The organism is Clostridium sp. HGF2, assembly GCF_964240115.1.
GTDB lineage: Bacteria > Bacillota_I > Bacilli_A > Erysipelotrichales > Erysipelotrichaceae > Clostridium_AQ > Clostridium_AQ innocuum.
On sequence record NZ_CAXSSO010000006.1, the window covers coordinates 1 to 230,686 of the forward strand.

The window sequence follows — 230,686 nt, forward strand, 5'->3', positions numbered from 1 at the left end:
TACCGAGAATATTGTTTTCTCAAATAATTGACGTTTCCTGTTCAGTTTTCAAAGACCGAAATTTCTATTTCGTGCGCCGCTGTACTCATCAGCGCTCGTATATAATACAACGAATCAAACACTATGTCAACAATAAATTTCATTTTTTTAATATTTTTATTTACCAATGTATTTACCTCTAAAAGCTCGCTGCCTCCATATATAAGGAAGGCATATAAATAAACAGTCAACGTTCATATGTTTTCCAACACATATCTTATTTAACCTGAATAAATAAAAGATACAGCAATCCATATATTTCTCAAACGATATTCTCAATTTTCACATTCTATTCATTATCAAACATAGAGGGGTATAAGAAAAAGGCTCACTGCTTTCGTTTATACACGATGGTAGTAATTCATAAAAGGAGAACTCAACACAATGAAATCATTTTTTATTTGAATTCTCCTTTTTGAATATACTTTAAAACAAGATAGAACATTTATTTTAAGAATTTTTTATTTCCTTAATATATAAGGATAGCAATGCCTCCTGATAACCACTGTATGCGTGCTTTTCAAGTTCTCTGCAAAGTGCCTGTAATTCTTCACTCCTGCAGTTTTGCAATGACAAGAGACGCTTTTCACTGATGGATGAGGTTGACATAATCCTATGATATTCCTCCACTGTACTTTTCCATAAATGCAAATCATCTTTATAACGCTGCTTTAGCTTATCCGCAATCAGAATTCCCTCAGGATCAAAGTCCCCTGCATAATACATGAGAATGTTACTTTTCTGTATGAGATCCAGCAATACATAGCCGCACAGATTTAGCTGACCATTTGTGCATACAAAGCCGATCTGTTCCTTGCCCAGCCTTTTCCCCTCCAAAAACAAAGAACGGAATACCGATGGATTCTCCACAATATAAACTGCTTTAATAGCGTCAGATATGTTATGGATTTGCTGCAGATTGTACAAAGACACTGTCCATGCCTCATAGCGGTCAAAGAATCCTTTCCATGCCTCATGTACTTTTCCATCTCTGCCTTCTGCATTCAGATGCGCAATCATACAGCTGTTTGATAAATCATCTTTTAATAAACCGGCTTCATAATACAGCTTGTTCTTCTCTGCCAGACTGATATCCTGTTCCTCGACATTAAGGAAGTAACAGATTCCCTGAAACAGCAGCGTATTCTCAATGCCTTTATCAAAGAAATGTGGATCCTGGGTCACTGAGGAGGCGAATACTGCCATAGTTTCTATTTCCTGCTTCCAAACAGGCAGCTGATTAATTGCGCCCAATATAAAACATACTGTCTGCCACTTATTATTGTTTAGCAGCTGACGGATATTTCCATAGCTTTTATGATTTGTTTCCTGCATCCAGTTTAGCCACTCTCCAGCTTTTGTGCATGCATAGCGTTTGGATAGAGATCGCATATCCTGCTGTTCCTTTTGAGCCTTTATTTCTTTCTGTTCTTTGTTCGTCAGTATGCTTTCTCCCTTATAAATTTCGAGTACACGAAGAAAATCACTTCCGGCAAACCGGCTGTCCTCGATTGCCTTTTCCCAGACAGAATAAGGTATGGAAATGTCACGGACTCCCCAGTAATCCTTACCGAGTAAGCCCCCAATTGCCTCACGCTCATCATCCTCAGGATCCTTGATACATATTGTTCCTCCAAAATGCTGTAGCTTCTGATATTGACGGATCCATAGATCAGTCACACGTCGAAAGCCGGTATCCTGTAAAAGATATTGTGCAAATGCATCCTCTATCATGATAAATCTCCCTTCATGCGTTTTATATGCCCATCCCATTCATATGGAATCACAGTTACAAAACGGGCGTTTTCCGGACGAAACAGTTCATAAATGGCAAGACCTTTTACGGAAGCGTAGTCTCCCCATAGAACCTGTGAATTCATAATATAGTCAAATTTAAATTTGCTGATCAAATCGAACATATTGTATATGTTCTTTTCATCCACTCCTGCAAATGCCTCATCCAGGGCAATCAGCAACGGCGCATCCTCTCTGGCACTTTCAAATTTTGCGGCTACGGCTGAGAACAGAGGCACGTACATCGCCATTGCTTTCTCACCTCCGCTAAAAGCATAGAAGGTATTGTTCGTAAGCTCTTTTTTAGCTTCTCCGGTTTTTTGTGCCATGATTTTGAATTCAAACCATTTTCGATAATCCATAACCTGACGCATCAGCTGATGAAAGCTTAAGGTGTTGTTTTCAATATTTTGCAGATTTCTTGCGGCAGCAATTTTTGACCGGAAGTGGGAAGACAGACGTTTTAAATCACTTTCCTTTACGACTTTGACATCCTTTTGCAGGATTTCCACCAGCTGTCTGGTATCCATTTCTTCTTCACTTTCCGCTTTTTTGCTCTTCCACTGCAGATTCAGATGCAGTCCGCTGCTGGTATTCATTGCGTTCATATAGCGGTTCATGGTATCCACCCACGCACGGCTGTTTTGTATACGGATACGTACCTTTTTACTGATAATATTCACCAGGATATCCTCAAACAGGTGACGGTCCGAGTCTACAAGCAGATTGTTCTGTAAATCAACATCACGTTGCAGACAGTCAAGCAGTTCTGGAAAGGAAAGAGAGGTTCCCTGATATCGCGCATTGATATCCAGTCTGGCACTGATATCTGTGAGTTCTTCCCATGTATCATCCGTTGTGAAGGTCAGATTGTATTCCTGCAGATTGCTTCGATGATTGTAATAAGCTGTCTGAAGATCCATTTTCAATGCTTCCGGTTTCTTTAGTGCTTCTGTCTGTTTTTCCAGATTCCGTATTTCCTTGATCAGCTGTCCATCTTCACATAAAGCAATATTCGTATATCCGAGTGCCGCTTCATTTTTCACAACATCAAAATACGTTGAAACCAGAGCATCCTGATGTTCGATATCCTGCTTTGTGCGTTCCAGATCCTGTGACGTTGCGGCTACAAGACTTTGCAGCTGTCCCAAACGTGTATCCAGTTCCTGCATAAGATCCGGCAGCTTATGCAATCGTTCTTCGATCTGCTGTAACCGTTTCTGTTTATCCTCATACCCCAAATCCTTCAGCTGTTTTTCCTTTTGCTGCAGAAGAAGGTTTTGTTTTTTTATCAGTTCTCTTAACGTATCGATTTCTGCTTTGAATTCCGAAACATCCCGAAAGGCATCTTCTATTTGCGTTTCACAGCTTTTCACAAAGTCGAGAGATTGTATGAATATCGGCTGTTTTGTTTGTACCAGCTGTAACAGTTTTCTGTAGCTGCTTTTCAATTACCTGCATCGCTTCCAAATGTCTACGCAGACGCTCCTCCATCTGATGATAGCAGGCAATATCGTGCTGCAATATTCTTCGCCCCTCATTTAACTGCTGTAGGGCAAGATGCAGATCATCTTCTTTTACAAAAGCGGATGCTTCCTGTTCCAGCTGCTCCAATCGTTTGTCCAGATCCGTGAGTTTCTGCATTTCCTGATCATATTCCTTTTTCAGCATGTCGCATGCTTCCTGTAACTGCAGAATCATTTGTTCTCTGTATTTCTGTCTTGCATTTTCTCCGATGTATCTTGCCGGTACAGATTGATAAAGCTTTCCCTCTACAATCCCGGTTTGAAACATGGCATCGTGCAGCTGCAGTTTTCCATCATACGTGATATGAAGGGATGTCAGAACGGTATTGATTTCATCCGCAAGCTGCTCAGGAGTTGTCCCCTTCAGATAATACGGTTGTAAATCCCTTACGTTTCGCTGTGTAAAGAAATACATATCCCCGCTTCCAGATGCAAGGGTTTCAATCCATGGTCGGGAGCTCTCATGTACCACCTGTGCATCCAGTACTCCCAGACGCAGCAATGCCTCTTCATACAATGCGCGCAGTTCCTCATCCATCTGCTCATCAAATTCCAGAAGGGTGTAAAAGCTGCGGCTTTCAATCTGATGCTGTTTCAGAAGCTGGCGTGCCTGCTCCTGTTCCCCAGCAATTGCAGGAAATGGATCCTTTTGTGTCTGCCACATGTGCAGCTCTGCGCTCTTCTGTTCCAAATTCATCCTACAGGTTTCCGCTATATCCTTTTGCTCAATTTGCAGGTGAATGATTTCCTTATATAGCGTCTGATAGCTTTGCTGAATGATATCCGTCAGCTTATAAAAGTCCGGCTGTTCCTCATACTGCATAAGAAGATGCATCATCTTATGGAATTCCTCATCCGTCAGCTTTAGATGCTGATTGTTTGCGGACCACTGACTGATTCTTTCTTTATATTCCTCAACGATACGATCATATTGTTCATCCAGCTGCGCCACCAGCTGTTCCTGCTGCTCATTCGTTTGCTTCTGCTGCTCTAATTCTTCCATCAGCTGCTTGTGGTGTGACTTTGCAACATCATAGGAGTTAAACAACTGCAGTCCTTCCTCAAGTAAGCGAAGCTTTGCATCCAGCCGCTTTCCGATATATGTAAAATCATATGGAGTGTCCGGGTGCTGAAACATCTCCTCTTTTAATAGGAGATGATCCTCCAGCAGCAGCTCCTCCTGCAGTTCATCCAGCTGGTCAAAGGCTTCCTTCATTTCAGACAAGGCTTGCTCACATCGGTCACTCTGTGTCTTATGCTGTACTCTAAGTTCCTGAAGACGATCACTTTTTTCCTCTTCCTGGTTTTCCTTATGCTGCAGCTTTTGTATATTACCTTCTTTCTCAGCAGCCAGTCTTGTGCAATCCTCCACCAGCCGCTGCAGATCGTCTGTTGCCAGAGAAAGTTTTTCTTCTGTTAACAGTGCCTGTTCCTGTGCAAGCTGCGTACGGTTTTCCTGCTTCTGCTTTGTTTCCTGTTGATGCCGCTGTAATTCCTCCTCATATTTTTGATAAGCTTCATGAAGATTTGCGGCTGTCTGCCTGACAGTCTGATAGATATGGTATTTTTCAAACAATACGGCATGACTGTACTGCTCGAATACCTGATAAACCGCCTTTGCAGAAGCATAGCTTTGCTTTAAGGCATCCAGCTGATCCTTGATATTATCCATATTGGATATCGCTTCACTCATTGGACGAAGATCATCTTCGCTCAACGGCTGTAAGGATTCACTCAGGATTTCATTGATCATGGTTGGTTTTAAAGAATTGCTCAGCTTAGGCGAGCGCAGCTGCAGCAGCAATGTGATAGCTTCCTTATTATTCCTCGCTGGTTTCAAAACCAAACAGTGCCTGATTCACTCTGTCCATGTATTCTTTTTGCGAATCCATGACCTGCGTGTCGCCGATACGGTTTTTCAACACCTGCTTTGTAATTGCCAGGTTATGATCCAGCAGCTGCACATCCCTGTTGATTCTCATATTATCCTCAATTACAAAATACCAGGATACAAGCGGACGCCCCTGTTTCGCGTGCAGACCCATCCCTATAGTTTTGTAAACCTCACTGTCCGAGCGTTTAAATTCCAGATACAGATAGCCGATGCGATCTGTTCGTTCGCCGCCTTCCTCCAATAGATAGTTTTCTAATTTACGGGAGCGTGTACCAAAAGGATCCAGACGCTCACTGCTTTTATTTCCATCCAGCAGCAGTGGTATAAAGCTTTGCATTGTGACAGATTTACCGGAACCGTTGCTTCCTCTGAGCAGCATGTGACCATCTTTAAAGGGAAATTCCTCGTTTACATAATACCAGAAATCAACCAGCCCCAGCCGGTGCATGTGCCATTTGCTAATTAGTTCACTCATTCTGTTACCTCCGCATATGTTCCTGTTATTTTTCCGGCAATCGGATAGATATAAATATTCTCCTGCTGCACCTGTGCAAAGCCCAAGGTCTGTGCAAGATTGCATACATCCACTGCACTGTCTTCCACTCTGCGATTTTCAATCTGATATTTCTTTGGCAGTAACGCATTGTTTTTCTTGATCAGACGCTGAACGATGGCAAGATATTCTTCCAGCCGCAGTGTGATACCCTCATGCTGATCCAGAGAAAGACGGAAAGTCTTTACCCGTTTGCGCAGATCGTCATGGACAATCAACAGCAAATCATAATAGGCATGCGTCTTTGGAAAGACTTTCCCCATAGAGCAGTCTTCTTCCAGAACCAGAAAGGCGCTGGAGGAATGCACATGCAGCTGACAGGGAAACAGACTCTGAAAATCATTTTCTATATTTCTGCGGTAATTACGAATATAGCCGAAATCATCATCCTTATCCTCTCCTGCTGTATGATAGACACCGCAGGAAAGCATGAGTCTACGATAAATACGCTGCCGGCGGACAATACCGCGATCCTCTTCCATATCAAACCACTCACTCTGTAAAAAGTCCTCCGGTTCATGAAAATCCATAATATCTTTGGGTATGTTGCGTATGAAATAGCGTGATACCCCGGTGTTTTCATATAATATATCACTGGTTTCATCCTTTAGAAAGTAATCCTCATCACTTTCCCGGGAAATGATCATCCCCATTTTAAGAGCATATTGCAGTACACGCACAAGCTGTCTTCTTGCTCGCAGACTTGTCCATTCCAGCTCACCTTTGGGAAACTGCACCTGAATAAATTCACAGATATTGCTCAGGATAAAGCGTTCCCCTGCTTCCTTGTCTTCCAGAAGCATAAGCAGATAACAGAACATCTGATATTCCATAAGCGTTTCAAATTCGGTAATCCCCATCCAGCCTTCTGCTTTGCCTGGAATCTTTTCCAGCTTTACAAGATATGGATTGATAATGAGTGCATAGCCGAATTTCTCCTGCAGCTTCTTTTTCAATTCCTTGGCATTATCCTTTATTTCATAATACAGCTGTGGATCCTGACTTTTCAGAATCCAGCGGCGATTCATCAATTCTTCTATTATTCTCATAACTGTTCCTCATCAAACAGGATTTTGAAGCAAGGCATTACCAGATTTCCATCCTCACAATGCAGTATACAATCGCCTTCCCGTTCCTTTTCTATATGATAATGCTGCCCCTGATCTGTTTTGGCACGCAGATCACTTGCGGCAAGTGCCTTGGATACCCAGCCAAGCAGGACTTTTCTGGTGGCCTTGTCAAGTAAGGGAAGCTGAGAAAAGATGATTTCTCCGTTTTTACTCAATTCCTTTATCTTCTTCTGTTCAGCCTCGCGCTGTGCCTCATACTCCAGACGCTGTATTCGCCGATCCAGTGCATAATCCGTCGCAGGCTTTCGCTCATGCTTTTTCCTTGCCACCTTTGTGCGCGGCTCCAGTGCAAGGAAGGCTGAGGCTTCCTGATACACCCCACTGTGAATGCTGTCCGTATCCCTTGGCGCGATGTTTTTCAAATGCATACAGGTATCTGCCCCAAACACCAGTGCACTTAAGCGATGTGCTTCATCCATAGTATTGCATTTTGCGAATATTTCCGCTATACGCCGGTATTCCTCCTTACGGTTAGCGCCCTGATTGTGCAGCTCACCGATCTGCAGTGCATACCGTGTGATTTTCCGTATGATTTCATTGGTGATTTCAAAGAGGCGGTTTACCTCATTGTTATCATTTTCTCCGACAAACCAGTTGAAAAGACTCTGCCACCGTCCCTGACAATTTTCCAGTACGGCAGTCTTTGTGATATGGGAATTGATGCGGGGAATCGATAGTTCATATTCTGCGACCTTATCGAAAATCAGCGCTATATCTTCATCCTTTACACCGCTTAAATAATCCTCGATGATCATACCATGCTCCTGCAGACTTTTTACAAATGTCTGAAGATAGGTGATCAGCTTATCTTTAAATACCAGAAATTCTCTGGACTTCATCATTTGTTCTGCTTTGGCACTGTTTAATGTCTTTATGTAATCCTGATAGTTCTGATTCAAACGAATGAAATCATCGTTCAGACTTCGCCACCAGTCAGCGACCTCCATATGGGATTTATCCCTTACAGCAAGCAGCTGCAGAATCTGTTTACGAATCCGCTCCAGCAGCGTCGGTTCCAAGGATGCCCCTTCCACAGCAAGATGCTCCAGCTCTATTGTCATTCGTTCAATTACAACCGTATATTCACTTAGCTGATAGCGAAATTTCTTATTTTTAAATTCCTGTAAGGTATTGGGAACGGAGGTATCCTGTGTAGCAACGAGGTTCCCCCAGTCGCACAGTGCCTGCAAATCATTCTGACAGTTCTCCATGGTATAGTCTTCATATCCTGGTAATGCGGATATCATGTCATAAATATCCTCTTTAAACATCCAGTAATGTATTTTTTCATGCTCCTGATAAAAATAGCGAATGATAATGCGGTAACGGTCCACATTCTCGGCTCTGAGATAATTCACCTCGGTTATCGGTTTTAAAAGCTTATCATATAGTTCCATATCCCTCACCGTCTTTCTCTATCATTCTACCATATATTTCCTATTCTTTTACAAATTATACAAGTCGCCGATACAGAGCATCCAGCATTCTGTTGATAAGTTGTACAAAGTATCCATACCAGGCTTCTGTATCATTACAAAGCAGATAGAGAATACCCAGTGTGATTGTGAGCACAATGACAGAAATCCACGGTATTGCATCCCCCATCAGTCCGCTGATCAGCATAATCCCCATGAGAACAAGATACAAGGCCACAAATTTCTGTATTATCACAGCTGCCAGATGCAGGATGGCAAAGAAACCAAAGCTGCATAATCTGATACAATTAGCTGCAGCAAATACGATTACAAACAGGAGCTTTCGTATGCCGTGTAGTGCTGAAATATCATATATTCCCGGCCCTGCTTTGTCCATTGCCTCCCCATGCATATGAACATGCGTTTCTTCCCGCTGTACATAGTCACCATAATAATGATATTCTGTATTCTCGTTGTGATTATGATTCCCTTGATTGAATTGCATATTGTTCTCTCCTTAAAATGACAGGTCTTCTGTATCTTTATTCATAATGGACATGACAGCAGGCAATTCCACACTTGCAATTACCACATCGCTTAGAATAAACATGATTCTAATTTCCGTTTGCTTTTCAAACCAATCATAAATGCGTCCTGCACTTTTACAGCCTCTTGCGACGGTTCTCACACTGTTCGCGACATAGCCAAATGTCACACCGGCATCTGATATTACGCGAATGGCTTCATCGTCCTCTTCGTTATCAATATCCTTTTCAATCAATAACCTCTGTCCCACGCGAAACACCTCATTGCCAAAGTAATAGCGTAATCCAACAATTGTTATGTAGGTCATAAAAATCTCCTTCTTTCTTTACAATTACATTATAAGATAAGGATTGTATAAAATTATAAACAGTGACGATAAACATTTCATGTTACAATATAGAAAAGATGATATACGGGAAACAGAGCATAACAATCAAAAGGTGCATATTTATACCTTTCTGTTATAGCTACATGGGAGGGATGGTTATATGGAAGATAGTAGAATGAGTGCCATAGCGATACTATATATATTGAAAGAGTATTCGGATGAGGCACATCCTTTATCCAGTAATGCTTGTATTCCATTACTGGAGCAGGTATATGATATTAAAATCAATCGCGGAACGCTTTCTGCATATATCAAACAGCTGCGTAATTTTGGAATCGACATCCAGACAACCAATCGGGGCTATTATCTGATTGACCGGGATTTGGAAAAGAGTGAGGTACACGTTTTGTGTAATCTGATTCATTCCTCACATTTCATATGCGACAGCTCCAGCTTTCAGCTCATCGACAAGCTGCTGAAGACGCAGAGCAGATATCATCGTAAAGATTTTAAAAACGCCGTATATATTCAGAACTCACGAAAAACGAAAAACCGGCAGCTGTTTCTGAATGTGGATATCCTCTTGGAAGCAATACAGGAGAATAAAATGATCCAGATGTACTATCTGACCTACAATCTGAAGAAGGAGCTGATACGGAAAAGAGAGAAACCGTATTTTCTGCATCCGTATTATATTGTTGAGGAAAACGGAAATCTGTATCTGATTTGTAAAACAGATAAGCATGATGATTTTACGCATTATCGCATTGACCGTATGCAGGATATCAGAAAATTGGATACATCCGCAGATGCACTTCGTAATTCCTTTGATCCTTACGCATATTCCAAAACCAAAATGTATATGTATTCAGGGGAGCCCGTAGCGGTTTTCCTTCGCTGTCATAAAATGATACTGAATGATGTCATTGATCAGTTTGGACAGGAAATCATATTGCAGGAAACAAAGGGTTCCGATTATTTCATCGCACGTATTTATTCTACGGAAACCGGTATTATGTACTATGCCATGCAATATGCTTTATATTGCGAAATACTGGAGCCCAGCGAGTTGCGAGAGCGTGTAAGAAATAATTTAAGGAAAGCACTCTCTGTTTATGAAAAAGATAAAGCATAGATAACGATATATCAAAACTATTATTCAGCACAGTGCAGATGACAAATAGCAATGTAATAAAGAACCATAAGTAAGGCTTCTTACTCAATTGCAGGTAAATTTAACAGAGAGAATTCAACCCTATTGAATTATCAATAGAAGTTGAATTTTCTCTATTATGAACACCCTAAAGCAAGAAAGACCTAAATAAGTAGCTCACGCATTGCATGATAGTGCCTGATAATGATTTTATATCAGCTGGCTGTTCAAATCATAAAAAAAATAGCGAACTAAAAAACTTGTCACAAACGTGTACATTCCAATTTGCGACAAGTCTTTTTTAATTTTCATATGATCGTTCTCTCCCATTGATCGTTTATTCTTTTAAGGCTTCCTTATCATTTATTTTATCGAGTGGAGGTTTCTTTTTATAAGATGCAATAATTCTGGTGCTATAGCGGCGTCTATTGAGGCGTTACCCGATTTACTAAATCTGAGTAGTTTTTTTGTCTTGGATTGATAAGACTTTGTTAGACTGAGTTTATAGCCTTTTCTGGCTGCATATGCAAAATACTGCTTCATAAAATAACTGAGCTTGGATAAATTCGTACCGCATACCTTTTCGAGATAAGGCACCTGTCCCTTCCTCAAATGTGTCAAATATTTCTCTTCCAGCCATCCCATTAGTATGAGGGAGTCCTCAACTGTTGCATAGCCTCTCTGATACAGCTGCCTTTCAATAACAGCGGCAGTTTTCTTTTCAATCTGCTATCTGTTCAATAGTCAAATCCTCCATATTTCCCACGACAAGCCGCAATTCAAAGCCTTCATTTCCATCATGTGCCTCAGCTGACTGAATTAAGGTTTTGTTTTCCTTGAAATATTTGTTTTTTCTCTGCCGGAAGAATTCAACGATATCCAGGGCATCCAGCTCCAGCTGTGCCAATTCTGTTTGCAGGGCATCTTTACCTATTTGGGCAATGTTCCATCCTAAGGATGCTAATTTGATTACTGCGACAAATTCTTGAAAGCTTAAATTATTCGCATTGCCAATTGGAGCGATAAAGTCATGCATAAGCTCCGAAAAATTGTCATGCTCTATACGTTCCGGTAAAGGATCATATGTTACATCCTGATCATTGATATAGGCACCTTTTACATTTCTATGCCGTACAATAGATTCATAGAAATCTTCCGCTTCTTCCAGCGTAGCATTCTGCTTAATGAGGATATCCGCAACAGAATCCAAAATAAACTCATTTCGATATTGAAAAAATGACCCTTTCCAGCGATGCTCAGGTAATACATTCCGTACATCAGCAAGAAGATACATACCAATCGCTTTCATCCGATACAGGTTGTCCTTATTTTCATCATACAGTTCTATATAGTCCGGTGTAACATCTATAATACGATATTCTCCATAGTGCTCTTCCTTCCAGCCTCTCAGTATACTGCTGTCACTTTCATTCCACTTTCTGCTGTCGAAAAACTCCTTTAGACATTGTGGATGGGAGCCGATATAGGCTAATGCTTGGTTCATCTTTTGATGCTTATTCGGTTCCTGCATGAGCAATACACTGTATACATGATTTTTATAAACAAACTTCAAATATTCCTCTCGAAGCTTTATCAGCTTTTTTGCGTCTTTCTTATGTAAATAATTCATAGTATGTCCCTGGTATAACCACAGCTTACACTTCACAGTAAGCTTGTCATACGCCTTTCCTCCTTTACATCATTATTTTAACAAAAAGCATAGCTGTGTAGGGACTCTTCATCTATAGTCTCGTTCAAAGTCTTGCCTCTATGCCTTTTTTCGATTCCGCAGTTTTTTAATAAACAGATACACACCCAGAATAAGAACAGCTGTCGCAGCCATTCCTATCAACAGACTGCCTTCCTTTTTATTTTCTTCATATGCCTCCTCATAAGCTTCTTTCGCGGCTGGATAAAAAGCAGTATCCTTCACAGCATCCAGAAAATCAAGATTCTGATCCTCACCTTCTTCTCCGTCCTTTTTTCCATTGTCTTTTGCAAGCTGAAGCAATTGCTTTTTTTCTTTTTCATAGCTCTTGACGGATGTATCATATGCTTCCTTATAGATTGCTTTAAATTTCTTCAAGTTATAATCCTCTACATCGGATATCTTTTTGTCATTGTATACATATTCATAGGCATTGTACTCTGCCGTACCCTGCAGAACTGTTTTCACTTCCTGTTCCGCATCATCAAAGGCTGTTTTATAATATTCTATATATTCATTTTTTATAATTTTGGATGGGAGTTCCTTCAACTGATACGCTTTCTTTTCCAAAGCATCTTTCTTTCCGTTTGTTTCTGCCAGTGAGGATGAATTGTTCATAAGCTCGGTTTCTGCTTTTTCATAGGATTTATTAAAGGCTGTTTTGTAGGCTTTTTGAGAGTAGGTATAGGTTACATCTTCCAGTGTTTTGTCCGGATTCTTCATTTTGAACGAATATCCATCCGCAGCCCCTTCTTTTGCATAATCAATTTTCGGCTGTGCCGGAACTTCAACCTTTGGTTTTGCCTCCTGAACAGGTTGCGGTGTACTTGGAGATGGTGTTGAGGATCCACTCGTTGATGGTGCTGATGTTCCACCTGAGGAACTCGTACCTCCACCATTGTGACAGTGATATTCGCCATAAGCCAATCCCCATTTCTCACAATTTGTCCGGCATGTATGACAGCCATTACTGTCGGTTCTTCCTGGATGTGCCTGAATGGAAGTAGACGTTGGTAATACAAGAAGTAATGCGAATGTTGCGAATGCAAATAATTTTCTCATTTTTTCACCCTCCTAGACTATGAGTAAATTACAAACCTCTTCCCTCCTTCCCTATGCTTTAATTATAACGCTTACATTTAAACTTTTGTAATTTATTTAAATCAATAGGAATACAATTACTCGACTGTATACTGGCTTTATTGTGAAATTGGGTTATCCTGATAATTTCTTATACTAAAGCAAGCTGGTTTCAGATATAAATGGGATGACATAGCTATTAGGATAAGCTTTCATATCAGAATTTCATGGATATGGTGATACTATGATACCGCGGTTTACTTAGGTATGACGGATGTTGGATATGCAGCCCTGACAAAGAATATCATTATGGCGTTTGCGAAAAGAGCAATGGCGGTCATGCTGGAGAATAGTATTGACCGCATGAAAATCAGTACCCAAGATGTAGATCTGGTGCTGTAGGCGGTGGCTCCGTGATTGTGTCAAAGCCGTTGTCTTGTTGCAGGCAGAAGGCGAAGCCAGAGCATTTTGGAGTAGCAAATGCAATTGGTGCTGCCATTTCAAAGGTAAGTGGTACATGAGAGCAGCAGGTTTCAGATGATGAGGTGCCTTGTGAGGAAGCAATTGAAAAGGCGAAGGCGGTTGATTTGGCTGTTACGGCTGGAGCGGTTCGTGATACTGTGCAGTATCGATATGATAATGAACCATTGGCGTATTATCCAAAAAACAAGCAGGCTGAAGATAAGGGCTGCTGGTGATTTGAAAAGTGAATAGTGAAAAGAGCTGTTACTAAGAAGTAAAATTCTAGTGACAGCTCTTTTCAAGCATCCTACTACATCCTCATAGAATCTATCATAAAGTAAACTGCATAGAAAGCTATTATCTCGATTGGATTTCACTATAAGTGAAAGGTTAGGCTATTTAATTACTTCTATAATGGAAGTAAGGAGATAACATGAATGTACTGTTAACATAATAAAATGAAAGAAAATTATTTTGAGGAATATAATCGGATTGCATCAAAAATAAAAGTATTGCGTACTGCTAAGCATTTAACACAAGAACAGTTGAGTGAACTGTCAGGTTTAAGTATAAGCTATATCAGCAAGATTGAAGCGCCTAATTGTAATAAAAGCTTCTCTCTTGATGCATTATTCATACTTGCCGAGGTGCTTACCTCCAGGAAACTCCCAGAGTCCAGAAAATTCACCTTTCAATCGCTGAGCAATCAGATAAAAGTCATCCTTCTTTATGATTGCGGCTACGACTTCTATTTTTTTCATACTACATCACCTGTATGTATCATATCAAATCAAGTATAGGATTACAATCTTCTTATATATCTGTAATATTTGTACTTAAGCTTAAATAATGCTAAAATGATAAAGAAATAAAGGAAGGGACGATATGACGATACAAACTATTAACGATTATAAAAATAAATTTATCATTTCAAATTACTCATTTTTTACTGATATCTTCACCAAGCCCATCTGGGGTGATATGGGCGAGGATACCGCCTCCATCACATTGACAGTGATGGAAAACACTTGGCACCTGCACTTCATCCGCACCCAAAGCGGTGAGCCATATCCATTAAGTAACACCGTATGCAATGTAATTGATGAATACGAAAAGGATTTAACCAATGAAGAAGTATTTGAATTCTTAGCGCATCACAATATCCTGAAGGAATTTGAGGACGCTGTATCAAAGCTTTAAGATGTCTTACATCTATACATATACAAAAAATACGAATCCAATATGATAAAGACTGCCTGTCAAAGAAATATTAACCTTCTTCAAACAGACAGTCCTTTTTCATTTCAAAACACTACCTAATCCAGCTCCAGTCCCCCGGTATATAACTGATAATATGTTCCCCTCTCCTTCATCAACTTCTCATGATTTCCACGCTCAATGATCTTCCCCTGATCCATCACCATAATCACATCGGAATTTCTGATTGTGGAAAGCCGATGCGCAATGACAAACACCGTTCTTCCCTCCATCAGCTTATCCATACCATCCTGCACAATTTTCTCGGTACGGGAATCAATCGAGCTTGTCGCCTCATCCAGAATAAGAACCGGTGAATTCGCAAGTGCCGCTCTGGCAATTGACAACAGCTGCCGCTGCCCCTGAGAAAGAGAAGCCCCATCTCCACTGATCACCGTATCATAGCCATGCTCCAGATGTCGTATAAAGCCATGTGCATTTGCAAGCTTTGCCGCCGCAATCACTTCTGCATCCGTAGCATCCGCCTTACCATATCGAATATTATCTCGTATTGTTCCGGTAAACAGATGCGTATCCTGCAAAACGATGCCCAAAGACCTTCTCAGATCATCCTTCTTAATCAGCTTGATATCAATGCCATCATACGTGATCGTCCCCTTTTGTATATCATAGAATCGGTTGATCAAATTGGTAATTGTGGTTTTTCCTGCACCTGTAGCACCGACAAATGCCACCTTCTGACCACGATCAGCATACAGCTTGATGTTATACAGAATCTGCTTATTCTCATGATAGCCAAAATCCACATCATCAAAAATGATATTTCCAACCAGAGGAACATACTGCACAGCACCATCTCCTCGCGGATGCCGCCATGCCCATTTTCCTGTCGGCACCTCACTCTCAATCAGCTCACCGTCAACCTCCTGCACATGTGCAAGCGTCACCAGGCCATCATCCGGCTCTAGGTCTTCATCCATCAATGCAAAGATGCGCGAAGCACCTGCGGATGCCATAATAACGGAATTTAACTGCTGGGATATCTGCGTAATCGGCATAGTAAAGGATCGATTCAACTGCAGGAAGGATGCCAGAGCACCTAATGTCAGACCACCGATGCCGTTGATAGCGATCAGTCCACCGAGCAATGCCGTCAATACATAGGATATATTCCCCAGATTTCCCATAACCGGCATCAGGATATTTGCAAACTTATTCGCCTGATAAGCACTGTCAAACAGCTGCTCATTCACCTGATCAAAGCCATCCTTTGTTTCCTGTTCATGCGTAAACACCTTAATGACCTTCTGCCCGCTCATCATCTCTTCAATATAGCCGTTCACAACACCGAGATCACTCTGCTGCCGCTTGAAATAAACAGCACTCTGTCCTGCGATTTTAGACATTGCCGTCTTCATGACGATTACCATAACCACGACAATGACCGTCAGATAAAGACTCAGCACACACATGGAAAGAAAGACACTCACGACAGTAATCGCGCTCGACAGCAGCTGTGGAATACTTTGTGAAATTACCTGCCGCAGTGTATCCGTATCATTCGTATATACCGACATGATATCGCCATGATGATGCGTATCGAAATAGCGGATGGGCAGCTTTTCCATATGTGCAAATAAATCATCACGAATCCGTTTCATCGTCCCCTGTGCCACATTGATCAAAATTCTGGCATACAGATACGTGGAAGCAATACCGCATACATAAATGGCAGCCATGGCACACAGCGCCTGAAACAGAGGTCCGAAATCCGCCGGTCCGTTGGATGCCAGAATCGGTGCGATATAATCATCAATCAGACTTTTCAGAAACAGGGAGCTTGCCACTGTTGCCAGAGAACTGATGATAATGAAAATCAACACAAAGAAACAGGAAACCCTGTAATTGCGAATAACATAAGCGCACAGCCGCGTCAGCACCTGTAGAGAATCCCTGTCCGCTTTTACCTTGTTTTTCTTAATCTGCATTCTCATCGCCTCCTTTCATCTGCGTACGATAAACCTCCTGATAGATTTCATTTGTTTTTAACAGCTCCGCATGAGTTCCAATACCGTTGATTTTTCCATCATCCAGCACCACAATTCTATCCGCGTCCTCAATAGAGGAGATACGCTGGGATATGATCAGCTTTGTGATATCCGGAATATCCTCGCGAAACGCCTTTCGTATCAGATAATCCGTCCGCGTATCCACCGCGCTTGTGGAATCATCCAGAATCAGAATCTTCGGGTTTTTCAGTAAGGCTCTGGCAATACAAAGACGCTGCTTCTGACCGCCGGATACATTGCTTCCACCCTGTTCTATATGCGTATCATAGCCATCCGGAAACCGCTGGATAAATTCATCCGCCTGGGCAAGCCTGCATGCCTGCAGCATTTCCTCATCACTCGCATTGGGATTTCCCCAGCGCAGATTATCCTTGATCGTACCGCTGAACAGCACGTTATTCTGTAATACCATGGATACCTGATTCCGCAGTACATCCAAATCATATTCCTTTACATCCACACCGCCAACATACAGACTTCCCTTTGTCACATCATACAGTCGGGGAATCAGCTGCACAAGAGAGGACTTCCCGCTTCCCGTACCTCCAAGTATTCCAATCGTTTCTCCTGAGCGGATATGCAAATCAATATCCTCCAGTGAATCAGCCTCCTGATCCACACTGTATGCAAAGCTGACATGGTGAAAATCAATGGAACCGTCCTTCAACTCGGTAACAGCCTTTTCCGGTGAAACGATATCACTCTTTTCATCCAGTACCTCATCAATTCGCTGAACGGAGGCAAAGCTCATGGACAGCATGACAAAGATCATAGACAGCATCATCAGTGACATCAGGATATTCGTCGTATAGGTCATCATACTCATCAGCTCACCGGTTGTCATAGAACCACCGACAATCATTCTTGCCCCCAGCCAGGAAATCGCCAGGATACAGGCATACATGGACAGCTGCATTGCCGGAGAATTAAAAATCAGAATATTCTCCGCCTTTTTGAACATACGGTAAATATTATAGGATGCCTTATTAAATTTTGAAATCTCATAATCTTCCTTTACATATGCCTTTACGACACGCATATTCGTAATATTTTCCTGTACACTTGCATTTAAATCATCATACCTGTTGAATACCTGCAGAAAAATCGGATGGGCAAATTTCATAATAAAAATCAGAACGATTCCCAAAAAGGCGATCGCATACAGAAATACCATGGACAGCTCGGCATTGATCACAAACGTCATTGCCATAGCACAAACCAGCGTCAATGGAGCACGCACACACATCCGCAGCACCATCTGATAGGCATTCTGTATATTCGTCACATCCGTCATCAGGCGAGTCACCAGACCGGCTGTAGAAAATTTATCGATATTATGAAACGAGAAATCCTGAATATTGTAGAACATTGCTCTGCGCAGATTCTTGGCAAAGCCTGCCGATGCATAAGCTGCATATTTCCCCGACATCGCCCCGCAGAACAAGGAGCCGAAGGCTGCCACAATCATAATGACACCATATTTTGTCACTTCCGTCATATCGCCCTGACTCACACCCTTATCAATGATAAAGGACATCAGAAACGGCAGTGAAATTTCCAGTACAACTTCTCCCACCATGAAGATCGGAGCGAGAAAGGAGGCTTTCCTGTATTCTTTTACTTCCTGTAAAATCCGTTTAATCATATTGTCATCTCCTTTTCGATAGCATGCTATGTATTTTGTGAAAAGAAAAGCATCAGCTCTTCTGCCCAAGCATTTTCAGCAGGCAGCTCTGCATACATGCGATTTCCTCATCATTCAGTGCCGTCACCAGCTCCTCTTCATTCTCCTTGAATTTCTCTCTGAGAATCTTGTCCAGCTCCAGCGCCTGTTCACTGACCACGATATTTTTCACCCTCGCATCCTTTGTGCTTGCGACACGATGGATCAGTCCCTTATGCTCCAGACGATTCAGAATACCGGTTACGGATGGATTGGATATATCCATTGCATCCTCAATGTCCTTTTGATGTACCTGCTCTCCGCGTTCATGAGCCTTAAACAGGTAAATCAGCGTGAAGGTCTGGGAAGCCGTCAAATCAAATTCCGCAAATATGGTATTCAATCTGGCCTGATTCATTAGAAACACCTGTTTTATGAGATATCCGATATGCATATCCGCCATGCTTTCACCTCGCACTTTATCAGCTAATATATAGCACGCTATGAATTATACACCAGCTTTTCTTCCCTGTCAAATATTTTCCACTCTTCCTTTTTTCCGTTATGCTTCCTTATATATATGATATATCCCGACTTTTTTCTATCCTTACGGGTAGATGACTGCCGCATGCAGCCAACACACCTGTTATCAAAAAAAGAATACATCCCGAATTTACTAGGATGCATTCCCGAAAAATTTTCGATTTTGTTGTACTGCGATGCTGTCCGGCTTGTATCTGCCTGCGATATCGTTGTAATGCATGGACGCCTGTCGGTCATGCAGCTGCCAGTAACAGACACAGAGCTGAATTGCCGGAAGATAACCATAGCAGTCAACACGAACAAAGGCACCGCTTTTATCATCACGTGTCCGATGCAATGCTGTTTCATACCAGAACACCGCTTCCTTCCAGCGTTTTTCATCAAAGAAGTATTTTCCGATATCACAGCAAAGCTCCGCCCTTGGTGCATCATATCGAAAGCTCTGCAGATAGGACTGCAGCTCCTCATCCTTTTGCTGCAGCGCACTGTGACAGTAGCCCATCATTTCACACGCATCAATGTTGTTTTCCACCCATCCCTGCTTTCCGTCCAAAAAGGCTTCAAACACCTGCAAAGCATCATAGTAACGTGCATGATAGTACAGCTCCCTTGCGTAATAGAACTGTTCTCTTGCGTCCAGCTGCTTCCCCTGTGCCAGTAGCTTTTCAAAAATGCGAAGGTTACGGTCCGGATCATTGACATGCAGCTTCTGATGTGTAATCGCAATGTCCTCATACTGTACCATTCCTGTTAATGGTATCACCTCATGAATGACACCGGTCCAGCGATGCTGCATACGCCGGTTCATCAAGCGCTCCCGATAATAGGAAAAGGTAGGATTTCCCTTATCGTCAAACGCTGTATGATATTTCATCATTACAATGGAAACCTCCGGCTGCAGTCGCTGCTTCAGCTCCACGAGCTGTTCCTGATCCTCCTGCAATATCACATCATCCGCATCCAGCCACATGATAAAGTCCTGTGTTGCCTTGGAAAAGGAATAGTTACGCGCCTTGGAAAAATCATCGCACCATGCAAAATCATAAAGTTTATCCGTGAAGCCGGCCGCAATTTCCTTTGTCTTATCTGTACTTCCGGTATCCACAACAATAATTTCATCCGCAAAGGAGGTTACACAGGCAAGACAGCGTGCCAGAACCTCCTCTTCGTTTTTGACAATCATGCAAACACTAATTCCCGCCATACATCGACCCCTTTCCCTATCCGAAGCTGCTTATCAGTTAATCTGATAAACAATCAGATAGGCATTGACTGTATTGTTAAAGCTGCATACGTTGACTCCCTGTGCGGTATCGCTGACCATGCGCAGACTATCTCCCTCACCCAATTCAACTATACAGCTGCCCTGCACAAAGCTTCCTTCACACAGCATCGGTATTCTGGATTCCTCAATAATCATTGCACTGTTCAGCTCCAGAGCAACAGCATCCCCCTCACAGGGCTGTGAAGCGAGCAGACAGCCGAACTGCACCACATAGGTTCCGGCATGTCCTGCAATGACACTTTGATAGTCCTCAGAAATTGTAAATCCGCTTTGAATGGTGCCTACATCAAATACAAAGGCATCCTGTGCACAGAACTGCTTATCTGTAAAGGACTGAAGACTGACGGAAGCAAATTGTACAAGGGGCGCAGATTCTCCGGCTGGTCCGGTTGCCCCCTGCGGTCCCTGTGGACCCTGGGCTCCGGTTGCCCCTCTGGCGCCGGTTGCGCCACGCTCACCCGGCATTCCCTGAGGACCCGTTGATCCGGTAGGACCCTGAACGCCTGCTACTCCCTGTGGGCCGGTATTTCCCTGAGGACCACGTAAGCCCTGCAGGCCTTCTCTTCCCTGAGGACCCTGCAGACCTCTTGGTCCCTGCGGACCCCTTGGACCTCTTGGACCCATGGGACCGGTAGGTCCGATACCAGGATACGGGCGTGGCGGACGCGGCGGTCGGTTGCAGTCACAGCCGCAGTCACAAGCTGAACCGCCATCACTATTGCAGTTGTAATATTCCTGTGCAAAGCCTTGCTCATCCTCTGCAGAGCGGTTATCGTCAAAATCCCGGTCGCATCTGCAGCCACAGTCCTGCCCAGCTTTTGGCTCATCAAATCCACGGTAGGAATCGTAGTCGTCATATTCGCAGTTATCGTCATATCTGTTTCGATACATAGCTATTCCCCTTTCAAGAGCTTTTCTTTCCTTACTCACTTCACTATATGCGCAACCGGGCATTTGTGTTAGTGAAAATGCACACACTTAGGCGATATTCCCAAAACATGACAGTGTTGCTTTGGCGATTTCGTAGCCGTGCTGTAAAATAGCATCATAATCAGATGCTGATACCTTCTCCAGTGTTGTCTTATAATCAGCAACCCGCTGTACCTCAGCCTCCTTCATACTGCTGCGGATCCATGCATCCCTTTGTTCCTCTGACAACGCACAATGCTGCATGATCTCCTTTACTGTTGTACCGATTTTCAGATAGACACCATTGTGATATCTGCGGAAGAAGTCAATAACCTCCTGAGAACGTAAGGATTCCACCTGATCCATATTGATATCCAGCAGGCGTTTGAGATTTTCAATGGAAAAGGAATACTTTCTTGTCTTATGCTCGATGTTGCCGGATGCATTGGAAACAATCAGATAGTTGATATTCCTGTGCAGACCGCCATCCTGCTCAGTGGTGAAAAGCGGGTCAAGCCCCATATTATCATAGACACCGCCATCCCACAGATGCAGTACACGATCCCTCGGCCGGACTGTGATCGTTCCGGTAGCATCCGTCCAGATATACTTGTCTGTTTTCAGCTTGTAGGGACCGATGAGTACCGGAAATCCGGCACTTGCCGCAACAGCATGTGACAATGCAAAGGACGGATGCATGACATAGCTGGAATCCCGTTCCCCCATTCTTGCACTGGAAAAGCGAAAGTCCTTACCCGATTCATAAGCTGTTGTATTGATGGTCCATGCCGGACAGCTTGCAATATCCTGCAGACAGCCCTTCACTGCCCAGCGCTGTTCCATCACCTTCGCCAGAAGATTGACCTTTTTATCCCAGTAATAGGGCTGCAAAAACAGACGAAGCAACGCATGCCACTGAATATCCTTCTGTGTGATACACTTCTTAACAGCAGGTAATACCCGTTCCAGAAACTGTGTATCGCTCGGCCATTGATTGGCATTGCAGGCGTAGATCAGCCCCATACAGATACTGGCACCGGATACTGTTGAAATATGGGAAACCCTGCCCATAAGCCCCTGTTGGGCAAGATATCTCAGCACGCCAAGATGATAAATCGCTGCGCGCATACCACCGCCGGACAATGCCAGTCCGATATGCATTTGTTCTTTTTTCAAAATTTCACCCTTACTAACGTATGCAAAAAAGACGGCTGCAGTACCGCCTGTTTTCGTATGAAGAGATGGATGCTTATGTAATCATCAATATTTCATGCATCCATTATGAAACGCAGTTTTACTTTATCCGTTAAAGCAGTATCTGACTCTGCAGCTTCGCACTGACATGACTGCAAGAACCAGCAAACTCTTTTGAAGCCCGTTAAAGGGCGGATGATCAGGAGCTGCGCAGCGCTTCCTGAATAACGTACAGCGCCCTATCCTCATCCTTTTTATGCACGTAGAGATAATACATGACATCCTGATGTCTTGAATTTTGGGCAATAGCCGGACCTCCATGATGAACTGCCGAAAAATTTTTTGTTTTCAATGTGTAGACGATTCCTGCACCTTGTAGAGCATAACGCGCTTTCGCAAGCCGTTCCATATCATTTGTCAGCATAACTTCTTTTCGATTCCATATAGCAAGCATAGCATATCGCCTCCAATCCTCTTTCCTTCATTATATCCTCTTTTCCCGCCTATGTATATATAAAGGTAATCATAGCTACCGCCGATATTCCTCACCAAAGCTATCTATATTAAAATAAACGCTTCTTTTCCTGTTCGGAATGCAATAAAGAGATTCCCTGCTCTGCTGCTTTTTCAACAGAACATGGAATCTCCGTTTGTCCTTTTGTTGATCATCATCAACGCCTGTATGCGATCATACCTTATGAGTTTATGATGTAACTGCTTAGATATCCATGTATTTCTGTGCAGCAGTTACTATGGCCATTTTAAAGACCTCTTCCGCATTACATCCGCGGGACAAATCGTTGATTGGTGCATTCAGACCCTGCAGAATCGGTCCGATTGCTTCATATCCGCCCAGACGGGATGCAATTTTATAGCCGATGTTTCCTGCATCAATATTCGGGAAAATGAATGTATTGATATTTCCTGCAACCTTGGAGTCCGGTGCTTTCAGCTTAGCAACCTCCGGAGCAACCGCACAGTCAAACTGTACTTCACCTTCGACTGCGAAATCCAGAGGCATACGCTTTAAGCGGGTAGCCGCTTCATTTACCTTCGCAACGCTGGCACCCTTTGCGGAGCCCAGTGTGGAGTAGGACAGCAATCCGACTCTTGGCTCAATGCCGAACTGACGTACGGTATGAGCAGTCTGCAGAGTGATTTCAACCAGATCATCTGCACTTGGGTCGATATTGATGGAGCAGTCTCCCATAACCAGATTTTCTTCGCCATCCTTCATCAGAATAAAGCAGCTGGAAACGATGGAGTTTCCCGGTCTTGTCTTAATCAGCTGTAATGCAGGACGTACAGTATCTGCTGTTGAGTATGTAGCACCACCTAGCAGACCATCCGCACAACCAAGCTTTACATACATGGTACCAAAGAAGTTTCTGTGCAGACATGCTTCTCTTGCCTGTGCTTCATCCAGCTTACCCTTACGCAGCTCGATCACCTTTGTAACCATCATATCCATGTTCTTGTATTCGATTGGATCCAGTGTTTCAATGCCTTCGATATCCCATCCGTTTGCTGCTGCAGAACCGGCTATTTCCGCACGGTTTCCCAGCAGAACAGGTACTACGATATTTTCCTTATGCAGACGGATTGCTGCTTCCAGAATACGCGGGTCGGAGCCTTCCGTAAATACGATACGTGTTCCCTTCCCCTTGATTTTTTCAATTAATGTATTGATCATAAAAAATCCTCACTTTCCTTGCCATATTTTATTATACACCGACACTTTGCATAAAAAAAGGAAATTTTCACAAATCAATGATTTCACAAGTGAAAATGCAGGATAACAGGTATTCCGGCATTATTTACATATATACAGTGCTTTTTTCCCGATATCTATGAAAGCCTCCTGAATTTATCTGCACTTGAAATTACGCCTCATCGTTTGTTTATAAAAAAGCTTTTTTCACAATGTCGTTCATTCTCCATAAACAAATTCAATGTTCCGTTTGCCGTTCAGATACCGTCAGTGCTTCATCCATACAGTTCTGAAAAAAACACTTGTATTTTCTTTCCTGCTGCTCTATAATCTACCCATAAGCAGAGTAGGTCAGGAAGCGTTAAGTACCATCTGAACGGGGAGTTGTCAGACGGGCGAAAAGTTTATCTTGCGGTTTCCTGGTCGCATCCCGCTGTTGCATGAGAAAACTTTTCATATCTCTTTTCTATATGCAATATCGGAAAGGAGGTATTTTTTTATGAACTTTGCGAAAGAAATCGCCGGGCTTCCCGGTTTGATGAAAACTAGCGCAGAACAGCTGCGCAAGGTTCCCGCACTTACCGGAACCGCCATGCTGACCGCATTGAATGTCGTTGTCGGCACACTGTTCATCCCCATAACACCAACGCTTCGTATTGGATTTTCCAGTATTCCGGCTGCTGTATGCGGCATGTATTACGGGCCGATCTGTACGGGCTTTGCCGGTGTCATTGCAGATACGCTGAAATATATCATTCGACCTGATGGTCCCTACTTCCCGGGGTTTGCTGTCAACGAATTTTTAACCGGAATGATATATGGCTGCTTCTTTTATAAGAAAAAAATCACCCTTCCCAGAGTGATCATTGCCAGAGCCTGCATCACTGTATTTATCAATCTGATTCTGACATCTCTATGGCTGAACATGATGTACCAGAGTCCGCTCTTTACCATGGTGCGGCTGATTAAAAATGTGGTGATGTTTCCTGTGGATGTAGCATTGCTGTATGCAGCGCTCAAGGGCGCAGAAAGAGTACGTAGAACATAGCCTTGCAATATTGAAAAACTACGTTTTGAATGGTAACGTAGTTTTTTTATACTATCCCTTTAAACATTCATATGAAATGTATTTCTCTAAATCAAGTCTGAAAAAACGAAATGCAGACACATGATAGAAATGGGTTTTATCCCAGTTTCCTATCTTTTACTGTCTGTATTTTTTCCCTGGATATATGGCAATATCCGCCTGGATTTTTTTTGAGATATTCCTGATGATACTCCTCCGCAGAACAGAAGCTCGTCAATGGCTTCATTTCTACAACAATCGGTTCCTCATAACATTTTGCCAGCTCCTGCAGGGAAGCCTCGATAACCGGCTGATCTGCTTCATCCACATAGTAAATACCTGTTCGATATTGTTCCCCGATATCATTTCCCTGACGATGATAGCTGGTCGGATCAATGACATCATAGTATAAGGATAACAGGAAGCGCAATGTAATCACGGATGCATCATATTGAATATGCAGGGCTTCTGCATACCCGGTAGTACCGCCGCAAACCATTTCGTAGGTTGGGTTTTCCACATGTCCGTTCGCATAGCCGACCTCTGTTGCCACGATACCTTGCAGCTGTTCAAAATATGCCTGCATTCCCCAGAAGCAGCCGCCTGCCAGATAGATTTCTTTCATTTTCACACCTCCGATACAGCTTTGTGAAAGCTCAATTCATATGCGCAGTCACACGCATTCCTGCAGATAGGTTAATAATTATAGTTTATCATATTCCAGCCGCATTCATTAAAAAAAGTTAAAACAGCAGGTCACTTGAAAACAATCCGTGCATAAAGTATATGGCTATTTTAAAATAAGATGACAACACTGCTCATTCAAAAACCTGTTCACAGCCGCCTTTGTGGGTATGGATGTCTGTCCTCCCAGAGTCTGCACAGAAATCGCACTGGTTGCGGAAGCAATTATCAATGCATCCTGCAGCGGATAGCTCTTATGAATACAGTATGTAAACGCGCCATGGAAGATATCGCCGGCTCCGGTCGTATCCACTGCCGATACGTTGAAGGCCTCTATATGGTGTATCCCCTGCGTATCCTCATACAATAATCCCTGATCTCCCAGAGTTACAACGATATATCCCGCATTCAGTGCATGCAGGGCATCAAAGGTCTGTCTCCAGCTGTTTTCATCCTGTATGGACACCTCGATATTGCTGAACTGTCTTGCATAATCCTGAGAACAGACGAGATAGGTCACCTTTTGGGCAAGTACGCTTGTTTCCTCGTGAAAGGTTCCGGCATCCATTATACTGTCAATATCCGGATAACGGCTGAGTGCCTCCAATGACGCCTGCAGCTCATGACCGTCCAGTAAGAGAATTTCTGCCTGCTCTGGGTAATGGAACTCCAGCTTTCGCTGTATACCGGGACAGTTGAATATGGTGCGATACCCGTTAAAGGAATTGGCGATAATAGCACTTACCGGTGTTGAAAAGCTTTCATCCTCCATAAGGTATGCTGTATCAACCCCTGCTTCCTTTAAAACTCTTCGGATTTCCGCACCGTAGAAATCTTTGCCACATCTGGAAATCAATACGGTTTCTGCATTCCATAGGGCACATAAATATGCCGCATTTGCCGCTGGTGCGCCAATACAGGAGAATGGCTCCATAATCCGATATTTCTGATTTTCTATCAATGGCTCCTGTATGGGAAATGTTAAATCATAGGCACACTGACCAATACATATGATACTCATGGCTGTATCCTCCTTCTAACAATACCTCATTGTAATGCTATAACCATGATATCATAATCATGCCGCTTTACAAGTACAGCGGGTTGAATTGCCATTCATCTTTATGAGGAAAAAGGTATTTCCCTGATAAGATTTATCATTTGAAAAAACACCTGCGTTTTTTTCATGAACGCAAGGTGTTTAAGTCTTTATGAGTCAAAGGATGCGATGACCTTTAAAAAGGCTTCTCCGTACTTATCATATTTCACTTCACCGACACCGCTGACTCCCAGCATTTCTTCTCTTGAATGCGGTGCTTTCGCACACATATCATGCAGTGTCTTATCGGAGAAAACCATGTACGGAGGAACATGGGCTTTTCGTGCCAGCTGGGAACGGCAGATTCTCAGCAATTCAAACAGCCGGTTATCGCCGCTATCTGTCTGTACCACAGGGGTCTGCACCTGCTTCTCCTTGACAATTTTCATCATCAGCGGACCATCTGTAGGAAGCAGCTCCTCCTGATGAATCGACAGTACCGAATAGCCGTCCTCACTCTGTTTCAGGATACCCTGAAATTGCAGATGCTGAAGGATTTCATAAAGATGATTGCGTGAGCTGTCCTTCAACGAACCATAAGCCGGATTTCTATCCAGATGATAGCTTTTGATTTTGGCGTTCGCACTGCCCTTAACAATATCTACAATCATCGTTTTCCCGAAGCGTTCTCCGCTGTGACGGATGCATTCCACAAGACGGGATGCTTCCATACGGATATCACATTCCTCATATTGTGTCAGACAGTTTGAGCAGCTGCCGCAGAAGCCATCACTTTCCTCACCGAAGTATTTTAACATGTAATGACGAAGACAGCTGGGAATCGTACAATAGAAGGTCATGGATTTCAACCGTTCCTTTTCCTTTTGCTGCAGCTCCATGCGAACAGCCTCTTCCATATCCTCATGACCGCTTCCCTGTTCAATCAAAAACTGATTCAAACGGACATCCTTGCCGCTGTACAGCAAGATACAATCAGCCTGTTCCCCGTCACGCCCGGCTCTTCCCGCCTCCTGATAATAGCTTTCCATATTTTTAGGCATATTGAAATGAACGACAAACCGCACATTGGATTTATCAATCCCCATTCCAAACGCATTGGTAGCGACCATGATGGTTTTTCTGTCATAGATGAAATCATCCTGATTATTCATACGCTCTGCATCGCTCAAACCGGCATGATAGCGTGTTGCCGCAAAGCCATCGGCGCATAGTCGATCACAGACCTCCTCCACTGTTTTTCTTGACAGACAGTAGACAATGCCCGCATCCTCCGTATGCTGTTTTACATAATGCAGAAGTGTCTGGTATTTATCCTTCGGCTTTTCCACAGCAAAGTACAAATTCTTACGATCAAAGCCTGTCGTTATAGTATAAGGATCCTTCATATCCAGCAGCTGAAGAATATCTTCCTTTACCTGTGTGGTTGCCGTTGCAGTAAATGCAGAAACAATCGGTCGCTGCGGCATTTCCTTTAAGAATTCCCGAATATGTAAATAATGCGGTCGAAAATCCTGTCCCCACTGACTGACGCAATGTGCTTCATCCACACATACCATGGAGATTTTCATCTCTTTTGCAAAGCTTAAAAATTCATCGCTCATCAGTCTTTCCGGAGCTACATATATGATCTTATAGGTATATCCGCGTGCAAGAGAAAGTGCCTTGTGATACTGGGCATAGGATAGGGAGCTGTTTAAATACGCTGCACGAATACCAGCTTCGTTTAAGGTTCCCACCTGATCCTTCATCAGAGAAATCAAAGGAGAGATAACCAGTGTGATTCCCTCCAGCATCACGGCCGGAACCTGATAGCAGATAGATTTACCTGCCCCGGTTGGCATGATTCCCAACACATCATGGCGCTCCAGAATATTTGTTATCAGCTCCTGCTGACCTTCCCGAAAGCTTTCATAACCGAAATATTTTTTTAAAACCTCATAATCCTTCATCATTTCACATCCCCACAGCTCGTCCTGTTTATTTAACCAACAGTCTGCTGCCTATTATAGTAACATTAAGTTACGTAATAATTCAATGAATACAGCTCTCCATTTATATAACTGATCGTATACTCCAAAGGAATCTCTCTATCGTCATAGGATATATTTTCCATAACGAGTGCTGTTGCCTCATCCTCCTGAAAAAGCTGCTGTGCATAAGCTCCATATAGTTTCTGTGTGAGAACCTTTTGACAAACGTGATGTATATGTAATTGATAATTCCTCTTCAATATCTCATAAAGCGATTGCTCCTCAAAGGTAATCTGCAGCAGATTTGGAAACATAAACGCATTGAGATGTGCCTTCTCAATCAAAATCGGCGTATCATTAGCATAACGTAGTCGAATGATGATATATACAAAGTCCCCTTCCTTCATATGCAGTTTTTTTGCGATTTTCTCATCTGCCTTTTCCATTGCAATTTTCAATAGATCTGACCGTGTACGATACCCTGCCATCTGCATGGTTTCTTTCCAGCCATGTATGGTCTGCATGTTTTTCTCAATGCTGAACGTACTTACAAAAGTTCCCTTTCCTTTTTTCTTATGCAAAATACCTTTTGTTTGCAATATGTCAAATGCCTTTCTTACCGTCATACGACTTGTATGAAATTTCTCACAGAAGTCCTCCTCACTCGGTATCATCATTCCCTCTGCATAAATTCCATCTTCAATGTTATTCATAATATACTGCTCAATTTGTCGATAGATTGGTATTTTATTCTCCATACGTTCATCTCCTGTTTATGTACAGACATTCTAACATAACATTTGCACAATTTCCATTCTTTGGAAGAACAGATACAAACAACCCTGCATTCGTTCCATTAAGGAGCTTTTGTGCAGGGTTGTTCATGTATGTTACAGAATATCTACTCAGGCAACAATCAGCAGCTCACTTAAACCACCAACAATTGCAATCAGAATGAAAATGATGAAAACCGTCGTAATCTTCATGTTCTTTTTATCCAGCAGAATCCAAGCCAATAGTGTCAGTCCCAATGGAAGCAGTCCCGGCATAATACTGTCGAGAATCCCCTGCAGACTGAATAGCATATCTCCACTGCGATAGGACCAGCCGGATACCGCACTGACATACTGGGCCGATATAGCACCAACCACAATCAGACCTACTATATTTGCCGCTCTTGTGATGATATCCTTACGTCCGCCGACAAACAGCACATCAGCAGCATTGATACCAAGCTTATAGCCTCTTGAAAATAATAGCCAGGTTCCGGGAATGATAATGCCGAGCCAGGCAACACAGTAGAACAGCGGTCCGGCAATACTGCCTGTGGATGCAGATAATCCCATGGCAATCGAACATAAAATAGGGCGCAGGGTTCCACCTATTAAGGAATCTCCCATACCGGCAAAGGGTCCCATCAATGCTGTTTTCGTACTTTGAATCAATTCATCCGGTATTTCCTCACCTTCAGCACGCTTTTCCTCCATTCCCAAAATCACGCCTGGAATAATAGAGCCGAAAGCTTCCTCCGTATTGAAAAACTGAGTATGTCTGTCCAACAGCTTCTGCTGTTCTTCCTTGGAATCATATAGCTTCTCGGATACAAGACCAAACATGCGGACAAATGCCGGAGCCATCATTCGTTCCATATTCTGACAGCCCAATGCAAATGTTATCCAGTTCACATAACATTTTCGTACATCTTTCTTTGATAAAATTGTCATACTTTTCACCTTCCCTAAGACTGTTTCACGCAGCGCAGATAGTCAAGATATGCAATAAATGCTGCCAGCACCGTAATTGCCACTATCGGCATTTTCAATACTGCCATCATAATGAACCCAACAAGAACATACAGTAATTCGATATTCTTTTTTAAAGTGAATTTAATCAACAACGCAAAGCCAACCGCCGGCAGAATACCACCAAGCACCTGGAATATAACACCCAGCTGATCCGGGATCAATGCAATCATTTTTGGAACATAGTCTGCCCCGAAATAGCAGGCAAGGAAAATTGGAATAAAGCGGACGACAAATTGTGAAATATTGGAATAAATCGGAATTCTTGTTGCCTGCTTCAGCTTACCTTCCTCGATCCAGCGATCCTGCAAATGGACAAAGACTGCATTAAAGGTCGCAACACTATATACAGCCGCTACCCCAAGAAGACTCAGCGGTACAGAGATTCCCACTGCATATTCCGGAGATGCATTTGATACCAGCGCCAGTGGTATACCTATATAGGATGCAAAATTCACATCTCCCGGCACCGACATTCCCGGCGTTACCAGTCCCACATAAAGCGCCTGTATTGCTGCTCCAATTAAAACACCATTCTTAACATCCCCCAAAATCAGACCGATCAGAGCCCCTGCAACAATCGGGCGGCCAATCATATTCCATCCGCCAACTGTCCCCAACAGAAAGGTTCCATAAATGGAGCCCAGATACCCAAGTAACGCGATTAGTAAAGCTTGTAGTAAAGTCATAGTCCTATTCTCCTTTCACTAAAATGCTTCTTTCCATTCCATTTCTTTTTCACCCGGAACCTGTTGGAAATAAACACGTATTCCCATGGCATGCAGTTCTTCACACGCCGCTGCTTCACTATCCAGCAGGTAAGAAAAGTAAGTAGCCTTTTTCGTTCCCTTTCGATTGCTCATCGGCCCGATATTCAAAGCCTTTGGCAGCACGGTACAGTTCTTCTGAAGCTCCAAAGCGATGATCGGATCCTTTACCAAAACCAATGTACGCTCACTACTCTTTTCCGCCTGTTCAATTAAAGCAATCGCCGATTGTGCAGATGCCACATCCAGATGTACATTCGGAGGTACAGACATCTTGTAAATATTGCTCATGACCGGATTGGATGCAGTGAATGCATCAACCAAAATAATATAATCAATTTTGTAATCATTCAGAACCTTTACGATACATTGTCCGTGAATCAAACGGTCATCACACCGTAATACAGTAATTCCCATACTTCATTTCTCCTTTCAAAAGATTAGATGATATCACTTTGTTCAATCCAGCGATAATCGGTTTTGCTCACTGCCTGCAAACTGTCTCTCATATCTTGCAGCGATATACTTTCCCGTTTTACTGCAAAATCCAGTAACAGTGCTAAATTGACACCACACACAACATGACAGCCGGTCTGAGCACTTAGCACACTTGCCGCATGGAAGGGCGTAGCCCCAAACAGATCCGTAAAGATAACAAGCTCCTCTCCCTCCATGGCAGCGGCAGCTTTTTGAAGACGCTCAATCAGTATCTCCAGACCATCTCCTTCCCGCAAGGAAACTGCTAACAGATTTTCCTGTTTACCGGCAATCATTTCAACAGCCTCCAGAAATCCATTCGCCAGTCCGGCGTGTGTGGCTATAATTCCTCCTATCATAAATCCTCCTTTCTGTTCGTTATTCGTTCTCTATTTCCTTTAGTAATGTATCCAACCGTCTCAGTCCTTCCTGTAACAGCGGTCTTGGACAGGCAAAGTTCAAACGCTCATATGCAGCGCAGGAAGAACTGAATTCTGCACCATGATTCAAAATCAAACCTGCTTCATTCAGCAGCCTTTCATGTATATCGGTATGGAATTTCATCCAGTAAAAATATGTTCCCTGCGGCTGAAATGCAACTATCTGATCAGCATGACGCTTCACGAAGGCAGTTATAAGGTTTCTGTTGTCCTTCAGGTATGTAAGCAGCGCCTGCTGCCAGTCATTGGATTTCAAATACGCTGCCTTCACCGCCTCCATGGCAAAGATATTGATACTGCTGATTCCAATGAGTGAACAATAATCTTTTAGCTTTTTTTTCATTGATTCGTTTTTCACAAGAATTGCAGATACTTTCAAGCCTGCAAGATTGAAGGATTTGGTCGGTGATACGCAGGCAATCGTATGCTGCCGTGCGTAGGTGCTTACCTTCATAATCGGTATAAATCTTGCTTCATAAACAAAATCACTATGAATTTCATCTGAGATGATGAGCAAATGATATTTCTCACAGACTTCGGAAAGCCGCTTCAATTCCTCATATCCGAAAACACGTCCGCTGGGATTATGCGGATTGCACAGGATCAAGGCCTTTACAGTATCATCTTTTTTCAATCGATTTTCCAACTGTTCGAAATCAATTTCATACTGTTGATCATGTACACACATATCCACTGGTATCACCCTTCTGTCGCTGTTTTCCACACACGTTACAAACGGGTGATAGCAAGGCATCAGCAATAGAATACCGTCCTTCGGATTTGTAAACAGATGTATGGCAGCGGCAATGGAATACATGACACCGGTGGATAACATAACATCATCTGCGGTTATATCATAAGCATATTGTTTTTGAAAGCGTTCTGCGAACACTTCATAGTACAGTCTGCCTCGATCACTATAGCCGTAAATAGGATGAGAAGCACGTTTCATCAATGCTTCTTTTATTTCATCCGAGGCAGGCAGATCCATGTCTGCCAGCCACATAGGCAGAAGATCATCGCGTTGCAGTTTATCCTGATAACGATCCCATTTTGTAGACTCTGTATGTCTTCTATCTATCAGCTCATCAAATGTATACATATCATCATCTCTCTCATTTTTTCATTTGATCAATCAAATAAGCTGTGGTTTTCATAGGATTCGTTATGGCACTGCCCATTGTTACCATATCAGCTCCTGCCGCCCATACATCACGAAGCTGTTTACTATCCCATATTTTACCCTCTCCATTCACCAGACAGCTCGTCCTGCTTTTCAATTCGCGAATCAGCTGAATATCCGGTCCGCCCAGGTTGTTATGCATCGTATCTCTTGTATAGCCGCTTAATGTAGAGGAAAGGATGTCAAATCCTGCTTTTTCACAGATGATGCCTTCCTCAACCGTAGCCAGATCCGCCATCAATACGATATCGGGATATGCGGCTTTCAATCTTTGTACAAGCTCAGTTAATTCTTTCTCATTTCTACCCCGCAAGGTACCATCCAGTGCAACGACATCACATCCTGCCTCAATAACAGCTACAGCTGATTCATAATTCGGTGTGATAAAGACACTGTCATAAAAATCCGTGTCCGCTGATGGCATGACTTTATTGATTCCTATCAGCGGTGCATCTGTAAGTGCACGTATGGCTCTTACATTTTCAGGCCAGCATGCCCGGATCCCTTTGGCTCCGCCTGCCAGCACACATTTTGCCATCGTGACCATATTTTCTGTGCCATACAATGGATTATCTTCGTATGCCTGACAGGAAACGATTAGTTGTCCCTTCAGGCGCTGTAGAATTTCCCGTTTTGTCATAGGCGCGCCTTTTTATACATTCTTGTATATTTCTCGAAATATTCATCATTGACATGCTCAGTGCCTTCGCTATTCAAGCTTACAAATACAGGTGGTGTTACTCCTTTTTCTTTTATATAATAGGCACACTGAACACTGATTGCCTGTGCGATAAAGGTATTGGCCATAGATGAAGTCGGGCACACCGCAGCAGCTACCCCCTCCATCTGTACTGCACAATCTCCGGGCACACCACAGTTATCAATCACGATATCTGCAATATCCATCAGCATTTTTCCACTTTCATGACGGGATGAAACAGCGTTTGAATGTGCAATATTGGTGATTGCAATGACAGAAGCTCCTCGTTTCTTTGCTTCGATTGCCATTTCTATAGGGTAGGCATTTCTTCCGGAATTGGATGCGATCAATACGACATCCCCTTCCTCTATATCATACAGATCAGCCAGTATAGCCGCATAACCGCTCAGTCTTTCCAAAAACGAGCTTTTTGTAGGATGCTCTGTCATCGTCAGCTCACTAGTCATAATGGGAACTACAAATGCCAGACCTCCTGCACGTCCATAGAATTCTTCACAAAGTGTATGGGAATGACCGCTTCCTGTAACGTAAAACGTTTTGTGTGCCAGAAAGCAATCTGCAATCAGCTTTGCCGCCTGGTCAAGCTGTTCCTGCTGGGTTTCCCTTACCTTGTTTAATACATCAAATCCAGTCTCAAATACTTTAGTTATCATTTTTTCCTCCTTAACATGTATATACATGTAATAACCGTAAAATTTTTTATCATTGCGGGCAATGGTTGAGAATGTGCATATAGAAAGCCTTATAATCATGGTTGCTGTTGAACGCATGTCTTGGTATCAATATGCTGGATCCGTCATGGAGTGTCAGCAGCAGAAGCTTTTTGAAATATAAGAAATGTGTAATTTCCTCATACGGATAAGAATGTTGCTTTTTTCCTGTGTGTATCAGCAATGACTCTTTGGCTGAAACTATCTCGATTCTCTCATAAGTTATTTCTTTATGTTCTTTTAATATCTGCTTTAATAGTATATGATTCATAAATGTATCGCAAAAAGCCAGCCATAAAAAACAAATCACCAGAACCAGAGATATCGCTGCCGGATGTTTCAACTGAAATGCCGGAATAATAGCAAGCAGCATAATTGTGACCATCCATCGCAGCACCGTTTTCCTCCGCTTTACATCTGCATTCTCCAAACTTCTATACAGCGTAAAGCGTGCAGCATCGCGATAATCTAATTCATAGGATATCTGCATACGCACACCCTCCTTTATGGAGTTTTCTCCATATTATTTTATTATTTTGAGTTTTAACTCCACATCCATATGATATCATGGATGTATATACATGTAAATAGTAAACTAACACTATTTTCTATTTTTTATACAAAACTCGTAACCGTTATAATAATAAAAGTATGATAAATGCATATCTGATGATACAAAGCATTGTTGTGTCCTGCCCCTATATGGTTTTTCTCAACCTCAACATAAAAAAAACAATACGACCATATAGACAATCGTACTGTTCTTTATAACTGATTTATCATGAAAACTATTTTGACAATAAAGCCCGAAATGAATTTATTACTAAGATTCATCTCTTGTTTTGCCATAGATAACTCTAGCAATATTTTCCCTGGCAATACGGACACTTCCGGCATTATGCAATCCATATCCACTGGTAAGTATATCAAGAATAAACAGCTGTGAGACCATGGATGAGAAGGTTCCTGCATTCATTAAATTCACTTTTCCATAGCTGATAATTACACAATCTGACAATTTGGCAAGCGTCGATGTTATGTGATTGGTTATCGTTATTATTTTGCAGCCTGTTTTTATTGCTACTTCAGCCGCTTCGATCAAATCCTTGGTTTCACCGGATACCGATACAATGATAATCAAATTCTTTTCATTACAAAGACTCGCCTGCATTAACTGTCGATGTGAATCCGTCACTGCCTTTGTCTGTTTACCGAATCGAAAAAGTCTTGATTCGCCCATGGAAGCCGCGAGACCGCTTGTACCGATACCGAAAAAATAGATATATTCAGCTTCCTCAATCAACTGTATTGCATGATTGATTTCTTCCTGCTGAATCATGGAATCCGTTATCTGAATTGTTTGTATCAGATTATTCTTTATACATTCGTGCTTATCTGTCTCCTGCTGCTTTCCGTCATCGTCGATTGCCAATAAAAATTTCAATTCCTGAAATCCTTTCAGCTTCATTTTCCGACAGAATCGTACGATTGTCGCTTCTCCCACGTTCAGCATAACGGCAAGCTCGGACAGCGTTAAATCAATAACCTTGGAATTACTCTCGATTATGAAATCCGCTATTCGCTTCTCTGATTTTGTGAAGGATGGATAATATGACTCAATAATGCCTAATGTTTGCATGAACCTCACCTCTATTATATTCTTTCATGTCTATCTGCTTTCATTATACATGAAAACAATTTAATTTCACGAAAAAACAGATGTGTTCCATACCTTTCTATCCTGCATACCCTTTCTTAATCAGATATTTACGCACATCACTGATAAAATACAGAGAACCCGTAATAACAAGAGGTTTCGCTTTTTGTAATGCATACGCGATACCCTGTTCATAGCTCTCCATCAGATGTATATGCTTTCTTCCCTCCAGCAGCTTCACATCCAATGCTCGTTCATTATAAAAGGGTACGACAAGAATTTCCCCACATACCGTTTCCAGCTCCTGCAGCATCGCTTCGAAATTCTTATCCTTCAACACAGAAAACAGTACCTGCACATCCTCCATCTGCTTCAACGTTTCACACAGGGCATGAATACCATCCGCATTATGTGCGCCGTCCAAAATGATGAGAGGCTCCTTCGAAATTGTTTCAAACCGTCCGATCCAGACAGCCTGATGCAGACCTGTTCGCAGCTGTGCTTCTGTAAGCCGGATATGCCCCTGTCTTTGCAGATATAAGCATACCTCTATCGCAAGGGCAGCATTTCGACACTGATACCTTGCTTTTCCATATAATGCAACATCCTTTAAATTCCCATAATCAAAGGACAACCCGTCAGCTGTTTCCTGTATATTTGAAATTTCCCCTGCCTTTATACATTGTGCATGAGCCGAAGCGGTATGCTTCTGAAACACCTGCAGACAGCACTCCTTATCCTCTGCAGTGATCAAATCAATACCTTCCTTCACAATTCCAGCCTTTTCTTTTGCAATTTTTTCCAGAGTATCACCGAGAAATTCCATGTGATCCATTCCGATATTCGTAATCACCGACACGAGCGGCTGCAGGATGTTGGTTGCATCCTTTCGACCGCCAAGTCCTGTTTCAAACACGCAGAAATCCACTTGTTCCTCCAGGTAATAGAAAACCGCAATACACATATCAATTTCAAACATACTGAGGTCCCATTCCATCCAGCTGTCATAAAACCGGTTAGTAATTGCAAGAAACGCATCCTCTCTTATATCCTGATCATTGATTCGTATACGATCCAGATGGGTAATCATAAATGGCGATGTAAAGCTTCCTACCTTGTAGCCGGCTGTCTGCAGGATACTGCGAATATCATTTGTCGTACTGCCCTTGCCATTCGTTCCGGCGATATGAATGCTCCGCAAACGATCCTGCGGATTTCCAAGTGATGCCATATAGGCCTTGAAATGGTCAAGGCCATAGCCCCGGTTTTTCCTCTGTTCGATGATGGCAATAACATCCTCTGCTTTCTGAAATCTCATTCACTCAGCCTCCAGTCGATCGGAGTTCTTCCCATTTCCTCCAGATATCTGTTCACAGTGGAAAACGGCCGGCTGCAAAAAAAGCCTCTGGATGCGGATAGCGGGGATGGATGTGCAGACATCAGGATGCGATGCTGTCTACCGGTAATCAGCTCTGCTTTTTTCTGTGCATGGCTCCCCCATAGGACGAAAACAATTCCCTTTTCCTGCTCATTCAAAGCTGAAATAACCGTATCCGTAAAGGTTTCCCAGCCCTTTTTCTTATGTGATGCCGCCTGTCCCTCACGTACGCTCATAACTGTATTCATCAAAAAGACTCCCTGCTTCGCCCAGTCTGTTAAGCATCCGTGAGATGGTGCATCAATATTCATATCACTCTTTAATTCCTTGTAAATATTTTTCAGGCTGCGTGGTATTTGTACACCCTTTCGGACAGAAAAACACAGACCGTGCGCCTGATCAGGCTGATGATATGGATCCTGTCCGAGTATCACCACCTTCACTGCTTCAAAGGGGCAGCTTGTGAAGCAGGTGAATAAATCCTCCCTTGGAGGATAGATTGTCCTATGTGCATATTCCTCATCCAGAAACTGCATCAGCTTCTGGTAATATTCCTGTTGTTCTTCCTGCTGGAAGAGTTCCTTCCATTGCTTCATGTTTTATCACTTCCTCAAACGGTATAATCATATCATAATTAAAGGAGAGGTAACAGTACCATTCCTTTGATAAAATTCTGAAACGGTATAAAAGCCGAAACTGTAAGAAAAGAAAACCATATCCTTTATAAAGCATGATTCTCTTAGAAAGATGTACACAGAATGATAAAAGGGATGCCTTCAGATTGCCTCGATTCACAGATGAAGTTCACAAATCTTGAGGCACAGCATAAGGATAACCCGGGCTATCCACTGGTTAGTCGAGCCATCTACTATAGCAGCAGACTTCTATCAAAGCAGATGAATGCACCAGATGGATTTCAGCATTCTGATTATGATAAGATTAAAAAAGTGTATTCTATTTGGATATGTATCCAGCATGCTGGGGAAAAGGATGATGCGACCAATGTATACTCCTTTGTTGAAATCTTCAAAAAAGACTCTTCCATCGAATGAATAAGACACCATTCCTATGAGACAGAAAAGATTACACATGGCCGATATACCAATGCGATGTATACATCCATAAACAGGAACCGGAGAAACTGTATGTCTTGTACAATGACTGTTTATTTTCATATAAAAGAAAGTCTATGAATAGTTGTGGATTCAGCTTATTCCCAAGCAATTCCCAACCGTCGTGACTTTCCTTTTTAACAATTCTATTATTTTAAATCACTTCTTTTATCAATATCCCGTACCTCATCCACATCGCATGGCACAGCGATGACCTTTTCCCTGTATTTTTTCAAAATCTGTTTTCCACCCTGTTCATCCGACAAGGCTAACAGCTCCTTGTAATATTTCCTGGGGAATATAGCAGGATTTCTTAAAATACCTTGACAGGTAACACAGATAATATGTTCTCCATCTGCCAGCTCCAGCAGCTTCTTAAATGTATGTAAGCGCAGATACGGCTGATCCGCAACACACAGCATTGCCTGATCAGCAGTACTTCTTTCAATTCCAAGTCGTATGGAAAACGATTGTCCTTTTCGGGCCTGCGTATTGAAAACCACAACTGCGTTATAGTCCCTTGCCAGCTTTTCAACTTCTTCATACTGTGTTACCACGATGAGAGAATGCGGATTTAAAGTCGAAAGCTTTTGCAGTGTATGTGCAATCAGCGGCATCCCGTCCAGCTCATACAACAGCTTATTTCCCTGAAACCTGCGCGAATATCCGGAGGCTAACAGAATGAGGTCAGTCTTCATCCTTCTTTAGTAAAACCTTTTCTGCCGTGATCGGCAATGTGCGAACCTGCACACCGCTTGCATGTGCTACAGCCGACGCAATTGCCGGTGCCGGTGTGTTGATAACAACCTCGCCGATGGATTTCGCCCCGAACGGACCATTATCCTCGTAGCTGCTTTCAAAATCAACCCGTATTGTACCGACATCCTGCCGTGTCGGCATTTTATATTGCAGAAAGGAATTGTTGCGCATCCTGCCCTTACAGGAGTACGTGATATCCTCATAGAGCGCCATACCGATTCCCTGAGCAATACCACCCTCTGTCTGAATTCTGGCAAGATTGGGATTGATAACCGTCCCGCAGTCCACAACAGCCGCATAATCCACCAGCGTAATCTCACCCGTGAGCTTATCTACATCCACCTCTGCGATTCCTGCCATAAACGGAGGAGGAGAAGTCGGTGAACAGTGGGATGCACTCGCTATCAGACACGCACCCTTGCCGCCCGCAAAACAGCGGTTCGCAAACTCTGCCAGTGTGATTTCTTTATCATCCTCCACTGCACGAAGCATACTTCCATCAAATGTGATATGCTCCTCTTCCACGTCCAGAAGGACTGCCGCCTCACGCAGAATCTGTTTCTTTAGCTCCTCACACGTTTTCACAACTGCCATGCCGGTTACATAGGTCGTTGCAGAAGCATAGGAGCCGGTATCGTATGGAGATGCGTCCGTATCCACAGACTGTGTTATGATATTATCCACATCACAGTCCAGACATTCCGCAGCCATCTGCGCCAAAATCGTATCACATCCGGTACCCATATCCGTTGCGCCGATCGACAAGGTGTAAAATCCGTCATCCTGCAGCTTGATCACGGTTGATGCGATATCCACGTTGGCAATACCGCTTCCCTGCATGGACAAAGCTACACCTAGACCGCGCACCTTATCTCCCATGTCACGGCACAGTGCCTTCTCCTTCCAACTAATCATATCCATAGCCTTCCTGAGACAGCGATCCAGTGCACAGCTGTTTAAATGCTCGCCATAATACTGCTTCATAACTTCATCTTCCTGCACCATATTCTTCAAACGCAGCTCACATGGATCAATATGCAGGGTATCCGCCAGTTCATTTACTGCAGATTCTACTGCAAACTGTCCCTGCGTAGCGCCATAGCCGCGGTATGCACCTGCTGTCATTGTATTTGTATAAACGACATCCGAAACAAAGCGGCTTGCCTTTACATGATTATAAATCGGAAGTGACTTATGTCCGCTTAAACCGACAGTCGTTGACCCATGCTCTCCATAGGCACCTGTATTGGACAGGGTGTACAAATCGATTGCACGGATTTCCCCATCCTTCATGGCACCGATTTTCACATGCATCTTCATTTCATGGCGGGAGTTGCTCGCCATAAAGGTTTCCTCTCTGGTATACACAAGCTTGCACGGCTTCTTCAGCTTCCATGTCACAAAGGCTGTAAAGATTTCGGTACAGCCTGTCTGCTTGGCGCCAAACCCTCCGCCGATTCGCGGCTTGATCACCTTGATCTGTGATTTTGGTAGCTCCAGCGCATTGGCAACCATGCGCCGGATATGGAAAGGCACCTGTGTGGAGCTGACCACATTCAGGCGGTCAAAGGTATCCATATAGGCATAGGAGCGAAAGGTTTCCATCATCGCCTGTGCATTGGCTTTTGTATGATACTCACGTTCCAAAACAACATCGCATTCCGCAAACGCCTGATCGACATCACCAACAATGCTTTCATCATGAGAGTGCAGATTGCGCAGCCGTTCATTCCCGATTTCACACAGCAGCTTATAGTCCTCTTCCGCATGAACGATAACCGGATGGTCGAGTGCCTTTGTGAAATCCAGCACAGCATCATATACTTCATACTCAACGCGAATCAGCTTCATCGCCTGCAGCGCACTCGCTTCATTCTTTGCGGCAATGATGGCAACCTCATCACCGACATACCGTACAACCTCATCCAGTATCAGACGATCGTATGGGGATGGCTCGGGATAGGTCTGCCCTGCCAGCGTGAATCTCGATGCAGGAACATCCTTATAAGTAAATATGGCTTCGACACCCGGAATGCGTTTCGCAGCACCGGTATCGATGGATTTGATTCTCGCATGCGCATGCGGTGAGCGAAGCAGCTTGATGACAAGACAGTCCGCAGGAGCCAGATCATCCGTATACACCGGCTTCCCGCTAAGCAGAGCATAGGCATCCTTCTTTATAACGGGCTGATTGATGTACTTCATGCGGCTTCCCCTCCTTTCAAAAGCCAGGCTCTGATGGCACGAAGCTGTCCCATATAGCCGGTACAGCGACAAAGATTCCCTGCCAGCCAGTGCTTGATTTCCTCATCTGTCCAAGTCCTGTTTTCCTTTTTCATGGCAAGCACCTGCATCATCATTCCCGGTGAACAGAATCCACATTGCTCCGCCCCCTCTTTTGCCATAAAATCCGCAAATTCCTTTGCCTCTTTTTCCACACCCTCCAGCGTGGTAATGCGATGACCATCCGCGCGTCCCACAGGCACACTGCAGGACAGCACTGTTTTTTCATCCATCCATACGCTGCATAAGCCGCAGTTTGTCGTTTCACAGCCGCATTTCACACTCCTGTAGCCCTGTTCGCGCAGAAACTGCAGCAGCGTCTGCCCTGCAGGAACATCTGCCTGTATTCGTTTTCCATTTACGGTAATTGTTACATTCATGCGGCATCCTCCTTCAGCTGTTTCAAAAGACGCAGCGTTAATGCATAGATCAAAGCAGAACGATATTCTGCACTCCCCCGCATATTATCTTCACATTCCACACACGCCTGCATATGCTTTGCAATCATTTCCTGATCCTCACTCCAGGGCATGGTAAAACGCTGCGCACGTTTTGGGCGGGAACCTGCGACAATACGCAGAGATTCCCCTGCTTTTGCGGCAGACATATTCAGAACCGGAAGATCCGTAGCACTTCTTCGCACACAGGCAAAGGCTGTGTTTACCGGCTCCTTTTTCAGCACGACATGCGTCAGAATATCCCGTTCATACGGCATGGCGGCATACTCCTGTAAGGAAATTCTTCCCTGTTTATACAGAATCACCTCTGCATCCAGACAAAGCAATGCGCATAGTACATCAGAAAAGCCGAAGCGGGAATACAAGGAGCCTCCCAGCGTAGCAGTATTTCGAAACTGTACTCCTACGATATCCTTCAGTGCATCCTTTAACAGCGATCCGAATGCTTCTTGCAGACCTTCATGGGTTTCCAGTGCACGCAAAGAGGTCATAGCACCAATCGTGAAGCTGTCCTCATCTTCTTCAATCATATCCAGATGCAAATCACATAAATCAATGGCGACCGGAATCGTACGTTCCTGCATACGCAGCCACAGCATTCCAGCGATAATCTGATTCATTCGGTTTTTCTGCAGAAGCTCATATGCTTCATCGAGGCTCTTTGCCTTGCAGTATTGCTGAATCGTCAGCATAGTTATTCTCCTTCCATATAAGAGTAGGTTCACTCTTAGTTCCAATCACTGTAAAGGTATCCCCGTACAGTTCATTATAATACGTACAGCAGGCTGCCGTCATTTCTGGACGCGGCCCGCGTATATGTGCATACAGCTTTCCCTGATGCAGCAGCACAAGCTCATCCGCATACTGCAGGGCCAGGTTGGGATCATGCATACTGATCAGCATACTTCTTCCCTGAAGCTTCAGCCGCAGCATCTCCTGCAGAAACTGATGCTGGCGCCGATAATCCAGATAGGTACACGGCTCATCCATCACCATAAGGGCGGCATCCTGTAAAAAGGCTCTGGCAACATAGGTCATCTGCAATTCTCCACCGCTGATTTCCTGTAATAATTTTCCTTCAATATGGGACAGGTTCCAGTCCTTTAACAGTGCATGCACCTGCTCGTACTGTTTTTTCGAAGGCAGGGCAAACGGGGAGAGTGTACGTGCAAAGCCGCTTACGATACATTCCTCCACCGCAAGATCCTCTACGGTTTCCTTAATCTGGGGAACATAGCTGAACAAAGCGGCAAGCTGTCGCTGCTTCAGCGAATGTATATCGCTCTTGTCATGCAAGATACAGCCTTTATAGGGAATATATTGCAGAAGGGAACGAATCAGTGTTGTTTTCCCGCTGCCGTTCTCTCCCAGCAGCATAACGATGCGGCCCTTTGGTATCGCAAAGCTGATATCCTTTAAAATGTCTCTGCCCTGCAGCTGTACCGATAGATGTTGTATGGAAATCATAAATGCAGCCTTCCCTTCACGAATAGTACTACAAGTGCAAGAGCACCGAACAGACTGGTAAGTATGCTGATGGGTATTTCAATCGTCATAAGGGTCCGTGCCAGTGTATCGCACAGAAGCAGAAAGATCGCTCCGCTGACTGCTGTAATTCCCATCGTCTGTGAAATCGGCTTGCGACAGGCGATACGGATAATATGGGGTATCAGCAGAGAAACCCAGCTGACGATTCCCGCAACACTGATCACACTGGAAATCAGAAGGGTAGCCAGAAGCAGGGATACCCATCGTATGAGCTTCACATTGACGCCAAGGGTGGAGGCCTCTTCTCCAAATGAAAGCAGCTGTATCTGCCAGCGCAGCAGATACAAGCCACTCATTCCAAGTGTGCACAGCACAAGGGTAAGAAAGACGGCAGACCACGAGGCATCGGAGAACCCGCCCATCAGCCAGTATTCCATATTTGCCAGCTGCGTTGCAGGATCTGCATACAGCTTCATCATCATCATGAGAGAGGTCGCAACCGCCTGCAGAATCAATCCGGCAACCACCAGATTCAGGATTCTGTTCCCTCTGACGCGGGAGGCAAGCAGAAAGGTCAGAATAACCAGCAGCATACCTGTAAGAAAGGCACACAGCTCGATAAACCAGGATTCCTGATAGAAAAGTATCGCAAACACCGCACCCAGAGAACAGCCGCTGCTTGCACCGATAACATCACCGCTAGCCAGGGGATTTCGGAAAATCGTCTGATAGACAACGCCGGATACCGCCAGTGCCGCACCGCTGATACTGACCAGAAGAATCCTTGGCATCCGCAGATTCCACACCAGTGACTGTGTCAGCTCATCACCGGAAAACAGCAGCGCCCTTGCGATATCCGAAAGGCTGCTGCCGTATCTGCCTGCGCACAGAGAACCCAGAGCCAGCACTGCCAGCAGCAGTCCAAGCCAGAATCTGCGTCTCATATCACAGGCCCAGATCGCTGTCCTTTACTTCTATGTGATAGAAGGTACGGTAAAAGTCCTTTGCTTCCTGCTTTACTGTATCCATGGAAAGATTATCCGGATACAGCGTTGCATATGCCCACAGTGCACCCAGACAGCTGGACAGATTCGGGGTATCCCAGGTTTCCAGCGGACTTGGGAATTCATACACCTGCTTCTTCTTTACCGCGTTTAAGGAAGACAGTGCGGAATCCTGCAAAACACGCTTCACATCTGCACCGCCGTTTTCAAGGAAAATCACATCCGGATTCATATCCAGCAGGGTTTCTTTCCCAATCGTACTCCAGCCCTTTCCAGCCTTTGCCATGACATTTTCAGCCTTCGCACTCTTCAGGAGGCTGTTCTGGAACATATCGGAGCCTGCTCCCTCCAGCAGACTGCTGCCGGACATATACACCTTCTTTGCTACTCCGGTATCCGTTATGTATTTTTCCATCAGTACATCACGATAGTTGAAATAATTCTGTGCTTCCTCTCTTGCACCGAGTGCAATTGCGATGAGATTGACCGCTTCATCATATTCCGTCTGTGTTTCCGGATTCAACAGGATAACCTTCATTCCAGCGTCCTCCAGCTTTCCGACATAGCTCTTCAAAGCAATCGGCAGAAATGCAACATCCGCCCGCGTTTTGATGGCAGCCTCTACATTAAAGGACTTTTTATTTCCCATTGCCGGAAGCTCCAGGATTTCAGGAGCAGCCTGCTTATAAATTTCACGCTGATCCGCTTTCATTTCCACACCGACCAGCTTGTCCTTCTGACCAAGACCAATCACCGTACTTGTTGCGATATAATATCCGCTGATCGCCTTCTCTGCAGGCTTATCGAAATTTACCTTTCTGCCGGCCTGATCGGTAATGATAAAGCCTTCACTTACTTTTTTTTCATCTTCCTTGCCTGTATCCGTACACGCCATCAGAGACAGCGCCATAATAGCAGACATAGCTGTCATTAAAAACCTTTTCATATCTTAGCCTCCCATTGCTTTCAGAATGTATTTTTTTACATCCTCATATGCCATCACATCCAAATCAAAGACGATCACATCTTTTCTGGCTGCTATTTCATGAATATATTGTATATCATATTTCTTTAAAACACCAAGAATGTTTGGAAATTTATCTATACTATCCAGCAGTGTTTGCAGGTATATGGTTTCCTTTTGTTCCAGATGTCCGATTTCATCCAGAATCAGGATATGCTCCTGCAGCCTGCACGCCTTCTGTAACAGCTGTGTGCCAAAGCTGTTGAATACTCCCGGTATCACTTCGTTCCACGTTTCATGCTGCATCGAAAAGCGCTGATCGTTGTGCTCCATTGCATGCAGCGCATGCAGATAAAAGCCGGCTCGCCGCTGTTCCTCATAAAAAGGGAGTGTCAGAAAGCCGCAGACAGACTTATGACACTCCCGGATACATTCCTGAATGCAGGTCGATTTTCCAATCTGTTTCTGTCCAGTCAGGAAAATCTTCATACTATTCCTCTTCGCTCTTTTTCTTTGGCAGAATCAGATTCAATACCGTAGCAATCACAAAGGTCATGATGATACCGTTCTGTGCAAAGATGTTTCCAACCCAGGAAGGAAGCTGTGCAAGAACAGCTGGTACATTTCCGATTCCCACGCCCAGACCGATGGCCAGAGCAACGATCAGACCGTTACGCTCATCCAGCGGCTCTCTTGTTAAAGACTGGATACCACTGACCAAAATCATGGCAAACATGATGACAGCGGCACCACCTAACACAGACTGCGGCATAACGGAGAATAAGGCACTCAGCTTCGGACAGAATCCGCACAGAATCAGGAATACAGCACCTGTCATAATAACAAAGCGGTTAACGACCTTTGTTACAGCGACAAGACCGACATTCTGTGAAAAGGAGGTGTTTGGCAGTACACCGAAGATTGCGCCCAGAATAGAACCAAGACCATCAGCCATAACACCGCCTTGCAGCTCTTTGTCTGTGGCTTCCCGGTTCAACCCGCCGTTTGCGACACCGGAAACATCTCCGATCGTTTCCACAGTCGTTGCGATGAACATGATTCCCATCGCTATAATTGCCTGCGAATTAAACTCAAAGGCTACCGGCATAAAGGCCGGAAGTGCAAACCAGCTGGCAGAGGACACCTGTGTAAAGTCCACCATACCGAGTATAATAGCCAGAATATAGCCTGCGACGATACCAATCAGTATAGAGGCATTGTTTATTGCTCCCTTAAACTGCTTGGCAATCAATATGACAATGATAACGAAGGTTCCAACAAGCAGATGATTGGTGCTTCCGAAATCTGCAGCGCCGTTTCCTCCTCCGAAGTAGTTGATTCCTACCGGCAGCAGGGAAAGTCCGATCGAAATGATGACCAGACTGGTCACAACCGGTGGAAACAGCTTACGCAGCGGCTTGATGAAATACCCCATTACCATTTCAAAAATACCACCGATAAAGCTCGCCCCCATCAGGGCACCGTACCCAAACGCCGCCCCAATGGCCTTTGCTGTTCCGATAAAGCCGGAGCTGGTACCCATTACGATTGGCAGTCCGCTTCCGATTTTCCAAAACGGATACAGCTGAAACAGGGTCGCAATACCTGCGACAAACATAGCATTCTGAATCAGTGTCATTTTTAATACACCGCTCATTTCCAGCATACCGCAGACGATAATCAGCGGGGATACATTCCCCAGAAACATCGCAAGAATATGCTGAATCCCAAGTGGCAGCGCTTTTTTCAGCGGTACCGTTCCATCCAGTTCATAGATGGAGTCTTTCTTTTTCTCTTCCATTACGTTCTCCTTCAATGAAAAAAGTTCCCGTCGATTATGCGGGAACCAATCTTTTATCATAGATATAATAAAATGATCAGTTCCGTAGTCCCAGAGGTATCGGTCTGGGGTAGAGACATTCGCACCATACCACGCGAATTATACGAAACGTAAAGATTTTACCACATATTGTATTATTTTTCTACATAAATAAACACTTTACCTGTCAGCTTTAAAAAAAGTGTGACCACACCGTACAGGATATCCGATATTACAACCTGCAAGCTTTCTTTTTCCTGTATACAACAGCTGACAATGCTGACCCCTATCCGAACGATTGTGGAATACAAGCCGTTAGAAATCAATGGATACTTATCCATATAATGTATACCATCCATTGATTTGAACTATATGTAAACAGTCACAAGACAATCATACATGTTAAAATAGAACTATAAGATGTATAGAGAATGAAAAGAGAGGTGAATCAATGACAAAACTGAAAAACAAAATCAAAGAAGCAGTATCCTCTGTATTGCCGATTACCTGTATTGTATTTTTATTGAGTATCACAATCACTCCGATGCCGGTGGGTACCATGCTGCTGTTTGCCTGTGGTGCCGTAATGCTGATTATCGGCATGGGACTTTTTTCCCTGGGTGCGGATATGTCCATGATGCTAATGGGAGAGGGCATCGGCACCATGCTCAGCACGTCAAAAAAAAGATGTCTTATGGTATGCATCACCTTTGTCATCGGCTTTATCATAACGATTGCAGAGCCTGATCTCACAGTGCTTGCACATCAGGTTCCCGGTATTCCGGACAACACGTTAATCTGGACAGTCGCTGCCGGTGTCGGCTTCTTTCTGGTCATGGCTTTGCTGAGAATTCTGTTTCACTGGAATTTGAAATATCTGCTTATGCTGTTTTATGCACTGGTATTTATACTTGCCTACTTTTCCATGGATACCTTCATGGCAGTAGCCTTTGACAGCGGCGGGGTTACAACCGGTCCAATCACGGTCCCCTTTCTCATGGCACTGGGCATTGGTATGGCCAATGTCACGCAGAAGCATGCAGAAGAGGAGAGCTTTGGTATCGTAGCGCTGTGCAGCATCGGTCCGATTCTGGCTGTCCTGCTGCTGGGCATTCTGTATGAGCCACAGGGTGCGACATATACACCGTTTGAAATGGCTTATGTGGAAACAAGCAAGGATGTCATTCGGATTTTTCTGACAGAGCTGCCGCATTACATGTGGGAGGTAAGCAAGGCACTGCTTCCCATCCTGTGCTTCTTTCTCCTGTTTCAGCTTATCAGCAGCTATTTCAACAAACGTGCCATCATTAAAATTCTCGTTGGCGCTCTGTATACCTTTCTCGGTCTTATTCTGTTCCTATGCGGAGTCAATGTCGGCTTCATGCCCGCCGGTTATTTCATAGGAACGCAGATAGCAGCCTTGTCCTATAACTGGATTTTAATCCCCATCGGCGTGCTGATCGGCTTCTTCATTGTGAAGGCGGAGCCGGCTGTGCATGTGCTTACCCGTCAGGTGGAGGATATTTCATCAGGTACCATATCGACGAAGGCCATGCTGTATTCTCTTTCAATCGGTGTTGGCATATCGCTTGGAATCGCCATGCTGCGCATATTGAGCGGAATCAGCATCATGGTATTTCTGATTCCGGGGTATCTTACAGCAATTATACTGAGCTTCTTTGTACCTAACGTATTTACAGGCATCGCCTTTGATTCCGGCGGTGTAGCCAGCGGTCCGATGACAGCCACCTTCCTGCTGCCGTTTGCCATGGGTGCCTGTGAGCAGCTTGGGGGAAATGTTTTACTGGATGCATTCGGCATTGTAGCGATGGTGGCAATGACACCGCTTCTGACCATCCAGATTCTTGGTCTGGTGATGACAAAGCATAAAAAGACAGCTGCCGGGGAGCTGCAGGAGGATAGCATCATGGAGTTTGAGGAGGTCATAAATGAGCGGACAGAAAATTAAGTGTCTGGTGATTATTGTAAACCGGGATAAAGGAGAGCAGGTCGCAGAGCTATGCCGATCATACCAGCTGTATTTCACCTATGGCATTCTCGCACTGGGAACAGCAGGCTCTGATCTACTGGATTATCTGGGAATCGGTGAAACGGATAAGGAGCTGCTATTCTGCTGCCTTCCTGCACAGCTGGAGCATGAGGTTATGCATCGGATCGCAAAGGAAACACAAATCAGAAAAATGGGGCACGGTATTATGTTTACCATGCCGCTGAGTGGAATCAGCAGCCTGTTTCAACGTAAAATTTTATGTGGAAGAATCTATGAGGAGGAAGAGATGGAACAGAAGGAACGTAAGTATGAGCTTGTTATTGCGGTCGTAGAACACGGCTGGCGTGATCAGGTTATGGAAGCTGCCAAGGAAGCGAACGCCACCGGTGGTACGGTTCTCCATGCCCGTTCTCTGCATGAGGATGATGCGACCTCCTTTCTCGGTATCAGGCTGCAGGGTGAAAAGGATATCGTTGTAATTTTATCCGTCTATGAGAATTACAAGCAGATCATGCATGAAATCAATATGGCTGCAGGTCTTCAAACCGAAGCCAAAGGTCTTATTTTCTCCATGCCGGTGGATGAATTCATCGGAATGTAAACTAAAAAAGCTTCAGCTCATGCCTTTGCTCAATGCAGGTTTGTTACATCATGATGAAAAGGGTCAATGCTGACCCTTTTTTCATCTTGTTTCAACGTGAAGTGTTCCAGCCCCTCAGCGATAAGCAAGGTGCAGCAACGTCCCCTGTCTTATCTCACGTCGTCCGCTTGCCGCTTAGTCGTGATCCGTTTCCTTATCCCATTCCAGAATTGTCCCCTTGTATGCATCAATCGAATACTCATATTCTGTGGAGCCTTTGCGAAATTCAATTTCATATACCGACATACCGTCATCGTTTTCCAGCTTCGCCTTGGTGAAGGTCACACTGCCTGCCTGCAGACCGGCGTGTGAGAGTGCTGTGCTTTTTGCACGATCCACTCCGATATAGGAAGCGGATGGCTTTGACTGCTCCTGATTTTGAATTTCCAGCCGTTCAGATTTTCGTTCTCTGACAGCCCCGCTTTCTGCATCAAGCTCATAATCATATTCCATAGTCGCAGTCACAAATTCGATTTCATATACCTGCCTGCCATTTTCATAATCCAGCTTTGTCTTCGTAAAGGTCGCAGCTTTTGCACTCACACCGGCATCCTGCAGCGCTCTGCTTCTGGCATCTGCTTTACTGATCAACTGTTGTGAGGCTGTTGAATTGCCCTTGTTGTTTTCTGGTTCACTGCCTGAAGCTGCATTCGTTTCCATATCCTTTTCCAGAATCGTCCCATCCTTTGCGAGCAGCTTGTATTCATATGTCTTCTGTGCAGTTTTAAATTTCAGCTCGTAAATCTCCTGCGCATCCTCTTTGTTTAAGGAAGCCTTGAGAAAGGTTCCGTCACGTTCCTTCAGCCCTGCATTCTTCAGCATCCTATTCTTTGCCTCCTGTAGCGAAATCGGGGACGTATCTGCTGCGGAGCCCTGTTTCAATGTGTCCACATCCCGATCCAGGATATGTCCGTCCTTTGCGGTAATCGTATATTCATAGGCATGCTCATCCGTATGGAATTTCACCTCATATACGCTTTGTCCGTCATCCTTTTCCAATGCCGCCTTTTCAAACTGTGCCGCTGTAGCCTTCACACCGGCATCCTGCAATGCAATTTCCTTTGCCTTCTCCGCATCGATACGGCTGTCTGCTTCCATCGCGTTCGTTATTATAACACCACCGCCTGCTAAAACAGAGATACCCCCGATTGCCAGTAATGCCTTCACAGATGTGGAAAGCTGTTGTATTTTTTTCATCATCTCATTCACTCCTTTATTTCCTTTACACCAGTAGTATAACAGAGAAAGATGAAAGCAATATGAGAAAACATATTTATTTCATCGGTACACAGAAGGTAAAGCAGGAGCCCTTTCCCTGCACACTTTCCACCTTCATATAGCCATGATGCAGCTGCGCAATCTCCTGTACCATCGCCAGTCCCAGACCGCTCCCCTGATTGCTGCGGGAAGCATCCGCCTGATAAAACCGCTGCCATATATGTGCAAGCTGATCCTCTGCAATTCCCCTGCCGTCATCCGTCACCGATAATAAGACCTCTGCGTGTTCCTGCTTCAGATCAACCTGAATATGCCCGTGCTCTTTTCCATAGCGATACGCATTGGCAATCAGATTTGCAAGCAGACGCTGCAGCAGCTCCCTGTTTCCCATGACCATCACATGCTCTTCCAGCTGCCAGCTCAGCGCGATGTTCTTCTCGCGTATCAAGCGAAGATCCTCACAAACGGAAGCACATAGACTGCTGAAGTCAAGCTGCACCATGCATATGCTATCCCTTTTCTGCTCCATGCGTGTCATCATCAGCATATCATTGATAAGGACGGACATCTTCTGTCCCTGTCTTTGAATCAGCCGCAACGCATCCGCATAGGTACTCTTGTCCTGTTCCTCCTCCAGTGACAGCTCGCATTGGGAAAGAATCACCGTTACCGGAGTGCGAAGCTCATGGGACATATCTCTGGTAACCTGCTTTTCCGCCTGAAAGGACGCCTCCAGCCGATCCATCATACCGTTAAAGGTATCTGCCAGCTGATGCAATTCATCCTGTCCCTTATTCAGCTCTATCCGCTTCTTCAGATCCTGTCCCTGCTGAATACCGGAGGCTGCCTGTATCATTTGCTGAATCGGGCGCAGAAACCGGCCTGCCAGAAAATACCCGCCCGCAAGTGCCAGTAAAATCAATACGGGAATCAGCCACATGGAAAGGATAACGATTGCATCCATCCAGCGTGCTCCCTGACTGCGGGATACTATGCCGCGCAGCCACAGATCCTCCATGCCTTCTCCCTTCAAGGAGCGATCATACAGATAATACGTTGTTCCCTTATAGCGAAGTGTCTGCAATTTATTATCAGCAAAGGCAATATCTCCGCTTGCCTCTGCTATTGGATTTTCTCCATACAGCAGCTCATAATCTTCCTTATATAAGGTGGTATATATCCCATTCATCTGATCCAGATAGTCATCATCAATTTCAAGATACCCGTTTTTATACTGTATGTAAATATCTCTGTCGCCATCCGGATTGGCATCCTCTTTATTTCTGTAATACTCTACCTCGTCCACATTGTCACTGACCATTTCCACCAGAGAGTCCTTGATGTTTTTCTGTACGACATTATCACTGATCATCCACACACAGCCCAGTGTCAGGGCAGCCAGAACACTCATGGCCAGTGCAAACCACAGCGTGATTTTCGCACGAATACTCAGACGCTTCATGAAGGCTCCTTTATTACATAACCGCTTCCTCGTACTGTATGGATCAGCTTGCAGGTGGATGCGCCATCGATCTTTTTACGCAGATAGCTGATATAAACATCTACCAGATTCGTGCCTCCTGCATAATCGAAATCCCAGATATGCTCCTCAATAGTTTCTCTGGAAAGCACGATATTTTTATTCAGCAGCATATATTCCAGCAATGCATATTCCTTTGCGGAAAGCAGTATCAGCTTATTTGCACGGTGCACTGTATGCGTAGCCGTGTCCAGAGTTAAATCACCGACCTGAAGAAGGGAGGTCTGACTTCCCTTGGACAGACGGATCATCGTTCGGATTCTGGCCATCAGCTCAGCAAAGGAAAACGGCTTGATCAAATAATCGTTAGCTCCGCTGTCCAGCCCCAGAACACGGTCTTCAATGGAATCCAGCGCACTCAGAAACAATACAGGTGTCATTCTTCCCTCAACACGCAGCTGCTTCAAAACCGCATAGCCGTCCATCACCGGCATCATGATATCAAGAATAACAGCATCGTAATCGGCAACAGCCAGAAACTCCAGAGCCTCCGCTCCGTCAAAGCAGGCATCTACCGTATAGCCTTCCTTTCTGAGTTTTTGACATACGATATCATTCAGATCACGTTCATCCTCTGCAAACAATAGTCTCATTCCTGCATCTCCTTCCTTTGCTTCCATGGTATCATACAAATATGAAAGTAACATGAGAAAGCTATCACTTTTATCTTAGCAGTATTATGCTCCATTCTCCACAGTCTTTTCAAGAATTTGATACCTGCGTCCTCTGAAGGTTACGTGTTTTTCAACAGCAGCAATTTATCTTTATTCTTTTATTTTACTGTAAACAGCTTTACTTCAAAAAAAGCCACCCTGCTGCGAATTACACAGGGTGACGCTTTCTGTTGCTTAATATCTTCTTTTGATCTGCAGACTTTCCAGATAATCGTAGATTTCGATATCCCTTCGTTTCATCGCATCCAGGATATGGTGGGGATCCTCCAGGCGCATACCGCCGGCCGTGATCAGCTGCATCATATTCAGAATATCCTCACTTGTGCGAAAGCCGGTCAGCAATATTCCGCCTTTACCGGCAGGCAGCAGAATACCGTTATCCATAGGATTGATATACAGAGTCACAAACAGATCCTTTTCCTTATACAGCTTCAACAGATAGGTGTATCTGGACAGACCCCATACACCGGCCTTGCGATCCACCGTGAAGGTCGCATGATCAATATCCTCATATCGTATTTCCTGCAGAAACGGTGTTACATCATCACTGCATAACACATGCAGGATCATATTCCATTTCTGACGATCCTTATATGCCGGAATAATGACAAGTGCATCCTCACGCATATCATAAATCTGACCGCCGCCCAGACACAGCGGCACCCACATAATCACAGTAAAAAGCGGAAACAGTACAAGGAAGCCGATTTGCAGGATACGGATATCCGCAAAATCCTCAAAGCTATCCGCAAGACCGTACATAAAGCCACCCAGACATAATGACAAAACAAGAACAACCAGAAAGCTTGAAATAATCTTTTTTCTACTTAATACCTTTCGTTTGAATTTCATATTTTCTAACATGATATATCCCTTCTTTCGCTATCATTATATCCGTAAAAGTTCACCTTGCCCGCGTTTTTACATAAGCGGTTCATTTTCCGACATCAGCGGTTTATCGAAGGCTACCGTTGTACGAAACAGCAGATGTGTGCGTTCCCAGCCGGCGCTGAGTGTTCCCTGATAACGACGGGCGATATCTCTTATATTCTGCATGCCGAAGCCATGTGCAAATGCGTCCTCTTTTTCCTGTTCCATGCGTATACAGCTGTTTTTCATTTTCCACAGAATCGTGGAATGCTGTTCCACCATACGCAATAAAATAAACGGCTCCTCTGCGGCAAGACAGCTTTCCAGTGCATTATCCAGCATGTTGCAGAGTACCGCACAGCGATCAATTGGATCCATAAAGCTGTAATCTATCACATCGCTTTCCAGCTGAAAGCGAATCCCTGCCGCCTGAAAACGCGGATGATACAGCTGTAATATCTTATCAATCAGCTCATCACCTGTTTTCTGTACATTCAGCATATGCTCAGTTTTCACAATAATATCACTGCGATAGTCATCAACCGCAGGACTTCCCTGCTTCATCTGTTCCAGCAGCTCCACATGCTTTTTTAAGTCATGCATGGATTTCATGATGTATGCATTTTCTTTTTGAATGCGTTCATAGCGCTCTCTGTTTTCCACCATATGCTGTGTCTTCACCATCGCCTGCAGCTCCTTTTCCCGACGGATTTCCAGACAGAAGCAGATTCGATACAGCTTCATCACCAGTATCACCAGCACCTGCAGGCTGCAGATGATACCGGTATCCTCATGTATCCCCTGACTTCCTATATAGGCACAAATGATTAAATAGAGGAAAGCCGCACCGGCAAAAACAGGCACATAGAGCTGTTCATATTGAACATGCCGATAGTAAAACAGAAGCAGCTGTATGAGAAATACGACTACGCAATACAGACAGCCCTGCAGCCAGTCTGCAGGCTCTGCATGAAAGGCTGGATTCTGCGTGCTGATGATCTGAACGATAATCGCACCGGCTATCAGGTCACCGATAAAAAACAGATGGGACTGCCAGTCGTTGCGATACAGCAGGATGGACAGGCAGAGCAGAGCCGCCAGCAAAATCCGCAGTATGGTTATAGAAAGCCAGGGCGATATGAGAATCAGAAAGAATCCGGTTATCAGATAGGGCAGGATTTTGGCCAGCGAGGAACGGTATTGCGAACGCATAGTTTCATGGTAGGAATAGCAAAGCGTGCACATCATCAAAATCTCAAAGACCCGCAGGAACAAGCTCATGCGTACTTCTCCTGGAAGCTACGCCATACCGCCTTCACAGTTTCCACACGTCGTCTTGCCAGAGGCAGTGTTTCACCAGATTCAAGCAGAATCGTGTCTTTCTCCATCGATACGATGCGGCGTACATGGACGAGGATACCCTTGTGACATTCCACAAACAAGGCAGCATCCAGACGTTGTTCCCATATACTCAGACTTTCTCTGCTTTCAAATGTTCCCTCCGGGGTATGAAAGCGGGTGCCTCTTCCCATTGTTTCGACATACAGGATATCTCTTCGCTTGATTCTATGATACGTATCACGTTCCTCCAGAACAAGTGTCTGTCGGTCATCCAGAGAGAGCACCTCATCCAGCTCACTGTATAAAAGCTGTGCATTCACCGGCTTCAACAGATAGCGTGCAGCCTGAATTTTGTAGCCCTCCACACTGTATTTTAAATATCCTGTGATAACAACGATAATCATATCCGGTGCTACCTGACGCAGCTTTCTGCCAATCTCTATACCATTTTCCTGCCCCACCTCAATATCGAGAAACAGCAGATCACAGGGGATGGCTTTTACATGTGCAAGCAGCTCATTTCCGTTATGGAAGATATCAATGCGCCGCTGCATCAGTTCCTTCCTGTCAAAATATACATCTGCCAGTTCTTTTATATGCTCTGCTTCTTTTCTTTCATCATCCAGAATTGCTATATGATACATCGGTATCTCCCCTTGTCTTTATAGTTTATTATACCATGTTCCCTTTTGTTTCTACCCCTTATTTTTCAAGTATGGAAATTTCTGTCCCTGTCATAAATCTCCTGCTTCTTTCCGATTACACATTCCTTTCATTCCATTACGCCGTGGTATGCTTATAGGTAAAAGAATGATCAGACACAAGCTTACGGAAATCAACGCACAATACAAATACTTATGCATACTTTGTAAATTGTTTTATTTCAAACAAAAAAACTTCCTATTGAAGCTTTTTCATCATATTACTACTTCTGTGATAATGTCTGTGTTATATATTCTTTATAGTGTTTTTCAAGCTTTTTAAAATCACAACACCTCTTCTTTATTTTATCCTGTAAGGTATCGTTTACATATGCTTCATAAAGCTTCTCTGCTTTTTTTAAAACCATTTCCTTATTTTCTGTTTTATTCAGCCACGAGATTTGGTTTATTAACAGATTACTGTATGTATTCACATCTTTTAATGGCCTTATTATTTTATAAACAGAAGGATCATGCAAAACAGGAAACATATGATTGAAATTTATCGCTCCCCACTTTCCCCCATTTATTTTATGAAAATCCATCGTATTTTTCATATTTTTATGCTTATCTTTAGGTGATGTTAAAGGAATGACATATCCAATATCATCATGTGTCATAAGAATACCGATAAATGGACGCATTTCACTCACCGATTCCCGGTATTCAGGGTATTCTCAAATCAATGTGTTTTCTTAGATAATCGGTATATGCAACATCTATTTGTATAAACTGTACCCTTTTATTTTTGAACCGCCACATATAACCACCCCTTATTTAAAAAAGCCAGCTTGCGCCAGCCACTTTTTTAGCTCTCACTTTTAGATTTCTCCAAAGTAGAGTACACCGCTTTTTACCTTCATTATTATAGTACTACAGAAACGAAGACATGTCACATCTGTTAAAAATTTTTTAGAAAAAACTTTTATAAATTTCAAACGACACTTATAAAACAAATAAAATTGGAATTATTTATAACATAGCGCACAAAATGCAAGAAGGAAAGATTACCATATCCATCTTTCCTTATCTCTTCATTGTATGTCAACTTAGAAAGCTATTCTTTTTTGGCATATGCATTAGCCAGTGCCGCACCCACTTCCGCATTATGATACACAAGCTGAATATTCGCCGCAAGGCTTTTTCCCTGTGTTGCCTTCACAATATGTGCCAGAAGATATGGCGTTGTATCCTTTCCCTTAATATTTTGAGCCTTTGCGCATTCCAATGCTTCCTCAATCATTGCATTGATATAAGCTGCATCCATGGAATATGCTTCCGGAATCGGATTTGCTACAAGAACACCGCCCTTTATTCCCAAATCCTTTTTCACATGCAGCATATGTGTAATTTCCTCTACCGTATCCATACGCTGCTGTAGTCTGCAGGAACCCTCTCTTGTGAAAAACTCAGGAAGCGTATCACTTTGATAGCCGATAACAGTTACCCCTTTTGTTTCCAGATATTCCAGCGTGCGCGGAATATCCAATATGGACTTGGCACCTGCACAGATTACCGTTACATCACTTTGTGCAAGCTCTTCCAGATCGGCTGAAACATCCATCGTTTCCTCATAGCCCCGATGAACGCCACCGACACCACCTGTCACAAAGAATTGAATACCGGCCATGGCTGCACACATCATCGTTGTTGCCACAGTGGTTGCCCCCATTCGCCTTTCAGCCACTGCCACTGCCAGATCTCTTCTGGAAACCTTCATCACAGTATCCGCACTGGCCAGCCTCTGCAAATCCTCCTGTGAAAGACCAATTTTTATTCTGCCGTCTATGATGGCGATCGTTGCAGGCACGGCACCTGCTTTTCGGATAATGCGTTCACAATTTTTTGCCATTTCCACATTTTGCGGATACGGCATGCCATGGGATATGATGGTTGACTCCAGTGCCACAACCCCACGGTGCTCCTCAAGCGCTGCCTTTACCTCTTCCTGAATATCCAGATAATCTGTATACTTACCCATTATTCCCATCTCCCTTCACATGGTTTTCCAAATCCGTCCAGAAATTCAATACAGACGATGGCGGGATAATTCCATATTCACAAATAATCGCCTGAATATCGGAAGCTGGTGTGATATCGAAAAACTGGTTTACAACGTCAATTCCATCCAGAGAATCAAAATCATCCTTATTCAGAATCTCCCATGCGCTGCGGCGCTCCAGAACAACCCGATAGCCAACCTGCGTACGCAAGTCCAGTTTATATAGTTCGCTGGCGATATACACTTTTTTCTTACAGGCCTTCGCTAATCCGGCAATCATAGCCGTTCCCATTTTGTTTGCGACAGAACCATCGGCACACAGGGTATCCGCTCCCATAATAACCATATCGGCTCTTGGAAGGAATTCATATATGGATGCATCTGTGATATAAATCACCGAAACACCTGCACTTCTCAGCATGTTTACTGCCAATCTGGATTCTCTCAACGGACGGGATTCCGTACAGATGACTGTAAATTTTCTTCCCATTTCAGCCGCCTTCAAAAAAATACCCATCAGCGTAGAGCTGTAGCTATGCATCATGATGACCTCTTCATCCTGTATCAGCGAAGCCCCATACACTCCAAGCTGCTCTACCGCCTCAAATGAATACGCAATGATATTGGAGCACAGGCTGATCACTGCCTGCTTTTGCCGGTATACATCCTGATTCTCTTTCAACATTGTCTGTTTCACAAGCTGCCAGGTATTGAATATCGTAGCCATGGTGGGCTTTAAGTCCAGCATCTGCTGTGCGATGTGCTCCATGCGTTTCTGTAACTGCCCCGTATCCTGAAATTCCTCCTGCTCACAGGCCAGACGGAATGCCCATGCAGCAGCTCTGCCGAACGGACTACCGCCCTTTACATTCATACTTTTGATTTCTTCAATTACATGCTCAGCATTTTTAAATTGTATGTCCTTTAGACGCATATAAACGCTCCTCTCTATATTGCTTTTTCATCGAATCCCATAATCCAGGTCAGGATAAAGGTAACACAGGCTCCTACACCGCAGCCAATCAGCAGGCCGGTAAAGCCGGCACCGAGATATGCGGGAATCGTATACAGACTGAATGCTACTGCTGCTGTTGTCCCCGCCAGACTTGCCCCTGTGATTGCACCGCCAATCGCACCGCCAATGCAAACTGCGATAAACGGCCTTTTATACTTCAGATTGACCCCGTACATGACCGGTTCAACAACACTGCCCGCAAAAAATGAAGTCAATGACAGCGTAATCGCATTCTTCTTGATTTCAGGATTTTTTGCCTTTAAGCCAACCGCCAGACCTGCCGCAACCTGACAAATCAGGCTTGGAGCATGTGTCATAATCACCGTATCTCTTCCATAAGCTGCAATATTCGGTACGGAAACCAGACCGAGAATCGCAATATGCATTCCGAAAATAATCAGTATCTGCCAGGTGCCTCCAATCAATGCTCCTGCCAGTATCGGACTGAAGTCATACATACTGGTAAACAGGGAGGCAAACAGATTTCCTCCCCAGACACCGATTGGACCGATTGCCAGAATCAACAGGGGAAATACGATCAGGGTGCTCAGAAATGGCACGAAAATACTTCGCAATGCTCCCGGAATGATTTTCCGCAGCAGCATTTCCACCCTGGAAAGAAGATAAATAGATAAAATAGCAGGAAGAACAGAGCTTCCATAATAAACATCCGTTACAGGAATTCCCAAAAAGGTTACACTTGCACCATCCGCAAACAGCCCTGTAAATGCCGGATTCACAAGCAATGCCACAATCACCAGAGAAACTGCCATGTTTGTTTTAAATTTCTTGGCAGCCGACCATCCGATGATGACTGGGAAAAATGCATACAGTGTATCCGATACCACATTCAGTACCTGTATGGTACTGTTTGCTTCGTCAACCTTAAAGACGACAGTGAATAATACAGCCAGCGTTTTTATAAATCCACAGGCAAGCATCGCCGGGATGATCGGTGTAACAATAGCTGAAATCGTTTCCACCAGCATACCGAGAAGAGAACGTCTTCCCTTTTTTGTCTCTGCATCCAGATTCTCTGCAATCATTTCCTCATTTATGTTGACCCGATCCCCGCATACTGCCGCTACCTCATCAAAGATGTCGTCAACTATACCACCTAATACTATTTGATATTGTCCCCCGAGAATGACGACCTTCATAACCCCCTCCAGCTTCTCGAGCTGCTTCATTTGCACCGCTTTTTCATCCTTTACAACAATACGAAGTCTCGTCATGCAGTGTGCTACATCACGGACGTTGTCTACACCGCCAACATATTCCAGTATATCGGCCGCAAGCTTTTGTTTTTGTATTGCCATGGTTACTTCCTCCATTTTCAAGATTATTTTCTTTTCGTCAGCATTGGTACAATGTGCATGGTCAGATATCCAAGCTCCTCATCCGAGGTATCCACCCTGTATTTCTGCTTTAGATGCTCCCGGATATGCAAAGCACATTCCCATTCAGACTGATATTTTTCCTTTACCAGCTCATGCATATTCTGTTCCTCACGCAAAAAGCTGTTCTCATGCCGGTCATTCAGTACTCTGCCCAGAAAATATTTCAGATGCGTAATGAACCGTGTATAATATATGGATTGCTCGTCCAGCTCAATCTGAAAGGTATCCTGAATAATATCCGTCAGCTCACTCATAATGATCGTCATTTTCTTATTCAGGCTGTGTCCGTACGATGACATGGCATTGATTAAATGAAAGGCGATAAAGGCTGCCTCATTCTCATCAAAATGTACATGCAGCTCCTGATTGATCAATTCCACCGCCTGCTGTGCAGCGTCATATTCCTTCGGATAAAACTGCCGAATTTCCTGTAACAGCGGATTCTGGATATCCTCATGAGCCTGCAATCTTCGCACGGAGAATGAAATATGATCCAGCAGCGTAAGAAACAGCTGATCCTTAAAGTTATAATTCAACAGCCTTTCCGCCAGAGCTACAACCTTATTTACCGTATCGATATAGGGAAACGGGATTGACTTAATCAGCTCCTCCACATAGCGTTCATTGGCCTTTTTTTCCACAACGAACACCTTTTCTATCAGACTGGACGCAACGATATAGCGCCTGTGCTTGATACAGCGGACACCGATTCCCTTCCCCAGAAGAATCACTTCCTCCCCCTTTCGATCAGCCCCTACAATCGCATTATTATTGATAACACGAACAAATGTATAACTCATTCTATCTGCATCCTTTCAGTAGTATCACGTACCTCCATCAAGGTCTCTCCGTGATAGACCTCCCGTTCAAAAACTGTCACCTTCTTGTGCTCTGATTCAAGAATAATGACATACACATCGGGATCATAGCCGGCTTTTATCACACCGGCAATGTTCATTTCCGCAAGCAGCTTTCCTTCAGTTATCACATCTCCTTTCCTTACATGGGTTTTCATATACAACCCGTTTAACTGTACAGTATTTATTCCAAAATGGAGCAGCAGCTGCAGACCGCTCTGGCTGCGGATTCCAATTGCATGCCTGGTTGGAAACACCGCCTCCACAACTCCATTAACTGGCGCATATATACAATTGTCTTTCGGATAAACGAAACAGCCCTGTCCCAATACCGCATCACGGAACATGGGATCCTTTGATTCCTGCAGCGGCAGTACCTCACCGTCACAGGGGGATGCTATATAAATGCCTGCTGTAGAATTACAGCTTTTTCTTTTTCTAAGTAATCTCATAATTTCCTCCATAAACGTCAGAAAAGGCCCAAAACGTCTCTGCGTTTTGAGCCTTGCCTTACTTTCTTCATAAGTTACAAACTCTATGATTCCTATATTCTTTTTACACCTTTATTTAAACACTGCCGGATTTTTCTGTCAATCCTTTTTTTAGTTTTTATATTTCCAATATTTAACATGATGTTTATTCGCGACATATTTCTTATAAGCACTGAAGCTTATCCTGCCTATAAAGTCGATTCATAGATTCTAATTCCTGCTCACGACCGATACACATATCGTTTCCATACGCCAAGGTATATTACTTATGAGTATATTATCATTCAAATACATCCGTACGGATAAGAAATTAAAAAAGGAAAGTAATCGCTACCTTCCTATCCTTTACGCTTACCATCACTTTCTAAACCTTATTTGTAATCATTCATATTATAACCCAGCTCTGAAAAAATCCGATTCTTTTCTGCCACACCCTCCTGAATTTCAGGCAAATTGTCAAGTGCCAGTGATAAAAACAATGTATCAACGATCAGGGACTGTACAATCAGTGCCGTGTGACTTGCCAGCCGCAGATTATTTTCCACAGCCGATACAAACAGCGTTACCGTTGCCTTGCTTGCCAGCTCCTGATTGCCATACTGGGTGATGAGAATAATCTTTGCCTTTTTCTGATTCGCAATATTGATATACTGATGTGACTGTACCGATTTCCCCAGAGTCGTAAAGCAGATAAGCAAATCATCCTCTCCCATATTCAGATTGGACTCCAGCTGAAGATGCACATCCTCATAGTAGATTACCGGAATATTCAGCCGCATGAATTTTATCTGCAGCTGCTTCACCAGTGTACTGCTTGCGCCCAGTCCGCTCAGATATATCTTACGTTTATGCTCATTTGTATCCCGAATCAGCTTTATCGCCTTATCCAGCTCCTGTGAATCTATGATATCCGTAGTAGACTGAATAGAAGTAACAATAAAGGCACTCAGCTTCTTCAATACGGAATCCGGTGTGTCTGTAGGCATGATTTTATCCAGAATCATATCTGAATTCTCATTATAGAAATTGGCAGACAGATTTGCCGAAAGAGAGAGTTTGAAATCGGAATAGCCCTCACAGCCCAGCTTGCGCGCAAACCGGATCACGGTTGCCTCACTAACCTCCGCCTGCAATGAAAGATCCTTTAAGGTTAGCGAAAGAATCTCCTGACTGTGGGTTAATACATAATTTCCTAATTTTTTTTCTTTTGCGGATAGAAACGGCATGACCGATTCCAGACTTGATATGATATTAACTGCTTGCATAAACTCTCCTTCACTTGGCTTCCACACATCGGGTGAAACCATCTGTGATGCTTGTAATGAAGCATACACTTACATATCACATTCTACCAACGGAGTGAAAAAAATGCAATATGTTCCCGGCAAAGGGTACCATATGTTCTATACAAGGCGCGCTATAAGCCTCTGCAATCATCGCTGAAAGCTATATGACAGGCAGACTGTATCCTAACACGTATTTGTCTGCAACGCATGTAAAACCGCATGAAGACTTGGATAAATACCCGTACATTGCTCATAAAGCTCCTTTGTCGGCGGCACCAGATCCGGAACCATAATGGTAGAGCAGCCCGCCTGTATGCCTGCCCTAACACCATTGATACCATCCTCAAAAACATAGCAGTCCTGTGCCTGCAGATTCAGTTTCTGTGCAGCCAGAAGGAAGATGTCCGGGAACGGCTTTCCATGCTCTACCTGCTCCCCGCTCACTACAGCGTCAAAATAGTCTGCTATTCCTGCCAGACGCAGATTGCTTTTGATCAGCTCCATAGGAGCACTGCTTGCCACTGCCATGCGAACTGCATGCTGCTTCAGATACTCCAGAAGCTCCACAACACCCGGTTTCATGGGAACCTGTTTGGATAATGTTACGATAGCATGTGCAAACAATTCATCTGTCAGCTTCTTTGCATCAACCCTTGGCCAGTATGTATTCACAATTTCACTCATACGGGTACCGTTCGTACCACGCAGCTCATCCAGCATCGCAGGATCAACCTTTAGACCGTAAAGCTCTGCAATATAATACCACTCCTGATTATATACCAGCTCTGTATCGAACAGCAGACCATCCATATCAAAAATAGCTCCAGCCCTCATACTGCCTCCTTTTTCCTATGCAGAAGGTGCATTGAGCAGAAGGAAGGAGAGATTTTCTTTATGCCATGGTGATGCCAGTACGTTTTTATGTAGCTTGTACACGATGGTCCCCTTCCTTGTCTCTATCGTGAAAAGAAAATGAAGCAGCTTGATTTTGATAGTAGTCGATACAATATCCTCATGCGGAAGAAACAGCAGGGTATGCTCCTGCGGCGCTCCATTGATATCATCAACCGCCAGAATAGCGATTCCCTGCGCATTGATATGCAGTATATGATCCTTCATCGTATGCATGATTTCACCCAATCCGTTTTGGTAGGCTCCAATTCCTGCTTTCACTGTTGCACAAAGGGTTCCATGCTGCGCAAAGCAGATCTGATGGCTGTTTAATATGTCTCTGATCTCCTCTTCCTTCATAGCTCCACCTCCTCCTGCATTATGCTGCCTGACGTTCCCTCAGCAGCTTATTGAAATCCACGATTCCCTTATGTCCGGTATCCACCAGCGCTTCCCTGTCCATGCCGGCAGCTCCGGAACCGATATATTCCAGTACCATGCACAAATTCATCCCCGTTATCACACTGATTTTCTCCGCATACTTCGCGTTCTGCAGCAATCTCGCACTGCAGTTGCAGGGAGAGCCAAAGAGCAGATCGCAGAAAATCACAACACCCTCTCCGGTATCCACCTTTTGTATAGCAGCTTCCAGCTTCTCCATAAATTCTGTGATTTCCTCACCGGGGAGAAGACACAGCGCCTGCATCTGCTGCAGCTCTCCGCAGAAAATTTGCAGCGTATCCAGCAATCCCTCCGCCAAACGGCCATGACTTGCCAATAATATTCCTTTCATGTGTGTTCCTCCTCATTTTGCACCATATGGGCATCCGATTTTCGGAATGCCCATACGGATTATGTTTCATTACCTGAGAGAGTATTCTCCCATGTTGTTATGTGTTTAAAACAATCCGATTGCAGCACAGAGCAGTGCGATCACAATGGTGAAGAAGACAAGCTTCGCTACACTGACATGCTTTTTGCTGATCAGATAATAATAGATAAACAACACACCGATGGACAGAACACCCGGCATGATACCGTCGATTTTTTCCTGTACGCTCAAGGTTGCCTCATCAAAGTTTGCTGTGATAGCAACTGCCAGATTAACCATGGAAGCAGTCAGTGCACCCATCATTGCCATACCAAGGATGTTCGCACCTTCAATGATATTGCTCATCAGCTTACTTGACATGATATCCTTGATTGCAGAGCGTCCCTTTGTATAGGTCATTTTGGTAAAAATAATCAATTCGCCAAGCGTATACATCGTACCGAGAAGCAGCAGCCAGAAGCCGGCAATTGAGCCGCCCTGTGCCAGAGAGCAGGAGGCCAGAATGAATAGAGTGGTAATGGTCCCTGCACTGAAGGAATCCCCCAGCGCCGCAACCGGCCCCATTAACCCGGTCTTAACGGCGACGATGGATTCGGAAGGAATCGCATCCGGATTGTTTGCCTTTTCCTCTTCCATTGCCAGCGTAGTTCCCAGAATCAGACCACCGGCTGTCGCATTGGTATTAAACAGCTCCAGATGACGCTGCAGCGCAGGAATCATATCCTCCTTGTTCGGATATAGTTTTTTCAAAGCCGGAATCAAGGCATATGTATATGCAATAGACTGCATACGTTCATAATTCAGTGACATTTCCGTTGTAATATACCATCTGGCGATTACACGGTTGACATCCCGTTTTGTCAATGATGTTTTTCTTTCCTCAGCCATCTTCTATGCACCCTCCTTTTCTCTTTCACGTTTTTCCAGTACAACCAGCACTGCAACACAGCCTGCGACCAGACCAGCTGTCAGGGTATTCAGACCTACTGCCTTTACAACAATGAAGCCCAGTACCGTATAAGGAATCATCTTCGGCTTTCCGATCATGTTCATAATCAGAGCAAATCCGATTGCCGGCATAACACCGCCTGCAACCTCCAGACCGTGCATAACCCAGCTAGGCACGGAATTCATGAAGGTCAGCATAGCATCCTGCCCAAACATAACAATTAAAAATACAGGAAGAAACAGTAATGGAATCTCAATCAGTGGCGGATACACCACTGCACATCTGGTAATGCCGGAAAGGTTTCCCTTTGCCGCAAATTCATCAGCTCTATGCACAAAGATAACATTGATCATTTTACGCAGGTTTGTCACAAAGGAGCCCAGCAGTCCCATCGGAACGGCAAATGCTATCGCCTGCTCCGCCGTAAGCCCCGTTGCCAAAGCAATCGGTATGACGGTTGTCGCCGCCAGTGCCGAGTCCGTCGGAAGATTGCCTCCCGGCGCAATGATTCCTGCAAACGCTGCGGCAATACCGCCGCCGATAATCAATCCCTTTGTCAAATCCCCGTAAATCAAACCGGCAACAACCCCTACTACGATAGGACTTGCAATAAAGAAGAATGCAAAATATCCACCAATCATTCCCCGGGCGATCCAATACATCAGACCCATTGCCACCGCCATGATAACCAACTGTGTACCACTCATAATAACCTCACACTCCCTTTCATTATTTCAGCTTCTTTTCAATCGATCCAAGACTTACCGGATCATTTTCCGGTATCGGCTGCAGGAACACGTTTACACCCTCCGCCTTCATTTCGCTTAATTTTTCGTATTCTTCAACGGAAAGCGCAACCCCCTGAACAACCGCTTTACGCTGTGCACTGTTCTGCACTGCACCGACATTCAGCTCCGGCAGCTGAAGGCCGTTTTTGTATACCGTATATGCAGATGCTACATCCTTGAATATCAGCAGCACGGTATCATTTTTTCGGTCAATCGCTGTCTGCACATCCCCCAGCTTGACAATATCAACCTCGCGATCCGGTACTGCCATGCGATAAATATCACCCATGAAAGGATCATCCACCAGGCTGTCATCTGCCAGTATCAAACGATCAACCGGACGGAACTTGATCCATTTTGCCACAATCTGTCCATGTACCATACGATAATCAACACGAACCATATTCAGTTTGCCCATAGCTTTTCCTCTTTTCCTTTTACCCTGTCGGGACTTTATCTTCTTTCGATTTTTACTACCTGACGTGTATCCGCACTCTTATGCACAGCCTCTGCAATCAGCTCTGCTTCCAAACCGTCATTCAGATTTGCGACAAACGGCTTATCATGGAGAATGCAATCCACAAAATCGTTCAGTGGATCAATTCCAAAGCCGATCGCACGACCGTTATGGTTCTGGATAAAGCAGATATTCGGGGTATACTGCTTTTGATCATCAAAGAATTCAACACCGCGTTTCTGGGAATCCACACGAATCATTGCATGTTCACAGAGAATCTCAGAGCATCCGTCATCTGCCTTCGCAAAGCCGTTAGGCAGAATCCACGCATTTTCCACAGTCCAAGTGCAGCCGTTTTCAAATTCCAGAATTGCTGTAATACTGTCATACGTATCCACACCCTTTTCCTGCAGGATTCCCTTATGTCCCACAGCATACACCTGTACGACCTCACATCCCATATACCAGCGAATCAAATCATAGCAGTGCGTTCCAACAAAGTGGACCGGGCTGGAATCGGATGACCAGTTCAGCCAGTTGATTGCGACATCATAGACATTATCCATACGCATATAGCCGCGTACCGGTTTTCCTGTCCCTGCATCCGCAAGCTTGTTTTTTACCGCTATGGATGCCGGATCCCAGCGCTTGTGGTAATCCACCATAACACGGACACCGGCTTTTTCCGCTGCCTCGATGATGTCATAGGCATCTGCAGAAGTAGTTGCCAGTGGTTTTTCCACCAGAACATCCTTTCCATAGCGTATGGCGGTCATCACAGGGTCCTTATGATACGGATCCGGTGTTGCTACGGAAACAGCATCAATTTCCTCACTTTTGAGCATTTCCTCCATGTCGTTATACGTTTTCACCTGATAATCCTGTTCCACTTTATCCGTGATTTCCTTTTTTAAATCACAGACTGCAACAAGATTAACGTTGGGATTTGAAGTGTAGGCATCCAGGTGATTTTTTCCGTAAATCCCCGCGCCTACAACAGCAATATTCAGTTTTTTCATACGTTGCTCACCTTCCTTTAAGTATTGCTACATTGAATATATCACAAAAGTAGTAATACTTCAATATATTTTTATAAATTTGTAGTTTTACTTCTTTTAAATCGAAAACAGCCTGTATAAACTATTTGTAAGACCTTTCATCACGTATATGCAACTCTGTATGAAGTAATGCTTCAGTATGTATGCTTCAGCTTAGGATTTGTTTTGCTTTAAAAAGAAAAATATTGAATAACGGTATCCATACACAAACGGTACTGTCAACTACGAATGTATTCCATCCTTTACAGAAAGATTTCCTGCAGCACGCATTCAGCTTACTACCCCTGCCATTTCAACTATGACCGTAGGGCTTTTCCCATCATGACACATCTGATGATCCTTTTGTAGCGCTGTTGGAACTGACAAGTTACCTTATCATAAAAAAAACAGGAATCAGCGAAATTCCTGTTTTAGATATTTGATAATAAATTCATCACAGCTGCATGGCTTTCCATAATAATATCCCTGATAAATATCGCAATGCAGAGCTTTCAGCAGCTCCATCTGTTCCCTGGTCTCTACAAATTCCGCAACGACATGAAACTGCATAGAGGCCGCAAGCCTTGTGATACCGCGCACGATATCACGCGAACGTTCATTTTCCAGAATCTGACGAACCAGACTGCCATCCAGCTTAACTTCATCAAATGCATTTTCCTGCAGATACATCATCGAGCTGTGCCCCATGCCAAAGTCATCCATGCTCATTTGAATTCCCAGCTGCTTCAATTCCCGGATGCGCTCCAGAATACGTCCGGAGGTACTGAGCAGGGAACGCTCCGTAACCTCAAGAATCAGCTGGATGTCATGCAGATCGACTTCCTGAAGAATTCTGCGCACCTCCCTGACGAATACAGCGCTTTCCAGCTGCTTCGGTGATATGTTTACAGAAATCGACAGGGGCGTACCTTCCTTCTGTAATTTCTGTGCGTCTTTGCATGCTTCTTTTATGATATAAAGTCCAAGCTCATCCAGAAAGCTTTCTTCTTCTGCCAGCTTTACCATCAGCGGCGAGGAAATTCTTCCGGCTACCGGATGCTCCCAGCGAAGAAGAGCTTCCGCCCCGTGTATATGCTCGGCGTTATTCCTCTGTATCTGATAATGCATATGAATCTGATTTCGCTGCATGGCGTTCTTTAAATCCATCGCCAGTGTTTTGGCAGGGAAATGATATAAGTAGTGATCATCAAGAAAATCCGGAAGTGCTCCGTTTGCCTCACCTTCCGCCATATCGGTTTCCATTGTCCGCACCGCCGTTTCAAATTCCTCACTCTGCTGGTTTTCGCTCAGACGAATAAACGGAATATACAGCAGAGTACCGAGAATCAGGTTAAACAGCTGCAGCAAACTGCCGGAAACAGAGCCGCATGCCTCGTATCCGCTCATGAGAATCGGAACCGTCCATTCCACGGAATGTGTGGGCAGAGGTACCAGCTGCAGCTGCATGGCAAACGCACTGGTCAGTGTCAGAACCAGAGGAACAAGCAGAAACGGCAGCAGCATCAGCGGATTGAAGATGACCGGAAAACCGAATATTACAATTTCATTGATATTGAATAAAACGGAAATCCCCGCTACCTTGGCGAGCTTGCGGTTATTACTCTTTCTCGCTTTTAAAAGCATCGCCGAAATCAGACATAATGCAGCACCGCAGCCTCCCATAAAGACAAACGTATCCAGAAAAGTCTTTGTGAATATTTCCGTTGGAAGCTGTCCGGCCTGTACCAGCTGCTGATTGATCAGAATACCGGGCTCCAGAAACTGCTTTGCGACCATCTGCAGCGTATTGGTACCATGTATTCCAAAAAACCAGAGAAAATGTGCAAAGAATACATACAGTAGAGCACCGGGCAGCCCTTTTCCCACTTTTTCAAACAATCCCATAAATAAATAGGCACCGAAATTTGTAATGTTGACTTCTCCAAACTGTGCACGCAGCACTGCACCGATAACAGCGAAGAACAGAGCAATTGCAGCAATCGGAAAAATCCCCTGTATGGCTTTGTTAAACGTATAGTCCGCACCGGCAGTATGCAGCTTTTCAAAACGCCTGCCGCAATGCATACCCTTGTGGAACAGCCAGCAGGACAGCATTGTGATACACATAGCTGTAAACACCCATTCCGGATGGAAAATCTCATTGGCATATTCCATTCCTCCGCAGAATGCCAGATAGGAAACCATGGCCACCGCAGGATAAAAGAAAACATCATCCAGCGCATGCAGCTGCCCATAGGAAAGTGCAATCGTGATAATCAGAATCAGTGCAAGCGAATTCAGTGTTATTTCATACAGACTGTTAAAAACGGTAAGCAGAGCTCCGTGATGAAAGGAGGTCAGAAATGACTGGTAGGCATCCAGTGGAAAGCTGGACAGCAGCAAAGCAAAGCTTCCAAGGATAAGAAAAGGGATTGCCAGCATCAATCCGCGTTTAATTGACAGTATAAATATCGAATCAAAAAATTTCCGGTACCCTTTTTTCATACGTTGCCCTCTACAATATCTCTATTTTACCATAGAACCAGGGATGCAACAACGCTTTCCAATAGAACCAGCAGCACAGCACCTGTGTATCTTCAGAAAAAGCAAAGGATATAGAAATAGCAGATTTTTCCTGATTTACGCAAATTCCCTTTCTTATTTGAAATGAACAGGACACACTTCATTTGAGGCAAATATCAAATTTGATCCTTTTTGATAATGTTTCTTTGAATTACTGAAAGCACCAGAGCCTTATCCCCTGCCTACGCATTTTTTATATTCCCCGGGTGTTATGGAATACATATTCTTAAATGCCTTATATAAGCTGATATCTGATTTAAATCCACATTCCAGCGCGATTTCCTCGATTGTTTTCCCTGTAGACAAAAGCAGGATTTTCACCTGTGAAAGCCGCTTACGTATAAGATATTCGTATGGAGTCATCCGCATAACCTCTTTGAAAACTCTTAAAAAATAGTATTCACTGTAGCCGCCAGCCTCTGAAATATCCTTCAGACCGATATCTCTGCGATAATTCTGCTCGATAAAAGAAACTGCCTTATCCACCATTTCCTGTTTCATACTGCCAGGCTGTGCCTCGTGCAGCTGATAGTGAAGATCACTGTACAGGCGAAGCACGGAAGAGCTGATGGAATACTCGTCCACCAAATGATATTTATCCAGACTCTGAAAAACGGAGTGAAAGAAAATTTCTGTTTTCTTATGAAAACGAAGGTCCTGAAGAATTGTTTCCTGCTTTATATATCCCTGAATACTTTCCCCTGTTAACAGTGCGGCATATACCTCGCAGCCTTCATCCAGATAAATCGAAAACACAGAAGCATAGGACTGAATCAGCGTGCAGGAGCCAGTCAGCGCCGTATAATCGCTGCCCTTTACCAGGATACCTGTCCCCTGTGGCAGATACAGCACAAGATATTGGCGATTGTCATGTTTATGAAAATGCAGAATATGAGCTTCTATACATGTAAAATGTGCAACATGCTTTACCATCTGCATATGTACCTGTGCAAATTCTGTTACTTGTATTGTTTCTTCACGCAGGATATGGTTTTTTCCATTCGAAAACACAGGCATCACCTCATATGTATTATAGCATCTTATGAGGAAAAGACCTGTGTGTTTTTTTATGTGAATGGTTCCAGCAGCATATGTGAGATAAACGCATCCGAAAAGCCGGTATCCGAAGCTAGTAGAATACAGTGTCCTTTTTTACAAAGCAGCTCCATACGTGTGCGATTTTGTTCCAGAGCATATCTGCAGCAGCCTTTTAATGCCGTATTACCGCTAATCCGTACAGCTTGTTTCAAGGTTGCCGGAAGAATTCCTGTTATACACAGATCCTCTACATGCAGATGCCGGCCGAAGCCTCCGGCAAGATAAACTGCTTCAATTTGCTCATAGGAGCATTGTGCTCCAGCACATACCCGTTCCAGTGCGGCAGCTATCGCAGCTTTCGCAAGCTGGAACTCCCGGACATCCTTCTGGGTCAGAAGTAGTCCGTCGAAGAGGGTAACCTGTTGATTCAGATATCCACTGACATCCAGCAGTGAAGCGGTAAGAAGGCAGCTGATGAGAGAAAGATATCCGCTTCCGCAAATTCCCACCGGCTTACCGTCATGAATGGTCTGCAGTCGAAAGCCATTCTCCAAGCGCACCTCGCTGACTGCCCCTGTTACAGCACCACAGCCGCAGCTCATGTTTCCTCCTTCAAAGGCAGGTCCGCAGGCGGCACTGCTCACAATTAGCATGCCCTCATGGTATAGAGCAAGCTCTCCATTTGTTCCCAAGTCCAGCAGCAGTGAGCTTTGTTTGGTCTTTTCCATATCCTGTGCATAAATTCCCATCAAAATATCACTACCAACATATGCGGAAATCGGAGGTAGAACCTGTATCTCAAATTCCGGTATAAAATCCGGAAAAAACTGTTTTGATGAACAAATGACCAGCTCCTTTTGTACACACTCATATGGTGCAGCTGCCAGTGGTATAGGGTCTATCCCAAGAAACAAATGTGTCATGACGGCATTTCCGCAGACGCACATACGGCGTATATCCTTATTCTCAACAGCTTTCAGCTGTGCACGCAATCCCTTCAGCAGCAGCTCCTGAAGCAGTGTAGGCCCCTTTTCATGAGCATGCTGTATTCTGCTGATCACATCACTACCATACCGTCGCTGCGGATTGAGAAAGCTTTTTTCCAGCAAGACATTTCCTGTCTGTATTTCCAGCAATACAAGAACGACAGTTGTCGTGCCGATATCAACAGCAAGTACACAGCCTTCCTCATGATGACCAGCCAGATGCAGCTCTTCCACTCCCACGATCTGCATATCCCTTTGCTCATGCAGCAGTTCTCCTTCAATAGCCGCCTCACAATTCCGATGCTCACAGGCCAAACGAATTCCCTGTGCAAGCTGTACCTTGGACAGCAGTTTTCCTTCTGCATCTGTAACAGGAAGAAAGCCCTTTGTGACCTGAAGCCGGCACTTTCCGCATTGTCCTCTGCCTCCGCAGGACAGATCCAGCTGCGGATGTTTTTGAAGCAGCAGCTCCAGAATATCGTCATGCTTCTGAAATTTTGTCACGCAAATTCCTCAAGCAGTCTTCCTGCCAGGGATACAGCATCCTCCGTAAACAGGTCTGCTCCAATTTCATCTGCGTAAGCCTGTGTCACAGGTGCACCGCCGATAGCAACCTTCACACAATCTCTGACACCTGCTTCCTGTAAGGCATCCAAAACCACCTTAAAATATCCCATGGAGGTTGTCAGCAAAGAAGACATGCAGAGTACATCCGGCTGATAGGTCTTTACAGCCTCCACAAACTTCTCGGCGCATACATCAACACCGATATCAATCACCTCAAAGGATTTCGCCTTCAGCATGAGTGTACAGAGATTTTTCCCAATATCATGCAGATCCCCCTGCACCGTTCCGAATACCACCCTTCCACTGAATTTTTCTTCTTTTTTCACAAGATAAGGCTCCAGTATTTCCATAGCACCATTCATACAGCGGGCACTGATTAGAACCTCCGGTATAAATGCCGTTCCTTCCGCCCATTTCTTTGCTACGACATCCATGCCCTCCAATAATCCACCCTTCAATATTTCCTGTGGCGATATCCCCTCCTGCAGGGCACTCTCCACCAGGGCATTCACCTCCTGCATTTTTCCAAGCGGCATCAGCTGCTGTATCTTTTCCAGCTTATCACTCATTTTCCTTCACTCCTTCAATCGCTGCACCATACCGGTGGGCTTCTTCAATGAATGCGATAAAATTTTCAATCGGTACGTTATCCTGCATACGGTTATTCAGCGTAAACACCATACGCCCCTTTCCCCGCTGATGGAAAACATCAATGAAATGTCTTGTTTCTTCCCGTACCTCTTCTACGCTACCAAACGGCAGCACACGCTGAAGGTCAATTCCAGCCCAAAAGGAAATCTGATTCCCGAAGGTGTCCGCAATTTCCTGTTCTTCCATCGCATACTTCTGAATCGGATGCAGAACATCAATTCCACTTTTAATTATATCCGGCAACAGCTTTCTCACATCACCGCAGCTGTGCAGCCAGACATGCAGACCGAGGGAATGCGCATACTCACACAGCTCAACGTAATACGGATAATAGAATTCCCGAAACATCTCAGGTGACATGAACGGCCCCTTCTGCATCCCAAGATCGTCGCCGAAGGCTATACCGTCTATATGCGCCTCTTCGACACCGCGCTTTGCGGCGCGTTTAAAGAAATCCACAACTCTTCTGCATACATGATGCACATCCTCTGGATTCGTGTATAAATCCATTAGAGAGTTTGTCATGCCTCGATAGTCCCACAGTCTTGTCCATGGACCATCGGAGAACCATGCAAGACGATAGCGTCCGTCTTCAACCGGCGCATTGCAATACATTGTCGCTTCTTCCGCATCCGGCAGATGTTCACTGATTCGGCGAATCACCTCCCAGTCCAGTGCATGCTCCTCATCTACACCTACAATTTCTTTACGACCGATAGATGGATCGGCCCCTGCTACATCACACCATGTATAACGATCTCCATCTTCCGCAAACAGCTTTGGCTTTTTTAAATAAAACACCTGCATATCCTCCGGAAAACGTTCCAGCAAATCTTCTACCGGCTTTTGATCCTGAAAAGCCAGTTCATCAATATGAAGCCAGTTTCCACATGCCACACCGACGCGCGGTGTACCATTCCCCTTTAGCAGAGATATCATTTCTTCTCTTGTCAGCGGCAGCATTTCCGCCTTTGGAAATTTCCTGCGATCACATACCATATGGTAACCTCCGTTTACTATTCACCTGTTCCAGTGTCTTGAAAAATCTCTGTATATTCTCCCATTTTGCCTTGGGTGGCAAATCACAGCCTGTCGAAAGGACGAAGTTGGAATATGCACCGCATTCTTTCAACAAAGCCCTCTCCTTTTGTTCCAGCTCATCCGCACTGCAGCCGCAGAAGCAGCCAACCGGATCCAGATTCCCCATAATCAGACAGTCTGCCGGTACCTGTTCCAATATCTTTTTCAAAGAAACAGCATTTCCAAAATGCCATGCCCCGCAATCGGATGATAATATTTCCGGAAGGCTCTGCACAGTATTCGGGCCGCAATTATGATAAATGACCGTGAAGGTATCATCCTGCAGCTCCTCCGTAATTTCTCTGATATAGCTGCTGGAAAACTCCTGAACCATCGCTGGTGACAAAAGACCCGCCAGTGGTTCCGCCAGTATGACACCTGACGCACCCACATCCTTGTATGCCTGTATATACTGCTTCAAAAAAGTGGTAACCTTCTGCAATACCAGATGTACAAGCTTTGGATCCATGATGCACTGCATCATGATTTCACTCACATCCATCAGTCTTCCTGCGAGTGAATAGGGCCCGCAGACACCGCCGAATACTGGACGGTCGCTTTCCTTTGTGATATTCTCCACACCTGCCAGATATACAGACATGCGCCCTTCTTCCATTTTCGGAATACGCAATGCTTCACCATCCTCTCGATTTTTTATGATTCCGCTTGTTACAGCAGGAATCTCTCCCTCATGAAAGCTGACAGGACAACCGAATGCCTGCGCCTCTACAGACAGATCCATCATACTGACCAGCGCTTCCTGCAAAGGAAATTCTTCTTTGATTCTGCGCATGACAGCACTCTGCATTTCAGCGTTCTGTACCAGCTCCTGTACGGTAGTAGCGCATTGTGTAACGGCAGGAAATGACAAGATTGCCATGGCATGCACATCCTCATCCATTAGATGCTTTTTCCATTGCGTATAACTGTAATTCATAAGCACCACATCCTTTCTACCTTAATGATAGAAAAAAAAGCGGCAGTTGAACATGGTATATCTTGTCGGGTATCTTCCCAAAATTGCGGTTTCACCCAGTTGCATCAGAAGCTTCCCATTTTTTCAGGGACAGTATGACAAAAACGCTGCTATGCCATATTTAGCAGTGAAACATGGCATATTCGATTTAAAAATGGTTCCACATGCTTTTTTTATATGAGAAACGTAGATATTATCAAATCGTAATTTTTAGCACAAATTTATGGCCGGCCATAAATTGGCCATATTAAAATATGGTTGAAAGTGAGTATACTAAATCTAAGAGGTGATTTCATGAAAGAATTAAAAACACTGGAGTTCAAAGAATCCATAACAAAATCATTTTTGAAAACAGTAAGCGCTTTTTCAAACTATGATGGTGGAGAAATCATTTTTGGAATTGATGATGATGGAAATATAAAAGGTCTTTCCGATCCCAAAAGCACTTGTCTTGATATTGAGAATAGAATCAATGATAATATTGTTCCTCAGCCAGGCTACAGTCTTAAGACTGACGAAACAAATAAAACAATTTCACTTGTCATTAAAGAAGGAAAGAACAAACCCTATCTATACAACTCAAAGGCCTATAAGCGAAATGATACTTCAACAATCGAAGTGGATTCCTTCGAATTAACAAGGCTGGTTTTAGAAGGAAAGAAAATCAATTTTGAAGATTTACCTTCATCCAATCAAAAAATGGACTTTCATTATCTGGAAAACAAATTAAAAGAGCATATTGACATTAAAATATTCAATCAAGATACTTTAAAAACTCTGAATCTTTACAATGTGCAAATCGGGTACAATAATGCTGCGAATATTCTATCAGATAACAACTCATTTCCAGGAATTGATATTGCTAAATTTGGCGATAGTATCAACATTATAAAAAAAAGACTACTGCTGGAGAATATGTCTGTGTTAGAAATGTATGATGTTGCTGTCCAAACTTATAGAGATTATTATCAATATGAAGAAATTGAAGGCAGCTACCGTAAAAAGGTCGACCTTGTACCAGAAGAGGCATTCCGTGAATCTGTTGCAAACGCACTCATTCATCGAGCATAGGATTTAAATGCAAATATAAGGATTTCTATGTATGATGATAGAATAGAAATAACTTCACCAGGAGGATTGATAAACGGTATTACAAAGGATGAATATATAACAGGAATGATTTTAATGCTTAGAAATCCGATTATCAGTAATATATTTTATCGATTAGGAATCGTTGAAATTTTTGGTACCGGCATACTCAGAATATTACATGCTTATGAAGAAAGTATTAAAAAGCCTATTTTTAATGTAAGCACAAATACGATACAAATCATATTACCTGTTTTTGATTCGAATCCTGTTTTACAAAAAGATGAAGAACATCTATATGCGGTGTTGAGTAAAACAAAGCCTAAATCGATTAGTGAAATATTGCCACATGTAACGTTTAGCAGGTCTAAAGTAAAAGAATTATTGAAAAAAATGGAGAAGGACGGTATTGTGAAAATCAAGGGAAGAGGTAAGGGAACAAAATATTATTTATAAATAAGTTTGAAGAAACATCTTAAAAATACCATTCGTAAGGGGTAATCTAATGCTTTCTGGTTTGTTCAAACAATAATCAAATAAAAAATATACGATAGATACAACGCAAAAAATCTTCAGGACCATAGTCCCGAAGATTTTTATGTATAGTTTCATCAAATGCAGGGAAATCACGAATGAAGATGCTTTAGAGCTGAGTCCATCTTCGTACCTTAATCACATTGTCGCACATTGTGTACCCTATCATTCGTCTCTGTTTGATTTTATTAGGTTGGCACACGCTGTGTACCCTATAGTTCTGATCCGTTGGTTTCTATCAGGTGAGCATACCAGTAGAAGGAATCCTTTTTCAATCGCTTCTGGCTGCCCTTTCCGAAATCATCACGATCTACATACACAAAGCCGTATCGCTTACTCATTTCCGCAGAGGAGGAAGATACGATATCAATCGGTCCCCATGCACAGTATGCGAAGATATCCACTCCATCCTTAATACATTCCTTCATCTGCTCAATATGCTTTTTCAGGAAGTCAATACGGTAAGGATCATGAATGCTTCCATCCGCTTCCACGGTGTCCAATGCACCGAAGCCGTTTTCTCCAATCATCAGCGGAACCTGATAGCGATCCCAGTATTGAGACAGACAGTTATAGAATCCCAGCGGATCCATTCTCCACTCCCATGGTGTCGGCTCCAGATTTGGATTTTGTTCCGCCTGCATCGGCGTCATATCATTTTTATCGGAATCTACAACTCTGCTGTAGTAATAAGAGATCGCGAGGAATTCCATCGTGTTGTTGCGAATAACCTCTTCATCCCCATCCTCCATCTGAATGTTGATATTTCTTTCCTTAAAATAGCGTAGTGCATATACCGGATATTCTCCACGCAGCTGTACATCGGAGAAGAAATACTGCATCCTGTTTTTCTTCATGGTCAATACAACATCCTTTGGACGGCAGGTTGCCGGATAGAAGGTACAGTCTGCCAGCATCGTACCAAAGACAGCATGCGGATCAATCTGATGTCCGACCTCCTTGATTTTTGCACATGCCACAAACTGATTATGTACCGCCTGATACATCAGCTCCTCCATGTTTTCCGCCTGATCATCATAGATACCCAGAGAACCAAACTGCACCGTCGGAACCAGATTTACCTGATTGCAAACAATCCAGTATTTCACTCTTCCCTGAAAGCGCTCTACAAGCACTTTTCCGTAATTCACGAAGAAATCAATCACCTTTCGGTTACCAAAGCCGCCATATTCGGTAACCAGATGCAGTGGTATATCATAATGAGACATCGTGATTATCGGCTCCATACCATCCTTTATGATTTCATCAATCAGATCATCATAAAATTTCAATCCTGCCTCATTTGGCTCAGTCTCATCCCCGTTTGGAAAAATGCGTGACCAGGAAATGCTTGTACGAAAGCACTTAAATCCCATTTCCTTCAGTAATGCAAGGTCATCCTTATAAGTATGATAGAAATTGATTCCGTAGCGTTTCGGATAATAGCCTTCTGTATCTGCGGCCTTGCGTTTGATTTCAGCAAGCGTTCCACCGCCTTCTTTTTCTATTTTGGCACGGTTTAAGCCCTTTGTATACTCATGAATGTCACTTGTGGACAAGCCGCGTCCGTCTTTATCATATTCCCCTTCACACTGGCAGGCTGCAAAAGCACCGCCCCATAGAAAGTTATCAGGAAATGTTTTAGGTACCTGTTTCATAATAATATCTCCTCCTCTATATTCATCGTTCTCCGTAACCATTTCAGTCGTTTCAGCAATGAAAGCGCCGCCGTAATCAGCCTGCCAAGCACCAGCAGATTGATAATGGTCACCACACCGTAAGTACCATGCAGTATCATACCGGATACAAGCATACCGCCATCCAGTATCCAGCGAATCACAGGATAGGAAAGACCTGTTCTTTTCATCAAACCAAAGGTTACACAGTCATAGGGATTCTTTCCACAGTCAGCATAAATGCTTAATGCAATGGACATTGCGATAATGCCAATGCCTGTCATGCAGAACAATACACGATGAAGCAGTGTATCCGCATGTATCAACGGTGTAAGAATCCGTATGGTAATCGTCGTAACAACGGGAAATATAATCGTTCCCGCATGAATCTGTTTTCTATCGATAAAAAACGCTGCCAGCACAAATGTGAAGGATAACAAATTGTTACAGGCATCCACTGATAGCTGCAATGCCTGACTCATCCCCTGCAGCAGCGTATTCATGGAATCTGCACCATTACCGCCTGCAAGGAACAAAACCGCAGCAACTCCCATCAGCATACCGCCGGCAGCACAGAGACTGCATCGATAGAAGAAAGAACTCTGATGCCCGGTTCCTTTTGTGTTCTTTTTCATCCCGGTTGCCTCCAAAGTGGCAAGTATCTGCGTATCGCAACAGCGCAAAGCCTCTGTAGTTTTGGATAGGCTTCCCTCTGCAATGCGATGACGCCAATGTTCAATAAGCCGGGGGCAGGAAATACCTGCACCCTATAAATCAGCTCCGTTAGATTTTATCACCTGCTTGTACCAGTAGAAGGAATCCTTACGAATTCTCGCGCACTCCTTTGGATCATCATCAGTACGGTCTACATAGATAAAGCCATAGCGTTTTTTCACACCGTTGCTGGTTGACAGCAGATCAACCGCAGACCATGGACAATATGCCAGCACTTCTACTCCATAATCAATTGCTCTGTGCATTGCTTCGATATGGTCGCGCAGGTATTTAATACGGTAATCATCATGAACACGTCCGTCCTCTGTCAGGGTATCAAATGCTCCCATACCGTTCTCTGTAACCATCAGCGGCTTGTTATAGCGAGTGTAAATATCGCGGAAGATGTATTCCAGACCTGTCGGATCAATTGCCCAGTCCCAATCGGTTGTATCAAGATTCGGATTCTTGCACATCTCATAGAAGCCCGGATGTGTTTCAAAGCCGGACATGTCGCCCTTTTTGCCTGACCAGTTGACACCGCTGTAACGAATTTCCTTACCTTCTTCCATCGGACATGCCTTTGCACACTCACTTGCATAATAATTCAGTGCCAGAAAATCGGAATAGCCTTCCTTAATCAGCTCCATGTCACCTTCTTCGATGACCGGTGCAAGACCGTGCTCTTCCAGATAAATCAAAGCTGACTTCGTATAAAAGCCCTTAAAATAAATATCCAGATAGAAGGCATTACGCAAATCGTGTGCATTTTGTGCAGCCATGACATCCTCCGGCTTGGAAGTAAGCGGATAGACCGGGGAATACCCGATTGCCGCACCGGCAAGACCACCCGGTACAAGCTCATGGACCAGCTTACAGGCAATGGCATGTGCAAGATTCATATGATGATTGATCTGATAGCGCAGCTGATTGTTGTCTCTCAGCTCCTCCGGTATGTAGCATTTCTGTGTCCAGTATTGAACGATGATGCTTTGCTCATTGATAGTCGTCCAGTATTTCACCTTGTCCTTAAATTCATTGATGACATAGCGGGCAAAGTATGCAAAATCCTTTACTACCTCTCTGCTCAGCCATCCGTTATATTTTTCCACAAGTGCCCATGGCAAATCATAATGATACAGCGTAACAATCGGCTCAATACCGTTGGCCAGCAGTTCATCAATCAGATTGCGGTAATACTGAATACCCGCTTCGTTTACTTCTCCAACTCCATCAGGAAATACGCGTGACCAGGCAATGGAGAAACGATAGGTCGTAAAGCCCATTTCCTTCATCAGGGCTACATCTTCCTTGTAATAATGATATTGGTCACTGGCAATATCCGCAGTAGCAAAGCCGCGCTTTGTATAATTCTCTTTATTGATGATATCCTGCTGGCTGGCTTTCTTGCCATCCTCATAGGCAGCACCCTCTACCTGATAGGCACTGGTAGCAGCACCCCATAAAAAATTGTTTGGAAATCCCTTTGACATGGTTCAGCCTCCTATTTTTCTTCTATTTTCTTATTCATGATTTCAAAAAATGCAATCAATTCCTTTGCCAGATTAAGCTCTGACATAATTGTCATCAGCGTATCCTGTGCATGTGCAAACAGCAGACAGGGTTCATAGGTTTTTCCTCTTGTTTCATTCTGAATCACCTCGGTCTGTGCGACATGTGCCTGATGAATACATTCCTCCGCCTCTGCAATTTTCTGTTTCGCCTCATCGAAGTGAAACTGCTTTGCCTGTGCCAATGCATCCTCAACCCGCAGCCGGGCATCACCTGCATGCAGAATAATCTGCATAGCAACATTGACAAGCTCATTTTCCATAATATCCATAGGTAAATCCCCCTTTAGTTCTGAGAAGGAGCGTTTTCCTGTGCTTCTTCTGCCAGCTTTTGTTTTTCAAATACCTTGAAGAACGGGTACCAGATTGCAAAGTAGACAACAAACAATACAACTGCCCATAAAATACCACGCATATCCTGTGTAATCATAACGGTGGAAACCGGTACAGGCACCTGTCCAACCTGATTCAGTGTTGCCGGAATGTTCAGCCATCCAAGGCTCATAACAATATAGACGATAGCAGGTCCAACGATGGAATTCAGCCACATTGGCAGCATCAGCAGCGGATTGAAGACAACAGGCGCACCGAACATGATTGGTTCATTGATGTTGAAAATACTTGGCCCGATGAAGATTCTTCCCAGTGTTTTCAGCTGCTTTGATTTTGAGAAGCACATGAGCACATTCAGCGCAAGCGTTGCCCCCATACCGCCCATGGTAACAAGAGCCGCCGTAAACACCGTCTCACTCGTCGCGATATTCGTAGCAGGAAGTCCCTGTGCCACCATATTGATATTTTCCTGAATACCGGCAAGGAAGATCGGTGTTGTAACCGCGCCAAACAGCCAGGAGGAAATACCCATACTGTACAAAACAGCAGGAATAAAGCAGCAGAGTATGAAACCGGGCATGGTCTGTGCAAAGCCTGCCAGTGGTGAGAAAATCCATAAAACGATTTCAAATATGTCGAAATTACAATATTTTGTCAGAACCATACCCAGACCAAGCGTAATCAGGGTAGGCAGTATGTAATTGATCCAGCCGACAACGAAATCCGGAATGGATGTGGAATCCTCCAGTACATGCAGCTTGGAATACAGATTGAAGATAATGGATGTAAACAGTCCGGCTACGATACCGACAGCAATACCGGTAGCACCCAGACGTCCTCCCTGAATGACCATATTTCCTGCTTCATCTGTTCCCGGAATGATGAACATCATGAAGACTGCCATGGAAACGATACCGCAGTTGGTCAGGTAGAACGGATGATTCAGCTTTTCCATACACTGCTGTCCGACTACGAATGCCAGAATCAAAGAAATCAGTCCGAAGCTGTAATCGGCAATCATGCCAAGATCCGGAAGTGCAGGCAGGTAGGAACGGAATACGTTGTAGAAGTAGATGACAGAACCCGTTAAAATAAACGGTATGATTTTCTGCATGGATGATGATACGGCGGCAATCCAGGGCTTGCTGCAGATTTCATTCATCTTTGGAGCAAACACAGTAGAAAGCCAGTTCATAAACTTTTTCATTTTTCTTTCTCCTCAGTCTTTCCTTTTCCCCATGAACCCTATATAATAATCATGAGGAAATCATTAAACAAACGCGTGATTTTCTTCAAGCTAAGAGTGCCATCTTAGCTTTTTTATTTCCCCAGTGTATCCAGTGCCAGCTGAATCAGTGCATCTCCGTTGAGCTGTGCATAAATATCCTGTGGAATGACAACAACCGGAACATGATACGGGTCACAGAGTGATTTCCATTTCGGCAGCTCTCCTCCGTAATGCGGTCCCAGCATAAGTATACTGATGCTTGACAGATAGCCGCTGACATCTGTATGGGACCGTGCTTCAATCGTTGTGTCCAGCTTGCGTTTTTTTGCTGCCTTGCGTGCCTGATTTGCCAGAAAACCACTGGACATCCCGGCTCCGCAGCACAGCATGATGAACATCTTGTCCATAATGACTCCTTTCCGCTTTTTATGAGCGCTGTACCTTGTACACCCATATTATCTTTAAAATTCACGTGCTTCTCAACTTACGTTTTGCACCGCATGGTGCAAGCTTTTCCCTGAAGGATGTAAACTCCTTGTTTTATTTCTTTATAATATAGACAGGCAAAAAAACACTGCTGCATAATAAAAAAAACAGACCTTTTCATCGAAACTTAATTATTTACAGCTGATTCAATGTCTGAGAATGAACATTTGCACCATGTGGTGAAATCTTCTGGTTGTACAGTGTTTGCGGGTAAATTATAATAGATATAACAAGTGTCTTTGCAAGGGGAGTTGGTATCATGAAGAAAAAACACGTTGAGCTGCTGCAATTTCTGCTACATCACGCTACAGCGGTTACCAGTCGGCAGCTGGCCGTCGCTTTATCAATTTCCACGCGGTCTGTAAAAAATTATGTCAATGAAATCAATCTGCTCGGCAATCAGAAGGTGATCCTTTCCAGCAAGCAGGGATATACCGTTCAAGCAGCACAGGCAAAGGAGCTTTTATCTGTAAAAGAGGAAAGTATTCCACAGACCAGTCTGGAGCGCGGTTTTTACATTGTGAAGCAAATTATGCTGGAGCATTCCTCCCACATGGATCTGTATGATCTCTGCGATGCCCTATATGTCAGCTATTCCACCATTAAAGCGGATATCGCGAAGATGAACAAGGCATTTGCGAATTTTCATATTGAATTCACATGTGAAAATGAAGAGGTTCGCCTGCACGGCAGTGAAAAAGACAAGCGCAGACTTGTCAGCTATGTTATGTATGAGGAAACAGATCAGCAATTCATGGATGCCAATATCATCACCAGCAGCTTTCCTGAATTCCCGGTGGAACAGGTCTCCATGATCATCCGCTCCACCTTCCAGAAATATAACTATTATATCAATGATTTTTCCTTCGTTAATCTGTTACTGCACTTCGCCATTATCATCGACCGTGTAAAGGAAGGAAATTTTGTTGAAACAAGAGACTGCGACTTTCTCATCGAAAGCGAAAATGAACGTGCACTAGTCGAGGAGCTGTGCTCCCGTCTGGAGGAGGCATTGTCCATCAGCTTTAACCGCAATGAACAGTTTGAGGTCTATATGCTGTTTAAGACAAATGCAAATTATTCACTGCCAAGCTCTGAGGATAGTCTGAAAAAGCTGGTTGGCGAGGATATTCTCGCATTAACCAGAGATATCATTCAAAAGGTGAATGACAGCTATTACATCGATTTGAATCATGAAACCTTTCTTACGCCCTTTGCATTGCATTTAAAAAATCTTCTGCTTCGTGTCCGCAATGATACCTACACAAAGAATCCCATGGTGGATGCTATTAAGTCCAGCTGTCCGACAGTTTATGATATCGCCATTTTTATCGCTATGGAGCTGATGCAGCGCTTTCATGTGGATATCAATGAGGATGAGGTTACCTTCCTTGCCCTTCATATCGGTGCGGATATCGAACGCCAGAAAACCAATGACGGAAAAATACAGTGTATCCTGCTGTGTCCGGACTATATGAATATGACAGCCTCGATTTACAATAAGCTGCTGATAGATTTTGGGAATCAGATCAATATACGCAAGACGATTTCCTATGAGCATGAGTTGAAGCATCAGCATTACGATATGCTGCTGACCACCATACCCTTAAAATGTCCGCTGCATAAGGAGGTATGTCTGATACCGCCCTTTCCAAATCCAAACAGCCGGATGGATATCCAGAATACCATAGACCGCTATCGTACAAATAAGAAGAACTATATTCTGAAAAAGAAATTTCACGACTTTTTCTCCTCCTCTTTGTTTCTGGCGAATGAAGACACCCCGAAGAGAGATGACGTGCTGCCATTGCTGTGCAAAAGCATGGAAGAACTGGAATATGTCAATGAAGGATTTCTAACCAGTGTCATGATTCGCGAAACAGCCGCTTCCACTGCCTTCGGCAATATCGCTATTCCACACTCAATGGAAATGGAGGCACTGAAAACGTGCATCGGCATTGCAATTTCTCAAAAAGGTATCCAATGGGATAACCATATCGTCCATGTGGTTCTGCTTGTCGCATTGAACAAAATTGACAAACAGATTTTCCATGATCTCTACGAGGCACTGGTGGACCTGTTCAGTAAGGAGGATGTTATGGAACGGATGAAGGAATGCACTTCCTTTGAACAATTTGAGCATATGATGTGCGCAAGTATTTCCTATCAGGAAGAGGAAGCCGCATGAAAGCATGTATTTTTCTCGATATCGACGGTACGCTGCTGGATCATGAAATCGGTATACAGGAATCCAGCAGAATAGCGATTGCACAGGCACAGGCAAACGGACACAGGGTCTGCCTTGCGACAGGACGCCCCAAGCCGGAGGTGGATGATGAAATACAGGCTATCCCGTTTGACGGCTGTATTTATTCCTGCGGTGCTATGGTAGAAAGTCATGGCAAAGTCCTTTTTTATAAGCCGTTTTCACAGGAGCTGGTACTTCACATGATGCATTTACTGCAAGCCCATGCTATCGGATTTAATCTGGAAGGCAGCCGTACTTCTTTTCTTGACCCTATTGGATATGACTTCTTTCATTCACTGTTTCAAAGATGCATGGAAGACAACAGTGAGCTGGCAAGACAGTATATGGCAGCGGTCCGCATGCATCCACTTCAAGAGGTAAAGGAAACAGACACCCTGCAAATCATGAAAATCGCAACCTTTATCAACGAGGATTCCCTTTTGCAGGAATTTGACAGACAGCTTCCCGCACAGCTGAAGCACATTCACCATGGTTTTCATGAGGGATGTATAAATGGTGAGATATACCATCATGCTATCACAAAAGCGACCGGTATCGATTGTCTGCTGTCTCACTTTGAAATTCCACTGGAAGCCTCCATAGCGATTGGAGACAGCTTGAATGATGCGGAAATGATACGGCATTGCAATTTAGGTGTGGCGATGGGAAATGCCTGTGAAGAGCTGAAGCTGATCAGTGACATGTTTACCACGACCAGCAAAGAGGATGGAATTTATAACTGTATGAAAAAATTGAAACTTATTTAGCAAGCTGAACATAAAGTTTGCTTTTTTTTCTGAAAGTATTGCTAATTATAGTTAAATGCCGTACAATATAAATAGATAAACACCTACAAAAAATTGAAAAACCATATAATTATAATTTTCTCAAATACTTTGAAACTTTTTCTCTGTTTCCTTCGTTTATATTATAGGAACAGGTATTTCTTACAGTTCCATTACACTTTGGTAACATAAGCCGATGAACCCGCTCACTGTGTTAATATATAATGGAAGAGCAGGATACAGGCTGAAGGAGATAAAGAGTATGACGAGCAGAAATCTGATGAGACAGCAACCGACAAAACCGATGATTCTGAAAAACTGCGCAATCTGCAGACAGATTATCAGTATGCGAAAAATTCTAATTATGGCGGGAATCATGCTGGCATTTATTTTCAGTACCTATCTGTTCTGATCTTGTTGATTTCCTGCATAAATCGTGGTAAACTTTTCCGTATCCAAACTGTAAGATTCTCTGCTGGTGCTGTTCATCCGGGCATCACGGTGGAGATTTCTTCTTTTGGACAAAAATTCTTAACGTTTCTTACGATTTTATGAGTTTTAATACAAAAGCAGTCACTTATGCTATAATGTGATTGCAGGAACAAAAGGAAAGAGATTTTGCATGTAAGGGGTGAGATACCATGAATGAGGAGAAGCTTTCACCGCCAAATGGCGTTGAAGAACATAATTTGAGGGAAAAGAAAGAAATGGAACAGGATACAGGAAACTATACGTATGACTTCTTTACATTCCGCAATGTACTGATCAGTGCGGTTGTGCTGGGTGTCATAATCCTCGTGATTTCACTGGTTCGCTGAACCATCTGAATGCAAAGTCCCTTAGAGGAAGCCGTGTGCTTCCTTTTTTCTTTTGTGAATGGAAAAAGAGTATTGCCCGCTTCCTTTACTAGAATATTTTGCTACCTCTATTGTACCCATGATAAGCAGCTTGTATATGATTTCACAGTCTGCCAGACCTTATATAAGCGAAAGGACTAAGACTCTTTGCCCCAAATTATATCCCTAAATCAAACTGTAACACCCCCTAATATGTAAAAAATGAAGATAAGCTTTCAACATGTTCCCAATGCATGGATAATTCATGTTACAATATATAAAACCAAGAGGAAGTTCTGACATGAACATACATCATATTTCAATTTATCAGAAAGGCCTCATTTAAAAAGCCGGCACAGCTTTCATCTGTATATTATTTAATTTTTTTATCATATGAAAGTGAGGTCTATTATGACGATAGAAGAAATTATGCAGGGTGAATCTAAACATATGGAATATAAAGCAGCTCTGCCGAAGCGCAGTGAAACATACATAAAAACTATGATTGCCTTCACAAATACGAGTGGTGGAACACTCATTATCAGAATTGACGACTCCAGCCGTTCTGAAATTGGTGTGGATAAGGATTCCGTGTTTCAGAATATAGATTCCATAGCGAATGCTGTTTCGGATAGCTGTGAACCACAAATAGTGTCGGATATCAGCTTCCAAACAATAGAGGGTAAATGCATTGTTATAGTTGAAATATATGCCGGAACCAACCGTCCTTAAACATACAGGCAAGGAAAACGGCACTTATATCCGTGTGGCAGGAACTTCACGCCAAGCAGATGCTGTCAAGCTCAAAGAGCTGGAGCTGGAAGGAACGTATGCTTCATGGGATGAACAAATCTGCAATGGCTATGAAGTAACAAAAGAGGCCATAGATAAGCTTTGTCAGGATATACATAAATATATGAAGTCCGCTATAGATTCATCGGAAGAAAAAAGAAGTATTCCAGTAATTACAGTAGAACACCTTCTGAACTGGAAGCTTCTGAAGAAAAGCGGAAATCAGCTGCTTGCCGCCAATTCCTTTATTTTGCTTACAAGCGATTATTTTAGATTTGCAAAAATACAATGTGCGTTATTCAAGGGTAATGATCGTGATGAATTTCTTGATAAAAAGGAATATTCCGGACCACTGTATGAACAGATTGAAGAAGCTTATCGCTTTGTACTCAGACATATTAATCGAAGCGCTGAAATTAACGGGATGTTGCGTAAAGAAAAATACGAACTACCGGTTGGGGCTATCCGCGAAATGATTATTAACGCACAGTGTCATCGCAGCTTTATGGATTCCTCCTGCGTTCAAGTCGCTTTGTTTGATGATCGCTTAGAAATCACTTCCCCCGGTATGCTGTATGGCGGATTAACTCTGAAGGAAGCTGTGAATGGTCGTTCAAAAATAAGAAATAAAGCGATTGCGGAAGTATTCAGCCGCATGGAGCTTATAGAAGGATGGGGTACAGGAATACGTCGCATCATTAAAAGAGCAGAAGAATATCAGCTGCGTACTCCCGAATTTACAGAAATAGGAGATACCTTCCGTGTAAATTTATTTTGTAAAGAAGAAAAAAAGCCGATAAAAAGCCAATAAAAATCCATTATCCGAAGAACGACGGCAGCTAATTAAAGAGTATGTCCGCGAACATGGCTGTATTTCCAACCGGGAAGCCAGAAAGCTGCTAAATCTCGCTGAATCTACAACCAAAAGACTCCTGAAACAGATGGTCCTTGATGGCTGCCTGATTGAACAAGGAGAAAAGAAAAGCCGTATTTACCGCCTATGTGCATAAGCAGTCAGAGAATACAGTCTTGCCCTATGTGATATTAAGCTGAAAAAATTATGAATGAGCTGCTTTTTGAGATATGAATATAGTCGTAGAACCGCTCTTTTCTCTATTTAAGTTATTTTATATTATGTTTGATTGCTTCTAATTTCTATGCTTGTATTCATATCATTTATCTATCTTTAAGGATTTTTATGTAGCTTTCATGATATTTATTCGTCTTTCGTGCTGTTTGCTTTTTCCTAATCATTCGATATATCTGACCATTTCTATTCCATAGGAGCCATATAAAAGCTTCCGTAAAACTCCTCCGTATTTAATACATTAATAATAATCCTCGGATCTGCCTCTCGCAACAGATTCGCAATATCAGCAACTTCATATGAGGAAACGACGGTATGCAGCAGATACATTTTCTTTTTACTATACCCGCCATACCCTTGTATACAGGAAATCCCGTGACGATAGTGATCAACATACAGATCAATAACAAGCTCAGGTAAGGTTGTCGTAATTTGCATGGTTACACGCTCATAGCGATGGTGAAATGTAGAAATCGTTTTTGTTGTAATAAACTGAAAAACAATGGAGTATCCTGCGTACAGCCATCCAAACATAAATCCGAATATGCATAATATCAAAGCATTAAAGATAAAAACCTGTTCCCAAATAGACCTGCCGATTTTATTAGAAACATAAAGAGCGATGAAATCCGTCCCTCCCGTTGACGCGCTTCCCTTTAAAGCGATGACAACACAAAGACCATACAAGAATCCTCCGAAAACAACATTCAGCACCAGGTCATGAAAGAGCGGCTGAAAACGACAGAAGTTTAAAAATACAGAAGCTAAAACAAATTGAATGGTAGAAAGTATGGTGAATTTTTTACTGATGCTTTTAAAACAAATCAGTGCCACCGGAATATTTAACATCAGGATAGCGATGGAGGTTGAAATATGACAGCCATATAAAGCAGCTATTTTATCAATCAAAATAGCAACGCCTGTAAAACCGCTGCTCAATAGATTACTCGGTGTAATAAAAACCTGAATGACATATGCCTGCAATAATGCTGAGATAACAACTGCGATACAGCTGAATAGATAACGTACTTTTTTGTTCTTCAATGAATGTGTTAACATAAGCGATCCCCTCTTTAATTTCTACATTATTATAATTCCTTTTCATTTGAGAGTGGCTAAAAGGGTTTCCTAGGCGGTAGGAAAAATGCATTCTTCTGCCGCTTGTGACAGGCCGCTTCATCGCACACGAACCGAATCTTTTCCTGAATATGACATATTGCAGCTAATCAACAGGATATTGATAACCTTGAATGCGGGTTACAGAAATAGATCAAATGCTTGTAGCAGAGTTCCTTCAATATTTTAAATGCATGGCATACAGACCTGAGGAATAACATCCTTCTGTTTATCCCTTATGCAGGCATGACCTTCTTTTCAAACAGAGCCGCATAAAATCCTTTATCGCAGGAGCACCGCATAGCGTATTTTAGGTACTGTGACTTAGCCTATCCATTATGACACTCTTTATCATAGTATTAGAGGAAAAAAGCATATCTCCTATTCAGCTATACTGCTACGACAGCAGTCTCAGCCCTGACTATACAGAAAGACCAGTTGTACTTAAAGAAAAGAATAACGCTTCTCTTTTCCCTCTGCTCCTGTGTAAAAAAGAAAATTCCAGTAACCAATTCGCAAAACTTCCTAAGAGTTAGGAAAAAATGTTAATTACTTCCTGAAGATAATTCTATATAATACTATTTAGAGAGGATTGACAACATGGGACTAAATAAAAGACAGGAAAAAATTATCATGATGATGAATGACTCTAACGATTGGATTACAGGTAAAGAATTGTCCAAGCTTCTAAATGTATCAGATCGTACCATACGCTCAGACATTGATTCCATTAACCGTTATTATGAGAATGCATTGATTGAGTCCAATCTTCGCTATGGATATCATTTGAATCAGGAAATTCTTCGGACGCTGAACATTGAAATCGAACAGCCAATCGCACAGACACCGCAGGAACGATGTATATATATCATACAGCAGCTTCTATTTCAGCGAAATGAACTAAGTATCACCAATTTACAGGATCAGGTGTTTGTTAGTGAATATTCGATTGATAATGATATTAAACGTATAAAAAGAATGATTGAGCCTTATGAGCAGTTAAGATTGGTACGCTCTAAGAACTTTATCCATTTAGAAGGTGATGAAGAGAGCAAGCGCAAGCTGTATAAAGATTTATTAGCCGAGGAAACACAGGGTAATTTTCTGAATTTGAATAACCTTGCGGCATTGTATAATGATTTCGATTTACTGATTGTTAAGGATACACTTGAAGAAACGTTTAACAAATACAATTTCCATGTACGTGAAATGGCATTTCCGATGCTGATGGTTCATGTGGGAATCGCAATCGAACGAATTCTACGACATAACTATATACATACGGAACGCGATTATGAAGAATTAAAGAAAAGTCAGGAATATGAGATAGCACGTGAATTTTTTCAGAATACAGCCAGGAAGATACGTATAGAAATCGTTGAGGATGAAATCGCGCTGCTTGCATTGTTATTGATGGGAAAGAAAGGAACCAGTTACTCAAAGGATCTGGTTCATGAATTTCATGATAGCTTAACAAGTGATGATATTATCGACGGCATGTTAGAAGTTATTCATGATGATTTTGATATTGATTTCGCACAAGACAGTGATTTGCGTATCGGTTTGAAAATGCACATGCAGTCACTCATGGAGCGCCAGATAAGAAAACATGATGTATCCAATGTATATCTGCAGGAGATCAAACGTAAATATCCTCTGGTATTTGAAATGGGAATACGTGTTGCACGGTATCTGGAAGAGCAATTAAATGAGGTGATCGGTGAAAACGAAATAGGTTTTCTATCGCTGCATCTCGGTGCTGCCTTCGAGCGTGCGAACCTGTCGGGAAAATACCGGGTTATTATGATTTATCCACACGATCAGGCATTAAGCAATATGTGCGTCAAAAAAGTAGAAAATCGGTTCGGTGAGCGAATGGCCATCGTGGAATGTCTGAACTTCTTCGAACAGAAAACAATTCTTAATGCACGGCCTGATCTGATACTGACAACGCTCCCCCTGCAGCATGATCTGGATATCGCCACGATTCAAATTTCATTGTTTATCAATTTAGAGGACGAAAGCCGTATTTTCCAGGCGCTGAACCTATTGGATAAGAAGCATTTTCAGAAAGAGTTTGAAGAAGGTATATCCGGTATGATAGAACCACGATTCTTCTATACAGATGTTGATATAGCGACGCATGAGGACGTAATCAATTATATGTGTGATAATTTGCAGGCATCCGGTTATATACCGGATGGATTCAAGGAATCTGTCTTGAAAAGAGAATCCATGTCCGCAACCTCCTTTGCCTACAGCTTTGCCGTACCGCATAGCTTCAATGTAATGAGCATTAAATCCAACATATCCGTTGCTATTTTGAAGAATCCGATTCCATGGGGACCTTTTGAAGTAAAGCTGGTCATACTGCTCGCGATCAATGATGCAGACCGCTATATGCTGAAGCTGTTCTTTGACTGGCTGAGCAATGCAGTGAGTGATGCCAATCGGTTTGCGACACTTTTAGAAAGTCATGATTATAATGACTTTATTGCACGTATCGTGGAGTGAGGAGAGATATTATGATTGCGAAAATCACTGAAAATAATAAGAAACCAACAAAACATTACAGAGAAAAGAAGCTGGGGCTCATTGATCGTTTAAGCATTGCATTATTGAAAAAGCAGGATACCCTTGTAAAAGATACAGAGCATTCTCCCGTGTCGAATATCAGAAGATTTTTCGGGTATCTGATGGATTTCATGCTTGCCAATATATTCTGCGTAATTCCATTGGTCATCATCCAAGCTTCCCTCACCGGCTCGACGAATACTACACAAATACTGGCTGGCATTCCGTTGCATTGGGCATATATTATCACATTCTTTGTATTCTTATTCTATACGTTTTATTATGTGTATATACCATTAAAAATATGGCCGGGACAGACACCCGCAAAGCGTTTATTAAATTATAAAATCGTAATGATGGATAATTCAAAAGCTACAGCCAAAGCTTTATTTATGAGAAATGTCATTGGGATGACCTTCCTTGAGCTTGCGGCCTTCACGACCACCTATGTCGTGCAGCTGATCGTTCTGACTGCCAAAATTGATTATCCCGCTTCCTTTGGCTACATTACCTATTTCATGACATTTTTATCTTTTATCATCACCCTGACAAATTACGACCGCCGTATGCTTCATGATTATCTCGGTAAAACAAAAGTATATATGCTTCAAAAAGAAGATGTATCCGACTACCATGCTTTATAGCCGCAGCACTGTCGACAGGGATGAGAATCCCTGTTTTTTCTTAATTTTTCACTCTAAAATCCTTTTCTGTTTTTTTAGTCCTATACTTCGATATCCTTCTTTTCTCCGTTTCTTTGCCCCTTCTTTGATATCCTGCTTTTCGCTACTTTTTCCAGTTTTTCACTTCGATACTCTGCTTTTCTCTGCATTTTAAGTCCCTGACCCTGATATCTTTTATTATCCCTGCTTTTTTAGTTCTTCATTCCGATATCCTGCTGTTCCCTGCAATAGATACATTTCCTGCAATATATCTATATTTATGTTTTCCATCACCGTCAGAAAAAGTGGATTTCCTATACCTTAGGAAATCATTTTCATGTTGCGAGCAGTAAACTTTTATTATAATTAGATTGTAAAAAGTTTAGTGCGCACGATTAAATTTTTTAAGACAAAAAAGAGGAGGAAATAAAATGTTTAACAAGCTTGAGAAAATACTTATGCCAATGTCTGATGTGCTAAGTAAAAACAGAGTCTTGATTGCCATTCGTGATGGCTTCTTAATAGCCACGCCATTACTGATCGTCGGTTCGATTTTCTTATTGATCGCCAATTTTCCGATACCCGGATGGTCTGACTTCTGGACAGGAGTATTTGGGGCAGGCTGGGAGGAATGGTTTAAAGCCGTATCCCGCGCAACCTTTAACTGTACCGCTTTACTGACTTGTTTGGGTACTGGCTATGCTATGGCCAGAGAGTTTGGTGGAGATAAAATACAGGGCGCTGCCGTTGCCTTAGTTTCATTTTTCATCCTGCAGCCGGTCATTCATGATGCGGTCAATGACGCGGGAAAAGTGGTTTTAGAAGGTGCATTTGCAGGTTTATCCTTTGATAATATCGGTACGAACGGTATCTTCATGGCTCTGTGCTGCTCTATACTCTGCGTACTTCTGTTTATCTGGGTTTACAAAAAGGGATGGACAATCAAAATGCCAAAGGGTGTGCCACCTGCTGTAGCGGACTCCTTCGCTGCATTGGTACCTAGTGCCATCGTTTTACTGGTATGCTTCCTGATTCGTATCTTCTTTGAATTTACACCATTTGAAACCGCACAGGGTTTTGTATTCACCGTACTTCAGACGCCTATGAAAGGACTGGGGGATACTCTGGGGGCAAATGCTATTTACAGCTTCATGTGTACATTCCTCTGGTTCTTCGGTATAAACGGTCCTGCCGTAATGAACTCTGTATTCTTCATCGGCAACGTATTAACTGCCGATCAGCTGCTTGCATTTGAAGCAGGAACGCCGAATAATGAACTACCGCATATCTTTACCAATCCGTTCTCAAACTTCTTCACGAACTTTGGCGGCGGTGGAAGTACGCTATCGCTCGTTATTTGTATGCTGCTGTTCTGTAAATCTGAACGTATCAAGGTGTTGGGTAGATTAAGCATTGTTCCGGGTATTTTCGGTATCAATGAACCAATCATTTTCGGATTGCCTATTGTATTAAACCCGATTATGATTATACCGTTCATCTTTGTACCATTATTTAATTTAGTTACATCCTACTTACTGACAATAGCAGAAATTCTGCCAAAGACAACCGGTGTCAACTTACCGTGGACGACTCCAATCGGATTCTCCGGCTGGTTATCAACAGGAAGCTGGATTGCCGCAGTATGGCAGATTATTCTGCTGGTTATCGGATGCTGTATCTATTTCCCATTCATTAAAGCGCTCGATAAAGGTTATTTGCATGATGAAGAAAATTCAGAGGGTACAGAGGAAGAAGATATTTCATTTGATGATTTATCATTGGATGATCTGTAACATACCAGACGCTATTCTTACACAGCTATAGACTGAGCGGGTTTCACATCTGTTGTATTGCACCAATAAGATGCGAAGCCTCTTTTTCTTAGCTGCCCCCCTTCCAATCTCAATAGATATATATTATGAAAATGTGATAAGCATGAATTACAGCTCTTTCTTTGCGACTAATGCAATACGCTGCGCTGTGAGCCGGAAATTTCAAGCCTTTTATGACTCCTGTTAGATATCGTGCATTTGCTTCCTCTTTTTCGCATGAAAAAAGCGGTTATTAAATATTGGTCATAGTTATATTTCCTAACAGCTAGGAAATATAATTGGTTATATTGCACATGAAAAGGATTTATAATGAATTGGTAAGGGAGGATGATGTATGAAACGACTTTATTTGTTCTGTGACCAGGGAATGTCTACAAGTTTACTGGCAAGCCGTATGCAGGACTGTGCTGATAAACACATGCTTCCAATCGAAGTTAATGCATTCTCTTATAAAAAGATGCAAAGCATCGTTGAAGAAAAACATCCGGATATCATCCTGCTGGGTCCACAGGTAAAATATCTTTTTGATGAGACGAAAAAGCGCTTTGATGAGCGAACCCCTGTCATGCTGATTTCACAGGAGGATTATGGGATGATGGACGGTGAAAAAGTATTAAAGAAAGCATTGCTTCTGCTGCAGAAAAGAAAGCGAGGAGAATTATAAAATGAAAGTATTGATGGTATTTGATCAAACGCAGGCAGGACTTGGCGGAAAAGAAAGTCCTGATTTGGCAATGGGAGGAAAACCGATGGCAATAGGTTCATGTCATATGTTTGAAAAGACTTTAACGGATATGGGAGGAAGCATCTGTGCAACACTGTATTGCGGTGATGGAACCTTTGCACAGGATCCGGATACCAACGGAAAAAGATTTGCTGCTATGAGCAAGAAGCTCAATCCGGATGTGGTAATCTGCGGTCCGTGCTTTAATTACGGGAACTATGGAAAAATGGCCGCAAAAACAGCTCAGACAATCAATGAGCTGACAGACATACCGGCGTTTGCTATCATGTCTGAGGAATGCGGTACAGCTATTGATGAATTTAAAAATCATGTGACCATTCTTAAAATGCCGAAAAAGGGTGGTACGGGATTACCGCAAAGTCTGGCAATGATGTGTGAGTTTGCCCTGAAGCTTGCGAAAAAAGAAGATGTCAGTGATATGATCAAGGAATATGCATATCATTAAAGGCCTTATTGATTACATGGAAAGCAGCTGTTTTGCTGCTTTTCTTTTTTCCTAATACATAGGAAGCAATCTTCAAATACATTATTTCTAAAAGGCCTATAATGAATTTATGAAAGAGAAAGAGGTGTATTTATGTTGACGAATGAAACGATTGCTTTAATGGAGGAGTTAACACAGGCTGTTGGTATCTCCGGAGATGAAAGGAATATCTCAAAAATTATGAAAACGCATATGGAGCCCTATGCTGATGAAATTATATACGATAATCTGGGTTCTATCTTCGCCGTAAAGAAAAGCGGAAAACCGAATGCATTAAGAGTGATGATCTGCGGTCATATGGATGAGGTAGGCTTTATGATTACAAGTATTAAGAAGAACGGCCTTGCTGAATTTATATGTATCGGCGGGATGGATGCACAAAGTCTGCATGCACAGCGGGTGCGTTTAAAGGCAGCCAGCGGTAGAGAGTACATCGGTACCATCGTATGTGATAAGGATGAAATAGCCGCCTGCGACACAAAGCATATGCGGATAGATTTCGGTGCGGAAAATGCCGAAATGGCTGCTGATTGGGGCGTTAAGGTTGGAGACAGCGCCGTTCTTGACGGCGGATTTGCCATGCTTGGTGACGGTCATCGCATCCTTTCCAAGGCATGGGATAATCGCTATGGCTGTATTATGGCTATCGAGCTGCTGCAGGCACTGAAGGAAACAAAGCTTGATGTGGATTTGTATATCGGAGCAACCGTACAGGAGGAAGCAGGTATACGGGGTGGAACGACAGCGACAGGACTGATTCATCCGGATATGGGAATCGTATTGGACTGCAGTTCAGCAAACGACATCACCAGGGATGAACAGGCAGTCGGGCAGCTTGGAAAAGGAATCCTGATTCGTTATTATGATAAGGGCATGATGCCAAATCGCCTATTGCTGGATACCCTTGTACAGACCTGTAAGAATCAGCAGCTGCCCTATCAGTATTACTATAATATGGCACAGACAGACGCAGCCTGGATACATAAATTATTTTCCGGCTGTCCAACCTTAAGCGCCTGCATCTGCGCACGTAATGTCCATACGGGAAACAGCATGATTGATATACGTGATTACGATTGTGCGAAGAGTGCGCTGCTTGCCATCATCACATCGCTTGATGAAAACAAAATTAACGCTTATAAAGCGGAGAATCGCTAAGGTATGCATATGAAAGAGGCATATGGAACGATAAATCTGGAAATGATCAGAGAGCTGAGCGAAGCTCATGGAATTTCAGGATGCGAAAAGGAAGTTAGCCGTATCATGAAAAAGTGGTTAACCCCTGTCTGCGACGAAATCACATACGATAACCTTGGCTCCATAGCAGGTCTGCAGAAAGGAAATGCTGACGGTCCAAAGGTGATGATCTGCGGACATATGGATGAGGTTGGCTTCATGGTGCGTGAAATTGATGAACAAGGTTATATCCGCATGCTGCCCGTAGGCGGCTGGTGGGGACATGTTCTGCCATCTCAGACATTATATGTAACCACAAAGGAAGGTAGACGATATCACGGCGTCGTCGGTTCCTGCGCTCCGCACGGACTGCCCCCTGAGGTAAAAGAAAAGGTTATAAAGCCCCTTGATTTATTTCTTGACATGGGGGTGGATAACCGTGAAGAGGTATTGGAATTAGGGATTCAAATAGGAGATATGATCACCCCGGATACAAAGTTTGAAGTTATGAACAATCCTAATTATCTGATGGGGAAAGCATGGGATGATCGTTTATGTGCAGCCCTTGCTGTCGATGTATTATACCGCATACAGAAGGACGCGCATGAGGCAAACGTCTATGCTGTGGGCACTGTGCAGGAGGAAGTCGGATTACGGGGGGCCCGTACAGCAGCGAACCTTTTGCATCCGGATGTAGCGATTGCACTGGATGTCACAACAGCATTGGACACACCGATGGATAAGGGAGATGTCAAGCTTGGCAACGGTGTGGTGCTATCTATAATGGATGCCGGTATTATTGCCCATAAGGCATTGTTACGGGAAATGGAAGAGATTTGCAGGGATTTAGGACTCAGCATCAACTACGATATGATGACTGCCGGAGGAACCGATGCCGACAATATTCACAAAGCATATGATGGTATCATAACCATGACATTGAGTATTCCAACACGCTATATGCATTCCCATCACCTGATCATACACCGCAGAGATTATGTGCAGACGGTAGAGGCGATTGCAGAATTTTGCCGCCGTTTATCCTGGGATAAAGTAAGTGCAATGAGAACCGCAATACAGTAAAGGTGTCGAAAGACACTTTTTTCATGAAACTGCAAACCATACCTACTTCTTACTATGGCTGCGTTTATCCTATGCGCTGTGAGCCTTATAACATTGAAATCCATGAATCCTTAAACATGACAGGCAGATTACGTGATATCCGTTCATCCTGAAAATTATTTAAAGTAATTGTGCAATGTACTTTAAGTCAGACAATAAGAAACAAAAAAGGATTTAAATTTTAATGTGGAATAGGATATCCAGCCCTATCCGTTCGTCCTTAACACATGTAAAAATAATGCTCAATGTTCTTTTCTTCTGTAATGCAGAATAGAAAAAAAGAGGCATACTCTGCTATAAAATAGAATAAACAGCCCTGTCCGTTCATCCTTAACACATGTAAAAAATAATGTTCAATGTTCTTTTCTTCTGTTATGCAGAATAGAAAAAAAGGCATTCTCTTATTATGGCGTTCTTATTCGAACATGGGTATCGCAAATAATTCACAACAAAAAGCACAGGATCAGCTTCATGATTGCGCATGATCTTGTGCTTTTATTATCTATAATCAAATAGTCAAATATGAGAAAGAATCAATCGTGGAATAGGCCAGAGAACTCTTTAATCTGTAACAGATTTATGTGGGTATTGCTTTTTACAATCTGAAAGGCTCACCCAAACTATGCCTCGGTATGCCCTATTACCTCTTGCTTCCATGCACTCCTCCGCACTTACGGAATCACCCAGAATAAGCCCCGTTATGCCCTGTTACAGCATATCCTCTAAGTCATAATCATCATAAGGCCACATCGGTCGATAAATCTGCTTGAATTTTAATAATTCACTTCTCTGATATGTCGGCCCCTGAGTAAGCGCCATCATACACAAATCACCATATGCGTCAAACTCGGCAGAGATATATCCCTGTTTTACCACAACAACATCATATTCCTTTAACACGATACCACAGCGGGTATACTGCTCCGGCTCATAAAACTGAATCGCATCATTCAGAATAACAACGCTTACCGGTGCATGATCTAATCGGACCGTTATCGCAGTCCCCATATCTTTTTTATGCTCGTACCCTTCATCAGGTATACCTTTCGCGATTATAGTTCCTTCAATCGGTACGCTTTTACATAATTCATCATAGTTCATGCCAATGCACAGACTGACATGCTCGCCTACATGTCGGGGATACAGTTTTTTAAAAGCGTTGTGATCAACAATTCCGCTTACCAGATACTGTTTATGGTTGGTATCATGCATTGCGAGAATCTGTCGTAACATATAGGTATTAAAGCCATCTCCTCCGGAGCCTACATTATCTCCTGAATCTGTAATAAATACGGTTCCTCCTGTATGAGCAACTGCCTTATGTAAGACCTCCTGCGGTTCACCGGTATTGCCGTGATAATGAAATTCATGACGCCGTGAATATGCAAACGCACGAATATGATCTGCCACTTCCTCGGCATAGGCTCGATACTTACCGCTCTGCGGTACAACGACAACAGAGCATCCCAGCTTGTCACCATCATGGCGCAGATAGCCGATATGAAAAGAAGCACTCATAATGCGTTCATCCTTTTCTGCTTCATCACACAGCCGGTTGATGGATACCATCGGCTCATCGAGTGATACACTCTTTTCCCCGCCGATTATGATAGGAACCTTTCGGTATACCGGTCTTATGTTCCTTCTGTTCTTTAACAGCTCAACAAATTTTTCTGCGACAAACTGAAATGTCTCCTCTGCATCCGTATGCGGAGAATGACGGTAGCAGCGCAGGATATTCACCTTGCTTACAAGCTCTTCGGACAGATTTCCATGGGGGTCCATTACAAGGGCGATTGGCATATACGGCCCGGTTATTTCACGTATTTCTTTCAGGAAAGCGTGCTCAGCCGAGCCTCCTGACAAGCCGATCACTTTACTGGCGCCATGTAAAAACAGAAAGATTCCATCAATTTCATGAATATGTGATTTCACCTCTACCATCATACGTGAACGGATAAATTCAAAAGCATCGTATGTGACAGGGCCATGCGGGTGTCCGCGGGCAATGATTGCCGGAATCAATTCTATACCGGCATCCTCAAAAACCTTACGGCAGGAAACATGCTGAACGGCCTCTTCACCAAACTTAAAAACAAATTTATCAAAGGTCATCAAACTGCGTGAATGCTCATTCGATTCTGAGCTGAAATAAGCAAATAATACTTTCATAAAACGTTTCTCCTTTACTTTTATCTTTATATAGATTCATAAAATTTGTTGAAAGAGCAGGCATTCGGTTTTTCTACTTATCAATCTCTACATAAACCCTTAAAACGATTTTTATTGGAAAAGCAGATATCCGGACGCTTTCGTTCTGCAGCCTCTGCTGTCAGAAAAACAGTTATCCCAATACCTCCTAGCGCAGTATACAACAGCTTCTGTTTGGACGCCTTTTCTATCTGACTGCCGGCAGCTGACGGACTGATACAATCATGCAATTCAGCCCTGATTCTATGCTGTCTCTTTCGCTAATATCAGAAATTCATCCATTTGCCTTATGATGGATTCAAGTGAGGCTTCCCAGAAAGCGGCATCCTCCAAATCTATACCGGCAATGGCCGCTGTTTCTTCTACCGTATGCGTAGTTGATGCCTTCAGCAAGGCGCGATATTTCGGAAGGAATGCCTCCCCTTCTTTTTCATACATCGCATACAGGCCTCTTGAAAATAAGGCGCCGAAGGTATATGGGAAATTATAAAAAGCGATATCTGGGATATAATAGTGTACTTTTGTAATCCAGCGATACGGATGGAGCCAATTCGGGTCCAACCCATCCTTAAAACATTTCTTTTCCGCCTCCAGCATCAGCTGCATCAAGTCGGAAGCAAACATAAACCTTTCCTCACACTGTTCAAATACAGATTTTTCAAATGTGTAGCGGGTTGTGATATCACAGATATTTTGACAGAGTGCAGACAGCTGCGTATCAATCAAGAACAATTTATTTTCACGGTCTGCATCATTGATTAAAGCACGATACATGATATTCTCATTGAATGTAGATGCCGTTTCTGCCAGCGGCATACAATATTCTCTATTTAGAGGCCGCTCATTTTCAACCAGCATTCCATGATAGGCATGTCCTAACTCATGTGCCACCGTGATAACGTCACTCAGGGTATTTCCATAATTGGTAATGATTCTGCTCTGTTTGATCCATGCCAGATTTTCACAGAATGCCCCGCTCTGTTTACCCGTATGGCTTGGATAATCAATCCAATGCTCATCTATTGCCTGCTTTGTCATATCATATAAATCAGTGGAGAAATTTCTGAAATGCTGTTGTATATACGCTTCACAGTCTTCGATCGTAAAGGACATATCGCACGTACCGAGGGACGCGTAAATTTCATACCACGGAAGTCCGTTATCATATCCCAACAGCTTTGCTTTTGTACGCAGATACTCATGAAACCTAGGTAGATACTTATCAACAGCGACATACATCGTGTTCAATGTTCCTTTCTTCATGAAGGAATCCTGCAGCATTTTATCCAGGGGATCCTCATACCCCCGCATACGTGCTTCCATCAGCTGTTGACGCTTGATGTTATTAATGGAAAAGGCAAGCGGCTCTTTGATGGATTCATAGGCCTTCATTTCACACAGAAAGGCTTCCTTTCGCACGTCTCTGCTAGTTGAATGACATAAATTTTTCACTTGTGTCAGAGTCATAGTTTGCCCCAGACACTCCACGGAGACATTTGCCGTCAAATGATAATACATATCACGAAATGCTGCTGTACTTGTCTGCGAAAGCTTTGCCAGCAGCGCTTCTTCCTCTTTGCAAAGAGAATGAGAGGCTTTATCTTTTAATGTAAACAGCAGAAAGGAATACTCCTTCAGCATTTCGTCCTGCTGTATGCAGGAGTCCATATGCTTTATATGTGCCAGATAATCCTTTAACTGCGAACGATAGACGGAATAAGAGGATATTCTCGAATTGATGATATTCAAATATCGCAGAGTCTGTTTATCATTGGTATCCACAGATTGGCGTAAAATCGTGTACATGTGCAGACGGCCGGATAAATCATATTCCTTTTCCAAAAGCTGAAGGATTTCTTTCACCGCACAGCATTCCTCCAGTGTGTTCATTTCTTCCGTCAGTGCAGAAAGCTCGTCGTGTAAATCATGATACTGTTTCAAATCATTTTGAAAAGCGGGGTCATCGTAGCCTTTATATAAAGCATCCAGCGACCATTCATATCTGTTCATTTTTAAAACCTTCTTTCCTGTACTCATTATAAGGCACTGAAATGCAAAGAGACAGTAGAACGTTTTCCTAACATCCTAGGAAGTACTATCACTCCTTCATAATCAATTTCCTAATGATTAGGAAACTGTGTTAAAAGTATTTTTTTCAATGGCTAGTATAATAGAAGTGCGTGATCAAGATCACTTAAGAGGAGGGTATGAGTAATGGAAGGTTTGGAAAAGCAATGCTTTCAAATTATCTCTGCTGTAGGAATGGCTCGCTCCAGCTATATAGAAGCAATACAGGAAGCTAAAAAAGCGAATTTTGAAAGGGCCAGAGAAATGATTGAAGAGGGAGATAAAAGTTTCCTTCAAGGACATGAAGCTCATGCGAAAATGATTCAGCAGGAAGCAGGCGGCAAAAAAGTAGAAACCGGTTTGCTTCTGATCCATGCGGAAGATCAGTTGATGAGTGCGGAAAGCTTTAAAATCATCGCTGACGAAATGATTCAGAATTATGAAAGAATCATAGCGCTTGAAAGCAAGATTAAATAGAGCAGAAAGGAGAACGATATGAAGAAAATTTATCTATTTTGCAGTGCAGGTATGTCTACGAGTATGCTGGCTCAGGAGATGCAGAATGTGGCAGATGCTCACGGCCTTCCCTTAGAAGTAAAGGCATATTCTCATTCTAAAATCGGCGATATTGTCGAACAGCTGCACCCTGATTGTATTTTACTTGGACCTCAGGTAAAATATCTGTACGAAGAAACAAACAGACGATTCAAAGAAACTGCTCCGGTAGCGGTGATTGACGCCTCCGATTATGGTATGATGAACGGAGAAAAAGTCCTGAAAACCGCAATCAAGCTGATTAAATCATTTAAGAAATAAGAATACCCCAATAGCCGGGCTCTATCTCACGCTCGATTGTTTCAGTTTGTGGCTATCCGGCACAAGATTACAATGTAATTTTGTGCCTTTTCATTTGCGATATTGATCTGCACCTGGATAAGAACCTAGCGATATGGAAACAGATTTTTCTTTTTTAATGCTTGTTTTAAGGAACAGTATATAAGATAACCTTTGCCGTTTGCAGAATACCGGAAGTGTTATAAGTGAGGGCATTATACGCACAAATAATATGACGGACATTGCACCCGTTTTTTGAATGAGGTGCTGAAGAAATCGCCACGATGCTTTTTATTCCTAGCATTAGGAAACCGTATACGCGATAACCTATGCAGCCTGCGTTATAATAGAAGTATTATAAGGAGGGCATTTTATGCACAAATTAGGTATCAGCGTATATCCGGAGCATTCAACCCCTGAAAAAGATCAGGCATATATGGTATCAGCAGCCGGATACGGATTTACAAGAATTTTTACATGCTTGCTTTCAGTACAAAAAGCAAAGGAAGAAATCATTACGGAATTTACTGATTTCATGAATCGCGCTCATGCACTCGGCTATGAAGTAGCCGTCGACACCAATCCGGATGTTTTCAAACACCTGGGCGCAACACCTTTGGATTTAAAGGTATTTCATGACATGCATGTGGATATCATTCGTCTGGACGGTCACTTTGACGATTTTCTTGACCGGGCGATTACCCATAATGAATATGGCATTAAAATTGAATTTAACGGAAGTGCGGATTCCTCAATCGACTATCTGCTGAAGCACGGCGCAGATCCGCATAATGTTACAATCTGTCATAATTTTTATCCGGAACGCTACAGCGGAATCGGCTGGAAGCTGTTCATGAATTTAAATGAGAAATGGAAGGGGCTGGGACTTCATACAGCAGCCTTCGTGACCAGCCGGGAACCGGATACCTTCGGTCCATGGCCGGTATCTGCCGGACTTCCAACCGTAGAGCTCCACCGTACGAAGCCGATTGATGTACAGCTGCGCCATATGCTGGCCTGTGAGCTGATTGATGATATATTGATTGGAAATGCGTATGCCAGTGAAGCGGAGTTAAAAGCGATGGCTGCTGTCGATCTATCAAAAACAACAATCCGCATGGAACTGGAAAAGGATATCTGTGCGGCTGAAAAGAAAGCACTGTTTGACTATCCGCATACCGGGCGGCAGGATGCCAGCGACTATTATATCCGCAGCTCCCTTCCGCGTTTCTTTTTCAAAGAAGAAGCAATACCGCAACGGATGAGTGAACAGAGAATGTTCCATCGCGGAGATGTTGTAGTTGTAAATGACAATTTATCGCATTATCGCGGAGAAATCGAAATCCTGTTAACAGATATGGAAAATGACGGTGAGCGTAATCTCGTTGGTCATATTGCAAATGATGACATGATGATTCTTGATGAAATGGAAAAACACCCCGAGCATTTGTTTGGCTTTATCGAATAAAAAACTCATCAGTCCTTCGTTCCCCCTCTTGTAGTACGGAGGATGAAGCTGCTGGGCAATTACAAGGAACAGTATGCGCAATTCACCAAGGCTGTGCGGATATGATCAGCTTTCAACAAGAAAACACATACTTCCTAGGCTTTAGGAAATGATCTTAGAAACGATATACTGAAATGGTATTATAATGAAGGAGAATATGATAGTTGATGAATGCGAAAGGAGAGAATGAATATGTGGGGTATTATAGCGACCTGGAGAATGGCAGCGGAAGGAATCGAAAAAGCTGCCCGAATATTGGAAAACGATGGTATCAGCGGTGATGCTATCGAGACGGCAATTAAAGAGGTAGAGGATTTTCCATACTATAAATCCGTGGGCTACGGCGGTCTGCCAAATGAGGAAATGGAAGTGGAACTGGATGCGGCCTATATGGATGGAACAACCTTTGATATCGGAGCAGTTGCCGCAATTAAGGATTTCGCGAATCCTATCAGTATTGCCCGCCGGTTAAGCAAGGAAGCCGTAAACAATCTGCTGGTCGGTGAGGGGGCGGAAAAATTTGCACACAAGGAGGGCTTTGAACGTAAAAATATGTTAAGCGATCGCGCGAAAATTCATTATAAAAATCGTGTTAAGGATGTGCAGGAGTTGGAAATCAAGCCGTACAGCGGACATGACACGGTGGGTATGGTTTGTCTTGACAGTCACGGCGATATGACGGCAGCCACCTCTACCTCCGGCTTATTTATGAAGAAAAAAGGCAGAGTCGGCGATTCCCCGATTTCAGGATCCGGCTTTTATGTGGACAGTACGGCAGGCGGTGCCAGCGCTACAGGACTCGGTGAGGATTTAATGAAGGGTTGTATCTCTTATGAGATCGTCCGGCTGATGAAGGAGGGAAAGCATCCGCAGGAGGCTTGTGATATCGCTGTTTCAAAGCTGGATCAAGAGCTTACAAAACGCCGCGGCAAGGCAGGCGACATTTCGCTTGTCGCAATGAACAATAAAGGAGAATGGGGCGTTGCCACAAACATAGAGGGATTTTCTTTCGCAGTCGCAACACAGACACAAAAGCCGATTGTATATGTGACAAAAAGAGAACATGGGAAATGCGTACATCAAGAAGCCAGCAGTGAATGGCTGGAGAATTATATGAGTACCCGCATGGCACCATTGATTGAGAAATAGCATGGAAGATAAAATACTGGCGGAGATTGACAAAATCTCAGAGGAAATGATACAGGGAATTTTAGAGGTCGTAAGAATAGATAGCGTCAAGAGTGAGCCGCAGGAGAACGCTCCCTTTGGAAAAGGCGTAAAAAAAGCACTTGATAAAGCCCTGGAATTAGCAGAAGAACTCGGCTTCGAAACTGTAAATGTGGATAATTACGTAGGATATGCCAAATATGGAGAAAGTGAGGACTATATCGGTGTCATGGGACATTTGGATGTCGTTGAAACAGGCGAAGGCTGGACACATCCTCCCTTCAGCGGTTACATGGATGAAAACGGGCGTATCTTTTCCCGCGGTATCCTTGATAATAAGGGACCTGTCCTGAGTTGTTTATATGCTCTCTATGCCTTGAAACGATTGCATATACCGTTGTCCAGACAGGTACGCATCATGTTCGGCACGGATGAAGAAAGTGGTTTTGAGGATTTGACATATTATCTTTCAAAAGAAAAACCGCCTGTTATGGGATGGACACCGGATTGTAAATACCCTGTTGTATATGGAGAAAGAGGTCGTGCAAATCTGCAGATTCGTGCTGATCAAGTGCATCTGCAGCAATTCTTTTCATTCGTTACCACGTATTTTCTGGAAAGTGCAGCAAGCGGTAATCGTTTAGGCATTGATTATCACGATGATGAATATGGAGAAATGCAAATGCGCGGGTATGCGCTGCGTACAGAGCAGGAGGATGTCGTATTTCAATTTACTCTCAGTTATCCTGCCTGCTGCAGCATTCAAGACATACAGAAACAAATACGTACCAAGCTTGATTCCTGCTGTACACTGCAGCTGCTTCACAATTATGATCCAGTTCGATTTGAAAAGGACTGTTTCATGGTCAGAGCGTTACAAAGTGCATATGAACAGGTAAGCGGTCTGGATGGAACACCGGTAACAACAACGGGCGGAACATATGCAAAGGCAATGCCGAACATCGTTCCATTCGGACCAAGCTTCCCGGGTCAAAAGGGAATCGGACATCAGCCGGATGAATGGATGGATATCAAGGATATTATCATGAATGCAAAAATATATGCATTAAGCTTGTATAAGCTGGCAAAATAAGGCGGCATTAGGAGGATACCTATATGAATACTCAAATTGAAATCTGCTGCGGCAGTTACTATGATGCGCAGCAGGCAGAAGCCGGAGGTGCAAAGCGCATCGAATTAAACAGTGCATTGCATATGGGCGGCTTAACACCGAGTGTAGCAACACTGCGCTTAATAAAGGAACATACAAAGCTATGCGTTATGACGATGATACGTCCCCGCGGGGCAGGATTTCATTATCTTTCACAGGATTATGACGTTATGGTAGAGGAAACAAGAGATATGATCAAGAACGGTGCCGATGGAATCGTATTCGGCTGCCTGGACGCACACGGGAATATTGATACAGAGCAGAGTGGGCATATTACTGCACTGGCAAAAGTGAACCATAAGCAGGTGGTATTCCATCGCGCTTTCGACTGTGTGAAAGATCCATTCAAAGCAATAGAAACCCTGATCAATATAGGAGTAGACCGAGTGCTTACGAGCGGTACTTACCCCACGGCATTTGAGGGAAAGGAAATCATACGGCAATTACAAGAGCGTTATGGCGATCGAATCGAAATACTCGCCGGATGCGGTATAGATGCCATCAATGCAAAGGAGCTCATAGCCTATACAGGAGTAAAACAGATTCACTCCTCTTGCAAAGACTGGCTGCGGGATGAAACAACCTGTGGCGAGCGTGTTACTTACAGCTATGGACCGCAGGGTCATAAAAGCGATTATGAGGTTGTAAACAGTAAAAAAGTCGAGCATTTAATCTGGAGCGTTCAATAGCCATCTGCTGAATAACGGAAAATCAGTTTTCCATGTTTTACAGCTTCATAAAGAAAAGAAGTTCCTCATTCTATTGTTTATAGATGCGGAGCTTCCTTTTTACGTATCCGATGTTCACTCTATCTATCTGAAATAAAGGATATCTGACGTATTATGAGGATAAAGCCATTTTCTGAAATACGTAGATTTTAACTGACACAGCGCTCTTTATCACCTTTACAGCTGATTCCTCTGTTTGCTGATGAAAGAAAATCGTTAACAGTTTTCAATCACAGCTACAATACCTCTTTCCTTCTATGCTGTAGGAATACCTGATAACTATATCCGCTTTATTCCATCCTGCTCAGCTTGCAGTATTCCCTAACTCCTGCTTCCAGTACCTCTTCATCGAAGTCAAAATTGTGGGCATGCAGGGCAATCCCGGTACCTGTCCCCAGAAAGAAGAATACGCCCGGTACCTTTCGCTGATAATGGGCAAAATCCTCGGAAATCATTTCGGGCTTCTCCAGCAGCACGATATTCGGATCCAGCTTCCGCACCTGATCCACAAGGGCAGCGTCATTCATGACTGCGGGATAGCCGGTATTGATATCAAAGGAGAACACTGCCCCCTGTTCTTCATACGGCTTCGCCAGCTCCAGCATACGCTTTTTCAAATACTGATAGGTTTCATCCTGAAAGGCACGAAGGGTTCCTTCCATACGGGCAGCATTTGCCACAACATTACGAACTGTACCGCTCTTCAGTAAACCAAAGCGCAGTAAACGATAGGTTTCCGCTGACAGCTCCTCCTGTTCCATCGTATATAAATCCAGCAGATAGCGCGCCGCAATCTCCATCGCGTCAATGCCTTCCTGATACTTTGCCGCATGTGCGCTTTTTCCGGTAATATCGATATTCACCTCACTGGAGCGTGCCATAAATTCGTTTCTGCGTGTGGCAATCACACCATTGTCCAGCATCGGCCATACATGAAAACCGAAAATCCGTTTGATATGATACTGTTCAAAGATACCGCTTTTGCACATCGGCTCCGCTCCGCCCGGTGTTTCCTCTCCCGGCTGAAAAATCAATACCACGTTGTGCGGAAGCTCTTTATAATACGTAGACAGCTGGTGTGCGAACTCCAGCAGCATTGCCATGTGACCGTCATGTCCGCAGGCGTGCATGCGGCCTGCATGTCTGGATGCGAACGCTCTTCCGGTAGCTTCTGTTACCGGCAATGCATCCATATCACTGCGAAAGGCGATGCTTTCCTTTCTTCCTGCGTCAAAAAAAGCCACAACACTGCTGGGAATCGGTGAGCTTAACGTACAGGGAAGATCCCTGAGCGCCTCTTGCACATAGCGTTGTGTTTTCGGCAGCTCCAGCTCCAGCTCCGGTATCTGATGCAGGTCCCTGCGATATTTCTGTATTCTCTCTAGCATATCCTTTATCCTCCCTGCTCTATGTTATGTTTATTATATAGGAAACCATCCCTCATGTAAATATTTTCATTTTATGAAATTTATACATTTAATTTTCATAAAACGGTTGTAATTTACCTTGAATAGTGATATGATACAGAAAAATAGATAGAGGCGCGGGAGCGACTACATCAGCTGGAGTCGGCAGACACCTGACAGCTGGTTTCAGCAATTCCGCCGAACTGCAGCCTTAGGCATAGGGTTGTGGTGGGCTTATGGAGAAGATCCATAAGACTGTCTACCATCAGTAGATGTGCTATCATTATTGTCATAAGGTGAACTACAATGTCAGTAAGGGTACACTTAACCTGCTGGCATTTTTTAATGAGGTGATGGAAATGAGTAAAAAAGTGTTGGAAATATCCGGAGTTTCCGTAGAACAGCTGGCGAATGCCTGCGGTACTCCGCTATATGTGTATGATGAGAACAAAATCACACAGAAAATGAGCCAGTTTCATGAGCTGTTTCAAAGTGAGAATTTTGAAACCGAGGTTCTGTATGCGTCCAAGGCGTTCTCCTGTAAGGCAATCGTTCAGATGGCGGCAATCCACGGTCTGTGTCTGGATGTTGTCAGCGGCGGTGAGTTGTATACCGCCATGCAGTCCGGCTTCCCAATGGAAAAAATCTACTTTCACGGCAACAACAAAACATGGGACGAGCTGATTATGGCACTGGAAGCAGGCGTTGGGTGCATCGTTGTCGATAATGCCATGGAATGCGAGCTGCTGGTAAAAGCGGCACAGCGTGTCGGCACCACCGTTCGTACACTGATTCGTGTAAATCCGGGCGTTGAGGCACATACCCATAAATATATTGTAACGGCACATCTGGACAGCAAGTTTGGTATCTCCATCAGCCGTATGGAGGATATCCGCAATATGATTCAGACGCTGACGAGTATTCCCAATGTCACCTTTGAGGGATTCCACTCGCATATCGGATCCCAGATTTTTGATAAGGATGCCTATGTGGCGGAAATTCAGACACTGATGAAATTTGTGAACGATATGCAAAAGGCATACGGTATCACCACGAAAGCATTAAATCTGGGAGGCGGCTTTGCGGCTTACTATACGAGTGAGGATCATCCGATTCCCCTGCAGGAGGTATGTCAGACAATTCTGGATACCTGCAAATGGGAGCGTGACCGTTATCAGCTGCCGTTGGAAAAGCTGATGATTGAACCGGGACGAAGCATTGTTGCGGAGGCAGGCTCCACCTTGTACCGCATCGGGTATCAGAAGCAGACGGAAAACAAAAAGTATATTTTTGTGGATGGCGGTATGTCGGACAATATCCGTCCGGCATTGTATCAGGCAGCCTATGCGTGTGATATTGCGAACCGTATGGACGAGGAAAAAAGTGAAACGGTGACCGTTGCCGGAAAATGCTGTGAGTCCGGAGATATTCTGGTGGAAAACGTCCGACTGCCGCGCGCACAGACAAACGATCTGTTAATCTTGTATACAACCGGTGCCTACGGCTACAGTATGGCAAGCAATTACAACCGTCTGGGCAGACCTGCTGTTGTGTTTGTAAAGGATGGTAAGGTACGCTTTGTGGTAAAACGTGAAACATATGAGGATATGTGCAAGCTGGAATGTGATGAGGAAATCAAGGTATGAATGTTGTAGAGAAGTATGGAGGAACAAGCGTCGGTACGATTGCACAGATTAAAGCAGTCGCAGCACATGCGGCGAAGCTGAAGGCACAGGGGGATCAGGTGGTCATTGTGGCAAGTGCCATGGGAAAGACAACCAACAAGCTGATTGCCATGGCAAAGGAAATCGGTGAGCATGTCAATGAGCGGGAGCTGGATTCCCTGCTTTCCACCGGTGAGCAGAGAACCATCACCCTGCTTGCAATGGCCATTGATGCGCTGGGCGTACCGGCGGTATCCCTGACCGGATACCAGTGCGGTTTCATAACAAGCGATCACCATTCCCATGCCCGCATCATGGATATCGACATTACGCGGCTGAAGCAGCATCTGGAGGATGACAAGGTTGTCGTGGTTGCGGGCTTTCAGGGAGCGAACGAGGTCGGTGACATCACGACACTGGGGCGCGGAGGAAGCGATACCACCGCCGTTGCACTTGCGGCCAAGCTGGGCTGGGAGTGCCATATCTTTACCGATGTCAACGGCGTGTATACCATTGACCCCAGAATGTACCCGCATGCGAAACGTTTGCACGAAATCACATATAATGAAATGATGCAGATGGCGTGTCTCGGTGCCGGGGTACTGGAAACAAGAAGCGTCGAGCTTGCCAGCAAGTACGGTGTCCGTCTGTATCTGGGAAGGGCACTGGAAGAGAATTTAGACAAAGGAACGTATATTATGGAAAAAACGAAGCATCTCGAAGATATGCCGATTACAGGAATCAGCATCAAGGAAGATTATGCAATTATGAGGGTAAACGATCTGCCCAATGACGGAAAATTTCTGAACTCGCTGTTTGCGATGATATCACAGCTGGATATCAATCTGGATACCATATCCCAGCAGCTAACCCATGACGGCAAGGTCAATTTTGCCTTTTACTGTAATAAACAGCAGTCGGATGTGATACTGAAAAATATTGATAAGCTGCATTCCCGCTACCCGATCTCCCGTCTGCTCGGGTTTGTGAAGCTGTCGATTGTCGGCGTCGGTATCTCCACACACAGTGGTATAGCCGCGAAGGTTCTGACAACACTGAGCGATCACAATATCCGCTATTATCAAATCACCTCCAGTGAGATTTCCATTTCCCTGACGATTGAGGAAAAGGATAAGCTGAAGGCGGTTGAGGTGCTCGGAAAGGCCTTTGACCTATGATACCGATAACCAAATATCATGGCTGCGGAAATGATTTTATCATTACCGACTGGGAGCTGTTAAAGGATCGAAGCATTGAGGATTTCGTCCTGCGCGTCTGTGACCGCCACACGGGAATCGGTGCAGACGGCTGTATTCTGGTGAAGCAGAAGCCGCTGGAAATGGTGTTCTACAATGCGGACAGCTCTCGTGCACCGATGTGTGGAAACGGTATCCGCTGCTTTGCGAAATACTGTTATGATGAAGGCATTGAAACCGCTGAGGAATACGATGTGGAAACACTGGCAGGCAGCAAGCATGTGACACGGGTATCTCTGAAGCCGTTTCAGGTACGTATCGATATGGGGACCTGGGATGATGATCCCAAAAGCATTCAGGTGGATACGCTGAAGGAGCCGGTCATGGGATATGAGCTGTGTATTGGTGATAAAAGCATACCGGTTTACAGCTTCTTTATGTCAACGGTACATACCGTTGTGTTTGTATCCGATGCCTTTGCCTTTGATTATAACGACATCGGGCATGCAATCTGTCATCATCCCCTGTACAGAGAACAGACAAATGTCAACTTTGTGCAGATCGTGGATGCGCATACTCTGCGTATGGTAACGTATGAGCGGGGTGTCGGAATGACACTGGCATGTGGAACCGGTGCCTGTGCCGCAGCACGCATCGCTCATGAACAGAAGGGCTGCGCAAACAATCTGAAAATTATAGTAAAGCGTGGAGAGCTGCATATCAACATTGATGAGCAGCAGCATGTCCACATGTTTGGTCCTGCCGAAAGGATCTTGAAAGGAGAAGTTGCATATGTTTAATGTTAAAGGAAGTATTGTCGCTCTGGTAACTCCGTTTCATGAGGATGGAAGTGTGAATTTTGATAAGCTGAAGGAAATTCTGGAATGGCATGTGGAAAACGGAACGGATGGTATTCTGGTTCTGGGGACAACCGGGGAATCCAGCACGATGACGCATGAAGAGGATGATGCGGTCGTAGAATGCACCCTGCAGACTATCAAAGGAAGAATTCCTGTTATTGTCGGCAGCGGCTCCAACTGTACGGAAACAGCCGTTGATAAAAGTAAAAAGTATGCCGCTATGGGAGCCGATGCGCTGCTGGTGATTTCTCCCTATTACAACAAGGCCAATGCGCAGGGCATGATTGCCCATTTCACTGCGGTAGCGGATGCGGTCGACAAGCCGATCATTCTCTATAATGTACCGGGCAGAACCGGATGCAGTATCAGTGAGGAGGCTGTTAAGGTGTTAAGCAAACACCCGAATATCTGCGGAATCAAGGAAGCAAGCGGAAACATCGCATATGCCGCAGGCATTGCGCGGTATCTGAGTGATGATTTTGTTATGTTCAGCGGAAACGATGACATGGTCATCCCTCTGTTATCACTTGGCGGCAGCGGTGTCATTTCCGTATGGGCGAATATCATGCCGAAGGAGGTGCACGAAATGGTGCACAATTACCTGAGCAATGACACGGATGCAGCGCTTGCTACACAGTTAAACTATCTTGATCTGATTCACGCCCTGTTTATCGAGGTCAATCCGATTCCTGTCAAGGAAGCCCTGAACATGATGGGCAAGGCTGTCGGCGGATACCGTCTTCCGTTATGTGAAATGGAGGAAACACACCGCAAGGCACTGTTACATGAAATGAAAGAGGCCGGTCTATGTTAAATGTACTTGTTGCAGGCTATGGGAAAATGGGAAAAATGATTGTGGAAACCATTGAGCAGAGCGACGATATGAAGGTCGTTATGATTGCCGACGGTACCAATCATCCGGATGTATCCACCCTGCAGGAGCATGTGGATATCATCATTGACTTTTCTCATCCGGACAATCTGACCTGGATCAAGCCGTTTGTACTGGAGCATGCATGTGCCTATATCTGCGGCACCACCGGGCATAATGATATTCAGAAGCGCCAGGTGGAAGAGCTGAGCAGTGTGGCACCGGTTGTATTTCAGGCAAATTTCTCTCTTGGAATCGCAGTTTTTCAGGAGGTTCTACAAATGATTACACCGATGCTGGAGGAAAGCTTTGATATGGAGGTTGTGGAAAAGCACCATAACCAGAAGCAGGACGCGCCAAGCGGTACCGCCAAAATGCTGGTAGCTGCCATGAACAGGGAGCATACATACCGGGAGGTACACGGAAGGAACGGTTTTGTAGGGAAACGACAGAAGGAAATCGGTATACACGCCGTGCGCGGCGGCACAGTTGCAGGGGAGCATGATGTTTACTTTTTCGGAGATGATGAAATCTTCGAAATCAAGCACACTGCCAACAGCCGTAAAATTTTTGTGAACGGGGCATTGCGCGCTGCACGCTTTGCCGTTACACAGAAGCCGGGTATGTATACCATGAAGGATATTCTGTTCGCATAAGGAGGAAGTCATGGACGCAAAGGAAATTATCGCATTTATACAAAACGCAGAAAAAAAGACACCGGTAAAGGTGTATCTGAAGGAAAAAAAGCCGGTTGCTTTTCCGGACTGTAAGGTATTCGGGACCGACAGCAAGGTCATATTCGGTGACTGGAAGATCATTGAGCCAATCCTGAAGGAGAATGCGGAAAGCATCGAGGATATGGTCGTGGAAAACGACTGCCGCAATTCCGCTGTACCGCTGCTGGATAAAAAATATATCAATGCACGGATCGAGCCTGGGGCAGTCATCCGAGATCAGGTGGAAATCGGTGACAATGCCGTTATCATGATGGGCGCTATTATCAATATCGGTGCCATCATCGGTGAAGGTACCATGATTGATATGGGTGCTGTGCTGGGCGGCAGAGCGACTGTTGGAAAGCATTGTCACATCGGTGCAGGGGCCGTTCTTGCGGGGGTTATCGAACCGGCAAGCGCAACTCCTGTCATTGTGGAGGATGATGTATTGATCGGTGCAAATGCCGTGGTGATCGAGGGAGTGCATATTGGAAAAAATGCCGTGGTTGCGGCAGGTGCTGTGGTCATTGAGGATGTTCCTGCTAACAGTGTGGTCGCAGGATGCCCGGCTCGCGTCATCAAGGAAAAGGATGCAAAAGCCACAGAGAAAACCGAGCTGGTTGACGCATTGCGCAGTTTGTAGAATCTAAATGAGAAAAGCGGATCGAAGCATGACCCGTTTTTTTCAGCTGTTCGTGGCATCCGGTGAATATCCCTTCGTATAGGCAGCACAGCTTAGATACAACAACGCTGATTCTATTTGAAAACATGCATCACAAAACTCTATTAAGCATTATCATAAATAAATTTCTTGTGAAAACAGTACATCCGATAATACGCTTTGCACAATGATAGGCCTCAGTGGAATGACTCCCATCAGTGTATCTGCAAGATGCTGTCTGAGCATAGATACCCTGCTGGAACTGTGTTATAATAATCGGGTAATCCGGAGGTATGTTATGAAACGTTCATTATCCTGGCTGGAGCTGTTATGGTATCTGCCGCTATATATCATCAGTGTATATTACCACCTTAATTCCGTCATGGTTTTAGTCATCGTGGCTGTGGGGTATACCATATCGCATTATCATAAATATACAAGCAGTGCGGAGTATCGCGAGCACTATAAAAAATCCTTCCTGTTTGTTCATACAAAGGATACCTATGCCACCCTTCAAATCAGCTGTATCTGGGGGATTTTGTTTTCTTTGGTATGCTGTGTCTATTTCTTTCTGCACGATACCACAGCCGGTTTCTACAGTCTGATTCCTGCCGTTTTGCCGCTGATTCTGCTTCTGTATATCCGCAAAGCAAACAAAAAAACACACTGATTACTGTGTCAGTATCCAGTGTGTAATATCCTGATGAATGGCTTTCTGTACGTGAGAGTCATTTTCTTTTGTATACAGGCTGTTTTGAAGCAGGGAAAGCAGATTACTGTTCTCATACAGATCCAGCAATGTAATCGACGATTTTTCCTTTATATAAGAAGTATTTCGCAGCTGCGAATCGTTCATTGCACACAAAATCTGCTTCACATAGGCATCATAGATTCCAAGCTTTTCCACATCCTCTCGCTGTGCCAGCGGACGCAGATTATTCTCCAGCAAGGTGTTTATGCCCTCCTGTGAGCGTACCAGCTGTAAAAAGGCAAAGACAGCATTGGGATAGCGTGTCTTCTGATTGGCCATAAAGCCGTATACATCCAGCATGGGACGAAGGGATGTATCGTCATAGGACGGCATCGCCGTAAACTGGAGATGCATATCTGCATATGCCGTTGAGCTGTCAAAGCTTGTATCGTTCATAATGAGGCCACTCACATAACGTCCGTCCTCATAAAAGGCTTCATCATCTAGTGTATCATCATGCAGATCCAAAGCCGTATGGAAGCTGCGGTATCGGTGCAGCCGTTCTTTAAATAACGACGATTGTACAACGGTTTTCATAGATACTGCCGCGTCCTCCTCATCCTCACGGTCAAAGAAAAACGGTATGGTATAAGCAAGCGTGCGATTCTGATAATATACATCCTTTTTTCCTGCAAGGCTTTTGAAATCATCAAAATCACCCGCTGTCAGTCCCCGCTGCTTCGCGGTATATGTATTATAAACAAAGACCAGTCCTTTTCCGCACACAGGAAAGAAGCTGTCCTTTATAGCTGTTCGCTCAAGCTGGGCGGGCCAGGGATATTCCAGATGCTGCTTAATTCCGGTAAGTGGATAAGCGGGAGCTGTTTCATTCAATGCATCCGTATCCTTGACCCACACCAGATCATGAGCCTGCAGGGATTTATCCTCCTGTGAAAAATGCAGTGCATTACGATATTCGGGGTAGGTCTTATTCCAGAGTGCTCCCAGAGCATCGGATAAGCCCTCATCCGGCAGATAGATATTCAGGCGTGCCCCCGGTTCGATTTCATAGCGGTCCTCCTTCATATGGATATCCGCAGGCTGTGAAGCAGCGCCACTGCAGCCCTGCATCAGCAGCACCGGTATGCACAATAAAAGCTTCTTCATATGCATCCTCCTCGTGATGCAAGTATAAAAATAATACACTGAAAAAAGTGTCGAAATCGCTTTCTTTTCTCAATTAACGATTGACATTTTTCGCCACGTATAGAATACTATACGTATAAGGGGGTTTTCACATGAATTATTTAAAACGCTTATATGAGGAGCTGGAAAAGCAGTGCAAAAGCCATGCAAAGGAAATTTACAATTATGCAATTCCGCAGTCCTGGAATCTGTATGGATACCGTCCAGCAAAGAGCATCCGCAGCAGAGAGCTGCTTGTACATCCGTATGAGTTTTATCTTTTCACTCTGCGCAATATCCTGAAGGATGCGGATGGAAACTGGAAACAGCCGCAGCTTACGAAAGAGAAACCCTCTGATAAAAGAGACTGGCTAAAGCATGCCAGTGTGTATTCTCTCATGGTTCGCACAGCAACCGCCTGGGACCATGATCGCGACGACCGCCTGGTGAGTGACAATCTTTACCATCTCAACGATAACGGAACCTTTCTGAAAAGCATCCTGCTGCTTCCGCTGCTGAAGCGCATGGGTGTCAACACTCTGCTGCTGCATCAGATTTTTCCGCTTTGCAAAACGCAGAATGCACATGATTATCCGGTCAAGGAGGCCGTCACAGATTTTCGAAGCATCGATGCGCTGCTGCAGGACAAGCTAGTCAGAAAGCTGGATGCCAAAGAACAATGCGCCGCCTTTCTGGAGGCCTGTCATCTGCTGGGATTCCGTGTAATTCTGGAATACTGTCCCGGCAAGCTGGCAAGAGAGAACAGCTATTATAAGGAACATCCGGAGTGGTTTTTCTGGTATGACAGCGATCAGCAAAACGCTTATCACCCGCCTCGCTGCAATGCACTGCCCCAGAATACCCTTCCCTTCACCTATGCCCTGAAGGATTTTTACCGAAGTGCGGATGTCCAGCAGCATATCGCCCTGTTTCAGGAGGCTCCCGCTGGTTTGCATAAGTTTGAAAGCTTAAGAGAAATCGAAAGAGCCCTGCATACAACAATTGCTCCATCCATGGTGGATCAGATCAATGCCGCTATCCCTGCCGAGCTGGATACGACCATATGGCGCATGTATGAGGACATTCACACGCAGGTTCCCAAGGATATAAGAGCACAGGCCAAGCCATACCTGATGCAGGATATCATCCGCTATGACCTCCATCCGGCGAGAAAGCCGATGACAGCGTTGTGGGATTACCTGTGTGAAAATATCAGCTGGTATCAGCAGGAGCTTGGTATAGACGGCATCTTTCTGGAAAAGCCGTATCTGCTTCCGGAAAAGCTGCAAAGGGCTATGGCCAAAGCAGCAAGAAAGCAGAGGAAATCCTTTGTCATGATAGCCGAGGATACGGTGAGTGACAACAGTACGTTATGGCTGAATAAAGGCTATGATGCCATATCCGGCAGCGGGGCCTATGAGGAAAGTGATGTATGGAATTTTAAATTTCACAGCTTCAGCTATCGACTAAAGGGAAATGCCTGTTTGATGTTTGCGGCCTGTGAGTCCTATGATTCCCGCCGTATCGCCAGTGTGGAGGGTAATACCGCTGCGATTATGCTGACGGTGATGAATCAGTTTCTGCCAAATGGAATTCCGTTCATGATGAATGGTGTGGAGTCCTTTGAGGTGCAGCCGATGCAGCTGAGTGAATACGGCGATTTTAAATATCTGAACGCATTGCCTAAGGAAGATCCCCGGCATCGCAGACAGGCATATTTGGATGAATACTGGTTTGATTACCGCAATCCGAATCTTCCTGTGCTTCCTGCCTTGCTTGAGAAGACAAGCGCTATCCGGAAAGCCTATGAAGAAGCTGTTACGGATCCGAATGCCTGTATTCCCGTATGGTTTGACTCTCCAAGAGATTACGGTATCGGGTTCACCTACATAAGTGCACAGAAAGCACTGCTGGTTGTATGCAATACCAACGTGCATGACAGTGTACTGTTGCACATACATACGGAAAACATGATCTGCGAGCTGCCGTTTACCCCGGCCTCCCTGCAACAGATTTTTTCCACAAAAGACCCGTTTACTCATGATATCATGATGGACAGCTTCCAGAATATACCACTGGAATTTGATCCGGGAGAGGTAAAGTTTATAGAATTAAAGCCGGAATGACTAGAAACGTTTGTTTCTTCAAACCGGCTTTTCTTTCGCTCCTTTATCCGTTATAATAAGCATAGGTGATCGTATGTACAGATTAAAAGAAGATACCATGGCAGAACTGGAAATCAAAAAAAGCAGATTTCTCTGTTATCTGCATAAAAGCTTTTCCGAAGCGAATGCCAAGGAGTTTATACAGCAGATCAAAAAGCTTCATCCAAACGCAAGGCATCACTGCTATGCCTTTATCATCGGAGAACAGAATGAGCTGCAGCGAAGCAATGACGATGGGGAGCCACAGGGGACAGCCGGTGTCCCCATGCTGGAATGTCTGGCAAACCGTCAGATGCAGGATACCGTTGCGGTAACCGTCCGCTATTTTGGCGGTATTAAGCTGGGAGCCGGAGGACTGATTCGTGCCTACTCAAAAAGTGTATCCAATGCACTGGATCAAGCCGTCATTACACAGAAGCAAAAACGCCTGGTGTATTCCATGACCTTCAGCTATGAGCTGATTGGAAAGCTGGATCACTATTTCCGGCAAAATGAGGTTGCTGTTTTAGATAAGGATTACGGAGAACAGGTTACCTATCTCTGGATGTGCAAAGAGCCTCTGGATGCGGATATGGCAGAGATTACAAACGGGCGCTTTCTACCGGAATTTATAGAGGAACGCATCGTTGATGTGGAAGTCTAATGCTGTCGCCGTCTGATATCTTGTGATGATTGTTGGAAGGATTGATGCTGTGACCCAAAGGGTATACGGTTATATTGAAGAAGAAATGGACACAGAGATTTCTATCCTGCATGAGCAAAGAATTTAATAACTCTCTGCAAACTCGGATTTCAAGCTTGATTCCCGCATGAAACAGGAGTGTAAAATTCGCTCAATGCTATTTGAAGAACATGACAGTATTTTTACAGGAAGCTATGGAAGCAGTGGTCACCTGTACTTTTATCCTTTCTATGCCGATAGGTTCCCAGTATAAGAAGTCCGAGGAACATACGGAGATGAATGAGAAGATTTTCAGCTTTGACGGTCCTACATGTGCAGGCGCATGCAGATTATTCCAAAGCAATAACAGCCAAAATAGCAGGAGTCATCATTGATTTCTGCTTTTTTATCGTATCTCCTGAAATGCTGTACGGGATAAAGCAGTATAAAAAAAGAAGAATCATCATCCTTCTCTTATACGATTAACAATGTCTGATAAAGAAATGCTCTGCATCCCGTTCATAAACCGACAGGAAATTCAAAAGAAAGCGCTGTGCCAGAGAAGCCGGCTTTACCGAAGCCTTTGCCTCATCAAAGGTAAACCAGGCAGCACGGTCCACTTCCCATGTACTTACATTCTCCAGGCATTCACTGTCAATAACCACAGCAAAATTGAAAATCAATGTGTTGGTTTTCGGGAAATACTCACTGCGCAGAAAACGGTATTCCAGCACCTTTCTTCCAATCTCCTCCTGCATCTCCCTGATCATGGCATCCTCTGCACACTCTTCCTTATTGACGTAGCCTGCGACCAGTATATTATTGGGCTTTCCATACTGCTGTATCATCAGAATTTTATCCCGCTTCGGATTCAGTGTCACCATGGAAATCGCTGTACTGAAAATAGGAAATCGATATGCGCGACAAGCTTCACAAAAGGGAACCATCCCCTCATGCTCCAGCTCCTTCATATGCAGCTTCTCTCCGCATTCATAACAATATTTCATAACGTCACCTCACAATCATATCTATTATACGCCTGTTTATATTCGACATGCAAAAGAAAGAAACCTCTCGGTTTCTTATCTTAGCTCTTTTACCAGCTTCCAAAGCTCGCTGTAGGATACAAAGCCAATGGCATCACATTTCTCCTTTGCCACCTGACGCTGCTTCTTGACATTTCCTTCATGCACCCTGTTCAGATTGTTTTTATCCATCATGTACTGCACATAGGAGAATTTTTTCAGCAGGAACCAGTTTGCGATGATGTTGTTAATACATTCTTCCTTATCATCGCATTTCGCAAGAATGTCTCTCAGATTTACCAGCTGGTAGCTCGCGATCTTCTGAGCAAGTTCATACATTTCATCATAGTTCAGGAACAGCTTTGCATCAAGCTCTCTTTGTACAATACCAGCCTTGCGGTTTCTCTCGAAAAAGCTTTCCACCGTATCCAGCAGGGTATCAACACTTTCCTTGTTTACACTTAAGGCGATAATCTCATTCCGCGTTCCTTCATATTCATTCTCCGGTTCGCTCATGACATAATACAGCGCCTTTGCCATCACATATTCCTCTTTATCTCCCAATGTAAGAATAATCGCCTTCTGGTGTTCATCAAAGCTTCCATATACAACATACGGACATTTGATTGTTCCCTTCGGCAGTTTAAATGAATCCTTGTAGCGTATAATCTGATTGGCGATCGCATCCTTGTTGATGTTCAGCCTCAGATTTGCACAAATTTTCAGATTATGATCCTTTTCAAAGAGCTGCGAAAGGATAGTGTAGTCGTCCTCTTTTCCTTCTGCTGTTTCTATGATGGAAAGATAATCTTCTAGGAAACCATTGAATTCACAGATACCGGTATCTGCTTCTCTTACGTCTTTTACTTCACATAAAATATCATAAATAGCCATAGTTCTCTCCTCCTTTCCCTGTCGTATTTTACATTTGAAGATAAAATGAACTATGTATGTCTATATGGATACAGATTCACCTTCATAACCAGTATATGATGTTTATCTGCCGAATTATTCCTATTTCTTAAAAATGTAAGGGGATTCCTAACTTAATTTTACAACCTTTTGAGAATTTTTCAACATATTTTTCCATAATTGGTCGTTTTCTTCTCATATTTCTTCCGCAATCCATCCAGAACAGGGGGATTACTGCCTATATTTTGCATATGCTTACAAATGGCAAGGTATATGTAAACAGGAAGGGATCTTCGGATTCCATAAGAAAAGAGACTGTAAAGCACATAAGAAATACTTTTCTGCCAATCATGTGCATACCGCCTGAAAAGAAAAAGACGGATATCCGTCCATTCTAATTATGTAATTGCCCGCAAAAGCTGGGAAGCAGAGCGCAAACGATTTCTGCCGATATCGCGGAGGCCGCAGCACAGTTTTTCTCAAATTCCCCGATTCCTTTATGCCCCGCCGTATCGGTTATCGTGCGTATGGCCAGAAAGGGAAGCTTGTTCACATAACAGACATGGGCAACAGCTGCTGTTTCCATATCGGTGCATAACGGGGTAAAACCAGTCAAAATCTGTTCTCTGTTTTCCTAGTCACACGCTGTTCACCGCTTACCATTGTTCCAAATAAAATCACCTGCTTTGTTGTATTGCTGTAGGCTTTCGCAGACTGCAGTAGGTTTTCATCTGCATAAAAATATACACTGTCCATCCAGGGATGAAACTCTGTCAGAATATCATCCGCCACATCATGATAGGCGATTCTCTCGGAAATTACGGTATCAAAAAGCTGCACTTGTTCCTGTATGCCCCCTGCAGTACCTGCGTTAATGATACAGTCCACTGCAAAGCAGTCAATCAGCAGCTGTGCCGCAATTGCCGCATTCACCTTACAGACACCGCTGTATAAAAGGACCACTTCCACACGATCAATGTTTCCGCAATGAAAGACGAGCATCGCTTTCTCGATTACTTCAGTCTCCTTTACATATGGTAAAAATGCCGCCAGCTCTGTATCACCGGCACACAGTATTCCAATTTATTTCATATATGACTCCATTTCTCCGCTTTCTTATTCGGATACAAATATCACATGTAAATTATTTTAAATTGTTTATTTTATCAGAGTTTCTTTCACGCTATTCTTTCCTTCAGCTTCCTTCCCCATGCTTTGTTTTCGTAACCCTTTTCATGCAGGACTGTACCTCATCTTTATGTATTCCAAACAGTCTGCTTTTATATTATCAATCCTTAAAATACCAGTGATTGTCCTTTAACGTACGTAAATCCTGTGGATATAGGGCCGGTACTTCCAATAACACCGTCTTTGATGTTCCTGTATCCCATGTATAAAAGCGATACACCGGTATAACATATGGCAGATAGGAGACATATCCTTCCTTTCTTCCACCATAGGACAGCTCCACATGCAAAATTTCAAGTTCATCAATAGAAAATTCAGAAGGCTCCAGCGTGCTGTAAAACCCTCCCTGATGCATGACCTGTTCTGCTTCTTTCCTGCTCATGATAGTAAAATCCTGCAGCTGCTCCAAATTTTTATCATATGGAAAACTCAGATAATATACACCATCTCCCGCATTTGTTAGTGTGGCACCCTCTTTTACCTGATACAGCAGGCTCTTTTTATCATCATCCTCTGCCTGAAAGATTTCCGTTTCGCAAATCATTGTTCCATTTCCCATACTGATATTACAGCTCGTTTGAATATCTCCTCTTTGAAAGGAGAACAGCTCAGGATATGTCTTTATCAGCTCTTCTGCAATCTTTTGCTGCTGTGTTCTTGTACCTTCCTTCTTATCTGTATGCAAAATCAGGCGCAATTCCCCGTTTCCATCTGCCATAATATCTGTGATGTTAAGTATTTTCGATGTTTTTTTCTTTATTGTCTGAAACAGCTCTTCCGCTTTCTTTTTATGCTTCTGCATTTCTTTTTCCGGGATAGAGTCCAAATTCGCTCCATTACCATACTGTTTTCTGAAAACAGGTAGGGTGCTTTGTATATCCAGGCGATCCTTCTCATACGGCATTTCTTTTATTTTTTTCTTTTGTATGAAAGCCTTATCCGTAACCCCCATCCCTCCTATCATATACGTCTTTGTCTGCGGCTCATAGGTTTCCTTTGGTATCACACGATCCTGTGCTGATCCGGTTTTACTTTCCTTTGCCTGTTCCTGCACCGTACCCGGTACAGCTTCATCCGCTGCTTTATTTTTTTCTATGCTGTTCGCAATCTGCGCGGCGTTTTCCGGCTGCTGTGATAGTGCATTCCTATCATATACATTGAAGCAGATAACAATAACGACACACAGGGCTGTACAGCCATAGATGAAGCGTAGCTGCTGTTTCTGACGGCGCTGTGGATGTTCCTGCTTTGCTGCTGCATTACGTATCCTTTGCTTCAGCTCCTCACTCATATGTATCTGATTCAGCTCCTCGCGATATTTTCTCATTGCCTGTCACCCTCTTCCAGTTTGTTTTTCAGCTGCTTTCTTGCCCGATGCAGCCATGTCAGAATCGTCGCCTCTTTCCTTTGCAGTATATCCGCAATCATAGCAACGCTCAGCTCCTCATAATAAAACAAATAAATAACATTGCGATACTTTACAGGCAGCTGCATTACCTCATACAGCAAACCGAAATCTGTATTCTCTTTCACTTTAGCCAGATTTTCCTGAAGCTCCACCGTTTTGCGAAGCCGCTGGTATTTCCAGTAATCCTTGCAAATGTTAACAGTAACCCGTAGTACCCATGCCTTTTCATGGGTTGTTGATGTAAACTGCGGCTTCTTCTTCAGAATACGCAGAAAGACGTCCTGTGCAACATCCTGCGCATCTGCGATATTCCCCATATTCTGCAGGGCAACCCGATACACCATATCGCCATAAACCTCCAGCAGCTCATCCAGATCCCCGCACAGCTGTTCCCTTTCATTCATAAGTTTTCTCCTTCATGTGTAAAACGATCAGCATCCGCATAACATTTCATAAATTCCAATTTCACTATTGAAAATGCACTGCGGTAACCTTCAGCCTATCTTTGGCTTTTCCTATGACTGCGTGCAGACTATACGGCAGCTTATCCGTATGCACACCCCGTTCTATCCAATCTACCACTTTTATATGACTGCAATACATTTTAATTTCCTGATATTCATATTTTAAAGCATATGTTAATACCGCCTTACTTGCAAGAATTTCTCCTCCGACAGCACCTATCTTCTTCATCTTTTCATTTTCATGTATTATATTTTTCATTTTCATCACGATGCCATCCTTTGAAGCAATTATCCAAAATGCATAAAACCTGCGGGTATCCGCATGAAACCCTCCACATACATACCCCGCAAGACTTCCATTCATGATGGTTTTGTTCTCATACTGCAGACTTTGATTCACACGATAACAAAAATCATTCCAAAGCTCATTTATGGATGCTGTGGAAGCTGCGAAACAGCTGTCTGCCAAGTAATCGAGAAAAAAATCCTCCGCCTGTGCATAGGAAGAAAACACCCTGCCAAAAGCATTGGAGTACCCTATTATATTACGTTCATAGTCATTGACGGTATCGTATATACCAGGCTTATATCCTCTTAAGACAACATAATATTTCCGTTGGTCTTGCATGCTTGTAACATTTACATAATTTCTGCGTATTTCCATATATTTTTTTAAATGCCAGTAAAGCTCACAGCCCATTTTTCTACCATACTGTTTTATACAGTGAAGATAGATAGCTTTGAAATCTGAACAGGAATTACCGATCTGATCGTATTCAAAATCAAAGAGAGCGTGATAGATGGTATCCCTCAGAATTATCCTTTTTCTGATATCCGCTACATACATCCAGTATTCACACAGTGCCTGAAAGCCTTTATCCCCGCTTATAACTGCGATATCCTGTTGCATCCCCTGTCCGCATAGCTCTCCTATTTTTGAAGCGATATAAAAATCCAGCGCATTCTTTCCCCTTTTATACAGGACGACAGATTGAATGGAAATGCCTTTTTCAGCTGCTTCCCTTAATTTACCGTTTTCAACATTTTCTTTATCCCCCATATTATAAAACACGAATATTCTATCATCCTTCTTGAGCATTTCTATACCATATAGACCTTCTTCATGCACATTCTCATAATCTATCATATACCACATTGCCTGCTCTCCCTTCAATTCAATCATATGTTTGCCCGTCATTTTTTTATTATATCAGAATTTGTACTGCTATAAGCTTTACATTCCTGGATTTATAGTGTAAAACACATCAATATAGCTGCTGCCTCTATTCAAACATCATTTGAATTTGTGATAAGATTCGCAATACATCAACTTTTCACCTTTTTGTTTACTTCATAAGCATCTCGGTTTAAAATATAAGTATTATGCGAGGTGATAAAGGATGAAAAAAGAATTATTGCTGTCATTGCTGGAAACAAACGCAAGATACTCCACCAGAGATTTGGCGGATGTATTGCTGGAGGATGAGGAAAGTGTCATCCACACTATGAGTGATCTGGAAAAGAAAAAGGTCATTTGTGGCTACCATACAATTATCAACTGGGAAAAGACCAATAAGGATAAGGTCATGGCACTGATTGAGGTGGATGTTACACCGGAGCGTGATTTCGGCTACGATCGCGTTGCCAAAAACATCTACCGCTATCCGGAAGTCGATACCATGTATCTGATGAGTGGAAAGAGTGAATTTATTGTCATTATCTATGGAAGAACCATGCAGGAAATATCTAACTTTGTCGGTGCCAAGCTGGCAACAACAGAAAATGTCGTTTCCACATCTACCTTTTTCGTGCTAAAGGAGTATAAGGTCAACGGTATTGTTCTGGATGAAGAGGAAAAACCGAGTGAACGACTGGTGGTGACACCATAATGTATGAGAAATTTTTAAGTAAGCACGTACAAACCATCAAGCCAAGCGGCATTCGAAAGTATTTTGACCTTGCCAGTGAAATGGAGGGTGTGATTTCTCTGGGGGTAGGAGAACCGGATTTTGACACACCGTGGCATATTCGTGAGGCTGCCATATATTCCATAGAAAGTGGAAAAACACACTATACAGCAAATCAGGGCCTTTTGGAGCTGCGTGAGGAAATCTGTCTTTACCAGAAGCGCCGGTTCCAGCTGGATTATGACCCTGTGGATAATGTCATTGTCACGGTAGGCGGTAGTGAAGCCATCGATATTGCCATGCGTGCCATTGTAAATCCCGGAGATGAGGTCATTTTGATGGAGCCAAGCTATGTAGCCTATACACCGAGTGTTGAGCTGACCGGCGCAGTACCGGTGCATATTAAGCTGGAGCACGAGGATCAGTTCAAGCTGACCCCGGAGAAGCTGAAAGCCGCAATTACACCGAAGACCAAAGCAATTCTGATGAATTTTCCGAGCAATCCGACCGGCGGTGTGATGACGAGGGAGGACTATGCAAAGCTTGTCCCCATACTGAAGGAGCATGAAATTATCGTAATCAGTGATGAAATCTATGCAGAGCTTACCTATGACGGTACCTTCTGTTCACCTGCGAATTTCAATGAAATCAAGGATCAGGTTATCATCATCAGTGGATTTTCCAAGGCGTATGCCATGACCGGCTGGCGGCTTGGCTATGTTCTTGCGAACAAGACCTTCACGGATGCGATGAATAAGATTCATCAGTATATCATCATGTCCGCTCCGACAGCTGCACAATACGGTGCCATTGATGCCATGCGCAACGGTGATATCCATGTCGCAGAAATGCGGGAATCGTATATGACAAGAAGAAACTTCATTACGAAGGGCTTCAACCGCATCGGTCTTCCAACACACCTGCCACACGGCGCCTTTTATATCTTCCCGGATATTCGCGGTACCGGTTTAACCAGTGATGAATTCTGTGTTCAGCTGCTCGAGGATCAGCGTGTAGCCTGTGTACCAGGCACTGCGTTCGGCGATGCAGGCGAGGGCTTTATTCGTGTATCCTATGCCTACAGTATCGACCATATCCGTGAGGCTATTGAGCGCATTGATCTTTTCATGGATAAATTCCGGCAGAAATAAATTTACAGACCTTCTGCATGCATAACGAGGCATGTTTATGCTTAAACACTGAAAGACTCAGACAATCCTTATAGGAAGGATAAAGCCTGAGTCTTTTTATTTATCTAAGTTTTTTCTTACGGTATGTTTATCAGCGGAATCAAGCTTTACAAAAGTCTGCCGTAATGCCCTGTTTCTTATGCATTACAGCTCCAGCTCCAGCTGTTCGATTTCCTTTTTCTCGACTACCCTCATGCATGTTTCTCCTGCAAGCGGAGCCTCCAGACGATCGATGAGAAATTTTACATTGGCAAATGCCGTTCTGCGATACTCCATCAACGGCTTCACATATCTTCGAAATACATCCCTGGAAAAGAACTCCTCTGCCTGTTTATCGCTGCCATAGCTTAGATTCCATGCGGTAAGTGCCAGCTCCAGAAAGCTGTTTTTCTGATCCTGACCTGCATTCCACAATATAGCGTTTAAAGGATTCAGAAAATCGGAGAAAAGCTCCTCCTTCTTTTCCTGCATATTGCGCTCCAGCACCGAGAAGGAAGCTGTCTCATGCTCTGAAAGCAGCGCACCTTTTTCCATAGCAATACTGCGATATTCCTCAAAAAGCTCTATTACGAAGGATAGATCCGCAATTGCCTGCGTGTTTCCGATACTGTCGAGGATGAAATGATTTTTATATGGCAGGATGGCATACTGCACCATGCAGGGTAGTGTCTGATTGCGCAGCAGGAAGCTCAAAGAATCTGTAATCCCCTTTACGCCATACAGCGTTCTGCCCCTGCGATCCATTACAAAGGTATATTCCTGCTCATACATCATAACATACAGCTGCTGCTTACGACAGCCTTGAAACCTTGCAATACAGGCAGCGTCCTCTTTCGGCAGCTGAGGATGAAGCTTGAGGTATTGTGAAATGAGACGCCTGCTTGACTGTTCATTGCGGAACACGATCGTACTCCCCACATGGCACAGATGCTCCATATTGTCCATGGTTACTTTTGCCTTCTTATTCTTTGTCCGATATGCGTACAGGAACAGTCCGCTGAGCAGATTGATGACATGCTTTGCCTCCTGTGCAGGTAAATGATCCATACGAATTTCTCCCTTACTTTTTATATGTATATAGTAGCATACTTTCAAGCATTATGCGCCGCTTATTTCACATTCCTGTTCCCTGCGGACAAGGACATGAATCCATTTCTTGGAGCGGAAGCGCCATAGTGTAACCATAGCCTTTACCAGCTCATCACTGAAGGACAGTGCAACAACCCAGTGAAGCGGCAGCCTCCAGACAGCAGCCGCAAGAAAGGACATGGGGATTGCGACACACCATATACCGATCAAATCACAGAACATACAGAACTTCGTATCGCCTCCGGAGCGCAGAATCCCGCATATATGTACATATGACATCATTTTCGGTGTGGTATACAGCGCATAGGCGATCAATGTAAGATTCAGCATCTGGCTTGTGGCAGCATCATAATTGTAGATATCGATAATCCTGCCTTTCATAAGAAGCAGGGCTGCTGTCATAACCAGGCAGAAGCCGATATTGATTCCAATGAAGACTCTTCCATACGAATACGCCAGCTTTGTATGATTTCTTCCCAGCTCATTCCCGATCATGACAGCACAGGCATTCCCCAGTCCGAAAAACACGCATTGAAACAGGTCATTGATTACACTTGCCACCTGCACAACGGCAACTGCACTCGTTCCCAGCAGACCGTACGCTATAAAGCAGACCGTCGTTCCGATACTCCATGCACTTTCACTCATAGCCACCGGAAGAGCAGTTTTCACTACACGCTTCATCAGTGGTACATCCAGTCTGCGAATGGTCGCACCGTCAACTGCCAGCGGATGGTCTTCACTGAAATAAACATAGCCCAGGATTAGCAGCATTTCCACAAATCTTGCGGTCAACGTAGCGATAGCAGCACCCTCAACGCCCAGCCTCGGCAGATGAAAATTGCCGAATATCAGTCCGTAATTCAATACGGTATTGACGGTTATCGCCAGGACGCTGGCAAGGGTAGGTACCTTCAGATTATGAATGGCACGCGAATTAAAGCTCATAAGAAAAGAGAATGCAGTCATGAGATACGTAAAACAGGTTATACGCAGATAGGAGGCACCGATTGCCACAACATCCGGTTCTCTTACAAACAGATGCAGAATCTGCGGTGCAAACACCAGCGCCAGCCCAACGGTAAACAGGGCAAGGAAAAATCCGATGCGCATTTCGATTGCAATCACCTTGCGGATATTTTCTACATCGCGGATTCCCCAGTACTGGGATACATAAATACTCGAGCCGCTGTAAATCCCAAAACAGATAATGGAGAATATAAAGTATACCTTATTTGCCGCCCCTACAGCTGCCAGCTCACCCACACCGATACTTCCAATCATGAAGGTATCGATCATATTCAGACTCAATGAAATAATCTGCTGTAAAACAATCGGCAGTCCGATTGTCAGAAGCAGCCGTACAAAAACCTTTCCGTCTATCATGCTATCACCTCAAACTGTGAGTAATTTTACCATACTTTTATGCTGGCAGGCAATGATGCTTATAAGCATAGGAGCGCTTTTTGTAAGAATTAAAAAAGAAAAACCGTTTCGACAGGCTGCTGATATATGTGATGGAAACCTGATGCCGCAGGGCTTTCCTTTTTGCTTCATGTAAGCTTTTGCGTTTGAAAAAAGGACGGCGCAGCGTCCTTTTTCATGTATCATGCTCAGACTTCATGATACAGCGACATCTGTAAACAAAGGATGTCAATCGCCATGGGATGATAACATCATTCCTGACATCTTTATTATACCGCAGAATCATGAAAACACCTACGTACAATTTACCGCAATAATACGGTAATTTTGGACGAAGCTGTCCTTTTTAAATTGTGCTATACTGATGATGTGATGAACTATGAAACCTTATTTTTTATATCCGGTACTGGAGCAGCTGATCGTCTCTCCCTTTTGCACAACCTTTCAGCTGGCGAAACAGGTCGGACTGTCTGAAAAAACCGTACGGACGTATCTGAAGCAGGCAGATGCTTTACTAGCTGCATTCTCATTGACGCTTACACGAAAACCCGGATGCGGAATAACACTTTCCGGAAGCAGGGAAAATATGATGAAGCTGCAAACTTATCTGCTTGATGAAAAAAAGCGCTGTCCTCTTATATTGCCAAGGGAGCGTGTCAGCTACATCCTTTACAGTCTGCTTCGCTTTTCACGTCCACTGCGCATGTTTCAGCTGGAGGAAACACTCCATATATCTCGCAGCTCTCTGTATGCAGACATACGAAAGGCTGATCAATGGCTGCGGACCTATCAGCTGTCCATCTCCCATACAAGAAGTGGTATACAGATATTGCAAGGAGAAAAGCGCATTAGCAAAGCATTGGCACAGCTGGTTAACGAGCTGCATGAAGCCCGTACCATAACCTTCCACAAGCCGCTGAATGATTTTGTTGAAGCATGCTTTTCAGACAATACCGTAAAAAGGAACATCCTGCTTTATATCCGTCAGTTCGAAGTATGCAGCTTTTTACAGCTGAATCAGGCGGATAAGGAATATGTCAGTGTGTTGTATTATATTGCACTGGATCGTATATCCAGAGGAAATCATGTGCATATGCACAATCCAAATCCATTGCAAAAGACGGCGCTGTTTCAACAGTTGATGCACCTGCGCAAAGAAATAGAACATCATCTGCAGCAGACAATTCCCGAGGAAGAGCTTTCCTATGCCTTATCTGTCCTTCTGACATTGAAGAACACCAATACCGGTTTATTGCAAACGCCGGAAATACAGGCAGCCTGCAAAGAAATCCTGCGGCGGTTCACACCGCCGATTTATGCACGTTACCCTAAAATCGACAGTGATACGTTTGAAAAGCGGCTCTTTCAGCATTTATCGAATGTTCTGGAAAAATCCGTCTATTATTATGAATATGACAATCCGCTGAAGGATGCTATGAAAGCTAAATTTCCGATTCCCTACCAAATGGCTTCCTCCATGAAAGAGATTGTACAGGATATCTGCGGCCTGCAGCTTCCGGAGGATGAAATATCCTACATCACCCTTCATATAGCTGCTGCTTTGCAATACACACTGCAGCCGCTGGAGGCAGTCTTTTTATACGAGCATCGCTACAGTGAGCTTATTTTTTCCTTACGGCTGCTGCAAACGCATATCCAGGAGGTGAAAATCCAACGTGTAATACGATGGCAGGAGGTTAGCGAGCCGGATAGTTGGATGCATTATCCTGTCATATTTTCCACCTTTCCCCTTACCGTACCGCCATCTGTTCACTGGTATCAGATTCCCATGCTGCCGGATCAGACATTTCTACAACGGCTGCGGGATGATATCCAGAGTTTGTTCAATCATCAGAATCATTTCTAAACCACAGAAAAAGGGACTGTACATGCAGCCCCTTTTTCTCATAAAATATACCGCTGTATTGCTTTAGCAACCCCGTCATCCATGTAATCTGCAGTTACAATATCGCAGGATGCCTGAATTTCCTCAGCAGCATTTGCCATGGCTACAGTAAGTCCCGCTTCCGCAAACATGGGAAGGTCATTCATGGCATCACCGAAAGCCATAAATTCCTCCTTCTTCAAATGCAGGGATTGCAGTACAGCTTTTATAGCATTCCCTTTATGAACACCACCGGCAGTGATATCAAAGCTGATAGGCTGATAATCGGTTACCGTGATGTTGTCTATACATTCTATCTGTTTTCTGGCTTTTAATAGCCGATCCGTCTGCATATCATAGACCAGTATCTTCGCAATATCATGAGCATGGTGCTTCAGCTCTTCCCAACTCATGCCGGTAAAGGATGTTACCTGAACATCTGCCGGCAGCTGATTATTTATATGATCGTAGAGAAATCTCTCATCATAAGGCTCATGCGTAAAGAATTCGTGCTTTCCCTTGAAAAAGGCACGTGCGTGTGCATGCTCCTTCAGCACATCAATAATCTGATACAGGACATGCGGCTCTATCGTATGCATGATACACTTCGTCCCTATTTCGTATATCGCTCCGTTAGAGGAAATCACCCTTACGGATGGATGAATTTTTTCCGCAATCATCCTTGTAAAGCAGTAAGGACGTCCGCTGATCAGATATATCTGAATGTTTTGTTTTATACATTCCTGCAATGCACTAATATTTTCATCACTTACCGAGTTGTCCCTTCTCAGCAGGGTTCCATCCAGATCAAGACCTATGAGGCGAATTTCAGGCATAGGAGTCTTTCAGAATAGCCTCCAGCTCCTCTCTGCTTCCGAATGGCAGATGATCCAGAACTGGAGATGCCAGAATTTCCTGAAAGTCTTCCTCACTGACTCCGAAATCCTTCAGCTTCTTGTGAAGCCCGATTGTTTCCAGGAATTCAATCATTGCCGTATATAAATCGTCACTGCCAAACAGCTTTGCGACATCCGCAAAACGCTCCTTGTTTTTATCTGCCATATGCTGAATGAAGGCAGGGAAAACGACAGCCAGTGCTTCCCCGTGCGGCAGATGTACAATTCCGCCAATAATTTCAGAGAGCGGATGCGGTGCACTTGCACCGGAATTAGCCAGTGCGCGGCCAGCCAGTGTGTCGGCAAGACACATGTTTGTACGGAATTCCAGATTCTGCGGATCTTCCAGTACATGTGGCAGATGATCAATCACCAGTCGCATTGCCTCCATGGAATCCATTGCGCTGTAAGGAGATGCATTGGCATTGATGTAGCTCTCAAACGCATGGGTAAACGCATCAAAGCCGGTAGCGGCACTCATGCGCTTTGGCAGGGTCAGCATCAGCTGCGGGTCCAGAATCGTTTCCTGTGAAAAGTTATCCGGATGAAAGAATGTGATTTTCTCTTTTCCTCTTGTGATGACAGCCGCCTGTGTTACCTGAGAACCGGTTCCTGAGGTTGTCGGTACACTCAGCAGGGGCAGGTGTTTTTCACTGTAGGAAGGATAATATGCAAACGGTGAGCTGTATTCGTTAAACAGATGATCCCAGTCAATCGACTCTTTACCATTCGCAAATGCAATCGCCTTTGCTGTGTCAATCGAGCTTCCGCCCCCGACTGCCAATACAAAATCGGCAGGCTGCTCCTTCAGCATGGCAAATCCCTGTTCTACGATTTCCACACTTGGATTGGGTTCTACCTTATCAAAATGAATAACGCTGATACCTTCCGCATCCAGCAGTTTCTTCACACGTTCATATAACGGCTGCAGGGGAGCATCCGGTGTTGTTACAAGAAAACAGGTCTTTCCATAGCCTCTGCAAACATGCCCCAGCTCATTCAGCTGACCTGCACCGAAATGAATCTTTGTAGGCTGATAATAATGAAACATAATACATACCTCCTCTTTACAGCTTCATTATACGTGTTTTTTCACCGCTGTATAGAACACAACTATACAGAGTGCTTCCATAATGATACGGAAAAAAATACAGGGAGATATTTACCGCATCCTTATGGAAACAAAGGTTGCATGATGAAGGCCCTAATATGCACAGATTTTGTATACTTAAGAAAAAGAAGAGGAGTGATGGTATGCTGTATCTGATTGACAGCGGAAATGCACAGGAAATAGAAGAGGCTTTGATGCTGGGCGCAAGAGGTGTAACAGCCAACACAAGTATGTATCGCAAAAACGATATCCGTCTGCATGATTTTGTTAACGGCTATTCAAACAGGGAGCTTGATTTCCTAAGTGGAGAGGTCATCGGAACCTATGAGGAAATGCTGCAGCAGACAGAGGAGCTTCTTGCCCTATACAATGAGATCGTTATTAAAATCAATTTTTCAAAGGATGGTCTGCATCTTGCAGACACGCTGCATAAACGTGGAGTTAAAACGGCAATGACACTGATTTTCACCATGGGACAGGCTGTGGCAGCCATCAATGCCCATGTGGATTATCTGTTTTTCTTTATCGGAAGAAACGAGGAGTACGGAAGTGATGCCATGCGTATTCTCAGCAATATTCAGGAAATGATAGCAGCTAAGAGATATCCGGTGAAAACCGTTGCCGCATCCATCAAGAATCTGGCACAGCTGGAGAAGCTGGCAGCAATGAAGGTGGACTATGCCGCGATTCCATACACATTGTATATGAAATCACTGGAGCATCCGTTAACCGATAGCGGAGCACGTACCTTCGAGGATGATTTTTATCTACGATAAAGGAAATGTAGAAAATCCGTTTGTCTATCTACTATAAGAAGGACTGTCATCATATAGACACAGTCCTTTTCTTTGTTTCCTATCCGAATTTCAGTCTGCGTCTTCCCTTGCTACTTTATGCACCGATCACGCAGGCATGACGTATACTATCTGGCTATCTGCATTCAGAAATAGTTAGCCACCATTGCTATTTAACGGATTTCACAAATGCCTTCATCATCAGCATAGCAACGCAGGCCCCCGGATCTTTCAGCGAACGGCTCAGTTCTCCTCTGGTAGCCGCCCTGCCATGAACCGCCAGCATGGTAGCAGTATTTTCATAGCCTGCACATGCTGCCTCATATGCTTTTTGTGCGAAGCTTTCCAGGCTCTCATGGTTTTCTAGGCTGCTTCTCATACTCTGTACAGCAGGGTCAATACCATCAAGGAACGTTTTTTCGTTTATGTTTGCTTTTCCTCTGTGCATCACACCAGCTTCATATGCCTGAAAGAACTGTGCTATATGGTTCAGATCGAGCTCACAGACACCCTTTAACGCTTTCCCCGCCTGCATAAATCCACTTGCCATCAGGGTACCCATTGTAGAGGGTACGGCAACAGACATCGCTTTTCCTGCCATATATAATAGCTTGCCTGCATCTGTTTCATCGCTTTTGCGTACAGCCTCCGCAGCAGCCTGAAAACCGTCACTCATCGTTAAGCCGAGATCCCCGTCTCCCACGATACTATCCTGTTCAATTAAGAACTCTCTATTCTCCTGCATAACCTCTGCAAAACAGTTTAACAGGCTTTTTATATATTTAACATCCATATTAAATTCTCCTACCGCTGTTTAAAAAACGGGGTATTTGCCGGATAATCAATCAGCTCTGTAAGCTCTTCGTCAAGCTTCAGTAAGGATATGGATACTCCTGCCATTTCCAGTGAGGTTGCATATTCCCCCACATAATAGCGGTGAACAGCTATTCCTTTATCCATGAGAAGCTGATTGATTTTTCTCGTTACGATATATTGTTCATCCAGTGGAGTCGCCCCCAGACCATTTACAAGTACCGCAACACGATCGCCAGGTGCATAAGGACGATCTTCTATTATCTTATTCATCATCTCTTCTGTTATCTGATCAGCTGTTTCAATCTTTCCTCTGCGAATACCCGTTTCTCCATGAATTCCCATTCCGATTTCCATTTCATCCTCTTCGATATGAAAACCGGCATGCCCGACACGGGGGACGACACAGGATGTTAAAGCAACACCCAGCGTCCTTGTGTTCCAGCTTGCTTTTCTTGCAATGCGTGTCACAGTGTCAAGGCTCATCATTTTATCAGCAGCTGCTCCGGCACATTTATAAACAAAGAAAATACCCGCAACACCCCGCCTTGTTGTCTTCTCGTCCTGCGAAAGCGGTCCGATACTAGCGACGTCATCTGCACCAAGCACTGTTTCCACACGAATTCCATCCTCAAAATCCGCCATTTCTGCCGCCATATCAAAATTAAATATATCCCCATTGTAATTTCCGTAAATATAGAGAACTCCGGCACCTGAATCAATCTCTTTTGTGATTGCATGCATCTGTTCAGCGCTTGGAGACTGAAAGACATCGCCTACACTGCAGCCGTCCAGCATACCGTCACCTACATATCCCAGAAACAAAGGCAGATGTCCGCTTCCTCCACCGGTTGCGATTCCCACCTTCCCTGCTTTTTTTGTTTTGGTAACCAGACATTGCGGATCATCATTTACATATGTCAATTGATTTTGATGAGCGATATAGATCCCTTCCAGCATCTCCGATAGATACTTATTCGGGTCATTGATAATCTTTTTCATAATAGCCTCCGTTTGTAACATATTCTGTTGAGTTGATGCATTCTACCGTGTACCTTCCCTTATGATAGCCGATAATTGTCACACTGCAATTTCCAAACCTCACTTCATTCCTCAGACATTCTTCATAAACTTCCTTATCCGCAGTATGCAGAGCAGCCAGTATGGAAATTCCATGACTCACACATAGAATATTCCCATGTCCCCCTTTATTCTCTTCCAATATTTGTCTCATTGTCTGATGGATTCGCTGGCAGACATCCTCCAGATTTTCTCCACCGGCAGCCTTCCATGGAAACTGAATTCTCTGTAGATAGGTTTCACATCCGGCAAATGTATTGGCCTTGGTTTCAAAGGTACCGAAATTCATTTCCTTCAGACCCCTGCACATGGTTATCTCCATATTTCTTTTTCCCCGTATATAACAGGCAGTATCATAAGCGCGTTCACTTGTTGATGAATATATCTTCTCAAACGGTGTATTTGCCAGTCCTCTTCCCAAAGCCTTTCCCTGTGCGATTCCCTTTTCCGTCAACGGAGTATCCGACCATCCCTGCAGCGTATGCCATATATTGGATAGTGTTTCCCCATGGCGCACAAAATAGAAATACATCATATCACTGCTTCGGGAATTTGATTTCTTTTGGGTATTCCCATTTCTGTAATTCTTCCTGAGCGAATGATTTTGGTTCCTTGCCCTGTAAAACAGTAACTGCATTATAATAAAGCTGTGCCAGTTCCTCAATATAAGCGGCCTTCAAAAAGGCTTCATAAATATCCTGAGAATCAAAGGCTACAGCGCCATGACTTTCCATCAAAAAGCTTTCAGCTTCCATGCATGCATCAACCACACTGTTTGCCAGCTCCATCGTCCCCGGTCTTCCATAAGGCGCCACCGGCACGCGTCCCTTTGTAAGTCCCATATTTGCGACTTCATATACGATAGCAGGAATCGGCTTATTTAATAATGCAAACGTAGTTGCATACATAGAATGGGTATGTGCAATAGCATTCGCATCCTTTCTGGTCTTATAAATGGTAATGTGCATCAGCGATTCACTTGTCGGTTTTAAACCGGACAGGTTTTCAATTACATTGGCCTCCAAATCCATCACGATCATATCTCTTGGAGTCAGCAGCTCACGATCCACACTTGTCGGTGTAATAACAATATAGCCGCTTTTCACATCACGGGCTGAGAAATTCCCTGATTTATGCTTACATAATCCATCACGCTGTGCTCTTTTCGCAATCTCACATACATCTTTTTTTAAATTCTCTAACATACCTCGTACCTTTCTTTAGATATTATATCTAATATTTCCGAAATGGAGTCTGTAGACTTCATCCGATTAAAATCTTCTTCATTTTCTACGATATCAATCAGTGCATACAGCGCCTTTAAATGAATTTCACGATTTGGTGTTGCCATAACGACAACGATAACAGCTTCCATATAACCATTAAAGCAAATACTTTCCGGCAGCTTTAGAAGGGACATGCCCAATGCATTAACCCCCTCCTCTACACTTGCATGTGCCAGCAGCAGACCATCCGCAATCGTCCAGATCGGTTTATCATATTTGACGCTGTAAATCATATTCTCTATATATTTCGTTGTAATACAGCCATTTCTCAGCAATGGTTCCGATGCAGTTTGAATAGCTTCCATCCAGGTTAGTTCATGCTCTGCTATATGCACGGTTTCCGGTGTTAACAGATCATGAAGATTGTTTGTGTCCATTTGATGGCAATGCTCTGTCAGAACCATTTCCTGCGTGGTTTCACCAAGATAGCTTTTTAATGCCGTCAACAGTCCTTTACGGTCCTTTACATCCACATATTTACCAATAACATGAAGTAGACTTGCTGAGTTAACCTCATAAATAGTTTTATTCAAAAGCTCGTTGAACACCTTTTTGCGAAGATTATGCAAATCGTTATCATCCATAATCGGCTTTACCAGAAATTGTGGTACCGCTGTATCAAGATGAACGGTAGCAAATACAACATCATATTCCTTATGGTATTCGTAAAACTGCCGTGAGGATAAAGAACAAAGAAATTCAAGCTCAGGGAATGCCTCCTTCAGCTTCAGAAACAGAAAATTGGAAATGGAAATACCATTGGTACAAACGACAATAGCTCTTCTTTTTTTCTCAAGAAAATCCAGTGTTCCTTCCTTTGTCATCCACCCGCCAAACAGGATGGTGATATACGCCATTTCCTCTTGCGGAATAAGAATATGGAACATCTCCTCAAACGGCACCATTGCATGTCTTGTGATTTCAAATAGATAGGAATGATGAGGAAGTATCATATTGAGAATATTGCCTTCGATATGATACTGATAGCGTATTCTGTAAAGGGCCGGTTTCAGATGCTGAATCAGAGCATCCAGCAGGGCCTTACGATCCTGAAAACGAATACAGACGAGATTTTCAAAATTCTCAAGTGTCTTCTCTGCCGCTTCCGCCAGTTCCTTTTCAAATTTCTTACTGCGGCTGTCTTCAAAATTAACACTTGATATCTGAAACTGTGATACCAGATATAATTTATCCATTGTATTCTGGATATCATATTTAGCGAAGATATTCATAATAGAGCCATATTCACTGGTACCTGCAATATGCTGATAATCCTCCGGAAGCACATCCAAAAATTTCTGAGCCTCGATTCGAATAAGAATGAAATATAGGATAAAGGGAATCTCCCGTATCCGTTCATCGGTATAACGTACTTTCAAGGTTTTTTCTACTTCCTCTACATCGGCACAAAGCATCCGGATCCGTTCCTCATCAATTTCAAGTATGGAAAGCAGAATAGATTCTCCGCTCAGCAACGGCAGGATGCTTTGAATCATGCGAATCATCAACGTACGCTTTTCATATTCCTTGCCAACCAGATAATATCCCTTGGAACGATCATACCATAGCTTCAAATCGAATTCCTGTAAAATCACCGTCTGCAGTTTTTTCAAATCATTCAAAACCGTATTCTTGCTAATCCTCAGGATCGAGGTGAAATGGTTAATACTGAGCTCCTCTTTATGCTGCAAGAGAATCAGGGCAATCAAGTAAAGACGCTCTTTTTCTATAAATACATACGCACCTTCATCAAAGGTGAACTGATTTGTTTTATAGGAATTGATAACATTATGGGGTATGATAAATTTCCCCGTCCGCATTCTTCCGATTTCTTCAAATCCATTTTCCTTCAGATAAAAATTTATCTTCGCTAAAGAATAACTAAGCTGTTTTCGTGACAATCCTGCTTCTTTTTCCAGTTGAGAACCACTGATCGTCGGATTATTTACAAGCAGTTTTAAAATATTCAAGCCTCTTTCATCCAACGACATTGCGATTCCTCCTTATAAATAACGTGATCAGCAGGGCAGCATCATCCTCTACTGATCCGCACAGCTTTCTCAAATTTCATTTTATAGTGATTGCCGGTGTATCAACAGGAAAATCCAGCAATTCTTTAAATTCTTCCTTCATACGCATCACCGTCAGCGCAGCTCCACTCATCTCCAACGAGGTTACATAATCACCTACAAAGGAGCGATAGACTGAAATATCGCGTTCTGTAAAATAATTCTCTATCTCATCATAAAGAACATAAAGCTCCATAATTGGCGTTCCGCCCAGCCCGGATACGATGACAGATATTTCTTCTCCATGCTTCAGCTTTAAATCTGCTTCTATTTTCTCACAGAGTACCGCGGCGATTTCTATTGCGCTTTTCAATGATTCTACAATCAGCCCGGGCTCACCATGATGTCCGATACCATATTCCATGGTACCTTCCTGAATCTCAAAATTAGCATGACCGACAGCAGGTATTGAGCAGGGGGTCAGCCCTACACACAAGCTTCTGGTTTCATTTACAGCAGCCTGTGCTGCATCGATCACTTCATCCAGCGTACCGCCAAGCTCTGCCTTTGCACACCCGATTTTCCACATGAACAGACTTCCTGCAATTCCATGACGCTTCTCTTTTTCATCCAACGGTGCGCTTGCAATATCATCATTGGCCGTAACATAGCGTACATTTACCTGCTGCATTGCCGCCATTTGTACTGCCATTTTCACATTCATATTATCGCCGGCATAATTGCCAAACAGACAGGCAACGCCTGCACCGGTATCAGCCTCTAAAAATGCCTGATGAAACGCAGTGGCAGGGGGAGAAGAAAATACTTCTCCTACTGCTACAGCATCCAGCATGTGTTCGCCGACATAACCAAGAAAACATGGCTCATGACCGCTTCCCCCTCCACTTACGATTCCTACCTTATGCTTCCTTTGCCGGTTTTTCACAACTACATGATCGTTCTTTTCACTGATATGAAGGATATCCTTATGACATTTCACATACCCCTTTAACATATCATCTACAATCATGTCCGGATCGTTAACAAATCGCTGCATCTCCAGTCTCCTTTCGTGAAGCTTTTTCCAACGCTATTATCGTTGAGCAGAATGTCTGCAGAATCAGGCAGCAGGAGGTTGCCCCTGCATCCTGATGACCGATTGATTTTTCTTTCAGACGTGATGCTCTGCCTAATTTAGCCTGCATATCACAGGTCGCCTGCATCCCCTCTTCTGCAGCCTGTGAGCAGGCTGTAAGAGCAGCGCATGTATCCTGTGTTTTTTCAAAGACTGATGCATACGCTGAAACAGCAGGAGCAAGGACATCTACCAATGTTTTATCTCCTGGCTTAGCCGGTGAGATCATCTGAATATTGTCATAGGCCTGCTTCAGCATCTTTTCAATGATTGCACCGTTAATGTATTCTGCATTTCCCAATGCGGCCTGCATTCCCATAAAAATTGAACCGTAGAGAGGCCCCATGGATCCTCCTATTTTTTCCATAAGCACACAGGAAAGCGTGCACAGCGCTTCACTTAATGTCTCGTTTTTTTCCACCTGTGACTTTGCGATCGTTACTCCTTTATTCATATTGATACCATGATCGCCATCACCGATTGCACCATCTATTTCACTTAGGTAATCCTTATGCTTTTGTATTGTATCTATGATATTCAATACGATAAGCTTACCTTCTTTATTAGTAAAAGACATGCCTACTCACCTGCTGCTTTTGCATTACCATCCTTCGCCTCGGCAAGCTTGTTTTCTTTGCTTAATGCGCGGTAGTAGAATGCATAGCAGGTAACCCATACAAACAATACGATAATCGGAATCCAGTTGCCGTTGATCACATCAAATACCTGTGAAATTGCATACGTGAATACCGGCCCGTCAATCGAGGAATTGGAAATCATTTCGCCGGCCTTCAATGCTACCGCACCGGTTGTGTTTGCAAGGTCTGTGATAAAGGGAGCAAATGCAGTACCTACCCACAGGAACGCAGGAACTCCAAGTGTGCATAAAATAAGCATTCTCGGAAGATTTCCCTTTGTTACAAGATAAGCAGGAACAGCAAGTGCTATATTGATGATTCCTGCAAACGGCAGTATCGCATTACCCGGTAAAAGCATTGCACAGATCAAGGTTACCGGAACAGACCAGATGACTGCCAGCCATATTTCATTGGAACCGCCAAGGAAAGGCCAGTCAAGACCGACAAGCAGTGTTCTTCCCTTGAATTTTTTATTCATAAAGTCAGATACCGCTTCACTGATTGGTGACAGCGCCTGCATAAAATATTTTGTGATGACCGGGAACAGTGTTAAGGCTGCGGCACACTGAATAGCAAGCGTCAGTGTTTCTGCGACAGGATATTGAGCAAGCAAACCGAAGATAACGCCCAGAACAAACCCCAATACATGATTCTCAGCAAAGATACCAACTTTATCCTTTAATGCAGCCGCATCAAATTTTTTGTTAAATGCAGGTATCTTTTTCAACAGGCAGTCAATCGGATACATCAACGCTCCAAACAGGACCATCTTATGTGTACAGGTTACGCCTGGAATACCGGATAATTCTTCAATTCTGCGCTGGTGCACATCCGCTGTTTTTAATTCAAATACAATCTGTATGGCGGCTACCAGAAATGCCAGCGGTACGCTGCCGGTAATTGCCACAACGCCAACCGCTGTAAAAATTTTACCCCAGACATTCCATAAGTCCGCATTGAATGTATTTGTTTTTTTAATAACCAGCATGATTATATTGATGACAATCATGAGTGGAAACATTAGGAACGCATATGGCCAGGACCAAGAAATGGTTGACATTGTGGTCCAGCCACCATCTACGATTGGCAGAGATATCCCTGTATTTTTCAGCATCGCTTCCGCAGCCGGTGAAATTGCCCCCGTCATAAAATTGATCAGCATCGTCATCCCGGTAAACGCTACCCCGAGTGTAATACCTGCGGATATTGCATCCTTCAATTTCATTCTAACAATCAAACCGGCAATGATAATGATAATAGGAACAAAGATTGCTGCGCCTAAGCTTAATAGATAATTAACAACATCTGATAAAATTTCCATTATATTTCCCTTCTTTCTCTTCCTTCAAAGTTCTATTTTCCGTTGTTTATTGCCTCAATCAATTTACTCAGTTCCGCATCCTGATTCATGCCTGTCAAAAATGCGATTCCGTTGATTACAGGGATTGGGTATTCCTTTGTGACCTTTGTTATTGTGATATATGCTGCAGCATCTACAAGGTAACGGTCTACCGATTTTAAATCTACGGCATCTACCTTTGCATCAACGTTTTTTTCCTTCAGCAAACGATTTACCTTTGATGCCACTGTTTGACTTGTAGCTACTCCGCTTCCGCAAGCCACGATTACTTTTTTCATAATGTTCTCCTTCTACCTGTTTTTTATGATTTTGATAAGTTCTTGAAACGCTTCTTCTTTATGCTCTCCTGAGAGAAAAGCAAGTCCGTTAACAGTAGGAATTCCATAATCCATATGACTATTTGTAATATCGATATAGGCAAGAGCTCCATGAAGCTCTCTTTGTAAAGAGCGCAGGTTCACTGCCTCCACCCTGACATTGGTGATATTCTCTTTTTCCAGCATGCGATTGATACGAAAAGCCACTGTTTGAGAGGTTGCAACCCCATTCCCACAAGCAACGATTACTTTTTTCATTAGAGTCCTTCCATTTGCTTCACTATTTCCAGAAATTCTTCCTTTGTTGCGGCCTTCAGCAAGCTTTCCATCGTGTCCTCGTTCTGAAAGTTCTGCAGCAGCAGCTGTAGAATTTCCACATGTCCCTCTTCTCTTTTAAAGCCCAGAAGAAACACAATTTGTACCGAAAGGATGCTGTCATTGTTCGCCATTTCACACCAGCTGATTGCATTTTTCAAACGAACAGGTGCAATAAACTGCTTCACGATGTTGATGGGATCGGAATGCGGTATTGCAACCGGATAAGGCTTTACCGGCAATGCGGTAGGATAATCCTGTTCCCGTTTTTTTATGGCTGATAGAAATTGTTCTGTTACATAGCCCAGATCCTTAGCCTTTTTGCTCATGACTTCAAAAAACTCATCTGTACTTCTCACATCTAAATCAAGTTCACAAAGCTCATCACAGATCAATGTATCATTCATCTTATCAAACCTCCTTTTGTTAAAGGAAAATCATATTTGCGCGCAAGCTCTTCCTTACAAAATAAGTATATTTTATAGAAACCGTTTTCACAAGAATTGTTAGGTACTATGTTTGGATATACATTTGCACATCACTATGATGAGCATTCACGTTGTGCAAAAAATAAAACGATTCTCTTTGAATGAGATACCAGCAAGTACGAAAGTACATTCACCGGCAATGATGAAATGCCGGCACATAGCTTTTAATTGGAAATTTACAGGAAGTCTATATTCTGAATAGATAAAAGCAATAGGACATGCGTGTGAAACATAAAAGAGCCACGCATTAGCCCATACCTTATGAGGATATTAAAAAAAGCAGATATATCCGATTCGACGTATCTGCTTTAAGTAAATCTCTGTTTATTTATGGATCAAAGGCTTCCCCGGCACCTCATGGCAATGACGGCATCTTGCCTCGTACTGCTCACTTGCTCCCACCAGAATGATTGGATCATCGTAGCGGGCGGCTCTGCCGTCAATCAGCCGCTGGCTTCTTGTGGCAGGTGCTCCGCATATTGTACACACCGCTGTCAGTTTTGTAACGAATTCCGCATGTGTAAACAGCTGCGGCATGACACTGAACGGCTCCCCGCGAAAATCCATGTCCAGCCCGGCAACCATGACACGCTTTCCATGATCTGCAAAATAATCGCATATCTCTACAATCTCTGCATCGAAAAACTGTACCTCATCGATTGCAATTACATCATAGCTGTCATCTATGTAATCAAAAATCTCATGTGCACGGTTTATCACAAAGCTTTTTGCCGTGCTTCCGCAATGCGATACAACACATTCCTCACTGTAGCGATCGTCGATTTTCGGTTTAAATACGGCGATTTTCTTTTTCGCATATTCCAGTACCTTGATCCGGCGAATCAGCTCCTCTGTCTTTCCTGCAAACATACAGCCGGATATTACCTCCAGCCATCCTTCCTTATACTGCTGATACATAACGACACTCCTCACTAACATTACGATTTGTATTATATCATAAAGTGATTCCGGTATGTGCAATTTACATCTGTTACTTAACTTTCATTTTCTTTCATCCTATATCTCAGCTTTTAGGTAAACCTTTATCCACTTCCTGTAATTCAGAAAATATAATACCTGTGAACTACCGCCAGCTATAGAGCAAGCGGCTTCTAATGGATGCCTGCGCATTCATCAAAACATTTTGTGCGTGTTCAGATACACGTAACTGGTACGTTCACAGTACCTCTACTCCATCGCTCTCGCTTTGGCATACATGGATATACTTTTCGTATGATATTGCTTGCTCCATTGATATCGGCATTCATTAGAATGCCGTTTTTACTTCTGTACAATCCTCGCTTGATTCTTTTCCCTGTGAAGGTATGCGTTACATCATTTCCATAGACTGGTATTTGATCCTCGTCAATGGAACTAGCCTTCGATTGTATTGCTTCTTCACAGACTACGACTCTGATTCCTGCCGCTTCTCCTTTATATTTGATCATTTCGATCAGCGTATGAAACGGTATCTGCACAAATGTCTGATTGTTCTTCTTCCCCATATGGATACGCTTCTTCCAACCCGCATTATTTCCTACGACGATAACTTCGATTCCTTCCTCCACACATAGATCTATTATTTTTCTTGATGCTTTGTGCAGGATATCCTTTACACGTCGATTTCGCTTTTCGCTGATACGTTTCATTCGTTTTGTTTGATGGATCCCTTTGCTATCCTTCTTTCCAGTTCTTAGCAGTGAGCGATAATGTGCAATCTGTTTGTTATAGAATTGATTGACTGCCTTTATTTCATTTCCTTTTATCAGCACAGGGTGGTGCCCACTCGTAAACGCAATTGCTGTCAGATTATCGACACCAATATCTATACCGGCTACTCTGGTTGCCTCATGGATTGTAATTGTCGGTTCCTTGATTTCTATCTCGCATACGATTTCAAGCTTGATAGTATCTCCATTGGGAATCAGACGTACTTCCTTCAGCTTCTGTTCATGCAGGTCCATCTTACCAAGATCATATCGGTCACGTACACACCCTGCCTGCAGCATTGCCTTAGGAAACTTTACATACCAACCATGTTTGTCTTTTCTCAGTTTGCATATTTGATTGGTAAAGATCAAGGGTTTATAACCGTCTTTATCTGCATATCGAGGGATATGAGGGATTGCTTCATATTTGTCTGGATGTGCTTTGTAATCCGCTAAAGCAGCAAAAAAGCTTTTCCAGTCACAATACAGCATATGCAATACGTTCTGATTTGCTTGCGCAGGAAGAGCACGGTAATCGATCTGGTCACGCAATTTAAAAAAACCATCCAGATGCTGCATGGAAACAAAGCGATGTTCATGATCAATGATGTGGAATGGTGTGCTATGATGCTTTTGACGTATGACATTCAATTCATCAACGACACCATTGAGTTCTTCCAGGACCTGTATCTCATGTGGAAAGCGATCCTCATTTGATTTGATGGAAGCACTGTACGCATTTCTTATATAGAACGAAGCAACGTTGTACAGATTTTTAGCACGATGTGTAAGAGCAGAAAAGCCGGGGGTTTTGCGGGTGATTAGCAGATAGGATACTAGAATATGTGCGATATGATTTCATGAAGGAAAACCTCCTTTTGTTGACATCATTATACCACGAACGCGAGAAAAATTTAAGAAACGATTCGTGAAAAATAGAAAGAAAACAAGGATGAATAGAAATATGGCTGCATTCACGCCCGCAGGGTATACAGAGTATCCCCCACCTGTTCATCGACCACTGAGGTGGGGGTATTCTGCCTGCTTTTTAGATAAAAGAAAAGAGGCATATGCCCCTTTTCCACTGTAGTTGTTATTTAAGTCCGTATTTTTTGTTGAATTTTTCAATACGTCCCTGTGCAGCAGCGAATCTCTGACGTCCTGTATAGAAAGGATGGCAGTTTGAACAAGTATCAACACGCAGCTCTTTGCTGGTTGAACCAGTTTCAAATTCAGCTCCACAAGAAGTACATTTTACCATAATACGGTGGTACTCTGGATGAATTCCTTTTTTCATTTTAACTCTCCTTCCGCCTTAAACCTCAGGTGGGTTTAAAGTAAGTGCTATACAATTATAGCAATAAGTTTCTGCGAAAGCAATAGGTTTTTAGTAAATTCACATAAGAAATACATGAAATATTTCGTGTGAGACATTGCGAATCGCAGGACCATCAGATGATTTTCATTTACTGTTTGAAAATAAAAAATCGTATTGCATATTGCTAAGGAAATCCTTTAAAAGCAATGCCAGTATAGTTAAATTCCTTTTAACGTGAAAAATAACAAATTTTATCAATCATTCGTGGATTTTTTAGGAATTTGACAGATTCCATACGTATAGAAGGGAGTAAGGAACCCTTACAGAATGGAGGACATATAAATGTCAAATGCAAGGAATCAACTCAACTACAGTAACGATCTATTTTTTAAGTACGCCCTTTCCCGTGAGGATGAAGGCTCTGTGTACGCCCGCAACACCATCATTGAACGTGTTACCGGAATCAAGGTAAAGGAAAGCACCGTCCTCAATCCGAATCTGGATCCGGGCATCATCGGAAAGAAGCGCATCATTCTGGATGTGCATGTAAAGGATGAACAAAATCGTCATTTCAATATCGAGATGCAGACGACCTGTAGGGGAATAGCGGAAATGATGCGCTTTGAATTTTACGGTGCCAGAGCGTTGAACAATCAGCTGAAAAGCGGTGAGTTTTATGATCAATTAAAGCCGGTTTATCAAATTATCTTCATTGATGAGTATGCATGGAACAACAGAAATCTGATCAATCAGTATCAGATGCGCAATGAGCAGGGAGAGAATGAAAGCTACTATCCACTCATCCTTCGCACCTTTGTTCATATGCCGGCAATTAATGACATCGTAAAGGAGAAGGAAATGCAGAGGCTGAATGACTTTGAACAGCTGGTATACCTGTTTGAAAATAATGAAAAAAATGATATACTGAAGTCAAAGGAAAGGCTGGTGAAGGTATTCATGGACAAGTACGAGGAAATGCGGAAGGATGATGAGCTGTGGTCAACCGCAATGGCGATTCAAATGGGAGAAGCACGTTACCGCAACGGCTTGCGTGACAGCTTTGAAGAGGGAAAAGCTGCCGGAAAAATGGAAGGAAAGATAGAAGGTAAGCTGGAAGGAGAGAGGCAGCTCTTACACAGACAGATGCAAATCAAGTTTCATGAGGATTGCGCAATGTGGCTACAGGCATTAACTGAGGAACAAATGCATATAGTATCCACATTGGTTCTGGAATGTGATACCTTCGAGTCTGTAAAAAAACGAATAAGCAAGTCCGACACGACGATATAAGCTGTCATTTGTAAGCAACGCCTTTTAACACCTCTCCATACATACATTGTGTGTTACTGTTTTAGATGTACAACGCAAAAAGGCTCTCTGCACACATAAGTGCTGAGAGCCTTTTGCTTACTATAAGAGGTATCGCAATCCCCTTGCGAATTGTGTACTCTATTATGCAATAGAACCCCTTTCATCCAACAGCAAAGCCTTCCTTTTGTGGTAAAAGAATGACTTTTTTTCTTCATACTTTCTATGAACAACAAGAAAGATTTTCTTACTTTCAGCTCATTTCTCAATGCTGCATAACAGAGAATTTTTCCGTATGCTTCAGCTCTTCCATCAGCTTTTGTAGATAGTCCTTATTCTTTTTATTCATTTTTAGTGTATAGTTTCGAGAAACCTGAAAGTTATCCTGCTTGATATAGGAAATGCTGATATAAAACGCATTATCATAAAAGTACTCCTTCACACTCCTAGTACTGACTTCCTTTTGCACATCCAGCAGATCTTTCATGGATTCCTCATCCTGAACAGAAGTACCATATCCATCATAATATTCTTTATTCTTCGCATCATAGAACTGCATAGCGGAATCATTTTCAATAGAAGATGAATTCACATCAATATTTACACGCTTCATATCTGTCAGCGATGGAAATTCCTTTACCATCCCCAGCCCTTTTGTCTGCGTATACATATAGCTAAAGCCGAAAGTTCCGATATAAAGCAATGCAAATACGATTACGTGAAGCTTTTTTATCTGTATCTTTCGATTGGAGAAGAATATCATACAAAAATATGCAACCAGTATAATCAGGCTGGGAACAACGACACCGCCATTGATATTCATGACGAATAAAACCATACAGAAGGTGATAACCGTGATAATCACCGGGTATCCGAATAAGGTAACAGTTCGCTGCTCTGCATCCTCAGGCTTTCTATCCACAAAGGATTTCCAGCCAAACCAGAAGCATAGCACACCGATGACTCCCCAATATAGAAAGTACAGCCAGTTAAATGCGTTTATCAGAGTATCAATTCTATGCATTTCCGACGCCATGGAAGCTATCATATTAAATAGAAAGGCATAAATTGTGCTCGGCATGGAAAGCAGCATCTGGATCATTCCCATATTGATAAATTCACTTGGTGATGCGCCGATATCTCCAAGAATTGTCGTTATCTGATTACTAAAGAAAATCGTCGCGGAAAGCATGACAATAAACGGCATGACAACGTAAGCACCGTTGACAAGAATACTGTCAATCAGATTGTTGCATTTCACGCTTAAAAAGGTGAAAATGGAATACTGAATCAAAAGCAGGATGGATAAACCGAGAAAGAAGATTAACGGTATCAGCATATAGAGCGGTCTCTCCCGATATCCGAGCCCCAGCATTATAAAGTAGCCCAGAAGATAGTTCATCAGCAACGGGACCAGTACGACAAGCAGCCCGCTGATATAGTTGTATAGAAACAGATGCTTTCTTTGTATCGGTAAAGAGAAGTACATCTCATGACTTCTTTTCTTATACAAATAGCGAAAATTATATATTGGTAACAAATATGACAGGATACAGCCTCCAGCACAGGTTGCCGCTCCCAGAGCAATGAAGCCCATATAGAAGGTATCCAGTGAATACGGGTCGCGCGGCAGTCCCATATAATTAAAGGTAAAGAATGGCATTATCAGAAACAGAATGATAAAAACCAGTATCAACAGCCGTTTATTGCTGTTTACATAATAGCGCAGATAGGCCTTAAAATCATTCATCATAAACACCATACCCCTTCTTTTCCATTTCATAGATGAAGACCTCCTCCAGATTGACATTCAGCACTTCCATCATCAGAGGGTCCATCGTATTCAAATAATTTTTAATTTTTTCAATATCTCCCTTAACAACCAGATTCACTACACGCGACTGCACATGCATCGACAGCAAATCCAGTGCCTTAAAATCATCTTCACGTTTTTCTTCTTTAAACGCAAGCTGAATCTTGTGGATATTTTCCTTCGTTTCATCCACATAGCCGGCAGTTCGAATCGTATTATCCTCCAAGATACCGAATGTATCGCAAATATCCTCCAGCTCACGCAGATTATGACTGGATATGATTACAGTCATTTCCTTTTCCTCGATCATTTTACTGATTGCCCGTTTAAAGGTCAGCCGCATCACCGGATCCAGACCGTCAAATGCCTCGTCAAGAAACAGATATTTTGGTGAAATTGCAAGTGCCAGAACGATAAAGGACTGACGCTTCATACCCTTGGAGAAATTCTTCAGTGTCTTATTTTCATCCAGCTTAAAGATAGCACGATATTTCTCGTAGATTTCATCATTGAGATTTGGATACCATACACGGTAAAATTCCTTCATATCCTTTAACGTGGCATTAAAGAAATAAAACGGATCATCACTGATCAACAGAATATCACGTTTCACTTTGGGATTATCAAATACCCTTTCATCATCAATACAGATACATCCCAGATCCGGCTTCATAATACCGGCCATGATTTTCAGAAGTGTGGATTTACCTGAACCATTGGGACCGATCAGACCAAAAACACTGCCGCTGTGAATATCCAGGTTTACATCCATCAGCACGGTCTTTTCTTTAAATTTCTTTGTCAGTGACCTGATTTTAAGCATGATCCTTTCCCTCCTCATATACGGAATCCACCACTTTATAGAGCGCTTCCTTTTCGATATGATGCTGCTTCATATCAAGAACTGTTCCCTTAAAGTCCTTCAGCTTTTCTTCCTGTATCAGCTTATCGGATTCATTGTCTGCCACAAAGCATCCCTTTCCTTTCTCCGAATAAATATATCCATGCTCCTCCAGCTCCTGATAGGCTTTGGCAACCGTGTTGGGGTTTACACCAATCTGTGAAGCCATGGCACGGACAGAGGGAAGTTTGTCGTTTGGTGACAGAATACCAATTGTGATAAACTCCAGTATTTGCTTTTTCAGCTGTTCAAATATCGGAAGTTTGCTTTGCGTGTCAATTACAAACATCAATTGCACCTCCAGTGTATTAGTGTACTAACTACAGCAATACACTATCATGGTATTCGTATTCTGTCAATAACAACTATATCGGATATCTGTTTTCTCAAACTATTTATGACTATACCGGTTACCATAGGACCAAATGAATATGAAGAAAAAGGTCCGGACAATCTGAATTCAGATCATGTCCAAACCTTACGTTCGGTATAAGCTGTATAGCGGATATACAGTAAACAGAGTGTGAATTTCCATAAAAACAGCTGTTATTTATTCTGCTTTTCCTCTTTTTCAAGCTTTCCTTCCCGATTGCGCACAATCACCGTACCAATCGGCTCGTCAAGAAACGGGATGATTTCAGGATCATAATTGCATATGGTATTTAAAGCGAAAACCTGCGTATGTTCAATATCATCAATATACTCCTGTGTTTCATCTCCGGCGAAGATTCTCCAGCCGCTGTCCGGATTGTCTTTGGAGGGCTCCTCGCGTACCATATAACAGATGGCATCCTGATCTATGCTGACACGATCCGTCACAAAGCAGCCCAACGTGCTGTCAATCAGCTTTTTCCCTTCTTTAATGCCCGGGAAATACTTCTTTCCCTCCAGCCAGGAATAGCGGTTCCATACATTGGTACGATTTTCAAAAAACAGCTTTTCAATCGCCTGCAGCTCATTTTGAAACATCATACTTCCATAATCGTTGTTCATCCCGGAGCTGCGGAACATGAAATAACACCCTCCGCACAGATAACTGAGCGCATATTCCTCCCAGCTGTCAAACTGCCGGAATGCACGGGTTCCGATATCCTGCAGCATCATGTCCGCCGTTTCCCGATCCAGAATGTCCACTGCATAGCATTCCCGTATCATGCGGACACATTCTCCATAATCAAAGCCGGCAAAGCCCTGTTCCTTCAGGAACGGGTAAAACTGCTTCGCAAAGGTTTTGCAGCCCTCAAAGAACAGCCTTGCTTTTTCATCCAGCTCTTCCAAATCGAACTGAGGCTCATCCCTCCAGAAGCCCAGAAACTGCTCGTACTGCCATTGCACATTATCATTCAAAAAGGCTTTGATTGCCCTGATTGCACTCTCTTTATCGGTGATTTCAAACTGTTCCTTCAGATGCTTTCGCAATGCCTCACGGTTGATGTTTTCACCTACCTCAAGCGTTACCAGATCGTATCCGTTTAAAATTGAAGGTATTCCGGACAACAGAATTTCAAATTCTTTTCTTTGTATAGCGACCTTGCCCTCAAGGCGTTTGGTCTTCATCTTTTTTTCCAGCTGATGCAGCAGCTTGATATAGGTAATTTTTTTCTGTGACATATCCTTCGTCTCCTTGTATGATCAATATCACTATTATACAACAGTTTACCCGGTAGGGAAACGACGGATGTATAAGATTATCTTCGTATTCAGCTTAGCCTCTGCATGAATACGAAATCGTTCTGAATTTGAATATGAATAAGCCCATTGCCGCTTTCCATATCTTTCTATCAAAGCATCTGAATTATGATTTATTGCCCTATGGGAATAGAAGGGTTGCACATTCTGCGATAAGTGCAGCAATACAGAGGGCATCCAATATGTAAAATATCAAAATGATCACCTTGAGCAGCGTCATATTACGCAGCAGCGCAACCAGATGTGTTGTCAGTGAATACGGATGATCTGTAGTTTGCAGTGATAAAATTTCCGTATAGTCGCCGGGATTCCACTCCTTAGACTGCCGGATATGAAACAATATGTCATCCACCTGCATCTGATTTTTAAGTAAAGCATCCTTGGATATCATAAGCTGTTCCTTTTTCTGTTCCAGCAGAATCAACAGCTGTTCCCGATCCATGACTCCCTGCTGAAGCTTTGTGATTTCCTCTAGACTTAGGCCCAGTACCTTCCATGCAAGGATACATTTCAGTTTTTTCTTTGCTGCTTCATCATACACACGAATGCGCCCTGATAACCGCTGGGCTTCAAAAGATCAATCTGATCATAATACTGTAGTGTCCGTACACTGATATTGCAGGAATCCGCAAGCTCACGTATGGTAATCATTACAGAATTCCTCCCTTCTCCAGCCATGCAAACACCAGTACAATTACAAGAATCGCACAAAACAGCCGTGTGGAAATAACCGCATGCTGATAGGTCTTTCTGCTGCATCGATAGTTATAAATCTGATAGATGGAATTCCACTTCCAGATCAGCATCCCCTCCATACAATCATCGTCATGCTGTTCATCCGATACCGCTGCAGTGATATCAAATTCCTCATGCTGCCGGATCGCATGTATAACATTGTTTACAGCCCTCAGCTGTTCCTGCTTTTCCTCCAGCTTTTGATTCAGCTGCTTTTTATGTGTCATAAGCAGCTCCTTCAAACATTTTTCACTGCTGCCATGCAACAGCTGCTGAATCTGTTCCAGAGAAAACCCAAGTCCACGATAATAGCTGATACATTGCAGCCGCACTACATCTTCTTTATTATACATTCGATTTCCCTGTATCCTTTCCGGATGCAGGAGTCCTTTTTCCTCATACAGACGAATCGCTTTTCTGCTTAAATGACAGCGTTCGCACACCTCATGAATCTGATACATATTCTTCACCTCTTCCCCTATTGTAGGCTATTCCCCTGCGTCACCCGCAAGAGTTTTCAAAGAAAAAACCGCCATGTTTGCGGTTATCGTATTCCTATACCATCCTGCTTCTGTTTATATTGGGAATAGCGCAGAAACAACAGCTCTGCCAATACAAAATACAGATTTGCCGCCTCATGAAGTATATGATTGCCAATCATCACCTGTGAGGTTGTGATATAGATGCTTTTCGTGCATTTATGAGCGAGCTCATTATTTTTCAGTCGCGTCATGGATATCGTTTTGATGCTTCTTAGACGAAGCTGAGAAGCAAACTCATTGATCAGCTCCCCTTCTCCGCGCAGGGAAATCAGAATCACAACATCATCACGGTTCAAGAAGGGCAGAACCATTTCCGTTTCCTTTTCACCGGATAGAACATAGACAAATTCTCCGCAATATAAAAACATACGCTGCAGCTCCCTTGCCACAGAATCCTGCAAGGCTCCTGTTCCATATACGAATATGCGTCCGGAGTGATACAGCATTTCACAGATATCCGTGAAATCACGCTCCCGCAGCTCATCAATGGCATATTTGCTTGTATCACATACATGCTCAATCAGATGCTCATCAATCACCATATCCCCGGATGGCCGGTTTTCCCAGCTCAGATATACCTTCAATTCACTGTATCCCTTCAGCGACAGCTTCTGGGCAAAGCGCAGGATCGTCGTTTTGGAAACATGGCAGCGCTGTGCAAGCTCAACGATAGACAGATTCTGACATTCCTTTCGATGCGCCTGTATATAGTCCCAAATGTACAGGTCATTGGAGGACAGCTCCTTATAATGCTGATTGACTAGCTCTGCAAGTTTCATGATCCTTCACCTCATTCTCTACGATTATATCATGAATTCCATCATAAACCAGCAATTCTGAAAAAGATCACAGCATTCCCACGCAGTTACAGCAAAAAACACCCGTATGCATAAGCGTATGCAACCACGGGTGTTCTCTTCTATAATCTATAACATAAGTTTCAGATTCTTATTTTAATTCCGGCCAGTAATCCTTATTCGCCTCGATCAGATCATCCAGAATCGCTTTTGCGACGCTTGCACTTGGTACCATGCGGCTCAGCGTCAGTGCCTGCCACAGCTTCTGATAGCTCTGTTCCGCCCATGCTTCCACAACCAGCTTTTCCACAGCGACCTGCTGTTCCATCAATCCCTTCTGGAACCGTGGAATATCCCCGATGCACAGCGCCTGCGGTCCATCGCTTCCCACCAGACAAGGCACCTCAACCATTGCAGTCGGGTCAAAGTTTTGTACAGCACCGTTGTTTTCCACAATCAGCAGCATTTTTTCCTTCGTATTGTATGCCAGTGCACATGCCAGATCGACAATATAGGATGCATGCTCATCAATATGCAGATCCGCTCCCTCACTGCTCTGTGCCTCTGCGATCTTGCGGCATTCTCCGAATACAAATTTCTCACGACCGTCCATGACCTGATTGGCACGGGTATAGGCAGGATCGGTATGTTCCACTACATAATCCGGATAGAAGTAATATTTCAGGTAGGTGTTCGGCAGGGTATCCGGATCCAGTGCATAGACATCCCTTGCCTTTTGGAAGGTATCCGTCCAGCTGTCATCCGTGTGCTGATACATCTGTGCTTCCACACAGTATCCCTTTTCTTTGATATGTTCCTTTAACGCAGGCATCAGATCATTTCCCGCATGATCCTTAATACTCGTCCACCATCCGAAATGGTTCAGTCCGTAATAGGAGATGTCCATATCCTTTCTGGAATCCAGATGCAGGATTTCCGCCATATGACGTTCAATGCCGATTGGCATATCACAGATATTGAGAATACGAGAATCCGGGCGCAGCTTTCTTGTCGCCTCCGCTACGATTGCAGCAGGATTGGAATAGTTCAGCATCCATGCCTGCGGTGAATATTTCTCCATATAGTCAACCAGCTCCAGCATCGCACCGATGGAACGCATACCGTAAGCAATTCCTCCAGGTCCACAGGTTTCCTGTCCGACGACATTATATTTCATCGGTATTTTCTCATCCAGCTCCCGCATGGCATATTTTCCCGCACGAATATGTGCCATGACGAAGTCTACATCCGTAAAGGCTGTTTCCGGATCGATAGTTGCCAGAAAGCTGATCTCCGGATTCCGCTCACGAATCAGGACCTCGCATGCATCCGCAACAATTTTCTGACGCTCTGCATCATTGTCATAGAACTTGATTGAACGAAGTGGAAAGCGGTCCAGATGGCTCAGCAGCATCAAAACGATGCCCGGTGTATAGGTGCTTCCTCCTCCTGCAATCAGTATTGAAAATTTCTTCATATCAGTATCCTCCTTTATCAGCCTTTGTTAAGGGCTGTCGTAATAAACTATACTCGTTATTCTCTTCCAAGCAGAAGCTCTGCCTGTTCTCTTACCTTTGGTACATCCAGACCGATGATGACCTGAATGGAGGTGCCGTTTTTCACAAGGCTGATTGCCCCGTATTTCTTAAACTCTTCCAGGCTCTGTACCGCCTTTTCATCCTTAACAAGCAGACGCAGGCGTGTCGCACAGTTGCTGATTTCCAGAATGTTATCTCCACCGCCAAGGGCAGCTATAATGCCTTTCACATCAAAACGGTCACTGCCAAAGCTTTGTTTCTCATCCTTTAATGCCTTGTACTCATCCTTTGTCAGCAGCTTGGTATCTTCATCCACCGCTTCCCTTCCCGGTGTTGCATAATTGAATTTCAGAATCATGAATTTGAATACAAAGTAGTAAATTGCGGTAAAGGCAATACCGATGACAAGCATCCAGACATACATCATTTCATGATTTTTAAACAGTGGTATCAGATTCAGGAAGATGATGTTGGGAATACCCTGACCGAAGTTTCCTATGACCCCGAACAGCAGCATGACCACCGCAAGCAGTGCGGACAGTACTGAATAGACAACGTACAGCACAGGCGCCACAAACAGGAAGGTGAATTCCAGCGGCTCAGTAATCCCGGTCATCATCGCGGTCAGACAAGCTGGCACCATCAGTGCGACAACCATCTTCCGTTTTTCAGGATGTGCCGTTTTATAGAAGGCAAGGGCAACACCGATGACACCAAAGATTTTCGCAAGCTCTCCGTTGGAGAAGCCGCCAAGTGGATACAGCTCAATCAGCGGCTTGGAGGAGTTGACGAAATCCGGCAGATGCTGTGCCCAGTAGGATATCGTACCACCATCCACAATGACGTTATCAAACAGAACCGGTGCATAGATAAAGTGATGAACACCGAATGGCAGCAGCAGCTTCTGTAACAGATTATATGTGAACAGACCGGCAGCACCACTCGCCTTGAAGAAGCCCTGCAGACCCAATAAAGCGGATTGAACATGCGGCCATACAAGTGCAATGAGGATTGCGACAGGAATCATGACGAAGAAGCCGATCATGACAACAAAGGCAGACCCCTTGAAGACACCGAGATAATCCGGAAGCTCCTTGTCATAAAATTTATTGTGCAGATAAATGGCAATACCCGCAATCAGGATAGCTCCAATCATTCCGGTATCCAGCGTTTTGATACCGGCGATCATGGCAAGTCCACTGGTACCTCCCACCTCCGCGGCAAAGTCAAAGCCCAGTGAAGAACCGAACTGGTTTAAAAATTCACTGACAAAGTAGTTGAACGTGATATAGATCACAAAGGTTTCCATGCACGCTCTGGCATTCTGCTTTTTCGCAAGCGCAATCGGCAGGGAAACAGCGAACAGTACTGGCAGCTGATTGAATACCGTATTCGCACCGGCACTGATCATTGCCCAGAATTTGTACCATATAGACTCCGGATTCGCCAGATCCCCCATGATCTGCGGATTCATACAGGTCGTCGCAAGACCGACCATGATTCCGGCAAAGGCAAACAGCAGCACCGGTGTAAACATGGCCCCTCCAAATTTTTGAATCTTCTGTTTCATAACATCCTCCAATTCTCCCAATTACATGTAAAGGTTTTCATTAACACCGCTATTGTATCGTAAAAGGCTTACCATCCACAAGCAATCCGGTTCGTTTCGTTCCAAGGTGGCAGAAGTAGGAATTTTTCCCTTTTTACAGGAAATTTCCCAGAGAATCGTTTATGGGTCAGACGGTTATGGAGTGGCACCGGCAGCTATTGATGTTTACAGCGATTTTCATATCACACAGGTATATGAAAAACCGCAGATGATTTCTGCGGTTTTTCATAGATTCCCTATGTATTCGTATACTGATTATCTGCTTTTTGGAAATACGTGGCGCATCGCCTTGTATCCAACACCAACCAGAAAGGCAGTGGCAAGCAGAACGGACATCGTTTTTTGTGTCATGCATTCAGCCTCCTTTTGTTAATAACAGTATATCGTAGAATACTTATCCATACCATACGATTTCCTTACCCTTCCCTTACAGTTTTGTCATGCTTTTTCTTAACGTTTACGAAACATGTGGTTTCTTATGTCATTTCACTTCGGATAAGATGAAGAGACTGTCTGCTTGCTATCCTCCTGCAAAATACAAATCTGTGAAAAATAAAATTTCAGAAACAAATAATCACTACATCGTACCTACAATATCCGTATAGTATATGATTTCTTTTCCTAAAGCTCTTGCGAATTCAATTTCACCTTGTGTGCTGCTTCCTATGTAATGATCATTATCCACAACAAGGATTGCATCGGAGATACGTATCCTTTCCTTATGCATGTTACCAAGCAGCTCCCTTTCTTCTCTTGTATACACAGCTATATCTGAATTTGTCGGATATACAATACTTAACATACAATTTCCCTGCAATGTCATTTCCTCTGTGATTTTCATAATCTCGTCCCTGAATTTCAAACTCCCACATACCGTGATGATTTTCATGTTTTTCTCCTCGTTTTCGTTTTCATAAACTCTGCATTAAATGCTTTGCATTCCATATTCTTATTTTGTTTTTTAACTCATCTTAACTGCAGAAATCTGTTTAATTACTGTTATTATATTATATCGATATATTCATTATATAACAATATCTGTTGTTTCAATAATGGTTACATAGGATGATCAGATACAATCTTTTGATGAATATCCAATTTGGGTATTCTTTGACCGATTTACTTTCGGGACATGAAGTGGTATCATACATAATAAAGAGGAAAAGGAGCACAGATTATGAACATACTTGTTATCAACGGAAGTCCGCATGTGAAAGGCACTTCTGCACTACTGATGGATGAGTTTATACGGGGAGCACAGGAAAAAGGACATGAAATCCATGTGTTTCATGCTGCCAGAGAAGATGTCCATCCATGCATTGCCTGTGATACATGCCGTAAGACTGGTAACGGATGCGTGTTTAAGGATGGAATGGAAAAGCTGAATCCAATGCTTGAGGATGCAGAGCTGGTTGTATTTGTAACACCATTGTATTATTTTGGAATGAGTGCACAGATCAAAGCCGTATTCGACCGCTTCTATGCGAACAATACTGCATTACGGGAACAGCAGAAAAAAACCATCGTATTAGCTACCTGCGGCGATACGGAGGACTGGACATTTGATGCATTAAAGCACCACTTTGAAGATGCTTTCCGCTATATGCGGTGGACATGCATCGGCAGTGTATATGCATTGGGAATGTATGTCAGAGAGGATATTGAGCAATCTGATTATCCGAAAGAGGCGTACGAGCTGGGACGCAGCTTATAAAGATTTAAAAGGGTGAACACCATATAAAAATGGGTTACCCTTTTTTATATGATGTTTTGAATTATGCAACATCAAAATAAATATGTAAGTAGAGATTAACGAAACATTTAAAGAACGATTACAATGAATTAGCCTTGCATCTTTATTTGATCTAGCACCGTTTTATTTAATTGCTCCTCGAATTGCTGTATCCTTTTCATCATTGTTTCACAGGGTATGGATTCACCATAAATCATATTGCTCATCGCCTTATAATCCTTTCCAATATATGCGATAGCATTTTCCTTCGGTACCAGTTTGCAGTCGCCTTGTAATACTAAATCATATCGTGCCCAATTACATGGATAAAACTTCTTTTTGAAGGATACCACTCCAGACGGACAAATATTCCATGCATACTTCTCAGCAAGCTTTTCTGCCATAGCATTTGCCGAAGGATATCCATATTCATGTAAAACATTACTGTAGTATGGGATAGTATAATATCCACTGATAAGCCGGTATATTTTATTACTGCTGTATAGTCTGTGAAGAGGTATTTTAACTGCATCCGAATTGCTTATATCATAGAAATCACTGTTTGTGAAAATAGTGCCTTTGGGGGAGTTTTTCATCCGTTCTTCCATTTTCATCATAAGATTTTCTCCCACAACACATCACTCCTTGTTACAAACATGCTTTTAGTAACAAAATTACAATAGGTATTGTATAAAAATGATATCTTTGAACATTATGCAGATATTATCAATTCAAACCTGTGAATGACTGTCCATCATTTTTCGAGTTAAGTATTGAGTTATCGAAAAAAGTGGAAATTAAAGAAATTAAAAATTTCGATATGTTGTTCCTAAGTATGTCAAGTCTAATTTATCTATACGGATAATACACAAAAAAGTTCTTCTTTTGAGAAAAGAGGATTTTTTAAAATTAGGATATTTTCGGCCTTTTGTGATAATTCATTAATGTACTTTGTGCTTTTTCGTTAATGTATTTTGCGGTATTTCATTAAAGTGACTTGTGCTTTAGCTATTCCTGTTGCTTATGACAGCTATAAGTGAAATACACATCCTCCATTTCACAGTAATCCGGCAAAGCGATATGCAATTCCATACCCTCTGAAAGAAATACCATTCCATCACGGTAAAAAAATCCCGGTCTCCATATGTACGCATACAAAAAAAGACCCCATCTCTTATGACAGAAATGGAATCCTTCTTCATACTTTCTTATTTCTCTTTTTGCTCACGATATGCTTTCGTAAACAATACCAGACGTAAAATCCCAACAATCAGCAATGCCCCGCCGATCACCGACAACACGATCTGATCACTGTCGATACCATAATAGATAAAGAAACAGGAAATCAGACATACGAATATAGCTGTCAGTAATGCAGGCAGTACCGTTTTTGTTTGCAATTAGCTCACCTTCGTTCCGTTTGGCAGATCCTTAACAATCGTTACAATATCCAGATCATCCGCATTGCTGGCACACAGAATCATGCCCTGACTCTCTACACCACGCAGCTTGACCGGCTTCAGATTGGTCACAACAATGACCTTCTTTCCGACAACATCCTCTGGTGAAAAGCTTGCGGCAATACCACTGACAATCTGGCGGGTTTCCTCACCCAGATCAATCTGTTCCACCAATAACCTGTCCGCCTTTGGATGCTTTTCGGCAGAGATAATCGTTCCAACCTTCAGCTCCACCTTTGTAAAATTCTCGATTCCGATTTGTTCAACAGGTGCATCTTCTTTCTTCGCTTCTTTTTTATCCGCCTTCTTTGCGGCTTTTTCTTCCTTCTTGCGGTCTGCTTCCAGTGTTTCCATAAACTCCTTCGCATCAATTCGTGCAAACAGAATTTCCGGCTTTCCTTCCACTGTATGCCCGCATTCCAGCATTCCAAACTCCTTCAGGCTGTCTGCATCACGCTCGGATGTGCTCAGCTCCTCAAGAATTTTATCAGCGGTTTCCGGCATATAGCTGCTCAGCAGTACGGCGGAGAAACGGATACATTCCAACAGGTTATACAGAACAGTTGCCAGACGATCCTTCTTCGCTTCATCCTTGCCAAGCACCCATGGCGTTGTTTCATCAATATACTTGTTGCAGCGCTTCAGCAGGGTAAAGATTTCATCAATCGCTTCTCCGACATGCAGGGTTTCCATTTTCTTTTCCACACGCTTTGGTGTATCCAGAGCAAGAGCAATCAGCTCCTTGTCGATATCCTCCTGCTCCAGCGGATTGGAAATCACCCCGTTGAAGTATTTATTCTGCATGGAAATGGTACGGTTGACAAGATTTCCAAGAACATTGGCCAGATCAGAGTTTATACGCTCCACAACCAGATCCCAGGTAATCGTTCCATCCTGTGCAAACGGCATTTCATGCAGTACGAAATACCGCACGGCATCCACACCGAAGTAATGCACAAGCTCATCCGCATAGATGGCGTTTCCTTTGGATTTGGACATCTTTCCATCTCCAACCAGCAGCCATGGATGACCGAACACCTGCTTTGGTAGCTGCTCACCGAGTGCCATCAGCATAATTGGCCAGTAAATCGTATGGAAGCGCAGAATGTCCTTACCGATGATATGTACATCCGCAGGCCAGTATTTCCTATACAGATCCCCATGGTTTCCATCAGCGTCAAAGCCCAGTGATGTAATATAGTTGCTTAGGGCATCAATCCAGACATAGACAACATGTCCCGGGTCAAAATCAACAGGAATCCCCCATTTAAAGGATGTACGGGATACACACAGATCCTGCAGACCCGGCTTCAGGAAGTTGTTGATCATCTCATTCTTTCTGGATTCCGGCTGAATAAATTCCGGATGGTCTTCAATATGCTTGATCAGACGCGATGCATATTTCTGAAGATTGAAGAAGTATGCTTCCTCACTTGCTTTTTCCACAGGACGCCCGCAATCCGGACATTTTCCGTCAATCAGCTGACTTTCCGTCCAGAAGGATTCACACGGCGTACAATATAAGCCCTCATAGGTGCTCTTGTAAATATCGCCCTGTTCATACAGCTTCTTAAAGATCTTCTGGACCTGCTTTTCGTGATAGTCATCCGTCGTACGAACAAAGTAATCGTAGGATGTGTTCATCATATCAAAGTTTTTGCGCACAATTCCGGCAACTTTGTCGACAAATTCCTTCGGCGTTACACCGGCTTCCTTTGCCTTTTCCTCGATTTTCTGTCCATGCTCATCCGTACCTGTCTGGAAAAATACATCGTAGCCCTGCTGGCGCTTGTATCTTGCGATCGCATCTGTCAGTATGATTTCATACGTATTACCGATATGCGGTCTTCCCGATGTATAGGTAATCGCGGTTGTGATGTAGTATGGTTTTTTGTTCTTACATTCCTTACACATATTCATATCCTCCTTATATAAGAAAAAGCCCCCGCCAAAGGACGAAAGCTTCGTGTTACCACCTTTATTCATGCACGCATACACGTACACCTCATTTGCCGTTAACGCCGGCCTGCGGTTCTTCCTAATTATTCAGAAAAACGGTTCCAGGGCCATGTTCGCTTTTTCCTCATGAGAATTTACACCAGCCATTCTCTCTCTTCGCCTTGGATAAAAGCTACTCTTCCTGTCATTACCTTTGCAGTATCATTATATAGAATTCTTCCCGCAAAGACAAGGAAAAATACATAAAATAAAGGATTTCAGTTATCTATACTGCACAGTGCAGAAAATCCATCTTGTCCGTGATACAGGGAAAAGGAGATATTAGTTCAATACGTGAAACCGTTTTTATCTCTTTCATTACCTTTGTTATTTATTGAATTATGTAACGTGTTTTCTCCTGTTTCACACCGAACCTCAATCAAGACAGAGAGATACCGCTATAATCCTTATGTAGCAGCCTGTTAAAAGTATTGAATAGATGTTCTTTCATAGACGATAACGTCGCTTGAAAAAATTTGTTAAATATATAAAGAAATTTCTCCTTTTTTTTAGGAATTTCGCCATTTCATTACGTATGTAGTAGTGTAAGGCATAAGACTGCATACGAAAGGAAGTGAATGCTATGCTTACAAAAGATATATTAGGAAACAAAGATATGAAAAAAGAGGAGGTGGAAGAACGACTTAATTATGACAACGATATTTTCTTTAAGTTCGCTCTTGGGACAGAGGATGAAGACGCGGCTTTTATCCGTAACACCATTATTGAACGAGTGACAGGGATCCATCCTAAGGAAAGCACCGTTTTAAATCCCAATCTGGATCCTGTTATTCTCAAAAAGAAAAAAATGGTATTTGACATCCGTGTGAAGGACAGCAAAGGAAGAGAATACGGAATCGAAATGCAGACCACCTATTCAAAGAAATCAGAGTTGAAGCGCTTTGAACTGTACGGCGCCAGAATGTTATCGAATCAGCTTGATAACGGAGAAAAATATTACGAGCTTCTTCCTGTTTATCAAATCATCTTTCTCGATTCCTACGCAGAACACACCAGGAAATTGATTGATGCCTATCAGATGAGAAATAAGGAAGGTGAAGTGGAAAGTAAGCGAAGCTTAATGAGGAGGATTTACATCTATCTGCCGGAGATAAATGCAATCGTTAAGCACAAGGGATTTGAGAAGCTAAATGACTTTGAACAATTGTGTTAGGTTCTGCCCTTCGGGTACCTGTTTAAAAACAATGATGAAGATGGTATACTAAAAACAGAGGAAAGGCTGGTGAAGAAGGTTATGCCCAAAGGGCACCTAGTGGAAAAGTACAGGAAATTTCATGATGCGGAAGACCTCTGGTCGATAGCGATGGCAACGCAGATACAGGAACAGCGTGAAAAAACAGCTATTTTGGACAGTTTTGAAGAGGGTGTTGAGCAAGGACGAGAAGAAGGACGAAAACAAGGCATTGAAGAAGGACAAAGAGAAGGTATAAGATTACTGTTGAATCGACAAATGGAAAGCAAGTACCATGAAGACTGCTCAACATGGCTTTGTCCTTTGACAATGGAACAGCTCAATGTTGTATCCAATCTGTTGTTTACCTGTGATACCTTACAAGAACTGAAGAATCAGCTTGAAGTTAAAAAATAATACATATGAAACAACAAAAAAACTGTTTTATGAACGAAAACAGTTTTTTTCATTGCTGCTGTATACGAAATAACGCCTTGAAACATGCTGAAATCTTCTATATCTGTGAAAACAGATTGGAAAAAGGGTAAAACACAAAAATGATTGATTCCTTATTCCCTGGTGAACAGTAACAATTCGGCATAGCCGAAAACATCGCTCAGGGCGACATGTCTCTATAAAAAGAGAAAGCCGTTTGCAAGGTTTGTCCGTTTGGGAAATCACCGTAGGAAAAACATACTGCTTTTCCACTTATTGATAAATAACGGATATGGCTGTATACCCGACGGGTGTGCCATCAAAAAGGGCATACATCAACAAAGGTGTATGATTTTCAAGAAACCGGAAATCATAGCATTTTGCCATATCATATTTCATGTATCTATCACTGTCAACCTGTGCTATACTATGAAAAAAGGAAGTGCATAGCATGAAGAAAATCGGACTGGCGCTGCTGTGTCTGCTGATGGCCTGCGGGGTATCCGCTATGGTACTGTACGGTATCTGGAATCAATACAATCCCACAGCGATTATCGGCAGCAGCATACAAACGGAAAACACGGACGTAAAGGAAGTCACCGAGCAATGGTTTGATGAGTTTTTCAAGCAATATGAAGGACCTTTTGTCCCCTTTGAATTCCGCATCAGGGATAAAAGAGTAAAAACCATTGAAGTCTTAAATAAGGAAGAGGGCTTTGTACAGCTCGATTATGAATTCAGGCCCGCAAGCGATAACCCTTATGTCACATCCTACTATACCGCCGCCTTGCAGGAGAACGGCTGGTATGTGGCGCAGGTTGTATTACAGCTTGAGAAAACATTGAATGGATATACTGTAAAAAACAAAATGTCACCGGTACAGTATCAAATCCAGACAGACCCTTCCCTGCGCAAACCGCCAACCACGCATTACGCGATGGCTGACAGGAAGGAAACCTATGCATTCTCTCAAAATCAGCTGTATGTCACCTATGATGCAGGGAAAAGCTTTACCGAGGTTCCGGTACCCTATGAGGATATCGCAGGTACAAATAACAGTACCTACAATGAACTGCTTCCCGCACATGGATATATTGTAAGCAGGGACTTTACTGCCTTTGTCTGCTATGACGAAACCGGTAGCTACCTGCAATACAGTGAAGATATGGGAAAGACATGGGAAAAAAGCAGAATTATTTCAAGAACCTATCGCGGAGATACGCTTTATCTGTCAAAAACGGAAAACAGCTGCTATATCACACTGGCGACAGATCGTTCACTCGGTCATGAGTATTACAGCACGTTTAAAAGCAGCGATTTAAAAACCTGGAAGCAGCTGTCTGATAAAGTATTGAATGAGAAAAGAGACATTATCTTTCTTTCCGATGAAACTGCCTACATCGGCGCCGGAACGGATGAACAGGGAAATCCGCTTGTATACTATACAAAGGATGATGGAAATACGTATACCACACTGACAATCCCTGCTCATGAGGTGGAGATATTGGGCAGCAGCTTCAAGCCATTCGTTCAGATGGAATATGTTTATCAGGAGAAGGGAATAACCTATATGATCGTCGCTCAGGGTACAGACGGCGATTATATAAAGAATAATGCTCTTGTCAAGGGACGCTATAAATCAAAGGACGGCATCAATTTTACCTTCGATAAAGAAATCAGTGACTCGCCGATACTGGCAGGTTAGATAGGAGAACCGATATGAAAGCATATATAAGGTATGGAAGCATTGCGCTTATGATTGCATCCCTCATCCTAACAGGCTATCAAATGACCTGCGGAGCCGTACTGTTTATCTTTTACAATGACAATAAAACCGCCCTGCTTTATCTCCTCAGGGGAGGTCTTGCGGCCCTCATCTTCCTTCTGCTGTTTTATCAGAAGGAGCTAAAGCAGCTGTACCTGAAGCATAAAGCAAATACGTCAGGCTCTCTGGAATAAGCACCTGTATAGAAAAAAGCCTTTCTACTGGATATCAACACCGCTGTGAAGAACTTCATTGCCCGTGTCCTTACACCTGTAGAAAGGTTTTCTTTTTCTCTATGACAGGAAATCAGATGTAGCTATGCATCCATCAGGACAGCTTCAAGAACTCCCTTAACTCCTCCATTCGCTCATACTCACCATATGCATCGAACGCTTTCTGAATCTCATCCATCGCAAGCTTACGCACCACATAGGGATACGCCACACTGTTTTCCTTTTCAATATGACGTTCAAGCAGATCAATATATGCCTGAATGAAACCGATCAGACGTACACAGACCTTCTCAGTGACATCCTTCTTTAGCAGCTTCTTCATGGAGCGGATGTAATATCTTGCGAGATCATGCTCCACAACCATTCCCTGTTCGACAAGGATTTTCCCCTGCGGACTTGCCTGCTTCAAACGGCTGAACACCAGCTCCTCCTCCTTCTGATGATGAAAGACATCCGCATAGTCCTGCAGATAATCAAGACAGTTTTTCAGCCATTTCCTGTCCACCTGCTTTGTCCGCAGTATGGATAGCGAGTATTCCTGCATGGCAGCCAGCAGGTGTGAAATCATTTCATGCTCATATTCCAGCTGTTCCACCCATGTAGGGGACACAGCGTCTTTATATAAAACTGCTTCCTTTGCATACTCCTCATATACATAATCTGCCGGAAGCATTTTTTGAAGCAGCTGTTCCCGCTCCCACAGCCATAAGGAAGGATTTTGGTAATACTGCAGCTGGGAATCATTCTTCCATACAATACGTGCATGTGTATCATCCTGCACTTCCATGACCAGGTTACGTTCACAGGGCATTCCATGAAGAAACACTGCTTCGATCTGCTTCAGCAGCTGTGTCAGATCGCCATCCACTGTATGCCGCTGTCCAAAGCCTGCAATCACCTGCGCGGCAGCCTCTTTTCCCTGCTCATGTAGAAGATGCTCACTTAACACAGCATGCTCGCGCTGTACCTCTTTCATCATTTCCTGCAGGCTTTCATGAATGTTGTTTTCATCAATCAGATCCGTCAGCTGCAGCCTGTGACAGCGATGCTTCTGTTCCCTGTGCAACGCAATGCACAAGGCTTCATTCCATTCGCTTAGAAAACAGATGCGCTTATACAGCAGCTGATGAATTCCTCCCAGCCGCTTACTCATGACGGTACTCCCGTATGGCTGCGCACACCTCATCAACATTCAGGGCATGCAGCTCACAGGCATCGCGTAAGGACTCAAACTGAGAGCTTGGGCACCCCAGACAGTGGAAGCCTGCTTCATACAGCACATCCTCCATCCCCTCATCCAGCTTCAACAGCTCCGCCATCGTCATATCCCCATAGGATGGTTCACGTTTCGTAATACCGAAATTCTCCATATCTTTTTCAACCTCCTGAATTGTTCTGATTCCATAGCTCTCCTTTAGCCACTGTACGACTTCAGGGCTCAAAAAGGCAGGCAGCGTCGGTCCCAGATGGATATTCTTCACACCCAGATGCAGCAGTGCCAGCAATACGATGACCGCCTTCTGCTCATACCATGCAATGTTATAGAGGATTGGCAGCTCGTTGATATCCTGTAAGCCAAAGGCCTCCTTCAGTGCTTCTGCAATCAGTACTAGAGAATAGGAATCATTGCACTGTCCCGCATCCAGGACACGGGGAATCCCGTTGATCATTCCCAGATCAAGCTTCAGATAACGGTATTTTGCACATCCGGCTGTCAGAATCACCGTATCCATTGGAAGTGCCCTGGCGAAATCGGTATAGTAGCTTCTGGTGCTGTGCCGTCCATCACAGCCCGCCATAACGATAAACTGCCGGATATCCCCGTTTTTTACGGCTTCCACGATTTGATCCTGTAACGCCATGACCTGTGCATGTGCAAAGCCGCCGATTACACTCCCTGTTTCCAGCTGCTGCGGTGCAGGACAGTGCTTCGCCAGTTCGATAATACAGCGGAAGTCCTTCCTTCCATTCACTGCTTCTATATGCTCAAGTCCGTCATATCCGACAACACCGGTTGTAAAGATGCGCTGCCTGTAGCTGTCCCTTACCGGAATGATGCAGTTGGTTGTCATCAGAATCGGCCCGTTGAATGCTTCAAATTCCTCATTCTGTTTCCACCACGCATTTCCGTAATTCCCTTTGAAATGCTCATATTTCTTAAATTCCGGATAAGAATGCGCCGGCAGCATTTCCCCATGTGTATAAATATCGATTCCCTGTGAACGTGACTGTTCCAGCAGCTCCTTTAAGTCGTGCAGATCATGTCCGGATACCAGAATACCCGGGCGGCTTCCTGTTTCCAGAGATACCGTGGTGATTTCCGGCTGACCATAGGTGGCTGTGTTTGCTTCATCCAGCAGTGCCATGGCCTGTACTCCCATCTCGCCGGTCTTATCAAGCAACGTCAGATACTCCTTTTGTTCGTGATCCTCCAGCAAATATACAAGGGTGCTGCGAACAAAGCTGCTTAGCTCTGCTTTCCGAAATCCCAGCACAGCTGCATGCGACAGATAGGCGCACAGCCCCTTCAGTCCGTACAAAATAAGCTCCTGCAAGGAACGCACAGTCTCTTTTTGATTCTTCAGGCATCCCTCCCGTGTCAGCTCCTCCACAGATTTTCCGGTATATGTTTTTTCAATCGCCCTGCGGATATCCGCTGTGGAAAAGTTAGCATTCGTTATCGTCATGAACAGATTGTTCATAAGCTGTTCGTCCGATGCTGTATCATATAATGCGGCATACTGACTTGCCCGTATCAAGGCATCCTGCAGATTGGCGCACGCTGCACTTTTCCCGCACATGCCCTGCACGGTACATGCCGTCTGGTTCATCGTTTCCTGACACTGAAAGCAAAACATTTCTTCCATATTACTGCTCTTTCTTCTGCATCAGCAGCATACGGCTGTTTGTGTCTGCACGCAGGGCATGTACAACAGATGCCGGAAGATGAACTGCCTCCATACCCTGTATTTCCTTTTCTTCTCCATCAACGGTGAATATAATACGTCCCTCCAATACGATTGCCAGCGCTGTCCGCGTACTCGTATGTTCCTGGATTTCCTCTCCCTGAGCCAGTGCAAACAGCGTTGTGCTTCCGTTTTGCGTCAGTATTTTCGACACGATAGCACCGTCCTGCACTCCTGCCATTTCCTGTATTGTTTCTGTTTTCACAGATATCGCCTCCTTGCTTACGAAGCAAGTATAGCGCGCAGACAGAAAAAAAGCGGTAATCTATATTACCGTTTTAAAGCTTCCATGCTCATCAAGAACCAGAAGTCCGTCATCCACCATGCGATACAGCTCTCTGGAAAGAGCCGGTCGGCTGACACCGAGAAAGCTTGCCAGCTCATGGCGCTTCAACAGGACATCGGGATGCTGCTGCATATATTCCATGATTTTTTCACGCAAACTGTCCTTCATTAACAGCTTGAGCTTCTGTGACAGCGTATATGCTTTTTGTGAAAGCATGACATTCAGGTTTCGGCTGATTTGGGGAAACTGGTGCAGCACCCTGCGGGGAATCATAAGCACCGTGCTTTTCTTCATCGCTTCCGCAGAAAAGGGAAGCTTTTCATCAATAAACAGATAAACCTCTGCAAAGCAGTCCATCGGCTCCCGTATGATGGTCAGAATATTGCGGGTACCGTCCGGTGTATCATCAAAAACACAAACCGCTCCCTCCAGCAATACATACAAATACTTCGGCGTGTCCTCCTTATGGAAAATGATTTCCCGTCGCTGAAACGTTTTCGTGACAGACTGCGCCTTCAGCTCTGCGACCTCCTCCGGTTTCATCTGATCCAGAATATGCATCTGCTTCATGGCTTCACCTGCTTTCTCTGCTTTTATGCGGCAAATGCATTGCTTATTTTTATAACAAAGCGAAGATACCGGTATACTTCATCATAGCTGTCCTTCTGTATGCGTACCGTGCAATCCGATATCCGTGTCACGCCGTCCATGCGGGAAACAAAATCGGCATTGCGTTCATGATGAAAGGTGATATCCACACAATGTGGTTTTTTGGCATAGACAGGCGCTTGTCCACAGAGTGCTTCCATGGATGAAACGGCACGCTCATAGCGTTCCTCCAGCATTTGCCAGCTGCAGGAAAGGGCACACTGGGAAGAGATTGCACGCTTGGTTTCCACATAAGCAAACGGCATCGGCAGTTCCTCCTTCAGCTGTTCCTTCAACAGATCATCGCCGCTGATGAGCACGATCGGAACACCATATTCCCAGGCAAGTCGGGCGTTGATGCCGCTCTCTCCCATTTCCTCGCCGTCAACGTGGATGCTTCTCACCAGAGTTCCCCATATCGTGTGTGCCATGACGCCGCGGGTATTGCTGCGACAATGATATCCGACAAAGCATACACCGTCAAAGGTATCGTCCAGTCCCTCCATCATCCCATATTCCTTATAGGCACCATTGCTTACCACCATACAGGCACGCGGGTCCAGTCTTGATGCGCTCAGATTATCCATATTGCCATGACCGTCATTCACCACGACTTCCTCAGCTCCTGCCGTAAACAGCTTATCAATCAACAGGTTTACCTCCGAAATCATATTCGTGCGGTATTCCTCATACTCTGTGCCATTCTTCGCAGTATGTGCAAAGGCCCCGTTTCCCCAGATTCCTTCGATATCCGCAGAAATATACAGTTTTTTCATAGCTGCCTCCTGTTTATTCATATGCGTCATACTTCGCTGCATTTCCTCTGGCTTTTTCCACAGGATACTTCTTTTCATTCTTTTCCATTTTATCCAGAATGATATCTTCCATATTCACCTGCAGCTTATCCGCGAGCTGCATACAGTAAATCATCACATCCGCAAGCTCCTCACACACCGCGCGATGTTCATATTTCTCCGGTTGCCACTGAAAGCATTCCAGCAGCTCCCCTGCCTCTATGCAGATGGATTTTGCCAGATTATCCGGCGTATGAAACTGATCCCAGTCACGATCCTTCACAAAAGCTCTTACTCTTTCGATTGCTGTTTCCATAGTATACCTCTTTTCTTTATGTTCTATTGTCTTTTTGTGTAGTACAGCTTCTGCAGCTGTATGCATCCAGCGCTATTGTATCATATATCCTTACTGTCGTGTATTCCCAACACATACCGTTCTACGATATGCAGACCTTACAGTCTTTAACAGATCGTCTTGCAAGCTCATGAAGCTGACCCTCTGTGCCTGATTTTTAAACAATTGACAATCAGGGTGATCAACAGCAGCATATACAGGAGCAGGACAAAACTGATAAGTAATAAAAATTCCAGCGGCCGACCATATCCCTTTGTCGTTATGACCCAGATCAGAAGCACAGCACATGCTATGTGGTTCACCCGCCCCCAGATGAAATAGCGTTTGTCGCATACCTTCTTCTTTTTCAGCATGGAAAGCGTCCCCACTGTCAGCATGATGGAAATCGCCAGTCCGTGCATAAAAATAGGTATCAGCGTGGCATTTTGGTTGAAATCTGTAAGATATAGGTTCATTGAATAACCCTTTCCTGTATCGTGTGCACGATAATGATAAATGTGTAAATTGCCTTTATCCGATGAGGAGGAGCAGGAAATTGCCGTGAATTCGATGGTTTTCCATACCGGTAAACGGATGCATCTGCATTATTTATAGCATATATCGTACAGCTTGTATAGGATGAAATGCTTAAGCATTCTTAAGTCGAAAAAGGATACTTCTTTTATCATAAAGCAGGGATACGCCCTTATGAAGCAGGCAGCTTTGCAAAGCAGCTGAAAAAAGACAGAAACCGGCTTGTATGGCTTCTGTCTGTTCTTATCTTCTTACATACATGCATGCAGCATCATATCGATTAAGCCTTCTGCCTCCTTTGGACAGTTGCATCTTCCGATGCGTGTGTTTCCTTCCATATTATAGAAGCCGCTTCCCGCACTGACGAGCAGCTTACGGTCTGTCGCAAGCTTTAACAGACTTGCCATAAGTAAGCGTAAGTATACTTAATTCTGAAATGAATGTTGAATATAATTAATTCATCTTTGTAGAGGAATCAAAAGTATATGCTTTTTATATGATAGTTAAGAATGACGGTAATTGCTTGAATATTATCATAATCAAGATACAATAAAGAATAAATATCCACTAGCATAGCTGGTGTTTTTACGTAATCGCCCCAAGGAGCTCAAATTCAAGCTACGCTTTCCAGCATAACAATACGTATTTGCATTTCTATTTACGATTACCCGTAAACGAGTCCTCTATATGGAGAATCTATTGTTCACTCAATTCATCTTCTTTCAGTTGCTGCTCTATACATGCTTTGATTACTTTGTCATTTTTCCTACTGTATTCCTCTACACCAGAATGATCTGTTTCTATAATTGTATTTCATGCTTCTCCATTTCTGATATATCATAATACTGCTTTTCCCCTTCAGAAATCCCATGAATCCTGATACTTTCATTTTCGGCGGTATTTCCACTAGCATGTACATGATCTGGACATACTTCTGCTGTTATTATTTTACCCCTTCCAATCACATAATTATCTTAATATAACTCCAATTTCCAGCCTCTTTTCTCCATAAAACACTTTTCTTTTATATTTGGGGGTAAACAATATGATACGAGCTTGTAAACAAGGGGATAACATGTTATAATTAACTAAAGAAAAGGGGGGGTACTATGAAAAAAATTTTTGTATGCTTTTTCACCTTAGTTGTTGCTTTAACGACAACTCTCTCAATATCTGCTACTCAATGGTCTTCAAAAGAAACGCTAAATGTCCCAGCTTGGGGTGCTTGGAGTGAAAGAACGAAAACATCTACTAAGAAAAACAAAGCTTGTGACTATGGTTATATTCATCTATATTCTAATAATACAGGTTGGACGACATATGGAGACTTTTATTTCCATGGGGAACGCCGTTCCAATTCATATTATTCTTTAGCGGAAGGTTATGATAAAAGAATTTATTATTTAAACGGATACAAGTCCAAGGATTGGTGGATTGGCGCAAGAGTTTCCTCTTCTAATGTAAATTTTGGAGGTCAAGTTTCCATTAATTTTACACCGACAAATTAAATGAATACATAATAGAAAACCGAAGTCTTTCGGTTTTTGTTATAAAAGGGGCCATTATGAAACAAAAAAAACACTTAATAATCTTATTTACTGCACTAATTACTCTCAGCTCCTATGCTGTTTTTTATGCAAAGGATTTTTTCCAATATGCAAATGAATGGAATTTATTCTCTGTTGGTATTCGTATCTGGGATTTTAATTTAAATCTTATATTTATTCTGTTACTATTGCTTATTCTTCCTAACATTCTGCTATATAATATATTCGCACTACATGAAAATGGCGCAGAAAACATCGCAATATTACGAATCGGTATAAAAAAATTTCACATCCGTAATTTGAAAAAACTTCTAGCAGAATCTTTTCTTTCCATATCTTTATTACATTGTTTCATTCTTTTAGGTATATATTTTGTTTATCATCCCTCATTGTCTATTCATTTTATTCCTGATGATTATTTATTATTTTTTAAAAATCCCATTATCAATTATCTCTTGTTCTCACTATTCAGTTGCCTAGGCTTCACTCTCTTTATCATTTTTGTATATGTATCCATTTTCTTTATAAAAAGGCGATATTTCTTTCACCTTTATCCATTATTGATAATGATAGGTAGTGTAGTTTTAGTGAATTTAGTAATAAGATTAAGTGTAATTATTTTTCAATATAAATCAATACCTTTATCCTTACGGTTATTGACAAATGCAATTTTACCTACAAGTTTGATTTGTCCTGGAATGTCATTGCTTCAAATAGGGTATTTAAATTATCTTTCTGCCTTCATATTTTATATATTCTTTATTTCTATATTGTATGTGCTTTTAAAGAAATGGAGAAAATACTTATGCTGAGAAATTACATAGTATCTCTTAAGAGTAAATATATCCTATTATATATTCTTTCTATTCTGATTTTTTTCCTATTTCTATATGAAAGCGATTCGAAGATTGGCTTTATATCATACATAGGGAATAACTACTTGCCTTTAGTTACGTGTTCGATATTTTTTTCCTTTAACTATTGGAGGGCTAATTGTTTATATGCTATGAAATATCACATATTCTTAAGGATCAAAGAAAACAAACTTGTAACTCAAATCTTATGCATAGAGTTTCTTAATTCTCTTATTTTTATCATCATAACTTATATACTTCCATTTTATAATCAACTTGCATATATGCCAAAGATATATATGCTATATTTGATTAACATCAGTATCCTATACCTTATGATTAGTTGTTTAAATGCTGCCGCTCTTTTTGTTAGCAAAAGAATAACTAAAATATTATTAATGGCACCATTTTTATTAATGTTTGTGTTTCATTACTTAATCATGCTGCCTATACTCGAAAAATTGTGAAGGAGACAATCAAATGATACAACTTGTAAATATTTCTATCGCTTTTCATAATGTTAGCATTCTACGTAATGTAAATATGGATATTCACAGAGGTGATTTGATTCATATCACCGGATCAAATGGTTCAGGAAAATCTACTCTTTTAAAGATAATTGCTGGTCTTTTAAATGCAGATAAAGGTGAAGTAATAATCGAAAATAATGATATTGACATAGGTGCTTTAATTGAAAATCCTGCGTTTATTGAGAACGAGAGTGCTGAATATAATTTGAAATTCTTATATGATCTGAAAAACAGTTACGATAGAAAAACTGTTCAAAGCTATATGGAATATTTTGATTTAACTTTAGAAGATAAAAGGGCAGTAAAAAAATATTCAGTAGGTATGCGTCAAAAACTTGGTATTATTCAAGCTATTATGGAAAATCAGAATATTATCTTATTTGATGAGCCTACAAGAGGTCTCGATAATACATCAAGCAATAAATTTATTGAACTTGTAAAGAAATTAAATTCTGATAAGAAAACTATTATTATATGTGCTCATGATGGAGTTGACGAAATCCCTTTCAACAGGAAATTTACTATAGATAAGGAACAATTATATGAATGTATTGATTAGAAAGCACAAATATCTATTAGCTTACAGTTTGCTTTTTCCTATCTCCTATTTATTATTAAACTACAATAAAATATTTTTCAATCAGGTAGTTTACGGTATGCCTACGAACATTTTAATGATATGTCTTACTTGTCTCTTCTTGTTATTTGAAATACTATATCTTTTTGATACTACATTTTACTTTATGAATTTAAAGTATGAAATAGAAATTCGAAAACCTAATTTGCTTCGTGATTTAATTATTAAAAAAAGTTTGATAAGTGATATATTTTTAGCAGTAATACAACTTATTTCTTGTTATCTATTTTCTCATCATATCTATATAGGCTTTATTATGATAGATAAAGCAGGGTTGTTATTTATTTACTTGCTATTACTTAAAATAAAGATGACTAATGACAAAAAAGTAGACAGTATCATAATATTTATATTCATGATTATTCTTCATTTATGCATTGATTATTTATATGGCCTTTTAACTATCTTTTAAAATCGTGTTACTTACAGGTGATAGTAGCTTCTTATTCATTAAACTATTTTTACATTGGACTTCGCCAGAAAGAGTGGAATAAGGTAACTTATACTAAAAAAAATAATTCATTATAAACACCCCTAATACTGACTACAGCAGCTATATATAAAACATTAATATTTAACTTTTAAGGGTTCATAGGGATAAAGAGACATAATAAATAAAAGTATTACGTAATGATTGTAATGACTCTTCTCGTATAAGTTTAAGTCACTAATTGGAAGGAGTCCTGTAGATAAACGACTTTTAATAGTTACAAGAACAGACAAATTCATCCTCTATGAATCTGTCTGTTCTTATCTTCTTACATACGTGCATGCAGCATCATATCGATTAAGCCTTCTGCCTCCTTTGGACAGTTGCATCTTCCGATGCGTGTGTTTCCTTCCATATTATAGAAGCCGCTTCCCGCACTGACGAGCAGCTTACGGTCTGTCGCAAGCTTTAACAGACTTGCCATTTCCTTCTTTGTATGCATTGGATGGAAGACTTCAATTCCCTGTACACCCATGCGCAAAGCCTCGTCCAGTAGCTCCGGCTCCTGTACCAGCAGCTTTCCTGGATGGGCAAGCACAGAGATACCGCCCGTCAGTTCAATGACATCCAGTACATCCTTAAGATATGGATACTTCACAGGTACATAGCAAGGCTTTCCGTATGCGAAGTAATCTTTTTTCAAAGCTCGCCATCCGAATTCATCTCTGCGATACGGCTTTAAAATGGCACAATCATCAAATTCCGGTCGATTCAGTACATGCTTGGCAATCAGTTCACCGCTCAAACGCTGGAACCGGTTGCTTTTCAGAAGCCGTTCCTCATCAATATTACGTCCGAGCAATGCCTCAAATCTGCGGACACGGTCAATGCTGGCCCGCTTCTCATTCACCAGACTTTCATTTTCAATGTGTGCGAATAATTCACTGTTATACTGAATGAAATAACCGAGAATACGCACACGTCTTCCACGCAGATCACAGTTGATTTCAATACCCGGAATATAGGTTACACCATACAGCTCACTCATTCTCACCGCAATACTGTTTGCCTTTGCACAGTCCAGATCGGTTATGGAAACCGTCCGAATGTGGTTGCGCTTCGCATATTGGAAAATCTCTTCAACATTATACTGCCCGCGATCGGAGAAATTGGAATGAATATGCAGATCCATCGTATTCATAATCAATTCCGGCTGCTCAGCCTGTTTCGGCAGCAGCTGCTTTACCGCCTGCGGAGCTTTTTCTTTTTGTACAGGCTGTTGTGCTTTCTCTAATGCAACAACCCGTGTTCCAAGAACAAGATCGATCAAAGAGCGATGACGGCTGTCCGCAAGTGTAAACAAACCGTTCAACCCCCAGTATGCAGCAACACCGAATGTATTTGTAAAATACATCAGAATGATAAACGGAAGATCGAAGCCTACAAGCTCCCGCAGAAGTAGCTGCTGTCTGCTGGCCCTGCGCCCGCTTTTCTTGACCACCTTAAAGCCGAACATGCGCATGCCGACACTCTGTCCGCCGGTTTGCCGGTAGATATAGCTGTTCAGAAATAAAATAGATATAACAAGCAGCACCCCGATAAAGATGCTGATCAGCTTAATGCCGGAGATACTGATGATATTTCCCAGCACGGCAAGCAGAATAATATTCCATAAAGCAATCGGACACAGCATGATGCTGACATCCATACAGAATGCAAGCAGCCTGTCCTTACTGTCCTGTACATTCAGCGGACGAATGCCATCCACAGCCAGCTGATATTGTTTTTCTGGTGTTTTCCTCATTTTTTTCATGCCTTCACCTGTTTTCCTTCTCTTCATACGTTAACAGTCCTGTCTTGACACAAAGCGTGCCCAGCAGCCCCGACAGCACAAAAGACACTGTCAGTATATAGATACATTTAATATCGATTGTTCTTCCCTGCAGAAATCGCAAGCTGGTACCAACCGCCGCCGCAACGGACAGCAGAGGTATGAGCATATATTTTTTCAGGCTTCCAGTATCAAGCTGATACTCTGCCCCGCAGGCAGGACAGCGCAGATGCACATAGCCCTTTATAAAATGCAGTTTGATAGAAGTACCGCATTTTTCACATGTAAATATCTTCATTCTTGTTTAACCTCACAAGGATATTATACTACAGAATCCGCATTTGTATATGGTATTTCCCGTCTTAAGAAAAAGTTAAAGATTCCCGTACAGTTGTCCGTACACTGCTTTTTCATCCTATATTTTACACGGGGATATCCGTTACAGTATATGGTATCGCCCTGTGATTTAGTAGAAGAATCCGTTGGAGTTTTTCTTCCGTGTCCAACAGCTTTTCCAAAAAAACGACAGAATGGGAAGTTCTGCTGCCGCTTTCTTCGCTTATCTTATTTCTTTCGACAAACATAAGAAAATATTAAGGCTTCTCCTCTTGTGGAAATATCCGTTCTCCTATATCATATATACACATGAAGGGAGTTTTTGCATGTCCATGAAATATAAAAAAGAGCTGTCCTATGTATGCCTTGGCATATCCATAATGGCAATGCTGCTTTATTTTTATCTCACAATAGAAAATTATCTGAACTTCTCAGGAATCGTTATGTTTTCTGTCCTCATATGCTCGACACTGATCCTTGGTGTCTGCCTGCAGAACCGTCTCTATGATACACAAAAGCAAACAAGAAATCTGCGTCTCATGTGGACCGTCCTGTTTTCCTTCTATATATTTCAAATGATCTATATCCTCTTTTTTGCCAGTGAGTTCGCACGAGATTATGTAGACCTGCGCTCGCAGTCCTATCCGGATGCCCTGCGGATGCAATGGGAATATGGAACCAGTCTGAAGCCGTTCGCAACCATTCATCAGATGATGGCGATTTTCGATATGCCGTATGTGGACAACCGGATTGCCGTTATGAATCTGCTGGGTAATTTTGTTGCCTTTATGCCGTTTTCCTTTTTCCTGCTTTTACTTACTGACTGGGCGAAGCGTCCTGTGAAGCTGCTGCTCCGTATGGCATTTATCATCATCATGGTAGAGATTCTGCAGTTTTTTACACTGAGCGGTACTATGGATATTGATGATTTTATCCTGAATTTCAGCGGTGTTCTGTTGTCTTATATAATTTTACGTTTCACTCCGTTGTATAAAAGTCTATCTATCTTTTTGAAAAAGTAAATAGTATTTTCCATTCGGCTCATACTTCGTTCACTAGAATCTAGCTTTGTGATCTTCGCCTAGACAAACAAAATCAGCGTATGGATTCACATTTAATCAATTCAGGAAACTTAAAAATAAAGATACCAAAGCAGGTTGAAATTATAAAATTTCGTTTTGATACACCAAAAGCATATCTCTATATTGATATCCATTGTATGTTATAGATGCATCCCTTATAATATTGCTATGCTTACAGACTGACATGAAAAAGGAGCTTAACAATGAAAAACAAAACATTATGGACGGATACCGAAGGAAAACCTATACAGGCACATGGCGGAATGATACTGCAGCATAAAGGAATATATTACTGGTATGGAGAGAACAAGGATACGGAAACAGTTAATCGTCACGTCGATTTTATTGGTATTTCCTGTTACTCCTCTGAAGACTTGGAAAACTGGAGGAATGAAGGTATTGTACTTTCACCGGTAGTAAACAACCCTGCACACATGCTGTATACCAAAAACATATGTGAACGCCCCAGAGTATTATATAATAAAAGCACCAAGCAGTTTGTAATGTATACCCATGCGGATACTGCAGATTATTACTATGCCGGTGTTAATGTTGCGGTCGCAGCTTCTCCAACCGGACCATTTGTCTGGCTAAAGAGCTTTCAGCCCAACCGGCAGGACAGCAGGGATATGACGCTGTTTCAGGATCTGGACGGCAGTGCCTGGCTGATTCACAGTGCAAATTACAATAAAACAATGAATATTGCACGATTAAGTGATGATTATCTGGATGTTACCGGTTCCTATATCAGTATTTTTCAGGATCAGGAGAGGGAGGCACCGGCCATCATGTATTTCCATAACCGCTACTACATGATTACTTCCGGATGCAGCGGCTGGGAACCCAATCCCTCCTTATATGGCATCTGTGACCATCTGATAGGACCATGGAAGCTGATCGATAATCCTTGCACCGGTCCTGCATATCATACCACCTTTGACGGACAGGGGACCTGTATTTTCTTTGTGCAGAATCAGCCCTATGTACTGCTGGATCACTGGCACCCGGATGATTTGCGCTCCTCTGCCTACAGCATGCTTCCGATTCAGATATCAGATAACGGAGGATTAAAGATTGAATGGCAGGATGAAACGTTCTTCACAAATAGCAAAAGAAGAGAAGGAGCCTCATAAAAGGTCTTTCTCTTCTTTTTTTCATTTACTGCTCCAATGACATTTTCATTAACGCTTCCCTTGCGTTATCAATACTTTGATCAAGCAGCTGATCCACATCCTCTGCATAATCCCTTGATAAAACCAAATCCAGCAAAAGAGGAAAGTTCGTGCCGGTTACCGCTCTGGCATAGTCATACTGAAAGGTAGCCATTGCGGCAGCTTTAAAAGGAGAGCCGCCCGGCAAGTCAGTGAGGATAATGACATTTCCGTCGATAAACCTTTCCACTTCCTTATTCACCGTGTCGCACAGGTCTTCAAAGGAGGTTCCCTCCTGAAAGCTTATGCAGACAAGATGCTCACACTCCCCATTTAACAGCTTCAAGGAGCTGTACATCCCTGCAGCAAAGTCACCATGACCGCAGATGATAAGTCCTGTCATTACGATCTCCCCCGTTTCTTTTCTCTGGCCTTTTGCACACTGCTCATGAAAATCTCTGCACGCTTTGGATCAATTGGATTTTTCATATTTCCATTTTTCACCCATGTTGCGACCGATACACCATCATAGTATTGCAATAGCTCTTCAATGTTTTCGCCATTGGCGCCTCCACCTAAAATTACCGGTGTATCCGGAAGCTTTTTACGTACAGCATGTATCATTTCAAGGCTTTCCTCCTTGCTTTTGCCGGATACAAACAATCCATCCGCAAAAGCCTCATGCACTGCTTCCCATGCTGCATCATCAATCGGCTTACCACCTAACGGGATTCCATGAACCTCCTGTATATCCGCATATACGGGTACCTTGGAGCGTATTCTCTTACGCAAGGCTGCGATTTCAACACACTGCCCCTCCAATATACCTGCACTTGTAACATTTGCACCTGTAAACAGATGCTCCACACGCACAAAATCAGCATGTACGGCATCCGCCACAGCAAGGCTAGCAACGCCATCCCAATTCACAAGAACACCAAGGATAAGCTGCGGATACTGATGCTTTATTTCATATGCGATACGCGTCATATAGGCGATTGCCTCCGGAGCTGCAATTTGCTTGATTGGCATATCGTTCATATTTTGTAAAATTACGCCGTCAAAGCCATTATCCACAATCATTTGTGTTTCTTCCAAAACCTCTGCAACGATATCATCAATCGTTTTATCCTCATGCCGGTAGCTTCCAGGCAGCGCACTGGGCTGGATCATGGCAAATGCCGTACAATCAGGTTTAAACATCATCTGCACCTCTCAGTTCTTTTATATACTTCATGCTTATATCATACATTTGCGTAGCCGGAATTACTCCCTGCTCCGTGATGAACGCCTTGATAAACCCCGGTGACACCGCAAGCAGCTCCGGTGCTGTATAATCAATGGTTCCCTTCACCTGCTTCGGATTTGCCACAGGTTCCAGCTTGCTTCGCAAATCGTTTATCACCGTACATTTCTCTTTTCCATACACAGGACGTACATCCAGCTTGATCAAAGGGGATATAAAATACAGCGGCACATGAAAATAATCACAAAGCAGACCGACAATATCAGATCCGGTTGTATTGAAGCCCGTACCATCCGGGTATATGCTCTCTGCCCCCATAAAAACACCATCACAGGATTTCATATAATACATCATGCTCGCATCAGGAATGAAATGAATCTGATGTCCTGCTTCAAGACATGACTGAACGAAGGGAGCACCGCCATTGATCACACGGCTTTCCGGTATATAAATACGCTTGGGACCGTTGATTTTACGCAGGAATGCTTCCACACTGCTGGAATAATCATATACCATGATTGCAGACATACGATTCCCTATTTCCACAGCATAGGAAACAGCGGTTTCTGATGCGGCCGTACAATCCCGCTCATATTGCTTTTTCACATCTATAATACGCTGTGCATAGGTACGAATATCACGTTCCTCATGCTGTCTGTATCCGGCAGTCATCAGATAGACAGCATTCGTTATCGCCTGCGATGCCTCTCCTCTGGTATGAATAAAAAACTGACAGACCTCCTGGATTCGCTCCAGCATTTCCGCTATCGTACGATTCGTTTCAACACTGTCAACAGCAATTTGCTCAATCATTTTCCCAATCATTTGAATATGCTTGCTAGCCCCTAATACTCTTTGCTCAACAATGTCATCAAAGTCCTTCACAGCAGCAGCCGGAAGAGCTTTCCTCGCCTTTTCTAAATTTACTGTATACATTCTTTTTCCTCACATCTGCAGCAGACGTTTGGCATTTCCATCCGTAAACATCTGCAGCTGATCCTCTTTCAAATCAAATAAATCAAATACCTCCACAGCATTTTTTGTAAAACGCTGCGGATAGGTTGTTCCGAATACGATCTGTTCTTCACGAAGCTGCCGGAATGCCTTTTTCAGAATCTGCATTTCATACTGATTACTCGTTTCTACATATGCATTTTTATTACGCTTTACAATATCCACGCAGCTGTACCCGTAATCAAAGCATCCCATATGCAAATAGATAAACGGTATTTGCGGATATCTTCTTGTATACGATTCCCACTGATGCGGCAAGGCCTTTGCGCCAATACCGGAAAATACCTTAACAGGCAAACCGCGCTCCTGCAGCATTGCGAACACCTCATCCAGAACAGGACAATCATCGGGAGCATAGCCATGACGATATGAATCAAATTCTATCATACGGATTTCTTTCAGCGAGCAGGCATGTCTTGTATCCTCGAGAATCGTAGATAGTGCAGGATTCAGCACTGCACATCCGATCAAACGCTCAGGGTATTCCTTTACCAGCTCAGCAATTTTCTGGTTTCCGTCTTGCACATCATCATAGCGCATATCTGAAATAACACGCCGATTGATATGGAAACGGTCCATATCCCGCAAGAGCTTTTGCACACTGCCTTCTCCACTGTCTGTTTTTAAATGCGAATGAATATCTATCATCAGAGCACCTCCTTAGCCAAGAATGCCTGCATAAACTGCAAGTATAGCAAACACCATTGTGAAGAAAATCAGTTTAACTGCCGAGATTTTTTTCTTTGTTACCAGATAATACATCAGGAAGGTATAGGCCAGACCCAGAACACCCGGCATCAGACCATCCAATGTCTTCTGAATATTGATAACTGTCTCACCGGACTTTATTTCAATCGGAATGTTCATAACAACCAGAGCCGGTATGAAGCCTCCGACAATCGTATAGGCAGCGATTGCGGCAATATCTGTAATTTTGGAAATCAGACCACTGGAGTTAATTTTTTCAACAAGCTTGATTCCCTGCTTATATCCCTGAAATACTCCCAGATAGCGGATGCCCAGGGAAACGATACTCATACCGATAACAAAGAATATCGGTCCTACCCATCCCAGATTGGCATGTACAAGAGAAATGGCAAGACTTGCCAGAATAGGTCTTGCTGTACCATTCAGCAAGGAATCCCCAAGGCCTGCAAGAGGTCCCATAAGGGCAGTTTTTACCGCATTGATTGCATTGGGGTCCATATCTGGATCATTCGCGTGCATTTCTTCCATTGCCGCAGCAATTCCGACAGGAATAGCACTTGTGATATCATTTGTCAGAAAATATTCCATATGCCGTTCATAAGCCTCCCGCTTATCCTCATCATTGTCATAGACCTTTTCAATGACCGGCATCATAGCCTGAGTAAAGCCGGCATTTTGCTGGCGCTCATAGTTATTTGCTCCACGGATTGTAAGCTGACCGCGGAATACCTTCCATAAATCTTTTTTTGTTAGTTTCTTTGCTTCCATTTGCCTACTCCTTTCCCTCATCTGCAAGTTTGAAATAGTAATACAGTGCCGCAAAAACAACAGCCAGCAGTGCAATACCTACCATATTGATCTGCAGATAGGCCGCAAAGAAAAATCCGAGAAACAGGAACGGCCACATGGTATGATTTTTGATAGAGCTGAGCAGTAAAGCAAAACCGACAGCACCTACCATATTTCCTCCTACAGATAATCCGGTTATAATCTTATCCGGAATCGCTTTAATGATATCTGCTACAAAATCGGCACCAAAATATACAGCAAGAAAGGTTGGTACTCCATAGAGAAGGGCATTCATCGCCATTGTAAAGACGATATTGTTCATAACCAGCCCTCTTGTATCCAGTATTTCAATCGCATGCTCCGCTCTATGCATAAACCATACATTGATTACGGAATTTTGCACCGTCTCCGCAATCTGACCTATGAAGGATACAGGAAGTGCAGTTGCTACTGCCAGATCTGTCCCTCCGCCACCCAAAATGGCTACAGCAGTTGCGATTGCTGTTGAAATCGTGGGATTGGGGGGTACTGCTGTTCCAACAAAGATAACAGCAAGAAACATAAGCTCAACGGTTACACCTACCTGCAATCCGGTATTGAAATCCCCCATGATAGCACCAACCAGTGGTCCAATAAATATTGGGCGGAAGATGTGTGTCTGTGTTGTATGTGCATCAATAAATGCAATTGTCACAGCCAGCGCGACAAGAAATGCCTGTAAAAATAAACTCATAAAATTCCCTTCCTTTCTAAATTAAAGCAGATTTACCAGAATCTGTTTATGCTCATTTGGTACAGCGCGTACTTCAACCTCCACCTTTTCTGCAAGAAGACGAATATCCTTTTCTTCCTCATCATTCAGCCAGCAGTTCCCCAGAATTTTTCTTTTCCCCTTTTTCATATTGATATTTCCGACATTTATACTTTTTACATCGCTGCAGCTGTCAATCAAATACAACGCCTGCTTCGGACCGCGTACAAGCAGCAGTGTTTTTGTATCACTCTCGTCGTTTTGAATCAGCTGCTTTGCATCCTCAAGACTCATAATTTTTAAATCAACCTTTTTCGGTGTTGCCATTTTGAGGAGGGACTGCTGCAGGGTATCCTTCGCAGCCGCATCATCCGCAACCAAAATCTGCTTAGCATCACTATGTGCTATCCAAGCGGTTACCACCTGTCCGTGAATCAGTCGATCATCAATTCGAAACGTAGTTATGTTCATATCTGTTCCTCCCTTACTCGCTTCCATAATTTTTCAGCATTCCGATAAAAAATATCAGCGCGCTGCTCTTCTGTTAATTCCAACTCATAAAATTTGCTGATCTCCATATTTACCGGCTTATAGGGCCAGTCCGTACCAAAGCAGACACGTTTCGATCCCAGCACAGCTATCGCTTTTTTTAATACCTCTACATCCATTTGTCCGGAGCTTTCCACCCAGACATTCGGCAAATCCTTAACCGCTTCTATCGTGGACATCCCGAATTCATAATACCCGATGTGAGTGAATACAAAACGGACATGCGGATGCTTTTTGGCATATTCTGCCCAGACATAGGGATTGCTGATTGGTGCAGTACCGACATGGGTTTGCACATGCACACCATAGGAATCGATTTTGTCCAGCAGGCGATCGAGGGATCCGGAATTATCCGGATAATAGCCATGCTTCCAGGAATGAAACTTCACTGCACTCATGCCATATGTCCCAAGGCATAGGTCTATTTCATTTTCTGCAGCTGCATCCTTTGGATTGATAAACGCATAGCCCTCAATGACCTCTGGATATTCCTGCATTGCACGGTAAATCAAATCATTCTGCTCTCTTGTAGATATCCCTGAAAGACAGCTGATACCGACCTTTTCAATACCATACCTCTTCAAATCTGTTACCAGCTCGCTGGGTGTGTTTTCATCTCCGGAGCTTGTCTTCCCTAAATGGGAGTGAATATCATAATACTTCAAGTCGTCTCCCTCCTGTTCTAATCATGATATAACATGTTACAGCCATATAATAACTTATTATATCATGTTTGTCAATATTAACTGTATGAATTACAAATTTTGTTATCTATGTAAGCCTTTTACATAAAAACATGCGGTATAATAGCTGTTTACTTGTTATATCATCGAAACAAAAAAGTAATGGCGGACTGGATTATATGCCCTTTTTTATTCTATTTACTTATGAAGCAATACGGTATGCATTACTTTGCTGTAAATTAAAAAGAGCAGCAAACAACCGTTCACTGCTTTCATCAAAAATATGACATATTCATTTTCCTCAACGGGATATCATAAGCATGCAGACAGACTCGTGAAGCCACAGAGTGAAAGCCTACTGCAACAGATCAATAAGCTGCTTATAGCTCATCCTTTTTCAATGTAATGATATATTTGTATTCATCCGCTTTATAGGAATTTATCGATAATTCCAGCGGCCTGTTCTTGTAATCATAAGTGATTCGCTCTCTCCTAAATAACGGCTCTCCTTCATTCATATAAAGCTCTTTCCGCAATGCCGTAGATGGCATTACCGCCTCTATGGATTCTACTGCACGCTCTATATGGAGACCCTGTTCTTCATATAAGGCATAGATTGATGTTTTTTCATTCAATACATCTGCGTGTAGTTCAAAACCGGTTTGCCTCGATATAAACTGTTCATTCATCCCGATGATTCTTCCATTTTTCAAGCGCAGACGTTTCAGGCGGTAAATATCAGCGCCCTCCTGAAGCTGTAAGTAATCACATACGATTCCGGAAGCTTTCATTTCTTCAAATTCCAAGATAATAGAAGAAGGCCGTTCCCCGGACTTCATAGCATCCTGTGAGAAACTGCTGACACCGACTAAATCGGTATATTTTCTATTCGCCAGCACCATAGCACCTTTCCCCTTTTGCACTTTTATAAATCCGGCAAGCTCCAAATCCTGAAGTGAACGTCTAATCGTTATACGGCTGACATTGAATTCCGCTTGTAAGGATGCTTCTGATGGCAGAAGCTCATTTTCTTTATATACTCCATTTTCTATTCGTTTCTGCAACTCCTTGTAAATCTGCAGATACAGCGGAGCACCTTCTTTTTTCTGCATTGTTTCATCCCCTTTCCTGAATGTAGTTCCCCTTAAAATATAACACAACATGTTATAAAAATAAAGATAACATGATATAACATCTTCTCTTTTTTAAGGTTTTACTTCGTTCATGTGATAAAGAACACTTAAAAATGGCAGAACCATGTATGAGAATGAAGAAGGACAGACGCAGAAGCCTCATAGTTTCTGGAATTTCCGGTATATCTATTGCATAGCATTTTATGTGTTAATTCACTGATATAATACATGTTGTCGAAGACGGATATGCATACAAAAAGGAATCAGATTCAGACTGATCCCTCTTTGTATTATTTCAATGTGTTTTCCACTGTCTGAAGCAAATCCTCTGCAGTTAATCGGAATTCCTTCTGCAAGAATTCCGGAGTACCTACTGCGCCGAAGCGTTCTTTAACACCATGTCGTTTGAACTTTACAGAGATATTGTTCTCCGCAAGAACCTCTGCGACAGCACTTCCCAGACCACCGATAATCGAGTGATTTTCAAATGTTACAACAGCCTTTTTCCCTGCTGCCTCACGAATGATCAGCTCCTCATCCAGCGGCTTGATGCAGAACATATCAATGACTTCCACGGAAATTCCTTGTTTTGACAATACTTCCGCACAATCCAGTGCATCGCTCACCAGCTGTCCGGCAGATATAATCAAAACATCGCTTCCTTCTCTTACAATGTTTCCTTTTCCCATTTCAAAGGTGGAGCCTTTTTCGTATACATTGCGTACATCCTTACGATTTGCACGGATATAATGCACACCTTCCATCCTTGCGAATTCTCTTATGATCCAGTCCAGCTGTACCTCATCGGCTGCATCGCATACCACAGCATGCGGAATTGCGCGCATCAGAGCGACATCCTCCCATGTAGTATGTGTACCCCCGTTTGGCCCTGCCGTAAATCCAGGATCCGAACTGTATATGTTCATTGTATTACCGGCATATGCACCAGACAGGAAAATCTGATCGTAGATTCTTCTGGAAGCAAAGGGTCCAAACGTATGTAAATACGGTTTGAAGCCTGTCACAGACAGCCCTGCCGCAACACCTGTCATGTTTGCTTCTGAAATACCGCACTGAATGAACCGGTCCGGATTGCTTTTCTGAATCTTGGTAAAGCCGCTTGCACCGCCAAGGTCAGCTTCCATTGCCACAACCTGAGCATCGCTCTTCATCATATCCTGCAGTGTTTCCACGACAACCATACGCAGCTCTTTCCCTTTTTTACTGCGGTCTTTGCTGAGAGTAAACATTCTACTGTCCCTCCTTTTCAATAAATTGCTTTAAATCTGCAATCGCCTTATGTGTTTCATAGATAACTTCATCACTGTTGAATTTAACAGAATGATTGGATACCATTTCTTCAAAGTACGGTACACCCTGTCCTTTGATCGTATCCAGAACGATACATACTGCCTGATCCTTTACCGCTTTGGCCTGTTCAATTGCCGCATCAATCGCTTCAATGTCATTTCCCTTTACGACCTGAACATCAAAGCCGAATGCCTTCATCTTATCAGGAATACTGAAAGGATTCATGACATCCTTCGTATACCCGTCAAGCTGCCGCTTGTTATCGTCAATAATCACGATACAGTTATTCAGCTTATAATGAGCAACATACTGGAAGGCTTCCCAGCACTGCCCTTCATTCAACTCGCCATCTCCCACAATCATGTAGACATAACGACTTGATCCTTTCATACGCAGCCCCGTCGCAATACCTGCAGCAGCACTTGTACCCTGTCCCAGAGATCCGGTTGTCATGTCAACACCCGGAGTTTTTGTACGGTCGGGATGACTTGGAAGTCTTGTACCACCATCATTCAGTGTCATCAGCCATTCCTTGTCGAAAAAGCCCTTCTCTGCCAGCGCACAGTACCAGGCAGGTCCCGCATGACCCTTTGATAAAACGACCATATCGCGATCCTCCATCTTCGGGTTTTTCGGATCCACATGCAGCTGTTTACCATACAGAACACTCATCAGTTCAACGATGGATAGAGAACCTCCCAAATGTCCGTATCCTCTGTGTTCCAGCATTTCCAGTATATCCATTCGCAGTTGTGCAGCAAATACCTGCAATTCCTTCAGTTGTGATGTTTCCAATGCTATTACCTCCTTTTCAGATAGCGTGCAAGCCTTCAGGCAATGTATGGTACTGCTCTTTTTACGTTCGCTGTACAATTAGCGATGCTCCAGTTTTCACGCTTATTTCTGCTGTTTTTTATCAAAAATTTGTGAAGAAAAAGAAGGATGGAAGAAACAGCCTTCTTTTTCCGTTTTTTTAAAGACCGAATACTTCTTTCAGCTTGGTTTCGATTTCATTCATATCCATAAGCTGATTTAAGATGATCTTGTTTTTGTAGCTCGTCATCTGAGGTGCAAGGTCTGCTCCGATGACAAACAGGTCAGCACTTCCTTCTGTTACTTCACCGATTGCCGTATGCTCAACCTTTACACCGGATACACCCAGCTTCTTCAGAGCTTTTTCGACATTCATGCTGACGATCATGCTGCTTCCAAGTCCCTGTCCGCAGCAACACATAATGCTTCTGATTTCCATAATTTATTTTCCTTCTTTCTAAAGCCTATTCAGCTTTTTTTGCTTTCTTAGGTGCAACATAATTGTACACGATAGGAATCAGGAATACAACCGCACAGACACCTAACAGACCAACGCCCTGAACAATCTGAGCGATATTTCCGAAGACGATTCCCATCCAGGAGAAGTCTGCATCAGAGAATGTACAGTTAGCGAAGTTCAAAGACCCCATAACTGGCATACAGATTGCAGGCAGGAAGGTAATCAGTAACCCGTGCATGAAGCTTCCAAATACACAGCCCTTTAATCCACCCTCAGCATTTGCAAATACACCGGCGGTTGCTCCACAGAAGAAGTGAGGAATAACACCAGGCAGAATCAATGCAACGCTCATGATGCTGGAATCGATGAATCCAAGAATGAACAGACCTACGATACCTCCAAGGAAGGATACCAGGAATCCAATCAGTACAGCGTTTGGTGCATAAGGGAATACGACCGGACAGTCAATTGCAGGTACAGCACCCGGCACCAGCTTTTCAGCAATACCACGGAATGCAGGAACGATTTCACCAACGATCAGACGAACACCGCTCAGGATGATGTAAACACCACCGGCGAAGCTCAGACCGCTTGTAATAGCCCATACAGCCCAATGTGTCTTCGTTTCAGCCCCAACGTTCAGCAGACCGGCCAGGTTTGGATATTTTTCAAGAACAGCTGCAGCATCAGCACTCAGGATACCCTTGCTTACCGCCACAGTTGTAACGATCAGGAAGAAGATAACCATCGTAAGACCGATTGCTACGGTTGTATCACGCAGGAATGTCAGACGCTGAGGGAAGTTAACTTCCTCTGTTGATTTCCCTTTGCCCTTGAACAGCTTCCCACACTGTGCAGCAAACCAGTATCCGGCACCACCGAAGTGACCGAAGCCAAGCTCATCCGTTTTTGTAATCTTGCGCATTGTCGGCTGACAGAACGCAGGAGAGAATGCCATGATGAAGCCAAGCAGAAGTCCGCCGCCCAGCCACAGCTGCCAGCTGGTAAGACCACCGACATTCAGAATAACGGCAAGCATACATGCCATGTAAAGAGTATGATGACCTGTTAAGAAAATGTAGTGCATTCTTGAGAAACGAGCCATAATGATATTGAAGACCATACCCAGACACATGATATAAGCAGTATCTGTAGCGAAGTCCTTCAGAGCCAGAGAAACAATGGCTTCATTGTTTGGTACAACCCCCTGCATACTAAATGCATAATTGAACAAATCACCGAACGCATTCAATGATCCGGACTGCAGGAACGAAGCTCCGGCAGATAATACGAGGAAGCCGACGATTGTTTTAACGGTTCCCTTGACAATATCTTCGATTGGCTTACGCTGAAGCGCAAGACCCAGCAAAGACATCAGACCTACAAGAATTGCAGGTGTGGACAGTATGTTGATAATAAATTCTAACATATGTGTAAATCCTCCCTTTCAAATGGTTAACGCTATTTTTCACATGCGTTGGAAACAAACAGGTCGAATATTTCCTTCGGGCATGTTGCGTCCAGAATTTCCTGAACCTTCTTCTCATCGGAGAAGATGTTGGATACAGCCTGAATCCCTTCCATGTGGGATTCACTGTCTTTGGCAACCAGTGTTACCAGTACACGGACATCATATCCGTCCGGCTTGAATTTCACCGGCTCCTTGAGCACGGTCACAGCCATCTGTGTGTCATTGACACCGGATTGGTTGCTGGCGTGAATCAGGGCCAGGTTCTCACAGAGTACATAGTATGGACCAAGCCTTTCTGTGATTTCGTAAATGGCAGCTTCATATGCCGTTGTGCAGTAATTCTGCTCAATCAGTGGTTCACATGCAATGTGAACAGCTTCTTTCCAGTCCTGCACCCGATCTCTCAGGTAACAGTTTTTTTCCTGTAACAGTTTTTCCATAGATGTCATAACCTTACCTCTTTACGTTTTCATTATCTTTTTTTTCGGTTGGAAATACAAGACCAATTGTTTTCCCGTTTTTGTGCAAAATGTTAGATATCGTGCAATTTGTAATCGCTTAAGTGCAAATTAATCTTCATTTTCCTGTGTATGCGCGCGAATATAGCTCTGAATATCCTCACTGCTTTCCAATGCTGCCAGCTGCTCAATACTCTTCTTTTTTGAAAATATATTCAGCACATCATTCAGGATGCGGATATGCTTGGTCTGATCCTCCGCACATAATACGATGATGATGCGTGCCTGCTTTCCATTCAGAAAGGTAACCGGATGCTTAAAGGTGCATAAGGCCACATCAAGCTGCTTCACACCCTTTTCAATCGCTGCATGCGCAAGCACGAGTCCGTCTGCTAGAAACATCATCAGACCGCGGTTTCTCTGATCCTCCACGATTGCCTCCACATACTCCTGTGTAATGGAGTCCTCCATCAGAAGCGGACGGCAGGACAGACGCAGAGCCTCTTCCCAGTCACAATCCTCCCGGCAAATCTGAATATGGGAGGGCTTGAGATAATATACGAGATTCTGACCGAAATTACGGTGGGGCACCGTACGAATCTGTATGCTGGAATAGTAATCCTGCAAATCTTTTTCAAACTCATCCAGCTTGGAGGATGGAATATAACTGGTTGCCAGTCGCACAATCTCCTGTATCTGCAGATTGGCCTGCGGTTCGGTATACATGCAGTTACGCAGTATGGTAACCCTGTCCTGATCTGTCAGAATCGGATGTACGACAATCAGCTTCTTTTCCTTCGGAAGGACGACGGTGGATATCACAACATCAAAATCATGATTTTCCTCGTACTGACTCAACGGAAGGTTCACGATTTCAGTTGCCTGCGGCACAAGTGAAGCCACCTCATTACGCAGCATATTTCCTGTTCCGATTCCGTTTGGACAGATGATCAGGATACGCAGATTGCGCTTCTGTGTCTGATTGGTCGTCAGAAATGCACCAAAATGCAGTGTAATGTAGGCTACCTCTGCATCGGATATCAGACAGCCCAGCTTCTTTTCCAGATATTCACAGGATTTTTTTGTAATTTCGTAAAGCTCCTCATACTCCGTCTTGATGCTGTTCAGCATCGGATTTCCCAGCTGAATACCGTATCGATAGCGATACAGGGATGTTTTCAGATGCGCATTGATCGCATCCACCAGCTCCTCCTCCTGATCAAAGAATATACAGGTCAGGCGTTCAAATTCATGAACAAGGTTCTTGGAAATCTCGTAGGTTTCATCCTGCTCCTTCATGACATTGACAGGAATCGTCTGCAGTCTCGACCCCAGCAGATGCAGAGTTACATAAATCTTCTCACCATTTTCCAAATCCGGAAAATACTGTGAAACAAGCTGATATTCCTTTGTTTCTACAATCTCCTCCTCATCCATATCCGAGAACGTCAGCTGATCACTGCGCTTGTCAATAGCAGACATAAAAACAGCAAGTGTCGGCAGTACCCCGCTGACATATTCCGCATGCAGCTCACTTTCAATTTTCTTCAGCTTTACCAGAATTTCACGGATATACTGCTCATTTTCCGCAAGGACAACCTGCCGGTCATAATACTCCCATAAGGATGGAAACAGCATAAAGAAAATTGCACGCTTCTTAATCGTGTCTCCAGCAATACGATAGCCGCTTTTGATATCGTAGGTCAGCTCCAGATTGTAATTTTCAAGGAATCGTATGACATTTTTCAGATCATTGATCACCGTATTTCTGCTGACCTGACATACCTCCATGAAATTCTCTATATACAGCGGATGGGAACGGATAATGATTGCACATATCTCAATCCGGTTTCGCTCATCCGGGGTAAAGACATGATAGTTATCACTCCCCTGATCACTCATTGCCTCCTGTATCCTTCTGGACTGCTCACTGCTGACAAAAATACCCTTGCCGCGTTCCTGAACAAGCGGATCGATTTCCTGATCCTCCAGCCATTCATTGATTTTAGTGATATCATAATACACACTGCGTCTTGATATCTGCATTTCATCTGCAAGATCCTGTATTTTCAGATATCCTCCGGCATACATTAGCCTTTTTAAGATTTCCTGACAGCGCTTGTCAAGATTCAACATAATATTCATGCAATTCCTCCCGCGTCTTAAACGAAATCATGCTTTATTCAATAGCTGTTTGACTTTTTTATGGTATGGCGTACCCTTCAGATTCACTCTGGCTTTGTTCAGATACAGCTCCATCTGTCGGCGGTTTTTCTGGTAGGAATACTGAAGTCCAAGCAGATATTGTAGAATACCCATCTGTACCTGCTGATCCTGCTTTTGATCTTTTTTTATTTTTTCTGCTTCCTTTTTCTCAAGGAGTGCTTCCATTTCTGCGATATCTTCACTCTTTTTTTCAATCATGATGCGAAACAGCATTCGATCATATAAAAGTTCTTCCTCCCCTGCGCTTTTTTCAATATATGAGAGCAGCCGTTCACATACATCTCGGTTTTCCCGGTCAAGGAAATAAAAATAGGTTTGACTGGCTATCTGATATGCCTGCGCATTTGTAAGTCGGCTGTCAAGCAGCTTTTTGGTCTGTTCTTCAATTTTACGGTTATTTCCCTGTGCCAGATAAACACGCAGCGTGTTCCAGTTACGGTCATACTCCTTAAAAAACAGCTGAAACGCTTTGCTGTTCAGCATGATGAGAACCTTATCGTACTGCCCGTTATGAAGCAGTTTCAATACTCTGTTCCATAAAAGGCTGCGAATAACAAAGGGAACGGCTACCGCTGTCATAATAATCGTCAGTAAGACGAGAAGCATAATTTTATTCATACCATCACTCCTACGATATCAGAATCGAATGTTTCTATTTATAAAATAACAAGCATAGCTTTCAAAATCAAATCCAAATCTTTTCACATCTTTTGACACAATCTGTACAATTATAGATTCTATCCTTATATAGTTTGAAAAGAAATCGCTATTTCCTGGGAAAATCAAACGTAGCAGAGAAAAAAAAGGAGCATGCTTTTTTGCAGCATACCCCATATACCTTGCCGAAATGACAGCTTTTACCGCCCAGCAGCCTCAGTTTTGAAAAACGGCAGATATCTGCCGTTTCGTTTTGTTTGATTATTCAGCTTTACCGTAAGAACCGAATTCTTTCATCATAGATGTAACTTTATCTTTGATTGCATCGCATCCTGGCTTCAGCAGTTTACGAGGGTCGTAGCCCTTACCTTCCAGGTCTTTTCCAGCTTCAACATATTTACGAGTAGCATCTGCGAATACCAGCTGCAGCTCAGTGTTAACGTTGATCTTGGAAACACCTAAAGAGATAGCCTTAGCAATCTGATCAGCAGGAATTCCTGATCCACCATGCAGTACCAGTGGTTTTCCGTTTGTTACATCCTGGATTTCTCCCAGACGTTCAAAGTTCAGACCAGCCCAGTCAGCAGGGTATTTTCCGTGGATATTACCGATTCCGGCAGCCAGGAAGTCTACTCCCAGCTCAGCGATTGTCTTACATTCCTGAGGATCAGCAAGCTCACCCATGGAAGCAACACCATCTTCTTCACCACCGATTCCACCAACTTCACATTCGATGGATAATCCTTTAGAATGAGCCAGTTCGATCATTTCCTTGGATTTTGCCAGGTTTTCTTCGAATGCATAGTGTGAACCGTCGAACATTACAGATGTGAATCCAGCTTCGATACAGGCTTTTGCACCTTCGTAGCTTCCGTGATCCAGATGCAGAGCAACCGGTACAGTGATTCCCAGGCTGTCGTGAACTTCTTTAACCATAGCTACTACAGTCTTAAATCCACACATGTATTTAGCAGCACCTTCAGATACTCCTAACATAACCGGAGATTTAGCTTCTTCAGCTGCCAGTAAAATCATCTTTGTCCATTCAAGGTTGTTAATGTTGAAAGCACCAACTGCGTAATGACCTTCGTGTGCTTTATTCAGCATTTCTGTTGCGGATACTAATGCCATAATCAAATTCCTCCTTTAGTCTCTTAACACTATTATTCTACTGCATTTTTCCCCTTTTGAAAAGCTTTTGGACACATATTTTCAAAAAAGGGCATATTTCAAGTTTGCTTACGGAAAACCTTTTATATCACAGCAGCCATGGCAGGCATCCGTAGGTTGACGGCCTTCCTTCCCTGATTTTCCAAAAGCAGTATGCTGCTATGCTTCCATAGCACATGCTGATAACGGCTTAGAGGCATGAAAAAAGGGGATGCATCCTTTTTAGAATTCTTCATCCCCTGCTTTTGCAGCATCGTCTTCCTCGTAGTCATCGTCAGCCTCCTCATCGATAAGGATTTCTTCCGTATCCACAACAACTTCATGATAGGTGTGGCGTTCTCTGAGGTCCCATTTGTTTTCTCCGACATTTACAAATCGGTCATCCAGCGACAGATCACTGTAAAACTGTGCGATATTGTCTTCCTCCTGCTGCTTCGTAAATGCCATAACCTGGCAGACTTCTTCCCACAGCTTCAGAAATACAATAGCTTTCTTCTTCGTAGACATCAAATCATATGCTACATCGACCATAGACTTTTTCATAATAACTTCATGCTCCTCCTACATTTTTTCAATGGCGTCAACGCCGATTAGATATAAGGCATTCTTCAATGTGATCTTTGTGGCTTTCAGCAGTGCCAGTCGCTGGGAAGAAAGTTCCGGCTGCTGAGGATCTATTACCTTGCATACATTATAGAAGCTATGGAAATGCTGTGCCAGCTTCTGAATATAATTGCATACCTTATGCGGTGCACGGGAACGTGCAGCATCGCTTACTACATTCGTAAATTCATTGATATACTTCATCAGTGCGATTTCCTTTTCATGCGTCAGCAGCTCAAAGGACTGCGCCTCCGCAATTTCGGAAGCCTGTCGCAGAATCGAACAGATACGGGCGTGTGCATACTGCGCATAGTATACAGGGTTGTCATTGCTCTGTTTTCTGGCAAGCCCCAGATCAAAATCCAGGTGTGTATCCACGGCGCGCTGGACAAAGAAATAGCGTACGGCATCCACACCGACCTCTTCACAGAGTTCACGAATGGTTACCGCGTTTCCAAGACGCTTGCTCATCTTGACCTCTTCACCGTTTTCAACAAGGCGTACCATCTGGATAATATCCACCTGCAGCTTGTCCGGGTTATTTCCCAATGCTTCAATGCTCGCTTTCAGACGGGGAATATATCCGTGATGATCGGCACCAAGCAAATCCACGAGCAGATCATAGCCACGATCCAACTTATCCTTATGATATGCTATATCAGGTACCAGATATGTGTAGGAGCCATCCTTTTTTCTAAGAACACGGTCCTTATCATCCCCGAAACGTGTTGTCGCAAACCAGAGGGCACCGTCTTCTTCATACGTAAGACCCTTTTCATGCAATACCTCCAGTGCCTTTTCGACCTTTCCTTCATCACGAATGCTTTGTTCACTGCTCCATACATCGAAGTGCACCCGGAAGTTATCCAGATCACGCCGTATTTTATCAAGCTCGAATGCAATCCCCTTTTCCTTAAAGAATTTCAGGTTGGCATCGCTGTATTCGACATAGGCATCCTTATATTCTTCCGCAATCGCAATTGCGATGTTTTTAACATCTTCCCCGTGATAGCCATCCTCCGGCAGATCAAAATCCAGACCCAGATGCTCACGGTATCTCGCCTGCAGACTCTTGCCGAGATTTACAATCTGATTTCCGGCATCATTAACATAATATTCACGGCACACATCATATCCGCTTGCTTTCATCAAACGGGTGATGCTGTCACCCCACGCGGCACCTCTTGCATGACCCAGATGCAAATCACCTGTCGGATTCGCAGAAACATATTCCACATTCACCTTCAGACCTTGTCCATCGTTGCTGTTTCCGTAGTTATCCTGCTCCTGCAGAACCCTCGTTATGATCTGTGCAAGGGATGTGTTCTTGATTGTGAAGTTGATAAAGCCGGGTCCTGCAATTTCACAGCTTTCGATATCTGCCGCCGCTTTATCCAGTGCCTCAACAACAGCCTCTGCGATTTTACGCGGATTATTTTTTAATACCCGGGTCAATTGCATTGCCACATTCGTAGAGTAATCACCATGACTTTTGTCCTTTGGTATTTCAATTACAATGCTCGCTGTATCAAGCTCTGTATCAAATGCTTTCTGCACGGCATTGTGCAATGCCTGCTTTAAGTTGTTCTCAATCTGATTCACACCTTATCCTCCTTTAAAATCCAAAGGATACGATATCCGTCCGTGACCTCGTCACCGCTTAGAATATCATATTCAATGGCTATAATATTTTCTCTTTTTATATATTTATGCGTAAAAACTCCAATATCGATCGTTCCAAATTCTGACAGAATAGAACCTGTCGTCTGCTTTTTATGCTGAAACGTCAGCCGTGTCATGAGTTCTCCGTCCCGTTGAATGCGAAGCTCCTCGTTCTCAGCCTCAACGCTGACCGCAGTATTGCTGCCGCGTTCCTTGTAGGAAAGCCGAAGACAGCCGTCTGAATCCGAAAAAAAAGCCTGTCCTACAAACATGAGGTTCCGCTCTTCTGTGTAAAGATGTTTCTGTTTTACTACGATATGCTTTTTCATGCTGTCACCACTTATCATGAGCATTATAGCAGAAATTGAATATCGTGCAACCTTTTTTTCACTTTTTCTCTTTAAAATTTTAACTGCCACTTTACGCACAAAATATGCATACAGAACATTTTTATCAAATCGCGCATATTATTATAATAGTGGAATAACAGTAATCAATGCAAAACTATATTATACTTTTAGAATATATAAGCATATTCCACTTTGAGAATCAGATTGCGTACAAGGGATTATCTATTATACAATACAATAATCCATTCCGACAATTCTCCATCCTTTTACTTCCAATCATTTAAATCCAGGAAAAAACTCTTCCTTATATTATATAGTCACTCTGGTTCTGATGATTCATTTTTCAAAAAAACTCTTCCTTATATTATATAGGGCAGTGACAAAATTCTTCCTTATAATATATAGGGTGTGAATTCACAAAAACAGTCTCCTAAAGTTCTTTATCATTCCCCCTAACGATTTCTGCATAAGTTATAGTATAATTGATATATTATAATTTTATAATATAAAATAGACTCTATTTCAAATATGATTTTCTGTTCAGCAGGAGTTGGCAATTTTATTTCGTACAGGAAAAATTTATCTTCATCTCAGCTAACCTTCCATCAACGAGTTATTATATCAATCATAGTATATAATAATTATAGAATATTAGTGGATGGTGTATACCACTTTCATATTTTGTGTTTAAAGCACGCATAAAAGCTCACACTAATAGCATACGAGGTGTTGCTATGAAAAGAATCCGCAAGCTGGTGTTTGGAATGATCTTCGCACTGCTCACACTGATTGTATGTGTCTATGCCTACGCCCTGTTCAATCGACTACCGCTGGATGAACAGAGAAAGAACATTACAATTTATGATGTGAACGGCGATATCATATACGAATCCAATTTCAAAAAAAATATGCAGTGGACGTCCATTGATGATATTCCCGAATTTGTTCAGGATGCGTTTGTGAGTGTAGAGGACAAACGTTTCTACTACCATGCCGGCTTTGATCCTGTGCGCATTACAAAGGCGCTGGGTACCAATCTCATTCATGGGGATATCCGACAGGGCGGCTCCACGATCACACAGCAATATGCAAAAAATCTGTTTCTGACAAATGAACAGACCTTATCGAGGAAAGTGCAGGAATTTTTTTATGCAGCCCGTCTGGAAATGCAGTACAGCAAAAAGGACATTCTGGAGGGCTATCTGAACACGGTCTATTTCGGACACGGTGTGTATGGTGTGAATGCTGCCGCAGAGTATTTCTTTGATAAAAAGCTGAATCAGCTCAGCATAGCGGAAACTGCCATGCTGATAGGAATACCGAACGGCCCCAGTATTTATTCCCCGTTTCTGCACAAGGACAATGCAATCAAGCGGGAGCATTTGATTCTGGAGGTTTTGAAGAATAACGATGTCATTACATCAAAGCAGTATGAAGCAGCCAAAAAGGAAAAGCTGAAGCTTTCCACCAATGTAAACATCAGTACCTACGGCATTGATGAATACTACATTGATGCGGTTATTCAGGAGCTCAGCAAGCTGAATATCGATTTGAACCGGGAAATTCATGTACACACCTATTATGACCCAAAAGTACAAATGCAGCTGAGCAATGCTGTCACGAAGCATGTGGATTTAAGCAGTGAGCTGGAGGTAGCCGGCATTATCACACAGCCCTTCACCGGAAACGTAATGGCTATGGTTGGAGGAAAGGATTATACGATTTCACAATACAATCGCGCCATCTATTCCTCCCGACAGGTCGCCAGTACCATCAAGCCGCTGCTGTATTACTGCGCCCTCCAGCAGGGCTTTACCCCATCCACGCAATTCACCTCACAGAAGACGACCTTCCGCGTATCCGATGATGAGGAGTATGCGCCGACCAATTACGGCAATGTCTATGCGAACGGAAAAATTTCCATGATCAATGCCATTTCCCTGAGTGACAATATCTACGCCGTAAAAACACAGCTTTTTCTCGGTGTGGATACACTGCACAACGCACTGCTTGATTTCAACATCCGTCAATCCTCTCCGAATCCAAGTGAGGCGCTCGGCACCGTGAATATGTCGCTGCTGGAGCTGAGCCGTATTTACAATACCTTTGCTTCCGAGGGTCTGTATGTTAAGCCTGCGCTCATTTCTCATATCACCAGCGGGAATGATGTTGTATACAAGCGTGAGGTTCAGCCGAAACGGCTGCTCCAGCGGGATGAAACACTGATACTGAATCAGATGATGACCTCGACCTTCGATATCCGCAATAAATCCTATACCTTCCCAAGCATGTACGGGCATGAGCCGGATATCACCGTAGCGGCCAAATCAGGCACCAGCGACTGGGATTCACTGGTTATGGGCTTTAATCCGGAATATACCGTAGGCATCTGGAGCGGCTTCGATGATAACCGCGAACTGGAAAAGCAGTATTACACCATCAGCAAGGATATCTTCAAGGATACCTTTAACGGATTATACAAAAAACGTAAGGGTGTCTGGTATCAGCCCAGTGACGGCATTCAGGAAAAACGAGTGAATCCCATCACCGGTACGGAAGATTCCGAAGGCTCTGTCTACTGGTTCAAAAAAGAGTAGGGTATAAAAAAAATCAAAAAAATTTTATATATCCTGCCGAACAGTAAAAAAGCCCATGAATAAGCGGCGATTTGCTGTTGTGTCATTTCACTGTGCGCATTCTTTTGGCACATTTTACAGAAAATGGGTTTGCAAAAAGGAATTTTCTCTGTTAGAATGCAAAACTGTGAGGTGACAACATGAATTTTATTGAAAAACATACCAAAAAAGTGGCGCTGATTCTGTGCCTGGCAACAGCTGGAACTGCAGTCACAACTGTATATGCTGCCACTAATGCGGACGGATGGCATGGAACCGGAGCGGACCGCATTTACAAAGAGGAAGGCGCTGTCAAGACCAGCTCATGGCTGTTTGACGAAAGCGGAAGCTTCTACCTGGATGCAGACGGGCATCCGATTATCAGCGAATGGAAGACCATCAACGGCTCTGTTTACTACTTCGACTCCGAAGGACACCGTGTGAACGGAAAACAGGTCATTGACGGTCATGAATATCAGTTCCAGAAATCCGGCGTACTGCTGACCGGCTGGAATCAGACAAAAACATCCTACTACAGCGAATTCGGCGAAAAGCTGAACGGTCTGCAGACAATTGATGAAAAACAGTATCTGTTCGATAAGGACGGAAACATTGTCAGCGGATGGCAGACGGTAGATGGAAAGAAGCTGTACTTCAAAAAAGACGGCTCACTGGCAACAGCGAAAACAGAGATTGACGGAAAAACCTATAACTTCTCCAGCGACGGTTCCTTACAGAGTGGCTGGGTGAAAAAAGACGGAGAAAAATACTATTACGACAAGTATGGCTTTATGACAAAGGGCTGGAAGACCATTGACGGAAAGAAATACTATTTCAACCGCAAGGGACAGGCAGCAACCAGCACGAAGTACGCAGGCTACAAGTTTGATAAGAACGGTGTGGCGAAGAAAATCAAAGAGAAGAAAAAAGAAGAAACAACAGAAAGCAATGAGAATGTACAGAGCACACGCACAGCTGGCAACAGCTCCGCGGCGGCTTCAAGCAGCTCTTCCTCCTCAAGTGCAAATCTGAATCCGGCAGGTTCCGGAAGCAACTCCAGTGCGGCAGGCATTGCGGCTTCCATGGTAGGCTCCCCTTACGTTTGGGGCGGATCCTCACCTGCAGGCTTTGACTGCTCCGGTCTGACCTCCTATGCCTATGCACAGGCAGGCATCAGCATCCCGAGAACAGCAGGCGGACAGGCAAGTGTCGGTTCAGCGGTATCCTACGGCAATATGCAGCCAGGCGATCTGATTGTATGGAGCGGTGGTGCACACGTATCCATTTACGTAGGCGGCGGACAGATGGTTCATGCAACGAATCCATCTACAGGAGTTATCACATCCTCTGTAAGCTTCTGGAGCAACAACAGCGGACAGAGTATCACGGCAATCCGCAGACCGTAAAAAGCAAAAAACAATAAAAAGGGGCTACGGCTCCTTTTTGTGTTTCTGACGCATTTCGGATGAAAAACGGAAGAAATACAAAAAAATTTCATAACTTTTTTAAAATTTTCTAAAATCGGGTTTCAGCCTATAAACAAAGCTTTTAAAGGGAATCGTGATGGGACGGAAAAGTGACAAAATCGTAAGTTTTCAAAAAATAGGGGTTGCAAATAAAAAAACGCTTTGTTACAATGAGGGCGTTGATGTCGAGGTGATAACATGAATTTTATCGAAAAAAACACAAAGAAAGTTGCTTTAGTCCTGTGTCTGGCTACAGCTGGAACAGCAGTAACTACGGTATATGCGGCACAAAATTCTGACGGATGGCACGGAAGTGGCACGGACAGAGTCTACAAAATGGAAGGCCAGGTAAAAACAAGCTCATGGGTATTTGATGAGGCTGGCAGCTACTACCTGAACAACGAGGGTCATCCGATTACAAGTTCCTGGAAAGAAATCAACGGTTCTACCTACTACTTTGATGCAGAAGGTCACCGTGTGAATGGAAAACAGGTCATCGATGGTCATGAATACACATTCCAGAAATCTGGAGTATTGCTGACAGGATGGAACGAAGTAAAGGATACATACTACAATGAATTTGGAGTTGCTGTTACTGGTGTACAGAAGATCGATAACAAAACTTACAACTTCGGCGAGGATGGTAAACTGGTTACCGGTTGGACCAAGGTAAACGGAAAGAAAGTTTACTTCACAAAAGATGGTTCTCTGGCTTCCGGCGTTGTAACCATTGATGGTAAAAAGTACAACTTCAACGATGACGGTACGATTACGACCGGATGGGTGAAGAAGGACGGAGAGAAATACTATTACACAGATTACGGCTTCATGACCAAGGGTTGGAAGACGATTGACGGTAAGAAGTATTATTTCAACAAAAAAGGTCAGGCTGCAACCAAGACAGAATATGCTGGTTACAAGTTTGACAAAAACGGTGTAGCAAAGAAAATCAAGAAAAAAGAAAAGGCTGAAACTACAGATAACGCAAGTGAAGATGTAGCTGACAGCGAAGATACTGCAAGCAATGGTTCCGGTAGCAGAGCTGCAAGCTCTTCTAAAAACCTGGGAACTGCTGATGGCGGAATCGCTTCTGCAGCACTGGCTCAGCTTGGTGTTGGTCAGGACTGTACAGCATTGGCTTCCAATGCACTGGCAGCACAGGGAATCTATTTCCACGGCTGGCCGGCAGAGTATATGTCTCTGGGTAGCGTAACAAGCAGTCCACAGCCGGGAGATTTAATTTACTATGATGATGCCGGTGCCGGAGTTCCTCATATCGCTGTATATGTTGGTAACGGACAGGCTGTTCATGGTGGATGGAAGGGCGGAACGACCGTTGAAGCATCTGCTTATATCGGAAGTGGTCCTGTATTTATCCGCGTAAACAAATAATTTGTGTAAAAAAGAAGGCAAATGCCTTCTTTTTTGTATCTCTGCTCTCCGGTCAATTCTTAATTTTTCTTAAATCCTCATTTTTATTCGTTTTAGAGCGTTTTAAGAGAATTAACTGATTCCTGTATTCCCAGCAATACAAACTCCTCTTAAAACGAGTTTATAAGCGTCATTAGATTTCTTAACTCGCCTTGTCTGCCTTTCTTCTACTCTTAACGATTCATAGAATCTCTATTTCTGCTTCATAAGCCTGGAAAAATAATAGCTCAGGTATCGCATTGCAGGTTTCTGCCTTTGCATTCCATCCACAATAAAAGACTCATGACAGGTTTCATAAAAACCCCATGAGCCCTTTTATATTCCCATAAACGCTTCCCGTAAGCTATGCAAAACCTTCACAGCATCTTCCCATAAAATTCATAACGCACTTCTTCCGTTGATAATAACTTCTTTCACACGCATATCATGTCCCAGAATCACTAGATTGATATTTTTTCCCAATCCGATTTCATGGGCATAGGTTTTCAGCATCCTTGCAGCGTTGGTGGAACACATACGGATACAGTCGGACAGATCATAGCCCTCCTGCTTGTACAGATACTGAAAGATATCCAGCAGGTCACAGCTGCTGCCCAGCAGTACATCCTCTTTATAAACAGCGCCGTTTCGTATAACACTTCCATCCTCCAGCTCATAGCCGTCCGGATAATGAAAGCCAGAAAAAGGCGTGCCGTCACTTACCGCAACCACACGGCTACAGCCCAGCAGACGAATCACCCATTTCAGCATCTCCTTCTGCATGTGTACGCCGTCCATGATAACTTCACACAGACAGTCGGATAAGAATACGGCATCCATCATACCAGGCTTGTGATGTGTGATTTCCGGCATGGTATTTCCCAGATGTGTAATCTGTGTAGCTCCACTTGCGAACGCTTCATTGGTCTGGGTAAAATCTGCATTCGTATGCCCCAGCGAAATCTCAACCCCATACAGATGCAGTAACGAGATTGCTTCCATGGCATTTTTTACATCCGGAGCTATTGTCATAATTTTTATATCATCATGATACTCTGATAAAAAATCCTCCAGCTCACCCAGATGAATTTCCATAAGATTTTCTTTTTTCATGGAACCACGGCGATCCGGATTTAAATATGGACCCTCCAGATGCACGCCCTCATAGCGTGCTCCCCGATAATCTCCCTGAAAGGCTTTCCGATATGCGTCGATGATCGTACGAAATTCATCCAGTGATCTTGCTGATACCGTCGGACAAAACGAGGTGATTCCGCGTTTTGGATATTCCAGCGCCAGCGCATGCAGATTCCCGATATCTGTATTTTCACAGGAATAGCCGTGAAAGCCATGGGTATGAATGTCCACTAACCCCGGTATTGCTATATCACTCACCATATGTGGTGTTTTATAATCAATTCGTTCCACAAAGCCATCTTCCAGATGCAGATCACCAAACACCATGGTGCCATCCTGCATAAATTTTATATTTTCAATGATTCGTTTCATACAAACACCCTTTCTTCCTTAATTGTATTTCATTGGAATGCCTTTTACAAGCAAATACCCGGACTTCTTTAGAAAATCTTTTGAATTGATGCCGTCGTTCCTTAATACTTTTTCGATATACTTGCTTCAGGAGGACGGATTATGAACATACTGGATATCATGATACTGTTTATCGGATTCAGCCTTGCCGGATTACTCTGTCTGCATACCTTTGATATGTCTGCATTTTATGAAAAAACAAGAAAATAGCACATATCTGTTGTATAATTATAAAAAAGGAGTGTCATCATGAGTTCTGTCATACTAATTGCCGAGGATGAGGCATCGATTGCGGATGCTATTGAAATTTATTTAAAAAGCCAGGGGTATCAGACCCTGAAAGCAGCGAATGGAGCCATTGCCTGGGAGCTATTACAAAACAATACGGTGGATCTTGCAATCATCGATGTCATGATGCCGGTAATGGACGGGATTGCCCTGACAATGAAAATCAGAGAGCTGCATGAGTTTCCTATCATCATATTATCTGCCAAATCGGAAGATATTGATAAGATTACCGGTCTGAATATCGGTGCGGATGACTATGTGACAAAGCCGTTTGTCCCGATGGAGCTGCTCGCCCGTGTACATGCACAGCTGCGGCGGCATTTGCGCTATCAGCAGCTGCTCGAGCAAAAGCAGGAGGTGGAGGACAGGCTGCTTCTGGGTGGAATCGAACTGCATCGCAAAAGCAAGGAGGTCTTTGTGGATGGAGAATCACGCCGGCTGACACCGATTGAATTTCGGATCCTGCAGCTGTTTATGGAGCATCCTGGTCAGGTCTTTTCCAGTGATGATATTTATGAGCATGTATGGAACGAAACCGCAGTCAACACCGAAACCGTTATGGTCCATATTCGAAATCTGAGAGAGAAAATTGAAATCAATCCCCGTGCTCCCCGTTATATCAAGGTTGTTTGGGGTGTCGGGTATAAGATTGAGAAACAGTAAAAAGAGGTGAATTATGAAAAAAGTACATTGGACTACCCTAATTCTTCTGTCCGGTATTGCACTGGCAATCATATCTATGTTTCTGGTATTTCCATCCCTTGATCAAAAAGCCATCGAAGAGTACAAAACGCATTACAAATACATTAACAGCGAAGAGGAACGGGACTTTAGCGGTAATACATTTATCAAAGAACCGGCTGATGATTCCATTCCCATAGAATATTCCCGAATTGAGGAATATATGGAGCCGGCCCTGCAGCGCATTACTTTGCTGGTAGGCACACTGCTTTTTGCATGGTCTTTGCTTATGCCATATAAATGGGCGGTAAAAAGCGGCTTCTATCGTTTTTTTACACAAAGGCTGCCCTATGAAATCACGCTGGGTGCTGCACTGCTTGGACTTTATTTCTATAAAATCAGGGGCAGCGAGCTTGTGTACCGGATGTTTCGTCTGCCGGAGGATTTCTCACTGGATATTCTCTCAGCCGATACATGGCAGATTTCCAGCTATTATCTGTTGCAGATTGCTTGTTTAAGCGGACTGTTCGCAGTGCTTTCCGGATGCGGCTATGCGATTCGCTCCATGCAGCACAACGGTGTGCGGGTATCCCTGCAAAAGCACTCCCTGCTAACGCAAAATTCCGTATTGCTTGGCAGACAGGCAAAACGGCTGTATCGCTATATTATCGGCTTTGATTTTCATGATAAGGGAGAGCTTCGCCTGCTCGCCACTTTGTTCCTGCATATCGTATGTATCCTCATAGTATGTATCTACCGGGACAGCGGAATATTTTTCTATCTTCTGCTTTCATGCTATTGTCTGATCCTGTATTCTATCCGTCATCGTCAAAACAGCAGGATGAAACGAGACTTTCAATCGCTTGAAGGCATTATTCAGCGCGTTGCAAATGGTGACTTCCAAACCACTGTGGATGAAGATCTGGGCATCTATGAATCACTGAAGGACAATCTTCAGAATATAGAGACATCCTTTCAGGAGGCTGTTGCACAGGAGGTTCGCTCACAGAATATGCGCACGGAGCTGATCACCAATGTTTCTCATGATTTGAAAACTCCGCTAACCTCCATGATCAGCTACATCGACCTTCTGAAAAACAAGAATCTTCCGGAAGAGGAGCGGCTGCGTTACATCACAATACTGGAATCCGGCAGCAATCGTCTAAAGCACTTGATTGAGGATTTATTTGAAGTCAGCAAGGCCAGCACAGGCAACATACAGCTGGATCGCATGGATGTTGATTTAATTTCTCTGATTAAGCAGGTGGAAATGGAATACGAGGCACTGTTCATTCAGCATGACCTGACGATACGCAACACTTTCAGTAAAGAGAAGATCGTTCTCAGCCTTGATCCTCAAAAAACCTTTCGCATATTGGAAAATCTACTGGTGAATGCAGGAAAATATGCCTTGGAGCATACCCGTGTGTATGTCTATGTGGAGGAACGTGAGCAGGAGGTATATATATCTGTCAAAAATATATCCGCAACAGAGCTTGACTTTGACCCTGCCGATATCATGGAACGCTTTCAGCGCGGCGATAAGGCAAGGAATACGGAGGGCAGCGGCTTAGGTCTTGCGATAGCCAAAAGCTTTACAGTGCTGCAAAACGGGCATATGCACATCAGCTTTGATGCCGACCTGTTCAAGGTGGAGCTGATTTTCCAAAAGGAGCTGCCATGAAAAGCAGACTAGGCAACATCCTGGCTGTTTCGTACGGACAGATGACGAATATGAAACAGACACAGCAGGCATCAGCGTATCATACCGTTACTACGGAAAACAGGAACTGTTATACAGCCGATATACAAAAGCAACCCTAAAACAAAGAGCTTTCCTATGGCACATCATCGAATAAGGAAGCTCCTTTTTCTGTATTTCTAAAAAAGTATACCCGATTTCTATGATGGGATGTTAATAAATATTATAATGCTGGATACGTAAGCTTAGACCTATATATCATCACAATCATAAATGAGAATTAAACATGCAAATCAGCGATATCCAAAGGGTATAAGCTTGTGTATTCACACCACCTGAAAGCATAATAAAAAGAAACCCGGAGGTTCCTTTTTGCATTATAATTTAATGAATTTTTCTACATCGATAACGAAGATCGTTGCGCCTCCTACCTGTACTTCAACCGGGAAAGATGCATATCTTCCGATGTCGTAGGATGCTGTACTCGGTACCACTTCCGTACGGCGTCTGCTGTATTCTCCAATCACTTCAATCGCACGTTCAATCTTATCGTCATCAGTACCTACGATCAGGGTGGTATTTCCTGCACGCAGGAATCCTCCAGTCGTTGCCAGTCTTGTTACCTGATAATTTTCTTTTGTCAATGCACTGGAAACTGCAGGACTGTCGTCATTGGACATAATCGCTAAAATTAGTTTCATAAACACGCTCTCCTCTCGTCTTGTTATATGCTAATTTTATCACTTATGGAACGTATTTACAAACCCTAAATGAACTAAATATGGATATTGCCTGTAAAATTATTGTCACACCACGATTTCCTATGATAACGCCATTTTGATTTTTACCTTCGTGTGTAAGTACGTAGAAACTGTGCTATAATATACAGGTCATAAAGGAAGTGAAGAGAATGAGTAAGCTTGGACTTGTTCTGGAAGGAGGCGGCATGCGCGGAATTTATACTGCCGGTGTGCTGGACTTCTTTATGGAACAGAATTTATATACCGACGGTGTCATTGGCGTCAGCGCAGGTGCCTGTCATGCGTGCAGCTATGTATCCAAACAGATCGGCAGAGCGTACCGTACCAATACCGCCTATTTAAAGGATAAGCGCTATATGAGCGTATCCTCTCTGCTGAAAACCGGAGATTTCTTCGGAGCAAAGTTTGTGTATGAGGATATACCGAATACACTGGATCCCTATGATTTTGATGCCTTTAATACATCGCATACAAAGCTGTATGCCGTTGCCAGCAATCTGGAAACCGGTAAGGCAGAATACCTGCAGTGTATCAATATGAAGCGTGATGTTATCTATGTACGTGCCTCTGCATCATTGCCCCTGCTTTCCAGAATTGTCGAAGTTGATGGAAAAAAGCTGCTGGATGGCGGCGCAACAGACAGCATTCCCATCCATAAATTTCAGGAGATGGGATATACAAAAAATATTGTTGTACTCACACAGTGTAAAGAATACCGCAAAGGAAAAAACAATCTGCTGCCGATGATCCGCCGCAGCTATAAGAAGTATCCGAAATTCATCAAGGCGCTGGAAACACGCCATATCGCCTATAACCGCACACTGGATGAGCTTGCTTTAATGGAAAAGGAAGGAAGTGTCTTCCTCATACGCCCAAGCTCTCCCGTGGAAATTTCGCGTCTGGAGAAAAATGAAGCCAGATTGCGGGAATTATATGAACAGGGCTACATGGATGCCAAAAACAGCTTTGAGGAATTAAAGTCTTTTATAGCAAATGAAAATTAGACCCCTTCGGTCTTTTTTTTCTTTATGATTGTGATACAATGAAAAAAAAAGGATGGTAAAACATGAAAAAGAAAATTCAAATTGTCATATGCTGTCTGCTATGTTTTCTTATGGTAGCCTGCAGCGGCGAAAAAGAGAAGAAGGGACAGTCCGATGAGGTTACGGATATCGTGCTGAGTGACAAGCAAAGTGATATGGCACTTCAGTTTGTAAAGGATCTGACGCAGCGCAAATATGATAAGCTGCAGAAGGATTATGCATATGATGAGCAAATACATAAGGCTGTACGGGAGGATTCCTTCCAGAAGCAGCTGGATGCCTATAATGACAGTCTCGGATCACTGATTGAGGCAGAGCAGCCCTATGGACAAAGCTATCAGAATTCGACAATCATCATGATACCATGCCGTATGGAGGAACAGAATACCAATATTCAGCTGAGCCTGAATGAACAGGATCAAATTCAGGGATTGTTCTTTAAGCCGTACAAATCACAGAAGAAAGCAGCGAAAGCTCCGGATGGTGTCAAGGAGCGTGAAGTTGAGCTGCAAATTGCCGATGGAAAAAAGCTGAGCGGCAGACTGACAACTCCGGCAGAGGGTAAAAGCTTTCCGCTTGTAATTCTTCTGGCGGGAAGCGGACCGAATGATATGGATGAGACCATTTACGATAACAAACCGTTTCAGGATATCGCCTGGGGACTTGCGAAAAAGGGTATTGCGAGCTACCGCTATGATAAGCGAACCTACACATATCCTGAATCCTTTACAGTGAAGGATACGGTCGAGCAGGAGGTAATTTTCGATGCTGTGGCAGCATTCAGCCAGATGAAGCAGCAAAAGCAGATTGACACAAATAAAATCTATATCCTGGGGCATAGTCTCTCTGGCTATCTGATTCCAAGAATCGCAGCAGAAATGGACGGCTGTGCAGGCTATATCATGATGGCTGCCCCTGCAAGAGCATTGGATGAGCTGCTGATGGAACAGGTTACCTATCTGGCAAAGCTGGATGGAAACATAACAAAGGACGAACAGGCAGCTATCGAACAGTACAAACAGGATCAGCAGGATCTGCAGCGAATTGATGAGCTGAGTGATGCCAAAATATTTTTCGGAGGTATGTCAAAGGCTTATATAAAGGATTTGCTGTCCTATGATGCTGTTCAGCAGGCTGCGGATATCAAGGTTCCTGTATTATGTGCACAGGGTCTGCGTGATTATCAGGTCACAGAAGAAGATCAGGCAATCTGGAGGAAGAATTTTGAAACGCATAAAAACTGGATATTCACAACCTATCCGAACGCAACGCACCTTATGATAGATGGAGAAGGAACACCGACGAATGAGGAGTACAAAACAAAGGGTCATGTAAATCAGGCGTTTATTGAAGATATGGCAAGTTTTATTAAAAAATGATGATATTCTATAAATTGAATACTATATAAATCATATATCAATATGCAGAAAAATTGACCTAAAACAGGCAAAAAGAGGCTTCTTCCCGGATTATTCTACACAATCAATGGGAAGAAACCTCTTTTTACATATGATAAATGAATTGCATCAACAGGTGCTTTGTTTCCTAAACATTAAATCGGAAATGCAGAACATCTCCATCCTGAACAACATATTCCTTACCTTCCAGACGCAGCTTTCCTGCCTCCTTTACAGCCTGTTCAGTTTCCAGTTTATCAATGTCATCAAACTTATAGCATTCTGCACGGATAAAGCCTTTCTCAAAATCCGTGTGTATCACACCGGCACACTGCGGTGCCAGCATTCCGCGATGAAATGTCCATGCCCGGCATTCATCCTCTCCGGCTGTCAGGAAGGTGCATAAATCCAAAATATGATATGCTGTCTTTATCACCTTATCAAGACCGCTTTCCTGAATTCCAAGCTCGTTCAAAAACTCCGTTTTCTCTTCTTTATCCAGCTCTGAAAGCTCCTCTTCAATCTTCGCACAAACAGGAACAACCTCATTATGCTCCAAGTTTGCAAGCTCCTTCACCTTCTGAAAATATGGATTGGCTTGCGGATCGGCGATTTCCTCATCCGACATGTTTGCTATATAAATCATTGGTTTGATAGTCAGAAGGCTGAATGCCTTAATCAGCAGCAGCTCATCCTTATCAAGCTCTACACTTCGCGCAGGCTTTCCGGCCTCCAGCGCTTCCTTCAGCTTCTTCAAAACGACAACCTCTGCAAGTGCATCCTTGTCCTTATTCGTGACAGCCTTGCGCTCCACCTTGCTTAAACGGTTATCAATTGTCTGTAAATCCGCCATAATCAGCTCCAGATTGATGATTTCAATATCACGTATCGGATCAACACTTCCTTCGACATGCGTAATATCCGCATCATCAAAGCAGCGTACTACATGGCAGATGGCATCCGTTAGACGGATGTTGCTCAGAAACTGGTTTCCAAGCCCCTCTCCCTTGCTGGCTCCCTTAACCAGACCGGCAATATCCGTAAATTCAAAGGTTGTATAAATGGTTTTCTTTGGGTGAAACAGCTCCACCAGACGGTCGATTCTATAATCAGGCACTTCCACGACTCCAACGTTTGGCTGTATGGTCGCAAACGGGTAATTCGCAGCTTCTACCTGGCTTTTTGTAATGGCGTTAAATAATGTGGATTTACCGACATTGGGCAATCCGACGATTCCTGCAGTTAATGGCATATACTATCCTTCCTCTCGCTTTACCATTTTATCGTTTTTTTCGCATATATGCAAGCAAATACGGGGAATCCGTTATTTCTTCCAATCTGTCCTACGGATCCACAAACTTATGCTGATACTAAACACCATCATGAGGGAAATGATATTCATAACTGCCAGTGTTTCTCCGCGAATGAGATCAAAGATCGTCAAGGCTGCCAGCACGACCGACAACGCGGTAAATACATAAGCAATAAACGCCATTCTGCCATCCTTCAGCGGACCAAAATAAGAGTTACTTAAAATACTTGCCACAGAGCCGTATGTTATAGCAATACAGACAATACTGATCAGCGTTTCTCCAAAGCCGACATTCTTTTCGAAATCATACAGATGCATATCGTTTAGAAATGCAGCCAGTAACATGAGTATAATCGTTATGAGGAAGGCACGAGTCATAATTCTGCCGCGAACCTGTTCCTGTCGTTCATCAAAGTTTTTCATAATCTTCACTCCTCCCAAAATAAATCATTCAGTGTTTTTCCCAATACCCGGCATATGGTAATACATAAATTTATACTTGGGTTATAATCTCCCTTTTCGATGGCATTGATTGTCTGTCTGGTTACACTGACTTTTTCTGCAAGCTGTTCCTGTGTCAGATCCATCGCTGCTCTCGCGGCCTTCAATTTCAGATTTTTCGCCATTGCACCACTTCCTCTTCCCTTTTATTGTATGCTTTATTTTCTATTATGTCAATTATATTTTACATTCATATTTTATTAATGCTTTGAATAGGTTTGTCCTTGCTATTATTATAAATATAAGGCGCTGTTGTATCTTTCCCCTACCTTATAAAAAAGACATCACATAGGATGTCAGTTTTCATTCGTTTCTCCGGGAGCCTTTTCTATAATTCTTTTTAATTTCTTTTCAAACTGCACTCTGGGAAACAGCACACTTGTACCACAGCCCAGACATTTAATGCGAATATCTGCCCCCATACGTATAATTTTCCAATATTTTGATTTATGACATGGATGTTCCTTTTTCATTTCGACGATATCATTGAGATCATAATCTTTTTCTATCATAAGCACCTCCACATTTATAAGACAATTTCCAGAATTCCGATGATCATATACCCTATCAGAATCCACATGGTGATTCCCATAAGCACACACAGCAGCTTCTTCAGCGTTTTGTTCCAGCCCTTATACAGGCTGTCAAGAAACAGCTCCATCAGACCGTAGGTCCCACATGCCAGTCCCTCAACCAGTATCTCACCCAAAAATTCTATCAGCATATCAGCGGTGTTTCCGATAGGATTCCAGCGTATTTTCCAAGAGCATTGCAATGGTCATCGGTCCAACGCCCTTAGGTACCGGTGTAATTACGGCCGTCTTGTCTTTCACTCTCTCAAAATCCACATCACCGCACAGCCTGCCATCCACACGGTTAATGCCGACATCAATGACAACAGCTCCCTTTTTCACCCAGTCAGCCGTAACCAGGCGGGGACTTCCAACGGATGCGATCAGGATATCCGCTTCCGCACAGATTTCTTCGATATTCCTTGTCCTGGAATGGCAAATGGTTACCGTGGCATTGCGGTTTAACAGCAGCTGCGCAACCGGCTTTCCAACAATATTGCTGCGGCCGATGACGACTGCGCGAAGACCGCTTAAATCAGAATATCCAGCAGTGTCCAGCATACGCAGGATTCCCTTTGGAGTACAGGGCAGATAGGTATCCTCCTGCAGCATCAGCTTTCCTATATTATATGGATGAAAGCCATCGACATCCTTTTGCGGATCAATAGCAAACAGAACTTTATGCTCATCCATATGCTTTGGCAGCGGGAGCTGTACCAGAATACCGTCTACGGAGGTATCCGTATTCAATCTGTGAATTTCCGCCAAAAGCGCTTCTTCTGTGGTATCCTCCTGCAGCCGCAGCAGAATGTTTTCCATTCCGATTTCTCTGCACGCCTTTTCCTTACCGGTCACATAGGACAGGCTGGCAGGATTATCCCCTACCAGAATCACAACAAGCTTCGGAATCCTTTTTCCTTTCTCACGCAGCTCATCGATCTGTTCCTTCAACGAGGTACGTATATCCTTCGCTATTTCACTTCCATATAAAATTGTGCCCATTTCACTTCCTCCTACCATTCTTCACTGTCCAGCAAAATTGTAACCGGACCGTCATTCAGTAAATCCACCTTCATATCCGCACCAAAGATCCCCGTTTCCACATGGATACCATAAGTACGCAGCTCTTCATTAAATGCATGGTACATCGGCTGTGCAAAATCCCCGCGTGCCGCTTTTTCAAATCCCGGGCGTCTTCCCCGTTTACAATCCGCATACAGCGTAAACTGTGATATAGAAAGAATACTGCCACCGATATCCTGAAGCCCTCTGTTCATTTTTCCATTTTCATCCTCAAATACACGAAGCTGTGCGCATTTTCCTGCCATCTTCCTCATGATGTCCTCGGTATCCGTCGGCGTAATTCCCACCAGCAGCAGAAATCCCTGCTGTATACTTCCTGTTATAGCTCCATCAACACGCACACTTGCATGCTGTACCCTCTGTAGCAATACTCTCATGATGTCACCTCGCTGTTTCCTAGTATACCGTAACTTTGTAACAAACACAATTCTATTTTCTGAATATTTTTCATTTTAGGGAGAGATTCCGAAAATAAACATATTTGAAGCAGGCATTAGATGTTCAAAGAAACAATGATTTACATTTGCATCAAGCTTTCTGAATCATTCCTATGGAAAAAGCTGACTTGACGATAAAACAAATTCATCCCTTTTGTGTATCTTTAAAAAACTGTGACAGGCGATGTCTTGTAGCATACTGTCAGCCTTTGTCACAAGGGCAAAGCCTGATTCCGGTTTATCCATAGCATTCGCATTGGATTTCTGCGTATTTCAAACATTTCGTATATGTGCCGACATATACGATGCAGCCATATACAAGAAAAAGCCCAGTATTGGGCTTTCACTTCCTATATTGTTCATGCCTGCATTTTCTGTTGAAAAGCAATATCAGATGACACACACAGCATGAACATACATATCCGGATTCCTTATGCATTTCCATATAACACATTTAACCTATGGAGAATCCTCCTCCGCGCTAAAAACTGACTGACATTATTCATCAGCGAAGCTGATTTCCTTTGGATACTCCCAGCATTGCAGCTCCTCCTGTGAAAAAGCTTCCGGTTCCTTTCCCTGATGTACTGTCAGCGCATTATAATACAACTGTGCCAGCTCCTCAATGTAATTGGCCTTTAAATACGCTTCGTAAATATCTCTTGTATCAAAAGCAACCGTACCATGCTTTTCCAGTAAAAAGCATTCCGCCTCCTTACAGACCTCAACAACAGAATCAGCCAGCTCCATCGTACCGGGGCGGCCATAGGGTGCTACCGGAATACGCGCCTTGGTGAGCCCGAAATTTGCGACCTCATATACGATTGCCGGAATCGGTTTGTTCAACAAAGCAAACGTGGTGCCATACATGGAGTGTGTATGCACGATTGCCCTCGCATCCTTTCTCGTCCTATAAATCATCAAATGCATCAAGGCTTCACTCGTCGGTCGTAATCCGGATGCATGCTCCAAAACATTGGCATCCAGATCCATAACAATCATATCACGGGGTGTCAGCATTTCGCGATCAACACTGGTCGGTGTAATAACAATATAGCCGCTTTTCGCATCACGGGCAGAAAAATTCCCTGATTTGTGTTTACATAACCCATCCCTCTGCGCACGCTTTGCTATTTCACAAACATCCTTTTTTAAATGCTCTAACATATGAGGTTCCTCTCCTTTTCATATCCTTCTCTTTTATTTCATTCCAAAAGAAGCTGATCAAAACACTATCCAATGAGACATATGTTTCCTCTATGACAAAAGGAAAAGAAGTTGCTGTCTCCTTTTCCTTGCCATAATCGAAAGCTGAAGAAATCAGCTCAGTCCGAAATGTTCTTTCAATTTCCGTACATTTTCATCGGTCATTCCATGCATCATATTGGCTTTCACCAGAACATATACATACGCATTTTTATCGATTGCCTCAATCAAGCCGATGGCATCCGAAATGGAATTGCCACTCGAGAATATACCATGGAACGGCCACACAACGACCCTTTTATCCTTCATTTTATCAGCTGTCGCCGGACCGATCGGACCTTCTCCGCATTTCATCCAGGGCAATACTGCCAGTCCTTCTGGGAACACCAGCGCACACTCGGAATTCATCTTCCACAAGGTCTGTGTAAAGCTTTCCTCATCCAGCTCATGAATCATCGTCATTGCATTCAGGTAGGTTGGATGACAGTGCATTACAATTTTGTTGTTTGCATCATCTGCGAGCCTTGCACGATGACACAGTACATGGGCGGGAAGCTCGCTGGTTGGTCTTCCTCTTCCCTGATCAAGTCCCCACAGAATATCATATCCGTTTTCCTTGAACTGAATGATTCCCAGATCCCGTTCATACTTTTTCTTCATTGTGCGAAAGCATGCTCCGGATTTTGTGACAATAAATGCCTTTCCCTTTAAGCCAGCTGTATCAAAGGCAACATCAACAGATGCCGACACCTGCATATACTCCTTCAGCTGATCAAATTCATCATCTGAAAGAAGATAGCTGATATTTCCTGCATGATATTCTCCCCATCCTGCTTCCCAGAAATACTGGCAGGCATCAACGAGTTCTTCTACAAATGCTACGTCTAAAATATTCATTATGACGATCCTTTCTATATATGGATAGTCTTTCGATTCCGTGAGGACGGTATGCCGCATTCCTTTCGGTATAAGGTTACACTTCTTCTGGATATCACAAATCCGTCTTCCTCCAGCAGCTGATGAATTTTCTCATCGGAATAGGGATGCTGTTTATCCTCAGAACGGATGATTTCCTTAATCTCGTTTCGAATAGTATCTATGGAGGCTGTCACTTCTCCCTGCCGTTCATAGCATCTCGGCACTAAAAAGTGAAAGGAGTAGGTTCCATATTCACATTGAAAGAATTTACCGGAAATCGCTCTGCTTATGGTGGAGGTATGCATTTTTAGCTGTTCTGCGATATCCACAAGGCGCAGCGGCTTCAATACACGTTCATCTCCTGTCTGGAAAAAGGCGGCCTGATATTCAACCAGAAAGGTTATGATTTTTTTCAGCGTCACCGACCTTCTGGAAATACTATATTGAAGCCATTTAAAATCATTCAGCTTTTCCTTCAGAAAGGCCTTTGCTTCCGCATTGCAAGCCGCTGATTTGTAAAGCTCATAGTTTTCCGTATTCATACTGAGCTTATCCTGCAGTCTGGCGTTCATTTCCAGAAGAAACGTAGAATCTTCTTTCCTTATATATACATCAGGAATGATAAACACCGTCTTCTCCCGTACTCTAAAGCCGTTTGCGGGTATGGGATTCAGTGAACGAATCAGCGACAACGCCTGTTTTACATGCTCCACATCGGTATGCTCCAGCTTCGCAATTTTCAAAAAATCTCCTGTACTGAGTGCCTCCAGATGAGAACATACGATATGCTGTGCCAGAGTGGAGCCTTCTATTTCCGATAGCTGAATGCATATGCATTCTCCGGTATCCTTTGCGCCCAACCCCTTCGGATCCACATGCTGCAGGACATGCAAATACTGCAGCAGTCTTGCCTTCTTTATATTCAGGAATTTGCACAAATCATCCGGTGTTTCTGAAAGAAATCCTCTGGAATCCAAAGACTCTAATAATACGGTAAAAACCTCTTCATCTTTTTTTGTCTGCATATGCGGATAGAGCTGCACGATGACATGCTCGAACAAATCATCCTGACTTTCATCCGCATATACAATTTCCTGAAGCTCACTCTGTTTTTTTCGAACCCGCTTAAAATCCAAATCGACATCTCTGGTCTTTAAGGATATTGTATTCTGATCAACATCAGAGAACGGATTATCCATCAGACTTGCATCGACCAGGGACTCCAGCTCATGCTGAGAAAGTGCCAGGATTTCCATGGAGGGTACGAGCTTCGATGAGAATTTCTGTTTCTGATTTTGTATAATTTCCAACGACTGTTTCATAGTTGAATTATACATCCATAAAACGCAGTTTTCAATTCCCTGTGTTTTTATTTATATACAATGCAGTTTTTGATAACCTTACCGCTAGCGTGCTCGACAATCGCCTTTTCAGTATCCTCAATACAGTATTCATTCTGTACAAAATCCTCTGCACTGATTGCCCCCATCTTCAACATTTCAAAGGCTGCATTTACATGCTGCGGAGTTGTATGGAACACGCCCTTCAATGTCAGCTGAGAATAGTGTACAAGTGTTGTATCCACAGGTACCTCCAGGCCTTTTTTCGTACCGCCGAAGAACAAAACCTCTCCGCCAGGTCTTGCCATACGCAGGGCAATCTGCCATACCTCCGGTAATCCGGCAGCTTCAATTGCCGCATCCACACCGCGCGCATCCGGTGTCAGCTCCTTCACTGCCTCTGCCTGATCCTTACCGTTGAGATCCTTAATATTGATGATCTCCTGAGCACCCAGCTTTTTCGCAAGTGCCAGTCTTTCCGGTGTCATATCACAGGCGATAACATGTGCACCTCTCAATACACACATACGTACAAACATCAGACCGATCGGACCGCAGCCATTGACACAAACATAATCACCGAGATCAAAGTTCGTCATTTCCGTTCCATACAAGGCACAAGCCAGCGGTTCCAGCAGAGCAGCCTGCTTATAGGACATTCCTTCCGGAATATGGAAGGTATTCAATTTGACGATTCTTTCCGGAATCAGCTGATACTCCGCATAGGCTCCGTTGGTAAACTGATTCTGAATCAGATCCACACACATGGACTCCTGTCCCTTTTTACAATAGTAACAGGTTCCGCAGGATGCAGAATTGTGTGCAACCACACGATCACCGACTTTAAACCCGGTAACCCCTTCACCGACGGCATATACGACACCGCTTGCTTCATGCCCCATGCCGAACGGCGGTTCATAGCGGTATCCGCGTTTATACGTTTTCACATCTGTACCGCAGGTTAAGGTAACCTCATTTTTAATAACGATTTCTCCTGCTTCCGGTACAGGAATTTCTGCCTCCTCCACACGGATATCACCGGGTGCGTAAAATTGTATTTTCTTCATCATAAGTATCTCCTCCTGTTTTTTTATTTCAATGTATTCAATATCATATTTCCCATACATTCCAGCTGCATTGCCATCGTAACAGCCCCCGGGTCCAAATGTCCTACGCCCTTATCGCTACGATAGCTGGCTCTTCCTTTAACAGCCTCCATCGACTTTGTACGCTTCGCACCGTTTGCGGCGCCTTCCATAAAATCCTGAATGATTTCTTCATCACGCCTGCCTGCGTCCAATCCTTCCCTGTATGCACGAAGTGCCGGGTATAATGCATCAATCATTGTTTTCTGTCCGGGCTCTGTTTTCCCGCGTTTCATGATTTCCTGCAGCATGGCATCATACACCTCATACAGACCGTGTACATCCAGCACAGCTTTTCCGGCACAAGCTCTTCCGGCCGCCATGTATCCGCTGCCATAAAGCGCCCCGGAGGAGCCTCCGACAGCTGAATACATTGTCATTCCAACCTTTTTGAACATATCTGCCAGCGTCATGTCTTCCAGCTCCTTTGACAGAGCTGTTATTTTTTCAAATCCCATATTCACATTCACCCAGTGATCGCCATCTCCTGTCGTGGAGTCCAGTTCCGTGACATAGTCCCTCTGCGCAGCAATCACCTCACGGGCTTCCTGAAAATAGCGGATAAAATCCTTTGTCTGTAATTGAAATCCCATTATCCAATCTCCTTAAATGCCGGGGTATTGCTTGGATACTCCAGCAGCCTTTTCAATTCCTCATCCAGCTGTAGGATACTGCAGGATGCCCCTGCCATTTCAATAGCCGTCATATAGTTTCCAACATAATACTTGACCGGCTTCAGACCTTCGGCACATAGCCGGGTATGCACATCAGAAGCCAGAATATATAATACCATCAAAGGAGTGGCACCCAGACCGTTGATCATGACTGCAACCTCACTACTTCCATAGTCCTTATCCGCAAGGATTCTGTTTACCATGATATCCGCAATTTCCTTTGACGGCTTCAGCTTTGTTTTCTCAATACCTGCTTCACCGTGGATGCCCATACCGACCTCCATGCAGTCCTCCTCAATCGTAAAGCCGCATGCTCCGACCGCCGGAATCGTACAGGCTGACAGCGATACGCCAAAGCTTCTTACATTCTCAATCGTTTTTTCCGCAACACGCTTAACCTCGGCAAGGGATGCCCCTGTTTCTGCTTTCGCACCCGCAATCTTATGCACGAATACTGTTCCTGCAATACCACGTCTGCCTGTAGATTCATCACTTTCCGCAACAGCAACATCATCCCTTACAACGACATGATCAACCTCAATACCTTCCATGCCGGCAAGCTCTTCTGCAATTTCAAAGTTCATGATATCTCCGGCATAATTCTTTATGATCAGCAGAACACCATGACCGGAGTCTGCAAGCTGTATTCCACGCAACACCCGGTCCGGGGACGGCGATGCGAACACGTTACCGCTCACTGCGGCATCCAGCATACCATAGCCGACATAGCCGGCATGCGCCGGTTCATGACCGCTGCCTCCTCCGGATACAAGCCCGACCTTATCACTTTTTTCCTTGCGGGCAATGACAACGCCTTCCCTGTCATATAAAACATCCGGATTCGCGATTTCAATACCCTGCAGCATTTCTTCAACAACGGCATTCGGATTATTTATTATCTTTTTCATTTCTGTTGTCTCCCTGGTGTAAACCACTCATTTTTGATCCCCCTCTGCGTATATACCTTCGGTAATTCAACCTTGTCATTTAATTTTCGCAGTCCGGCAGTGGAAACGGCGCAGAGTATTGCCAGCACCCAGTTGCGTGTCACTACTGATAAAAGAAGCGCGACAGCTGTCATACAAACGCCTATATACCACCAAAACTGTTGAAATCTGCTCATAGGATCACCTCATTCTTCATTTTGCTTATTGCATTACTATGATAGATACCGTGTCAATTGCAGCGACATAAGCTGCTTTTCCATAGGTTATATTACAACATACAGAAGGAAAGACACTTTTTTACTGCCCGGATTCCAGACGTTCCTTTGCGGCTTTTTCTCTTGCGGGTGCCAGCTTCAGGAAGTACAGAATCCCCAGTGCCACAACAGCAACACATGCCACGATACCGATCATGTTACCGGTTGCTGCTTCATATATTGCAAAACGGATTTCCGCGATATCGCAGCCCCACCATGTGATATCGGTGTTGTAGGTTCCGGCTGTATTTGCAAGATTTGTCAGGAGCGGTCCCATAACGGATGCCGCATAGCTTAAAATCGGACACCAAATCCAGGAAACGATACACATTTTCAGCACATCGCCCTTCATTGCCAGGAACAGTGGTACACAAACACAGACATTCATCAGATTTCCAAGAACCAGCGCAGTATTTCCCGGCAGAATCAGCGAGAAGATCAAGGCAACCGGAATTGTAAGAATGATGGCAACCCAGATTTCAGAGTTCCCTGCCAGAATTGGCCAGTCAAGCCCAATGATCAGCTCACGGCCAGGGAATTTCTTTTTCACCCATTCACTTGCCGCATCGGAAATCGGTGTCAGTGCTGTCATAAACAGCTTGGAAACCATCGGGAATAAGGTCAATGCAGTACCTGCCTGTACACCGAGCAGCAATGCACCGGAGCCTTGTCCTGCCGCAAGACCGATAATGGTTCCCATCAGGAAGCCAAGTACGTGATTTTCACCGAAGATACCGATTTTATTACGTATTTCCTGCGCATTCAATGTCTTTGTATTTGGCAGAATCTTATCCAGTATATTTGCAATCGGATAGAAGAAGATATTACTTAAAAACATACAGTGCGGCATACCTACGGAAGGAACACCGGTAAGCTCCAGAATCTGATACTTCGTGTAATCCGCATTCTTTAATTCCGCAATAATCTGTACAATAGCAACGATAAAGCCGACAATCACATTATTGCATGCACTTGTGACAAGGAAGGCTGTAAACACCTTGTTTCCTACATTCCACATATCCACATTCAGACAGTTCGTCCATCCGAGCAGCAGCATGATAACATTGATGGCAATCTGTATCGGGAACATGAGGAACGCATACTGCCACTGCCACGCAAGTCCAAGGGCCGGTGCCCATCCCATATCGATATACTTTAATGTACTATCTGATCCCTCAACGATTGTTGTGAAAGCAGCCCCGACGGTATCCCCCATATACCCAATCAATAAATTGATACCAATAAATGCAACACCTAAGGTCAATGCGGATGAGAACGCCTTGCCAGGTTTCATGCCTACGATCAAGCCGATAATGAATAACACAATCGGAAGAAATACGGCAGCGCCCAGGTCCAGAAGACCCTGGAATACGGTAGCTAACATTTCCATAATTTTTTTCTCCTCTTCTTTTCTTTTACTTTAATGCTTTGACAATTTCGTCAATGCAGGCATCCTTGCCCATTCCTGTCAGCAGCGGGATTCCGCTGATTACCGGAATGTCATAGCTTTGTACCACACCGCGCATCGGGGTAATGGATACATAGACATCTGCAGTCTTGATGAAATTATCAAGTGACTTGATATCGACAGCCTCAGCCTTCGCCAGATTACTTAATCCGCGTTCTTCCAGCGCCATATTGATTTTTGTAGCGCATGTAGCCGAGGTTGCGATACCACCTCCGCAAGCAACGATAATTGTTTTCATCTCATTCTCCTTTCTAACCATCTTTCAGGTCATTTACGCCTATTTAATAAAGCAAAAATTTTGCCAATTCCAGTGAACAGACACTTTTTCTTATGTTTTTACACCGGAGAAAGCATAGGGAAGCTATCTGCAAAAATGCTTTTTTGCCTCTTCTTATGTCTTACAGAATGGCTGTTTTTCCAATATGCTTCCTTATATATGTAACCCAAATTCCCCAACGCTCTTTTTATAACGTATATCCCTTTCATGCATGCTTACAGATAACTGCATTTATTTATTATTTCTTTTATATTTTCTATGCTATAATTTTAAATGAGATTTCAATCATGAACGAATATGCTCTATAAATCGTAGCTTTTCCATGCACCTATGGTATCACAAACAACCTCTGCATGTTATCTGCATAAGCATAGTGATAAATTTCAGCACGATAAACAGGAGCTTAAGGGAAGCATTTTCTCATAAATTTTCAGATATATTTCAGAATCAGCTTATAATTCCATAGTTTGGCAAGATTTTTGCTTTAATAAAAAGCGGGAGGTATTCAATTATGGAAAAATACAATATAAGGGATTTATTATTTGAAGAACTGATAGAATTAACGCTGGAAGCAGAGGATTTTGAAGATGCTATCAAAAAAATCGGTGAGGATGCATACCGGAAGGGATATGTTAAGGAAGGGTTTGCGGATGCAGTTATCAAAAGAGAAAAGCTGTACCCGACAGCATTACCCACGGAGGTACTCAAGGTTGCAATCCCTCATCCCATGGAAAGGGATACGGTTAAGAAATCGGCAATCATCATTACAAAGCTGAAAACCCCTGTGGATTTCACACTAATGGGATCAGATAATGAAACCGTACCGGTAAATATCATCTTTACGCTCGCTGTGAATGGTGCTGAGCATCAGCTGACAATTCTGCAAAAGCTTGTCGGAATGTTTTCAGAGAAGGAATCCATGGAGCGGATTAAAGCTTCCACCACGCCAAAGGAGATTATGAACTCATTGATTGAGCTTTTATCCTAAACGGGTGCTGTCTGTACGTTTCTGCAACATTTCATACGCAGAAACAAAGCACAGATTTCATGCAATACAATAGAGAAAGGCATTTGCAGTGCTCTTTTGCACAATGGCAAACTGCACATTCATTAATAAACGTACTGCTGCATCATGGTAAAACAAACGATGCATTCATAAAAGAAAAGAGGTGTAGATATGTCTGAGCAGGAAGTATTCGATTATATCTATTCTGTCATTACAAGGGAATATCTGGAAAACAGAATTCAGAAGAAAGAGAATTTCGGTATTACAGCAAAGGATATCGCCGATCACTTTAACACGTACCGTTCGACGGTCAGTACCATGCTGAATACGGCTGTCAAGAACGGCTTGTTTATCAAAATCGAAACCAGACCTGTTTTATTTATTCCTGTGGATATCGTAAAGAAGGAACTGCATGTTCACCTGGAAAAGAGTGTTTATACCCCGGAGGAAATCAGAAATCTGTTTTTCAAAAAGGAACAGGAGGCAGATTTCTTTTCCATCATGATTGGCTATGACGGCAGCCAGTCTTTACAGATTAAGCAGGCGCAGTCCGCAATTTTATACCCGCCAAAGGGGCTACACACACTGATTACCGGAGAAAGCGGCACTGGAAAGACATTATTCGCGCATACAATGTATGACTATGGCAGAAAAATAAAAGGTATGAGTGAAAAGGAATATCCCTTCGTGGAATTCAACTGTGCGGACTACTATCACAATCCACAGCTTTTACTGTCACAGCTGTTCGGACATATCCGGGGCGCTTTTACCGGCGCGGATCAGGAAACGGAGGGTCTTGTTGAAAAAGCTAATCACGGAATATTGTTTCTCGATGAAATTCACAGACTTCCTCCGGAGGGACAGGAGCTGTTATTCTATCTTATGGATACCGGACAGTACCGCAAGATGGGGGAAGCAAATACGATACGGAAAGCGGATATCCTCATCATTGGAGCTACAACAGAAAATCCGAAGGATGTCCTGTTGAAAACCTTTAAGCGCAGAATCCCTCTTACGATCAATCTGCCGCCGCTGCGCGAGCGCCCGCTACAGGAAAAGCTGAAAATCATGGAGCATCTCTTTTCCAAGGAGGCGATCCTTACACAGCGTACCTATATCATCGATGCGGATATTGTGAAAGCCATCACCCTGTATGATTTTACAGAAAATATCGGACAGCTTGCCTCTGAAATAAAAATACTGTGTGCACGCTCTTTCCTTGAAAGTAAAACCAAGGAATTCGGCGAAATCAAGATTCCCTATGTATTTCTGTCAGATAATATCCGAGAGGCTTATAAAAAGTATAGGAAAATCGGATATACGTTCACCGACAATTATGAGAACTACAACTATGACCTGGTAATCACGCCCTCCAATGAGATTACACATGTAAAGGAAAACGTACTGAATGAAGAAGCATACTGCAGTCTGATTGATGAAATTCGCAATTATTCCAGGCAGGGACTTACGAGCGATGAGGTCGCAATTCGCATATCCTCCGCAGTGTCTTCCTATTATGACGAAATTCTCAACAGCATGTATTTTAAAACAGTAAATAAGGATGAGCTTTATAAGATAATCGAACCGCGCATTGTCGATTTCTCACTGGAGGTCATGAAGGAAATACAAAACCGCCTGTCTGTAAAAATCACGGAACAGAGCATCCTTGTGCTGGCCTTTCATTTAAAATTTCTCATCGACAGATTGCGGAAAATAAAGCTGACGGAGAGCAGCTCTGTACCTGTGAAAACAGGGGATACGATTGTTGATGATATGATCGACAGGATCGAAAGCAAGTTTTCTCTGCGTCTGCCAACGGATGAGAAAAAGTTCTTTCAGCTGCTGATCAAGAATATTACAAGTGATATCATACCGGATAATTCATCAAAGGCTGCCTTATATATTCTTGCACATGGCAATACGGCATCCAGCATAGCGGAGGTATGCAACCGTTTGCTGCATACGGATTTTGTAAGGGCATTTGATATGCCGCTGACACAGGATGTCAATCAGAGCTACCAGCTGTTTATGGAGGAGATCGAGAGTCTGCATCTCAAAAAGGGTGTGATGATTCTGGCGGACATGGGCTCTCTTCTGGATTTTGGTCATAAGCTGACCAGAGATACCGGTATCCCCACACATACGATTCCAAACGTATCCACAGCGATTGCTTTGGACTTTGCGCACATCATGCTGAATCGCAATGAGCATATTGACCTCACCTATAATGAATATCTGATTAAAAACCGCTTTGAGCCTGCCTTTGCAGACTCAGAGAAAGAGCCTGCAATCATATCCGCATGTTCATCCGGTCAGGGAACAAGCATCGCATTTAAAAATATGATTGTTGAAATATTAAAGGAAAATTCGCTTGGCTACATCCATGTATTTGCGTTAAGCAATGAGGAGCTTCAAAAGAAAAATGAGACCTATCAGGAAATCGTGGACAGCTACAATCTGGTTGCTGTTATTGGAAATGCACATATTGATGTGGATGCCCCTTTCTTTCATATATCCGAACTGGTTACCGATGATAAAAAGGAGAATTTCATTAAATTTCTGAATAAAACAGGAGTAAGCGAACAAAAGACAAAGCATAAAAAAACAGACCAGAGTGCAGAGGAAGCTGCAGGATTTCTGGCTCAGCATGTTATGTATGTAAATCCACTGGCTGTTCAGAAGGTTGCCGCGGAATTTTTAGAAAATCTTTTTGATGATCTGGAGTATGAAGAAAAAAACAGAGCCTCTACCGGATTCTCATTGATTATTCATATCGGTTTTATGATTGAGCGTATCATAGCAAATAAGACAATCATATTTGACCATAAGACACCCTATTTGGACAGTAATAAAGAAATTTTTCAGAAAATAAGAAGCCATATCAAGTCCATTGAAGAGGCCTTTGAAATTGAGATCAGTGATGATGAAATCTGTTATATGATGATCACCCTGTATCCGAATACATATGATGCAGCTGTTGCATAACAGTGGAAGCGCGATACAGGCAGCATTTTGAGGAGAACGAATATGAATGGAAAAATCTACTTAATCGAATATACGGTTATTGTGTTGATCATGATGGTTTTCAACCGGTCAGCTGCATTGGAAAATATGCTCATTGCTTTTCTGATTGTCCTCATACAAATTGGCTTTGACAGGTTGAGAAGAAGGAAGTAAGCTTTTGTAGTTATACAGTACTTCATCCATAACGAATACATATACATAGGGAAATTCAAATATCTGTTGTATTTCATAAATATTTGGATTCCCTTTTTCGTCTACATCCGCAAGCTAGAAAAAATCGCTTCTACACTACGGATTTTTTAAGAATGTCAGGGAACAGTTAAAATCAATAGGC

Annotated in this window: 226 protein-coding genes, 4 pseudogenes, 3 riboswitches and 1 other annotated feature; of the genes and pseudogenes, 62 read left to right on the plus strand and 168 right to left on the minus strand. The window is 43.3% G+C overall.

The features are described from left to right. Nucleotides 1–489: 489 nt before the first annotated feature. Genes ACESPQ_RS11220 through ACESPQ_RS11255 form a run of 8 tightly spaced genes read right to left on the minus strand, consistent with a single transcriptional unit; the run spans nucleotide 490 to nucleotide 9,204 of the window. Entirely contained in the window at nucleotides 490–1,773 is a 1,284-nt protein-coding gene (locus ACESPQ_RS11220) for a TIGR02679 domain-containing protein (protein WP_373144370.1), read from the minus strand. Beyond that, nucleotides 1,770–3,284, minus strand: a complete 1,515-nt coding sequence (locus ACESPQ_RS11225; RefSeq protein ID WP_373144371.1) for an SbcC/MukB-like Walker B domain-containing protein — start codon at nucleotides 3,282–3,284, stop codon at nucleotides 1,770–1,772. Before ACESPQ_RS11225 ends, ACESPQ_RS11220 begins: the two co-directional genes overlap by 4 nt. Next, the gene (locus ACESPQ_RS11230; protein ID WP_373144372.1) at nucleotides 3,196–5,163 is read right to left on the minus strand and encodes a hypothetical protein; all 1,968 of its coding nucleotides are present in this window, start codon (nucleotides 5,161–5,163) and stop codon (nucleotides 3,196–3,198) included. The genes ACESPQ_RS11225 and ACESPQ_RS11230 overlap by 89 nt, the downstream gene beginning before the upstream one ends. 16 nt (nucleotides 5,164–5,179) lie before the next feature. Then, complete coding sequence (locus ACESPQ_RS11235) at nucleotides 5,180–5,728, minus strand: hypothetical protein (RefSeq protein WP_373144373.1); 549 nt, start codon at nucleotides 5,726–5,728, stop codon at nucleotides 5,180–5,182. Further along, nucleotides 5,725–6,855 carry a TIGR02678 family protein gene (locus ACESPQ_RS11240; RefSeq protein ID WP_373144374.1) on the minus strand — a complete coding sequence of 377 codons (1,131 nt, stop codon included), beginning with the start codon at nucleotides 6,853–6,855 and terminating at the stop codon, nucleotides 5,725–5,727. The genes ACESPQ_RS11235 and ACESPQ_RS11240 overlap by 4 nt, the downstream gene beginning before the upstream one ends. Then, the gene (locus ACESPQ_RS11245) at nucleotides 6,852–8,333 is read right to left on the minus strand and encodes a TIGR02677 family protein (RefSeq protein WP_373144375.1); all 1,482 of its coding nucleotides are present in this window, start codon (nucleotides 8,331–8,333) and stop codon (nucleotides 6,852–6,854) included. The genes ACESPQ_RS11240 and ACESPQ_RS11245 overlap by 4 nt, the downstream gene beginning before the upstream one ends. Before the next feature lie 55 nt (nucleotides 8,334–8,388). Beyond that, on the minus strand, nucleotides 8,389–8,856 hold the full coding sequence (locus tag ACESPQ_RS11250) for a hypothetical protein (protein WP_118002735.1): 468 nt from the start codon (nucleotides 8,854–8,856) through the stop codon (nucleotides 8,389–8,391). Nucleotides 8,857–8,868: 12 nt separating this feature from the next. Then, nucleotides 8,869–9,204: an HIRAN domain-containing protein gene (locus tag ACESPQ_RS11255; RefSeq protein WP_008818395.1), complete on the minus strand. Its 336-nt coding sequence runs from the start codon at nucleotides 9,202–9,204 to the stop codon at nucleotides 8,869–8,871. Nucleotides 9,205–9,385: 181 nt separating this feature from the next. On the opposite strand from ACESPQ_RS11255, the gene ACESPQ_RS11260 reads away from it, so the two are divergent. Further along, entirely contained in the window at nucleotides 9,386–10,360 is a 975-nt protein-coding gene (locus ACESPQ_RS11260; RefSeq protein WP_008818394.1) for a helix-turn-helix transcriptional regulator, read from the plus strand. A 739-nt stretch (nucleotides 10,361–11,099) separates the two neighbouring features. Here ACESPQ_RS11260 and ACESPQ_RS11265 read toward each other — a convergent pair. Beyond that, nucleotides 11,100–12,008 (minus strand): hypothetical protein, encoded by a 909-nt coding sequence (locus tag ACESPQ_RS11265; RefSeq protein WP_109770644.1) that lies wholly within the window; start codon nucleotides 12,006–12,008, stop codon nucleotides 11,100–11,102. A 138-nt stretch (nucleotides 12,009–12,146) separates the two neighbouring features. Continuing rightward, entirely contained in the window at nucleotides 12,147–13,148 is a 1,002-nt protein-coding gene (locus tag ACESPQ_RS11270; protein WP_373144376.1) for a YHYH domain-containing protein, read from the minus strand. A gap of 285 nt (nucleotides 13,149–13,433) precedes the next feature. Between ACESPQ_RS11270 and ACESPQ_RS11275 the strand changes: the two genes are divergently transcribed. The 3 genes and pseudogenes from ACESPQ_RS11275 to ACESPQ_RS11285 all read left to right on the plus strand — a co-directional run. Then, entirely contained in the window at nucleotides 13,434–13,568 is a 135-nt protein-coding gene (locus ACESPQ_RS11275) for a hypothetical protein (protein ID WP_257366961.1), read from the plus strand. A gap of 143 nt (nucleotides 13,569–13,711) precedes the next feature. Further along, complete coding sequence (locus ACESPQ_RS11280; RefSeq protein WP_156346812.1) at nucleotides 13,712–13,864, plus strand: hypothetical protein; 153 nt, start codon at nucleotides 13,712–13,714, stop codon at nucleotides 13,862–13,864. A gap of 222 nt (nucleotides 13,865–14,086) precedes the next feature. Then, a pseudogene (locus ACESPQ_RS11285) lies at nucleotides 14,087–14,221 on the plus strand (helix-turn-helix domain-containing protein); the annotation flags it as partial. A 57-nt stretch (nucleotides 14,222–14,278) separates the two neighbouring features. Here ACESPQ_RS11285 and ACESPQ_RS11290 read toward each other — a convergent pair. Next, nucleotides 14,279–14,389: pseudogene (locus tag ACESPQ_RS11290) on the minus strand (8-oxo-dGTP diphosphatase MutT); the annotation flags it as partial. A 124-nt stretch (nucleotides 14,390–14,513) separates the two neighbouring features. Between ACESPQ_RS11290 and ACESPQ_RS11295 the strand changes: the two are divergent. Further along, complete coding sequence (locus tag ACESPQ_RS11295; RefSeq protein WP_009270282.1) at nucleotides 14,514–14,828, plus strand: hypothetical protein; 315 nt, start codon at nucleotides 14,514–14,516, stop codon at nucleotides 14,826–14,828. Between the two features lie 116 nt (nucleotides 14,829–14,944). Here the strand turns inward: ACESPQ_RS11295 and ACESPQ_RS11300 are convergent, their stop codons facing one another. The 8 genes from ACESPQ_RS11300 to pta all read right to left on the minus strand — a co-directional run bounded on the left by ACESPQ_RS11300 (nucleotide 14,945) and on the right by pta (nucleotide 24,202). Next, nucleotides 14,945–16,834: an ABC transporter ATP-binding protein gene (locus tag ACESPQ_RS11300; protein ID WP_002607146.1), complete on the minus strand. Its 1,890-nt coding sequence runs from the start codon at nucleotides 16,832–16,834 to the stop codon at nucleotides 14,945–14,947. Further along, nucleotides 16,824–18,560 (minus strand): ABC transporter ATP-binding protein, encoded by a 1,737-nt coding sequence (locus ACESPQ_RS11305; RefSeq protein ID WP_373144377.1) that lies wholly within the window; start codon nucleotides 18,558–18,560, stop codon nucleotides 16,824–16,826. The genes ACESPQ_RS11300 and ACESPQ_RS11305 overlap by 11 nt, the downstream gene beginning before the upstream one ends. A 52-nt stretch (nucleotides 18,561–18,612) precedes the next feature. After that, entirely contained in the window at nucleotides 18,613–19,041 is a 429-nt protein-coding gene (locus tag ACESPQ_RS11310) for a MarR family winged helix-turn-helix transcriptional regulator (RefSeq protein WP_002607144.1), read from the minus strand. Nucleotides 19,042–19,254: 213 nt separating this feature from the next. Next, nucleotides 19,255–20,325, minus strand: coding sequence for a glycosyltransferase (locus ACESPQ_RS11315; protein WP_109770630.1), 1,071 nt, complete (start codon nucleotides 20,323–20,325; stop codon nucleotides 19,255–19,257). A 33-nt stretch (nucleotides 20,326–20,358) separates the two neighbouring features. After that, on the minus strand, nucleotides 20,359–21,297 hold the full coding sequence (locus ACESPQ_RS11320) for a collagen-like protein (RefSeq protein ID WP_118002739.1): 939 nt from the start codon (nucleotides 21,295–21,297) through the stop codon (nucleotides 20,359–20,361). Nucleotides 21,298–21,384: 87 nt separating this feature from the next. After that, nucleotides 21,385–22,491, minus strand: coding sequence for a patatin-like phospholipase family protein (locus tag ACESPQ_RS11325; protein WP_009588667.1), 1,107 nt, complete (start codon nucleotides 22,489–22,491; stop codon nucleotides 21,385–21,387). Between the two features lie 217 nt (nucleotides 22,492–22,708). Then, nucleotides 22,709–22,963, minus strand: a complete 255-nt coding sequence (locus ACESPQ_RS11330; RefSeq protein ID WP_002607140.1) for a hypothetical protein — start codon at nucleotides 22,961–22,963, stop codon at nucleotides 22,709–22,711. Between the two features lie 264 nt (nucleotides 22,964–23,227). Then, nucleotides 23,228–24,202 (minus strand): phosphate acetyltransferase, encoded by a 975-nt coding sequence (gene pta / locus ACESPQ_RS11335; RefSeq protein WP_002607139.1) that lies wholly within the window; start codon nucleotides 24,200–24,202, stop codon nucleotides 23,228–23,230. Nucleotides 24,203–24,560: 358 nt separating this feature from the next. Beyond that, a riboswitch (THF riboswitch) is annotated at nucleotides 24,561–24,658 on the plus strand. Between the two features lie 61 nt (nucleotides 24,659–24,719). On the opposite strand from pta, the gene ACESPQ_RS11340 reads away from it, so the two are divergent. Further along, nucleotides 24,720–25,268: a folate family ECF transporter S component gene (locus tag ACESPQ_RS11340; RefSeq protein WP_002607138.1), complete on the plus strand. Its 549-nt coding sequence runs from the start codon at nucleotides 24,720–24,722 to the stop codon at nucleotides 25,266–25,268. A gap of 136 nt (nucleotides 25,269–25,404) precedes the next feature. Here the strand turns inward: ACESPQ_RS11340 and msrA are convergent, their stop codons facing one another. The 15 genes from msrA to ACESPQ_RS11415 form a co-directional block, all read right to left on the minus strand. After that, complete coding sequence (msrA, locus tag ACESPQ_RS11345; RefSeq protein WP_002607137.1) at nucleotides 25,405–25,911, minus strand: peptide-methionine (S)-S-oxide reductase MsrA; 507 nt, start codon at nucleotides 25,909–25,911, stop codon at nucleotides 25,405–25,407. Between the two features lie 165 nt (nucleotides 25,912–26,076). Then, entirely contained in the window at nucleotides 26,077–26,991 is a 915-nt protein-coding gene (locus tag ACESPQ_RS11350) for a carbohydrate kinase family protein (protein ID WP_002607136.1), read from the minus strand. 188 nt (nucleotides 26,992–27,179) lie between these two features. After that, nucleotides 27,180–28,982: a DNA helicase RecQ gene (gene recQ / locus ACESPQ_RS11355; protein ID WP_373144378.1), complete on the minus strand. Its 1,803-nt coding sequence runs from the start codon at nucleotides 28,980–28,982 to the stop codon at nucleotides 27,180–27,182. 62 nt (nucleotides 28,983–29,044) lie between these two features. Then, complete coding sequence (locus tag ACESPQ_RS11360; RefSeq protein WP_002607134.1) at nucleotides 29,045–29,758, minus strand: GntR family transcriptional regulator; 714 nt, start codon at nucleotides 29,756–29,758, stop codon at nucleotides 29,045–29,047. Between the two features lie 147 nt (nucleotides 29,759–29,905). Next, nucleotides 29,906–30,724 carry a PTS system mannose/fructose/sorbose family transporter subunit IID gene (locus ACESPQ_RS11365; protein WP_002607133.1) on the minus strand — a complete coding sequence of 273 codons (819 nt, stop codon included), beginning with the start codon at nucleotides 30,722–30,724 and terminating at the stop codon, nucleotides 29,906–29,908. Between the two features lie 14 nt (nucleotides 30,725–30,738). Next, a complete protein-coding gene (locus tag ACESPQ_RS11370) occupies nucleotides 30,739–31,491 on the minus strand; it encodes a PTS mannose/fructose/sorbose/N-acetylgalactosamine transporter subunit IIC (protein WP_002607132.1) in 753 nt (250 codons plus the stop codon). An 18-nt stretch (nucleotides 31,492–31,509) separates the two neighbouring features. Next, nucleotides 31,510–31,986, minus strand: a complete 477-nt coding sequence (locus tag ACESPQ_RS11375; RefSeq protein ID WP_008818377.1) for a PTS system mannose/fructose/N-acetylgalactosamine-transporter subunit IIB — start codon at nucleotides 31,984–31,986, stop codon at nucleotides 31,510–31,512. Between the two features lie 23 nt (nucleotides 31,987–32,009). Continuing rightward, nucleotides 32,010–32,405, minus strand: coding sequence for a PTS sugar transporter subunit IIA (locus ACESPQ_RS11380; protein WP_008818376.1), 396 nt, complete (start codon nucleotides 32,403–32,405; stop codon nucleotides 32,010–32,012). Between the two features lie 19 nt (nucleotides 32,406–32,424). Next, on the minus strand, nucleotides 32,425–33,588 hold the full coding sequence (locus tag ACESPQ_RS11385; RefSeq protein WP_118002743.1) for a MalY/PatB family protein: 1,164 nt from the start codon (nucleotides 33,586–33,588) through the stop codon (nucleotides 32,425–32,427). Nucleotides 33,589–33,601: 13 nt separating this feature from the next. Then, nucleotides 33,602–34,309 (minus strand): N-acetylmannosamine-6-phosphate 2-epimerase, encoded by a 708-nt coding sequence (locus tag ACESPQ_RS11390; RefSeq protein WP_002607128.1) that lies wholly within the window; start codon nucleotides 34,307–34,309, stop codon nucleotides 33,602–33,604. Next, nucleotides 34,306–35,043, minus strand: a complete 738-nt coding sequence (locus ACESPQ_RS11395) for a sugar isomerase domain-containing protein (protein WP_002607127.1) — start codon at nucleotides 35,041–35,043, stop codon at nucleotides 34,306–34,308. Before ACESPQ_RS11395 ends, ACESPQ_RS11390 begins: the two co-directional genes overlap by 4 nt. Nucleotides 35,044–35,092: 49 nt before the next feature. Beyond that, nucleotides 35,093–35,590 carry a YcxB family protein gene (locus ACESPQ_RS11400; RefSeq protein WP_118002744.1) on the minus strand — a complete coding sequence of 166 codons (498 nt, stop codon included), beginning with the start codon at nucleotides 35,588–35,590 and terminating at the stop codon, nucleotides 35,093–35,095. A 333-nt stretch (nucleotides 35,591–35,923) separates the two neighbouring features. Then, nucleotides 35,924–36,739 carry a MurR/RpiR family transcriptional regulator gene (locus ACESPQ_RS11405; RefSeq protein ID WP_002607125.1) on the minus strand — a complete coding sequence of 272 codons (816 nt, stop codon included), beginning with the start codon at nucleotides 36,737–36,739 and terminating at the stop codon, nucleotides 35,924–35,926. Nucleotides 36,740–36,836: 97 nt separating this feature from the next. Continuing rightward, nucleotides 36,837–38,075, minus strand: coding sequence for a bifunctional folylpolyglutamate synthase/dihydrofolate synthase (locus tag ACESPQ_RS11410; protein WP_002607124.1), 1,239 nt, complete (start codon nucleotides 38,073–38,075; stop codon nucleotides 36,837–36,839). After that, the gene (locus ACESPQ_RS11415) at nucleotides 38,072–38,731 is read right to left on the minus strand and encodes a uracil-DNA glycosylase (RefSeq protein ID WP_002607123.1); all 660 of its coding nucleotides are present in this window, start codon (nucleotides 38,729–38,731) and stop codon (nucleotides 38,072–38,074) included. The genes ACESPQ_RS11410 and ACESPQ_RS11415 overlap by 4 nt, the downstream gene beginning before the upstream one ends. A gap of 162 nt (nucleotides 38,732–38,893) precedes the next feature. On the opposite strand from ACESPQ_RS11415, the gene ACESPQ_RS11420 reads away from it, so the two are divergent. Next, a complete protein-coding gene (locus ACESPQ_RS11420) occupies nucleotides 38,894–39,187 on the plus strand; it encodes an Rpn family recombination-promoting nuclease/putative transposase (RefSeq protein ID WP_233105371.1) in 294 nt (97 codons plus the stop codon). A 209-nt stretch (nucleotides 39,188–39,396) separates the two neighbouring features. On the opposite strand, the gene ACESPQ_RS11425 is transcribed toward ACESPQ_RS11420, so the two are convergent. Genes ACESPQ_RS11425 through ACESPQ_RS11465 form a run of 9 tightly spaced genes read right to left on the minus strand, consistent with a single transcriptional unit; the run spans nucleotide 39,397 to nucleotide 48,004 of the window. Beyond that, complete coding sequence (locus ACESPQ_RS11425) at nucleotides 39,397–39,945, minus strand: nucleotidyltransferase family protein (protein WP_065530526.1); 549 nt, start codon at nucleotides 39,943–39,945, stop codon at nucleotides 39,397–39,399. Beyond that, on the minus strand, nucleotides 39,935–42,211 hold the full coding sequence (locus tag ACESPQ_RS11430) for a xanthine dehydrogenase family protein molybdopterin-binding subunit (RefSeq protein ID WP_373144379.1): 2,277 nt from the start codon (nucleotides 42,209–42,211) through the stop codon (nucleotides 39,935–39,937). Before ACESPQ_RS11430 ends, ACESPQ_RS11425 begins: the two co-directional genes overlap by 11 nt. Continuing rightward, a complete protein-coding gene (locus ACESPQ_RS11435) occupies nucleotides 42,208–42,669 on the minus strand; it encodes a (2Fe-2S)-binding protein (protein WP_002607119.1) in 462 nt (153 codons plus the stop codon). Before ACESPQ_RS11435 ends, ACESPQ_RS11430 begins: the two co-directional genes overlap by 4 nt. Then, the gene (locus tag ACESPQ_RS11440; protein ID WP_002607118.1) at nucleotides 42,666–43,439 is read right to left on the minus strand and encodes an FAD binding domain-containing protein; all 774 of its coding nucleotides are present in this window, start codon (nucleotides 43,437–43,439) and stop codon (nucleotides 42,666–42,668) included. Before ACESPQ_RS11440 ends, ACESPQ_RS11435 begins: the two co-directional genes overlap by 4 nt. Beyond that, the gene (locus tag ACESPQ_RS11445) at nucleotides 43,396–44,214 is read right to left on the minus strand and encodes an ABC transporter ATP-binding protein (protein WP_002607117.1); all 819 of its coding nucleotides are present in this window, start codon (nucleotides 44,212–44,214) and stop codon (nucleotides 43,396–43,398) included. Before ACESPQ_RS11445 ends, ACESPQ_RS11440 begins: the two co-directional genes overlap by 44 nt. Then, a complete protein-coding gene (locus ACESPQ_RS11450) occupies nucleotides 44,211–45,179 on the minus strand; it encodes a FecCD family ABC transporter permease (protein ID WP_002607116.1) in 969 nt (322 codons plus the stop codon). Before ACESPQ_RS11450 ends, ACESPQ_RS11445 begins: the two co-directional genes overlap by 4 nt. Before the next feature lies 1 nt (nucleotide 45,180). Next, nucleotides 45,181–46,185: an ABC transporter substrate-binding protein gene (locus ACESPQ_RS11455; protein WP_002607115.1), complete on the minus strand. Its 1,005-nt coding sequence runs from the start codon at nucleotides 46,183–46,185 to the stop codon at nucleotides 45,181–45,183. Nucleotides 46,186–46,188: 3 nt separating this feature from the next. Further along, nucleotides 46,189–46,692: a nucleoside-triphosphatase gene (locus ACESPQ_RS11460; protein ID WP_257335208.1), complete on the minus strand. Its 504-nt coding sequence runs from the start codon at nucleotides 46,690–46,692 to the stop codon at nucleotides 46,189–46,191. 1 nt (nucleotide 46,693) lies between these two features. After that, nucleotides 46,694–48,004, minus strand: a complete 1,311-nt coding sequence (locus tag ACESPQ_RS11465) for a uracil-xanthine permease family protein (protein ID WP_002607113.1) — start codon at nucleotides 48,002–48,004, stop codon at nucleotides 46,694–46,696. Nucleotides 48,005–48,069: 65 nt separating this feature from the next. Continuing rightward, a riboswitch (purine riboswitch) is annotated at nucleotides 48,070–48,170 on the minus strand. 303 nt (nucleotides 48,171–48,473) lie between these two features. On the opposite strand from ACESPQ_RS11465, the gene ACESPQ_RS11470 reads away from it, so the two are divergent. Together ACESPQ_RS11470 and ACESPQ_RS11475 are read left to right on the plus strand one after the other, a co-directional pair. Continuing rightward, a complete protein-coding gene (locus tag ACESPQ_RS11470; RefSeq protein ID WP_002607112.1) occupies nucleotides 48,474–49,991 on the plus strand; it encodes a DUF1538 domain-containing protein in 1,518 nt (505 codons plus the stop codon). Continuing rightward, nucleotides 49,972–50,634 carry a hypothetical protein gene (locus ACESPQ_RS11475; RefSeq protein ID WP_002607111.1) on the plus strand — a complete coding sequence of 221 codons (663 nt, stop codon included), beginning with the start codon at nucleotides 49,972–49,974 and terminating at the stop codon, nucleotides 50,632–50,634. Before ACESPQ_RS11470 ends, ACESPQ_RS11475 begins: the two co-directional genes overlap by 20 nt. Before the next feature lie 174 nt (nucleotides 50,635–50,808). Here ACESPQ_RS11475 and ACESPQ_RS11480 read toward each other — a convergent pair whose 3' ends face one another. The 26 genes from ACESPQ_RS11480 to ACESPQ_RS11605 all read right to left on the minus strand — a co-directional run bounded on the left by ACESPQ_RS11480 (nucleotide 50,809) and on the right by ACESPQ_RS11605 (nucleotide 76,864). Next, a complete protein-coding gene (locus tag ACESPQ_RS11480) occupies nucleotides 50,809–51,873 on the minus strand; it encodes a PepSY domain-containing protein (RefSeq protein ID WP_373144380.1) in 1,065 nt (354 codons plus the stop codon). A 73-nt stretch (nucleotides 51,874–51,946) separates the two neighbouring features. Further along, nucleotides 51,947–53,353: a sensor histidine kinase gene (locus ACESPQ_RS11485; RefSeq protein WP_109770613.1), complete on the minus strand. Its 1,407-nt coding sequence runs from the start codon at nucleotides 53,351–53,353 to the stop codon at nucleotides 51,947–51,949. Next, complete coding sequence (locus ACESPQ_RS11490) at nucleotides 53,350–54,024, minus strand: response regulator transcription factor (protein WP_373144381.1); 675 nt, start codon at nucleotides 54,022–54,024, stop codon at nucleotides 53,350–53,352. The genes ACESPQ_RS11485 and ACESPQ_RS11490 overlap by 4 nt, the downstream gene beginning before the upstream one ends. 255 nt (nucleotides 54,025–54,279) lie before the next feature. After that, nucleotides 54,280–54,969 (minus strand): hypothetical protein, encoded by a 690-nt coding sequence (locus tag ACESPQ_RS11495; RefSeq protein ID WP_002607107.1) that lies wholly within the window; start codon nucleotides 54,967–54,969, stop codon nucleotides 54,280–54,282. Nucleotides 54,970–55,026: 57 nt separating this feature from the next. Further along, nucleotides 55,027–56,256 carry a GHKL domain-containing protein gene (locus ACESPQ_RS11500; RefSeq protein WP_373144382.1) on the minus strand — a complete coding sequence of 410 codons (1,230 nt, stop codon included), beginning with the start codon at nucleotides 56,254–56,256 and terminating at the stop codon, nucleotides 55,027–55,029. Further along, nucleotides 56,253–56,960, minus strand: coding sequence for a LytR/AlgR family response regulator transcription factor (locus ACESPQ_RS11505; protein WP_109770612.1), 708 nt, complete (start codon nucleotides 56,958–56,960; stop codon nucleotides 56,253–56,255). Before ACESPQ_RS11505 ends, ACESPQ_RS11500 begins: the two co-directional genes overlap by 4 nt. A 281-nt stretch (nucleotides 56,961–57,241) precedes the next feature. After that, nucleotides 57,242–57,661: a type III toxin-antitoxin system ToxN/AbiQ family toxin gene (locus tag ACESPQ_RS11510; RefSeq protein ID WP_109770611.1), complete on the minus strand. Its 420-nt coding sequence runs from the start codon at nucleotides 57,659–57,661 to the stop codon at nucleotides 57,242–57,244. A gap of 413 nt (nucleotides 57,662–58,074) precedes the next feature. Next, the gene (locus ACESPQ_RS11515; protein ID WP_118002754.1) at nucleotides 58,075–58,998 is read right to left on the minus strand and encodes a pseudouridine-5'-phosphate glycosidase; all 924 of its coding nucleotides are present in this window, start codon (nucleotides 58,996–58,998) and stop codon (nucleotides 58,075–58,077) included. After that, nucleotides 58,991–59,953 carry a translation initiation factor eIF-2B gene (locus ACESPQ_RS11520; RefSeq protein ID WP_257335209.1) on the minus strand — a complete coding sequence of 321 codons (963 nt, stop codon included), beginning with the start codon at nucleotides 59,951–59,953 and terminating at the stop codon, nucleotides 58,991–58,993. The genes ACESPQ_RS11515 and ACESPQ_RS11520 overlap by 8 nt, the downstream gene beginning before the upstream one ends. Before the next feature lie 14 nt (nucleotides 59,954–59,967). Next, on the minus strand, nucleotides 59,968–61,353 hold the full coding sequence (locus ACESPQ_RS11525; RefSeq protein ID WP_065530512.1) for a PTS transporter subunit EIIC: 1,386 nt from the start codon (nucleotides 61,351–61,353) through the stop codon (nucleotides 59,968–59,970). 23 nt (nucleotides 61,354–61,376) lie between these two features. Then, the gene (locus ACESPQ_RS11530) at nucleotides 61,377–62,234 is read right to left on the minus strand and encodes a PRD domain-containing protein (RefSeq protein WP_008818351.1); all 858 of its coding nucleotides are present in this window, start codon (nucleotides 62,232–62,234) and stop codon (nucleotides 61,377–61,379) included. Then, nucleotides 62,231–62,743, minus strand: a complete 513-nt coding sequence (locus ACESPQ_RS11535; protein ID WP_109770608.1) for a PTS sugar transporter subunit IIA — start codon at nucleotides 62,741–62,743, stop codon at nucleotides 62,231–62,233. Before ACESPQ_RS11535 ends, ACESPQ_RS11530 begins: the two co-directional genes overlap by 4 nt. A 410-nt stretch (nucleotides 62,744–63,153) precedes the next feature. After that, entirely contained in the window at nucleotides 63,154–64,047 is an 894-nt protein-coding gene (locus ACESPQ_RS11540) for a MurR/RpiR family transcriptional regulator (protein ID WP_002607102.1), read from the minus strand. Nucleotides 64,048–64,251: 204 nt separating this feature from the next. After that, nucleotides 64,252–64,902 (minus strand): HAD family hydrolase, encoded by a 651-nt coding sequence (locus ACESPQ_RS11545; protein WP_002607101.1) that lies wholly within the window; start codon nucleotides 64,900–64,902, stop codon nucleotides 64,252–64,254. A 15-nt stretch (nucleotides 64,903–64,917) separates the two neighbouring features. Next, nucleotides 64,918–65,319, minus strand: coding sequence for a hypothetical protein (locus ACESPQ_RS11550; RefSeq protein ID WP_065530509.1), 402 nt, complete (start codon nucleotides 65,317–65,319; stop codon nucleotides 64,918–64,920). 19 nt (nucleotides 65,320–65,338) lie between these two features. Continuing rightward, nucleotides 65,339–65,752: a PTS sugar transporter subunit IIA gene (locus ACESPQ_RS11555; protein ID WP_002607099.1), complete on the minus strand. Its 414-nt coding sequence runs from the start codon at nucleotides 65,750–65,752 to the stop codon at nucleotides 65,339–65,341. A gap of 105 nt (nucleotides 65,753–65,857) precedes the next feature. After that, nucleotides 65,858–66,679, minus strand: coding sequence for a PTS system mannose/fructose/sorbose family transporter subunit IID (locus ACESPQ_RS11560; RefSeq protein ID WP_002607098.1), 822 nt, complete (start codon nucleotides 66,677–66,679; stop codon nucleotides 65,858–65,860). Nucleotides 66,680–66,682: 3 nt separating this feature from the next. Next, a complete protein-coding gene (locus ACESPQ_RS11565; protein ID WP_002607097.1) occupies nucleotides 66,683–67,447 on the minus strand; it encodes a PTS mannose/fructose/sorbose/N-acetylgalactosamine transporter subunit IIC in 765 nt (254 codons plus the stop codon). Between the two features lie 22 nt (nucleotides 67,448–67,469). Further along, nucleotides 67,470–67,946, minus strand: a complete 477-nt coding sequence (locus tag ACESPQ_RS11570; protein WP_002607096.1) for a PTS sugar transporter subunit IIB — start codon at nucleotides 67,944–67,946, stop codon at nucleotides 67,470–67,472. A 35-nt stretch (nucleotides 67,947–67,981) separates the two neighbouring features. After that, complete coding sequence (locus ACESPQ_RS11575; RefSeq protein ID WP_008818343.1) at nucleotides 67,982–69,004, minus strand: Gfo/Idh/MocA family protein; 1,023 nt, start codon at nucleotides 69,002–69,004, stop codon at nucleotides 67,982–67,984. Nucleotides 69,005–69,436: 432 nt separating this feature from the next. Further along, a complete protein-coding gene (locus tag ACESPQ_RS11580) occupies nucleotides 69,437–71,527 on the minus strand; it encodes a PTS sugar transporter subunit IIC/EAL domain-containing protein (protein WP_373144383.1) in 2,091 nt (696 codons plus the stop codon). Nucleotides 71,528–71,776: 249 nt separating this feature from the next. Beyond that, nucleotides 71,777–72,616, minus strand: coding sequence for a helix-turn-helix domain-containing protein (locus ACESPQ_RS11585; protein WP_002607092.1), 840 nt, complete (start codon nucleotides 72,614–72,616; stop codon nucleotides 71,777–71,779). A gap of 56 nt (nucleotides 72,617–72,672) precedes the next feature. Then, the gene (locus ACESPQ_RS11590) at nucleotides 72,673–74,133 is read right to left on the minus strand and encodes an ASKHA domain-containing protein (protein WP_109770606.1); all 1,461 of its coding nucleotides are present in this window, start codon (nucleotides 74,131–74,133) and stop codon (nucleotides 72,673–72,675) included. Next, entirely contained in the window at nucleotides 74,130–74,765 is a 636-nt protein-coding gene (locus tag ACESPQ_RS11595) for a corrinoid protein (RefSeq protein WP_002607090.1), read from the minus strand. Before ACESPQ_RS11595 ends, ACESPQ_RS11590 begins: the two co-directional genes overlap by 4 nt. Then, complete coding sequence (locus ACESPQ_RS11600; protein ID WP_109770605.1) at nucleotides 74,758–75,846, minus strand: uroporphyrinogen decarboxylase family protein; 1,089 nt, start codon at nucleotides 75,844–75,846, stop codon at nucleotides 74,758–74,760. The genes ACESPQ_RS11595 and ACESPQ_RS11600 overlap by 8 nt, the downstream gene beginning before the upstream one ends. Continuing rightward, nucleotides 75,836–76,864, minus strand: coding sequence for a uroporphyrinogen decarboxylase family protein (locus ACESPQ_RS11605; protein ID WP_002607088.1), 1,029 nt, complete (start codon nucleotides 76,862–76,864; stop codon nucleotides 75,836–75,838). The genes ACESPQ_RS11600 and ACESPQ_RS11605 overlap by 11 nt, the downstream gene beginning before the upstream one ends. A gap of 333 nt (nucleotides 76,865–77,197) precedes the next feature. Here ACESPQ_RS11605 and ACESPQ_RS11610 point away from each other — a divergent pair, with 333 nt between their 5' ends. Together ACESPQ_RS11610 and ACESPQ_RS11615 are read left to right on the plus strand one after the other, a co-directional pair. Then, nucleotides 77,198–77,974, plus strand: a complete 777-nt coding sequence (locus ACESPQ_RS11610) for a helix-turn-helix domain-containing protein (RefSeq protein ID WP_373144384.1) — start codon at nucleotides 77,198–77,200, stop codon at nucleotides 77,972–77,974. Nucleotides 77,975–77,995: 21 nt separating this feature from the next. After that, a complete protein-coding gene (locus ACESPQ_RS11615) occupies nucleotides 77,996–78,448 on the plus strand; it encodes an ATP-binding protein (protein WP_373144439.1) in 453 nt (150 codons plus the stop codon). Nucleotides 78,449–78,738: 290 nt separating this feature from the next. Here ACESPQ_RS11615 and ACESPQ_RS11620 read toward each other — a convergent pair whose 3' ends face one another. From ACESPQ_RS11620 to ACESPQ_RS11645, 6 genes are all read right to left on the minus strand, one after another. After that, nucleotides 78,739–80,184 carry a glycoside hydrolase family 1 protein gene (locus tag ACESPQ_RS11620; protein ID WP_257327653.1) on the minus strand — a complete coding sequence of 482 codons (1,446 nt, stop codon included), beginning with the start codon at nucleotides 80,182–80,184 and terminating at the stop codon, nucleotides 78,739–78,741. Further along, nucleotides 80,181–80,837, minus strand: coding sequence for a YczE/YyaS/YitT family protein (locus tag ACESPQ_RS11625; protein WP_373144385.1), 657 nt, complete (start codon nucleotides 80,835–80,837; stop codon nucleotides 80,181–80,183). The genes ACESPQ_RS11620 and ACESPQ_RS11625 overlap by 4 nt, the downstream gene beginning before the upstream one ends. Nucleotides 80,838–80,969: 132 nt before the next feature. Beyond that, nucleotides 80,970–82,409: a glycoside hydrolase family 1 protein gene (locus tag ACESPQ_RS11630; protein WP_257335219.1), complete on the minus strand. Its 1,440-nt coding sequence runs from the start codon at nucleotides 82,407–82,409 to the stop codon at nucleotides 80,970–80,972. 11 nt (nucleotides 82,410–82,420) lie between these two features. Beyond that, on the minus strand, nucleotides 82,421–82,759 hold the full coding sequence (locus tag ACESPQ_RS11635; protein WP_002607083.1) for a PTS lactose/cellobiose transporter subunit IIA: 339 nt from the start codon (nucleotides 82,757–82,759) through the stop codon (nucleotides 82,421–82,423). 14 nt (nucleotides 82,760–82,773) lie between these two features. Then, nucleotides 82,774–84,027, minus strand: coding sequence for a PTS sugar transporter subunit IIC (locus tag ACESPQ_RS11640; RefSeq protein ID WP_008818329.1), 1,254 nt, complete (start codon nucleotides 84,025–84,027; stop codon nucleotides 82,774–82,776). A 113-nt stretch (nucleotides 84,028–84,140) separates the two neighbouring features. Then, nucleotides 84,141–84,455 (minus strand): PTS sugar transporter subunit IIB, encoded by a 315-nt coding sequence (locus ACESPQ_RS11645; protein WP_002607081.1) that lies wholly within the window; start codon nucleotides 84,453–84,455, stop codon nucleotides 84,141–84,143. Between the two features lie 338 nt (nucleotides 84,456–84,793). Here ACESPQ_RS11645 and ACESPQ_RS11650 point away from each other — a divergent pair, with 338 nt between their 5' ends. From ACESPQ_RS11650 to ACESPQ_RS11675, 6 genes are all read left to right on the plus strand, one after another. Then, entirely contained in the window at nucleotides 84,794–86,722 is a 1,929-nt protein-coding gene (locus ACESPQ_RS11650; protein ID WP_373144386.1) for a BglG family transcription antiterminator, read from the plus strand. Beyond that, a complete protein-coding gene (locus tag ACESPQ_RS11655; protein WP_373144387.1) occupies nucleotides 86,719–87,549 on the plus strand; it encodes an HAD family hydrolase in 831 nt (276 codons plus the stop codon). Before ACESPQ_RS11650 ends, ACESPQ_RS11655 begins: the two co-directional genes overlap by 4 nt. A 280-nt stretch (nucleotides 87,550–87,829) precedes the next feature. After that, entirely contained in the window at nucleotides 87,830–87,979 is a 150-nt protein-coding gene (locus ACESPQ_RS11660; protein ID WP_002607078.1) for a hypothetical protein, read from the plus strand. Between the two features lie 229 nt (nucleotides 87,980–88,208). Further along, complete coding sequence (locus tag ACESPQ_RS11665) at nucleotides 88,209–88,385, plus strand: hypothetical protein (RefSeq protein ID WP_002607077.1); 177 nt, start codon at nucleotides 88,209–88,211, stop codon at nucleotides 88,383–88,385. A 429-nt stretch (nucleotides 88,386–88,814) separates the two neighbouring features. After that, on the plus strand, nucleotides 88,815–89,135 hold the full coding sequence (locus ACESPQ_RS11670; protein WP_002607076.1) for a helix-turn-helix domain-containing protein: 321 nt from the start codon (nucleotides 88,815–88,817) through the stop codon (nucleotides 89,133–89,135). After that, nucleotides 89,113–90,006 (plus strand): ATP-binding protein, encoded by an 894-nt coding sequence (locus ACESPQ_RS11675; protein ID WP_257270992.1) that lies wholly within the window; start codon nucleotides 89,113–89,115, stop codon nucleotides 90,004–90,006. The genes ACESPQ_RS11670 and ACESPQ_RS11675 overlap by 23 nt, the downstream gene beginning before the upstream one ends. A gap of 462 nt (nucleotides 90,007–90,468) precedes the next feature. Here the strand turns inward: ACESPQ_RS11675 and ACESPQ_RS11680 are convergent, their stop codons facing one another. Further along, complete coding sequence (locus ACESPQ_RS11680) at nucleotides 90,469–91,341, minus strand: YitT family protein (protein WP_002607074.1); 873 nt, start codon at nucleotides 91,339–91,341, stop codon at nucleotides 90,469–90,471. 657 nt (nucleotides 91,342–91,998) lie between these two features. On the opposite strand from ACESPQ_RS11680, the gene ACESPQ_RS11685 reads away from it, so the two are divergent. From ACESPQ_RS11685 to ACESPQ_RS11715, 7 genes are all read left to right on the plus strand, one after another. Then, complete coding sequence (locus tag ACESPQ_RS11685; protein ID WP_257327650.1) at nucleotides 91,999–93,912, plus strand: PRD domain-containing protein; 1,914 nt, start codon at nucleotides 91,999–92,001, stop codon at nucleotides 93,910–93,912. An 11-nt stretch (nucleotides 93,913–93,923) separates the two neighbouring features. Then, nucleotides 93,924–94,616, plus strand: a complete 693-nt coding sequence (locus ACESPQ_RS11690; RefSeq protein ID WP_002607072.1) for an RDD family protein — start codon at nucleotides 93,924–93,926, stop codon at nucleotides 94,614–94,616. Between the two features lie 449 nt (nucleotides 94,617–95,065). Continuing rightward, nucleotides 95,066–96,427: a PTS sugar transporter subunit IIC gene (locus ACESPQ_RS11695; protein WP_002607071.1), complete on the plus strand. Its 1,362-nt coding sequence runs from the start codon at nucleotides 95,066–95,068 to the stop codon at nucleotides 96,425–96,427. Nucleotides 96,428–96,800: 373 nt separating this feature from the next. Then, nucleotides 96,801–97,130 (plus strand): PTS sugar transporter subunit IIB, encoded by a 330-nt coding sequence (locus ACESPQ_RS11700; RefSeq protein WP_002607070.1) that lies wholly within the window; start codon nucleotides 96,801–96,803, stop codon nucleotides 97,128–97,130. Nucleotide 97,131: 1 nt separating this feature from the next. After that, nucleotides 97,132–97,656: a GrdB-related putative oxidoreductase gene (locus ACESPQ_RS11705; RefSeq protein ID WP_002607069.1), complete on the plus strand. Its 525-nt coding sequence runs from the start codon at nucleotides 97,132–97,134 to the stop codon at nucleotides 97,654–97,656. A gap of 132 nt (nucleotides 97,657–97,788) precedes the next feature. Further along, a complete protein-coding gene (locus ACESPQ_RS11710) occupies nucleotides 97,789–98,853 on the plus strand; it encodes a M42 family metallopeptidase (protein ID WP_002607068.1) in 1,065 nt (354 codons plus the stop codon). Nucleotides 98,854–98,856: 3 nt separating this feature from the next. After that, the gene (locus ACESPQ_RS11715) at nucleotides 98,857–99,954 is read left to right on the plus strand and encodes a M42 family metallopeptidase (RefSeq protein WP_233105374.1); all 1,098 of its coding nucleotides are present in this window, start codon (nucleotides 98,857–98,859) and stop codon (nucleotides 99,952–99,954) included. Between the two features lie 747 nt (nucleotides 99,955–100,701). Here the strand turns inward: ACESPQ_RS11715 and ACESPQ_RS11720 are convergent. After that, nucleotides 100,702–102,165: a M81 family metallopeptidase gene (locus ACESPQ_RS11720; protein WP_002607066.1), complete on the minus strand. Its 1,464-nt coding sequence runs from the start codon at nucleotides 102,163–102,165 to the stop codon at nucleotides 100,702–100,704. A gap of 282 nt (nucleotides 102,166–102,447) precedes the next feature. After that, complete coding sequence (locus ACESPQ_RS11725) at nucleotides 102,448–104,214, minus strand: M3 family oligoendopeptidase (RefSeq protein ID WP_217780212.1); 1,767 nt, start codon at nucleotides 104,212–104,214, stop codon at nucleotides 102,448–102,450. A 204-nt stretch (nucleotides 104,215–104,418) separates the two neighbouring features. Between ACESPQ_RS11725 and ACESPQ_RS11730 the strand changes: the two genes are divergently transcribed. From ACESPQ_RS11730 to ACESPQ_RS11755, 6 genes are all read left to right on the plus strand, one after another. Beyond that, on the plus strand, nucleotides 104,419–104,748 hold the full coding sequence (locus tag ACESPQ_RS11730) for a PTS lactose/cellobiose transporter subunit IIA (protein ID WP_002607064.1): 330 nt from the start codon (nucleotides 104,419–104,421) through the stop codon (nucleotides 104,746–104,748). 18 nt (nucleotides 104,749–104,766) lie between these two features. Next, nucleotides 104,767–105,087, plus strand: a complete 321-nt coding sequence (locus ACESPQ_RS11735; RefSeq protein ID WP_002607063.1) for a PTS sugar transporter subunit IIB — start codon at nucleotides 104,767–104,769, stop codon at nucleotides 105,085–105,087. Between the two features lie 391 nt (nucleotides 105,088–105,478). After that, nucleotides 105,479–106,573 (plus strand): DUF871 domain-containing protein, encoded by a 1,095-nt coding sequence (locus ACESPQ_RS11740; RefSeq protein WP_257335223.1) that lies wholly within the window; start codon nucleotides 105,479–105,481, stop codon nucleotides 106,571–106,573. A 231-nt stretch (nucleotides 106,574–106,804) separates the two neighbouring features. Then, nucleotides 106,805–107,761, plus strand: a complete 957-nt coding sequence (locus ACESPQ_RS11745) for a N(4)-(beta-N-acetylglucosaminyl)-L-asparaginase (RefSeq protein WP_002607061.1) — start codon at nucleotides 106,805–106,807, stop codon at nucleotides 107,759–107,761. Between the two features lies 1 nt (nucleotide 107,762). Continuing rightward, nucleotides 107,763–108,872 (plus strand): Sapep family Mn(2+)-dependent dipeptidase, encoded by a 1,110-nt coding sequence (locus tag ACESPQ_RS11750; RefSeq protein ID WP_002607060.1) that lies wholly within the window; start codon nucleotides 107,763–107,765, stop codon nucleotides 108,870–108,872. A gap of 23 nt (nucleotides 108,873–108,895) precedes the next feature. Beyond that, nucleotides 108,896–109,639, plus strand: a complete 744-nt coding sequence (locus ACESPQ_RS11755; protein WP_109770595.1) for a copper homeostasis protein CutC — start codon at nucleotides 108,896–108,898, stop codon at nucleotides 109,637–109,639. Nucleotides 109,640–109,968: 329 nt separating this feature from the next. On the opposite strand, the gene ACESPQ_RS11760 is transcribed toward ACESPQ_RS11755, so the two are convergent. Then, the gene (locus ACESPQ_RS11760; protein ID WP_257270980.1) at nucleotides 109,969–111,066 is read right to left on the minus strand and encodes a M20 metallopeptidase family protein; all 1,098 of its coding nucleotides are present in this window, start codon (nucleotides 111,064–111,066) and stop codon (nucleotides 109,969–109,971) included. Nucleotides 111,067–111,206: 140 nt separating this feature from the next. Further along, nucleotides 111,207–111,372: riboswitch (Lysine riboswitch) on the plus strand. Nucleotides 111,373–111,443: 71 nt separating this feature from the next. On the opposite strand from ACESPQ_RS11760, the gene lysA reads away from it, so the two are divergent. The 7 genes from lysA to ACESPQ_RS11795 all read left to right on the plus strand — a co-directional run bounded on the left by lysA (nucleotide 111,444) and on the right by ACESPQ_RS11795 (nucleotide 117,722). Further along, nucleotides 111,444–112,730: a diaminopimelate decarboxylase gene (gene lysA, locus ACESPQ_RS11765; RefSeq protein ID WP_257379224.1), complete on the plus strand. Its 1,287-nt coding sequence runs from the start codon at nucleotides 111,444–111,446 to the stop codon at nucleotides 112,728–112,730. Further along, a complete protein-coding gene (locus ACESPQ_RS11770) occupies nucleotides 112,727–113,926 on the plus strand; it encodes an aspartate kinase (protein ID WP_008818304.1) in 1,200 nt (399 codons plus the stop codon). The genes lysA and ACESPQ_RS11770 overlap by 4 nt, the downstream gene beginning before the upstream one ends. Next, on the plus strand, nucleotides 113,923–114,744 hold the full coding sequence (dapF, locus tag ACESPQ_RS11775) for a diaminopimelate epimerase (RefSeq protein ID WP_257379223.1): 822 nt from the start codon (nucleotides 113,923–113,925) through the stop codon (nucleotides 114,742–114,744). Before ACESPQ_RS11770 ends, dapF begins: the two co-directional genes overlap by 4 nt. Next, nucleotides 114,737–115,618: a 4-hydroxy-tetrahydrodipicolinate synthase gene (gene dapA / locus ACESPQ_RS11780; RefSeq protein WP_257379222.1), complete on the plus strand. Its 882-nt coding sequence runs from the start codon at nucleotides 114,737–114,739 to the stop codon at nucleotides 115,616–115,618. Before dapF ends, dapA begins: the two co-directional genes overlap by 8 nt. Continuing rightward, the gene (dapB, locus tag ACESPQ_RS11785; RefSeq protein WP_002607053.1) at nucleotides 115,612–116,331 is read left to right on the plus strand and encodes a 4-hydroxy-tetrahydrodipicolinate reductase; all 720 of its coding nucleotides are present in this window, start codon (nucleotides 115,612–115,614) and stop codon (nucleotides 116,329–116,331) included. The genes dapA and dapB overlap by 7 nt, the downstream gene beginning before the upstream one ends. A gap of 10 nt (nucleotides 116,332–116,341) precedes the next feature. Then, on the plus strand, nucleotides 116,342–117,034 hold the full coding sequence (gene dapD, locus ACESPQ_RS11790) for a 2,3,4,5-tetrahydropyridine-2,6-dicarboxylate N-acetyltransferase (RefSeq protein ID WP_002607052.1): 693 nt from the start codon (nucleotides 116,342–116,344) through the stop codon (nucleotides 117,032–117,034). A gap of 316 nt (nucleotides 117,035–117,350) precedes the next feature. Next, on the plus strand, nucleotides 117,351–117,722 hold the full coding sequence (locus ACESPQ_RS11795) for a hypothetical protein (protein WP_002607050.1): 372 nt from the start codon (nucleotides 117,351–117,353) through the stop codon (nucleotides 117,720–117,722). Here the strand turns inward: ACESPQ_RS11795 and ACESPQ_RS11800 are convergent, their stop codons facing one another. Next, nucleotides 117,723–118,910, minus strand: coding sequence for a hypothetical protein (locus ACESPQ_RS11800; protein ID WP_373144388.1), 1,188 nt, complete (start codon nucleotides 118,908–118,910; stop codon nucleotides 117,723–117,725). A 131-nt stretch (nucleotides 118,911–119,041) separates the two neighbouring features. Here ACESPQ_RS11800 and ACESPQ_RS11805 point away from each other — a divergent pair, with 131 nt between their 5' ends. Together ACESPQ_RS11805 and ACESPQ_RS11810 are read left to right on the plus strand one after the other, a co-directional pair. Then, on the plus strand, nucleotides 119,042–121,054 hold the full coding sequence (locus ACESPQ_RS11805) for a maltodextrin glycosyltransferase (RefSeq protein WP_257327643.1): 2,013 nt from the start codon (nucleotides 119,042–119,044) through the stop codon (nucleotides 121,052–121,054). A 73-nt stretch (nucleotides 121,055–121,127) separates the two neighbouring features. Next, nucleotides 121,128–121,736, plus strand: coding sequence for a YigZ family protein (locus tag ACESPQ_RS11810; protein ID WP_373144389.1), 609 nt, complete (start codon nucleotides 121,128–121,130; stop codon nucleotides 121,734–121,736). Nucleotides 121,737–122,236: 500 nt separating this feature from the next. Here the strand turns inward: ACESPQ_RS11810 and ACESPQ_RS11815 are convergent, their stop codons facing one another. From ACESPQ_RS11815 to ACESPQ_RS11845, 7 genes are all read right to left on the minus strand, one after another. Beyond that, entirely contained in the window at nucleotides 122,237–122,761 is a 525-nt protein-coding gene (locus ACESPQ_RS11815; RefSeq protein ID WP_002607046.1) for an NAD(+) diphosphatase, read from the minus strand. Nucleotides 122,762–122,836: 75 nt separating this feature from the next. After that, nucleotides 122,837–123,673, minus strand: a complete 837-nt coding sequence (locus ACESPQ_RS11820) for a hypothetical protein (protein WP_002607045.1) — start codon at nucleotides 123,671–123,673, stop codon at nucleotides 122,837–122,839. 412 nt (nucleotides 123,674–124,085) lie between these two features. After that, complete coding sequence (locus ACESPQ_RS11825) at nucleotides 124,086–124,307, minus strand: hypothetical protein (RefSeq protein WP_254224977.1); 222 nt, start codon at nucleotides 124,305–124,307, stop codon at nucleotides 124,086–124,088. Next, the gene (locus ACESPQ_RS11830; protein WP_336245479.1) at nucleotides 124,304–124,774 is read right to left on the minus strand and encodes a 5'-methylthioadenosine/S-adenosylhomocysteine nucleosidase; all 471 of its coding nucleotides are present in this window, start codon (nucleotides 124,772–124,774) and stop codon (nucleotides 124,304–124,306) included. The genes ACESPQ_RS11825 and ACESPQ_RS11830 overlap by 4 nt, the downstream gene beginning before the upstream one ends. Nucleotides 124,775–124,979: 205 nt before the next feature. After that, complete coding sequence (locus ACESPQ_RS11835) at nucleotides 124,980–126,206, minus strand: hypothetical protein (RefSeq protein WP_217780203.1); 1,227 nt, start codon at nucleotides 126,204–126,206, stop codon at nucleotides 124,980–124,982. Beyond that, nucleotides 126,203–126,691, minus strand: coding sequence for an RNA polymerase sigma factor (locus tag ACESPQ_RS11840; protein ID WP_373144390.1), 489 nt, complete (start codon nucleotides 126,689–126,691; stop codon nucleotides 126,203–126,205). The genes ACESPQ_RS11835 and ACESPQ_RS11840 overlap by 4 nt, the downstream gene beginning before the upstream one ends. A gap of 64 nt (nucleotides 126,692–126,755) precedes the next feature. Then, on the minus strand, nucleotides 126,756–127,934 hold the full coding sequence (locus tag ACESPQ_RS11845; protein WP_373144391.1) for a viroplasmin family protein: 1,179 nt from the start codon (nucleotides 127,932–127,934) through the stop codon (nucleotides 126,756–126,758). 217 nt (nucleotides 127,935–128,151) lie between these two features. Between ACESPQ_RS11845 and ACESPQ_RS11850 the strand changes: the two genes are divergently transcribed. Then, on the plus strand, nucleotides 128,152–128,640 hold the full coding sequence (locus ACESPQ_RS11850; RefSeq protein WP_002607040.1) for an Lrp/AsnC family transcriptional regulator: 489 nt from the start codon (nucleotides 128,152–128,154) through the stop codon (nucleotides 128,638–128,640). After that, nucleotides 128,637–129,809, plus strand: a complete 1,173-nt coding sequence (locus ACESPQ_RS11855; RefSeq protein ID WP_373144440.1) for an aminotransferase class I/II-fold pyridoxal phosphate-dependent enzyme — start codon at nucleotides 128,637–128,639, stop codon at nucleotides 129,807–129,809. Before ACESPQ_RS11850 ends, ACESPQ_RS11855 begins: the two co-directional genes overlap by 4 nt. Before the next feature lie 183 nt (nucleotides 129,810–129,992). On the opposite strand, the gene ACESPQ_RS11860 is transcribed toward ACESPQ_RS11855, so the two are convergent. Continuing rightward, complete coding sequence (locus tag ACESPQ_RS11860) at nucleotides 129,993–130,895, minus strand: hypothetical protein (RefSeq protein WP_109770591.1); 903 nt, start codon at nucleotides 130,893–130,895, stop codon at nucleotides 129,993–129,995. A gap of 51 nt (nucleotides 130,896–130,946) precedes the next feature. After that, a complete protein-coding gene (locus tag ACESPQ_RS11865; RefSeq protein WP_002607037.1) occupies nucleotides 130,947–132,323 on the minus strand; it encodes an MATE family efflux transporter in 1,377 nt (458 codons plus the stop codon). A 418-nt stretch (nucleotides 132,324–132,741) separates the two neighbouring features. Here ACESPQ_RS11865 and ACESPQ_RS11870 point away from each other — a divergent pair, with 418 nt between their 5' ends. Beyond that, complete coding sequence (locus tag ACESPQ_RS11870) at nucleotides 132,742–134,229, plus strand: BglG family transcription antiterminator (protein ID WP_373144392.1); 1,488 nt, start codon at nucleotides 132,742–132,744, stop codon at nucleotides 134,227–134,229. A gap of 38 nt (nucleotides 134,230–134,267) precedes the next feature. Here ACESPQ_RS11870 and ACESPQ_RS11875 read toward each other — a convergent pair whose 3' ends face one another. Then, nucleotides 134,268–135,083 (minus strand): HAD family hydrolase, encoded by an 816-nt coding sequence (locus ACESPQ_RS11875; protein ID WP_373144393.1) that lies wholly within the window; start codon nucleotides 135,081–135,083, stop codon nucleotides 134,268–134,270. Then, a complete protein-coding gene (locus ACESPQ_RS11880; protein WP_002607034.1) occupies nucleotides 135,076–136,194 on the minus strand; it encodes an iron-containing alcohol dehydrogenase in 1,119 nt (372 codons plus the stop codon). Before ACESPQ_RS11880 ends, ACESPQ_RS11875 begins: the two co-directional genes overlap by 8 nt. A gap of 203 nt (nucleotides 136,195–136,397) precedes the next feature. Here ACESPQ_RS11880 and ACESPQ_RS11885 point away from each other — a divergent pair, with 203 nt between their 5' ends. Beyond that, nucleotides 136,398–137,030 (plus strand): transaldolase family protein, encoded by a 633-nt coding sequence (locus ACESPQ_RS11885; protein WP_044904035.1) that lies wholly within the window; start codon nucleotides 136,398–136,400, stop codon nucleotides 137,028–137,030. Between the two features lie 187 nt (nucleotides 137,031–137,217). On the opposite strand, the gene ACESPQ_RS11890 is transcribed toward ACESPQ_RS11885, so the two are convergent. From ACESPQ_RS11890 to rpmE, 14 genes are all read right to left on the minus strand, one after another. After that, nucleotides 137,218–137,841: a dihydroxyacetone kinase subunit L gene (locus tag ACESPQ_RS11890; RefSeq protein WP_002607032.1), complete on the minus strand. Its 624-nt coding sequence runs from the start codon at nucleotides 137,839–137,841 to the stop codon at nucleotides 137,218–137,220. Nucleotides 137,842–137,852: 11 nt separating this feature from the next. Further along, nucleotides 137,853–138,863, minus strand: coding sequence for a dihydroxyacetone kinase subunit DhaK (locus ACESPQ_RS11895; protein ID WP_373144394.1), 1,011 nt, complete (start codon nucleotides 138,861–138,863; stop codon nucleotides 137,853–137,855). Then, complete coding sequence (locus ACESPQ_RS11900; protein WP_373144395.1) at nucleotides 138,844–139,476, minus strand: histidine phosphatase family protein; 633 nt, start codon at nucleotides 139,474–139,476, stop codon at nucleotides 138,844–138,846. The genes ACESPQ_RS11895 and ACESPQ_RS11900 overlap by 20 nt, the downstream gene beginning before the upstream one ends. 1 nt (nucleotide 139,477) lies before the next feature. Next, entirely contained in the window at nucleotides 139,478–140,146 is a 669-nt protein-coding gene (locus ACESPQ_RS11905; RefSeq protein ID WP_002607029.1) for a class II aldolase/adducin family protein, read from the minus strand. After that, the gene (locus ACESPQ_RS11910) at nucleotides 140,140–142,218 is read right to left on the minus strand and encodes a BglG family transcription antiterminator (RefSeq protein ID WP_008818281.1); all 2,079 of its coding nucleotides are present in this window, start codon (nucleotides 142,216–142,218) and stop codon (nucleotides 140,140–140,142) included. The genes ACESPQ_RS11905 and ACESPQ_RS11910 overlap by 7 nt, the downstream gene beginning before the upstream one ends. A gap of 76 nt (nucleotides 142,219–142,294) precedes the next feature. Next, entirely contained in the window at nucleotides 142,295–143,293 is a 999-nt protein-coding gene (locus ACESPQ_RS11915) for a dihydroxyacetone kinase subunit DhaK (protein WP_002607027.1), read from the minus strand. Then, nucleotides 143,277–143,948 carry a dihydroxyacetone kinase subunit DhaL gene (gene dhaL / locus ACESPQ_RS11920; RefSeq protein ID WP_002607026.1) on the minus strand — a complete coding sequence of 224 codons (672 nt, stop codon included), beginning with the start codon at nucleotides 143,946–143,948 and terminating at the stop codon, nucleotides 143,277–143,279. Before dhaL (ACESPQ_RS11920) ends, ACESPQ_RS11915 begins: the two co-directional genes overlap by 17 nt. 2 nt (nucleotides 143,949–143,950) lie before the next feature. Further along, nucleotides 143,951–145,330 (minus strand): PTS galactitol transporter subunit IIC, encoded by a 1,380-nt coding sequence (locus ACESPQ_RS11925; RefSeq protein ID WP_109770587.1) that lies wholly within the window; start codon nucleotides 145,328–145,330, stop codon nucleotides 143,951–143,953. Between the two features lie 32 nt (nucleotides 145,331–145,362). Next, nucleotides 145,363–145,647 (minus strand): PTS sugar transporter subunit IIB, encoded by a 285-nt coding sequence (locus ACESPQ_RS11930; RefSeq protein WP_002607024.1) that lies wholly within the window; start codon nucleotides 145,645–145,647, stop codon nucleotides 145,363–145,365. A 12-nt stretch (nucleotides 145,648–145,659) separates the two neighbouring features. Then, nucleotides 145,660–145,944 carry a PTS sugar transporter subunit IIB gene (locus ACESPQ_RS11935; protein WP_002607023.1) on the minus strand — a complete coding sequence of 95 codons (285 nt, stop codon included), beginning with the start codon at nucleotides 145,942–145,944 and terminating at the stop codon, nucleotides 145,660–145,662. Further along, nucleotides 145,944–146,408 (minus strand): PTS sugar transporter subunit IIA, encoded by a 465-nt coding sequence (locus ACESPQ_RS11940; RefSeq protein WP_002607022.1) that lies wholly within the window; start codon nucleotides 146,406–146,408, stop codon nucleotides 145,944–145,946. Before ACESPQ_RS11940 ends, ACESPQ_RS11935 begins: the two co-directional genes overlap by 1 nt. A gap of 405 nt (nucleotides 146,409–146,813) precedes the next feature. Then, nucleotides 146,814–147,407, minus strand: a complete 594-nt coding sequence (locus tag ACESPQ_RS11945; RefSeq protein WP_002607021.1) for a thymidine kinase — start codon at nucleotides 147,405–147,407, stop codon at nucleotides 146,814–146,816. 236 nt (nucleotides 147,408–147,643) lie between these two features. After that, nucleotides 147,644–148,849 (minus strand): RNA-guided endonuclease InsQ/TnpB family protein, encoded by a 1,206-nt coding sequence (locus tag ACESPQ_RS11950; protein WP_373144396.1) that lies wholly within the window; start codon nucleotides 148,847–148,849, stop codon nucleotides 147,644–147,646. Between the two features lie 442 nt (nucleotides 148,850–149,291). After that, nucleotides 149,292–149,495 carry a 50S ribosomal protein L31 gene (gene rpmE, locus ACESPQ_RS11955; RefSeq protein WP_002607019.1) on the minus strand — a complete coding sequence of 68 codons (204 nt, stop codon included), beginning with the start codon at nucleotides 149,493–149,495 and terminating at the stop codon, nucleotides 149,292–149,294. Between the two features lie 363 nt (nucleotides 149,496–149,858). Between rpmE and ACESPQ_RS11960 the strand changes: the two genes are divergently transcribed. Then, nucleotides 149,859–150,806, plus strand: coding sequence for a PD-(D/E)XK nuclease family transposase (locus ACESPQ_RS11960; protein WP_002607018.1), 948 nt, complete (start codon nucleotides 149,859–149,861; stop codon nucleotides 150,804–150,806). Between the two features lie 283 nt (nucleotides 150,807–151,089). Here the strand turns inward: ACESPQ_RS11960 and ACESPQ_RS11965 are convergent, their stop codons facing one another. The 11 genes from ACESPQ_RS11965 to ACESPQ_RS12015 form a co-directional block, all read right to left on the minus strand. Beyond that, entirely contained in the window at nucleotides 151,090–152,607 is a 1,518-nt protein-coding gene (locus ACESPQ_RS11965; protein ID WP_002607017.1) for a hypothetical protein, read from the minus strand. Beyond that, a complete protein-coding gene (locus ACESPQ_RS11970) occupies nucleotides 152,567–153,460 on the minus strand; it encodes an ABC transporter ATP-binding protein (protein ID WP_002607016.1) in 894 nt (297 codons plus the stop codon). The genes ACESPQ_RS11965 and ACESPQ_RS11970 overlap by 41 nt, the downstream gene beginning before the upstream one ends. Next, nucleotides 153,453–153,827: a GntR family transcriptional regulator gene (locus tag ACESPQ_RS11975; RefSeq protein ID WP_002607015.1), complete on the minus strand. Its 375-nt coding sequence runs from the start codon at nucleotides 153,825–153,827 to the stop codon at nucleotides 153,453–153,455. The genes ACESPQ_RS11970 and ACESPQ_RS11975 overlap by 8 nt, the downstream gene beginning before the upstream one ends. Before the next feature lie 257 nt (nucleotides 153,828–154,084). After that, nucleotides 154,085–155,149: an immunity protein Imm33 domain-containing protein gene (locus ACESPQ_RS11980; RefSeq protein ID WP_257270993.1), complete on the minus strand. Its 1,065-nt coding sequence runs from the start codon at nucleotides 155,147–155,149 to the stop codon at nucleotides 154,085–154,087. Nucleotides 155,150–155,348: 199 nt separating this feature from the next. After that, nucleotides 155,349–155,768 (minus strand): MerR family transcriptional regulator, encoded by a 420-nt coding sequence (locus tag ACESPQ_RS11985; RefSeq protein ID WP_373144397.1) that lies wholly within the window; start codon nucleotides 155,766–155,768, stop codon nucleotides 155,349–155,351. Then, nucleotides 155,738–155,878, minus strand: a complete 141-nt coding sequence (locus ACESPQ_RS11990) for a MerR family DNA-binding transcriptional regulator (RefSeq protein ID WP_373144398.1) — start codon at nucleotides 155,876–155,878, stop codon at nucleotides 155,738–155,740. Before ACESPQ_RS11990 ends, ACESPQ_RS11985 begins: the two co-directional genes overlap by 31 nt. Then, the gene (locus ACESPQ_RS11995; protein WP_373144399.1) at nucleotides 155,878–156,423 is read right to left on the minus strand and encodes a MerR family transcriptional regulator; all 546 of its coding nucleotides are present in this window, start codon (nucleotides 156,421–156,423) and stop codon (nucleotides 155,878–155,880) included. The genes ACESPQ_RS11990 and ACESPQ_RS11995 overlap by 1 nt, the downstream gene beginning before the upstream one ends. Before the next feature lie 83 nt (nucleotides 156,424–156,506). Then, nucleotides 156,507–157,283 (minus strand): MurR/RpiR family transcriptional regulator, encoded by a 777-nt coding sequence (locus ACESPQ_RS12000; protein ID WP_118002446.1) that lies wholly within the window; start codon nucleotides 157,281–157,283, stop codon nucleotides 156,507–156,509. A gap of 169 nt (nucleotides 157,284–157,452) precedes the next feature. After that, a complete protein-coding gene (locus tag ACESPQ_RS12005; RefSeq protein ID WP_373144400.1) occupies nucleotides 157,453–158,778 on the minus strand; it encodes a 6-phospho-alpha-glucosidase in 1,326 nt (441 codons plus the stop codon). A 56-nt stretch (nucleotides 158,779–158,834) separates the two neighbouring features. After that, the gene (locus tag ACESPQ_RS12010; protein ID WP_109770579.1) at nucleotides 158,835–160,409 is read right to left on the minus strand and encodes an alpha-glucoside-specific PTS transporter subunit IIBC; all 1,575 of its coding nucleotides are present in this window, start codon (nucleotides 160,407–160,409) and stop codon (nucleotides 158,835–158,837) included. A 616-nt stretch (nucleotides 160,410–161,025) separates the two neighbouring features. After that, nucleotides 161,026–161,337, minus strand: a complete 312-nt coding sequence (locus ACESPQ_RS12015) for a hypothetical protein (protein ID WP_109770578.1) — start codon at nucleotides 161,335–161,337, stop codon at nucleotides 161,026–161,028. A 288-nt stretch (nucleotides 161,338–161,625) separates the two neighbouring features. Here ACESPQ_RS12015 and ACESPQ_RS12020 point away from each other — a divergent pair, with 288 nt between their 5' ends. After that, nucleotides 161,626–162,162, plus strand: coding sequence for a flavodoxin family protein (locus ACESPQ_RS12020; protein ID WP_109770577.1), 537 nt, complete (start codon nucleotides 161,626–161,628; stop codon nucleotides 162,160–162,162). 128 nt (nucleotides 162,163–162,290) lie between these two features. Here the strand turns inward: ACESPQ_RS12020 and ACESPQ_RS12025 are convergent, their stop codons facing one another. From ACESPQ_RS12025 to metG, 3 genes are all read right to left on the minus strand, one after another. Beyond that, on the minus strand, nucleotides 162,291–162,797 hold the full coding sequence (locus tag ACESPQ_RS12025) for a DUF6088 family protein (RefSeq protein ID WP_373144401.1): 507 nt from the start codon (nucleotides 162,795–162,797) through the stop codon (nucleotides 162,291–162,293). A gap of 591 nt (nucleotides 162,798–163,388) precedes the next feature. Next, nucleotides 163,389–163,580 (minus strand): hypothetical protein, encoded by a 192-nt coding sequence (locus ACESPQ_RS12030; RefSeq protein WP_009588146.1) that lies wholly within the window; start codon nucleotides 163,578–163,580, stop codon nucleotides 163,389–163,391. Then, nucleotides 163,581–165,554, minus strand: coding sequence for a methionine--tRNA ligase (gene metG / locus ACESPQ_RS12035; RefSeq protein WP_373144402.1), 1,974 nt, complete (start codon nucleotides 165,552–165,554; stop codon nucleotides 163,581–163,583). Between the two features lie 34 nt (nucleotides 165,555–165,588). Beyond that, nucleotides 165,589–165,796 (minus strand) — a binding site (T-box leader). Between the two features lie 458 nt (nucleotides 165,797–166,254). On the opposite strand from metG, the pseudogene ACESPQ_RS12040 reads away from it, so the two are divergent. The 3 genes and pseudogenes from ACESPQ_RS12040 to ACESPQ_RS12050 all read left to right on the plus strand — a co-directional run bounded on the left by ACESPQ_RS12040 (nucleotide 166,255) and on the right by ACESPQ_RS12050 (nucleotide 169,224). Next, a pseudogene (locus ACESPQ_RS12040) lies at nucleotides 166,255–167,247 on the plus strand (Rpn family recombination-promoting nuclease/putative transposase). 469 nt (nucleotides 167,248–167,716) lie between these two features. Beyond that, nucleotides 167,717–168,970: a hypothetical protein gene (locus tag ACESPQ_RS12045; protein WP_373144403.1), complete on the plus strand. Its 1,254-nt coding sequence runs from the start codon at nucleotides 167,717–167,719 to the stop codon at nucleotides 168,968–168,970. Between the two features lie 14 nt (nucleotides 168,971–168,984). After that, nucleotides 168,985–169,224 (plus strand): hypothetical protein, encoded by a 240-nt coding sequence (locus ACESPQ_RS12050; RefSeq protein WP_008818263.1) that lies wholly within the window; start codon nucleotides 168,985–168,987, stop codon nucleotides 169,222–169,224. Nucleotides 169,225–169,357: 133 nt separating this feature from the next. On the opposite strand, the gene ACESPQ_RS12055 is transcribed toward ACESPQ_RS12050, so the two are convergent. The 9 genes and pseudogenes from ACESPQ_RS12055 to tnpA form a co-directional block, all read right to left on the minus strand. Next, on the minus strand, nucleotides 169,358–170,416 hold the full coding sequence (locus tag ACESPQ_RS12055) for a hemerythrin domain-containing protein (RefSeq protein WP_373144404.1): 1,059 nt from the start codon (nucleotides 170,414–170,416) through the stop codon (nucleotides 169,358–169,360). Then, entirely contained in the window at nucleotides 170,409–172,130 is a 1,722-nt protein-coding gene (hcp, locus tag ACESPQ_RS12060) for a hydroxylamine reductase (RefSeq protein WP_118002439.1), read from the minus strand. Before hcp ends, ACESPQ_RS12055 begins: the two co-directional genes overlap by 8 nt. Nucleotide 172,131: 1 nt before the next feature. Continuing rightward, nucleotides 172,132–172,434: a cupin domain-containing protein gene (locus tag ACESPQ_RS12065; protein ID WP_373144405.1), complete on the minus strand. Its 303-nt coding sequence runs from the start codon at nucleotides 172,432–172,434 to the stop codon at nucleotides 172,132–172,134. A gap of 60 nt (nucleotides 172,435–172,494) precedes the next feature. Beyond that, nucleotides 172,495–173,085 (minus strand): Crp/Fnr family transcriptional regulator, encoded by a 591-nt coding sequence (locus tag ACESPQ_RS12070; RefSeq protein WP_109770570.1) that lies wholly within the window; start codon nucleotides 173,083–173,085, stop codon nucleotides 172,495–172,497. A gap of 23 nt (nucleotides 173,086–173,108) precedes the next feature. Beyond that, nucleotides 173,109–173,939, minus strand: a complete 831-nt coding sequence (locus ACESPQ_RS12075) for a M55 family metallopeptidase (protein ID WP_117441943.1) — start codon at nucleotides 173,937–173,939, stop codon at nucleotides 173,109–173,111. 13 nt (nucleotides 173,940–173,952) lie between these two features. Beyond that, nucleotides 173,953–174,273, minus strand: a complete 321-nt coding sequence (locus ACESPQ_RS12080; RefSeq protein WP_109770569.1) for a nucleotide pyrophosphohydrolase — start codon at nucleotides 174,271–174,273, stop codon at nucleotides 173,953–173,955. Nucleotides 174,274–174,440: 167 nt separating this feature from the next. Next, nucleotides 174,441–174,767, minus strand: coding sequence for a hypothetical protein (locus tag ACESPQ_RS12085; protein WP_109770568.1), 327 nt, complete (start codon nucleotides 174,765–174,767; stop codon nucleotides 174,441–174,443). A gap of 309 nt (nucleotides 174,768–175,076) precedes the next feature. Continuing rightward, nucleotides 175,077–175,232, minus strand: coding sequence for a hypothetical protein (locus tag ACESPQ_RS12090; RefSeq protein ID WP_233105537.1), 156 nt, complete (start codon nucleotides 175,230–175,232; stop codon nucleotides 175,077–175,079). Between the two features lie 289 nt (nucleotides 175,233–175,521). After that, nucleotides 175,522–175,902 (minus strand): annotated as a pseudogene (tnpA, locus tag ACESPQ_RS12095) (IS200/IS605 family transposase). 32 nt (nucleotides 175,903–175,934) lie between these two features. On the opposite strand from tnpA, the gene ACESPQ_RS12100 reads away from it, so the two are divergent. Then, nucleotides 175,935–176,333 (plus strand): hypothetical protein, encoded by a 399-nt coding sequence (locus tag ACESPQ_RS12100; RefSeq protein WP_002606994.1) that lies wholly within the window; start codon nucleotides 175,935–175,937, stop codon nucleotides 176,331–176,333. Nucleotides 176,334–177,706: 1,373 nt separating this feature from the next. Further along, on the plus strand, nucleotides 177,707–178,315 hold the full coding sequence (locus ACESPQ_RS12105; protein WP_044904009.1) for an ATP-binding cassette domain-containing protein: 609 nt from the start codon (nucleotides 177,707–177,709) through the stop codon (nucleotides 178,313–178,315). A gap of 836 nt (nucleotides 178,316–179,151) precedes the next feature. On the opposite strand, the gene ACESPQ_RS12110 is transcribed toward ACESPQ_RS12105, so the two are convergent. Together ACESPQ_RS12110 and ACESPQ_RS12115 are read right to left on the minus strand one after the other, a co-directional pair. Further along, nucleotides 179,152–180,636, minus strand: coding sequence for an RDD family protein (locus tag ACESPQ_RS12110; protein ID WP_373144406.1), 1,485 nt, complete (start codon nucleotides 180,634–180,636; stop codon nucleotides 179,152–179,154). Nucleotides 180,637–180,640: 4 nt separating this feature from the next. Further along, complete coding sequence (locus ACESPQ_RS12115; RefSeq protein WP_002606988.1) at nucleotides 180,641–180,952, minus strand: hypothetical protein; 312 nt, start codon at nucleotides 180,950–180,952, stop codon at nucleotides 180,641–180,643. 364 nt (nucleotides 180,953–181,316) lie between these two features. Here ACESPQ_RS12115 and ACESPQ_RS12120 point away from each other — a divergent pair, with 364 nt between their 5' ends. Continuing rightward, the gene (locus ACESPQ_RS12120) at nucleotides 181,317–182,012 is read left to right on the plus strand and encodes a VanZ family protein (RefSeq protein WP_109770563.1); all 696 of its coding nucleotides are present in this window, start codon (nucleotides 181,317–181,319) and stop codon (nucleotides 182,010–182,012) included. A 263-nt stretch (nucleotides 182,013–182,275) separates the two neighbouring features. Beyond that, entirely contained in the window at nucleotides 182,276–183,205 is a 930-nt protein-coding gene (locus ACESPQ_RS12125; RefSeq protein ID WP_109770562.1) for a glycoside hydrolase family 43 protein, read from the plus strand. 25 nt (nucleotides 183,206–183,230) lie between these two features. Here ACESPQ_RS12125 and ACESPQ_RS12130 read toward each other — a convergent pair whose 3' ends face one another. The 20 genes from ACESPQ_RS12130 to ACESPQ_RS12225 all read right to left on the minus strand — a co-directional run bounded on the left by ACESPQ_RS12130 (nucleotide 183,231) and on the right by ACESPQ_RS12225 (nucleotide 201,256). Further along, the gene (locus tag ACESPQ_RS12130) at nucleotides 183,231–183,626 is read right to left on the minus strand and encodes a PTS sugar transporter subunit IIA (RefSeq protein ID WP_002606985.1); all 396 of its coding nucleotides are present in this window, start codon (nucleotides 183,624–183,626) and stop codon (nucleotides 183,231–183,233) included. Continuing rightward, nucleotides 183,626–184,429 (minus strand): BtpA/SgcQ family protein, encoded by an 804-nt coding sequence (locus ACESPQ_RS12135; protein ID WP_002606984.1) that lies wholly within the window; start codon nucleotides 184,427–184,429, stop codon nucleotides 183,626–183,628. The genes ACESPQ_RS12130 and ACESPQ_RS12135 overlap by 1 nt, the downstream gene beginning before the upstream one ends. After that, nucleotides 184,419–185,405: a hypothetical protein gene (locus ACESPQ_RS12140; RefSeq protein WP_373144407.1), complete on the minus strand. Its 987-nt coding sequence runs from the start codon at nucleotides 185,403–185,405 to the stop codon at nucleotides 184,419–184,421. Before ACESPQ_RS12140 ends, ACESPQ_RS12135 begins: the two co-directional genes overlap by 11 nt. A gap of 9 nt (nucleotides 185,406–185,414) precedes the next feature. Continuing rightward, nucleotides 185,415–186,131 carry an amidohydrolase family protein gene (locus ACESPQ_RS12145; protein ID WP_002606982.1) on the minus strand — a complete coding sequence of 239 codons (717 nt, stop codon included), beginning with the start codon at nucleotides 186,129–186,131 and terminating at the stop codon, nucleotides 185,415–185,417. A 12-nt stretch (nucleotides 186,132–186,143) separates the two neighbouring features. Beyond that, nucleotides 186,144–186,959, minus strand: a complete 816-nt coding sequence (locus ACESPQ_RS12150) for a PTS system mannose/fructose/sorbose family transporter subunit IID (protein WP_002606981.1) — start codon at nucleotides 186,957–186,959, stop codon at nucleotides 186,144–186,146. 4 nt (nucleotides 186,960–186,963) lie between these two features. Next, nucleotides 186,964–187,713, minus strand: a complete 750-nt coding sequence (locus tag ACESPQ_RS12155) for a PTS mannose/fructose/sorbose/N-acetylgalactosamine transporter subunit IIC (RefSeq protein WP_109770561.1) — start codon at nucleotides 187,711–187,713, stop codon at nucleotides 186,964–186,966. A gap of 21 nt (nucleotides 187,714–187,734) precedes the next feature. After that, on the minus strand, nucleotides 187,735–188,202 hold the full coding sequence (locus ACESPQ_RS12160) for a PTS system mannose/fructose/N-acetylgalactosamine-transporter subunit IIB (RefSeq protein WP_002606979.1): 468 nt from the start codon (nucleotides 188,200–188,202) through the stop codon (nucleotides 187,735–187,737). Further along, nucleotides 188,199–188,945: an amidohydrolase family protein gene (locus ACESPQ_RS12165; protein ID WP_109770560.1), complete on the minus strand. Its 747-nt coding sequence runs from the start codon at nucleotides 188,943–188,945 to the stop codon at nucleotides 188,199–188,201. Before ACESPQ_RS12165 ends, ACESPQ_RS12160 begins: the two co-directional genes overlap by 4 nt. Before the next feature lie 398 nt (nucleotides 188,946–189,343). Then, nucleotides 189,344–190,075, minus strand: a complete 732-nt coding sequence (locus ACESPQ_RS12170; RefSeq protein ID WP_002606977.1) for a GntR family transcriptional regulator — start codon at nucleotides 190,073–190,075, stop codon at nucleotides 189,344–189,346. Nucleotides 190,076–190,386: 311 nt separating this feature from the next. Further along, nucleotides 190,387–191,346, minus strand: coding sequence for a transketolase family protein (locus ACESPQ_RS12175; RefSeq protein WP_373144408.1), 960 nt, complete (start codon nucleotides 191,344–191,346; stop codon nucleotides 190,387–190,389). A gap of 1 nt (nucleotide 191,347) precedes the next feature. Beyond that, entirely contained in the window at nucleotides 191,348–192,202 is an 855-nt protein-coding gene (locus tag ACESPQ_RS12180) for a transketolase (RefSeq protein ID WP_257335058.1), read from the minus strand. A gap of 178 nt (nucleotides 192,203–192,380) precedes the next feature. Beyond that, the gene (locus tag ACESPQ_RS12185) at nucleotides 192,381–192,659 is read right to left on the minus strand and encodes a PTS sugar transporter subunit IIB (RefSeq protein ID WP_002606974.1); all 279 of its coding nucleotides are present in this window, start codon (nucleotides 192,657–192,659) and stop codon (nucleotides 192,381–192,383) included. 25 nt (nucleotides 192,660–192,684) lie between these two features. After that, entirely contained in the window at nucleotides 192,685–194,109 is a 1,425-nt protein-coding gene (locus ACESPQ_RS12190; protein WP_002606973.1) for a PTS ascorbate transporter subunit IIC, read from the minus strand. A gap of 32 nt (nucleotides 194,110–194,141) precedes the next feature. Continuing rightward, nucleotides 194,142–194,600: a PTS sugar transporter subunit IIA gene (locus tag ACESPQ_RS12195; protein WP_002606972.1), complete on the minus strand. Its 459-nt coding sequence runs from the start codon at nucleotides 194,598–194,600 to the stop codon at nucleotides 194,142–194,144. A 120-nt stretch (nucleotides 194,601–194,720) separates the two neighbouring features. Beyond that, a complete protein-coding gene (locus ACESPQ_RS12200; protein ID WP_109770558.1) occupies nucleotides 194,721–196,754 on the minus strand; it encodes a BglG family transcription antiterminator in 2,034 nt (677 codons plus the stop codon). A gap of 27 nt (nucleotides 196,755–196,781) precedes the next feature. Further along, on the minus strand, nucleotides 196,782–197,453 hold the full coding sequence (locus ACESPQ_RS12205) for a hypothetical protein (protein WP_118002435.1): 672 nt from the start codon (nucleotides 197,451–197,453) through the stop codon (nucleotides 196,782–196,784). Nucleotides 197,454–197,753: 300 nt separating this feature from the next. Next, nucleotides 197,754–198,623 (minus strand): class II fructose-1,6-bisphosphate aldolase, encoded by an 870-nt coding sequence (gene fba / locus ACESPQ_RS12210; protein ID WP_002606969.1) that lies wholly within the window; start codon nucleotides 198,621–198,623, stop codon nucleotides 197,754–197,756. A 261-nt stretch (nucleotides 198,624–198,884) separates the two neighbouring features. Further along, complete coding sequence (gene rpoE, locus ACESPQ_RS12215; RefSeq protein WP_002606967.1) at nucleotides 198,885–199,205, minus strand: DNA-directed RNA polymerase subunit delta; 321 nt, start codon at nucleotides 199,203–199,205, stop codon at nucleotides 198,885–198,887. An 18-nt stretch (nucleotides 199,206–199,223) separates the two neighbouring features. Next, nucleotides 199,224–200,867, minus strand: coding sequence for an arginine--tRNA ligase (gene argS / locus ACESPQ_RS12220; RefSeq protein ID WP_044903999.1), 1,644 nt, complete (start codon nucleotides 200,865–200,867; stop codon nucleotides 199,224–199,226). Then, nucleotides 200,864–201,256, minus strand: a complete 393-nt coding sequence (locus tag ACESPQ_RS12225; protein WP_233108900.1) for a DUF1934 domain-containing protein — start codon at nucleotides 201,254–201,256, stop codon at nucleotides 200,864–200,866. Before ACESPQ_RS12225 ends, argS begins: the two co-directional genes overlap by 4 nt. A 755-nt stretch (nucleotides 201,257–202,011) precedes the next feature. Here ACESPQ_RS12225 and ACESPQ_RS12230 point away from each other — a divergent pair. The 3 genes from ACESPQ_RS12230 (at nucleotide 202,012) to ACESPQ_RS12240 (ending at nucleotide 206,750) form a co-directional block, all read left to right on the plus strand. Further along, a complete protein-coding gene (locus ACESPQ_RS12230; RefSeq protein WP_002606964.1) occupies nucleotides 202,012–203,874 on the plus strand; it encodes a transglycosylase domain-containing protein in 1,863 nt (620 codons plus the stop codon). 179 nt (nucleotides 203,875–204,053) lie between these two features. Continuing rightward, on the plus strand, nucleotides 204,054–205,298 hold the full coding sequence (locus ACESPQ_RS12235; protein ID WP_002606963.1) for an NlpC/P60 family protein: 1,245 nt from the start codon (nucleotides 204,054–204,056) through the stop codon (nucleotides 205,296–205,298). 258 nt (nucleotides 205,299–205,556) lie between these two features. After that, a complete protein-coding gene (locus tag ACESPQ_RS12240) occupies nucleotides 205,557–206,750 on the plus strand; it encodes an NlpC/P60 family protein (RefSeq protein ID WP_002606962.1) in 1,194 nt (397 codons plus the stop codon). 417 nt (nucleotides 206,751–207,167) lie between these two features. Here ACESPQ_RS12240 and ACESPQ_RS12245 read toward each other — a convergent pair whose 3' ends face one another. Beyond that, complete coding sequence (locus tag ACESPQ_RS12245; RefSeq protein WP_257327628.1) at nucleotides 207,168–208,277, minus strand: amidohydrolase family protein; 1,110 nt, start codon at nucleotides 208,275–208,277, stop codon at nucleotides 207,168–207,170. A 288-nt stretch (nucleotides 208,278–208,565) separates the two neighbouring features. Here ACESPQ_RS12245 and ACESPQ_RS12250 point away from each other — a divergent pair, with 288 nt between their 5' ends. Continuing rightward, complete coding sequence (locus tag ACESPQ_RS12250) at nucleotides 208,566–209,267, plus strand: response regulator transcription factor (protein WP_002606959.1); 702 nt, start codon at nucleotides 208,566–208,568, stop codon at nucleotides 209,265–209,267. 13 nt (nucleotides 209,268–209,280) lie between these two features. Next, nucleotides 209,281–210,969, plus strand: coding sequence for a sensor histidine kinase (locus ACESPQ_RS12255; RefSeq protein ID WP_002606958.1), 1,689 nt, complete (start codon nucleotides 209,281–209,283; stop codon nucleotides 210,967–210,969). 395 nt (nucleotides 210,970–211,364) lie between these two features. Here ACESPQ_RS12255 and ACESPQ_RS12260 read toward each other — a convergent pair whose 3' ends face one another. After that, nucleotides 211,365–211,688, minus strand: coding sequence for a cyclic-di-AMP receptor (locus ACESPQ_RS12260; RefSeq protein ID WP_002606956.1), 324 nt, complete (start codon nucleotides 211,686–211,688; stop codon nucleotides 211,365–211,367). Between the two features lie 209 nt (nucleotides 211,689–211,897). Here ACESPQ_RS12260 and ACESPQ_RS12265 point away from each other — a divergent pair, with 209 nt between their 5' ends. After that, nucleotides 211,898–212,752, plus strand: a complete 855-nt coding sequence (locus ACESPQ_RS12265) for a patatin-like phospholipase family protein (protein WP_002606955.1) — start codon at nucleotides 211,898–211,900, stop codon at nucleotides 212,750–212,752. 62 nt (nucleotides 212,753–212,814) lie between these two features. Continuing rightward, the gene (locus ACESPQ_RS12270; protein WP_373144409.1) at nucleotides 212,815–214,170 is read left to right on the plus strand and encodes an alpha/beta hydrolase family protein; all 1,356 of its coding nucleotides are present in this window, start codon (nucleotides 212,815–212,817) and stop codon (nucleotides 214,168–214,170) included. A gap of 166 nt (nucleotides 214,171–214,336) precedes the next feature. Here the strand turns inward: ACESPQ_RS12270 and ychF are convergent, their stop codons facing one another. The 16 genes from ychF to ACESPQ_RS12350 all read right to left on the minus strand — a co-directional run bounded on the left by ychF (nucleotide 214,337) and on the right by ACESPQ_RS12350 (nucleotide 226,283). After that, entirely contained in the window at nucleotides 214,337–215,440 is a 1,104-nt protein-coding gene (ychF, locus tag ACESPQ_RS12275) for a redox-regulated ATPase YchF (RefSeq protein ID WP_008818234.1), read from the minus strand. 72 nt (nucleotides 215,441–215,512) lie between these two features. After that, nucleotides 215,513–215,923: a hypothetical protein gene (locus ACESPQ_RS12280; RefSeq protein WP_002606952.1), complete on the minus strand. Its 411-nt coding sequence runs from the start codon at nucleotides 215,921–215,923 to the stop codon at nucleotides 215,513–215,515. A gap of 5 nt (nucleotides 215,924–215,928) precedes the next feature. Next, the gene (locus ACESPQ_RS12285; RefSeq protein WP_002606951.1) at nucleotides 215,929–216,126 is read right to left on the minus strand and encodes a helix-turn-helix transcriptional regulator; all 198 of its coding nucleotides are present in this window, start codon (nucleotides 216,124–216,126) and stop codon (nucleotides 215,929–215,931) included. A 171-nt stretch (nucleotides 216,127–216,297) separates the two neighbouring features. Further along, nucleotides 216,298–216,513 (minus strand): DUF951 domain-containing protein, encoded by a 216-nt coding sequence (locus ACESPQ_RS12290; protein ID WP_002606950.1) that lies wholly within the window; start codon nucleotides 216,511–216,513, stop codon nucleotides 216,298–216,300. A gap of 14 nt (nucleotides 216,514–216,527) precedes the next feature. Then, nucleotides 216,528–216,725, minus strand: coding sequence for a hypothetical protein (locus tag ACESPQ_RS12295; protein WP_002606949.1), 198 nt, complete (start codon nucleotides 216,723–216,725; stop codon nucleotides 216,528–216,530). 1 nt (nucleotide 216,726) lies between these two features. Next, the gene (gene folD, locus ACESPQ_RS12300) at nucleotides 216,727–217,575 is read right to left on the minus strand and encodes a bifunctional methylenetetrahydrofolate dehydrogenase/methenyltetrahydrofolate cyclohydrolase FolD (RefSeq protein ID WP_118002431.1); all 849 of its coding nucleotides are present in this window, start codon (nucleotides 217,573–217,575) and stop codon (nucleotides 216,727–216,729) included. Between the two features lie 11 nt (nucleotides 217,576–217,586). Beyond that, nucleotides 217,587–218,033, minus strand: a complete 447-nt coding sequence (dtd, locus tag ACESPQ_RS12305) for a D-aminoacyl-tRNA deacylase (RefSeq protein ID WP_002606947.1) — start codon at nucleotides 218,031–218,033, stop codon at nucleotides 217,587–217,589. 558 nt (nucleotides 218,034–218,591) lie between these two features. After that, nucleotides 218,592–219,260, minus strand: coding sequence for a class II aldolase/adducin family protein (locus ACESPQ_RS12310; RefSeq protein ID WP_002606946.1), 669 nt, complete (start codon nucleotides 219,258–219,260; stop codon nucleotides 218,592–218,594). Between the two features lie 153 nt (nucleotides 219,261–219,413). Then, nucleotides 219,414–220,196, minus strand: a complete 783-nt coding sequence (gene rhaD / locus ACESPQ_RS12315; protein WP_373144410.1) for a rhamnulose-1-phosphate aldolase — start codon at nucleotides 220,194–220,196, stop codon at nucleotides 219,414–219,416. A 14-nt stretch (nucleotides 220,197–220,210) separates the two neighbouring features. Continuing rightward, nucleotides 220,211–221,539: an RNA polymerase factor sigma-54 gene (rpoN, locus tag ACESPQ_RS12320; RefSeq protein ID WP_373144411.1), complete on the minus strand. Its 1,329-nt coding sequence runs from the start codon at nucleotides 221,537–221,539 to the stop codon at nucleotides 220,211–220,213. 47 nt (nucleotides 221,540–221,586) lie between these two features. After that, nucleotides 221,587–222,627 (minus strand): alcohol dehydrogenase catalytic domain-containing protein, encoded by a 1,041-nt coding sequence (locus ACESPQ_RS12325; RefSeq protein ID WP_008818226.1) that lies wholly within the window; start codon nucleotides 222,625–222,627, stop codon nucleotides 221,587–221,589. A gap of 20 nt (nucleotides 222,628–222,647) precedes the next feature. Then, nucleotides 222,648–223,295 (minus strand): dihydroxyacetone kinase subunit DhaL, encoded by a 648-nt coding sequence (gene dhaL, locus ACESPQ_RS12330; protein WP_373144412.1) that lies wholly within the window; start codon nucleotides 223,293–223,295, stop codon nucleotides 222,648–222,650. Further along, the gene (dhaK, locus tag ACESPQ_RS12335) at nucleotides 223,295–224,284 is read right to left on the minus strand and encodes a dihydroxyacetone kinase subunit DhaK (RefSeq protein ID WP_373144413.1); all 990 of its coding nucleotides are present in this window, start codon (nucleotides 224,282–224,284) and stop codon (nucleotides 223,295–223,297) included. Before dhaK ends, dhaL (ACESPQ_RS12330) begins: the two co-directional genes overlap by 1 nt. Continuing rightward, nucleotides 224,281–224,499, minus strand: coding sequence for a hypothetical protein (locus ACESPQ_RS12340; protein ID WP_002606940.1), 219 nt, complete (start codon nucleotides 224,497–224,499; stop codon nucleotides 224,281–224,283). The genes dhaK and ACESPQ_RS12340 overlap by 4 nt, the downstream gene beginning before the upstream one ends. Before the next feature lie 121 nt (nucleotides 224,500–224,620). Further along, complete coding sequence (locus ACESPQ_RS12345; protein WP_009270190.1) at nucleotides 224,621–225,967, minus strand: PTS galactitol transporter subunit IIC; 1,347 nt, start codon at nucleotides 225,965–225,967, stop codon at nucleotides 224,621–224,623. 25 nt (nucleotides 225,968–225,992) lie between these two features. Continuing rightward, on the minus strand, nucleotides 225,993–226,283 hold the full coding sequence (locus ACESPQ_RS12350; protein WP_002606938.1) for a PTS sugar transporter subunit IIB: 291 nt from the start codon (nucleotides 226,281–226,283) through the stop codon (nucleotides 225,993–225,995). Nucleotides 226,284–226,833: 550 nt separating this feature from the next. On the opposite strand from ACESPQ_RS12350, the gene ACESPQ_RS12355 reads away from it, so the two are divergent. The 3 genes from ACESPQ_RS12355 to ACESPQ_RS12365 all read left to right on the plus strand — a co-directional run bounded on the left by ACESPQ_RS12355 (nucleotide 226,834) and on the right by ACESPQ_RS12365 (nucleotide 230,505). Continuing rightward, nucleotides 226,834–227,310 carry a PTS sugar transporter subunit IIA gene (locus ACESPQ_RS12355; RefSeq protein WP_002606937.1) on the plus strand — a complete coding sequence of 159 codons (477 nt, stop codon included), beginning with the start codon at nucleotides 226,834–226,836 and terminating at the stop codon, nucleotides 227,308–227,310. Nucleotides 227,311–227,499: 189 nt separating this feature from the next. Continuing rightward, on the plus strand, nucleotides 227,500–230,313 hold the full coding sequence (locus ACESPQ_RS12360; protein ID WP_373144414.1) for a sigma 54-interacting transcriptional regulator: 2,814 nt from the start codon (nucleotides 227,500–227,502) through the stop codon (nucleotides 230,311–230,313). 42 nt (nucleotides 230,314–230,355) lie between these two features. Further along, the gene (locus tag ACESPQ_RS12365; RefSeq protein ID WP_002606935.1) at nucleotides 230,356–230,505 is read left to right on the plus strand and encodes a hypothetical protein; all 150 of its coding nucleotides are present in this window, start codon (nucleotides 230,356–230,358) and stop codon (nucleotides 230,503–230,505) included. The last annotated feature ends 181 nt before the right edge of the window (nucleotides 230,506–230,686 follow it).

Excerpts from the sequence above, each read along its gene's own strand:
- ACESPQ_RS11220 (WP_373144370.1), bottom strand. The coding sequence starts at position 1,773 with ATGATAGAGGATGCATTTGCACAATATCTTTTACAGGATACCGGCTTT.
- ACESPQ_RS11235 (WP_373144373.1), bottom strand. The coding sequence starts at position 5,728 with ATGAGTGAACTAATTAGCAAATGGCACATGCACCGGCTGGGGCTGGTT.
- ACESPQ_RS11240 (WP_373144374.1), bottom strand. The coding sequence starts at position 6,855 with ATGAGAATAATAGAAGAATTGATGAATCGCCGCTGGATTCTGAAAAGT.
- ACESPQ_RS11245 (WP_373144375.1), bottom strand. The coding sequence starts at position 8,333 with ATGGAACTATATGATAAGCTTTTAAAACCGATAACCGAGGTGAATTAT.
- ACESPQ_RS11250 (WP_118002735.1), bottom strand. The coding sequence starts at position 8,856 with ATGCAATTCAATCAAGGGAATCATAATCACAACGAGAATACAGAATAT.
- ACESPQ_RS11255 (WP_008818395.1), bottom strand. The coding sequence starts at position 9,204 with ATGACCTACATAACAATTGTTGGATTACGCTATTACTTTGGCAATGAG.
- ACESPQ_RS11260 (WP_008818394.1), top strand. The coding sequence starts at position 9,386 with ATGGAAGATAGTAGAATGAGTGCCATAGCGATACTATATATATTGAAA.
- ACESPQ_RS11265 (WP_109770644.1), bottom strand. The coding sequence starts at position 12,008 with ATGAATTATTTACATAAGAAAGACGCAAAAAAGCTGATAAAGCTTCGA.
- ACESPQ_RS11270 (WP_373144376.1), bottom strand. The coding sequence starts at position 13,148 with ATGAGAAAATTATTTGCATTCGCAACATTCGCATTACTTCTTGTATTA.
- ACESPQ_RS11275 (WP_257366961.1), top strand. The coding sequence starts at position 13,434 with ATGACGGATGTTGGATATGCAGCCCTGACAAAGAATATCATTATGGCG.
- ACESPQ_RS11295 (WP_009270282.1), top strand. The coding sequence starts at position 14,514 with ATGACGATACAAACTATTAACGATTATAAAAATAAATTTATCATTTCA.
- ACESPQ_RS11300 (WP_002607146.1), bottom strand. The coding sequence starts at position 16,834 with ATGCAGATTAAGAAAAACAAGGTAAAAGCGGACAGGGATTCTCTACAG.
- ACESPQ_RS11305 (WP_373144377.1), bottom strand. The coding sequence starts at position 18,560 with ATGATTAAACGGATTTTACAGGAAGTAAAAGAATACAGGAAAGCCTCC.
- ACESPQ_RS11310 (WP_002607144.1), bottom strand. The coding sequence starts at position 19,041 with ATGGCGGATATGCATATCGGATATCTCATAAAACAGGTGTTTCTAATG.
- ACESPQ_RS11315 (WP_109770630.1), bottom strand. The coding sequence starts at position 20,325 with ATGGCGGGAATTAGTGTTTGCATGATTGTCAAAAACGAAGAGGAGGTT.
- ACESPQ_RS11320 (WP_118002739.1), bottom strand. The coding sequence starts at position 21,297 with ATGTATCGAAACAGATATGACGATAACTGCGAATATGACGACTACGAT.
- ACESPQ_RS11330 (WP_002607140.1), bottom strand. The coding sequence starts at position 22,963 with ATGCTTGCTATATGGAATCGAAAAGAAGTTATGCTGACAAATGATATG.
- pta (WP_002607139.1), bottom strand. The coding sequence starts at position 24,202 with ATGATCAATACATTAATTGAAAAAATCAAGGGGAAGGGAACACGTATC.
- ACESPQ_RS11340 (WP_002607138.1), top strand. The coding sequence starts at position 24,720 with ATGAACTTTGCGAAAGAAATCGCCGGGCTTCCCGGTTTGATGAAAACT.
- msrA (WP_002607137.1), bottom strand. The coding sequence starts at position 25,911 with ATGAAAGAAATCTATCTGGCAGGCGGCTGCTTCTGGGGAATGCAGGCA.
- ACESPQ_RS11350 (WP_002607136.1), bottom strand. The coding sequence starts at position 26,991 with ATGAGTATCATATGTATTGGTCAGTGTGCCTATGATTTAACATTTCCC.
- recQ (WP_373144378.1), bottom strand. The coding sequence starts at position 28,982 with ATGATGAAGGATTATGAGGTTTTAAAAAAATATTTCGGTTATGAAAGC.
- ACESPQ_RS11360 (WP_002607134.1), bottom strand. The coding sequence starts at position 29,758 with ATGGAGAATAAAATACCAATCTATCGACAAATTGAGCAGTATATTATG.
- ACESPQ_RS11365 (WP_002607133.1), bottom strand. The coding sequence starts at position 30,724 with ATGACAATTTTATCAAAGAAAGATGTACGAAAATGTTATGTGAACTGG.
- ACESPQ_RS11370 (WP_002607132.1), bottom strand. The coding sequence starts at position 31,491 with ATGACTTTACTACAAGCTTTACTAATCGCGTTACTTGGGTATCTGGGC.
- ACESPQ_RS11375 (WP_008818377.1), bottom strand. The coding sequence starts at position 31,986 with ATGGGAATTACTGTATTACGGTGTGATGACCGTTTGATTCACGGACAA.
- ACESPQ_RS11380 (WP_008818376.1), bottom strand. The coding sequence starts at position 32,405 with ATGATAGGAGGAATTATAGCCACACACGCCGGACTGGCGAATGGATTT.
- ACESPQ_RS11385 (WP_118002743.1), bottom strand. The coding sequence starts at position 33,588 with ATGTATACATTTGATGAGCTGATAGATAGAAGACATACAGAGTCTACA.
- ACESPQ_RS11390 (WP_002607128.1), bottom strand. The coding sequence starts at position 34,309 with ATGACAAAACGGGAAATTCTACAGCGCCTGAAGGGACAACTAATCGTT.
- ACESPQ_RS11395 (WP_002607127.1), bottom strand. The coding sequence starts at position 35,043 with ATGATAACTAAAGTATTTGAGACTGGATTTGATGTATTAAACAAGGTA.
- ACESPQ_RS11400 (WP_118002744.1), bottom strand. The coding sequence starts at position 35,590 with ATGCAGATATCCTATGAATTAGATTATCGCGATGCTGCACGCTTTACG.
- ACESPQ_RS11405 (WP_002607125.1), bottom strand. The coding sequence starts at position 36,739 with ATGCAAACATTAGGCATTATTGAGTCATATTATCCATCCTTCACAAAA.
- ACESPQ_RS11410 (WP_002607124.1), bottom strand. The coding sequence starts at position 38,075 with ATGAGATTTCAGAAAGCAGAGGATGTTATTGCCATCATCGAACAGAGG.
- ACESPQ_RS11415 (WP_002607123.1), bottom strand. The coding sequence starts at position 38,731 with ATGAAGCAATGGAAGGAACTCTTCCAGCAGGAAGAACAACAGGAATAT.
- ACESPQ_RS11420 (WP_233105371.1), top strand. The coding sequence starts at position 38,894 with ATGATAAAAGGGATGCCTTCAGATTGCCTCGATTCACAGATGAAGTTC.
- ACESPQ_RS11425 (WP_065530526.1), bottom strand. The coding sequence starts at position 39,945 with ATGAAGACTGACCTCATTCTGTTAGCCTCCGGATATTCGCGCAGGTTT.
- ACESPQ_RS11430 (WP_373144379.1), bottom strand. The coding sequence starts at position 42,211 with ATGAAGTACATCAATCAGCCCGTTATAAAGAAGGATGCCTATGCTCTG.
- ACESPQ_RS11435 (WP_002607119.1), bottom strand. The coding sequence starts at position 42,669 with ATGAATGTAACAATTACCGTAAATGGAAAACGAATACAGGCAGATGTT.
- ACESPQ_RS11440 (WP_002607118.1), bottom strand. The coding sequence starts at position 43,439 with ATGCTGACGATTCAGCAATACTGCAAGGCAAAGAGCCTCGATGAAGCA.
- ACESPQ_RS11445 (WP_002607117.1), bottom strand. The coding sequence starts at position 44,214 with ATGATTTCCATACAACATCTATCGGTACAGCTGCAGGGCAGAGACATT.
- ACESPQ_RS11450 (WP_002607116.1), bottom strand. The coding sequence starts at position 45,179 with ATGAGACGCAGATTCTGGCTTGGACTGCTGCTGGCAGTGCTGGCTCTG.
- ACESPQ_RS11455 (WP_002607115.1), bottom strand. The coding sequence starts at position 46,185 with ATGAAAAGGTTTTTAATGACAGCTATGTCTGCTATTATGGCGCTGTCT.
- ACESPQ_RS11460 (WP_257335208.1), bottom strand. The coding sequence starts at position 46,692 with ATGAAGATTTTCCTGACTGGACAGAAACAGATTGGAAAATCGACCTGC.
- ACESPQ_RS11465 (WP_002607113.1), bottom strand. The coding sequence starts at position 48,004 with ATGGAAGAGAAAAAGAAAGACTCCATCTATGAACTGGATGGAACGGTA.
- ACESPQ_RS11470 (WP_002607112.1), top strand. The coding sequence starts at position 48,474 with ATGACAAAACTGAAAAACAAAATCAAAGAAGCAGTATCCTCTGTATTG.
- ACESPQ_RS11475 (WP_002607111.1), top strand. The coding sequence starts at position 49,972 with ATGAGCGGACAGAAAATTAAGTGTCTGGTGATTATTGTAAACCGGGAT.
- ACESPQ_RS11480 (WP_373144380.1), bottom strand. The coding sequence starts at position 51,873 with ATGATGAAAAAAATACAACAGCTTTCCACATCTGTGAAGGCATTACTG.
- ACESPQ_RS11485 (WP_109770613.1), bottom strand. The coding sequence starts at position 53,353 with ATGAAGCGTCTGAGTATTCGTGCGAAAATCACGCTGTGGTTTGCACTG.
- ACESPQ_RS11490 (WP_373144381.1), bottom strand. The coding sequence starts at position 54,024 with ATGAGACTATTGTTTGCAGAGGATGAACGTGATCTGAATGATATCGTA.
- ACESPQ_RS11495 (WP_002607107.1), bottom strand. The coding sequence starts at position 54,969 with ATGTTAGAAAATATGAAATTCAAACGAAAGGTATTAAGTAGAAAAAAG.
- ACESPQ_RS11500 (WP_373144382.1), bottom strand. The coding sequence starts at position 56,256 with ATGAGCTTGTTCCTGCGGGTCTTTGAGATTTTGATGATGTGCACGCTT.
- ACESPQ_RS11505 (WP_109770612.1), bottom strand. The coding sequence starts at position 56,960 with ATGTATCATATAGCAATTCTGGATGATGAAAGAAAAGAAGCAGAGCAT.
- ACESPQ_RS11510 (WP_109770611.1), bottom strand. The coding sequence starts at position 57,661 with ATGCGTCCATTTATCGGTATTCTTATGACACATGATGATATTGGATAT.
- ACESPQ_RS11515 (WP_118002754.1), bottom strand. The coding sequence starts at position 58,998 with ATGGGTAAGTATACAGATTATCTGGATATTCAGGAAGAGGTAAAGGCA.
- ACESPQ_RS11520 (WP_257335209.1), bottom strand. The coding sequence starts at position 59,953 with ATGCGTCTAAAGGACATACAATTTAAAAATGCTGAGCATGTAATTGAA.
- ACESPQ_RS11525 (WP_065530512.1), bottom strand. The coding sequence starts at position 61,353 with ATGGCAATACAAAAACAAAAGCTTGCGGCCGATATACTGGAATATGTT.
- ACESPQ_RS11530 (WP_008818351.1), bottom strand. The coding sequence starts at position 62,234 with ATGAGTTATACATTTGTTCGTGTTATCAATAATAATGCGATTGTAGGG.
- ACESPQ_RS11535 (WP_109770608.1), bottom strand. The coding sequence starts at position 62,743 with ATGAGATTACTTAGAAAAAGAAAAAGCTGTAATTCTACAGCAGGCATT.
- ACESPQ_RS11540 (WP_002607102.1), bottom strand. The coding sequence starts at position 64,047 with ATGCAAGCAGTTAATATCATATCAAGTCTGGAATCGGTCATGCCGTTT.
- ACESPQ_RS11545 (WP_002607101.1), bottom strand. The coding sequence starts at position 64,902 with ATGAGGGCTGGAGCTATTTTTGATATGGATGGTCTGCTGTTCGATACA.
- ACESPQ_RS11550 (WP_065530509.1), bottom strand. The coding sequence starts at position 65,319 with ATGAAGGAAGAGGAGATCAGAGACATATTAAACAGCCATCAGATCTGC.
- ACESPQ_RS11555 (WP_002607099.1), bottom strand. The coding sequence starts at position 65,752 with ATGAAAGGAATATTATTGGCAAGTCATGGCCGTTTGGCGGAGGGATTG.
- ACESPQ_RS11560 (WP_002607098.1), bottom strand. The coding sequence starts at position 66,679 with ATGGCTGAGGAAAGAAAAACATCATTGACAAAACGGGATGTCAACCGT.
- ACESPQ_RS11565 (WP_002607097.1), bottom strand. The coding sequence starts at position 67,447 with ATGAGTGGTACACAGTTGGTTATCATGGCGGTGGCAATGGGTCTGATG.
- ACESPQ_RS11570 (WP_002607096.1), bottom strand. The coding sequence starts at position 67,946 with ATGGGCAAACTGAATATGGTTCGTGTTGATTATCGTATGGTACATGGA.
- ACESPQ_RS11575 (WP_008818343.1), bottom strand. The coding sequence starts at position 69,004 with ATGAAAAAACTGAATATTGCTGTTGTAGGCGCGGGGATTTACGGAAAA.
- ACESPQ_RS11580 (WP_373144383.1), bottom strand. The coding sequence starts at position 71,527 with ATGAAAAAAGGGTACCGGAAATTTTTTGATTCGATATTTATACTGTCA.
- ACESPQ_RS11595 (WP_002607090.1), bottom strand. The coding sequence starts at position 74,765 with ATGAGTGATAAGCTGGAAAAGATACAGCAGCTGATGCCGCTTGGAAAA.
- ACESPQ_RS11600 (WP_109770605.1), bottom strand. The coding sequence starts at position 75,846 with ATGGTATGTGATCGCAGGAAATTTCCAAAGGCGGAAATGCTGCCGCTG.
- ACESPQ_RS11605 (WP_002607088.1), bottom strand. The coding sequence starts at position 76,864 with ATGAATTACAGTTATACGCAATGGAAAAAGCATCTAATGGATGAGGAT.
- ACESPQ_RS11610 (WP_373144384.1), top strand. The coding sequence starts at position 77,198 with ATGAAAGAATTAAAAACACTGGAGTTCAAAGAATCCATAACAAAATCA.
- ACESPQ_RS11620 (WP_257327653.1), bottom strand. The coding sequence starts at position 80,184 with ATGAAACAGGTACCTAAAACATTTCCTGATAACTTTCTATGGGGCGGT.
- ACESPQ_RS11625 (WP_373144385.1), bottom strand. The coding sequence starts at position 80,837 with ATGAAAAAGAACACAAAAGGAACCGGGCATCAGAGTTCTTTCTTCTAT.
- ACESPQ_RS11630 (WP_257335219.1), bottom strand. The coding sequence starts at position 82,409 with ATGTCAAAGGGATTTCCAAACAATTTTTTATGGGGTGCTGCTACCAGT.
- ACESPQ_RS11635 (WP_002607083.1), bottom strand. The coding sequence starts at position 82,759 with ATGGATATTATGGAAAATGAGCTTGTCAATGTTGCTATGCAGATTATT.
- ACESPQ_RS11640 (WP_008818329.1), bottom strand. The coding sequence starts at position 84,027 with ATGAAAAAGTTTATGAACTGGCTTTCTACTGTGTTTGCTCCAAAGATG.
- ACESPQ_RS11645 (WP_002607081.1), bottom strand. The coding sequence starts at position 84,455 with ATGGACAAGATGTTCATCATGCTGTGCTGCGGAGCCGGGATGTCCAGT.
- ACESPQ_RS11650 (WP_373144386.1), top strand. The coding sequence starts at position 84,794 with ATGAAGAAAAAACACGTTGAGCTGCTGCAATTTCTGCTACATCACGCT.
- ACESPQ_RS11655 (WP_373144387.1), top strand. The coding sequence starts at position 86,719 with ATGAAAGCATGTATTTTTCTCGATATCGACGGTACGCTGCTGGATCAT.
- ACESPQ_RS11660 (WP_002607078.1), top strand. The coding sequence starts at position 87,830 with ATGACGAGCAGAAATCTGATGAGACAGCAACCGACAAAACCGATGATT.
- ACESPQ_RS11665 (WP_002607077.1), top strand. The coding sequence starts at position 88,209 with ATGAATGAGGAGAAGCTTTCACCGCCAAATGGCGTTGAAGAACATAAT.
- ACESPQ_RS11670 (WP_002607076.1), top strand. The coding sequence starts at position 88,815 with ATGACGATAGAAGAAATTATGCAGGGTGAATCTAAACATATGGAATAT.
- ACESPQ_RS11675 (WP_257270992.1), top strand. The coding sequence starts at position 89,113 with ATGCCGGAACCAACCGTCCTTAAACATACAGGCAAGGAAAACGGCACT.
- ACESPQ_RS11680 (WP_002607074.1), bottom strand. The coding sequence starts at position 91,341 with ATGTTAACACATTCATTGAAGAACAAAAAAGTACGTTATCTATTCAGC.
- ACESPQ_RS11685 (WP_257327650.1), top strand. The coding sequence starts at position 91,999 with ATGGGACTAAATAAAAGACAGGAAAAAATTATCATGATGATGAATGAC.
- ACESPQ_RS11690 (WP_002607072.1), top strand. The coding sequence starts at position 93,924 with ATGATTGCGAAAATCACTGAAAATAATAAGAAACCAACAAAACATTAC.
- ACESPQ_RS11695 (WP_002607071.1), top strand. The coding sequence starts at position 95,066 with ATGTTTAACAAGCTTGAGAAAATACTTATGCCAATGTCTGATGTGCTA.
- ACESPQ_RS11700 (WP_002607070.1), top strand. The coding sequence starts at position 96,801 with ATGAAACGACTTTATTTGTTCTGTGACCAGGGAATGTCTACAAGTTTA.
- ACESPQ_RS11705 (WP_002607069.1), top strand. The coding sequence starts at position 97,132 with ATGAAAGTATTGATGGTATTTGATCAAACGCAGGCAGGACTTGGCGGA.
- ACESPQ_RS11710 (WP_002607068.1), top strand. The coding sequence starts at position 97,789 with ATGTTGACGAATGAAACGATTGCTTTAATGGAGGAGTTAACACAGGCT.
- ACESPQ_RS11715 (WP_233105374.1), top strand. The coding sequence starts at position 98,857 with ATGCATATGAAAGAGGCATATGGAACGATAAATCTGGAAATGATCAGA.
- ACESPQ_RS11720 (WP_002607066.1), bottom strand. The coding sequence starts at position 102,165 with ATGAAAGTATTATTTGCTTATTTCAGCTCAGAATCGAATGAGCATTCA.
- ACESPQ_RS11725 (WP_217780212.1), bottom strand. The coding sequence starts at position 104,214 with ATGAACAGATATGAATGGTCGCTGGATGCTTTATATAAAGGCTACGAT.
- ACESPQ_RS11730 (WP_002607064.1), top strand. The coding sequence starts at position 104,419 with ATGGAAGGTTTGGAAAAGCAATGCTTTCAAATTATCTCTGCTGTAGGA.
- ACESPQ_RS11735 (WP_002607063.1), top strand. The coding sequence starts at position 104,767 with ATGAAGAAAATTTATCTATTTTGCAGTGCAGGTATGTCTACGAGTATG.
- ACESPQ_RS11740 (WP_257335223.1), top strand. The coding sequence starts at position 105,479 with ATGCACAAATTAGGTATCAGCGTATATCCGGAGCATTCAACCCCTGAA.
- ACESPQ_RS11745 (WP_002607061.1), top strand. The coding sequence starts at position 106,805 with ATGTGGGGTATTATAGCGACCTGGAGAATGGCAGCGGAAGGAATCGAA.
- ACESPQ_RS11750 (WP_002607060.1), top strand. The coding sequence starts at position 107,763 with ATGGAAGATAAAATACTGGCGGAGATTGACAAAATCTCAGAGGAAATG.
- ACESPQ_RS11755 (WP_109770595.1), top strand. The coding sequence starts at position 108,896 with ATGAATACTCAAATTGAAATCTGCTGCGGCAGTTACTATGATGCGCAG.
- ACESPQ_RS11760 (WP_257270980.1), bottom strand. The coding sequence starts at position 111,066 with ATGCTAGAGAGAATACAGAAATATCGCAGGGACCTGCATCAGATACCG.
- lysA (WP_257379224.1), top strand. The coding sequence starts at position 111,444 with ATGAGTAAAAAAGTGTTGGAAATATCCGGAGTTTCCGTAGAACAGCTG.
- ACESPQ_RS11770 (WP_008818304.1), top strand. The coding sequence starts at position 112,727 with ATGAATGTTGTAGAGAAGTATGGAGGAACAAGCGTCGGTACGATTGCA.
- dapF (WP_257379223.1), top strand. The coding sequence starts at position 113,923 with ATGATACCGATAACCAAATATCATGGCTGCGGAAATGATTTTATCATT.
- dapA (WP_257379222.1), top strand. The coding sequence starts at position 114,737 with ATGTTTAATGTTAAAGGAAGTATTGTCGCTCTGGTAACTCCGTTTCAT.
- dapB (WP_002607053.1), top strand. The coding sequence starts at position 115,612 with ATGTTAAATGTACTTGTTGCAGGCTATGGGAAAATGGGAAAAATGATT.
- dapD (WP_002607052.1), top strand. The coding sequence starts at position 116,342 with ATGGACGCAAAGGAAATTATCGCATTTATACAAAACGCAGAAAAAAAG.
- ACESPQ_RS11795 (WP_002607050.1), top strand. The coding sequence starts at position 117,351 with ATGAAACGTTCATTATCCTGGCTGGAGCTGTTATGGTATCTGCCGCTA.
- ACESPQ_RS11800 (WP_373144388.1), bottom strand. The coding sequence starts at position 118,910 with ATGAAGAAGCTTTTATTGTGCATACCGGTGCTGCTGATGCAGGGCTGC.
- ACESPQ_RS11805 (WP_257327643.1), top strand. The coding sequence starts at position 119,042 with ATGAATTATTTAAAACGCTTATATGAGGAGCTGGAAAAGCAGTGCAAA.
- ACESPQ_RS11810 (WP_373144389.1), top strand. The coding sequence starts at position 121,128 with ATGTACAGATTAAAAGAAGATACCATGGCAGAACTGGAAATCAAAAAA.
- ACESPQ_RS11815 (WP_002607046.1), bottom strand. The coding sequence starts at position 122,761 with ATGAAATATTGTTATGAATGCGGAGAGAAGCTGCATATGAAGGAGCTG.
- ACESPQ_RS11820 (WP_002607045.1), bottom strand. The coding sequence starts at position 123,673 with ATGGCTATTTATGATATTTTATGTGAAGTAAAAGACGTAAGAGAAGCA.
- ACESPQ_RS11835 (WP_217780203.1), bottom strand. The coding sequence starts at position 126,206 with ATGAGAAAATATCGCGAGGAGCTGAATCAGATACATATGAGTGAGGAG.
- ACESPQ_RS11840 (WP_373144390.1), bottom strand. The coding sequence starts at position 126,691 with ATGAATGAAAGGGAACAGCTGTGCGGGGATCTGGATGAGCTGCTGGAG.
- ACESPQ_RS11845 (WP_373144391.1), bottom strand. The coding sequence starts at position 127,934 with ATGATTGAATTGAAGGGAGAGCAGGCAATGTGGTATATGATAGATTAT.
- ACESPQ_RS11850 (WP_002607040.1), top strand. The coding sequence starts at position 128,152 with ATGAAAAAAGAATTATTGCTGTCATTGCTGGAAACAAACGCAAGATAC.
- ACESPQ_RS11860 (WP_109770591.1), bottom strand. The coding sequence starts at position 130,895 with ATGGATCATTTACCTGCACAGGAGGCAAAGCATGTCATCAATCTGCTC.
- ACESPQ_RS11865 (WP_002607037.1), bottom strand. The coding sequence starts at position 132,323 with ATGATAGACGGAAAGGTTTTTGTACGGCTGCTTCTGACAATCGGACTG.
- ACESPQ_RS11870 (WP_373144392.1), top strand. The coding sequence starts at position 132,742 with ATGAAACCTTATTTTTTATATCCGGTACTGGAGCAGCTGATCGTCTCT.
- ACESPQ_RS11875 (WP_373144393.1), bottom strand. The coding sequence starts at position 135,083 with ATGCCTGAAATTCGCCTCATAGGTCTTGATCTGGATGGAACCCTGCTG.
- ACESPQ_RS11880 (WP_002607034.1), bottom strand. The coding sequence starts at position 136,194 with ATGTTTCATTATTATCAGCCTACAAAGATTCATTTCGGTGCAGGTCAG.
- ACESPQ_RS11885 (WP_044904035.1), top strand. The coding sequence starts at position 136,398 with ATGCTGTATCTGATTGACAGCGGAAATGCACAGGAAATAGAAGAGGCT.
- ACESPQ_RS11890 (WP_002607032.1), bottom strand. The coding sequence starts at position 137,841 with ATGGATGTTAAATATATAAAAAGCCTGTTAAACTGTTTTGCAGAGGTT.
- ACESPQ_RS11895 (WP_373144394.1), bottom strand. The coding sequence starts at position 138,863 with ATGAAAAAGATTATCAATGACCCGAATAAGTATCTATCGGAGATGCTG.
- ACESPQ_RS11900 (WP_373144395.1), bottom strand. The coding sequence starts at position 139,476 with ATGATGTATTTCTATTTTGTGCGCCATGGGGAAACACTATCCAATATA.
- ACESPQ_RS11905 (WP_002607029.1), bottom strand. The coding sequence starts at position 140,146 with ATGTTAGAGAATTTAAAAAAAGATGTATGTGAGATTGCGAAAAGAGCA.
- ACESPQ_RS11910 (WP_008818281.1), bottom strand. The coding sequence starts at position 142,218 with ATGTCGTTGGATGAAAGAGGCTTGAATATTTTAAAACTGCTTGTAAAT.
- ACESPQ_RS11915 (WP_002607027.1), bottom strand. The coding sequence starts at position 143,293 with ATGCAGCGATTTGTTAACGATCCGGACATGATTGTAGATGATATGTTA.
- dhaL (WP_002607026.1), bottom strand. The coding sequence starts at position 143,948 with ATGTCTTTTACTAATAAAGAAGGTAAGCTTATCGTATTGAATATCATA.
- ACESPQ_RS11925 (WP_109770587.1), bottom strand. The coding sequence starts at position 145,330 with ATGGAAATTTTATCAGATGTTGTTAATTATCTATTAAGCTTAGGCGCA.
- ACESPQ_RS11930 (WP_002607024.1), bottom strand. The coding sequence starts at position 145,647 with ATGAAAAAAGTAATCGTGGCTTGCGGAAGCGGAGTAGCTACAAGTCAA.
- ACESPQ_RS11935 (WP_002607023.1), bottom strand. The coding sequence starts at position 145,944 with ATGAAAAAAGTAATCGTTGCTTGTGGGAATGGGGTTGCAACCTCTCAA.
- ACESPQ_RS11940 (WP_002607022.1), bottom strand. The coding sequence starts at position 146,408 with ATGAATGATACATTGATCTGTGATGAGCTTTGTGAACTTGATTTAGAT.
- ACESPQ_RS11945 (WP_002607021.1), bottom strand. The coding sequence starts at position 147,407 with ATGTATCAGCAGTATAAGGAAGGATGGCTGGAGGTAATATCCGGCTGT.
- rpmE (WP_002607019.1), bottom strand. The coding sequence starts at position 149,495 with ATGAAAAAAGGAATTCATCCAGAGTACCACCGTATTATGGTAAAATGT.
- ACESPQ_RS11960 (WP_002607018.1), top strand. The coding sequence starts at position 149,859 with ATGTCAAATGCAAGGAATCAACTCAACTACAGTAACGATCTATTTTTT.
- ACESPQ_RS11965 (WP_002607017.1), bottom strand. The coding sequence starts at position 152,607 with ATGAAATGGAAAAGAAGGGGTATGGTGTTTATGATGAATGATTTTAAG.
- ACESPQ_RS11970 (WP_002607016.1), bottom strand. The coding sequence starts at position 153,460 with ATGCTTAAAATCAGGTCACTGACAAAGAAATTTAAAGAAAAGACCGTG.
- ACESPQ_RS11975 (WP_002607015.1), bottom strand. The coding sequence starts at position 153,827 with ATGTTTGTAATTGACACGCAAAGCAAACTTCCGATATTTGAACAGCTG.
- ACESPQ_RS11980 (WP_257270993.1), bottom strand. The coding sequence starts at position 155,149 with ATGTCACAGAAAAAAATTACCTATATCAAGCTGCTGCATCAGCTGGAA.
- ACESPQ_RS11990 (WP_373144398.1), bottom strand. The coding sequence starts at position 155,878 with ATGATTACCATACGTGAGCTTGCGGATTCCTGCAATATCAGTGTACGG.
- ACESPQ_RS11995 (WP_373144399.1), bottom strand. The coding sequence starts at position 156,423 with ATGTATCAGATTCATGAGGTGTGCGAACGCTGTCATTTAAGCAGAAAA.
- ACESPQ_RS12000 (WP_118002446.1), bottom strand. The coding sequence starts at position 157,283 with ATGAAACTTGCAGAGCTAGTCAATCAGCATTATAAGGAGCTGTCCTCC.
- ACESPQ_RS12005 (WP_373144400.1), bottom strand. The coding sequence starts at position 158,778 with ATGAAGAAATTTTCAATACTGATTGCAGGAGGAGGAAGCACCTATACA.
- ACESPQ_RS12010 (WP_109770579.1), bottom strand. The coding sequence starts at position 160,409 with ATGAAACAGAAGATTCAAAAATTTGGAGGGGCCATGTTTACACCGGTG.
- ACESPQ_RS12015 (WP_109770578.1), bottom strand. The coding sequence starts at position 161,337 with ATGAAAATCATCACGGTATGTGGGAGTTTGAAATTCAGGGACGAGATT.
- ACESPQ_RS12020 (WP_109770577.1), top strand. The coding sequence starts at position 161,626 with ATGAACATACTTGTTATCAACGGAAGTCCGCATGTGAAAGGCACTTCT.
- ACESPQ_RS12025 (WP_373144401.1), bottom strand. The coding sequence starts at position 162,797 with ATGATGAAAATGGAAGAACGGATGAAAAACTCCCCCAAAGGCACTATT.
- metG (WP_373144402.1), bottom strand. The coding sequence starts at position 165,554 with ATGTGTAAGGAATGTAAGAACAAAAAACCATACTACATCACAACCGCG.
- ACESPQ_RS12045 (WP_373144403.1), top strand. The coding sequence starts at position 167,717 with ATGAAGAAAATCGGACTGGCGCTGCTGTGTCTGCTGATGGCCTGCGGG.
- ACESPQ_RS12050 (WP_008818263.1), top strand. The coding sequence starts at position 168,985 with ATGAAAGCATATATAAGGTATGGAAGCATTGCGCTTATGATTGCATCC.
- ACESPQ_RS12055 (WP_373144404.1), bottom strand. The coding sequence starts at position 170,416 with ATGAGTAAGCGGCTGGGAGGAATTCATCAGCTGCTGTATAAGCGCATC.
- hcp (WP_118002439.1), bottom strand. The coding sequence starts at position 172,130 with ATGGAAGAAATGTTTTGCTTTCAGTGTCAGGAAACGATGAACCAGACG.
- ACESPQ_RS12070 (WP_109770570.1), bottom strand. The coding sequence starts at position 173,085 with ATGAAGCAGATGCATATTCTGGATCAGATGAAACCGGAGGAGGTCGCA.
- ACESPQ_RS12075 (WP_117441943.1), bottom strand. The coding sequence starts at position 173,939 with ATGAAAAAACTGTATATTTCTGCGGATATCGAAGGAATCTGGGGAAAC.
- ACESPQ_RS12080 (WP_109770569.1), bottom strand. The coding sequence starts at position 174,273 with ATGGAAACAGCAATCGAAAGAGTAAGAGCTTTTGTGAAGGATCGTGAC.
- ACESPQ_RS12085 (WP_109770568.1), bottom strand. The coding sequence starts at position 174,767 with ATGAACCTATATCTTACAGATTTCAACCAAAATGCCACGCTGATACCT.
- ACESPQ_RS12090 (WP_233105537.1), bottom strand. The coding sequence starts at position 175,232 with ATGGCAAGTCTGTTAAAGCTTGCGACAGACCGTAAGCTGCTCGTCAGT.
- ACESPQ_RS12100 (WP_002606994.1), top strand. The coding sequence starts at position 175,935 with ATGAAAAAAATTTTTGTATGCTTTTTCACCTTAGTTGTTGCTTTAACG.
- ACESPQ_RS12105 (WP_044904009.1), top strand. The coding sequence starts at position 177,707 with ATGATACAACTTGTAAATATTTCTATCGCTTTTCATAATGTTAGCATT.
- ACESPQ_RS12110 (WP_373144406.1), bottom strand. The coding sequence starts at position 180,636 with ATGAAAAAAATGAGGAAAACACCAGAAAAACAATATCAGCTGGCTGTG.
- ACESPQ_RS12115 (WP_002606988.1), bottom strand. The coding sequence starts at position 180,952 with ATGAAGATATTTACATGTGAAAAATGCGGTACTTCTATCAAACTGCAT.
- ACESPQ_RS12120 (WP_109770563.1), top strand. The coding sequence starts at position 181,317 with ATGTCCATGAAATATAAAAAAGAGCTGTCCTATGTATGCCTTGGCATA.
- ACESPQ_RS12125 (WP_109770562.1), top strand. The coding sequence starts at position 182,276 with ATGAAAAACAAAACATTATGGACGGATACCGAAGGAAAACCTATACAG.
- ACESPQ_RS12130 (WP_002606985.1), bottom strand. The coding sequence starts at position 183,626 with ATGACAGGACTTATCATCTGCGGTCATGGTGACTTTGCTGCAGGGATG.
- ACESPQ_RS12135 (WP_002606984.1), bottom strand. The coding sequence starts at position 184,429 with ATGATGTTTAAACCTGATTGTACGGCATTTGCCATGATCCAGCCCAGT.
- ACESPQ_RS12140 (WP_373144407.1), bottom strand. The coding sequence starts at position 185,405 with ATGTATACAGTAAATTTAGAAAAGGCGAGGAAAGCTCTTCCGGCTGCT.
- ACESPQ_RS12145 (WP_002606982.1), bottom strand. The coding sequence starts at position 186,131 with ATGATAGATATTCATTCGCATTTAAAAACAGACAGTGGAGAAGGCAGT.
- ACESPQ_RS12150 (WP_002606981.1), bottom strand. The coding sequence starts at position 186,959 with ATGGAAGCAAAGAAACTAACAAAAAAAGATTTATGGAAGGTATTCCGC.
- ACESPQ_RS12155 (WP_109770561.1), bottom strand. The coding sequence starts at position 187,713 with ATGAGTTTATTTTTACAGGCATTTCTTGTCGCGCTGGCTGTGACAATT.
- ACESPQ_RS12160 (WP_002606979.1), bottom strand. The coding sequence starts at position 188,202 with ATGAACATAACTACGTTTCGAATTGATGATCGACTGATTCACGGACAG.
- ACESPQ_RS12170 (WP_002606977.1), bottom strand. The coding sequence starts at position 190,075 with ATGCAGAAAAAAGAAGGTGCTCCGCTGTATCTGCAGATTTACAAGGAG.
- ACESPQ_RS12175 (WP_373144408.1), bottom strand. The coding sequence starts at position 191,346 with ATGTTTACTCTCAGCAAAGACCGCAGTAAAAAAGGGAAAGAGCTGCGT.
- ACESPQ_RS12185 (WP_002606974.1), bottom strand. The coding sequence starts at position 192,659 with ATGGAAATCAGAAGCATTATGTGTTGCTGCGGACAGGGACTTGGAAGC.
- ACESPQ_RS12190 (WP_002606973.1), bottom strand. The coding sequence starts at position 194,109 with ATGTTAGAATTTATTATCAACATACTGTCCACACCTGCAATTCTTGTA.
- ACESPQ_RS12195 (WP_002606972.1), bottom strand. The coding sequence starts at position 194,600 with ATGACATCTATGGAAAAACTGTTACAGGAAAAAAACTGTTACCTGAGA.
- ACESPQ_RS12200 (WP_109770558.1), bottom strand. The coding sequence starts at position 196,754 with ATGAATATTATGTTGAATCTTGACAAGCGCTGTCAGGAAATCTTAAAA.
- ACESPQ_RS12205 (WP_118002435.1), bottom strand. The coding sequence starts at position 197,453 with ATGAATAAAATTATGCTTCTCGTCTTACTGACGATTATTATGACAGCG.
- fba (WP_002606969.1), bottom strand. The coding sequence starts at position 198,623 with ATGGCATTAGTATCCGCAACAGAAATGCTGAATAAAGCACACGAAGGT.
- rpoE (WP_002606967.1), bottom strand. The coding sequence starts at position 199,205 with ATGAAAAAGTCTATGGTCGATGTAGCATATGATTTGATGTCTACGAAG.
- ACESPQ_RS12225 (WP_233108900.1), bottom strand. The coding sequence starts at position 201,256 with ATGAAAAAGCATATCGTAGTAAAACAGAAACATCTTTACACAGAAGAG.
- ACESPQ_RS12230 (WP_002606964.1), top strand. The coding sequence starts at position 202,012 with ATGAAAAGAATCCGCAAGCTGGTGTTTGGAATGATCTTCGCACTGCTC.
- ACESPQ_RS12235 (WP_002606963.1), top strand. The coding sequence starts at position 204,054 with ATGAATTTTATTGAAAAACATACCAAAAAAGTGGCGCTGATTCTGTGC.
- ACESPQ_RS12240 (WP_002606962.1), top strand. The coding sequence starts at position 205,557 with ATGAATTTTATCGAAAAAAACACAAAGAAAGTTGCTTTAGTCCTGTGT.
- ACESPQ_RS12245 (WP_257327628.1), bottom strand. The coding sequence starts at position 208,277 with ATGAAACGAATCATTGAAAATATAAAATTTATGCAGGATGGCACCATG.
- ACESPQ_RS12250 (WP_002606959.1), top strand. The coding sequence starts at position 208,566 with ATGAGTTCTGTCATACTAATTGCCGAGGATGAGGCATCGATTGCGGAT.
- ACESPQ_RS12255 (WP_002606958.1), top strand. The coding sequence starts at position 209,281 with ATGAAAAAAGTACATTGGACTACCCTAATTCTTCTGTCCGGTATTGCA.
- ACESPQ_RS12260 (WP_002606956.1), bottom strand. The coding sequence starts at position 211,688 with ATGAAACTAATTTTAGCGATTATGTCCAATGACGACAGTCCTGCAGTT.
- ACESPQ_RS12265 (WP_002606955.1), top strand. The coding sequence starts at position 211,898 with ATGAGTAAGCTTGGACTTGTTCTGGAAGGAGGCGGCATGCGCGGAATT.
- ACESPQ_RS12270 (WP_373144409.1), top strand. The coding sequence starts at position 212,815 with ATGAAAAAGAAAATTCAAATTGTCATATGCTGTCTGCTATGTTTTCTT.
- ychF (WP_008818234.1), bottom strand. The coding sequence starts at position 215,440 with ATGCCATTAACTGCAGGAATCGTCGGATTGCCCAATGTCGGTAAATCC.
- ACESPQ_RS12280 (WP_002606952.1), bottom strand. The coding sequence starts at position 215,923 with ATGAAAAACTTTGATGAACGACAGGAACAGGTTCGCGGCAGAATTATG.
- ACESPQ_RS12285 (WP_002606951.1), bottom strand. The coding sequence starts at position 216,126 with ATGGCGAAAAATCTGAAATTGAAGGCCGCGAGAGCAGCGATGGATCTG.
- ACESPQ_RS12290 (WP_002606950.1), bottom strand. The coding sequence starts at position 216,513 with ATGATAGAAAAAGATTATGATCTCAATGATATCGTCGAAATGAAAAAG.
- ACESPQ_RS12295 (WP_002606949.1), bottom strand. The coding sequence starts at position 216,725 with ATGCTGATAGAATTTTTGGGTGAGATACTGGTTGAGGGACTGGCATGT.
- folD (WP_118002431.1), bottom strand. The coding sequence starts at position 217,575 with ATGGGCACAATTTTATATGGAAGTGAAATAGCGAAGGATATACGTACC.
- dtd (WP_002606947.1), bottom strand. The coding sequence starts at position 218,033 with ATGAGAGTATTGCTACAGAGGGTACAGCATGCAAGTGTGCGTGTTGAT.
- ACESPQ_RS12310 (WP_002606946.1), bottom strand. The coding sequence starts at position 219,260 with ATGTTAGAGCATTTAAAAAAGGATGTTTGTGAAATAGCAAAGCGTGCG.
- rhaD (WP_373144410.1), bottom strand. The coding sequence starts at position 220,196 with ATGAATATTTTAGACGTAGCATTTGTAGAAGAACTCGTTGATGCCTGC.
- rpoN (WP_373144411.1), bottom strand. The coding sequence starts at position 221,539 with ATGAAACAGTCGTTGGAAATTATACAAAATCAGAAACAGAAATTCTCA.
- ACESPQ_RS12325 (WP_008818226.1), bottom strand. The coding sequence starts at position 222,627 with ATGATGAAGAAAATACAATTTTACGCACCCGGTGATATCCGTGTGGAG.
- dhaL (WP_373144412.1), bottom strand. The coding sequence starts at position 223,295 with ATGGGATTTCAATTACAGACAAAGGATTTTATCCGCTATTTTCAGGAA.
- dhaK (WP_373144413.1), bottom strand. The coding sequence starts at position 224,284 with ATGAAAAAGATAATAAATAATCCGAATGCCGTTGTTGAAGAAATGCTG.
- ACESPQ_RS12340 (WP_002606940.1), bottom strand. The coding sequence starts at position 224,499 with ATGAGCAGATTTCAACAGTTTTGGTGGTATATAGGCGTTTGTATGACA.
- ACESPQ_RS12345 (WP_009270190.1), bottom strand. The coding sequence starts at position 225,967 with ATGGAAATGTTAGCTACCGTATTCCAGGGTCTTCTGGACCTGGGCGCT.
- ACESPQ_RS12350 (WP_002606938.1), bottom strand. The coding sequence starts at position 226,283 with ATGAAAACAATTATCGTTGCTTGCGGAGGTGGTATCGCAACCTCGGCT.
- ACESPQ_RS12355 (WP_002606937.1), top strand. The coding sequence starts at position 226,834 with ATGGAAAAATACAATATAAGGGATTTATTATTTGAAGAACTGATAGAA.
- ACESPQ_RS12360 (WP_373144414.1), top strand. The coding sequence starts at position 227,500 with ATGTCTGAGCAGGAAGTATTCGATTATATCTATTCTGTCATTACAAGG.
- ACESPQ_RS12365 (WP_002606935.1), top strand. The coding sequence starts at position 230,356 with ATGAATGGAAAAATCTACTTAATCGAATATACGGTTATTGTGTTGATC.